We start from the raw sequence: 224,763 nt of genomic DNA, 5'->3' as shown, positions 1-224,763 counted from the left end.
ATACTCCAGAAGCCGTCAGGTTTTCGCTTCTGGAGTATGGCGGATTTTACAAACGAAGCCGTATTATTTAGCGTCCTGAAGGAGCGCCTGGTACTAATAGCATGCCGGAGAGACGACCATAGGTATGGTTAAGAGATTGTTGGCGGGAAGATTGGCCGATTAATGAACTGAGCTCATCCAGTCGATGTTTTAACAAGACCTTAAGCTGCTCTTCATTCTCTAATGTCTGCTTGAGATAACCCGCGACCAGACTCTGAACATTTTTTGGCAGCCCTTGTGGAGTTTCGGATCCCATAACTGCTTCGATACTCTGGAGATACACAACTTCCTGGTCCAGTAAAAGATCCCATTCACCTCGCTGCGCAAGTTCAAGCAGCGACTGGCTGAGCAATGCAATCTGTTGCCAGCGGTTAATAAACTCCACATTAGGCGACATCAAATAGACTCCTGCACGGTTTGGTTTGGAGAAATTTGCTTCCACGCATCAGCAATATTGGTCAGTAAATTTTCAACTTCCTCAATTGCTTGAGTGTCATTACGCAAATTCGCCTGCAGTAAGCGCCGGATCATGTAATCGTAAAGAGAGGAAAGGTTATCTGCGATCTCTCCGCCTTTCTCTTGATCCAACCCCGCTTTGAGCCCGTTATCGATAATGTTGATGGCTTTGCTCAGCGCTTCGCCTTTGGCAACGGTTTCACCCTGTTGCATAAACAGACGAGCGCGCACCAGCGCGCTCATGGCGCCGTCAAACAACATCGTGATTAACTGATGGGGACTTGCGCTCATGACGGCGCTCTCCACGCCAATCTGAGCATATGCTTTTGTACCGCTCGCGGTATACATATCAACCTCTTATCATTACGAACTGCTGCTCATCGATTCAAACTGCTGAGACAGGTAAGAACTGGTGTTGTTTAACTGGCTCATCATGGTATCGAGCTGCGTAAATTGCGCCTTATAGCGGGCCATGGTGTCTTCAATGCTCTGGCTTACTGAGAGATATTGCTTAGTCAGTTTCTTCAATGTGGAGTTGATGCTGTCCTGTGCGCTATCAATAATGCCATCATCCGCCAGGTAACCTTTTACCTGTGTCGCGATTTTGGTTGTAATGCCAGTCGTTTTTGTATCGCCAACCAGCAACTGCTGAACGTCAACTGACTTATCAGTAAGCGCGGTTTTTAATTTGGCGTCGTCGATTTTCAGCTTGCCGGTAGAGGGATCCTGTGTGATGCCTATCTGTGACAGCGTCTGGAAATTGCCCCCGTTGCCGACGTCGGTAAATTGCGCGCGAATGCCGGTCTGAATAGTGCGTACCGCGCTATCGCCAAGCAGAGCGCCGTTGCTGGTGTCCTGGGCGTCAGTCCCGGCATCGACAGAGGTATATTTGGTCACCGAACCGATGGTATCGACCAGTGAGTTATAGGCATCGACCCAGGATTTAATCGCGGCCGTCGCTTTATCGTTGCTTTTGCTGACCGTAACCGTGACGTCGCTTGTGATTTTATTGAGATTCAGGGTAACGCCCTGCGGCGCGTCGGTAATCGTGTTGCTGCTGCGGACAATATTAATGCCGTTAACGCTTAACTCTGCGTCTTTCGCTTCGACGATTTGTTCAACGCCGCTGCCGGTCACGTCCGGGTTATTAAAGCTAATAAACTGGTTAAGCGTTTCGTCGCCGGAAACCGAAATGCTCATTTTATTGGCGGTGCCGGTTTCGCTGGAGGTCAGCACCAGCTGGAAATCATTATCTTTGAGCTTAACAATACTTGCTGAAACGCCGCCGTTGGCGTTGTTGATAGCATCGCGAATGCCTTCAAGCGAGGTCTGATCCTTAGTCAGCTTAATCTCTAACGGCTTTTCTTTGCTGTCTTGCTTGATGATAAGCGTCCGTTCTTCGTTGCTGTTGCCTTGCGCCGCTTTTGAATCAGTAACCGTTGCTGTTGTGCGCACCGATTGCGCTTGCGCCAGCTGGGTCACATTAATCTTATACGTGCCTGCCGCTGCGCCTGCAGTGGTGCTTACGGTTAAGTCTGTGCTGTTGCTGGTCGCCGTCGTGCTCTTAAATAAAGAGGCGTCATTTAATGCCGTATTTGCTGTCTGGAACTTTTCAAGTGAGCTTTTCAGTGTGCCGTAGGCCGTGAGCTTGGCCGAGAAACTGCTTTGCTGGGTAGAGATAGGCGTCAGTCGGCCTTTCTCCGCGGTTTCCAGGTTAGTCAGCAACGTACTCAGCGGCAGGTTTGAACCCACGCCTAAAGAAGTAAAAGCAGCCATGCATGATCCCTTTTTGTGCAAATAGTGGTTAAGCACGGTATCGGCAACAGAAGGACAAAGTTTAGAGGTTTATTTATTCAATTAATGGACCGAATAGTGACTAATAGAGAGGCTATTTCGCTGCGCAGAAAAAAGCTCAGGAGAAGTGAAAAATTTTCTAAAGTTCGAATTTAAGGTGCCGATACATGGGTTACGGTGCGAAACCGTGGGCAACAGCCCAACAACATCAAGATGTAAATTGATAAGGAAAAGATCATGGCACAAGTCATCAATACTAACAGCCTGTCGCTGTTGACCCAGAACAACCTGAACAAATCTCAGTCTTCCCTGAGCTCCGCTATTGAGCGTCTCTCCTCTGGTCTGCGTATCAACAGCGCGAAAGACGACGCTGCCGGCCAGGCGATTGCTAACCGTTTCACCGCGAACATCAAAGGCCTGACTCAGGCTTCTCGTAACGCCAACGACGGTATCTCTATCGCGCAGACCACTGAAGGTTCTCTGTCTGAAATCAACAACAACCTGCAGCGTGTTCGTGAGCTGTCAGTTCAGGCGACCAACGGTACCAACTCCGATTCCGACCTGAAATCCATCCAGGCTGAAATTACACAGCGCCTGAGCGAAATCGACCGTGTTTCCGGTCAGACTCAGTTCAACGGCGTGAAAGTGCTGGCTTCTGACCAGACCATGAAAATCCAGGTAGGCGCGAACGATGGCGAAACCATCGAAATCGACCTGCAGGAAATCACCTCCAAGACTCTGGGCCTGGATAAACTGGATGTAACCAACCAGATCAGCAGCAAAGATCTGAAAGGTGTTACTGAATTAGCTGCAAAAGTTGATGCAGTAAATACCCCGGCAGTTAACGTTAACTTGCAGTTCCCGCCGAAAGCAGCAAGCGGCACGCTGGAAGTTCTGACTACCGCAACTGATGCAACTAAAGCAGGTACTCTGGCAGTTAAAGTTGGCACGGATTACTACGCAGCAACTTACGATGCGGATAAAAATACCGTTTCCTTCGATACGTCTTCTGCTGCAATCGCTGGCGCAGCTGGTACTGCCGCAGCGGGTACGACTTTTGTCAACGACGGTACTGTTGTTGAGCTGTCTGATATTGCTTCTGCAGCACAAACCAACACTGCTAACCCGGCAAACTATACCGTATTCCGTAAAGATGATGATGGCACTTTCCTGGTAACTGACGGTACTAAATCCTGGAGCGGCGCAAACGCATCTATCGATCTGACCACCGGTGCAGTAACTTTGGGTACTGCTGATGCAACTGCTAACACTACTGGCGGTGCAGGCTTTAAAGAAGTATCTAAAGACAACGTGCTGACTCTGCCGGGTTCCACTACCGCTGGTAAAGCCGCTGTTAACGCTGACCTGACTTCTGTAAATGCTTCCCTGAAAGGCACCAATGCCCTGATGGCGCGTGAAGTGAAGGCCGAAGATGGTACTACTTCCACCCAGTACTTCATTAAAAATACTGGCACTGACGGTAAAGTTTCTTACTACAAAGCAGAAGCTAATAAGACTACTGGCGCTGTGACTGCGGGCGAAGAAGCTGTTGTTGACCCGCTGAGCTCCATCGACAAAGCGCTGCAGCAGGTTGATACCCTGCGTAGCTCCCTGGGTGCGGTGCAGAACCGTCTGGATTCTACCATCACCAACCTGGGCAACACCGTAAATAACCTGTCTTCTGCACGTAGCCGTATCGAAGACGCTGATTACGCGACTGAAGTTTCCAACATGTCTCGCGCGCAGATCCTGCAGCAGGCTGGTACTTCTGTTCTGGCTCAGGCTAACCAAACTACCCAGAACGTACTCTCTCTGCTGCGTTAATCCAGCGATTGAAATTTGGGAAGTTAAAGATAATCAAGGCAGCGAAAGCTGCCTTTTTTTTCGACTGGAGCAAGCGTAATGAGAGAAATATTGATTAACGAACCTGCATTTGTGCGTTCCTTCAGCTGTACTGGAGGAGCCTGCCGCGACCATTGCTGTAAGGGCTGGCAGATTACGCTTGATAAGCAGACGGTAAAGAAATACACCACCAGCAAAGACTTCACGATCCGTACGATCGCGGAGCAAAGTATTGATATAGTAAAAAAGAGCCAGCAGGACTGGGGCATTGTGAAGTTTTCACCACAAACGGGGAATTGCCCTTATTTCGATGAAGATCGGTTATGCCGGGTGCAGAAAAGCATGGGAGCCCAGGCATTAAGCCACACCTGTTCTATGTTTCCCCGGTCGAATCGTGTCTATAAAGCGGAGATTCAGCATTCGCTTAATATCTCTTGCCCGGAAGTAGCGTCGATTATTTTTAGCGATGCTGATGCAATGCGCTTCTCTGAGCGAGTCGTCTTGCAGGATAAATTCAATAACGCCAATCCCATCTCTGCACAAAACAAGCTTCTCAACCTGTTTTGCCTGAGCCTTATCGATTTTGTTGAAACGGATGTCGAAACCGGTCTCTACGCCACCATCAAGTTTCTTATGTTTATTGAGAAAGTTGAAACGATTGATGATGCTTCGCTTGTTGAAATTGAAAACGCCTATGCCGTTTTAGCTGGTCAGTTGCAGTCGGGCGAAATGAAACAAGAGTTGGCCGCACTTAGTACCGATAAAAAAGTGAAAGTATCGTTGGTCTTATTAATGCAGGATTTCTTTCGCAAAAAAGCGACGACCCGTGGCAGCGGCGTGCTTAATTATTATATCGATTACTTATTACATGCGCTCTTCGCACAGCAGGATGCGGGTCTCGAAGAAAAAATTACCGCTATTGAAAACGCCTGGCAAGAAATCGTGCTGCCCTCTTTTGAAGAGAGCGGGTTTGCCATCAAAAACTTTATTCTTTATAAGTTCTGGCAAAACAATTTTCCAAACTATCAGAGTGTGCCGCCGCTGCGCGCGCTCTATATGATCGTAGCCGAATATTACTTTATTAAACTTCTGGCTTCGGCTTGCGCGAAGCATAAAGGTTCGATAGAGCGCGACGATCTGGTGAATATTGTCTACAGCTTCCATTCGCTAAGTCAGCATAACAAAGCGCTGACCGAGACGTTTTATGGGCATATCGAAAGCGTGAGATCGGGTGACGATCTCTCTATGATCCATCTTCTTGGTTAATCATCAACGGCAGGCTTTCCTGCCGTTAAAATTCTTAATTTATTGAAATTTATCAATAAATTTACTGGGTATCGTCTTTTTTCCTGCAACCCGGTTAACAAAAGTCAAATAACCCTCCTTTTGTGTCTTTATTCATTCGATAGATAGTCCTCCAGAAACGGATAATCGTGCCGATAACTCAATTAACGCAGGGCTGTTTATCGTGAATTCAATGTATACCGCTGAAGGTGTAATGGATAAACACTCGCTGTGGCAGCGTTATGTGCCGCTGGTGCGTCACGAAGCATTGCGCCTTCAGGTGCGGCTGCCGGCGAGCGTGGAACTGGACGATCTGCTCCAGGCGGGCGGTATTGGCCTGCTAAACGCAGTCGAACGCTACGACGCCCTGCAAGGAACGGCATTTACCACTTACGCAGTGCAGCGTATTCGTGGCGCGATGCTGGATGAACTGCGCAGCCGCGACTGGGTGCCGCGCAGCGTCCGACGTAACGCGCGCGAAGTGGCGCAGGCTATAGGCCAACTGGAACAGGAACTGGGACGCAACGCCACTGAAACCGAAGTGGCGCAGCGCCTGGATATCCCGCTCGAAGAGTACCGGCAGATGCTGCTCGATACCAATAACAGCCAGCTTTTCTCCTATGACGAGTGGCGGGAAGAGCATGGCGACAGCATCGAGCTGGTCACTGAAGAGCACCAGAATGAAAACCCCTTGCAACAGCTGTTGGAGAGCAATCTTCGCCATCGCGTGATGGAAGCGATCGAATCGCTGCCGGAGCGTGAACAGCTGGTGCTGACGCTCTATTACCAGGAAGAGCTCAATCTCAAGGAGATTGGCGCGGTGCTGGAAGTAGGGGAGTCGCGGGTAAGCCAGCTGCACAGCCAGGCTATTAAACGTCTGCGCACCCGGCTGGGGAAGCTATAACCTGAGTTGCTCACCTGCCGGTAACGCCACACACAGCATTTAATGAGGAGTTATCATGACGGTGCAGCAACTAAAAAGACGGCCCCTGAGCCGCTACCTGAAAGATTTCAAACACGCGCAAACCCACTGCGCGCACTGCCATAAGCTGCTTGACCGCATCACCCTGGTCCGCCAGGGCGAGATAGTCAACAAGATAGCCATCGCGCAACTCGATACGCTCATGGACGAAACAGCCTGGGAGGTAGAGCGTCAGGAGTGGGTGGCGCTTTGCCGCTTTTGCGGCGATCTGCACTGCAAAGAGCAGAGCAACTATTTCGATATTATCGGCTTCAAGCAGTATCTCTTCGAACAGACCGACATGAGTCACGGCACTATCCGTGAATATGTTGTCCGCCTGCGCCGTCTCGGCGCGCACCTGACGCAAAAACAGGTGCCGCAGGAACTGGCCTGGCAGGGCGACATCGACGCCCAGCTCGACATGTGGCTGCCGCTCACCAGCACGAACAACTACCGCATCGCGCTGCGTAAGTACGCTCAGTATCTGGCGCAAAAAGCGCTCCCCCAGACGCACAAACCCGCCGCGCATCCGACATGTGATATATATTAAAAAAGAATAAGTTGTAGCGGAGTCGATTTTGCTTTCTCTGCGAAACTACTTACACTGCGGCTTAACGTTTTGACTCTCTGGGGGAAATATGAAATTAGCTACTTTTGGTCGGCAAGCGCTGATGGGCGTGATGGCGGTGGCGCTGGTCGCCGGCATGAGCGTAAAGACTTACGCTGCGGAGAACCTGCTTAATAAAGTTAAAGAGCGCGGCACGCTGCTGGTGGGGCTGGAAGGCACTTATCCGCCGTTCAGCTATCAGGGCGATGACGGCAAGCTGACCGGTTTTGAAGTCGAGTTCGCCGAACAGCTGGCCCAGCATCTTGGCGTTAAAGCCTCTCTGAAACCGACCAAATGGGACGGCATGCTTGCTTCGCTTGATTCTAAACGCATCGATGTGGTGATAAACCAGGTCACTATCTCCGACGAGCGTAAGAAAAAATATGACTTCTCCACGCCTTATACCGTTTCCGGCATCCAGGCGCTGGTGAAAAAAGAGAACGCGAACAGCATCACTAACGCCGATTCGCTGAAAGGCAAAAAAGTGGGCGTGGGCCTTGGCACTAACTATGAAGAGTGGCTGCGCCAGAACGTGCAGGGCGTGGATATTCGCACCTATGACGATGACCCGACCAAATATCAGGATCTGCGCGTAGGCCGTATCGACGCCATCCTGGTTGACCGTCTGGCGGCGCTGGATCTGGTGAAGAAAACCAACAACACCCTGGCTGCGGCGGGCGAACCGTTCTCGCGTCAGGAAGCGGGCGTGGCGCTGCGTAAAGGCAACGAAGATTTGCTGAACGCCGTTAACAAGGCTATCGCCGATATGCAGAAGGATGGCTCGCTCAAGCAGCTTTCTGAGAAGTGGTTTGGCGCGGACGTAACCAAATAAGCGACGTTTCGCAGAAAAAAGGTGCTGATTTCAGCACCTTTTTTTATTGTATTCTGCCGGGCGCAGTCTGGGTGAATCATAATAAAAGGTTACGCCATATCTGAAACGGCAACCGGAGGCTGTATGTCTTTGCAAAATTTAACCCGCTTTGCGCGTCTCGAACTGATTGGCGCGCCCACGCCGCTTGAGTATCTGCCGCGCCTGTCTGATTACCTGGGGCGTGAAATCTACATTAAGCGCGACGACGTCACCCCGGTGGCGATGGGCGGCAACAAGCTGCGCAAGCTTGAGTTCCTCGCCGCCGAAGCGTTGCGCGAAGGCGCGGATACGCTTATCACCGCCGGCGCCATTCAGTCTAACCACGTGCGCCAGACGGCGGCGGTGGCGGCGAAGCTTGGGCTTAACTGCGTGGCGCTGCTGGAAAACCCGATGGGTACGCGCGCTGAAAACTACCTCAGCAACGGCAACCGCCTGCTGCTGGATTTATTCAACGCCCAGATTGAGATGTGCGCGGCGCTCACCGATCCGGATGCGCAGCTCAACGAGCTTGCCACCCGCGTGGAAGCGCAGGGCTTTCGTCCTTATGTCATCCCGGTTGGCGGCTCCAGTGCGCTGGGCGCGCTCGGCTATGTGGAAAGCGCGCTGGAAATCGCCCAGCAGTGCGAAGGTGCCGTGCAACTCTCTTCTGTGGTGGTCGCCTCCGGCAGCGCAGGCACCCACGCCGGGCTGGCGGTGGGGCTGGAGCAACTGATGCCGGAAGTCGACCTGATTGGTGTGACGGTATCGCGCAAAGTTGAGCAGCAAAAACCGAAAGTCGTGGCGCTGCAACAGGCAGTCGCGCAGGCGCTGGAGCTGGAAGCGCGCGCGGACATCCTTTTATGGGATGACTATTTCGCCCCGGCTTACGGCGTACCTAACGACGAAGGCATGGAGGCGGTAAAACTGCTGGCGCGCCTTGAAGGCATTCTGCTCGACCCGGTTTATACCGGGAAAGCGATGGCCGGGCTCATTGACGGCATTGAACAGCAACGCTTTAAAGACCACGGACCGATTCTCTTCGTCCATACAGGCGGCGCGCCGGCGCTTTTCGCTTATCATCCGCATATCTGATAACTCTGGGTGCGATTTATATAATGCAAGAAAGTATTCAACTGGTTCTCGACTCCGCCCCCTTTTTGTTGCGGGGCGCCGTTTTTACGCTGCAGCTTAGCATCGGCGGCATGTTCTTCGGGCTGGTGCTCGGTTTTGTGCTGGCGCTGATGCGCCTGTCCCACATCTGGCCCGTCTCCTGGCTGGCGCGCTTTTACATTTCGATTTTTCGCGGCACGCCGCTTATCGCTCAGCTCTTTATGATCTACTACGGTCTGCCGCAGTTTGGCATTGAGCTGGACCCTATCCCGGCGGCCATGATCGGGCTGTCGCTGAACACCGCGGCTTATACCTCGGAGACGCTGCGCGCGGCGATTTCCTCTATCGATAAAGGGCAGTGGGAAGCGGCGGCGAGTATCGGCATGACGCCGTGGCAAACGCTGCGCCGCGCCATTCTGCCGCAGGCGGCCCGCGTGGCGCTGCCGCCGCTCAGCAATAGCTTCATCAGCCTGGTGAAAGATACCTCGCTCGCCGCCACCATTCAGGTGCCGGAGCTGTTCCGTCAGGCGCAGTTGATAACGTCGCGCACGCTGGAAGTGTTTACCATGTATCTGGCCGCTTCACTGATTTACTGGGTGATGGCGACCGTGCTCTCCGCGCTGCAAAACTATTTTGAAAACCAGCTGAACCGACAGGAGCGTGAGCCGAAATGAGTGCGATTGAAGTAAAAAAACTGGTGAAAGCGTTCCACGGCCAGACGGTGCTGCACGGCATCGACCTTGAGGTCGCAGAGGGCGAGGTCGTGGCGATTATCGGGCCGAGCGGCTCAGGAAAAACGACGCTGCTGCGCAGCATCAACCTGCTGGAGCAACCCGACAGCGGCACCATCAGAGTGGGCGACATGCTCATCGACGCCGCGAAGCCGATGAGCCAGCAGAAAGCGCTGGTGCGGCGGCTGCGCCAGCACGTCGGGTTCGTGTTCCAGAGCTTTAATCTCTTCCCTCACCGCACGGTGCTGGAAAATATTATCGAAGGGCCGGTTATCGTTAAAGGCGAACCCAAAGCCGAGGCCGCCGCCCGGGCGCGTGAATTGCTGGCGAAAGTAGGGCTGACCGGAAAAGAGACCAGCTACCCTAAGCATCTCTCCGGCGGGCAGCAGCAGCGCGTGGCGATAGCGCGGGCGCTGGCGATGCGCCCGGACGTTATTCTCTTTGACGAGCCGACTTCGGCGCTGGACCCGGAGCTGGTGGGGGAGGTGTTGAACGCTATTCGACAGCTTGCCGAAGAGAAACGCACCATGGTTATCGTTACGCATGAGATGAGCTTCGCCCGCGACGTGGCGGACCGCGCAATCTTTATGGACCAGGGACGCATCGTGGAGCAGGGGCCAGCGAAATCACTCTTCGCTAACCCGCAACAGCCGCGTACCCGGCAATTTCTTGAGAAGTTCCTGAACGCCTGATGCGCCTTCTCTGCCCCTCTCCCCGACGCAGGGGAGAGGCGAGTCGGTTATCCGCGACGTTGCGTTCTTCTCTTGAAGACAAAGGGAGGGGAGCGCTGAACCGCAGCGCTGCCTCAACGCAGCATAAAACCACTATGCCCACTTCGCCTCGTCGCTGCCGAGCGGCGACGGCGCGCGCGACCAGGCAAGCGGCGTACCCGCAAGCCACAGCGGCGGCTTGAGCCGCGCTCCCAGCCCGAAAGAAGACCACTCATAAAAAGGCAGCTCGTCATATCGGCTGCGTGCGGAAAACGCCGTCTCCTGCTGCTGGGGATAAGCCATCAGAAACGCCGCCGTGCGCGCCAGCGAAAGCCGCGCCCGGTAGCCCTGCTGAGTATGCAAACGGTGATAAAGCCCCTTCAGCACGGCGGCGGCCATCATGTAGCCCGTGGCGTGATCGAGCGCCTGTACCGGCAGGGGAGTGGGCTTGTCGCGGCCTTGCCAGAGCATGCCGGCATGCGCGATGCCGCAGGCCATCTGCACCAGGCTGTCGAAACCCCGGCGGTTGCGCCACGGGCCGCTCCAGCCCCAGGCGTTCAGCGAAACATCCACCAGGCCTGGCGCCAGCGCGCTTCGCGTCTCCTCATCAAAGCCCAGCGCCGCCAGCGCATCGGCCCGGTAGCCATGCACCACGACATCCGCCTTCGCCAGTAAATCGCGTAACCGCGCCTTGCCTTCTTCGCTTTTGAGATTGAGCCGCGCGCAGCGTTTCCCCGCCGTGATTTCCTCTTCCAGCGTCGGCTCGACCCAGCCGGGCGGGTCAATGCGCAGCACCTGCGCGCCGAGCCCCGCCAGCAGCCGTGTGGCGACAGGCCCTGCGATAATGCGCGTCAAATCCAGCACGCGAATGCCGAGCAGGGGTCTGGCAGCAGGCAGCCGCCAGGACGCGGCTGGGGCTGCGCCCGTGAATTGCTGTATAAAGAGCGGTTCGCGCGCTACCGCCGCGCCCTGCGGGTGGCTGCGCCATTCGCTTTCGCTGCGCATCGCCGCCGCGCAACCGCCTGCCTGTGCGATGGCGTCTTCAAGCGTCACGCTTTGCCAGCCTTTTACCGTAGCGGCCAGCGCTTCCCGGTCCGCGTGAATGCCCAATACGCGCTCCATCGCGTGGCGATGATGAGCGGCGTTAGTATGCAGCCTTATCCAGCCATCCTGCGTCGCGTAATCCCCGGCAAAAGGATCCCAGAGCGCAGGAGCAGGGCGGTTAAGCGGCCGCAGGCTCATCTGGAACCACTGGCTCGCCAGCCTGCGGTCGACTTCTGGCGTGGCGTTGGAAGAAATAAGGCGCTGCAACGTGCCGGCTACCAGCGCAATACTTGCCGCCGCAATATCGCTAACGGCAAAGCAAGAAGGCAATGCGCCGCGATGAATATATAAAATATCCGGCGGCGAATTTTCCTGTAATTCACGCCAGAGTTCGGCAAAGACGGAAGCTGTCTCGGTTGGTTTACACATTTTTCTCTCCTGCTTATCGCATAAACCTTAGCAAGAGATTTCTTCTCATGTGGGCTTCAATGATAATTCTCATGTGGGCTTCAATGATAATGTGTATAAATGATTTCAAAGAAATGATACGTTATATTCGTATAATTGGACGATATTAATAACGCAGGGGAATAGTCGCACAGCATGAAGGAAAGTGATTTTTTTGACTGGCGACAGCAAATGCTGCACCGCTTTCAGTCAATCGAAACTGCCGATGAGATTTACGACCTGCTGCACCAGCAAACGCAAAACTTAGAATTTGATTATTTCGCGCTTTGTATTAAGCATCCCGTTCCTTTCACACGGCCAAGACTAACGCTTTATACCACCTACCCGCAGGCGTGGTTAGATCACTATCAGGCGGAGAATTATTTCGCCATCGATCCCGTGCTTAAACCACAAAACTACCAGCGTGGTTTTCTTAACTGGGATGATGCGCTTTTCGCGGCGCCCGCGGAGGAGTTATGGGCCAGAGCCCGTGATTTCGGGCTGCGCAGGGGGATAACGCAGTGTGTGATGGCGCCTAACCGCGCGCAGGGTTTCCTTTCGATTTCGCGCACGCAAGTGAATGGGAAAACGCTTGATGATGCTGAACTGGAATTGCGTCTTCAGTATTTGACGGAATTAAGCATGATGACCCTGGCCCGGCTTGAAGACCCGGCGATGGCATCTCTTGAGATGAAGCTCAGCAAAAGGGAAAAGGAGATTTTGCAATGGACGGCGGAGGGGAAAACCTCGGCGGAAATAGCCATTATTCTCGCTATTTCTGAGAACACGGTTAATTTCCATCAAAAGAACATGCAGAAAAAATTCAACGCGCCAAATAAGACGCAGATTGCCTGTTACGCGGCGGCGATTGGCCTGATATGAGTTTTACTTAAGTTCTGCGTGTCAGACAGCAAAAAGGCAGCCAGTTTTTTCCTGGCTGCCTTTTTTATTACTGGCGGTAAGCTTGTTTAATTTGCTTAACCGTATTGCTGAAGACAGCGGCCTGCGCTTCGTTTTCCATTTCAGCAATCTGCTTTTCCATTTTAATAATAACCCGACCGGCATCTGCCTGCCCCATAGCCTGCAGCATCTGGGTGATCAGGCCTTTCAGACAGGCGACTTCCAGAGCCAATTCCTGCAGATTGTCAGCGGTGGAAAAATCAGGGGTGCTCATCTCTTTTCCTCTGTGTAATGGCGCAACGATAAGGCGCGGCGAGATTGTTGAGGGCGCGGAGTATACCACAAGGCGCAGAAAAGTAATCAATGCGCGTTTTTTGTACGCTGTTCGGGCGGGGTTTACCGTGACAAACGTATTTTTTTATAGAAATTTTGCTTAATGTGAGGAAGATTTTTCGTGCGGTTAAATAATATGTTTCAGGTTGGTTTTTGGAAGGTTAATTAATAAAAACTTAAATATAGATTTATTTTCCTGATAACTGATAAAAAAGTTATATGAAATTAACCTATTGAAAAATAAGGCTTTGTTTTTGAGTTGTTTCGGTCTCTTGCCATTTTTTAGCTACGGCTGTCGCATTTTATTTCCAAAAACGAGAGGGGAAACCGGCTCAGCGAACGTTTTGAGTTTTAAAGTTGACTTAAAACCCGTTAATATACGGTGAATTGGCTTTAGCAGCGTTATCCCTTTTCTGGAGAGTTTTCCATTGATCAACGTTCTTCTTGTTGATGACCATGAACTGGTGCGCGCAGGGATACGACGCATTCTTGAAGATATCAAAGGCATAAAAGTGGCGGGCGAAGCCTGCTGCGGTGAGGACGCCATTAAATGGTGCCGCGCGAATCCGGTCGATGTCGTGTTAATGGACATGAGCATGCCGGGTATTGGCGGCCTTGAGGCAACCCGTAAAATCGCCCGTTACTCTTCTGACATCAAAGTGATTATGTTAACCGTGCATACGGAAAATCCGCTGCCCGCCAAAGTTATGCAGGCTGGCGCGGCGGGTTATCTCAGCAAAGGCGCCGCGCCAGCGGAAGTGGTCAGCGCCATTCGCTGCGTTCATGCCGGTCAACGCTATATCGCCTCAGACATTGCGCAGCAGATGGCGCTCAGCCAGATAGAGCCTGCCAAAACGGAATCGCCGTTTGCCAGTTTGTCTGAACGCGAATTGCAGATTATGCTCATGATTACCAAAGGCCAGAAGGTTACTGAGATTTCCGAACAACTTAATCTCAGCCCTAAAACGGTGAACAGCTACCGCTACCGCATGTTCAGTAAGCTGAATATTCATGGCGATGTGGAGCTGACTCACCTGGCAATCCGCCATGGCCTGTGTAATGCGGAGACGTTAACAAGTCAGTGAGTGAAGTTTTTGATTCCAAATCTTTCCTGAAAACCGTGACCAGCCAGCCTGGCGTCTACCGAATGTATGACGCCAGCGGCACGGTTATCTATGTCGGTAAGGCAAAAGATCTCAAGAAGCGCCTTTCAAGCTACTTTCGCAGCAACCTCGCGAGCCGGAAAACCGAAGCGCTGGTCGCGCAAATCCAGCAGATTGACGTGACGGTGACGCACACCGAAACGGAGGCGTTGCTGCTTGAGCATAACTACATCAAACTTTATCAGCCGCGCTACAACGTCCTGTTGCGTGATGATAAATCTTATCCTTACATCTTTCTGAGCGGCGACACCCATCCGCGGCTTGCCATGCACCGTGGCGCGAAGCATGCCAAAGGCGAATATTTTGGCCCGTTCCCGAACGGGTACGCGGTGCGTGAAACGCTGGCGCTGCTGCAAAAAATCTTCCCCGTTCGCCAGTGTGAAAACAGCGTTTACCGCAACCGTTCGCGTCCTTGTCTGCAATACCAGATTGGCCGCTGCCTGGGGCCGTGCGTTGAAGGATTGGTGAGCGAAGAGGATTATGCGCAGCAGGTGGAATATGTGCGCCTGTTCCTCGCCGGAAAAGATGACCAGGTAATCAACCAACTGGTGGCGCGCATGGAGAAAGCGAGCCAGAGCATGGAGTTTGAAGAGGCTGCGCGCATCCGCGACCAGATTCAGGCGGTGCGCCGCGTGACGGAAAAACAGTTTGTCTCCAACACGGGCGACGATCTGGACGTGATAGGCGTGGCGTTTGATGCGGGCATGGCCTGCGTGCATGTGCTGTTTATTCGTCAGGGCAAGGTGCTGGGCAGCCGCAGCTATTTCCCGAAAGTGCCCGGCGGCACCGACTTAGCCGAAGTGGTAGAGACGTTTGTCGGGCAGTTTTACCTGCAGGGAAGCCAGATGCGTACGCTGCCTGGGGAAATCCTGCTCGACTTCGCGCTGGCGGACCAGAACGTACTGGCGGAGTCGCTTAGCGAACTGGCGGGACGTCGCGTTCACGTTCAGACCAAACCGCGAGGCGACCGCGCCCGCTACCTGAAGCTTGCGCGCACCAACGCCGCGACGGCGCTGACGACAAAGCTTTCGCAACAGTCGACTATCAGCCAGCGGCTCGTCGCGCTTGCTAAAACGCTCGATCTCCCGGAAGTGAAGCGCATGGAGTGTTTTGACATCAGCCATACCATGGGCGAGCAGACAGTGGCTTCCTGCGTAGTCTTTGACAGTAACGGCCCGGTGCGGGCGGAATATCGCCGCTACAATATTACCGGCATTACGCCCGGTGATGATTACGCCGCCATGAACCAGGTGCTGCGTCGCCGTTATGGTAAAGCGATTGATGAAAGCAAGGTGCCGGATCTTATCCTGATAGATGGCGGGAAGGGGCAGTTGGCGCAGGCCAAATCGGTGTTTGCCGAACTTGATGTGCCCTGGGATAAACACCATCCGCTGCTGCTCGGCGTGGCCAAAGGCAGCGACCGTAAGGCGGGGCTGGAAACGCTTTTCTTCGAACCGGAAGGGGAGGGGTTCTCTTTGCCGTCTGATTCGCCCGCGCTGCATGTTATCCAGCACATTCGCGATGAATCCCATAACCATGCGATAACCGGACATCGTAAAAAACGGGCTAAGGTTAAAAACACCAGCACGCTGGAAGAGATAGAAGGCATTGGACCGAAACGCCGCCAGATGCTGCTGAAATATATGGGCGGATTGCAACCTTTGCTTAACGCTTCTGTTGAGGAAATTGCAAAAGTTCCAGGTATCTCGCAGGCGCTGGCAGAAAAGATCTACTACTCGTTGAAACATTAGGGGCTATGTAGCAACATAGCGGTAATTTCACTGACGACAGATAGTTACCTGCATTATGCAATTCAATATTCCTACGCTGCTGACCCTGTTTCGCGTCATCCTGATCCCGTTTTTTGTGCTGGCGTTTTATCTGCCGTTTCACTGGGCGCCTTTTGTCTGCGCCCTTATCTTTTGTTTCGCGGCCATAACCGACTGGTTTGATGGCTACCTGGCCCGCCGCTGGAACCAGAGCACCCGTTTTGGCGCCTTTCTTGATCCGGTCGCTGATAAAGTCATGGTAGGGATAGCAATGGTGCTGGTGGCGGAGCATTACCACAGCTGGTGGATAACCCTGCCGGCCGCAACCATGATCGCTCGCGAAATTATTATCTCAGCGCTGCGCGAATGGATGGCGGAGCTGGGCAAGCGCAGCAGCGTGGCGGTTTCCTGGATTGGCAAAGTAAAGACTACGGCGCAGATGCTGGCGCTGATCGGTCTGCTGTGGCGCCCTAACATCTGGATCGAGTATGCTGGCATTGCGCTCTTTTTCATCGCTGCGGTGTTAACGTTCTGGTCAATGTTCCAATATTTGAACGCTGCGCGGGGCGATTTGCTCGAACGGTGATCTATCCGGCGCAAAATTCAGCAAACAAACCGGCTGGTGGGAAAATTTCGTTGACTCACTGCGTCAGGTAAGTAGAATGCAACGCATCGAACGGCGGCACGGTTTGCCGGAAGATAAAGAAATCAAGCAATTAACTTAGCAATAAGTTAAGCAGCTCTGATAAGCGGGAATAGCTCAGTTGGTAGAGCACGACCTTGCCAAGGTCGGGGTCGCGAGTTCGAGTCTCGTTTCCCGCTCCAGTTTAAAAAGCACTGGCCGTTAAGGCGGGTGCGGCCTGAAAAGGCGAAGAATCTGGCGCGTTAACAAAGCGGTTATGTAGCGGATTGCAAATCCGCCTAGTCCGGTTCGACTCCGGAACGCGCCTCCACTTTCTTCCCGAGCCCGGATGGTGGAATCGGTAGACACAAGGGATTTAAAATCCCTCGGCGTTCGCGCTGTGCGGGTTCAAGTCCCGCTCCGGGTACCACTGGGAAAGACAAGAATAATCAAAGCAATAAGCAGTGTCGTGCAAAACCACCGAAAGGTGGTTTTTTTATTGGTAATGCTTATTGGCTGCCGTTTTTTACCGCGTCACATTCCTTTTCACGCTGAAGCCATGCTTTCTGTTGTTACCGTTTTTAGTTGTACTTTGCATAACAAGAGGAAGCGGAAACATTGTCTCTCTTCAGCTGCGCCAGGGTAGCGCTGAAATCCATACCCCACGCCGCCATAAAAAAAGCAGACATTAAATAATGTCTGCTTCGCTTGAATCTTTTACTTTTCACCGACGGCGTAATTAAGCCTGCGCGTCCAGCGTGGCGAGTTCTTTATCGATAAAATAAAGCCCTTCGCCGCTTTTCCCGACCAGGCTCAGCTTATCGATCACGGATTTAAATAATTTTTCTTCTTCGTGCTGCTCAGCGACATACCATTGCAGGAAATTAAAGGTCGGGTAATCCTGACCCAACATGGCGGCATGGGCTAATTCATTAATCTTGCGCGTAATCAACTGTTCATGCTCATAAGTCGCTTTAAACAATTCGTCCAGCGAAGCGTATTGCGCGAAAGGCGAAGGTATCGCGTTGATTTGCGGCAGGCTGCCGGTATCCGTCAGGTAATCGAACAGACGCTGCATATGCGTCATCTCTTCCTGCGCGTGGCGGCGCAGGAACGCGGCGGCCCCTTCAAAACTGTGGTAGCTGCACCAGGCGCTCATCTGCTGATAAAGCAAAGAGGAATAGAGCTCCAGGTTCATTTGCTCATTAAGTTTTTCCATCATATCGGGTTTAAGCATGTTTTCGCTCCGCAAGAGAATGAAGATGGCGGCACTATAATTTGTTATTTAACTATTTGCAAAAGGTAAAATAAATAAGGTAGTTAAGTAAAAATGCAAATGGAAATCAGACGCATTAGATTAATTAAAAGATTCTTTTTGAGATAATAAAAGATAAGGGTTGGTTGCGTGAGCAGGTAAATAAGCGGCGAGAAAAGATCCGTTAATAGCGGCTTAATTGAAATTTACAGGCGAGTTGCGCAGGTGGCTTCGAATACTCTCGCCAGCATGGCGGCTTTTTCTAACGGTTGACTGAAATAATACCCCTGTAACAAAGGAACGCCGAAGTTGCGCAGCGTCTGCGCCTGTCTCGCCGTTTCTACGCCTTCGGCAATCACTTCATAACCAAAGGTGCCTGACATGGTCAGCACCGCCTGCACCACAGCCAGACCTTTATCATCGATATTGTTTACGAAGGAGCGATCGATCTTCACAAAGTCGATGCGCATGTTTTGAATGACGGAAAGACTGGAATACCCCGTGCCAAAGTCGTCGATGGAAATCCGTACCCCTTTATCCTGCAGATAGCTGACTTTCGCGTAAATCTCCGTCTGGCTTTCGTGAAATAACGACTCCGTTACCTCAAGATGCAGACGCTCCGGTGCAATGGCATAGTGAGTTAACAACTGCTCGACCTTATCGATAAACGCGGCGTCCTGTAATTGAACGATAGAGACATTAACCGAAAGGGCAATCTCCTTTGCTGCGGGCGGCAGCTCAGCAAGCGTTTTACAGGCTTCCTCGATTATCCAGTATCCCAGCGGCACAATACTGCCGCTTTTTTCTGCCACCGGAATAAACAGCGAAGGAGGAATAGCGTCATCGCCGCACTGCCAGCGTAATAGCGTCTCAAGGGAGACGATACGTCCGCTTTGCGCCTCGACAATAGGCTGATAAACCAGCCGCATCTCATTTTTCGCCAGCGCGCTTTTTAGCGCTTCCTGCAGATACACCTGGTTTAGCAGCTCTGTCTCAAGCTCGCGGTTATAAAATGCGACGCGCTGCGGCTGCTTCCCTTTCAGGGAGTACATAGCGATATCCGCGAGCTGAATCAGCCGGGTTATCGCTTCGCTATGACGTGGACAGATGGCGATGCCGATGGTGGCGCTAAGAAAAAGCTCCTGCCCGCGCAACGCCCAGGGTTGGCTGAAGCTCTCGTTCATCTCTTGCGCCAGGCGGGCAAGCTGCGCTCTGTCAGTCAGAGGAATACAAAAGATAAACTCATCGCCGCCCCAGCGGCAGAGCATCGCGTTATTATCCCGGTTAAAGGTTTTCAGCCGGTCGCTGAACGCCAGCAGTATCTGGTCGCCAGCGTCATGGCCAAGCGTATCGTTGATGGCCTTAAAGCCATCAAGGTCGATAAAAAAGAGGCTGAAGCCGCTAATTTCGTTCTGCTTATAGCGCAGCGTCAACGCATTAGCGGCGCGCAGGAAAGCGACGCGGTTATGTAACCCTGTCAGCGAGTCGGTATGCGAAATCTCATAAATTTCCTGCGTACGGGTGCGAATCGTCTCTTCCATTCGCTCCAGCAACTGGCTGTTTTTATACTTCAGCAGAATGGCGCTCTTAACATAGCGCGCGGCGCGGCCAGCAGAAAAAACCATAATGGCGGTAAAGCACAGCCCCAGCGCCCCAAGATTGTTTTTGTACTTTTCGCTGGCGCAAAGCAGCTCCAGAGAAAAAGGCACCAGTACGATGATGGGATACAGCGTGCCGATAAGCGCGTTGCCGGAAAGTATGCTGGTCGCGCCGCCTGCCATAGCAGAGAGGATCACCATCGAAGAGGTGAACTCTTCAATACTGAATCCCTCGCTAAAGAACAAACACCAGCCGCTCCATAATAAGCTGGTCAGCAGGCAGCCTGTGCTGAAGCGCCAGTAAAAATGGTTTTGTTTACGCTCAAAGCTGTTGGCCCGATACCAGAGGAGGGTGTCAACCAAACGAACGGCCAGCAGCAGGCAGATAATTGCCCACCAGATGAGCTTGCCCGTGCGGTTATCATGGTCGAGAAAAGTAAAGACCAGGCTGGTGGCGACAATAAAAGTAATCAAAATACCGGGCAGCGCGTTGCTGTAGAGTAGCTTAATGCCTTCCGCGCGATACAGTCTTTGTTTGTCCCGTTTATCTCTCATACAACGACTACATTTCCCGTTTTTGTTTTATCTGACCCTGAAAAGAAGGCGAAGCAAAGCGGCGCGGGGAGTGAATCATGGGCGAAGGAAAGGCGTCAGGAAGATCATGGTCAATAGATTATTCATTACGCATATTGATATGCGCCAGCCTGACGGGCTGGCGCCGACGCTTACCAACCCGCATGTTGTGGCACGGAAAAACCACGGCACTGGTATTCCAGTACCACTGATTCGTTCAGGCATTGCGTTCCGCTGATAACAGAGCAGGTTTTTATCGGCTGGCCATAGCTTTCCGCCATGGCGAAGCCCCACTCCTGACACTGACGCGTCGCGGTGACCTGAGCGAGATAAGGGTCTGCTTTTGCGTTAAACAAAGCGGGGTCGTTAAAGCCCAGGCGCACCATGCCAGTGAGCTTGTTGCCGCCCACGACTTCGGGGTTTTTCGTTATGGTACAGCCAGCGAGCAGCAGGGCTGCGAGAAGTATCACGTTGCGCATGTCGGTTCCCGGAATGTTCATTCAGCTCCCATCATGGCATAAGCCGAATCAATGCAATCGCCCGAAAAGCCCACAGATCATAGCCTTGCCCTGGCGATATTATCATTACCTCACTAAGTTTAGTGCCACTTAATATTTATGTTCAATCACTTAAGTTTACCCAGGAAATGCCGAAAATAGCGATACGGCACGTTTCAATTCGTACTCAAGAATCACGAATGAAGCAGGGAGGGGTGTCGTCATGCCTCGCACAAGGATGGCATTTCTACACACCGAGAAAACACTATGAATTTCATTCGTAATATCAAAATCCGCGCAATGGTGGTCATGATACTTTGTTTTTCCACCCTCGCCTGGATTGGCGTTTCCGGATTAACGCTCTGGTTTTTGAATAATCTGGAAGAGAGTCTGACGCTAACGGGGGCGCAAAAATCATGGATAGACGGCGCCCAGACGCTGCTGGTTATCTCCGTTTTCGCCAGTGTCGCTATTACTATTTTTACCGAACGCTACCTCTATTTTTGCCTGGTGAAACCGGTAGACGTTATCCGTGAACATTTGCATGTGCTGGCGCAGGGAGATCTCTCTGCGCCGCTGCGCGATCTTGGCCGCAACTGTATCGGGATGATGGTGCCGCACATTAAAACCATGCAGGGGAACTGGGAAAAAACCGTCTCGGACATTCGCAACAGCGCTGATACGATTCGCTCCCACGCCGGCGACGTCACAGGCGTCAACAACGAGCTATCGAGCCGTTCTGAACAGCAGGCCGCCGCGCTTGAGCAGACCAGCGCCAGCATGGAGCAGCTCAGCAGCACCGTTAAACTCAATGCTGATAACGCCAGTCACGCCAGCCAGCTTGCGCAAAACGCCACGCAAACCGCCATTGAAGGCGGGCAGTCTGTCGATCAAGTCATGAAGACGATGTCGGTCATCAGCAGCAGTTCACACAAAATCGTCGATATCACTACCGTGATAAACAGTATCGCTTTCCAGACAAATATTCTGGCGCTGAACGCGGCGGTTGAAGCGGCGCGCGCGGGCGAGCAGGGGCGCGGTTTCGCCGTTGTGGCAAGCGAGGTGCGTAACCTCGCAAGCCGCAGCGCCCAGGCGGCGAAAGAGATAGAAACCCTGCTCAATGAGTCAGTCAGCAACATCAATACCGGCTCGGATCAGGTAAAAAAAGCGGGCGAAGCGATGAGCAATATTCTTCGCGCCGTGCAGCAGGTCAATGACATCATGGGCGAGATTGCCAGCGCGTCCGGCGAACAGAGCAAAGGCATCAGTCAGGTGGGCATTGCCGTGAAGGAGATGGATAGCGTGACCCAGCAGAATGTGCAGTTGGTTCAGCAGTCCGTACTCTCTTCGGTGGATCTGGAAAAACAGGCCGTACGCCTAAACGACGCCCTGGCGCTGTTCCGCATCGTTCAGCCTGTGCAGGCGAAAGCCGTACCGCCTGCGGTAAAAGCCGCGTCGTTCACTGCACCCGCGCGCTCCCTGGCAACGGCTGAGGAAAACTGGGAGACATTCTGACGCCGTTTGGTGGGCGAAAAGCAAAACTGTGAGGCTTACATACTTTTATAAAACATTTTTTCATTTAATTTGAAAGTGTGTTTGGTGAATAGTATGTTTACCTCATGGTTTGCTATTCGTGGCGGGGAAACCCGCGTACCCTCAGGAGGAAAGAATGAAAATTGCACTGATGATGGAAAACAGTCAGGCGGCGAAAAACGCCATCATCTACAAAGAGCTCAAGGCGGTTGCGGATGAGAAAGACTATCCGGTTTACAACGTCGGCATGAGCGATGAGCAGGATCACCACCTGACCTATATCCATCTGGGGATCATGGCGAGCATCCTGCTAAACGCAAAAGCGGTGGATTTCGTTATCACCGGTTGCGGCACCGGCCAGGGCGCGCTGATGTCTCTGAACATTCATCCGGGCGTGGTGTGCGGCTACTGTATCGATCCGGCGGACGCTTTCCTGTTCGCGCAGATCAACAACGGCAACGCGCTGGCGCTGCCTTTCGCAAAAGGCTTCGGCTGGGGCGCGGAGTTGAACGTGCGCTTTATCTTCGAAAAAGCGTTCACCGGTCGCAAAGGCGAGGGTTATCCGCCGGAGCGTAAAGAGCCGCAGGTTCGCAACGCGGGCATCCTTAACCAGGTGAAAGCCGCCGTCGTGAAAGAGAACTATCTGGATACCCTGCGCGCCATCGACCGCGAGCTGGTAAAAACGGCGGTCTCCGGCGAGCGTTTCCAGAAATGCTTCTTTGAAAACTGTCAGAACAAAGAGATTGAAGCTTTCGTACGCGAAGTACTGGGCTGATTTCATCGCAAGAAAACCAGCGCCCGGGCGCTGGTTTTTTTATGCCCGTTTTTCAGAAACCGCCGCTCCGGCATGACGCGCCAGACGCAGCGTATCGATTAATCCCACCAGACAAATCAGCGCAATCCAGACAAACGCCAGGCGAAAACTCACACCCGGCAGGCTTTCAAGCGAAAACCAGCGGCTCACCAGTTCGCCAAGCCGGATGCCAATCGCGCCAAGCGTAATGCCAAGCCCGACCGCCAGTTGCGTAGCGGTGCTGAACAGCGTATTGGCGTAGCTCATCTGTGGCGAAGGCACATCGGCGAAGGCGAGGGTACTGACACCCGTAAACTGAATAGAGCGAAAAACGCCGCCCAGATAAAGAATGACAAGTATCAGCCAGACGGGGGTTTGCGGCGTCAGGAACGCGCAGGCAAGCAACGCCGCCACGTTCAGCAGACCGTTTATCAACAGAAGTTTCTTAAACCCCAGCGTGCGGATAAGCGGCGTAGTGGCTGGTTTTATTGTGAGGTTGCCGGCAAACACCGCCAGCACCAGCAAACCTGAGTGAAACGCATCCATGCCGAAGCCCACCTGGAACAGCAGCGGCAGTAAGAAGGGCACCGCGCTGATGGAGGCGCGGAACAGCGAGCCGCCATACATCGTTACGCGAAAGGTCTGCACCCGCATCGCGTCAAGACGAATCATAGGATAGCGCGCGCGCTGAAAATGGCGCAGCGCAAACCATAGCGCGCCGCCGCCCGCGACCAGCAACGCGCCAGCAAGCGCGATATCCGGCTGTTCTGCGCCAAGGAGTTCCATCATGTAGACCAGCGCAACCATCGCCACGGCAGTGGCGATAAAACCTTGCGTATCAAAAGGTCGCCGCTCTTGCTCGCGAATATCAGGAATAATGCGTAACGCAAGCCACATCGCCAGCAGGCCAAGCGGCAGGTTTATAAAGAAGATCCAGCGCCAGGTAGCATAGCTGGTGATAAAACCGCCCAGCGGCGGGCCGATAATCGGGGCGACCAGCGCGGGCCAGGTGAGGGTAGCGATAGCGCCTATCAGCTGATGTTTGGGCGTAGTGCGCAGCACCGCTAATCGCCCGACAGGCACCATCAGCGCGCCGCCCACGCCCTGCAAAATACGCATGGCGACAAAAACTTCAAGACTTGCGGCGAGGCCGCAAAGCACCGAAGCGAGAGTAAAAATACCGAGCGCTACCGTAAACACCGCACGGGCGCCAAAGCGGTCCGCTATCCAGCCGCTGGCGGGTATCAGCACGGCAAGCGTAAGCAGATAAGCGCTGATGCCAATATTAAGATCTACCGCCTGCACGCTAAAGGTGCGGGCCATCTCCGGCAGCGCGGTGGCGATAACGGTGCCGTCGAGAAACTCCATAAAAAAGGCGCCTGCCACCAGCAGGGCCGCGGGTGAAAGACCGCGACTTGCCGCCGCGCCTGCGCTACCACTCATCGCTACCGTCCCGTTTAAAAAAAATGAGTAAATTTATACCTGTCAGTTTAAAAGGTAACCGATGGATTTATTTATATTTTTTTAACAAATGTGAGCAAAACGTTAACTTTATTGGTGTGATATTCATCACAAACTGGTTGATTTTTGTGATGGAGGTCATATTATTAGCCCATCGCAACACGTTACCTGCATAAAAACAATTTCGGAGCACATCATGAAATTCCGTAAAATCCTGAAAAGCATGTTCGAAAACTACTGCAAGACTTTCAAAGACGTACCGCCAGGCGCTATGTTCTGATAAAAAAACCTGCTTCGGCAGGTTTTTTTGTCTCTCCACTTTATCCCTCCTTTTCCGTTTCGACTAGCTCCGCGTTTTACTACCGTTTTTCCCTTTGTGCCGCTACTATGGCCGCCACGAAACGTAAGGAGTGAAAAATGTCGAAAGTTTTTACCGCCGAAGAAGAGCTGCAATCTGATATCGTAGCGTGCCAGCTGGTTATCAAGCAGATCCTGGATGTCATTGACGTGATTGCGCCGGTTGAAGTGCGTGAGAAGATGGCGAACCAGCTTAAGGCTATCGATTTTACCGGTCATCCTGCCGCCGATGCGGTTACGCTGCGCGCGGTACAAAAAGCGGTGGCGTTGATTGAGCTGAAATTCACCCCGCAAAACGAAGCGCATTAATAAAACGGCCTCCTGTGAGGCCGTTTTGCTTTCTATTCACGTTCGTTAAAAGAAAAGCTGTACCAGCATGTAGCTGGCTGCGCAGGCGCAGCTTACGCCAATCAGTCCCGGCAGAATAAAGCTATGGTTGAGAATGAATTTGCCGATGCGCGTGGTGCCGGAGCGGTCAAAGCCGATGCAGGCGAGGTCGCTTGGGTAGGTCGGTAAAATAAAGTAGCCGTAAGAGGCGGGGAAGAAGGCCACCAGCATTTTGGGCTCAACGCCCAGCATCAGCCCCATGGGGGCGACCGCCGTCAGCGCCGCCGCCTGGCTGTTTACCAGCTTCGACACCAAAAAAAGCACCAGCGCATATGTCCACGGATGGCTTTGCACTACGCCTTCCAGCGCCAGTTTCAGCCCTTCCAGGTGCGCCTGAAAAAAGGTGTCGCTCATCCAGGCGACGCCAAACACTGAGAAAATCGCCACCATGCCCGCTTTGAATACCGCGCCGCTGGAGATAGTGGCGGCGTTCACTTTACACACCACCAACATGACCGCGCCAGCAATCAACATCATCATCTGAATTACAAGGTTCATGGAAAGCGGCTTCAGCGCGCCTTTGACTTCAAATGCCGGGCGCAGCGCGGGCAACGCGCCGAGCAGCACAACCACCAGAATGCCGGTAAAAAAGATCCAGGTTGACCAGTAGGCTTCGCGAGGGAAGCGCTGGTTCATCAGCGTCTCGCTGGCGCCGTAAATATAATCGCGCTGTTTAGGATCGCGAATACGGGCCTGGAAAGCGTCGTCATCCGCCAGATCTTTACCCCGGCGCAGGCTCCAGAGCGCGGCTATCAGCACGCCAAACAGCGAAGCGGGCACCGAAACCGCGAGAATTTCCAGAATCCCCCATGCCTGGCCTACGCCATGCCGGGCGCCGATAATGGAGACCAGCGACACCACGGCCACCGAAACAGGAGAGGCGGTAATCGCCATTTGCGAGGCAATCGAGGCCACTGCCATCGGCCGCTCCGGACGAATGTTCTTTTTCAGCGCAATGTCCGCAATGATGGGAAACATGGTGTAGACGACGTGGCCGGTGCCGCACAAAAACGTCAGCGACCAGGTGGTGAAAGGGGCGAGCAAGGTAATGTGCTGCGGGTGGCGGCGCAGCAGTTTTTCGGCAAACTGCATCATCACGTTCAGCCCGCCTGCGGTTTGCAGCGTGGCGGCGCAGCCGATGACCGCAAGGATGGTGAGCATCACGTCCACCGGCGGCTTGCCGGGCTCAAGACCAAAAACAAAGGTCAGGATAAAAAGACCAACGCCGCTGATTAAGCCGAGCCCCATGCCGCCAAAACGCGTTCCCACTAACAGGCAAAGAATAATGACTATAAATTCAATGGTTATCATAACTGTCCCTGGCTAATAAAAGAAAAACGACACAAATCATCACACATTGTGTGGTTAACCATTGGGAGCCAGATCAGAAATGTCGCGCTCGCTTCGCCTGTTGTTAGTTACAACATACTTTGAAGGGAAACGCCGTGGTTCAGCGCCGCATGCGCGCAAGCAGCCCGGCTTAAGCCGGGCCTGGCAGGGGGGATTAACAACGCTAACGAGATTAGTGATGTTCGTAATTAACAAGATTGAAAAAGCATTGGTCGGTGTCGGCTACCGGCACGCCTTCACGCGAGGCGGCGCGAACCTCTTCCAGCAGCGCTTGTAAAAACTGTCTGTCCTGCGCATGGCTTGCGCTCAGGGAGTCCAGCACGCTGCACGTGGTCTCGTCATGACACGCTTTGGCCAGAAGCATGAGGCGGGAAAGGCTAGCGCTCCGTTGGTTAAGATCATCAAGGGTACGAAGAAAGAGTTCTTCCAGTGAGCCGCATTCGCAGGCGGACACTGGCGCTGCGCCAATGACCGGGTCGGCGCCTTCCTGCTTCATATAATCGAAAAGAGACATCATGTACGTGACATTATTTTGCGCCTGATTGCGCAGAAAAGTGGCGGCGCCATTGAGGTTATGTTCTGTGCACCAGTCGCTAAGACGAAGATAAAGATGTGAGGCGTTAAACTCGCGGTTTACCTGGGCGTTGAGTTTTTGAAGAATTTCACGGGTCGGCATAAAAACATCCTTATTCAGCGGGTGAATGTCGTTCTGGGTGGCGCCGCCACGCAAGCACGCTTAGCATTGCACTTACTAAAATTATTATTATCAGTAAGTTGCTGTGTTTGTGCGGCCTTTTTACTGCGCTTTTCTGCCGCGCTGGCGCCAGCGTCACTCACAGAATACGTTGCGTCCGGGGTAGCGCGTCTTTCAGGGATCGGCTTTTTACAACTGCTTACACTTACTTTTATTGTGACTACTCATTCAGAAAATAAATGAAACGTTGTTTTATTTATGTGAGTAGCCTAACAAAGCCAGCCCCACGTTTACGGTTACGCTGCGTAGCGAGAAAGCACTGACGGAATGAACGAGGGAGAAAATGAAACGTATCGCAGTCTTGCTGGCGCCAGGTTTTGAAGAGGCGGAAGCCATCGTCACTATTGATATTCTTCGTCGCATGAAGCTTGAGGTCGACACGCTATCCTGCGCAGAGAGCCGCGCCGTGGAGAGCTACCACGCCATCCCGGTGGTGGCCGACCATACGCTGCGCGAACGGTTCGATACGACGTACGACGCCGTGGTTTTACCCGGCGGCCCGGACGGCAGCCGCCGCCTTGCGGCAAACGAAAGCGTGCTGGCGTTTGTTCGCCGACATGATGAAGCGGGCAAGTTTATCTGTCCCATCTGTTCCGCCGCGGCGCGGGTATTAGGCGGCAACGGTATGCTGAAAGGACGGCGTTACGTCTGTTCCGGCGATCTCTGGCAGGATATCGACGACGGCGTCTATGTCGATGCGCCGGTAGTGGAGGACGGCAACCTGCTCAGCGGCAAAGGGCTCGGTCATGTTTTTGACTTTGCGCTGACCCTTGCTGCCCGCCTGCTGGAAGAGGAAGCGCCCGTGCGCGAGCATGCCGGGCATATCTATTACGCCTGGTAAACGTTCATCCCCGCGCCGCTGGCTATACTTTTAGTTTTAAGCGAGCAGGGGGCTCTATGAACCATTACGAAACGCTTTATTTATCGCAACCCAGCGGCGGCGTGCCTAATAATCCGCTGCCGCTTTTGCTTTATCGCCAGGTTATGCCGGAGGACGCGCGAGACAGCGCCGCCTGGTTTGAAGCCGTTTTCGACAAGAACGACTGGCCGCCGCGCTGGCGCTATCCTGTTTTTACCTATACCCATTTTCACACCAACACGCATGAAGTACTGGGTATTTATGCTGGCGAAGCGGATATTCAGCTCGGCGGTGAAACCGGCCCGGTGGTACATCTGAAAAGAGGCGATGCAGTACTCATTCCGGCGGGCGTCGGCCATAAGCAAATTCGCGCCAGCGATGATTTCATGGCGGTTGGCGCTTATCCACCTCATCTCTCCCCCGATAAGTACCTCGACCAACCGGAACAGTTGCAGGAAACATTAAAAAATGTCGCCCAGGTCGCCATTGCGCACAGCGACCCGCTTTTCGGCAGCGCGGGCGGTTTGCTCGAAGCATGGAACCGCCAGGACTGAGCAACTGGGGATATGGATTTTCCTGCCGCTCCCTTTACCATTCATCATACATATAAGCGCCGAATTATGCCTTAAATTGCTGAATCTATGCACACTCTGACTGTAATTCTGCGGTGTGATTTTGCTCTCCTATGGAGGATTGATTTCCTTATTAAACTATCTCCAGCAACAGCCTCTGCCGGGAAGGCGAGGCTAATGCCTTGTTTTATGTCCGATTAAAAGAACCGTACAGGTTTTTACCCTGCATAAAAGAAAGCTAAAGCTGGAGTCAACCATGCACAAATTTACTAAAGCGCTGGCAGCGCTCGGTCTGGCTGCCGTTATGTCACAATCCGCTATCGCAGAAACCATGAAGCTGGGTTTTCTGGTTAAACAGCCGGAGGAGCCCTGGTTCCAGACCGAGTGGAAGTTTGCTGATAAAGCCGGGAAAGATTTGGGTTTTGAAGTGATCAAAATCGCCGTGCCGGACGGCGAAAAGACCCTTAACGCTATCGACAGCCTGGCGGCAAGCGGCGCTAAAGGCTTTGTTATCTGTACGCCAGACCCGAAACTGGGTTCGGCGATTGTGGCGAAAGCGCGCGGCTACGACATGAAAGTCATTGCGGTTGACGATCAGTTCGTTAACGCCAAAGGCAAGCCGATGGAAACCGTTCCGTTGGTGATGATGGCGGCTGCCAAAATCGGCGAGCGTCAGGGCCAGGAGCTTTATAAAGAGATGCAAAAACGCGGTTGGGATGTAAAAGAGTCCGCCGTTATGGCCATCACCGCCAACGAACTCGATACCGCTCGCCGCCGCACCACCGGCTCGATGGACGCGCTGAAGGCCGCTGGCTTCCCGGAAAAACAGATCTATCAGGTACCCACCAAATCCAACGATATTCCTGGCGCGTTTGACGCCGCCAACTCGCTGCTCGTTCAGCATCCTGAAGTGAAACACTGGCTGGTTGTCGGCATGAACGACAACACGGTGCTGGGCGGTGTGCGCGCCACCGAAGGGCAGGGCTTTAAAGCGCCGGACGTTATCGGCATCGGCATCAACGGCGTCGATGCGGTAAGCGAGCTTTCCAAAGCGCAGGCCACCGGCTTCTATGGCTCGCTGCTGCCAAGCCCGGACGTGCATGGCTATAAATCCAGCGAAATGCTCTACAACTGGGTGACGAAAGGGGCCGAGCCGCCGAAGTTCACTGAAGTGACCGACGTGGTGCTTATCACCCGCGACAACTTCAAAGACGAACTGGCGAAAAAAGGGCTGGGCGGCAAGTAATGGTCTGGTTTACAACTCACGGGCGCGCAATGCGCCCGCTTCCGGAGTCGATTGTGGAGGCGTTATGCAACAGGCAGCACCGTATCTCTCATTTCGTGGCATAGGAAAATCCTTTCCGGGCGTGAAGGCGCTTTCCGACATTAGCTTTGATTGTCACGCCGGCCAGGTCCACGCCCTGATGGGGGAAAATGGCGCCGGTAAATCCACATTGCTGAAGATCCTGAGCGGCAATTACACCCCAACCACAGGCAGCATCGCCATTCAGGGCAACGAGGTGGCTTTTAATGACACCACCGCGGCGCTGAACGCCGGGGTCGCCATTATTTACCAGGAGTTGCATCTGGTGCCGGAAATGTCTGTCGCCGAGAACATCTATCTCGGCCAGATCCCGCATAAAGGCGGCATTGTTAACCGTTCGCTGCTGAATTACGAAGCAAAACTGCAGCTTGAGCATCTTGGGCTGAATATCGACCCGCAGACGCCGTTGAAATACCTCTCCATCGGCCAGTGGCAGATGGTGGAAATCGCCAAGGCGCTGGCGCGCAACGCCAAGATTATCGCCTTTGACGAGCCCACCAGCTCGCTCTCGGCGCGGGAAATCGAAAACCTGTTCCGGGTGATTCGCGAGTTAAGAAAGGAGGGGCGCGTCATTCTTTATGTCTCGCACCGTATGGAAGAGATCTTCGCGCTGAGCGACGCCATCACCGTGTTTAAAGATGGGCGCTATGTCTGCACTTTTAGCGATATGCAGCAGGTTAATCACGACAGCCTGGTGCAGGCGATGGTCGGGCGCAACCTCGGCGATATCTACGGCTGGAAACCGCGTCCTTACGGCGAAGAGCGGTTGCGGCTCGATAACGTCAAGGCGCCAGGCGTGCGGATGCCGGTCAGCCTCAGCGTTAAAAGCGGGGAAATCGTCGGGCTGTTTGGTCTGGTCGGGGCCGGGCGCAGCGAGCTGATGAAAGGGCTTTTTGGCGGCACGCGCATCACTGGCGGACAGGTGTTAATAGATGGCAAGCCGGTGGCTATCCGTGAACCCAGCGACGCCATCCGCGCCGGCATGATGCTCTGCCCGGAAGATCGTAAAGCCGACGGCATTATTCCGGTGCACTCGGTGCAGGACAACATCAACATCAGCGCGCGGCGCAAGCATATCAGCGCGGGTTGCCTTATCAATAATCAGTGGGAAGCCAACAACGCCCAGCACCATATCCGCTCGCTCAATATTAAAACTCCGACCGCCGAGCAGCTCATCATGAATCTTTCCGGCGGCAACCAGCAGAAAGCCATTCTTGGCCGCTGGCTTTCGGAAGAGATGAAAGTGATTTTGCTCGACGAGCCGACGCGCGGCATTGATGTCGGCGCGAAGCATGAGATTTACAACGTGATTTACGCGCTTGCCGCGCAGGGGGTGGCGGTGCTTTTCGCCTCCAGCGATCTGCCGGAAGTGCTTGGCGTCGCCGACCGCATCGTGGTGATGCGCGAAGGAGAAATCGCCGGAGAACTGTTGCATGACCAGGCCAGCGAACAGCAGGCATTGAGTCTCGCTATGCCCAAAGTCAGCCAGGCGGTTGCCTGAGAGAGGAGTGAACATGTCTTCATTAACATCATCCGGCGCAACCAAATCGCCGTTTAGCGTTGGCCGCATCTGGGATCAGTACGGCATGCTGGTGGTTTTCGCGGTGTTGTTTATCGCCTGCGCCATCTTTGTTCCCAACTTTGCCACCTTCATCAATATGAAAGGGCTGGGCCTCGCCATCTCGATGTCCGGCATGGTGGCCTGCGGCATGCTTTTCTGCCTTGCCTCAGGCGACTTCGACCTGTCTGTCGCTTCGGTTATCGCTTGTGCGGGCGTGACCACGGCGGTGGTCATTAACATGACTGAAAGCCTGTGGATTGGCGTTTTCGCAGGGCTAATGCTTGGCGTGGCGAGCGGCCTGGTGAACGGGTTTGTGATTGCGAAGCTAAAAATCAACGCGCTCATCACCACGCTCGCCACCATGCAGATAGTCCGCGGCCTGGCCTATATCATCTCCGACGGCAAAGCGGTCGGGATTGAAGACGAGAGCTTCTTCACCCTGGGCTACGCTAACTGGCTGGGGCTGCCCGCGCCAATCTGGCTGACGGTCGCCTGCCTGGTGCTGTTCGGCTTCTTGCTCAATAAAACCACCTTTGGCCGCAATACGCTGGCGATTGGCGGCAACGAAGAGGCGGCGCGTCTTGCGGGCGTACCGGTAGTGCGCACCAAGATAATCATCTTTGTGCTCTCCGGTCTGGTGTCCGCGGCGGCGGGAATTATTCTCGCCTCGCGTATGACCAGCGGCCAGCCGATGACCTCCATCGGTTATGAGCTGATCGTCATCTCGGCATGCGTTCTTGGCGGCGTTTCGCTGAAAGGCGGCATAGGAAAAATCTCGTATGTGGTGGCGGGGATATTAATTCTCGGCACCGTAGAAAACGCCATGAACCTGCTGAACATCTCCCCCTTCGCACAGTACGTGGTGCGCGGCCTCATCCTGCTTGCAGCGGTGATTTTCGACCGCTACAAACAGAAAGCAAAGCGTACGGTTTAACCGTTTTTTGACTGATATTCGTCCACTTCGCCAGCCATTTACGGCTGGCGAAGCTGTTGTCGAATGGCGACACTCGTCACACTGTCTATACTTACATGGCTAACGAACAACCCTGGATAACCGAAGCGGTTATCCATTAAACCTGTAAGGAGGAAATTGGGTGGCTGAAGTACTGTCTACACCGCCGCTGCTTTCCGGGGAGCTTGCCTTCTTTTTTGACCTGGACGGCACACTGGCGGAAATCAAACCGCATCCGGATCAAGTCTCCATTCCCCCTGACGTGCGCAACCTGCTGCAAAAACTGTCTGGCATGAATGACGGGGCGCTGGCATTGGTCTCAGGACGTTCGATGGCTGAGCTGGACAAGCTCGCCACACCGTTCCAGTTCCCGCTCGCCGGGGTACACGGAGCGGAACGTCGTGATATCAATGGGAACAGCCATGTCGTGGCGCTGCCGGTTGAGCTGGTGGAATCGCTGCAGCTGCGGCTTGGGCAGGCGCTGGCGAAAATGCCGGGCACCGAGCTTGAGCCAAAAGGCATGGCTTTTGCGTTGCACTACCGACAGGCGCCGGAATATGAGCAACAGGTGTTGCAGCTTGCCCAGTCGATGGCGCAGCAGCATGAAGAGCTGGCGCTACAGCCAGGCAAGTGCGTGGTAGAGCTGAAACCAAAGGGCATTAATAAAGGCGCGGCCGTGGCGGCGTTTTTGAAAGAAGCGCCGTTTGCAGGCCGCACGCCGGTCTTCGTAGGCGATGACCTGACGGATGAGGCTGGCTTTCATACCGTAAACGCCTTAAACGGCGTATCCATTAAGGTCGGGCAGGGAGAGACGCAGGCGAAGTGGCGTCTCTCCAGTGTACAAGAGGTGCACGCCTGGCTTGAAGAACTCGTACAACACTTAGAACAAGAAAAAAAGCACTTTACTGAAAGGAGAGAAGGCTATGAGTCGCTTAGTCGTAGTATCTAATCGTATCGCCCCGCCTGATGACAAAAAGAGCAGCGCCGGGGGCCTCGCGGTAGGGATACTGGGGGCGCTGAAAGCCGCAGGCGGTCTCTGGTTTGGCTGGAGCGGAGAGATTGGCAATGAAGACGCGCCGCTAAAGAAAGTTACTCGCGATAATATTACCTGGGCTTCCTTCAACCTCAGCGAAGAAGACCATGAGCAATATTACAACCAATTCTCCAACGCCGTTCTCTGGCCCGCTTTTCACTACCGTCTGGACCTGGTTAACTTTCAGCGTGATGCCTGGGAAGGCTATCAGCGCGTTAACAGCCTGCTGGCGGACAAGCTGAAACCGTTGGTGAAAGAGGACGATATCCTCTGGATCCATGACTACCATCTGCTGCCGTTCGCAGCCGAATTGCGTAAGCGCGGCATTAATAACCGCATCGGTTTCTTCTTGCATATTCCCTTCCCGACGCCGGAAATTTTTAACGCGCTGCCGCCGCATAAAGAGCTGCTTGAGCAGCTGTGCGATTACGACCTGCTGGGCTTCCAGACGGAAAACGACCGCGTGGCGTTTTTAGACAGCCTTGCTTCCCAGACGCGCCTTACCGCGCATGGTAAACATGCCCATTCCGCTTACGGTAAAACGTTCCGCACGGAAGTTTACCCTATCGGCATTGAACCGGATGAGATTGCCGAACAGGCCGCAGGCCCGTTGCCGCCGAAGCTTGAGCAGCTCAAAAGAGAGCTTGGCAGCATCAAAAACATCTTCTCGGTGGAGCGGCTGGATTATTCCAAAGGCCTGCCGGAGCGTTTCCAGGCGTTTGAAGCGCTGCTTGAGAAATTCCCGCAGCACCACGGCAAAATTCGCTATACGCAGATTGCGCCGACGTCGCGCGGCGATGTGCAGGCTTATCAGGACATTCGTCATCTGCTGGAAACCGAAGCGGGCCGCATTAACGGCAAATATGGCCAGCTCGGCTGGACGCCGCTTTACTATCTCAACCAGCATTTTGACCGCAAGCTGCTGATGAAAGTCTTTCGCTATGCGGATGTCGGCCTGGTCACCCCGCTGCGCGATGGGATGAACCTGGTCGCCAAAGAGTATGTGGCGGCGCAGGACCCGAAAAATCCGGGCGTGCTGGTGCTTTCTCGCTTTGCGGGCGCGGCGAATGAGCTGACCTCCGCGCTGCTGGTAAACCCTTACGATCGTGACGAAGTCGCGGCGGCGCTTGACCGGGCGCTAACGATGCCGCTGGCGGAGCGTATCGCGCGCCACAGTGAAATGCTGGAGATTGTGCAAAATAATGACATCAATCACTGGCAGGAGAGTTTTATCGCCGACCTAAAGCAAGTGACGCCACGCAGCGAAGAAAGCCAGCTGCAAAGTAAAGTGGCGACCTTCCCGAAACTGGCGTAAACCGAAAATAGCCTGCCTGTTCCACTCAGGCAGGCTATTTTACTTGAGCGGCACTAATAAGACATCCACTTTGCTGGCGGCGACAACCGTTTTTGCTGAGCAAAGGGCTTTACTGAAAAAGGTTTGGTTATGGTTACCGCATATAACCAGGTCAATATTCTCTTTGCGGCAAATATCCAGTATATGATCGCTTAATTCACCGGTTGCAATGTGCGAACCCGAAATGGGGTATTTCGCGCGAACCTTAATTTCCTCTAAAAAAGCCTGCGTCTCCTCTAAAACTAATTCCCGCAAATTTTCCAGCATGGGCGCGGCGAATTGATTATAAAGCTCCGGGTCTGCGGCAAGCGTAAGCAGTGTGATGCGTCCCTGGTAAGGCTTCACCAGCGAAACGGCCTTTTCAACCAGCAGATGACTCTCGGGGGTTACCGCAACGGCAACAAGAACATGGGCATAGCTCATGTTTATCTCCTTTTAAACAAGATAATAAAGCCACTCTTCGCTCTTACGCCTGATAAATCCCTTGCGCAAGCGTTACGTTTGAAAGAAGCGTGATGGGTCTCATAAAAATACTTTAATTATTCTTATAAATGGAATATGCAGGAATTCCAATTGTTAATGAGACGTAACAATTGTGGTTATTTTATCGCAAATTTTTGACAGTTTAGCGGCAGTAAAGACATCAAAAAGCCATTTTTTATGTTACGCGTAACTTAATCGTAAATAATTGAAAATAGTGTATTTAAATCTTTGGGTTTAACGGAAGTGTAATGTTTCTAACATAGAACCATCATCTATTAAATGGTTGTAAAATAATTGCTGGTAGCAAGTATTTCAGGCGTCACTATTTGAAACATCGCTGCATTAATATTCGACTTAGGAAGCTTATTATGAGTCGCCTTTGCTCATTTTTTGTCCAAATAAACACTGTCACTTATGCTTTCGTGTGATTTATAGATTGAAATTATGTGACGTACATCACATAATTCCTAAAATCTCGGCGCGACCACATTGTATGTGCCAGGGGTGACGAGTACAGTTTGCGCGAATTAGGAAAAATCTTAGGAATTTGTAAATAAGTCTTAAACGCGTAAGGAAACGCTACAGGGAAGCAACTATTTAAACCGGCATAGTTAACCGGTCAGCACAGCGTACTACCCATTATTTTTTTACCATTACGGTTTTATTTTTTACCGGAGCTTATCCGGCGACATCACGGGGTGCGGCAACGCCGCATTTTATAAAATTGGTTATTCGGGATGGGAAAAATGCACGCATCCGAGTTGCTAAAACATATTTATGATATCAATCTGTCATATTTGTTACTGGCGCAAAGGCTGATCAGTCAGGATAAGGCTTCGGCTATGTTTCGTTTAGGTATTAACGAAGAGATGGCCACCACGCTTGTTGAATTGACTTTGCCGCAAATGGTGAAGCTGGCTGAAACCAATCAGCTGGTTTGCCAGTTCCGTTTTAACGATCATCAAACGATCACGCGTCTGACGCAGGAGTCCCGCGTTGACGATCTGCAGCAGATCCACACCGGGATTCTGCTCTCCACGCGACTGCTCAACGAAGTCGCCAGCGCTGATGACGCACCGAAGAAGAAAAGGGCATAGTCATGAGCGAGAAAAGCATTGTTCAGGAAGCTCGTGATATTCAGTTGGCTATGGAGCTGATTACGCTTGGCGCGCGTTTGCAAATGCTCGAAAGCGAAACCCAGCTCAGCCGTGGCCGCCTGATTAAGCTTTACAAAGAGCTGAGAGGCAGCCCGCCGCCGAAAGGCATGCTGCCATTTTCCACCGACTGGTTTATGACCTGGGAACAGAATATCCACGCGTCGATGTTCTGCAACGCCTGGCAATACCTGCTGCGCACGGGGCTGTGTAGCGGCGTGGATGCGGTAATTAAAGCCTACCGCTTGTACCTTGAACAGTGCCCGCAGCAGGAAGAAGGACCGCTGCTTGCCTTAACCCGCGCCTGGACGCTGGTGCGTTTTGTTGAAAGCGGCATGCTGGAGTTGTCCCGTTGCAACTGCTGCGGCGGCAACTTTATCACCCATGCGCACCAGCCGGTTGGCAGCTTTGCGTGCAGCCTGTGCCAGCCGCCATCCCGCGCGGTAAAAAGACGTAAACTTTCCCGGGAAGCTGCCGATATTATTCCACAACTGCTGGATGAACAGGTCGATCAGGCCGTCTAACCGGTTCGGTGTGGAAACTCACTCCAGCAGCGGCGATTTCGCCGCTGCTTTTTTATCTCCCCCGATCCGCTAAACGCTCCCTTCTATCTGCGCATCCTCACTTTCGTCAACAGCAGAAGGATGATGTCGTGCTGATTTTATTAGGTTACCTGGTCATTCTGGGGACCGTGTTCGGTGGTTATATGATGACCGGCGGTCACCTGGGGGCACTCTATCAACCCTCTGAGTTTATTATTATCGGTGGGGCAGGCATCGGCGCCTTTATCGTCGGCAACAATGGGAAAGCCATCAAGGGCACGCTGAAGGCGCTGCCGCTGCTTTTCCGCCGTTCGAAATACACCAAAAGCCTGTATATGGATCTGATGGCGCTGCTTTATCGCCTGATGACCAAATCTCGCCAGCAGGGCATGTTTTCGCTTGAGCGCGATATCGAAAACCCGAAAGAGAGCGAAATTTTCGCCAGCTATCCGCGCATTCTGGCGGATGCGGTGATGCTCGATTTCATTACCGATTATCTGCGCCTCATCATCAGCGGCAACATGAACACCTTCGAAATCGAAGCGCTGATGGATGAAGAGATAGAAACCCATGAGAGCGAAAGCGAAGTGCCGGCCAACAGTCTGGCGCTGATGGGCGACTCATTGCCTGCTTTCGGCATCGTGGCCGCGGTGATGGGGGTTGTGCACGCGCTCGCATCGGCGGACCGCCCGGCGGCAGAGCTCGGCGCGCTTATTGCGCACGCGATGGTGGGGACCTTCCTTGGCATCCTGCTCGCCTACGGGTTTGTTTCGCCGCTCGCCACCGTGCTGCGTCAGAAAAGCGCCGAAACCACCAAGATGATGCAGTGCGTAAAAGTCACGCTGCTTTCAAGCCTTAACGGCTACGCGCCGCCTATCGCCGTCGAGTTTGGCCGTAAAACGCTCTATTCCAGCGAACGTCCTTCATTTACTGAACTGGATGAGCATGTACGCGCGGCCAAAGGGTCTAACCAGCAGAAAGCGACGGAAGATGCATGAAAAACCAGAATCACCCCATCATTGTCGTAAAAAAACGCAAGCATAAAGGGCATGGAGGCGGCTCGCACGGCTCCTGGAAAATCGCTTATGCCGATTTTATGACCGCGATGATGGCGTTTTTCCTGGTAATGTGGCTCATCTCCATTTCCAGCCCTAAAGAATTGACGCAAATAGCCGAATACTTTCGCACGCCGCTTTCCGCTGCGATCACCGGCGGGCACCGCATCGCCGACAGCGAAAGCCCGATTCCGGGCGGCGGGGATGATTACACCCAACAGCAGGGCGAAGTGAAAAAGCAGCCGAATATTGACGAGCTGAAAAACCGAATGGAGCAGAACCGGTTGAAAAAGCTGCGCGGCGACCTCGATCAACTGATCGAAGCGGATCCGAAGCTGCGCGCGCTGCGTCCGCACCTGAAGATCGATCTGGTGCAGGAAGGGCTGCGAATTCAGATTATCGACAGCCAGAACCGGCCGATGTTTAAAACCGGCAGCGCGGAAGTCGAGCCTTATATGCGCGACATTTTGCGCGCTATCGCTCCGGTGCTGAACGGCATTCCGAATAAGCTCAGCCTGTCGGGCCATACGGATGACTTTCCCTATGCGGGCGGCGAGCGCGGCTACAGCAACTGGGAACTCTCCGCCGACCGCGCCAACGCCTCGCGTCGCGAGCTGATGGCGGGCGGGCTGGACGAAGGCAAAATGCTGCGCGTCGTGGGGATGGCCGCCACCATGCGGTTGGCCAATCGCGGCCCCGACGAAGCGCTGAATCGTCGAATCAGTATTTTAGTGCTCAACAAGCAGGCGGAAGACGCCATCGTGCATGAAAACGCCGAAAGCGAGAACGAGCCTCTGAGCGTGTTACAACAACCGGGCGCCGTGCCCCCGGCCTCCAACCCAACACCGTCGCAACCGGTTATGAGGTGATAGCGTGAGTATGGATATCAGCGATTTTTATCAAACATTTTTCGACGAAGCCGACGAGCTTCTGGCGGATATGGAGCAGCATCTGCTCGATCTGTCGCCTGAAGCGCCGGATTCCGAGCAGCTCAACGCCATTTTCCGTGCTGCGCACTCCATTAAAGGCGGCGCAGGCACCTTCGGCTTCACCATTTTGCAGGAAACCACGCACCTGATGGAAAACCTGCTGGATGAAGCTCGCCGTGGTGAAATGCAACTCAACACCGACATTATCAACCTGTTTTTGGAAACCAAAGATATTATGCAGGAACAGCTCGACGCTTATAAAAGCTCACAGGAGCCGGATGCTGCCAGCTTTGAATACATCTGCCAGGCGCTGCGTCAACTGGCGCTGGAAGCGAAAGGCGAAGCGCCAGCTGCGCCTGCGGCCAGCGCGCATTTAACCGTGGTGGAAAAGCCGGAGCCTGCGCCTGTTGCGCAAAATGGCGGCAGCCTGCGTATTCAGCTTAGCAAGCTGAAGGCGAGCGAGCCTGACCTGCTGCTGGAGGAGCTGAGCAACCTCGGCGCCGTAAGCCAGGTGGAGAAGGGCGTCGACACGCTGACCGCCACGCTTGAAACCAGCGCCAGCGCAGACGACATCACCGCCGTGCTCTGCTTCGTCATCGAGCTGGACCAGATTGCCTTCCTGACGCCGCAAGCGCCGGACGCCGCGCCGCAAGCGGCCGCGCAGCCGGAACCTGAAGCCGCCCCCGCGCCGGTGGCCGAGCCTGCCGCTGCTGCGCCCGTCGCGGCCGTTAAAGCGCCAGCGCCTGCCCGTGCGGAACGTGAAAAACCGGCCCGCGAGAAAGAGTCAACGAGCATTCGCGTCGCGGTAGAAAAAGTCGACCAGCTGATTAACCTGGTGGGCGAGCTGGTTATTACCCAGTCGATGCTGCAACAGCGCTCCAACGAACTTGATCCGGTTACGCACGGCGACCTCATCACCAGCATGAGCCAGCTGCAGCGCAACGCGCGTGACCTGCAGGAATCGGTTATGTCCATCCGTATGATGCCGATGGAATATGTCTTTAGCCGCTTCCCGCGTCTGGTGCGCGATCTGGCCGGCAAGCTCAACAAGCAGGTTGAACTGACGCTGATGGGCAGCTCCACCGAGCTTGATAAGAGCCTGATTGAACGCATTATCGACCCGTTAACGCACCTCGTGCGCAACAGCCTCGACCACGGCATTGAATCGCCGGAAAAACGCGTGGCGGCGGGTAAAGCCCCGGTCGGCAACCTGATTCTCTCTGCGGAACATCAGGGCGGCAACATTTGCATCGAAGTGACCGACGACGGCGCCGGGCTTAACCGCGAGCGCATTCTGGCCAAGGCGATGTCCCAGGGCATGGCGGTCAGCGAAAGCATGACCGATGACGAAGTGGGCATGCTTATCTTCGCGCCGGGCTTCTCCACCGCCGAGCAGGTCACGGACGTTTCAGGCCGCGGCGTCGGCATGGACGTTGTGAAGCGTAACATTCAGGAGATGGGCGGCCACGTTGAGATCCAGTCAAAGCAGGGGCAGGGCACCACCATTCGCATTCTGCTGCCGCTGACGCTCGCCATCCTCGACGGCATGTCCGTTAAGGTGAATGACGAGGTCTTTATTCTGCCGCTCAACGCGGTCATGGAATCGTTGCAGCCGCGCGAAGAAGATCTGCATCCGCTGGCTGGCGGCGAGCGCGTGCTTGAGGTGCGCGGCGAATATCTGCCGCTGGTCGAGCTGTGGAAGGTCTTCGACGTGCAGGGCGCGAAAACAGAAGCGACCCAGGGCATCGTCGTGATTCTGCAAAGTGCGGGCCGCCGCTACGCGCTGCTGGTTGACCAGCTTATCGGCCAGCATCAGGTGGTCGTGAAAAACCTTGAAAGTAACTATCGCAAAGTGCCGGGCATCTCGGCCGCCACCATTCTGGGCGATGGTAGCGTGGCGTTGATCGTTGATGTTTCAGCGCTGCAAAGTATTAACCGTGAACAGCGTATGGCGCAGACTGCCGCCTGATCCCACAAGCGTAAAAAGGTATACAAATGACCGGTATGAGTAATGTAACTAAACTGGCCGGAGAGCCGTCAGGTCAGGAATTTCTGGTATTTACCCTCGGCGATGAGGAGTACGGTATCGACATTCTGAAGGTGCAGGAGATCCGCGGTTACGATCAGGTAACCCGTATCGCCAATACCCCCTCCTTTATCAAAGGGGTGACCAACCTGCGCGGCGTAATTGTGCCTATCGTTGACCTGCGCGTGAAGTTCAACCAGCAGGATGTGGAATACAACGACAACACCGTGGTTATCGTGCTGAATTTCGGCCAGCGCGTGGTGGGCATCGTGGTGGATGGCGTCTCCGACGTGCTGTCGCTGACCGCGGAGCAAATTCGCCCGGCGCCGGAATTCGCCGTGACGCTGTCAACGGAATATCTCACCGGCCTCGGCGCGATTGGCGAACGTATGCTTATCCTTGTGCATATCGAAAAACTGCTCAACAGCGAAGAGATGGAACTGGTAGATATCGCGGCCTCGCGCGTCGCGTAACCGTCATGTCTGAGGGGCGCGGTAGCGCCCCTTTTCTTTGCCCGCTGCCCGCTGAAGTAATTACTTTCCGCTACTGTGTAGTTCTCCTAACATACTCCGTTAGCACCGCTGACCAATCTGTCAATTTTTCGCCCGCATTTATTGCATGAATTATGTGACATTCATCACGTAATAATGAATATATTCATTTCATTTTACATTCAGAAATGAATTTATATTATTCAACATTTTGTTTTTAAAGAGATAAAGGCGTCAATCCGTCGTCCGTATGAATGCACTGTTAGTATTTGGTTAAATTCAGATACATAAACTAAATTTCAGTTTACAGGTGTCGGCGCTCCGGTTCCGGCCCTTAACAGGCTGATCAAATTAGAAAACAGGATGCTTCGCGACAGCGCAGTCAGAGGAAAACACGATGAAAAAAAATCTTTTTGTTGTGATCTGCGGAGGTGGGTTACTGCTCGCTTCTTCCGTGAGCCATGCGGTAACCAGCAGCGGTACCATTGGCGCCACCTTAACGTTGACCAACGGCTGCCTGATCAACGGCTCGCCGAGCCAGAACGGCATTAACTTCGGTACGCTGGACTTTGGTACCCACCCGGCGACCTTCGATACCCTGACCACGCAGTTAGCCGGCGCGGCGGGCGGCAACAGCTTCGCTATTCAGTGCACCACGGCGGATTACACCGTGCAGGTCACCGGCAGCACGAACCAGGCGCCAGGCACGGTGATCGGCACGCCAGGCACGCCGGGCCGCTATCTTGTTAATACCACGAATGCGACGCAGGGCGTGGCATACAGCCTCTACAGCGACGCCGCCTTTAACAACGTTATCGCCAATAACGCGCCGATTCCACGCGCCTCCACCACGGGCGGGGTCGATAACTATACCCTCTATGGCCGTATCCAGGGCGGTGGCAACAGCGTCACCGTGGTGCCGGGCATCTACACCGACACTATCAACGTGAGCGTTATTTACTAATTACCGTCGCGCTTGTTTACGACACGCAACAGGGCAGTCCGCCGGGCTGTCCAGGGGAAAGCTGTGCGAAAAAGCGGCGGTTTCGTCCTGGCGTTAATCTTCGTCAGCCTGACGACGCGGGCGGTGACGACGCAGTCGTTTCAGGTTAACGCCACCATCACGCCGGGCTGTTCGGTAACGAGCGGCAGCGGCGGCGTTTACGGCTCGCTGGATTTCGGGACGCGAAGCGGGGTGGACAGCGCCCGCGTCACCACAAGCTTTGTGCCGAACAGCGGTCTGACGCTCGCCTGCACTCCCGGCGTGGCGCTCAGCATGAGCATCGACGGCGGGCAGAATTACGCCACGGTGCGCAACATGGTGCGCAGCGGCGGAACGGAAAGGGTGCCTTACCGACTCTACAGCGCCAGCTCGCTATCCGCAGCGAGCGAAATCGGCGTAAACCAGGCGGTGACGGTGACTTACAGCAACAGCAACAACATTACGCTGCCCATTTTCGGCGCAGCGCAGCTGACCGGCTTCAGCCCCGCAGGGAGCTACAGCGATCGGCTCACGGTGACTTTGTCATGGTGACTCAGGGAGAAGTGACATGATAACAGGCGCAACGCGCTTCCACTCTTGCGGTTTACTCATCGCCCTCGGGCTCTTCGCCAGCGCAAGCCATGCGGCAAGCAATATCCTTATCTGGCCTATCGACCCTTATTTGCCGGCTGGCGAAAAAGCGGCGGAGCTATGGGTGCAAAATCAGGGCGACACGCCGACCACCATGCAGGTGCGTATCGTGCGCTGGCGTCAGGAGGGAGGCTTCGAGCGCTATGAGGCACAGCAGGACGTGGTCGCCAGCCCGCCGATTGTGAGCATCGGCGGCGGCAAAAAACAGCTGATCCGTTTAATCAGCCAGGCGCAGATCCCCATGGGGGTTGAGCAGGCGTATCGGGTGGTGGTTGATGAAATTCCCCAGCCGCAGGACAGCAGCAAACCGCAGCTTGGCATCAAGCTGCAGATGCGCTATTCCATCCCGCTGTTTGTGTATGGACAAGGCATTGAAACCCAGCGCTCCGGCGCGCATCACGCCTTCGTTAACCCGACCAAGCTGAGCTGGCGGATGACCCGCGATAACGGCCAGCCGGCCATAGAAATCACCAATAACGATGAGGTCCACGCGCGCATTAGCAAAGTGTCGGTGCGCCAGGGCGGGCGACAGCGCGAGCTTGCCGACGGGCTGTGGGGGTATGTGTTGCCGCGCAGCACCCGGCTTTTCCCGCTGCCAGCAGGCGTTACCGCGCCCAGCGAAATCTCCGCCTCTCTTAACGCCCGCGACTCGCGATGGCTCGCTTCTTCGCGTTAAGCCGGTATAAGGCGATGAAAGTCGTGTCGGTGGTTGGTCTGCTTAGCGTCGCGACAGACCGCGCCATGGCGCAACCGGGCGACGACGCGCTGCCGCCGCCGCCGGATGCCCGCGCTATCAACGATCGGGCGATTTTTCACCTGTCGCTGGTGTTGAGCCATTACGATACCGGCATGGTCGTGCCGGTCACGCGCCGGGCGGGGGAGTTCTGGGTCTCCAGCGCTGATCTACAGCGCGCCGGGCTGCCGGGCGACCGGCTGCCGCAGGGCGACGTCAATCTTTCCAGGCTAAACCTGGTGCGTACGGAGTATGACAGCACCAGCCAGCGGCTGTTGTTGACGGTGCCGAAAGAGTGGGTGCCGGAGCGGCGGATTGCGCTTGGCGACGGCGCGGCGCGCCTGCGCGCGCGCAACGGGCGCGGCGGGCTGCTTAATTACGATTTCTATGCTAACCACACCGAGCACAGCGGCAGCCAGGCCTCGCTGTGGCACGAGCTGCGGTTGTTCAACGATTACGGCGCCTTTTCCACCACCGGCACAAACCGCGAGGTGCTTGATGGCTATCCGGGGCAAAGCGAAGGCTACCGCCGCTACGACTCTACCTTCACCGGCACGCTGGATGACGATGCGCTGAGCTGGTCGGTAGGGGACGTGGTGAGCGACAGCTTAAGCTGGACCAGCAGCGTGCGCCTCGGCGGCGTCTCCTTTGGCCGCGATTTCTCGCTGCGCCCGGATCTCATTACCTATCCGCTGCCTGCCTTCTCCGGCGAGGCGGCGGTGCCCACGACAGTCGATGTTTTTATCAACGGCTACCGCTCCGGCTCCACGCAGCTGGAGCCCGGCCCTTTCACCCTCACCAACCTGCCTTATATCAACGGCTCCGGCGACGCGGTGCTGGTGACCACCGACGCGCTGGGCCGCCAGGTCACCACCACCATGCCGTTTTATGTGGCGAGCGACCTGCTGAAAGCGGGGCTTAGCGACGGGGCCGTCACGGCGGGGGCTATCCGGCGCAACTATGGCATCAAAAACGTTGACTATGGCCCGGCGGCGGCGAGCGGCTCTTACCGCTACGGGGTCAATGATTTCTGGACGGTGGAGGCGCACGGCGAAGGCGCGGAATCGCTGGGGCTTGGCGGCGTCGGGTCGCTGGTGAAGCTCGGCCACTTCGGGGTGGTGAACGGTGCAGTGGCTTACAGCCGGATGCGCGGCGAGCAGGGCCAGCAGTGGACGCTGGGTTATCAGTACAACACCGATTTTATGTCATTCACGACGCAACACACGCGCCGGGAGCGCGGCTTCGGCAACCTGGCGCTTTACGATCAACAGGTGATGTATGACAGCGACCGCCAGCCGATAGTCAGCCTGAGCCGCAACGTCGCCCAGTACTCGCTCTCTTTTAATATGGGCCGTTTTGGCAACCTGGGCGCGGCATGGTTGGATGTCGACAGTTTTAACAGCGACAGCACTCGCTTGCTCAACCTCTCCTGGAGTAAAAACCTCTGGGGCAGCAGCAGTTTTTATGTGGCGGCAAGCCATGACCCGGATGCCGACGACTGGTCGGTCGCGCTCTCGCTGCAAATCCCCTTTGGCCTGCAGGAAAGCGTGGCGTTCAGCGCCGAGCGCCAGCCCGATGGCGGCGCGACCGAGCGCGTGAACTATAACCATGCGATGCCGAGCGAGGGCGGCTTTAGCTGGAACCTCGCTTACGCGCATCAGACCCAGGAGAACGATTATCAGCAGGCGACGCTCGGCTGGCGCAACAACCATGTCGAGTTGCAGGGCGGCATCTATGGCGAGCGCGACGGCTATACCCACTGGGGCGAGGCCACCGGCTCGCTGGTGCTGATGAATGGCGCGCTCTTTGCCGCCAACCAGATTAATGACGCCTTCGCGGTGGTAAGCACCGGCGGCCAGGCGGATGTGACCGTGAACTATGAAAACCAGCCGGTGGGTAAAACCGATAAAGATGGCTACCTGCTTATCTCCGGCGTGACCTCCTACTATCCGGCCAACTACAGCATCGACACCCTTAACCTGCCTGCGGATACCCGCATCCGTGAAACCGAGCGCCGCCTGTCGCTGCGCCGGCGCAGCGGCTATCTGATTACTTTCCCGATGGAGCAGGAACGGGTGGCGAACGTTATCCTGCATGACGAAAACGGCCAGCCGCTGCCGGTATCAAGCCAGGTCTTCCGCGCCGGTCAGCCGCCCGCCATTGTGGGCTACGACGGCATCGCCTGGCTTGAAAACGTCGGCGAGGTAAACCACCTGACCGTCTCCACGCCGCAAGGCAAGCGCTGCACCGCCACGCTGACCCTTGCCGCCGCCCGCAGCCATCGGCTGGAAACGTTCGGCCCGCTTATTTGCCAGGGAGAGCAACCATGAAGCGCCTGCTGCTCTGCCTGTTGCTGATGATAATCAGCGCGCCCGCGCTCGCCGCCTGCCGGGTCAGCCTCGGCAAAGCTTCGCTCGGCACCCAAACCTCGTTCGTTATTAACAGCACAGTGCAGACCACCAGCGCCAACCTGGTGGTGGAGTGCGATACGGTGCTGAACCTGCTTAATGGTTCTGACTTCGTCAACGCCACGCTGACGACCGCCAGCTCCAGCGCCAGCAACCGCGCCACGCTCCGGCGCACCGACACGACAACATCGACAGACAGCCTGCCGATCCAGCTTTGCGCCCAGAACGGGTGCCCGGCCAACAGCGAGATCGCGGTGGGCGGCTCGTACCGCTGGAGCGGCAGCACGCTGCTGGGGCTGCTTACCAGCTCACGCTATGCGCTTCCGCTCTATATTCGCACGGTCGCCGGACAAAACCTCAGCGCCGGGACCTATCAGGGTACGCTCACCCTTTCTATTAACTACAGCGTCTGCGCGCTGGCCGCGGTGGCCTGCCTGTCGGCGCAGACCGGCACCGTGTCGCTGCCGCTTATCGTCACGCTCACCGTGACCAATGACTGCACGACCATCAGCGCGCCGAACGTCAATTTTGGCAGCGCGCCGCTGCCAGGCAACTTCGCCCCGGTTGCGCAAAGCATCGCCATCACCTGCACCAAAGGCAGCGTTTACACCGTTGGCATTAACAACGGCAGTTACGCCAACGGCAACGTACGCAACATGGCAAGCGGCGCGAATCGCCTGAGCTACGAGATCTATAAAGGCAGCACCACGAACCGCTGGGGGGTGAGCGGCACAGAGCGCTGGGCGAGCGCCAGCTCATCGCAGGTCAGCACCGACGGCCTGCTGCGCACGTATAACTACACCGCCCGGGTGCTTTCAGGGCAGAGCGCGCTGCCCGCAGGCAGCTACAGCGATACGCTGGTGGTCGATATCGCCTTTTAGTGAGCTTGCTCACGCTTTCACGTTAACGCAAATTCCTTCCGCTGAACGATAAAGTTCCCGCCTCCTTTGCCGATAACCTCAACAGTTAGTCAGATGTCTGGGGGATGTTGAGTGAATCGTATTCGCGTAGTCACAATGCTGATGCTGGTGGTAGGCGTTTTCATCCTGCTGCAGCTTATTTCCGGCAGTTTCTTTTTCTCTTCGCTAAAAGAGAACCAGCAAAGCTTTAGCGCGTCACACCAGTTGCGCCTGCAACAGGCGGAGCTAAACCATACCTGGGACATGCTGTTGCAGACGCGCATCAACCTCAGCCGCTCCGCGGCGCGAATGATGATGGATCCCAGCAACCAGCAAAGCAGCGCCAAAACCGATCTGCTCAACAGCGCGAAAAAGACGCTGGCGCAGGCCCAGGCTCACTATGCGGCGTTCAAAGCGGCGCCGGTTGAACAGCCCGATATTCAGGCCATGAGCGGGCAGCTTGATGCGGCTTTTCAGGATTACGCTCAGGCGCTTGGCGAGCTGGTGCAGTACCTGGAGAGCGGCAATTTAGAGCCTTACTTCGCCCAACCGACGCAGGGCAAACAGAACGCGCTGCAAAAAGCGATGGACGATTACGCTACGCTTAACGTGCGCATCGCGCAGGATGCCTGGCAGGAGAGCACGCAGGACTACCGCTTTGCTCAATGGCAGACCGGCGTGCTGGCGCTGGTGCTGCTGGCGGTGAGCGCCCTGGTCTGGTACGGCCTGCGTCATGTGCTGCTCAACCCGCTTGCCGTCATCATCGGTTCGATTCGTGAAATCGCCGCAGGCAACCTGACTGCCCGTATCAACGTCAGCGGACGCAACGAGATGAGCGAACTTGCGCAGAGCGTGCAGCACATGCAGCAGGAGCTTATCGACACCGTGACCAGCGTGCGTTCAGGGACCGATGCGATTTACACCGGCACCCGTGAGATTGCCGTCGGCAATAACGATCTCTCTTCGCGCACGGAAGAGCAGGCGGCCTCGCTGGAGGAGACCGCCGCCAGCATGGAGCAGTTAACCGCCACGGTGAAACAGAATGCCGACAACGCCCGTCAGGCCTCCCAACTGGCGCGCACCGCCTCGGAAACCGCCCAGCGCGGCGGCAAAGTGGTGGACGGCGTGGTCAACACCATGCACGACATCGCCGCCAGTTCGAAGAAGATTGCCGACATTACCGGTGTTATCGACGGCATCGCTTTCCAGACCAACATCCTTGCGCTTAACGCCGCCGTGGAAGCGGCGCGGGCAGGGGAGCAGGGCCGCGGCTTCGCCGTGGTGGCGGGCGAAGTGCGCAATCTGGCGAGCCGCAGCGCCCAGGCGGCGAAAGAAATCAAAGCGCTGATTGAAGATTCCGTCACGCGCGTGGATACCGGCTCGGTGCTGGTGGAAAGCGCGGGTGAAACCATGCAGGACATCGTCAGCGCCGTAACCCGGGTGACCGACATCATGGGCGAAATCGCCTCGGCGTCCGATGAGCAGAGCCGCGGTATTGACCAGGTCGCGCTGGCCGTCTCCGAGATGGACCGCGTAACCCAGCAGAACGCCTCGCTGGTGGAGCAGTCCGCCGCCGCCGCCGCGCAGCTTGAGGAGCAGGCGAGCCGGTTATCTCAGGCGGTCGCCGCGTTCCGCCTGCGCGAGCGCGAAACGTCTGCCTCTATGCAAAAGCCGAATTTGAGCAGCACATTGAGCACGACCCAGGCGCCGGCCTCCAGCCCGGCTTCGATCCCACGTGAAACGGCCGCGGTTGGCCATAACGATAACTGGGAAACTTTTTGACCACTCAAGCTGGCAGCGATGCCGGGTAAGGGAGCGTTGATGTTTAACCGTATTCGTATTTCGACCACGTTGTTTTTGCTCTTGATTCTCTGCGGCGTTTTGCAGATTGGCAGTAATGGTTTGTCCTTTCTCGCTTTTCGGGCCGACTACGGCAATCTGAAGAGGGTCGAGGCAAGTAACCAGCAACGCGACACGCTGACGCAAACCCGCGCAGCGTTGTTACAAGCGAGTACGGCATTAAACCGCGCCGGTACGCTCACCGCCCTGAGCTACCCGCCGGAAGATATCAAAGCCCTGATGACAGGCGCGCAGGAGAGCCTGAAGCAGGCGGATTCCCTGTTTAAAACGTTCGCCGCCATTGAGCCTGCGAACGAAGAGACGGCGCAGTTGCTCGCGTCGACCAGGAAAAGCTTCGCGGCCTACCGCGAAGACCTGGAGCATCAGGCGACCTGGCTTGCAAGCAACCAGCTTTCCGATTTCCTCACCGCGCCGGTGCAGAAATCGCAGGATGGCTTTGACGCCAGTTTTAACGCCTGGCAGCAGCACATTAACCAGTTTGTCAGCAGCGCCAGCGAAGAGAGCAAAGGCTGGTATCACCTCTCCGGGCTGATTTTCGGCGTGGTGAGCGTCGTGGCGGTGCTGCTGGTTCTGGGGTCGCTGTGGTGGTCGCGCCGCATGCTGGTGATGCCGCTGGCGATTATACGCAGCCATTTTGACAGCATTGCCGCAGGCCATCTGGCGCGCCCGGTGCTGGTCTTCGGCCGTAACGAGATTTCGGAGATTTTCGCCAGCCTCAAGGCGATGCAAAGCGCCTTGCGGGAAACGGTAAGCGATGTGCGCAACGGCAGCCTCGCGATGCATACCGGCATCAGCGAGATTGCCGCCGGCAATAACGATCTCTCTTCGCGTACCGAACAGCAGGCGGCATCGCTGGCGCAGACTGCGGCCAGCATGGAAGAGTTGACCGCCACGGTAAGCCAGAACGCTGAAAACGCCCGTCAGGCTTCGCTGCTGGCGAAAAGCGCTGCCGAGACCGCGAAGCGCGGCGGCGATCAGGCCTCGAACGTGGCGCAAACGATGCATGAGATAGAAACGAGTTCGCAAAAAATCGGCGACATCATCAGCGTTATCGACGGTATCGCTTTCCAGACCAATATCCTTGCGCTTAACGCCGCCGTGGAAGCGGCTCGCGCAGGAGAGCAGGGACGGGGTTTTGCTGTGGTGGCAGGCGAAGTGCGTAACCTGGCAAGCCGCAGCGCCGAGGCGGCGAAAGAGATCAAAGCGTTGATTGAGGAGTCGGTATCCCGGGTGCAGCAAGGGTCGTCGCTGGTGGATAACTCGGCGCAAACCATGGCGGAGATTGTCCGCTCGGTAACCCAGGTGAATGACATTATGGGCGAAATCGCCTCTGCTTCGGACGAGCAACACCGGGGCATTGAGCAGGTCGCTCAGGCGGTAAGCCAGATGGATCAGGTGACGCAGCAAAACGCCGCGCTGGTGGAGGAGGCGGCTGCCGCGGCTGACACGCTGGCAAGCCAGGCCGACCGTCTGACGGCGGTTGTGTCGGTATTTAATCTTGAAGAGAAACATGTCGTTGAGCGAGACGACGCCGTTGCGCTCAATGCCGTAGCCGTATCCCCCTGACTGTGAGTAATAAGGCGCTATGACAACAACCATTCCTGGTGGGCAACCCTCGTTCCTGTTGCCCATGACACAGCGCCTTGCGCTGTCCGACGCGCATTTTCGTCGGATATGTCAATTGATTTACCAGCGCGCAGGGATCGTGCTGGCGGACCATAAGCGAGACATGGTCTACAACCGGCTGGTGCGTCGGCTGCGCACGCTCGGGCTTGATGATTTCGGCCGCTACCTCAGCATGCTGGAGGCGAATGCCAACAGCGCCGAGTGGCAGGCGTTCATCAACTCGCTGACCACCAACCTGACCGCGTTTTTCCGCGAAGCGCATCACTTTCCGGTGCTGGCCGAGCATGCGCGCAAGCGCAGCGGCGAGTACAAGGTCTGGAGCGCGGCGGCGTCAACGGGGGAAGAGCCTTATTCGCTGGCCATTACGCTTGCCGATACGCTCGGCACAGCGCCGGGCCGCTGGAAGGTGTTTGCAAGCGATATTGACACCGAAGTGCTGCAAAAAGCGCAGAGCGGCATCTATCGCCAGGAGGAGCTGAAAACCCTCTCTCCTCAGCAATTGCAGCGTTATTTCATGCGCGGCACCGGTCCGCATGAGGGGCTGGTGCGGGTGCGTGGGGAGCTTGCGAACCATGTGGAGTTCGCCTCGCTCAACCTGCTGGACAAGCAGTACAACGTTCCGGGTCCGTTTGACGCGATATTTTGTCGAAACGTCATGATCTATTTCGACAGAGAAACGCAAGAGGCGATCCTCAAGCGTTTCGTGCCGCTGCTTAAGCCAGGCGGTTTGCTCTTTGCCGGACATTCGGAGAATTTCAGCAATCTCAGTCGCGATTTCTGGCTGCGCGGCCAGACGGTATACGCCCTGAGTAAGGAAAGACAATGAGTAAAATCAGAGTGTTGTCAGTGGATGATTCGGCGTTAATGCGCCAGATCATGACGGAAATCATCAACAGCCACAGCGACATGGAGATGGTGGCGACCGCGCCGGACCCGCTGGTCGCGCGCGATCTGATTAAGCAGTTTAATCCGGACGTGCTGACGCTGGATGTCGAAATGCCGCGCATGGACGGCCTCGATTTTCTCGAAAAGCTGATGCGTCTGCGCCCGATGCCGGTGGTGATGGTTTCCTCCCTGACCGGTAAAGGGTCGGAGGTGACGCTTCGCGCGCTGGAGCTGGGGGCGGTGGATTTTGTCACCAAGCCGCAGCTCGGCATTCGCGAAGGCATGCTGGCCTACAGCGAGCTGATTGCTGAGAAAGTGCGTACCGCTTCCCGCGCTCGCCTTTCCGCCCGCGCGCCCGTCAGCGCGCCGGCAACGCTGAAGGCAGGCCCGCTGCTGAGTTCTGAAAAATTGCTGGCTATCGGCGCCTCGACGGGCGGCACCGAGGCGATTCGTCACGTGCTGCAGCCGCTGCCGCTCTCAAGCCCGGCGGTGCTGATTACCCAGCATATGCCGCCAGGCTTTACTCGTTCCTTCGCTGAGCGTCTGAACAAGCTTTGCCAGATAACGGTGAAAGAGGCGGAAGACGGCGAGCGCGTGCTGCCGGGTCATGCCTATATCGCGCCGGGCGATAAGCATATGGAGCTCACCCGCAGCGGGGCGAACTATCAAATTAAGATTCACGACGGGCCGCCGGTTAACCGGCACCGCCCGGCGGTAGATGTGTTGTTTCACTCCGTCGCCAAACATGCGGGGCGCAACGCGGTGGGGGTTATCCTCACCGGGATGGGCAACGACGGCGCGGCGGGGATGCTGGCGATGCACCAGGCGGGCGCCTGGACCATTGCGCAGAATGAAGCAAGTTGTGTGGTGTTCGGCATGCCGCGTGAGGCCATCAATATGGGTGGCGTCAGCGAAGTCGTCGATCTAAGCCAGGTCAGCCAGCAAATGCTGGCGAAAATCAGTGCCGGACAGGCAATACGTATTTAAAGAGGAGTGCAGTTTTTATGGCGGATAAAGAGCTCAAGTTTCTGGTTGTGGATGACTTCTCCACCATGCGTCGCATCGTGCGTAACCTGCTTAAAGAGTTGGGTTTTAACAACGTGGAAGAAGCCGAAGATGGCGTAGACGCGCTGAACAAATTGCAGGCTGGCGGTTTTGGCTTTGTGATTTCCGACTGGAACATGCCGAACATGGATGGCCTGGAACTGCTGAAAACCATTCGCGCCGACGGCGCAATGGCGGCGATGCCGGTGCTGATGGTGACAGCGGAAGCCAAGAAAGAGAACATCATCGCCGCCGCTCAGGCGGGCGCCAGCGGCTACGTCGTTAAACCTTTCACCGCGGCGACGCTGGAAGAGAAGCTGAACAAGATATTCGAGAAACTCGGAATGTGAGGAGCTCCTGATGATTCATTCTGCAATGAAACCCACTGAAGAACATTCCGCAGCCGATATCATCGTTCGTATTGGCAGCTTAACGCGTATGCTGCGTGACAGCCTGCGTGAGCTTGGTCTGGATCAGGCGATTGCGGAAGCGGCCGAGGCGATTCCGGATGCCCGTGATCGTCTCGACTATGTTGTGCAGATGACGGCGCAGGCCGCAGAGCGCGCGCTCAACAGCGTCGAAGCGTCGCAGCCGCATCAGGACGAGCTGGAAAAAGGGGCGAAAGGGCTTAGCAAACGCTGGGACGAATGGTTTGAAAATCCCATTGAGCTGAGCGACGCCCGGGAGCTTGTCACCGATACCCGTCAGTACCTGGCGGAAGTGCCGGGGCACACCAGCTTCACTAACGCCCAGTTGCTGGACATCATGATGGCGCAGGATTTCCAGGACCTGACCGGTCAGGTTATCAAGCGCATGATGGATGTGATTCAGGAAATTGAGCGCCAGTTGCTGATGGTGCTGCTGGAAAACATGCCGGAGCCAGCCGCGCGTCCGAAGCGTGAGAACGAAAGCCTGCTTAACGGCCCCCAGCTGGACGCCACCGCCGCAGGCGTTGTGGCAAGCCAGGACCAGGTCGACGACCTGCTGGACAGCCTGGGCTTTTAACGTTCGTTTACCTTCCTCAGGTTGCCTCTGCAGCCTGAGGAACGTTTCTTTAGCGCAAATCCATTTTTACCGTTACGTTTCCTTCAAATTTACCCGCTGCCGGACTTTTTTGTTGCGTGGAGACGGGCGCAGCTTTAATGCGCACGACGCCGTTTCCTTGTTCATCCAGCGTCACCGGAAACGCGAAGGTGCCGTCAAGCGCCACCGCTGCGCTGTTTTCGTTATAGATCCGCACGCCAATATCATCGCGCCCCAGCATCCTGGCGATTAACTGATCGCTGCCCTCCGCCGTTCCCTGGTCGGCGATTAAAGTCAGCTTTATTTTGTCCTCATTGCCCACCGCCGGGCCATCGCAATGGTAAGAAATATCGACATTTTTCAACGCATAAGCTGCGGGCGGCTCGCCACGAGCGCGAAACTGTTTGCTGACGATATTGCCGAAATCGACTTCGATGGTGCTTCCGGCATTGATGGTGCAGCTCAAGGGCGCCGTCAGTTTGCCGCTCAGCCAGATATTGGAAACCTGCGTGACGTTCGGATCGCTTCTGTCGCAGTGCGAGCCGGTAGAAAGACACGCGTAGTTTTGCACCACAAGCGTTGAAGGAATCACTTCCTCGCCAAGGATGGGCTTTTTGATATAAAAGGTGGCGGCAATAACGTTCCACTTAAATTTCCGTTTTATCGGTGTGCCGCCAGCTGGCCGCGTCGCATCGCTGCAGACGCTGGCTCTCGCTTCCTGGGACTTTTCCGCTTCCTTCGCATACAGACGCTGCGTGGTGGGATAGCTATTGATATCAATTTTATCCAGCCCGCCTCCATCAGGAGAATCCACGGCATTGATGTAACCGGCGACATCCACATCCACTTTACTGGTGAGATAACCAAAGCCAGCGACGCCGGCCGGAAGGGGGCTGCCAGCCAGCGAGAGCAGGAGAACATCCGTTGACGCGCTCATTGTGGGCGGGCAGGCGCAGTTAGCTTCAATTTCCGGGCCCTCGCCAACGAGGTGTCCGGGGACGATAAGCTTCTTGCTAGGCGCATTTTCATCTGTCGTCAGCTCTCGCGTATAGCTGGCATTGTAAACCGGCGCGCTGTTAAAACAGTTGGCGAGGCTGGCCGCCTGGGCGGATAACGGCGCAAGCGTCAGTAACGCGGCGGTGAGCGCTACGTTTGGCTTCAAAGGGCGGATGTTGAAGTTAGTGACCACGATGTTGCTCCTGCTGGCAGAGTGCCTCTGCGGTACGAATTCCTGCGGGGTTTGCGGTATGCTTTGCGCTATCTAACTGGACGCGGGCGGAACAGGTTTGACTGGCGTCGTTACCCCATTTCACTTTGAGAGAGAACTGTTCCGGCACGCCGGCAAGATAAAGCGTGCCGGTATCATCAACGATGGCGTTCATCGCGGGCGATTCGGATGTTGCCATGGCGCCAAAGGGGATGAGGTTGCCATCCGGGCGGCGCAACCGAATTAAGGCGCGATACCCCACATGGGCCGTAAACTCGGCGGATACAGCGGCGCTGCGGCTGGGGACAACCGTAACGGCTGTTTCATCGGTATCGACATCCTCCGGCAGGCTGGTGGTATCGATGCGGATGCTGTTCTCCTGATAAGCGCTTAGCGAAGGAATAATGGCGTTACCCTGCCAGTCAGTGGCGACGCCACGCTGGTTAACAAAGCGAATGCCGGAGGCGCCGCTCGCGTTCACGATGGCGAACTGGTCGCCTAAGGGCTGCGAAAGCGTAATGCCGTTCGGGTGCGCCACCAGCCCGCCATTCACCCCATAGCTGAACTGTCGGCTGCTGTCGGAGCTGTAGTAATAACCGGCATTCAGGCTGGCATATTGCGAGCGATAGCTGCCGTAGAGGCTCGAGTTATCATCGCCGTCATGGTTAGTGTGGCTTTGCTGGAGTGAATAACTTAACCGCTCATCATCCAGCAAGGTGCCGTTGATGCCCAGGTTATGGCTGGCGTAGCCCTGTTTGCTGTCGCTGAAGTTATAGTTGGCCCAGGCCCGCGGCAGCCATTCGCTCAGCGGCACGCTCAGGCTTAGCGAGATCATTTGGTCGCTTTCGCTGTCGGTGGCTTTGCTGTATGTCCAGGCCAGATGTACGCTGGTTTTGCCAATCAGCGTGCTGACGCCGGCAGAGACGCTGCGCTCTTTTTTATCGGTTGCCCAGTAGTCTTGCTGATAGCCATTCAGGTAGAGGCTGCTGCCAAAAAGGTTTTGGCTGATGCTGGCCTGCAGCCGGTTGCGCTTGTTGTAGCGAAACAGCCACGCGTTATCTTCATCGTCATACTTCTGGTTGGCATCTTCAAAGCTGTAATAACCTTCGGTCGAGTAACGGTAACTTGCCAGCGTGAAGTTTGTCTCGGTCGCGGTTAACTTGCCGGAGTAAAGCAGGCGGTAAGACTGGCCGTCACTCTGTTTGCCATTATCAAGGGTAGCCCAGGCGGCGGTGACATCCGCTGATACCGTACCGAGTTCGCCAAGGGTGACGCCTGTGCCGCCGTTAATGGCACGGTAGTCCTGGGAGTGAGTTACTCCGCCAAAGAGCGTCATCAGATTGTTGACGCCGTAAATGGCGCTGCCCTGAACAAAGAGCGGCTCACTGGCATCGCTGTTGTTCCCGGCGCGGTAACGGCCTGCCGTCATCTCATACTTGACTTTGCCAGGGCGCTGCATGACCGCCACGCTGGAATAAGGCTGGGTGAAGCGATGCTCCGTTCCGTCCGCTTCTTTAACCGTGACTTCCAGATCGCCGCTGTTGGTCGTGGAATAGATATCGTTGATCTCGAACGCGCCGGGGGCGACGTTCTGCTGATAAATTACATAGCCGTTCTGGCGAACAGACACTTCAGCGTTGGTGCTGGCGATGCCGCGAATGACCGGCGCAAAGCCGCGCTGGCTGTAAGGCAGCATCTCTTCGTCAGAAACAATATTCACGCCACGGTATTGCAGGCTGTCGAAGACTTCGCCCTGGGTGCTGTTTTCACCGGCGGTGAATTGCGCCTTCAGGCTGTCGATATCGTGCTGCAGATAGGTATTAATGCTTCTCCATGAAGCGGCGTCATCGGTTTTGTTCCAGGTCGAGTAGTTGCGCGCGCGCCAGCCGCCAATGTTTATGCCGCTTCGCAAATTCAGGTATTGGTTTTCCCGGTTTGAAATGGCATGACCCTCATTTTGCGTACCGGAAAACGCGTAATCCGCGAAGGCGACCGGCATGCCGTCATCCCAACGCGAAGGGTCAATATAGCCCCGGCTTTGGCTGTTAATGGCCTCTTGCGGCATGCTGATGCGTAACGTAAGCGTTTCAAAATCGAATGTGGCAACGGCAAAAGGAATATGGTTTCCAAGGCTGCCTGGCAACGGTTTCTTAGCGGGCAGGGCCGCAAGCGCCGGAAATCTGTCAACCTTGACCCCCCATTTACGCAACATGGCGGGGGTTATCTGCGGCTCAAGCTGACCCTGCTTACCGCTGATAAAACTGATGGTTTCGTCATCCTGGCGGTCTTTGTTGAGCACGACCGTACAGAGATAAGCACCGGGCAGCTGCGCGCCGCTGCGTGAAAATAAAGAGAGATCGACGTTCTGCCGCTGCAGGGCTTCGCCCTCAAGCGACGAAGGGGAAAAGTAATATTCCCGGGCCAGGGCGCTGTTGGCGGCCAGAAGCATAATGCCGCCAAGGCAGCGCAGGACAGGATTCAGACGCCCCATTGCCTGGCAAGAATGAAGAGAAGTTCCGTTAATCTTCATGACTAAAATTAACCCTGGATGGCTGTTGCGGTGTATTTTTCAGAGGCATTGCCATAATCGGTTATGCAGCGCCAGCTCACGGTCGGGTTCTCGGCGTTGCCCGAAAAAGCGATACGGGCGAAACTTTTCGGCGCAACAAGCTCAGCCTTATCAAGCTTTGTGTTGCCGATAAAGAGGCTGTCGAAAACGACATGGTAAGCGCCGTCGTTGGTCACCGTGAGCTGGTCGCCGCTGCGCGTGAACCGTAACTGTTTACAGCTCTCCATCGGCGTGCCGGGGAGCCCTTTGGGACGCCAGAACAGCTTAAGGCGCGTTTTGTAGATAAGACGCAGCACATTTTTTGCCTCGTCATCTTTCGGCGTAGCCGGGATCGTGCGCACGTTGAAATAGAACAACGACTCTTTGTCTTCAGGCAGCGGTTCGCCGGTCCAGGTAATACGCACGCTCTGCTCTTTTTGCGCATCCAGACGAAATAAGGGAGGCGTGACCATAAATGGCCCGCGGGTTTTGCCATCGCCGGTATCGGTCCACGATTGAATCAGCCAGGGCAATTCGGTTTCTTTGTTCGTCAGGGATAACGCCGTTTCTTTTTTACTGGCGTCATAAATAATACGCGTACGCCCAATCTGGACGCCGGCGGCATGGGTATATAAAGGATGCAGGGCTGACAGAAAAAGTAATGCCAGTAGAGAAATACGCATAGGCGAACCTGTGTCTGAATCACTAGTAAAAGATAAAAACAATAGCCCGCATCGTCGGACTATTGTTGTGTTTACTCTCTTTTTGCTAAACAGCGCTTCAGTGCAAAGCCCTGGCGCGCTAAAAATAATTTTTAGCCGGGTGTTAGCGGTAAAGAATATTAATTGTCAGATCGGCATCCGCCGCGCCGGCCGTAACGGTTTGCGCGAAGGATTTATAGCGAGCATTAAAATAAGCGGTAACGGTATCGTCCTTAACGGTTGGCAGATCCACTTTTATCTGATTTTCTGACCCATCGAATTTAAGGTAAGTCGTGTCGCTACCTTCCGGGCTGATTGCAATCCCCACGCCCGTCGCCGCTTCTTCGCCAGAGGTGGTGATTTTACTCACATCCAGCAGGGAAGCGGAGCTGGTCAGGGTAGTCGGACCGTTGAAGGTCAGCTGTACCGCTGGCAGACCGTCGCTCGCCACAGGGCACTCGGCGAGTTTGATAGAAAAAGACTTCAGTGTGGATTCTTTCCCTACGCTGTCAAATAAAGAGGTCGGGTAGGTGCCCAACGGGACGGTGCTGTCGGTACCGTTATCCCCTTTAATGATGCAGCTCGGCTCAATGATTTGACCCGTGAAATGTATTTTGCCTGCGTTCATTTCAGCAGCGAATGCATTGGCGGCCGCGCACGTTAAAAACACAGCCGAAATAATGTGCCTGGTAAACTTCATGAATGGTTATCTCCTTATTAATAGCTCCAGTGCAGGATGAATATAAGAGGTTAATATTAACCGAATATATTCATGGCGGGCTGAGTATACATTCTTATTTTTTACAGAAGAAGAGATTTTAAAGCGCAAATTTTGCGGCTTTTGCGATTCTTTTTTAGTAGGGTCAGTATAAATTTGGTGAATATAATTTTCAATTATCCTTTGAATTTGACTAATGCGTTATTCAAATATGTTCGCTTGTTTTTCTGTTTTTTTTTAAACAAAAATCAGGGCAAATCCTCAGAAGGGATGCTAATTAAGGAATAGGCTTATTTATTTTTCATAATAATTGGATTTCTGGAGGGGTAGTGTGGTCCACAAAAAAACGAGCTTTTCAGAATCTGGGAATCACTTCCGCCAGCGCGCTGTGTTTCATCAGCAAAGAGAATAAAAGACGGTGATTAGCGGGGTTTTTCGGCCCATTGACCTCAGCACGCTCTGGCATGATACGCGTGACGAATTGGCTAGAGAGTTTGCGAAGTGGCCGGAGATAGCGACGAGGACAAAACAGAGGCCCCCACACCCCACCGACTAGAAAAAGCGCGTGAGGAGGGGCAAATCCCCCGTTCCAGAGAACTGACTTCCCTGCTGATGCTGCTGGTAGGGTTAAGCGTTATCTGGATGGGCGGGGAGACGCTCGCCCGCCAGCTGGCCGCCATGCTCTCCGGCGGGCTGCACTTCGACCACAGTATCATTAACGACCCCCGGCTGACGGTGAGTTTCATCAGTTCGCTGATTAAGCAGGCGCTGCTGGCATTGATGCCGCTGATGATTGGCCTGGTGATGGTGGCGATTGGCGCGCCGATGTTGTTAGGCGGCGTGCTCTTTAGCGCCAAGTCGGTCACCTTTAACTTCGGTAAACTTAACCCTATCTCTGGCGTCAAGCGGCTGTTTTCCTCGCAGGCGTTGGCGGAGATGCTCAAAGCGCTGATGAAATCGACGCTGGTCGGCATCGTTACCGGCTGGTATCTGTGGCACAACTGGCCGGACATGCTGCGGCTGATAAGCGAATCGCCCCTTGAGGCGCTCGGCAATTCCCTCAACCTGGTGGCGCTCTGCGGGCTGCTGATTGTGATGGGCCTGGTGCCGATGGTCGGTTTTGACGTTTTCTGGCAGATCCACAGCCATGTGAAAAAGCTGCGCATGTCCCGCCAGGATATTCGCGACGAATTTAAAGACCAGGAAGGCGACCCGCATGTCAAGGGACGCATTCGCCAGCAGCAGCGCGCCGCCGCGCGTCGTCGCATGATGGCCGATGTACCGAAAGCGGACGTTATCGTCACCAACCCGACGCACTATTCCGTGGCGTTGCAGTATGACGAAAACAAAATGAGCGCGCCAAAAGTGGTGGCGAAAGGCGCAGGGCTGGTCGCGCTGCGCATCCGTGAAATTGGCAACGAGAATCGCATTCCGATCCTCGAAGCGCCGCCGCTGGCGCGCGCGCTTTACCGTCACGCGGAAATAGGACAACAAATCCCGGGCCAGCTCTACGCCGCTGTGGCGGAAGTGCTGGCGTGGGTATGGCAACTTAAACGCTGGCGCACCGCTGGCGGTCTTATCCCGAAAAAACCTGAAAACCTTCCGGTGCCTGCCGCACTGGATTTTATGAACGAGAAGGACACTGATGGCTAATCTGGTGGCTATGCTGCGCCTGCCGGGCAACCTGAAAACGACGCAATGGCAGATCCTTGCCGGGCCGATACTTATTCTGCTGATCCTGTCGATGATGGTGCTGCCGCTGCCGGCTTTTATCCTCGACATGCTCTTCACCTTTAATATCGCGCTCTCCATTATGGTGCTGCTGGTGGCGATGTTCACCCAGCGCACGCTGGAGTTTGCGGCGTTCCCGACCATTCTGCTCTTTACTACGCTGCTGCGTCTGGCGCTGAATATCGCCTCGACCCGCATCATCCTGATGGAAGGGCATACGGGCGCGGCGGCGGCGGGCAAAGTAGTAGAGGCTTTCGGCCACTTCCTGGTCGGCGGCAACTTCGCCATCGGCATCGTGGTCTTTATCATCCTCGTCATTATTAACTTCATGGTTATCACCAAAGGCGCCGGGCGTATCGCGGAAGTGGGCGCGCGCTTTGTACTGGACGGGATGCCTGGCAAGCAGATGGCTATCGACGCCGACCTCAACGCCGGCCTGATTGGCGAAGATGAAGCGAAAAAACGCCGTGCGGAAGTGACGCAAGAGGCGGATTTCTACGGCTCGATGGACGGTGCGAGTAAATTCGTGCGCGGCGACGCCGTCGCCGGCTTGCTTATCATGGCTATCAACATCATCGGCGGCCTGCTGGTGGGCGTTATCCAGCATGGTCTGCCGGTAGGCCAGGCGGCGGAAGCGTATACGCTGCTGACCATCGGCGATGGCCTGGTGGCGCAAATCCCGGCGCTGGTTATCTCCACCGCCGCCGGCGTTATCGTTACCCGTGTCGCCACCGATCAGGACGTGGGCGAACAGATGGTGACGCAGCTGTTCAGCAACCCGCGCGTTATGGTGCTGAGCGCCGCGGTGCTTGGCCTGCTCGGCATGGTGCCGGGCATGCCGAACTTTGTTTTCCTGCTCTTTACCGCCGCGCTGCTAGGCCTCGCCTGGTGGATGCGCGGTCGCGAAACGGCGAAGCCCGAGGTGGCGCAGCCCGTCAAGGCGACTGAAAACCCGCAGGCTGTGGAAGCGACATGGAGTGACGTGCAGCTGGAAGATTCGCTCGGCATGGAAGTGGGCTACCGGTTGATTCCGATGGTCGATTTTCAGCAGGATGGCGAGCTGCTTGGCCGTATCCGCAGCATTCGTAAGAAATTCGCGCAGGAGATGGGCTTTCTGCCGCCTGTGGTGCACATTCGCGACAACATGGACTTGCCCCCGGCGCGCTACCGCATTTTGATGAAAGGCGTGGAGATTGGCAGCGGCGAAGCCTATCCTGGCCGCTGGCTGGCGATTAACCCCGGCACGGCGGCAGGCACGCTGCCGGGCGAAGCCACCGTCGACCCGGCCTTTGGTCTCGCCGCTATCTGGATTGAAAGTCCGCTCAAAGAGCAGGCGCAGATCCAGGGCTTCACCGTCGTGGAAGCGAGCACCGTCGTCGCCACCCATCTCAACCATTTGATTGGTCAGTTCGCGCCGGAACTCTTCGGCCGCCAGGAAGCGCAGCAACTGCTGGATCGCGTCTCGCAGGAGATGCCGAAGCTGACCGAAGACCTGGTGCCGGGCATTGTCACCCTTACTACGCTGCACAAAGTGTTGCAGAATCTGCTTTCCGAGAAAGTGCCTATTCGCGATATGCGCACTATCCTGGAGACGCTCGCCGAACATGCGCCGGTGCAGAACGATCCGCACGAGCTTACCACCGTGGTGCGCGTGGCGCTGGGCCGCGCTATCACGCAGCAGTGGTTCCCGGGCAGCGGCGAAGTGCAGGTCATTGGGCTTGATACCGCGCTGGAACGTCTGCTGCTGCAGGCGCTGCAGGGCGGCGGCGGGCTGGAGCCAGGTCTGGCCGACCGTCTGCTGGAGCAGGCGCAGGCAGCGCTGCATCGCCAGGAGACGATGGGCGCGCCGCCGGTGCTGCTGGTCAACCACGCGCTGCGTCCGCTACTGTCGCGCTTTTTACGCCGCAGCCTGCCGCAACTGGTGGTGCTCTCCAACATGGAGCTTTCGGATAACCGCAACATTCGCATGACGGCGACCATCGGGGGCCAGTAATGCGCATACTTACAGCGCTTTTTCTGCTGCTGCCCCTGCTGGCCCATGCCGCCGGTGAAGGGGCGTGGCAGGCGAGCAGTAAAGGCATCACGTTGAGCAATCGCGGCCAGGCTATCTCCTCCATGCCGCTTTCGCCCGGGCAGCCGCCTGACGGGCTAATGACGGTAGTCGCCTGGCGTTACGAGCTTGTCGGGCCGACCCCCGCCGGGCTGCTGGTGCGCCTCTGCTCGCAGTCGCGCTGCGTCGAAATAGAAGGGCAGACCGGCACCACGCGGGCTTTTACTAACGTGCCGGCCAGCGAGCCGCTGCGTTTTATCTGGGAAGTGCCGGGCGGCGGCAAGCTTTATCCGCGCTTGCAGGTGCTTAGCAATCAGGTAATTGTGAACTACCGGTAATTCCGCTTTTCCCGCTTTTCTCACGGGCCAGCCATTTTTGACGGCTGGCCCGCATTTTTAAACTCTCGCTTTGAACCCTGTGAAACGCTGTTTTATAAATCGGTGAAGCCGGTGGCGGAACTCTTTGTATTTTTGCCAGTTCCTGCCGGGCGGTGGCAAAAAGGAAAAGGTTTCCCCTGCGCCTTACTTTTACTTTAGCCGTGACAGCGTTAATGGCGTCTCCTGACCAGGAGGCTTCCAGCATAAAACACAGGGTTGACGGCAATGAAAACTCGTAAAATTGGGCTCGCGAATTATCTCGCTTATGGTTCAGGCGATTTCCTCGGCGCAGGGACGACAGCGCTAACCGCCGCATGGCTTCTTTACTTTTACACTACCTTCTGCGGACTCACGCCCATCGAGGCGACATTTATCTTCGCGATGGCCCGCGTGCTGGATGCGGTCGTCAGTCCGCTCATGGGCTTTCTCACCGATAACTTCGGCTCTACCTGGCTCGGCAAGCGCTTCGGCCGTCGTAAGTTTTTTATCCTGCTCGGCATTCCCTGCGTCTTTAGCTATTGCCTGATGTGGGTTGGCGGCATGAACTACTGGTACTATCTGCTGACCTATCTGGTTTTTGACGTGGTCTACACCATGATTCTGGTGCCTTACGAAACGCTGGTGCCGGAAATGACCGATGACTTCAAACAGAAAACCAAATTCTCCGGCGCGCGCATCTCGATGGCGCAGATGTCCGCCATCCTCGCCTCCTTCCTGCCGGGCATCCTGATTAATCACTTCGGCAAAGACAACGCTATCTCTTTCTTCTACGCAAGCGTGGTGTTTGCGGTGCTGTGCGCCATCATGCTGACGCTGGTCTGGATCTTTACCTGGGAGCGGCCGCGCGAGGCGTGGACGGAAGCGGCGCTGCGGGCGGAAGAGGAGAAGAAAAGCCTGACGCTGCGCCATAGCCTGAGCCGTCTGGTCACCGAACTGGGCTCCACGCTGCGCATTAAGATTTTCCGCCAGCATCTTGGCATGTATCTCGGCGGGTATATCGCTCAGGACGTATTCAACGCGGTGTTTACCTACTATGTGGTTTTCGTGCTGATGCAAAGCCCGTCGATGGCATCCAACCTGCTTGGCACCATGGCGATTCTGCAGTTTATCGCCGTTATCGGCATGATCCCGCTCTGCATTCGCTTCGGGCCTGCGCCTTCTTACCGTCTGGTGGTCGTGCTGTTCGGCTTAAGCTCCATCTCCTATGCGGTGCTGTATTACGCCGGGCTGAGCGACGTTTATTCGCTGCTGCTGCTGGTTTCCGCGATGGCGGGTCTGGGGCGCGGCGGCATCAACTATGTGCCGTGGAATACCTACACCTATATCGCTGACGTGGACGAAGTGATAACCGGGCAGCGCCGCGAGGGGATCTTCGCAGGCATCATGACGCTGACCCGTAAAGCCTCGCAGGCCGGCGCGGTAATGCTGGTGGGAATTGTGATGCAGATGTCCGGCTTTGTCTCCGGCCAGAGCAGCCAGCCGCCTGCCGTCAGCCACACCATTTTGCTGATTTTAAGCGTCGGCACCGTGCTGGTGTTAGCCTGCGGTTTCCTTGTCTCGCTGCGCTTTAAGCTCAACCTGAAAACCTATAGCGTGCTGCGCGAGGAGACGGCGAAAATGCGCGTCGCCAACCGTGCGATCCCCGAATCGGCCACGCCGCAGGCCCGCGCCACCGTGGAGATGCTCGCCGGCATGCCGTATGAAAACCTGTGGGGCAATAACAACATCGGTTTTCTCAATCGCCACAAGCCCGCCGCGCCTGCGCTTAAGGATGCGCGTGATCTGAATTCAACCCCCATCAGAGGATAAGTTAATGATTGTCTGGCCTGTTAAACACAGCGCGCTGCTGCGCCAGCCGGAACGTTTTATCGCCCGGGACGAACTGAAATCCATCATCCATAAGATGACGGACAATCTGGTCAATATTAAGGATGAAACCGGTCAGTTTTTGCTGCGCCTGGATGACGGGCGGGTGATAGACACCAAAGGGTGGGCGGGCTGGGAGTGGACGCACGGCGTCGGGCTCTACGGCATGTATCACTACTATCGCCAGACCGGCGATGAGCAGATGCGCGACGTTATCGACAGCTGGTTCCGCGCGCGTTTCGCCGAAGGGGCGACCACCAAAAACGTCAATACCATGGCGCCGTTTTTGACTCTGGCGTATCGCTATGAAGAGACCGGCGACCCGGCGCTGCTGCCCTGGCTTGAAAGCTGGGCGGAGTGGGCGATGTATGACATGCCGCGCACCGAGCACGGCGGCATGCAGCACATCACCCTTGCCGAAGAGAACCCTCAGCAGATGTGGGACGACACATTAATGATGACGGTACTGCCGCTCGCCAAAATCGGCAAGCTGCTCGGCAAGCCGGAATATGTGGAAGAGGCGGTTTATCAGTTCCTGCTGCATGTGCAGAACCTGATGGACCGGGAGACCGGCCTCTGGTTTCACGGCTGGAACTATGAAGGCCGCCATAACTTCGCCAGCGCCCGCTGGGCGCGCGGCAACAGCTGGCTGACCATTGTGATCCCCGATTTTCTGGAGCTGATGGACTGGCCGGAAAACAACGCCACCCGCCGCTATCTGATTCAGGTGCTGGAAAACCAGGCGGCGGCGCTGGCGACGTGTCAGGACGAGAGCGGGCTGTGGCATACGCTGCTCGATGACCCGACATCCTATCTGGAAGCCTCCGCGACGGCCGGGTTTGCTTATGGGATGTTAAAAGCGGTGCGTAAGCGTTATATCAGCAAGGCGTACGCGCCGGTGGCGGAGAAAGCGATCAAAGGCGTGATTGCGAATATTTCGCCGCAGGGAGAGCTGTTGCAGGTGTCGTTCGGCACCGGGATGGGAAGCGATCTGGAGTTTTATCGCCAGATCCCGCTCACTTCGATGCCTTACGGTCAGGCGATGGCGATCCTCGCCCTTACGGAGTTTTTGCGAACGTACCTGTAAAAAAGGCCCGCCGAATGGCGGGCCGCTTCACGGTCAGAACCGAATAAAGCCCGCTGCATGCGGGCCTTATTTTGGTCTTTACATACGCTCAACCGTTTCGATGCCGAGCGTATCCAGACCGAGCTTCAGCGTTTTCGCAGTCAGCAGCGCCAGCTTCAGGCGGCTGTTGCGCACCTCGGCGCTTTCCGCGCTCAGGATCGGGCAATGCTCGTAGAAGCCGGAGAAGAGGCCCGCCAGGTCGTAAAGGTAAGCGCACATCACGTGCGGCGTGCCTTCACGCGCTACCACCGCCAGCGTCTCTTCAAACTGCAACAGGCGCGCGGCAAGCTGCGCTTCGCGATCTTCGGTAATGACTACCGACGCGCTCTGCAGGGCGCTTTCGTCGATCTCCGCTTTGCGGAAAACAGAGAGCACGCGGGTATACGCATACTGCATGTAAGGGGCGGTGTTGCCCTCAAACGCCAGCATATTGTCCCAGTCGAAGATGTAGTCGGTGGTGCGGCTCTTGGAGAGATCGGCATATTTCACCGCGCCGATACCCACTACGTGCGCCAGCTTTTCCAGCTCGTCGGCAGGCATATCCGGATTCTTCTCGCTCACCAGACGGCGGGCGCGATCCAGCGCTTCGTCCAGCAGTTCGGAAAGCTTGATGGTGCCGCCCGCACGGGTTTTGAACGGCTTGCCGTCTTTGCCGAGCATCATGCCGAACATGTGGTGTTCCAGCGGTACGGATTCCGGTACGTAGCCCGCTTTGCGCACGATAGTCCACGCCTGCATCAGGTGCTGGTGCTGACGGGAGTCGATGTAGTAGAGCACGCGGTCGGCGTGCAGCGTCTCATAGCGGTATTTCGCGCAGGCGATGTCCGTGGTGGTGTAAAGGTAACCGCCATCCTTTTTCTGGATGATAACCCCCATCGGCTCGCCTTCTTTATTCTTATATTCGTCGAGGAAGACCACGGTGGCGCCTTCGCTCTCTACCGCCAGACCTTTGGCTTTGAGGTCCGCCACGATGCCCGGCAGCATCGGGTTATAGAGGCTTTCGCCCATCACGTCGTCGCGGGTCAGCGTCACGTTCAGGCGCTTATAGGTTATCTGGTTCTGGGTCATGGTGATGTCGACGAGCCTGCGCCACATCTCGCGGCAGTATTCGTCGCCGCCCTGCAGCTTCACCACGTAGCCGCGCGCGCGCTCGGCGAAGGCTTCGTCTTCGTCGTAGTGCTTTTTCGCTTCACGGTAGAAGCCTTCGAGATCCGCCAGCGCCATTTCGCCCGCGTTTTCCTGCTGCTGCTTTTCAAGGTACGCGATCAGCATGCCGAACTGGGTGCCCCAGTCGCCGACGTGGTTGGCGCGGATCACTTTATGGCCGAGAAACTCAAGCGTGCGCACGGCGGCGTCGCCGATGATGGTGGAACGCACGTGGCCGACGTGCATCTCTTTCGCCACGTTCGGCGCGGAGTAGTCCACCACAATGGTCTGCGGCGCTTCTGCCTTCGCCACGCCGGCACGATCGGAGGCCACGGCGGCGTCGATATTTTTCGCCAGGAACTGCGGGTCGAGGAAGATGTTGATAAAGCCCGGACCGGCGATTTCCACCTTGCTGGCTATCCCGGTGAGGTCGAGATGGGCGATGACCTGTTCTGCGAGTTGTCGCGGCGCCATGCCCAGTTTTTTAGCGACAGCCATCACGCCATTGGCCTGATAGTCGCCGAACTGCACTTTGGCTGACTGACGAACCTGCGGTTCGCAATCCGCAGGGGCGCCTGCGGCAATCAGTGCCTGACTGACTTTATCGGAGAGAAGAGCCTGAATATTCACCGGGATACCTTACGTTACGCTCGCCGCCTGTTTTTATCCGCCAGGGCGACGACAATGGAAAAAATAAGGCGGGAAGTATACTGCATTTGACAACAGGCGTCAGCCCGGCTGTGACAGGGGTTATCACGCGCCGCCCGCCAGGGTAGATTAGCGGCTTTTGACGCACAGAGAGACGCCCATGAACTGGCAGGCTATTAACGACCTCACCGACATCGCCGGGGATTTGCCCCGTTTTACAACTGCGCTGACCGACCTCGCCGCACGGCTGGGGCTGGATATCGCGCCGCTGCACGCCGACCACATCTCCTTGCGCTGCCATCAGAACGCCACGGCGGAGCGCTGGCGCAAAGGGTTTGAGCAGTGCGGCGAACTGCTGTCGGAAAATATCATCAACGGGCGGCCCATCTGCCTGTTCCGCCTGCATGAGCCGGTCTGCGTCGCCCACTGGCGCTTTCATATCGTCGAATTGCCATGGCCTGGCGAGAAGCGCTACCCGCATGAAGGCTGGGAGCATATCGAAATCGTACTGGCAGGCGCGCCGGAAACGCTGAACGCCCGCGCGCTGGCGCTACTTTCCGACGAGGGGCTGGCTCAGCCCGGCATTGCGGTAAAAACCAGCTCGCCGAAGGGAGAGAATGAGCGGTTGCCCAATCCGACCCTCGCAGTGACCGATAAAATCGTCACCATCAAGTTCCATCCTTTTACCATCGAAGAGATTGTGGAAAGCGAGCGGCAGGGGCGGTAATGGCGAAGCGGGGCGGTTTTTCAAAGGGTTGCCCCGTTTTTTTGCACTATAGTTAATGAGGCTTTTAAAAGGAGAACAACGAAAAGGAGAGCGCATTCCATCGACCTTATGGGAGAGACCAATGCAGCAAAACGCAGAAAATACCCGGCCCGCCTCCGGGCACGACGAACAAGGCTTGCGTCGATCCATCCTTATTCACCGCTCCCCCGAGGAGCTTTATCACCTCTGGCGCGAGCCGACCACGCTGCCGCGCATTATGTACCACTTCGCCACTATCACTATCCTGAGCGACACCTCTTCCCGCTGGCATGTGAAGCTGCCGCTTGGCCGCAAGCTTGAGTGGGACGCGCATATCGTGGACGAGCAGCCGGGCCGCTATATCAGCTGGGCCTCAGACGAGAAAGCCAGCGTGCCGAACGCCGGCAGGCTCTCTTTCCAGCCGGTTTCCGATGAACGGGGAACGGAAGTGACGCTCGCCATGCATTTCGACCCGCCCGGCGGTTTTCTTGGCGAATGGCTGTCGAAGAAAATGGATATGGTGCCGGAGGCGATGTTAAGCCAGGCATTACGCCGTTTTAAAAACCTTGCCGAAACGGGTGAAATCGCCACCAACGTGCCGCAGCCTGCGGGGCGTCACGGGGGAATGGACAAAGCGGAGGAGTAAGCGTATGCGAGCACTATGCTGGAACGGCGTAAACGATTTAAAAGTAGAAACCGTGGCGGACCCGGTTCTTGTCAACCCGCACGACGCCATTATCAAAGTGGGGCTGACCACCACCTGCGGTTCTGATTTGCACGTTATCGACGGCCTTATCCCGAGCATGGAGGAGGGGGATATTTTAGGCCACGAGTTTATGGGCGAAGTGGTGGAAGTGGGGCCGGAGGTTAAAAACATCCGGCGCGGCGACCGCGTCGTGGTGCCGTCGTTTATCGCCTGCGGCTCATGCTGGTACTGCCAGCATCATCTCTTTTCCTGCTGTGATAACACCAATCCCAACGCCCATATGCAGGAACAGATCCTCGGCTACCCGACGGCGGGTATTTACGCTTACAGTCACGCCTTTGGCGGCTATGCCGGTTCCCATGCGGAATATGTGCGCGTGCCCTTTGCCGATAACGACTGCTTTGTGGTGCCGGATGGGGTGCCTGACGAGCAGGCGCTGTTTCTCTCCGATGCCGCGCCGACGGGCTACATGGGCGCCGACTTCTGCAATATTCATCCTGGCGATACGGTAGCGGTGTGGGGGTGCGGCGGCGTCGGGCTGATGGCCGCGCAAAGCGCCTATATTATGGGCGCGGAGAAAGTTATCGCTATCGACCGTTTCCCGGAAAGGCTGGCGATGGCGCGGGATCTGGTGGGCGCTATCCCGCTGGATTACACCAAAGTGGATATCTATGAGGCGCTGCTGGAGCTGACCCATGGCCGCGGGCCGGACAGCTGCATCGATGCTGTCGGCATGGAGGCGCACGGCGAAGGGCTGCAGTATGCCTATGATAAAACCAAGCAGACGCTGCGCATGCATACCGACGTTGGCACCGCGCTGCGCCAGGCTATCTACTGCTGCCGTAAAGGCGGCACGCTCTCCATTCTTGGCGTTTACGGGCTGATGGATAAATTCCCGCTCGGCGTGGCCATGAACAAGGGGTTGACCATCCGCACCGCGCAGCAGCACGGTCAGCACTATATGAAAGCGTTGTTAACGCATGCCGAGCGGGGCGAGCTGCGTACGGATTTTCTCGCCACGCATCGCTTCTCGCTGGAAGACTCGCCGCGCGGCTATGAAATGTTTAAGAGTAAAGAGGATGGCTGCGTGCGGGCGGTTTTTAAACCTTAACCGCGCCTGATAGCCGCTTTATCGCCTCCTCAAGCGTGGCGGCGGTGCAGCCGAAGTTAATACGCACAAACTGCGGTTCGCCAAAATCGCTGCCTGGCGAAAAGCCTAACCCGGCGGCGTTGAAGAAACGCGCCGGGTTTTCTACGCCCAGGCCGCTTGCGTCCACCCAGGCAAGGTAGGTCGCCTGCGGCGACGCGACGCGCAGACCGGGCAGGGCGTTTACGCTATCGCACAGCCTGTCCCGGTTGCGGCGCAGGTAGTCGCATTGCGCCGTAAGCCAGGGCTCGCCGTCGCGCCAGGCCGCTTCGGCGGCGGTCAGCGCCAGCACATCCACATGCGGCACAATACCGGCCATCGCCTTGCTAAAGCGCTTACGCAGTTCCGGATTGGGGATTATCGCCACCGAAGCGCCAAGCCCGGCGATATTAAAGCTCTTGGAGGGGGACATCAGCGTAATGCTGCGCTGGGCCGCTTCTTCATTCAGCGTGGCGAAGGGCGTGTGGCGCTCGCCTGGCTCCAGCAGCAGATCGCAGTGGATCTCGTCTGAGCAGACGATCAGATCGTGCTCGCGGGCAAACGCCAGCTGCGCCAGCAACTCTTCACGGCGATAAACCGTACCGCCGGGGTTTTGCGGGTTGCAGAGCATCAGCAACCGCTCACGGCCGGTGAGGTAGCCTTCAAGGGCGTTGAGATCGATCACCCAGCGGTTATCCACAAGCGTTAGCGGCGCCAGAAGCTGCTGGCGATCGGCCAGCGCGGCGGCCCGGCGAAAAGGAGGGTAGATGGGCGTGGGGGCGATGGAAATCTCATCCGCCTGCGTAAAGGCGCGAACGCAAAGGTTCAGCGAACTGACCACGCCCGGCATAAAAACCAGCCACTGCGGCGCCACTTTCCAGCCGTAGCGCCGCTCGCACCAGTTAAGGGTGGCTTCCTCCAGCCCCGTCGGGTGCGCGCCGTAGCCAAAAACGCCGTGCGCTACCCGGCGTTGCAGCGCCTGGGTAATGCACTCCGGCGCGCGGAAATCGGTATCCGCCACCCACATTGGCAGCACCGCTTCGCCATATTTCCGCCACTTCACGCTGTCGCTGTGACGGCGGTCGATACCCTCGTCAAAATTGAATGTCATGATTTGCTCCTGCCCGGTGGTTACTTCAGACTAGCACCGTGACAAATCGATACAACCGCTGACGCTATTAAGGGAGAAATCAATGGCTTTGCTGGAAATTTGCTGTTACAGCCTGGCGTGCGCGATGACCGCCGAACGCGCCGGGGCGGACAGAATTGAACTGTGCGCGGCGCCCGCGGAGGGGGGGCTGACGCCTTCGCCGGGCACGCTAAAGCGGGTGCGTGAAAGCGTGCAAATTCCGGTGCACCCGATTATCCGTCCCCGCGGCGGCGACTTCTGTTATACCGACGCGGAGTTCGAAGTGATGCTCGACGATATCGCCTTCGTGCGCGACCTGGGCTACCCGGGGCTGGTCACCGGAGTGCTGAACGAAGAGGGCGATGTGGATATTCCCCGCATGCAAAAAATTATTTACGCCTCGCGAGGCATGGCGGTGACGTTTCATCGCGCATTTGATATGTGCGCTAACCCTATGAAAGCGCTGCAAGAATTAGCGGATTTAGGCGTGGCGCGCATCCTCACTTCCGGCCAACAGTCGACGGCGGAGCAAGGACTTTCATTATTAAGGGAACTAAAAGCACAATCCCGTGCTCCAATCATTATGGCCGGTGCAGGTGTACGGCTCAGCAACCTCGGCGCTTTTATTGCCGGGGGCGTTGACGAACTTCACAGTTCGGCAGGAGTTCAGGTAGCTTCGCCAATGCGCTATCGCAACGCGAATGTCTCAATGTCTTCCGATGCCCGTACCGATGAGTATTCCCGCTACGTTGTGGATGGCGCTATGGTCGCCGCCATGAAAGCGGCGCTCACACCGACCCGTCATTTTTCATAACGCCCGTTTTTTACCGCGCATCATGTCGCCCAATATGATGCTTGCTCGTACCAGGCCCCAATGTGTTGTTGGGGCTTTTTTTATCGCTTTTGCCGCTGCGCTTGCTCACGCGAGTCGGTTTTCTTTCCGCCCCCCTTATTTTAGCGTTTTTTTCATAAAGTACAGACGCGCCGCGAAAAGGGTATTTTTGTGCGGTTGTTAAATCCTGCCAGGCATATATCGCCAGAATGTACTAACGTTATAAGGAAATAGATAACATGAGGAGATGGATATGAAGAAAACACTCGTAACAGGCGTACTGGTAGGGATGTCTTTATTTCTTTCGGCGTGCTCCAGCAGCAATTACGCCATTCACACCAATGATGGCCGCACCATTGTAAGCCAGGGCAAGCCGCAGGAAAGTGAAGCAGGCCTGCTGGGCTATAAAGACGCCAATGGCGTGAAGCAGCAAATCAATAAAGCTGATGTAAAAGAACTGGTTGAGATTAAACATTAATCGCTGCCGGCAGGCTGAAAATAACCGCCCGCGGGCGGTTTTTCTTTTTTTGCCAGATGGGAAGACGCCGACAGTAACGTCTTCCCGCCGGGCAATATAAACCTACGTTTTATTGCCCGCCTGGCGGGTAAGCCAGCGCCGTAAATAAGTCCCTTAAGAAATGGATTAACTCATTCGATTGATGACGGCGGAAATAAACGCGCTGGTCAGCATGTGATGGGCAAATATACGCTGTTCAAAAGGCGCTTTGCCTGGCGTTTTAATTCTCGCCGCGACCGCCGCGCCTTCGGCTACCAGCCAGGCGGCGAAGCTGTCGTCAAAATAGTTATGAATAATCCCCTCCCGGCAACGGCACCCTTCAAGCAAGGCGTCGCTGTGTAAGGGAAAGCACTCCGCCAGTTCATCGCGAAGCGTGAGGGAGAAAGCGTCCGGCTCGCCTCCCGGTTCCCAGCTGTAAAGCCAGGCGCGTTCCGCTTCCAGCGCCTCGCCGCAGCAGAGCAGGCCGTCCCGCGCCGCCTCTTTCAGCAGCGGCAGGTTCGCCTGCAGCAGGTCGGCTTCCTCAGAAGCGGGCGGCTCGACGCCGTAGCCCTTCGCCATATCTCTGCCGCCTGCGGTCAGCCGCTGGCCGCTGCGCATACCGCTGAAATTCACCAGCGGCAAAAAGCTAAGACAAATTTTATCGAGCAGCAGCGGGGAGTTGTGCTGTAGAAAGTTAAGCAGCCCCCAGCTTCCTGCCGGTTCGTCGCCGTGAAACCCGGCGGCAAGCAGCACGTGCGGCAACCGCTTGTTCGCCGCCACCGACTGCCAGAGCGAGATCATGCCGTGTCCGGTGCTGCCGAGCTCGACTTCCTGCAACCCCCAGCGCGTGGCCTGGACGTCAAAAAGATGTTCGAAGTGATCAATATCGTTGCTGTAGCCGTTGATGGCGGGAAGGGGCCAGCGGTGGACGGTTTCGGTGGTCATAATGGGCGCTCCGGAAAAACGGTCTGTTGCAAGCGTAGTTCAGGAGCGCGCTTTTTGTCTTAGCGAAAAAACGGGGGAGGCGGTTCCCTTTTTATCAAGGTTTGCGGGCCACCAGCACAGCGCGCAGCGGCGCCGGATAGCCTTCCACCGTTTTGCTGCTGTCGTGTGGGTCGAGGAAGTCCGCCAGCGATTCGCTGGTCATCCAGTCGGTGCGACGCTGCTCTTCGCTGGTGGTCAGGCAATGGTCGGCGATGCGCACGTCCACAAAGCCGCACTTCTCCAGCCAGTTCTTAAGCGCCAGCGCGGAAGGGATGAAATAGACATTGCGCATCTGCGCGTAACGTTCGCCCGGCACCAGCACGGTGTTGGCGTCGCCTTCCACCACCAGCGTTTCCAGCACCAGCTCGCCTTCGTTAACTAACTGGTCCTTAAGCTGCCAGAGGTGCTCAAGCGGCGAACGGCGGTGGTACAGCACGCCCATTGAAAAGACAGTGTCGAAGGCGTTCAGCGCGGGCATCTGCTCAATGCCAAGCGGCAGCAGGTGCGCGCGCTGGTCGTCGCCGAGCAGCTTGCGCACCGCCTCGAACTGGCAGAGAAAAAGCTGGGTCGGGTCGATGCCCACCGCGAACTTCGCGCCTGCGCCCACCATGCGCCACAGGTGATAACCGCTGCCGCAGCCTACGTCCAGAATCGTGCGCCCGGCAAGCGGGGAGATATGCGGCAGCACGCGCTCCCACTTGAGATCGGAACGCCATTCGGTGTCGATGTTCACGCCATAAAGCGAGAAGGGGCCTTTGCGCCATGGCATCAGCGTGCGCAGCAGCTTCTCAATGCGCATCTGCTGCCCCTGCGCCAGCGGTTCCTGCATTTGCGCGCTAACGCCGTGCAGCAGATCAAGGCGCTCCGGGTTCAGCGCAGGCAGGTTCTCCAGCGAATTCGCCCACTGCTTAAACTGCCCGTGCAGCGATTCACGCTGCCAGGCGGCAATTTGCGCGGGAAGGGTTTCCAGCCATGGGCTGAGCGGGCTACAGGCAATCTGCTGATAAAAACGGCCAAAATCGATCATGCCGCGCTCCCGTTCTTTACCGCCACCAGCGAGCCGAAGTTAAAACACTGAAACCAGAGTTCGCTGTGCTCAAAGCCCGCCTGGCGCAGCCGCGCTTTATGCGTGTCCACCGAATCAGTGAGCATTACGTTCTCCAGCATGCTGCGCTTCTGGCTGATTTCCAGTTCGCTGTAGCCGTTGGCGCGCTTGAAGTCGTGGTGCATGTTGAACAGCAGCTCGCCCATCTCTTTATCTTCAAAGCTGAATTTTTCCGACAGCACCAGCGCGCCGCCGGGGTTAAGGCCCTGATAGATTTTTGTCAGCAGCGTCAGGCGATCGTCCGGGTTGAGAAACTGAAGCGTAAAATTCAGCACCACCAGCGAGGCGTTCTCAATGGTGATATTGCGGATATCGTCTTCAATCACCTCGACCGGCGTCTGCGCTTTAAAGGCATCGATATGACGGCGACAGCGCTCCACCATGGCTTTTGAATTATCCACGGCGATGATTTTGCAGCCTTCGTGGTGAATGTTGCGGCGAACTGACAGCGTTGCCGCGCCAAGCGAACAGCCAAGGTCGTAAACCTGGCTTGCGGGCTGGACAAAGCGTTCCGCCAGCATGCCAATCATCGAGATGATATTGGAATAGCCTGGCACCGAACGCTGGATCATATCGGGGAAGACTTCAGCCACCCGCTCATCGAAAGTCCAGTCGCCCAGACGGGCGATGGGAGCGGAGAACAGCGTGTCGCGGTTAGACATAGCGTTTGAATCCGAGGAAAAACGAAAGGGGCGTATTTTGCGCTAATGAAGCGCGAAAACCAACTCCCACGGCATATACCAGAGATTCGCCAGCACCATCAGCACCAGCGCGCACCAGGTCGCGCTCATGCCGGAACGTCGCCAGCGTATCAGCCGGTTATGAAAGCCGTAGTAATGCATCAGCCGTCCGAGGATTAGCAAAATGCCGCCGACGTGAACGAGCCAGGTTTCGGCGCCGTTCATCTCCATCAACAACAATAGCAGCAGGGCGACAGGAATGTACTCCACGGCATTGCCGTGAACGCGGATAGCGATTTGCAGTTCGCTAAAGCCGCCATCGCCATACGCCACGCGATATTGCGTGCGAAGGCGCACCACATCTACCGAAAACTTAAGCAGCAACAACGCACCCAGTACAGCATACAGCGCGCTTACCATAGCAACTCCCTTAAACACCCATCCACAGGCCCGCTTATCATAGCGTGAGCCGCGCGGCTTGTCGCTCTGCTAGAAGAGGGTGTTTTGCTGTGGAATGGCGGGTTCAGGGCCAAGCGAAGGGATAACCCGTTGAAGCATCGGCCAGAGCGTATGCACCAGCTCCGGCGCCTGGGCGATGTCCGGCGTATGTAAAAAGAGATACGGCGTGGTGGTTTGCTCCCAGGCTGGCAGCTTTTTCAACCAGTCCTGGAAGAAATCGACGTTCTGCTCCATGGCATCGCTGCCGATAAAGCGCACCAGCGGGTTGCGCGCCGTGACCAGCGCATGCACCGGCACAACCGGTTTTTTACGCTGGGCGTCGCGCACCGCTTCGCTGTGCGGCTTTGCGCTGTGCACCGGGCGGCTGTCGAGAATAACGCGGTTGACGCCGCGCGCCTTCAGCCCACGGTTGAGCGCCTGCTCCACGTCGCCTTTGGCGAAAAATTCCGGGTGACGCACTTCCACGCCATAGGTGAATTCGGTTGGCAGCGCATCGAGAAACGCCCACAGCGCGGCTAAATCCCGCGGGCCGAACGCGGCGGGCAACTGGAGCCAGTACTGGCCGATGCGCCCGGCAAGCGGCGCCATGCGCGAGAAAAACTCGCTTGTCTGCTCCTCGCAGTGGCGCAACGCCGCCTGGTGGGAAATGGTGGCCGGAAATTTAAAGCAGAAACGGAAATCGTCGGTGGTTTGCGCTTTCCAACGCTCGACGATCTCCGCTTTAGGCAGCGCGTAAAGCGTGGTGTTGCCCTCCACGCAGTTGAAGTGGCGAGCGTAGTCCTCAAGGGAAGTGATGCCAAGCCGCACCCATCCCGGGTGCGACCATTGCGGCAAGCCGATATAAAGCATAAGCGCGCGGCTTAAAGCGCCGCGAGGATCTCCTCAGTGCTGCGCACGCGAGCGATGCGCGGGAAAATATGGGTCATGCTGGCCTGGTGCTGTTCGCGGGTGGTGGCGCTGCAGGCGTCTTCGGCAATCACCAGCGAGAAGCCAAGCTCCCAGGCGTTGCGGGCGGTAGACTCCACGCCGATATTGGTGGAGATGCCGCACAACACGATAGTATCAATGCCGCGACGACGTAATTGTAGCTCCAGATCGGTGCCGTAGAAGGCGCCCCACTGGCGTTTGGTCACTTCAATATCGCTGTCGCGTTTGCCGAGCGCTACCGGGTAGTGCCACCATTCATCAGGCAGGGCATGCGCGGCGACGGCGGCATCCACAGGCTGCTTGAGCGCTTCGCCGAAATCTTTCGACCAGCCGACGCGCACCATCACCACCGGCGCTTTATGAGCACGGAATTTCTCCGCGAGGCGGGCGGCGCGGGAAACCACGTCGTCCGCGCTATGCGGGCCGCCGGCAAACGGCAGAATGCCTTCCTGAAGATCGATAATCACCAGCGCGCTGGTGGCGGCATTGAGTTTTAACATGATGACTCCATGATTTTAGTAGCAGGTTCCGTACCTTACGCTCTCAAACCCGGCAAGCGGTTTACTATTTTTGTTAATTTTTGTGAGAATAAGCAACATCACGCGCGACAAACGCGCGGGCAGGCGGCGTCGGGCTTATCGCAGCCCGGAATTTCCAGTATAATGGCCGCCTTTTTTCATCCAGATAAATGCTGCGACACTAAAGCCTGCAGGGCAGGCGACCAACGGCCTGCGGCAAACTTAAGGGATATCTCATGCGTACAGAATATTGCGGGCAGCTAAACAAGTCTCATGTGGGGCAACAGGTAACGCTGTGTGGTTGGGTTAATCGCCGTCGCGATCTCGGCAGCCTGATCTTTATCGACATGCGCGACCGTGAAGGCATCGTGCAGGTGTTCTTCGACCCGGATCGCGCCGACGCTTTCAACCTGGCCTCTGAGCTGCGTAATGAGTTTTGCATTCAAATCACCGGCACCGTGCGTGCGCGTGACGACAAAAACGTTAACCGCGATATGGCGACCGGCGAAGTGGAAGTGTTCGCCACTGAGCTGACCATCATCAACCGCGCCGAGCCGCTGCCGCTCGACTCCAACCAGGTCAACAGCGAAGAAGCGCGTCTGAAATACCGCTACCTCGATCTGCGTCGCCCGGACATGGCGCAGCGCCTGAAAACCCGCGCGAAAATCACCAGCTTTGTACGCCGCTTTATGGACGACAACGGTTTCCTCGACATCGAAACCCCGATGCTGACCAAAGCCACGCCGGAAGGCGCGCGCGATTATCTGGTGCCTTCCCGCGTTCATAAAGGCAAATTCTACGCGCTGCCGCAGTCCCCGCAGCTTTTCAAACAGCTGCTGATGATGTCCGGCTTCGACCGTTACTATCAGATAGTAAAATGCTTCCGCGATGAAGACCTGCGCGCCGACCGCCAGCCGGAATTCACCCAGATCGACGTGGAAACCTCCTTCATGACCGCGCCGCAGGTGCGTGAGGTGATGGAAAAACTGATCCGTCAGCTGTGGCTGGAGGTCAAAGGTGTGGACCTGGGCCAGTTCCCGATCATGACCTTCGCGGAAGCGGAGCGCCGCTACGGCTCTGACAAGCCCGATCTGCGTAACCCGATGGAGCTGGTGGACGTTGCCGACCTGCTGAAAGCGGTTGAGTTTAAGGTCTTCTCCGGCCCGGCTAACGACGCCAAAGGCCGCGTCGCCGCGCTGCGCGTGCCGGGCGGCGCGCAGCTTAGCCGTAAACAAATTGACGACTACGGCAAATTTATCGAAATCTACGGCGCCAAAGGTCTGGCTTATATTAAAGTCAACGAGCGTGCTAAAGGTCTTGAAGGCATTACCAGCCCGGTGGCGAAGTTCCTGAACGCGGACATCGTGGAAGCTATCCTTGAGCGCACCAGCGCGCAGGACGGCGACATGATTTTCTTCGGCGCCGACAACAAAAAAGTGGTTGCCGACGCGCTCGGCGCGCTGCGCCTGAAGCTTGGCAAGGATCTGAACCTCACCGACGAGAGCAAATGGGCGCCGCTGTGGGTTATCGACTTCCCGATGTTTGAAGACGACGGCGAAGGCGGCCTGACCGCGATGCACCACCCGTTCACCTCGCCGAAAGAGATGACCGCCGCCGAACTGAAAGCGGCGCCGGAAGAGGCCGTAGCCAACGCTTACGATATGGTTATCAACGGTTACGAAGTGGGTGGCGGCTCTGTGCGTATTCACAGCGGTGAAATGCAGCAGACCGTGTTCGGCATTCTCGGCATTAACGAGCAGGAGCAGCGTGAGAAATTCGGCTTCCTGCTGGACGCGCTGAAGTTTGGCACGCCGCCGCACGCGGGCCTGGCCTTCGGTCTCGATCGCCTGACCATGCTGCTGACCGGCACCGACAACATCCGCGACGTTATCGCGTTCCCGAAAACCACCGCGGCGGCCTGTCTGATGACCGAAGCGCCAAGCTTCGCGAACCCCGCTTCTTTAACTGAGCTGGGTATCCAGGTGGTCGCGAAAGAGAAGCCGCTGGAGAACAAGTAATATGCCATTCAAGCATCCTGTTTCGGTACTGGTCGTCATTTATGCGCAAGATACCGGACGGGTGCTGATGTTGCAGCGGCGGGACGACCCCGATTTCTGGCAGTCGGTCACCGGCAGCCTGGAGGCGGGGGAGAGTCCACGCGAGGCCGCGCAGCGTGAAGTAAAGGAAGAGGTCGATGTGGACGTTGCCCTGGAGCAACTTGCGCTCATCGACTGTCAGCGCTGCGTGGAGTTTGAAATCTTTCCTCATTTGCGTCATCGCTACGCGCCGGGGATTATACGCAATACAGAATACTGGTTCTGTCTTGCGTTGCCGAGCGAAAGGCCGGTAAGCATCAGCGAGCATCTGGCTTATCGGTGGGAGGAGGCGCATGCCGCCGCCGCCCTGACTAAGTCGTGGAGCAACCGGCAGGCGATTGAAGAGTTTGTAATTGATGCCGCCTGATTAAGGCGCTTTTGGAGATTGTTATGGCAGGTCATAGTAAATGGGCCAACACGAAACACCGCAAAGCGGCACAGGATGCCAAGCGCGGTAAGATTTTCACCAAGATCATTCGCGAGCTGGTGACGGCGGCGCGTCTGGGCGGCGGCGATCCGGGTTCTAACCCGCGTCTGCGCGCGGCTATCGACAAAGCGCTGTCAAACAACATGACGCGCGACACCCTGAACCGCGCTATCGCGCGCGGCGTCGGCGGCGATGAAGACGCGAACATGGAAACCATCATTTACGAAGGCTACGGCCCGGGCGGCACCGCCGTGATGGTGGAGTGTCTCTCCGACAACCGCAACCGTACCGTAGCGGAAGTGCGTCATGCGTTCAGCAAGTGCGGCGGCAACCTCGGCACCGACGGCTCCGTTGCTTACCTGTTCAGCAAGAAAGGGGTTATCTCCTTCGAAGCGGGCGACGAAGACACCATCATGGAAGCGGCGCTGGAAGCGGGCGCGGAAGACGTAGTGACTTACGACGACGGCGCTATCGACGTTTACACCGCCTGGGAAGAGATGGGCGCGGTGCGCGACGCGCTGGAAGCGGCGGGTCTGAAAGCAGACAACGCTGAAGTCTCCATGATCCCTTCCACCAAAGCGGATATGGACGTTGATACCGCGCCGAAGCTGCTGCGTCTTATCGACATGCTGGAAGACTGCGACGACGTGCAGGAGGTTTACCACAACGGTGAGATCTCCGACGAAGTAGCGGCCACCCTGTGACAGCAGCCCGCTTTATTCTGGCGGGCGCTTCCTTCTCCTCTGAGCGCGGTCTGACCGCGCTCAGGGAGCGGCAGGGGAAAGCGGCTCTCCGGCAAGCCGGACGGCGGTTATCCCTTCGCGGCGGAGAAGCGTGATGTCTATTATTCTCGGTATTGATCCCGGTTCGCGCATCACCGGTTACGGTGTTATTCGCCAGACGGGGCGACAGCTTACCTACCTTGGCAGCGGCTGCATCCGCACCAACATCGCCGATCTTCCCTCGCGCTTAAAGCTTATCTACGCGGGCGTCAGCGAAATCATCACCCAGTTCCATCCTGATTACTTCGCCATCGAGCAGGTATTTATGGCGAAAAACGCCGACTCGGCGCTTAAGCTTGGGCAGGCCAGGGGGGCGGCGATTGTCGCGGCGGTTAACCACGAGCTGCCGGTGTTTGAATACGCGGCGCGTCAGGTGAAGCAGACGGTGGTCGGCATCGGCAGCGCGGAAAAAAGCCAGGTGCAGCATATGGTGCGCACGCTGCTTAAGCTGCCCGCGAATCCCCAGGCGGATGCCGCAGATGCGTTGGCTATCGCCATTACCCACTGTCACGTCAGCCAGAACGCCGCGCAGGTCAGCGAATCGCGCCTGAACCTGGCGCGGGGCCGTCTGCGCTGAAGAAGCAAAAAAGCGCGCTGCGTCGTGAAATCGCCCTTCTCAAGGCGCGCCGGACGACAAAAAGTGCGCTTTTTCACGGTTTGTTTTTTTATCTGAGGCTGGATACCTATCCAGCCTTTTTTATATGATAGGCTCACATTTTTCGCTAGTTAACGCAGGAGCGCATCGTGATAGGCCGACTCAGAGGCATCGTACTGGAAAAACAGCCCCCGCTGGTATTGCTGGAAGCGGGTGGCGTCGGTTATGAAGTCCATATGCCGATGACCTGCTTTTATGAACTGCCGGAAACCGGCAATGAAGCAGTGGTCTTTACCCATTTTGTGGTGCGCGAAGATGCGCAGTTGCTGTTTGGTTTTAACAACAAGCAGGAGCGCACGCTATTCCGCGAGCTTATCAAGGTCAACGGCGTAGGCCCGAAGCTCGCGCTCGCTATTCTTTCCGGCATGTCCGCCCAGCAGTTCGTTAACGCCGTTGAACGCGAAGAACCCGCTATGCTGGTGAAGCTGCCGGGCATCGGTAAAAAAACCGCCGAGCGTCTGGTGGTGGAGATGAAAGACCGCTTCAAAGGATTGCATGGCGATCTCTTTACGCCAGCGGCGGATCTGGTGCTGGCGTCGCCTGCCGGCCCGCAGCCGGACGACGCAGAGGCGGAAGCGGTTGCCGCGCTGGTGGCGCTGGGTTATAAACCGCAGGAAGCCAGCCGCATGGTCAGTAAAATCGCCCGCCCGGACGCAGACAGTGAAACCCTGATCCGCGAAGCGCTGCGCGCGGCATTGTGAGGTAGAGGATGATTGAAGCAGATCGCCTGGTCGCACCGGGCAGCAGTACGGCGGAAGAGGTGGCGGACCGCGCCATCCGTCCCAAACTACTGAGTGAGTATGTCGGCCAGCCGCAGGTGCGCTCGCAGATGGAAATCTTTATCCAGGCGGCGAAACTGCGCGGCGACGCGCTGGACCATCTGCTGATTTTCGGCCCGCCAGGGCTTGGCAAAACCACGCTCGCCAATATTGTCGCCAATGAAATGGGCGTTAACCTGCGCACCACATCGGGTCCGGTGCTGGAAAAGGCGGGCGATCTGGCGGCCATGCTCACCAACCTTGAGCCGCACGACGTGCTGTTCATTGATGAAATTCATCGTCTGTCGCCGGTGGTTGAAGAGGTGCTTTACCCGGCCATGGAGGATTACCAGCTCGACATCATGATTGGCGAAGGGCCGGCGGCGCGTTCAATTAAAATCGATTTGCCGCCCTTCACGCTGATTGGCGCGACGACACGAGCCGGGTCGCTCACCTCGCCGCTGCGCGACCGCTTCGGCATCGTGCAGCGCCTGGAGTTCTATCAGGTGCCCGATTTGCAGCATATCGTCAGCCGCAGCGCCCGCTATATGGGGCTGGAGATGAGCGAGGAGGGGGCGCTTGAGGTCGCGCGTCGCTCTCGCGGCACGCCGCGTATCGCCAACCGGCTGTTAAGACGCGTGCGCGACTTCGCGGAAGTTCGCCATGATGGCGTTATCAGCCAGGACGTGGCGGCGCAGGCGCTCGATATGCTCAACGTGGACGCCGAAGGTTTCGACTACATGGACCGCAAGCTGTTGCTGGCGGTGATTGATAAGTTTTTCGGCGGTCCGGTGGGGCTGGATAACCTCGCGGCGGCCATCGGCGAAGAGCGCGAAACCATCGAAGACGTGCTGGAGCCTTTCCTTATTCAGCAGGGTTTTTTACAGCGCACGCCGCGCGGCCGTATGGCGACGACGCGCGCCTGGAGCCACTTCGGCATTACGCCGCCCGCCATGCCCTGAGGCAGAAATAAAAAAGGCGCCGTAAGGGCGCCTTTTTTATGGGTAGCGCTCAGGCCGGCATGCGTTTTGTCATGGTGAGAATGAACAGCAGCGCGGCGCACAGCACCACGGAAGGGCCCGCCGGGGTATCGTAAAAGGCGGAAAAGGTGAGGCCGCCAGTCACTGCCACCATGCCGATGATGACCGCAAAGCCCGCCATCTGCTCCGGCGTGCGGGCGAAGCGTCGCGCCGTGGCGGCCGGGATAATCAGCAGGGACGTGATAATCAGCGCGCCGACAAACTTCATCGCCACGCCAATCGTCAGCGCTGTCACCAGCATCAGCAGAAGCTTTACGCGCTGCAGACGAACGCCGTCCACAAACGCCAGATCGGCGCTGATGGTCATGGCGAGCAGGCTGCGCCACTGCCAGCAGAGCACGCTTATCACCACCACGACGCCAAGCGCGATAGAAACCAGATCGGCAGGCGTTACCGCCAGCAGGTCGCCAAACAGGTAAGCCATCAGATCGACGCGAATGTTAGCCATCAGGCTCACCACCACCAGCCCGAGCGAAAGCGCGCTGTGCGCCATGATGCCGAGCAGGGTATCGATGGCGAGGTGCGGACGTTTCTCAAGCCAGACCAGACCCAGCGCCAGCAGCAGGGTGACGGCGATGACCGCGTAGAAAGGGTTAACATCCAGCAGCAGTCCGAAGGCCACGCCCAGCAGCGATGCGTGCGCCAGCGTATCGCCGAAATAGGACATCCTGCGCCAGACCACAAACGAGCCAAGCGGCCCGGCGGCGCAGGCGAGCAGCATCCCGGCAAGCCAGCCGGGAAGAAGAAGTTCAATCATGACTGGCCATTTCCTCTGCGTAAAACAATCCGTCCCTGAAGGTCGTGACGATGGTTATGGTGATGGCGGTAAATGCCCAGCTGTTCCGCGCCGCGGGGGCCGAACATGGCGATAAATTCCGGATGAGTAGAGACCACTTCCGGCGTGCCGGAGCAACAGATATGGTGATTAAGGCAAAGCACGTCATCGGTTTTCGCCATCACCAGATGCAGATCGTGCGAGACCATCAGCACCGCGCAGTTCAGCTCCTGGCGCAGCTTATCGATAAGATCGTAAAGCGCTACCTGGCCGTTGACGTCCACGCCCTGGGTGGGTTCATCAAGCACCAGCAGCTGTGGTTCATTGAGCAAGGCGCGGGCCAGCAGCACGCGCTGCGTTTCGCCGCCGGAAAGCTTTTGCATCGGCGCGTCAATCAAATGGCCCGCCTGCACGCGTTTAAGCGCAGGCAAAATATCCGCTTTGCGGGTGCCGGGGCGCAGGCGCATAAAGCGGCTGACGGTGAGCGGCAGCGTAGCGTCGAGGTGCAGCTTTTGCGGCACATAGCCGATGCGCAGGCTCCTGTCGCGCTTGATAACGCCCTCGTCGGGTGCTACTAGCCCAAGCACCACGCGCACAAGGGTGGATTTGCCTGCGCCGTTCGGCCCAAGCAGCGTAAGTATTCTTCCCGGGCGTAATGACAGCGAAACGTCAGAAAGGACGCGGCGTTGGCCAAACGAAACGGAGATATTTTCCAGTGAAACCAAAGTAGTCATAGTTAATTAAGCGTTGCACAAGCTTTAGAATGTTATAATATCACAACTCTGACATTCATCACGACGATAAGACGCATTATGTTACATAAAAATACGCTTCTTTTCGCTGCTGTTTCAGCAGCTTTATGGGCTGGCGCCACCGTACCTTCACAGGCCGCTGTGGTCGCTTCGCTTAAGCCGTTAGGCTTCATTGCCGCCGCCATCGCCGACGGTGTGACTCCCACGGAAGTATTACTGCCTGATGGCGCCTCTGAGCATGATTACGCATTGCGTCCATCTGATGTAAAACGCTTGCAGAATGCGGACTTAGTCGTCTGGGTTGGCCCGGAGATGGAAGCGTTCATGCAAAAGACCGTCGGCACGCTGCCCCCTCAAAAACAGCTCGCGCTGGCTGAGCTTGAAAGCGTAAAACCGCTGCTAATGAAAGGCAGCGAAGAGGACGAGCATGAGCACGGCGATGACCACCATGATGACGAAAAAGGTGACGGTCATCACCACCATGGCGATCATAACCTGCATATCTGGCTGTCGCCAGAAATAGCCAAATCCTCGGCGGTTGCAATCCACAAAAAATTAGTGGAACTTATGCCGCAAAGTCGAGCCAAACTGGACGCGAACCTGCAGAGCTTCGAAGCGGAACTTGACCGCACGGACAAGCAGGTGTCCACCGTGCTGACGCCACTGAAAGGTAAAGGTTATTTCGTTTTTCATGATGCTTACGGCTACTTTGAAAAACACTACGGATTGACATCACTGGGTCACTTCACCGTTAACCCCGAAATCCAGCCTGGCGCTCAGCGTTTACATGAAATCAGAACACAGTTGGTTGAGCAAAAAGCGACCTGCGTTTTTGCTGAGCCACAGTTCAGGCCAGCGGTCATTGAAGCCGTTGCCAGGGGGACGAAGGTTCGAATGGGAACCCTGGATCCACTGGGAACAGACATCAAAGTAGGGAAGGACGGCTATATGCAGTTTCTGACCGAACTATCAAACCAGTATGCGAGCTGCCTGAAAGGAGATTAACGAGGAAGTGAATTTGTGCAACAGATAGCCCGTTCTGTCGCTCTGGCATTTAACAATCTACCCCGGCCTCATCGCGTCATGCTGGGGTCGCTTACAGTACTGACTCTTGCGGTCGCCGTCTGGCGGCCGTATGTCTACCACCCCGAAGCAGCGCCTATCGTTAAGACCATTGAGCTTGAGAAAAATGAAGTGCGCTCTCTGCTGCCGGAGGCGAGCGAGCCGATAGACCAGGCTCCACCGGAAGAAGAAGACGAAGCCATTCCTCAGGATGAGCTTGATGACAAAACCTCGGGCGAAGCGGGCGTACATGAATATGTCGTTTCGACCGGCGACACCTTAAGCAGCGTGCTTAACCAGTACGGTATCGACATGGGCGAAATCAGCCAGCTCGCTACCGTCGACAAAGATCTGCGTAACCTGAAAATCGGTCAGCAAATCTCCTGGACCCTGACGCCGGAAGGCGAATTGCAGCGACTGACATGGGAAATGTCGCGCCGCGAAACCCGTACCTACGATCGTCAGGCAAACGGCGGCTTCAAGATGAGCAGCGAAATCGCGCAGGGCGACTGGGTAAATAGCGTGATGAAAGGCTCCGTTGACGGAAGCTTTGTGGCGAGCGCGAAAGAGGCGGGCTTGACCAGCGCCGAAATCAGCGCCGTTATCAAAGCGATGCAGTGGCAGATGGATTTGCGCAAGCTCAAAAAAGGCGACGAGTTCGCTGTGCTGATGTCCCATGAAATGCTGGACGGCAAGCGCGAGCAGAGCCAGTTGCTGGGCGTGCGCCTGCGCTCGAGCGGTAAAGACTACTACGCCATCCGGGCGGAAGACGGTAAATTCTACGACCGCAGCGGCTCCGGCCTTGCGAAAGGTTTCCTGCGCTTCCCGACGTCGCGTCAGTTCCGCGTCTCTTCGAACTTTAACCCGCGTCGCCTGAACCCGGTAACGGGCCGCGTTGCGCCGCACAAAGGGGTGGATTTCGCTATGCCGCAGGGCACGCCGGTGCTGGCGGTGGGCGACGGAGAAGTGGTGATGGCGAAACGCAGCGGCGCTGCGGGCTACTATGTGGCTATCCGTCACGGACGCACTTATACCACCCGTTACATGCACCTGAAAAAACTGCTGGTGAAACCAGGCCAGAAAGTGAAACGCGGCGATCGCATCGCGCTTTCCGGCAACACCGGGCGCTCCACTGGCCCGCACCTGCATTATGAAATCTGGATAAACCAGCAGGCGGTTAACCCGCTAACCGCGAAGCTGCCGCGTACCGAAGGGCTGACCGGCTCCGATCGTCGCGATTATCTGGCGCAGGCGAACGAGGTTATCCCACAGTTGCGCTTTGATTAACGAATCCGCTGTTAACCAGCCGGCGTCCTGAACGCCGGCTTTTTCTTTTGTCTGGCGGCCTTCGCGCCGCTAAACTATTTCCTTATTTTCTCTTTTGATAAGTTGGCTCTGGCCCGAGAACAGGCATGGAAACAAAAAAAACGAACAGTGAATTTATCCCCACCTTCGAACGCGCTTTCTTACATCCCCGTTACTGGGGAAGCTGGCTGGGCATCGGGGCCTGCGCAGCGCTTGCGCTGACGCCTCCCTCATTTCGCGACCCGCTTCTCGGTAAGATTGGGCGGCTGGCCGGCAAGTTTGGCAAAAGCGCCCGCCGTCGCGCGCGTATCAATCTGTTCTATTGTTTCCCTGAGCTCTCCGAAGCGCAGCGTGAAACCATTATCGATAATATGTTCGCCACCGCGCCGCAATCGATAGTGCTTATGGCGGAGCTTGCCTTACGCGGGCCGGAAAAGGTGCTCGATCGCGTTGACTGGCACGGAGAGGCGATTATCAACGAGATGCTTGAAAGCAAAGAAAGCGTTATCCTGCTGGTGCCGCATGGCTGGGGCGTCGACATCCCGGCAATGCTGCTGGCCTCGCGCGGCGTGCACGTTGCGGCGATGTTCCACCACCAGGGCAACAGGCTGCTTGATTATGTCTGGAACAAAGTGCGTCTGCGCTTTGGCGGGCGCCTGCACCCGCGTCAGGACGGCATTAAGCCGTTTATCAAGTCCGTGCGGGATGGCTTCTGGGGCTACTATCTGCCGGATGAAGATCACGGGCCGGAGCAGAGCGAATTCGTTGATTTCTTCGCGACCTATAAAGCCACGCTGCCCGCGGTGGGCAGGCTGATGAAAGTGTGCCGCGCCCGCGTTATTCCGCTTTTCCCGGTTTATAACGGCGAAACGCACCGTCTGGACGTGCTTGTTCGCCCGCCCATGGACGACCTGCTCAATGCGGATGACGTCACGCTGGCGCGCCGCATGAACGAAGAGGTGGAGCATTTTGTCGGCCCGCATCCTGAGCAGTACGCCTGGATTTTGAAGCTGCTGAAAACGCGCAAAGAAGGGGAGAAAGAGCCATACCGCCGTAAGGATCTCTACCCTAAAAAATAAAGCCGCTCGTCGTGAGCGGCTTTCTGAAACAGACAAAAGGGGCTAAAGCCCCTTTTTTTATTCCACGGTCAGAATACGGGTGGTGTTGGTGGTGCCGATAGTTCCCATAACGTCGCCCTGGGTCACAATCACCAGATCGCCTGTGACCAGGTAGCCTTTATCGCGCAGCAGGTTCACGGCATCCTGAGCGGCGACGACGCCGTCGTTAGGGCTATCGAAATAGACTGGCGTAACGCCGCGATAGAGCGCCGTCAGGTTCAGGGTATGCTCGTGACGGGAGAGGGCGAAAATCGGCAGCCCAGAGCTGATACGGGAGGTCATCAGCGGCGTGCGGCCCGATTCGGTCATGGTGATGATAGCGGTAACCCCTTTCAGGTGGTTGGCCGCATACATCGCCGACATGGCAATCGCCTCTTCAACGTTATCGAACTGCACGTCCAGACGGTGTTTGGAAACGTTGATGCTCGGGATCTTTTCCGCGCCCAGACAAACGCGCGCCATGGCAGCGACGGTTTCCGCCGGGTATTGACCTGCCGCGGTTTCTGCCGAAAGCATCACAGCGTCGGTGCCATCCAGCACGGCATTCGCCACATCCATGACTTCCGCACGGGTCGGCATCGGATTGGTTATCATCGACTCCATCATCTGGGTCGCGGTAATGACGGCACGATTCAGCTTACGGGCGCGACGAATCAGCGTTTTCTGGATGCCCACCAGTTCCGGGTCGCCGATTTCAACGCCCAGGTCGCCGCGGGCGACCATTACCACGTCAGAGGCGAGAATAATGTCGTCCATCGCTTCTTCGTTGCATACCGCTTCGGCGCGTTCAACTTTCGCCACGATTTTCGCATTGCAACCTGCGTCGCGCGCCAGGCGGCGAGCATAGTTAAGGTCTTCGCCGCAGCGCGGGAAGGAGACGGCCAGATAGTCAACGTCAATGGCGGCGGCGGTGACGATATCCGCCTTGTCTTTCTCGGTCAGGGCTTCGGCAGAGAGACCGCCGCCCAGCTTGTTGATGCCTTTATTATTGGAAAGCGGGCCGCCGACGGTCACTTCCGTGAACACTTTCATGCCCTGAACTTCCAGCACCTTAAGCTGCACGCGTCCATCATCGAGCAGCAGAATATCGCCCGGCACGACATCCGCCGGCAGGCCTTTGTAGTCGATACCGACTTTTTCTTTATCGCCTTCGCCTTTGCCGAGGTTAGCATCAAGCAGGAACTTGTCGCCGATATTGAGGAAAACTTTGCCTTCTTTGAAGGTGGATACGCGAATTTTTGGACCCTGCAAATCGCCGAGAATGGCGACGTGGCGGCCCAGTTTCGCCGCGATTTCACGGACTTTATCCGCACGCAATTTATGATCTTCTGGCGTGCCGTGCGAAAAATTCATGCGCACTACGTTGGCGCCCGCAGCGATAATTTTCTCCAGATTATTATCGCGGTCGGTTGCCGGACCTAACGTGGTAACGATTTTGGTTCTGCGAAGCCTTCTGGACATGTAGTACTCCGTTGACTGAAACGTTTTGGTGTTGCGTGAACAAAATTCAGCGGATCGGATGCTCCCCTGGAGCAAGGACCTTAACCGAATGGGTGAATGTGTGACAACTTTGTTATCAATTTGATTACTGTTGGTCTGGAATTAAAAGCTCTTTATCAAAACGCGATTCCTTCAGCGCTTCTTTGACACGCTTCAAGTTATCCCGGAATTTCGCGCCGCGACGCAGGGTAAAACCGGTCGCCAGCACATCAATCACCGTTAACTGCGCAAGCCTTGAAACCATCGGCATATAAATATCGGTATCTTCCGGCACATCCAGCAGCAGGGCCAGGCTTGCTTCCCGCGCCAGTGGACTACCCTGAGAGGTAAGAGCCAGCACCATGGCGTCGTTTTCCCGCGCAAGACGCGCCAGCTCGACCAGGCTCTTGGTACGCCCGGTGTGAGAAATCAGCACCACGACATCATCCGCGCTGCAATTCATACAGCTCATCCGCTGCAGGACGATGTCATCGGAGTAGATAACCGGAACATTGAAACGAAAAAATTTGTTCATGGCGTCGTGCGCCACCGCCGCTGAAGAGCCGAGTCCGAAAAAAGCGATTTTTTTCGCCTGGGTAAGCAGGTCAACCGCGCGGTTCACGGCGTTCATATCAAGCGACTGGCGCACATGGTCGAGGCTCGCCATGGCGGACTCAAAAATCTTGCCGGTATAGGCCTCTACGCTGTCATCTTCATCGACATTGCGATTAACATAAGGCGTGCCGTTGGCGAGGCTTTGCGCCAGCTGGAGTTTAAAATCGGGGAAGCCTTTGGTATCAAGGCTGCGGCAGAAACGGTTCACCGTGGGTTCGCTGACGCTTGCCACGCTTGCAAGGCGAGCGATACTGGAGTGAATAGCCCGTGACGGGGATTCCAGGATAACCTCGGCGACTTTGCGTTCAGATTTGCTCAGATTTTCCAGTTGAGACTGGATCTTTTCCAGCATGTTCATCGCTAGTATGGGACTCATGGAAAGGGCGAAAACACGAAAAGGTGTCATCGCGATGCATTTTAGCCAGAATATACTCCTGCAGGATAAGCAGGGGGTAATCTCCACCCGATAATGTTGTTGTTTTTTTTCAGAACTTGATCGCGGTCTGATTTTGGCAGGCGGCGAAAAGCGTGAAAAATCATCAGTGAAGGGTTACGGTGGCGCTTTATTTATCACTGTGTGCCTTCACCGATCGTTTCTTACGAAGAGTGCTACGGTAAAGAGTTCCGTGAAAGCCGTAAAAGCAGTACAGTGCAATGTAAGAAAATTACAAATAAACCTGGCAGACCAGGTTATCCGAAACGAAGGAGAATGACATGGCGGTAACGCAAACAGCCCAGGCCTGTGACCTGGTCATTTTCGGCGCGAAAGGCGACCTCGCACGCCGAAAACTGCTGCCCTCCCTGTACCAGCTGGAAAAAGCCGGGCAAATCCATCCCGAAACCCGCATTCTCGGCGTCGGCCGCGCCGACTGGGATAAAGAAGCCTATACCAACGTCGTGCGCGAAGCGCTCGAGACCTTCATGAAAGAGAAAATCGATGAAGGCCTGTGGGACAAGCTGAGCGGGCGTCTCGATTTCTGCAATCTGGATGTGAACGACACCGGCGCGTTCGCCCGCCTCGGCAAAATGCTCGACCAGAAAAACCGCGTCACCATTAACTATTTCGCCATGCCGCCAAGCACCTTCGGCGCTATCTGCAAGGGCCTTGGCGAAGCGAAGCTCAACGCCAAGCCCGCGCGCGTGGTGATGGAGAAGCCGCTCGGCACGTCGCTCGATACCTCCCGTGAAATTAACGACCAGGTGGGCGAGTACTTTGAGGAGTGCCAGGTTTACCGTATCGACCACTACCTTGGCAAAGAGACCGTGCTGAACCTGCTGGCGCTGCGCTTTGCCAACTCGCTGTTCGTCAATAACTGGGATAACCGCACCATCGACCACGTGGAGATAACCGTAGCGGAAGAGGTAGGCATTGAAGGCCGCTGGGGTTACTTCGACCAGGCGGGCCAGATGCGCGATATGATCCAAAACCACCTGCTGCAAATTCTCTGCATGATAGCCATGTCGCCGCCGTCGGACCTCACTGCCGACAGCATTCGCGATGAAAAAGTGAAAGTGCTGCGCTCCCTGCGCCGTATCGACCGCTCCAACGTGCGTGAGAAAACCGTGCGCGGCCAGTACACCGCTGGTTTTGCCCAGGGCAAAAAAGTGCCAGGTTACCTGGAAGAAGAGGGGGCCAACAAAACCAGCAACACGGAAACCTTCGTGGCTATCCGGGTGGATATCGATAACTGGCGTTGGGCGGGCGTGCCGTTCTATCTGCGTACCGGTAAGCGTTTGCCGACCAAGTGTTCTGAGGTCGTGGTCTATTTCAAAACCCCGGAACTCAATTTGTTCAAAGATTCCTGGCAGGATCTGCCGCAGAACAAGCTCACCATTCGCCTGCAGCCGGATGAAGGGGTGGATATTCAGGTGCTGAACAAAGTGCCGGGCCTTGATCACAAGCACAACCTGCAAACTACTAAGCTTGACCTGAGCTACTCGGAAACCTTCAACCAGACGCACCTGGCCGACGCTTACGAGCGTCTGCTGCTGGAAACCATGCGCGGCATTCAGGCGCTGTTTGTGCGCCGTGACGAAGTGGAAGAAGCGTGGAAGTGGGTTGACTCCATCACCGAAGCCTGGGCGGCGGATAACGATGCGCCGAAGCCTTACCAGGCCGGCACCTGGGGACCGGTGGCTTCTGTTGCGATGATCACCCGCGACGGCCGCTCCTGGAACGAGTTCGAATAACGCTGAACGCGCCGCCTGTTGCCAACTTTACCGGTAACATGATCTGGCGCAGCAGAGTGTGAAATTTTCTCTGATAAAGCCCTGCCCGGATTCACCGGCAGGGCTTTTTTCATTACACTGGCTGAAGCGATTTTTCCCCTGATGTCGCTTGCCTGATGCCTTAGTTATGCGTTGTATTACCCGCAGTGGCATCACGTCAGCGACAGCGAACCAAGAGGAAATTTTATGCACCCAGTAATGTTACGCGTAACAAAACGCATTGCCGAGCGCTCGCGCGCCTACCGTGAAGCCTACCTCGCAAGAATCAACGACGCCGCCAGCACGACGGTACACCGCTCCCAACTGGCCTGCGGCAACCTGGCGCACGGTTTTGCGGCCTGCCAGCCAGAAGATAAAGCCGCGTTGAAAAGCATGCTGCGTAACAATATCGCCATCATCACGTCCTACAACGACATGCTCTCGGCGCACCAGCCTTATGAGAGTTATCCGGCGCAGATCCGCAAGGCGCTGCACGCCGTTGGCGCGGTGGGGCAGGTGGCGGGCGGCGTGCCGGCGATGTGCGATGGCGTAACCCAGGGTCAGGACGGCATGGAGCTTTCGCTTTTAAGCCGCGAAGTAATAGCCATGTCCGCCGCCGTCGGGCTTTCCCATAACATGTTCGATGGAGCGCTTTATCTTGGCGTGTGCGACAAAATCGTGCCGGGGCTGGTGATGGCGGCGTTATCGTTTGGCCATCTCCCGGCGGTGTTTGTTCCCTCAGGGCCGATGGCGAGCGGCCTGCCCAACAAAGAAAAGGTCCGCATTCGCCAGCTTTACGCCGAAGGCAAAGTTGACCGTATGGCGCTGCTTGAATCGGAAGCGGCTTCTTACCATGCGCCGGGCACCTGCACTTTTTACGGCACCGCCAACACTAACCAGATGGTGGTGGAGTTTATGGGCATGCAGTTGCCGGGCTCCTCTTTCGTTCATCCTGACGCGCCGCTGCGCGAAGCGCTGACCGCCGCCGCCGCCCGGCAGGTGACGCGCCTGACCACCAACGGCAACGAAGGGCTGCCGCTCGGCAAAATGATTGATGAAAAAGTGGTGGTGAACGGCATCGTCGCGCTGCTGGCGACCGGCGGCTCAACTAACCACACCATGCACCTGGTGGCGATGGCGCGCGCGGCGGGCATTATTATCAACTGGGACGATTTCTCTGAGCTTTCCGACGTGGTGCCGCTGCTGGCGCGCCTCTACCCGAACGGCCCGGCGGATATCAACCACTTCCAGGCGGCGGGCGGCGTCCCGGTGCTGATGCGCGAGCTGCTAAAAGGCGGCCTGCTGCATGAAGATGTGCATACCGTGGCGGGGTTCGGCCTGAGCCGCTATACGCGTGAGCCATGGCTTAACAACGGCGAGCTGGACTGGCGCGACGGCGCAAGCGCGAGCCTCGACAGCGATATTATCGCCCCCATTGAACAGCCTTTCTCTCACCATGGCGGCACCAAAGTGCTGAGCGGCAACCTCGGACGCGCGGTGATGAAAACGTCCGCCGTTCCGCAGGAAAACCAGATTGTTGAAGCACCGGCCGTGGTGTTCGAAAGCCAGCATGATGTGGTGCCTGCGTTTGAAGCGGGCCTGCTGGATCGCGACTGCGTGGTGGTCGTGCGGCATCAGGGGCCGAAAGCCAACGGCATGCCAGAATTACATAAACTTATGCCGCCACTTGGTGTATTATTGGACCGCCGTTTCAAAATCGCACTGGTCACGGATGGTCGCCTCTCCGGCGCTTCCGGCAAGGTTCCTTCCGCCATCCACGTTACGCCTGAAGCCTGGGATGGCGGGCTGCTGGCGAAAGTGCGCGACGGCGATCTGATCCGCGTAAACGGACAAACCGGCGAACTGCAACTGCTGGTGGACGATGAAGAGCTGGCGCGTCGCGAAGCTTACCATCCCGATCTCAGCGCCCAGCGCGTGGGAACGGGGCGTGAGCTGTTTGGCGCGCTGCGTGAAAAACTGTCCGGCGCGGAGCAGGGGGCAACCTGCATCGCTTTTTAACACCGGGTGCGCGGCAGACCGCACCACACCGAATTTAATTAAATGGCGTGAGAGATCCACTGATGAAAAACTGGAAGACAAGTGCTGAACAGATCCTGAAGTCCGGTCCGGTTGTGCCGGTCATTGTTATCAACAAGCTGGAACATGCTGTGCCGATGGCGAAAGCGTTGGTGGCAGGCGGCGTGCGCGTGCTGGAAGTCACCCTGCGCACCGAATGCGCGCTGGAAGCTATCCGCGTTATCGCTAAAGAAGTGCCGGATGCAATCATCGGCGCAGGCACCGTGCTGAACGCAGAGCAGCTTAAAGCGGTAACTGAAGCGGGCGCGCAGTTCGCCATCAGCCCTGGCCTTACCGAGCCGCTGCTGAAAGCCGCCACCGAAGGCACTATTCCATTGATCCCAGGTATCAGCACCGTTTCTGAGTTAATGCTGGGCATGGACTACGGTCTGAAAGAGTTCAAATTCTTCCCGGCGGAAGCCAATGGCGGCACCAAAGCGCTGCAGGCTATCGCAGGCCCGTTCTCTCAGGTGCGTTTCTGCCCGACCGGCGGCATCTCTCCGGCTAACTACCGCGACTACCTGGCGCTGAAAAGCGTACTGTGCATCGGCGGCTCCTGGCTGGTGCCAGCCGACGCGATGGAAGCGGGCGACTGGGATCGCATTACTAAACTGGCTCGCGAAGCGGTTGAAGGCGCCAACTAACCCTTTGCCCGACAGTAAGAAGAAAGCCCCGTTGAACGGGGCTTTTTTTATGCCTTGACGCGGATGGCGGCGGCTGCCGCTTTGGCGCGAGTAATGGCGTCGTCAACCGTTTCGCCAGTGGCTAACGCGACGCCCAGGCGGCGCGTGCCGTTGATTTCCGGCTTGCCGAACAGGCGCAGCTGCAGCCCGGCGCCCAGTGCGGCGTCAACATTGTCATACTGCACATTTTCGCTCACCAGTTCAGGCAGGATAACCGCCGAGGCGCTCGGGCCATACTGGCGAATGCCGCCGACCGGCAAATCGAGGAAGGCGCGCACGTGCAGCGCGAACTCCGATAAATCCTGCGAAATCAGCGTTACCATGCCGGTATCATGCGGGCGAGGGGAGACTTCGCTGAAAACGACGTCGTCGCCGCAGACAAACAGCTCCACGCCGAACAGGCCGTGGCCCCCCAGCGCCAGCACCACGTCACGCGCTATTTCCTGCGCGCGCGCCAGCGCGGCTTCGCTCATCTGCTGCGGCTGCCAGGACTCGCGGTAGTCGCCCTCTTCCTGACGATGGCCTACCGGCGAGCAGAAATGCACGCCGTCGACCGCGCTCACGGTCAGTAACGTAATTTCGAAGTCAAATTCCACTACGCCTTCAACAATCACTCGTCCCGCGCCTGCCCGGCCGCCCTGTTGGGCATATTGCCAGGCTTTTTCAAGCTGTTCCGGCCCGCGAATAAAGCTCTGGCCTTTGCCGGATGAGCTCATCACCGGTTTAACGATGCAGGGAAAGCCGATTTCTTCAACGGCGGCCTGAAAAGCGGCTTCGCTGTCGGCGAAACGGTAGCTGGAGGTAGGAAGTTTAAGCTCTTCGGCGGCGAGACGACGGATGCCTTCGCGGTTCATGGTCAGTTTCGCGGCGCGCGCGCAGGGCACTACGCGCTGACCCTGCTGTTCAAGCTCAATCAGCATATCCGTCGCGATGGCTTCGATCTCCGGCACGATATAGTCCGGCATCTCTTTCGCCACCAGCGCTTTGAGCGCCGCCGCGTCCAGCATATTGATGACATGGCTGCGGTGCGCAACGTGCATGGCTGGCGCATCGGCGTAGCGGTCTACCGCAATCACCTCAACCCCAAGCTGCTGGCATTCGATAGCCACTTCTTTGCCCAGTTCGCCCGCCCCAAGCAGCATGACGCGCGTCGCTGCCGGACGCAGCGCGGTTCCTAATAGAGCCATAATAGTTTTCTCGCTATGCAGGAAATTGGCCGGAGTATAAACGAAAACGATTGCGCTTGCAGTAACAGGCATTTGCATGCCAAAGATGAATGCGTTATACTGTATAAATACACAGTAATGAGGGTTCAAAAATGGCGGTAGAAATTAAATACGTCGTAATCCGTGAGGGTGTGGAAAAAATGTCATTTGCCAGTAAAAAGGAAGCGGATGCCTGGGACAAAATGCTCGATCTCGCCGAGGCACTGGAAGGCTGGCTGCAGCATGCGCCGATAACCCTGGAAGAGGGGCAGACCGAGCAGCTCGCGCTGTGGATGGCGGAAAACAAAGACAGCCTGGGCGCTATCGTGCGTACCGGTCGTCTGCCGCAGGAAAATGGCGAGTCAGCGCCGGCTGAAAGCGATGAAAACGGCGCGGTGGCGTTAAGCGCGGCGCGTAAGCGCACCAAAGCCGCCTGATATCCGCATGAGGCGTAGCGCGCTACGGCGCGCTGGCCTGATGGGGCCTCCTCTGCTTTACCTTTCTTGTCTTCGCTCTTCGCTCTTCGCTCTTCGCTCTTCGCTCTCCGCTCTTCGCTCTCCGCTCTCCGCTCTTCGCTCTTCGCTCTCCGCTCTCCGCTCTCCGCTCTCCGCTCTCCGCTCTCCGCTCTCCTGTCGCTCTGCGCTTTTCTGGCGCCTCCCTGTAATTAATAAGGCTATTTCTCAAAGCCGCCTTCAAACCCTTGCGCTCCGTTGGTTTTATACCAGGCTTTCTCTGTACCAACAGTGGAGGGTAATAATGATGAAAAAGAGGAATCTTTTAGCCTGCGCTTTGCTCCTTGGCAGCGCCTGCGCCGCCCATGCCGATGACCCGCGCGAGGTGCCGTTCCCTAAATGCGAGGGCGCGAATGCGCAAACTATCGCCGCCAGCGTGAAGCGCGATTACCTGCAAAACCGCATTGTGCGCTGGGCGGATGACCAGAAGACGCTGGGCCAGGCGGACCCGGTGGCCTGGATTAACAGCAAGGAGATAACCGGCAAGGATGAAAAGTGGAAAGTGCCGCTGACGGTACGCGGTAAAAACAGAGACATTCACTATACCGTCACCGTCGACTGCAAAGCGGGCAAAGCCCACTACCAGCTTTAATTGCGCGGCAGGAGCAGCCGCTCCTGCCCGATTCTTTTCCCTCTCTTTGCCCTTCCAGACATTTCTTGACGCCTGCTCGCTTACGCTTTCGGGATACCCCCCAACAGCAGAGGACAGTCATGACCAACTGGATGAACCAACTTCAGTCAATGCTTGGCACTATCAGCAGCGGCAATAAAACCCAGAGCGGCGAAAGCGGCCTTGGCAAACTGCTCACTCCCGGCGCGCTGGGCGGCCTGGCTGGGCTGCTGGTGGCAAGCAAATCTTCCCGCAAGCTGCTTTCGAAATACGGCACCGGCGCGCTGATGGTGGGCGGCGGCGCGGTGGCGGGCACGGTGCTGTGGAACAAGTACAAAGACAAAATCCGCGCGGCGCATCAGGACGAGCCCGATTACGGCAAACCTGTCGCCTCGCTCGACCGGCGGGCGGAACGACTGATTACGGCGCTGGTGTTCGCCGCCAAAAGCGACGGGCATATTGATGACCAGGAGCGGGCCGCCATTGAACGGCAGCTTCGCGAAGCAGGCGTTGAAGGCGAGGGCAGGGCGGTGGTGCAGCAGGCTATCGATCAGCCGCTCGATCCGGCGCGACTGGCGCAGGATATTCGCGATGAAGAGGAAGCCCTGGAGATCTGGTACCTGAGCTGCGCGGTAATCGATGTCGATCACTTTATGGAGCGCAGCTATCTCAATGCCTTAGGCGACGCCCTGAAAATCCCGCAGGAGGTGCGCGAAGAGATAGAAAACGACATCCGCGAGCAGAAAAAAGCGCTGCCGCCATCGTAAAGAAGTCTTAATCTTAGGCATGTTTCGCTTGCAACACGCTGGGGTTTTGCCACCCTTACAGTGTGTTAACCGAAAAGAACAACGACATGCCACCTCAAGCTAAAAAAATACCTCACGCCATCACGCAGCATGGCGATACGCGAATCGATAACTATTACTGGCTGCGTGACGACGCCCGATCCGACCCTGACGTGCTGGATTATCTGCACGCGGAGAACGATTACGGGCGCAGCGTTATGGTGACGCAGGAAGCGCTGCAGGAACGGTTGCTCGGCGAAATGGTCAACCGCATCCCGCAGCGCGACGTTTCGGCGCCCTATGTCAAAAATGGTTATCGCTACCGCCAGGTGTACGAAACAGGCTGCGAATACGCCATCCACCAGCGTCAGTCCGTGCTGCTCTCTGAATGGGATGAGTGGGAGACGCTGCTGGATGGCAATAAGCGCGCCGCCCACAGCGAGTTCTACACGCTCGGCGGGTTCGACATTACGCCGGACAACACCACCCTGGCGCTGGCGGAAGATTTCCTCTCCCGGCGGCAATATGGCCTGCGATTTCGCAATCTGGAAACGGGCAACTGGTACCCCGAGGTGCTGGAGAACGTGACGCCAAGCTTCGTCTGGGCGAATGACTCCCGCACGCTGTACTACGTAAAAAAGCATGCCAAAACGCTGCTGCCCTACCAGGTCTGGCGGCACACGGTAGGGACGCCGGCAAGCGAAGATGAGATGATCTACGAGGAGAAAGATGAGACGTTTTATGTCAGCGTCCATAAAACCACCTCGCAACATTTCATTGAAATTTACCTCGCCAGCGCCACCACCACGGAAGTCCTGCTGGTGGACGCCGAGTTGCCGGATGCGCCGACGCTCTGCTTTCTGCCGCGCCGTAAGGATCACGAATACAGCATCGACCACTTCCAGCACACTTTTTATATTCGCTCAAACCGCGACGGCAAAAACTTCGGTCTTTATCGCAGCAAGCTGCGCAACGAACAGCGCTGGGAAGTGCTTATTCCCCCGCGCGAGCAGATCATGCTGGAGGGCTTTACGCTCTTTACCGACTGGTTGGTAGTGGAAGAGCGCCAGCGCGGCCTGACCAGCCTGCGGCAAATAAACCGCAAAACGCGGGAAGTTACCGGCATCGCTTTTGACGACCCGGCCTATGTCACCTGGCTTGCTTTCAACCCCGAGCCGCATACGTCGCGGCTGCGCTACGGCTATTCTTCAATGACCACGCCGGATACGCTCTTTGAGCTGGATATGGACACCGGCGAGCGCAGGGTATTAAAACAGACCGACGTCGCCGGTTTCGACGCCAGCAATTACCGCAGCGAACATATCTGGGTCACCGCGCGCGACGGCGAGGAAGTGCCCGTTTCGCTGGTTTATCATAAAAAGCATTTCCAGCGCGGGCGTAACCCGCTGCTGGTCTATGGCTACGGTTCCTACGGCACCAGTATTGACGCCGATTTCAGCGCCAGCCGTTTGAGCCTGCTCGATCGCGGCTTTGTTTACGCCATCGCCCACATCCGCGGCGGCGGCGAACTGGGTCAGCGCTGGTATGAAGAGGGCAAATTCCTCAAGAAGAAAAACACCTTTAATGATTATCTCGATGTCTGCGACGCGCTGGTGGAGCATGGCTATGGCGACCCGCGCAACCTGTTCGGCATGGGCGGCAGCGCAGGCGGGATGCTGATGGGGGCGGTAATCAACGAAAGGCCGGCGCTGTTTAAAGGCGTTATCGCCCAGGTGCCTTTCGTCGATGTGGTCACCACCATGCTGGATGAGTCTATCCCGCTGACGACCGGTGAGTTTGAAGAGTGGGGAAATCCGAAAGAGGAAACGTACTACCACTACATGAAAAGCTACAGCCCCTATGATCAAATCAAAGCGCAGAGCTACCCGCACCTGCTAGTGACTACCGGCCTGCACGACTCCCAGGTGCAATACTGGGAGCCGGCGAAATGGGTGGCGAAGCTGCGTGAATTGAAAACCGACGATAACCTGCTGCTGCTCTGCACCGATATGGATTCCGGCCACGGCGGGAAGTCTGGCCGGTTTAAATCCTACGAAGGGGTGGCGATGGAATACGCTTTCCTGGTCGCGCTGGCGCAGGGGACGCTACCGGGCAAAGCCGGTTAATCCTGTTCAAGATAGTGCCTGAGCGTCATGCGCAGATCGGGGTTCAGGTCCTTGATGTTATTGAGCATCCAGCGCAGGTAGCCCGGGTCGCGCTCGGCAATGGCTTCAACCGGCTGACCGCGGTATTTGCCAAAAGGAAGCGAGGCGACCAGCGCGGGGCGACCGGTAATGTTCACCATCTCTTCCGGCGTCCAGCCGCTGACGTTCATTATCTCCAGCAGCAGCGCGGCGGTGATATAGCAGTCAAACAGCGCGCGGTGATGGTGCAGCCCGGCGGGCGTCTCGACGCTCAGCTTGCGCGATTTATACAGGCCCATATTGCTGTAGCTGATGCCAGGCCACAGGCGGCGCGCCAGCTTAACGGTGCAGATCCATTCGCCGGGCATCTCCGGCAATACGCGCCTGTCGAAGCTGGCGTTATGCGCCACATACCATGGGCTGCCGTGATAACGGGGGATCACCTCTTCAATAACGGGCTTGTCCGCGACCATCGCCTCGGTGATTTTGTGAATGGCCATCGCCTGATGGCTGATGGGGCGGTCAGGGCAGACCAGGTCGCTCATGGGATTGACGATGCGGCCATCAATAATATCGACCGACGCCACTTCCACAACGCCGCCCTGTAAACCGCAGGTTTCGGTATCTATAACGCGCAGCATGGTCCTCTCCGCCGAAAAAACGTAGCGTAATGCAACGAGAACGCCCTGCCAACCCTCCGCTTTTCGCACAGCGACAGGCAGAACGCTCAAAAGTAAGACTAACAGTGTAAGCGCAGGAAAAAGGGCGCGCAGCCTTATTTCACCTTCGGCTCGTAAGGCAGGCGTGAAAGGTTGACCGAGGCGAGGCGATGGGCAATCAGCCGCTCGCGGAACCAGCCGCGCAGGTGTTCAGGCTGCTCGCGCTCTACCGCTTCGGCGATAACCGGCATGTTATACCGCTCTTTAAAGGCGACGCCTGCGGCCGCCAGGTCGACGTTCACTTTATCCATCTCTTCCTGGGGAAGCTTTGCAAGATTGTGCTTCATAACAAACTCCTCTCTGAACCGCGTGAAGGTACTGCGAGCCGCAGCAGATGACAAGTGCTTATGTAGCATTGCGTGCCCGCTTGCTCGACTTGACCAGATGGCAGGGTTATTCTTGGCGCCAGACACATAACTAAAAGGAATGAATCGCATGGCCTTTTCTGTTTCCCGCGCCGCCTGTCTCTGCACCTTTGTGATTACGCTGTTTTCCGCGCCCGCCGCTTTCGCTCACGCCCATTTAAAGGCGCAGACGCCTGCGGCTGACTCAACGGTAGAGCGGGCGCCGCAGTCGCTGAGCCTGCGCTTTTCTGAAGGCATCGAACCTGCCTTTAGCGGCGTGAAAATCACCGGCCCGGAGGGGAAAGCGGTGAGCACCGGTAAGGTTGCTCGTGATGCGAACGATGACAGGCTGTTGGTCGTGCCGCTAACGCAGACGCTCGCTCCGGGCGATTATCAGGTTGAGTGGCATGTGGTTTCCGTCGACAGCCATAAAACCAAAGGCCAGTACCGCTTTACGGTCAAATAATTCCGTGCTGCCAACCGCCTTCGTCGCGTTGCGATTCATTCACTTCGCGGCGCTAATGCTCGCGCTGGGCGCGACGCTGTGTGTCAGCCTGCTGGCGCCTGCTGCGCTGCGCCCGCCGCTGAAAAAGCGGCTCGCCGCGTTCTGGCGGGCTGCGCTGTTGTGTAATGCTGTCAGCGCGCTGTTGATGCTGGCTGTGCAGGCCGGGCTGATGGGCGATGGTCTGCAAGACAGCATCGACCCGCAAATCTGGCTCGCCGTCCTGGCGACGCGCTTTGGCAATAACTGGCTCTGGCAGATGGTGCTGGCGGTGGTAACGCTTGTCGCGGCCTGGCTGAAGCCCAGGGGCAGCGCGGCGCTGCTGTCGCTGCTCGTTGCCGTTCAGTTGGCGCTGCTGGCGGACGTCGGACATGCCGCCATGCATGAAGGCATGACCGGCGCGTTGCATCGTCTGAATCATGCCGTTCATCTGCTCTGCGCTGCCTGGTGGCTTGGGGGACTTTGGCCGCTGTTAGTCTGCATGCGTCTTGCCAGGCGCGCGCGCTGGCGGGAGGCGGCTATCGTCGCCATGATGCGCTTTTCGCGCTATGGCCATCTTGCTGTGGCGGGCGTATTGCTAACCGGCGCGCTGAACGCCGTTTTTATCCTCGGTCTGCACTGGCCGATGCAAAGCGGTTACGTACGATTACTGTTCGTGAAAATAGCACTGGTGGCGATGATGGTGGCAATTGCGCTCTGGAACCGCTATTTTCTGGTGCCACGATTTCGCAACGGTCAGGGCGAGGCGCAGCAGCGCTTTGTACAACTGACGCAACTGGAGATGGCGCTGGGCGCGCTGGTGCTGGCAATCGTCAGCCTGTTCGCTACCTGGGAGCCTTTCTGAATCGCTTAGGTGAAACTTCGATGAAAAAAACGTTACTCGCGTTGCTGCTCCTTTCCTGTTCCGGAATGGCGCTGGCGACGCAAATTATTACGGTCAGCCGGTTTGAAATGGGCAAAGACAAATGGGCCTTCACCCGTGAAGAGGTCATGCTGACCTGCCGTCCGGGCAATGCGCTGTTCGCCATTAACCCCAGCACGCTGATGCAATACCCGCTAAATGACATTGCCGAGCGTCAGGTAAAAGAAGGGAAGACCAGCGGTCAGCCGATTACGATTATTCAGGCTGATGATCCGGCGAAACCGGGCGAGAAGATGAGTCTGGCCCCTTTTATCGAGCGCGCGCAAAAGCTCTGCTAAGCCTTGTTCAGGCTGTAAATATAAAAAACCGCAACGGCCCTGAGGGCAGACGTTGCGGTTTTTTTATAATTAATCACGTTACGTGAGGTTTTTTTCAGACTGCATTTGTCGCGGACTGGAAAACCTCACGCCGTAATCTATCCTTAAAGTGCAAGGCGACTTAGCCTGCATTAATGCCAACTTTTAGCGCACGGCTCTCTCCCAAGAGCCATTTCCCTGGACCGAATACAGGAATCGTATTCGGTCTTTTTTTATCCGCCTTTTAAGCAAGGCGATGCGAATCATTCCCTGGTCCCGGCAGTTTAGCGCACGACTCTCCGCGTTTTCCCCGTTCGCTTTGTTAAAGCAATCTAAACGTTTTTGCGCTCGCCTCCAACTACTTTTCCGCCTTTTTACGCTTTTATTGACGGCTTCAGGAAGCGAGAGGGAGCCGCAAGCGAGGGCGGGGCAGGCCCGTGCGCAAAGCAAGCCCCGCCGGGACAAACCGCGCTATAGAAAGCCAACCGTTATTTTCATCAATCATTAACGCGCCGCGCCGAATGTTTTTTGGGCCGTCGCCAGCCGCTTCGTTTATAACGGTTCGGGGGCTAATTTTTATGTGCAATATAATCCAACCGGTAACGAGGTGTGTCCGAATATAACAAAGCGGCGCGTTGCCGATCTATTTTCTGCTAAGCTTTAGGGGAACTCACTGGATATAAGAGAGGTAAAAATGGGTCTTTTTAATTTTGTGAAAGAGGCGGGCGAAAAGCTTTGGGATACGGTGTCCGGCAACCATGACAAGGAAGAGCAGGCGAAAAAAGTGCAGGATCACTTAGCCAAAACCGGCATTCCGGACGCGGATAAGGTCAACGTCCAGGTCGCCGATGGCAAAGCCACCGTGACTGGTGACGGGCTGAGCCAGGAAGCGAAAGAGAAGATCCTTGTCGCGGTCGGCAATATCGCCGGCATTGCAAGCGTGGATGATCAGGTTAAAGCCGCCACGACCGCGAAAGAAAGCCAGTTTTATACGGTGAAATCGGGCGATACGCTGAGCGCTATTTCGAAACAGGTTTACGGCGATGCGAATCAGTACAATAAGATTTTTGAAGCTAATAAACCGATGCTGACCAGCCCGGATAAAATTTATCCAGGGCAGGTGTTGCGCATTCCTGAATAACCCATCGCATTAGCGGTTTTATTAAAACGCCCCGGCGATACTCTCGCCGGGGGCATTCTTTTTTATTAACGCAGCTATTTTCAGCGCAGGTTTTATTAACCGATAACGCTGATGGTTTTATTCCCCCCGGACGTGCGTCAATCCTTTTCCTCGATATCGTGCAGCTATACTTGCATGACGTCGAGGAGGTTGTATGTATCAGCGTATTGATGGTTCGCAATGGCGACATGTATTTATCGTGGGCGACCTGCACGGTTGCCTGTCTGCTTTCGCCGCGGCGCTGCGCGCGCACCATTTCGACCCCAGCCAGGATATGGTTATCTCGGTAGGCGATTTGATTGATCGCGGGCCGGATAGCCCCGGCTGTCTGAGGTTGCTCAACCGCCCCTGGTTTTTTGCCGTACGCGGCAACCATGAGGAGATGGCGCTTGATGCGCTGCGGGAGGGGGACAGGCAGCTATGGTGGCTAAACGGCGGCGCGTGGTTTGCGAAACTTTCCGAAACGGCTCAGGGCAACGTAAAGCCGCTCTTGCTGAGCTGCGAGAATTTGCCGCTGATTATTGAACTGCATGCGAGCGGGCGGACCATCGTAATAGCCCATGCCGATTATCCCAGCGCGCAGTATCGCTGGCAGCAGCCCGTGGATGAACATCAGGTGGTGTGGAGCCGCGACCGCCTTAACTGTCATATGCGCGGGCAGGGTGGGAGCATCGCCGGCGCGGATGCGTTCTATTTCGGCCATACGCCGCTGAAAACGCCGCTCGACTTCGCGAATCAACACTATATCGACACGGGCGCGGTCTTTGGCAACCGGCTGACGCTGGTGCAGGTGCAATGATTAAAAGTCGCTGTACTCTTGCGCAGGGCGCCAGAATCCGTCGATAAAATCCTCAACCGGATAGCAGCCGCCGTGACGCAGCCGCTGTTCGTCCATCGCCTGCAGGCACTGCTGTTCAGTATTAAAAACGTCGATGACGATATCGTCACATCCCCCGTCGAGATAACAAATAAACAGAACCAAAGCGAACATAGCGTCCTCAAATCAACAGCCTGGCTATTAAGTGTAGGGGAAGCGGGAGAGGACGGGAAAAATGTCGGATTAAATAACCCGTCTGGGCGACGGGTTCTTTTGGAATCAGGCAAGACGCATGATCCAGGCATCGGCTTGTTGGTCGTAATGTACGCGATAGAGTACGGAGTGTTCGCCATTGAGCAGGGCGGGAATGCTGGTTTCGGCGTCCCAGGCATCAAGCTGCATGCAGAGATCCGGGTCAGATTTACACGGAATGCTTAACGTTCGATCGCCTTGCTGCTCGCCGTGCAGTTCGGCATCGTCAATCTCGAAAGTGCCGATTTTTACACTGGTTTTTGTCATAACGCTCTCCCTTGGGCTGTTTGCAGGTGGTATGACCAGTAAAGGCCTCCCTTTTCAGGGTAGACCTTTGTGCAAAAAGTGCCAAATTAAAGGCGTCGATTTTTTAGGCGAATCAGTTCAGCGCGCTGAATAATACGCCGTCGCGCACCAGTTCGCGCGGGTAACTGTTTTTCAGGCGAGAGCCTACGCGTTTGGCGAGCCCCAACGGCTGCGCCTGAAACGTCACGATGACTTCATCCGCCGAAGGCGGGTTCGCAGGCCAGATATCGCGACCGCGATACCATTCGCCCGCTTCCTCTAAGCTAAGCTCAAAAGCGAATTTATTGCCAGTTCCGGCGAGCGCCACTACCGCCTCGTGCTGCCAGCGAAAGCCTTTATTGAAGCGTTCGGCCAGGCGCAGACCGATGCGGGAAAAACGGACCTGGCCGATAAGCGGTTCAATATCCGCCGGGAAAAGCCAGACCTCTTTATCGCGCTGCCAGAGCTGGAGCGTCTCGTCCCACTCGAGCCCCACGCCCGCCGCGGCGCTTGCCACTTCACGCGCTTCACGGCCCTTGAGCGGGCTAAAGGGGAACGTCCCCACCTTATATTTCGGCTTCGCCAGCGCATCTACCGATGCGGTTTTACGCAGGCGGGCGACAAAGAAGCCTTCACAGTCGTAAATCTGCGGGAAAACATGCAGAAAACCTTCCGGCGTCAACGCTTTACCCGCTTCGGGGAAAAGTCCGTCCAGCGGCACAATTTCTACCGCCTGCGGATAGCGAGAAAGCAGCCACAGACAGACCGCCTGATTCTCTTCCCGGTTCAGGGTGCAGGTTGAATAGACCAGCGTGCCGCCGGGGCGCAGAGCGTGAAACGCGCTGTCGATAAGCTCGCGCTGGGTAGCGGCGATTTCATGATTGCTTTCGACTGACCAGTTGCGCAGCGCGTCGGGATCTTTTCGCACCACCCCTTCACCGGAGCAGGGCGCGTCCAGCAGGATGGCGTCGAACGCTTCCGGCAGCGCCGCGCCGAAGACGCGTCCGTCGAAATGGGTGAGCGCCACATTCGCAACGCCGCAGCGGCTAAGGTTGGCGTGCAGCACTTTTACGCGGCTGGCGGAGTATTCATTGGCCAGAATCGCCCCTTCGTTTTGCATTCGGGCCGCAATCTGCGTGGTTTTCGAGCCGGGCGCGGCCGCCACGTCCATCACGCGCTGCGGCGCGTTGCCGTCCGCGAAAAGCGCGGCGACAGGCAACATAGAACTCGCTTCCTGAATATAAAACAGCCCGCTCAGATGCTCCGCCGTGCTGCCAAGCGGCAGCGACGTTTCGTCGCGATCTATCCAGAAGCCTTCCTCGCACCACGGAACCGGCGTGAGCTGCCAGCCATAAGGCGCGACCCGTTCGAGGAAATCGCTAACGCTGATTTTTAAGGTATTAATGCGGATGCTGCGGCGCAGCGGGCGCTGACAGGCGGCGATAAAAGCGTCGAGCGACAGCGCTTCAGGCATCGCTTCGCGGATAACAGAAAGAAAAGCGTCAGGCAGATAAGCGGAAGCGGATTGCGCCACAGTTCACCCCGTATACAGAAAAAGAGGGCGCGAAGTGTAGCACAATCGCCCCGGCGTGACACCGGGGCGAGAGGGTTAGCGGGGCAGCGCGGTGCCCCATTGACGCCACTCTTTCGGCTCGCTCTCTTCCAGCAGGAAGTGCTTACCGGCTTGCGCTTTAGGCGCAAGCGGCGTGCCCGGCGGCGTGGCGAAAGCGATGCCGCCGCGGATGAACTGATTGAAGGTGCCGGTTTTCACCACGCCCCCCGTCAGGCCGAAGTCGAGGCTGTAGCCGGAAGCGAGCCAGAACACGGAGTTCTCGCGCACCAGATGCTGGTAACGCTTGCTGATACGCATTGAAACCATCACGCGATCCGAAAGGCTGCCCAGCGCAAGCCCGGTCACCGTGCCCACCTCCATGCCGCGGAACAGCACCGGCGTGCCGATATTCAGCGAGCCCGCTTCCGGCGCTTCCACCACAATGCTCAGGCCGTCAAGGTAGCGCGAATCGGTAATGGTGGTCTCCTGCAGCTCAAAGTCGCGCAGCGCCTTGCCGCGTCCCGGCTCGACGTTGATATACGGCTGCAGGATGGTGTCGAGATGCTCAACGCCTGCGGCGGAAATCTGCGGCGTCACCACGGAAAAACGGGTGCCGGCGCGGGCGAAGGTTTTCACATACTCCGGATAAAGCACGGCGGTGGCCTGCACTTCGCTGCGCTCGGTAATCAAATCCAGCGACTCAATCTGACCGATATTAATGCCGAGATAGCGAATTGGCATGCCTGCGGCGAGCTTGCCTGCATCAAAGGCGTGCAGCGTAATTTGGCTGCCCACCGCGCGCGCGGCGGTTTCCGAAGGGTAGAGGATGCGCTTGTCGTTTTTAGACATGCCCGCTCCCGCGCCGCTCAGGTTATCGAAACTGATAGCCCCTTTCAGCGCCCGGGAGAGCGGCGAAGCCTGCACGGTAAGGCCGCTGCCGTTAAGCTGCACTTTCGCGCCCCCTTCGGCCCAGAACACGCTGTTCTGCGTCAGCAGATTTTTATATTCGGGCTTGATGTGAACTTCGATGTCAAACGCGTTGGCGCGCGGGCGAACGGTAATAACTTCGCCCACTTCAAACTTCCGATAGAGCACCACGGAACCCGCCTGCACATCCGGCAGGCTGTCGGCGGTTAAGGTAAGCGTGGTGGTGGGCAGGTCGCTCAGGCTATTTTCCACCGCTTTTTCCAGATTGGCGAAAAGCGGATAGGTGTCTTTCATCTCGCCTTTGCTGCCTGGCAGCACGCGAATGCCGCCGTTAATCCACTCCGCTGCGCTGGCGCCGAGGAACTCTACGCCATCAAGGCCGACCTTCACATCCACGCGGCTGTTGACCACGAATTTACTGTCGCCTTTCACCAGATCGCGATACTGCGGATCGATAGCCGCGGAGAAGCTCACGCCCTTCGCGGAAAGCGAGCGCTCCAGCACCTGGCCTATCTGGATGCCGTGCAAAATGAGCGGCTGGCCGGCGTCGATGCCATAGCTTTCCGGCGCGGTCAGCGTGAGCGTCAGCACGTTCGGCTGCTGCAACGGCGTTTTGTCGGCGGGCAGCACGACAAAGTGGTTGCGCGGTTTGCCTTCGCCCGGCACCAGCTCAAACGTGCTGCCGGTCAGCAGGCTGCTGACGCTGGGATTGTTAAGCGAGAGCTTAGGGCTCTTGAGTTCAATGCGCGTGCCGTCACGCAGCAGGTTAACCACGCTTGGGTCGACAGTCATTTCGCCCGTCACCGCACCGCCTGGGTTAAGGTTGAGTTTGGTGAGCGTACCGACCTCAAGCCCCTGATACATCAGCGGCGTGCTGTCTGCCTTCAGCCCTGCGCCGCCCGGTAAATCAAGCCGGACGATAACGCCGCGCTGGCTGTGCGCGAGATCTTCATACAAGCCGAACTCATCGTTCTGCTCGGCGCGGGCGGAATCGGGCGGGGAGTCAAACGCGATAGCGCCGTTGACCAGCGCCGCCAGGCTTTCAAGCTGCACCTGCGCGCCGCTTAAGCCGACATCCGCCTTCACGCCAGAAACGTTCCAGAAGCGGCTGCCTTTTTTCACAAGGTTAGTGAAGCGCCGCTCGATCAGCACATCAATGGTAACGCCCTGTTTGTTGGTGTTGATGGCATAGTCATAGACGCGGCCGACCGGGATTTTACGGTAGTAAACCAGCGAGCCGCTGTTCAGCGAACCGAGATCGGGCGCCTGCAGGTGAATCATCAACTCGCCGTTGTTCAGCCGGTATTTGGGTTGCGTATCAAGCGCAGTGAAGTGATCCTGCGGTTCGCCTTTACCCGGCATCATGCCGATATAGTTGCCGCCTACCAGTGCATCGAGCCCGGAAATCCCGGCAAGCGACGCTTTAGGCGTAACCAGCCAGAACTGGGTTTGATCGCGCAGCGCGTCTTTCATGTCGTTTTTAATGCTGACGGTAACTTCGATTTTATTAAGGTCGTCGCTTAAGCGAATATCCTGCACCGTGCCGACCTCTACCCCCTGATAGCGCACGGGAGTGCGGCCGGCAACGATGCCGTCGGCAGACATAAAATCGATAGTGACGGTGGTGCCGCGCTCTTCATAAGTGGTCCAGATAAGCCAGCCTGCGATCAGAAGCGCAATAACCGGCAGCAACCAGAACGGCGAAATACGGCGTTTTGTTTTAATTCGCGCTTCAGTCTGTGAAGCGGGCATTTCCTGACTCATGTGCGTCCCAAAGTAAGCGGCTATCCAGCCATTCAACTGCAAGAATAGTCAAAATCACCGCTGCGCCGAAGTAAAACGCAGCGGGTCCCATCGTAAACGCCAGCAGCTGGTCACGATTCACCAGCGACATGGTGATTGAAATAACAAACAGATCCAGCATCGACCAGCGACCAATCCAGGTCACAAGACGCAGCAGAAGTATGCGGGTCCTCAGGCCCTGCTGGCATTTAAAATGGATGCTGACAAGCAGCGTCAGCAGCACGATGACTTTCGTAAACGGCACCAGAATACTGGCGACAAACACCACGCCCGCGACGGCGATGTTGCTGCCCGCGAGCGAAATAATGCCCGACATAATGGTGTCTTCCTGCCGTCCGCCGTTGATGTAAATCACTGAAATTGGCAGCAAATTGGCAGGCAATAGCAGCACCAGCGCGGCGATAAGTGCAGCCCAGCTTTTCTGAATGCTGTGCCGACGACGCGCGCGCAGAGGAATATGGCAGCGCGGACAACGGCCTCGCCGGTCCGGCACGCCGGTGTAATGACAACCCAGGCAGACGCGGATATTTTCCTGCAGTCGAGTGGTGGGCCGCTGGGGATAAAAACGCTCCCAGAGTTGCTCGACGTTGAGATGAATGATCGTCATCACGCTTAAGATAACCAGCGCGATGAAGGCGAGCAGACCGATGCTGGGTTCAAGCCAGGCGTAATCGCGCACCTTGATTGAGGCGACGCCTATCCCCACCAGGTAAATATCCAGCATCACCCACTCTTTGAGCCTCTCCAGCATCAGCAACACCGGGCGCAAATTCATGCCGAAAATATTACCAAACCAGAGCCAGGCGATAGAGGCGACAAGGGTCGCGGGCGCGCCTACGGCGCAAAACAGCACCATCGCCGCGGTGAGGGTGTCGCCCTGGCGCGCCATCTGCCAGATGCCTTGCATCAGGTTGGCGTCGATGCGCGTGCCGAGCAGATAGAGGCGCAGCAGCGGCTCGCCCCAGGCGAACGGCATCAACAACAGCATGGTGATAGCCATCGCCGCCAGGCGAGTCAGCGACCAGTCGCGTCCGTCACGGATCTTCGCGTCGCAGCGCGGGCAGTGCGCCGTCTGACGGGATGACACTACCGGCAACAAAAAAAGCATGTCGCATTGCGGGCAACGTTGATAGTGTTCGTAAGGCAACGGTTCGCCGATGGCGTGAACCTTTATTTTTTTGCGTGCTGGCGCCGCGGTAGATTTAAGAGCCATCCAGGTCAATTCTTTTTATCAGGTTTCTATATATTAACGCATGAAATGATTCATCTTGAGCATGAACGCATTTAATGCTTATTTTAATAAGCCAGCAATTAAGTTAGACACTAAGTGAACAAACAATGAACAAAACAGACTTTTATGCGGATTTGAACCGCGATTTTCAGGCACTGATGGCAGGGGAAACCAGTTTCCTGGCAACGCTCGCGAACACCAGCGCGCTGCTTTTCGAACGTCTCGAAGGCGTTAACTGGGCAGGATTCTATCTGCTGGAAGGCGATACGCTGGTGCTCGGCCCCTTCCAGGGCAAAATCGCCTGCGTTCGCATTCCGGTAGGCCGCGGCGTCTGCGGCACGGCTGTCGCCACTGGCGAAGTGCAGCGCGTTGACGACGTGCACGCCTTCGATGGCCATATCGCCTGCGATGCCGCAAGCAACGCTGAAATCGTCTTGCCGCTGCAGATTGAGAACCAGACTATCGGCGTGCTTGATATCGACAGTACCCTCTTTAACCGCTTCGATGCTGACGATGAGCAAGGGTTGCGGGAGCTGGCAGGACACCTTGAGAAGGTCATCGCCGGCACCGATTTTAAAAAATTCTTTGCGACGTTCGCATGATAAACAACGGATAACGTGGCATTTAGCGATGGCGTCATTATAATGACGCCTGTTCATGCCTGCGGCTTGTTGGCAACATCCGTTGTAATCAGGAAATTTCATGGAAAATCAACCTAAGTTGAATAGCAGTAAAGAAGTTATCGCCTTTCTGGCTGAGCGTTTTCCTCAGTGCTTCAGCGCCGAAGGTGAAGCGCGCCCTCTGAAGATTGGTATCTTTCAGGATCTGGTCGCGCGCGTTGAGGGCGAGATGAACCTCAGCAAAACGCAGCTTCGTTCCGCATTACGTCTTTACACTTCAAGCTGGCGCTATCTGCACGGCATCAAGGCGGGCGCGACTCGCGTGGATCTCGATGGCAACCCGTGCGGCGAGCTGGACGAACAGCATGTCGAACATGCTCGCCAGCAGCTTGAAGAAGCGAAAGCGCGTGTTCAGGCCCAGCGCGCCGAACAGCAGGCCAAAAAGCGTGAAGCCGCTGCCGCCGCGGGCGAAGGCGAAGAGACGCCGCGCCGTGAGCGTAAACCGCGCCCTGCGCCTCGTCGTAAAGAGAACGCCGAGCGCAAACCTCGCGCGGCTAAACCGGCGGACAAAGCGCCGCGCGCGCCGCGTGAAGAACGCCACACTCCCGTTTCCGATATTTCTGCGCTCTCCGTCGGGCAGGCTATCAAAGTGAAGGCGGGCAATAACGCGATGGATGCCACCGTGCAGGAAATCACCAAAGATGGCGTCCGTGTACAGCTGACTTCTGGTATGTCGATGATTGTACGCGCAGAACACTTACTGTTCTGAAACGGAGGTCAACCAGGGCATGAACACTTTTTTTAAGCTCACCGCCGTCGCCGGCCTGCTGCTTATGGCAGGCCAGGCGCTGGCTGTGGACGACATCACTCGTGCTGACCAGATTCCAGTTTTAAAAGAAGAGCCTCAGCACGCAACGGTGAGCGAGCGCGTGACTTCCCGTTTTACCCGCTCTCATTACCGCCAGTTCGACCTCGATAACGCCTTTTCGGCAAAAATTTTCGACCGCTATCTGAACCTGCTGGACTATAGCCACAACGTTCTGCTGGCGAGCGACGTCGAACAGTTTTCAAAAAAGAAAAATGAAATCGGCGATGAGCTGCGCACCGGGAAACTGGAGGTTTTCTACGATCTCTATAACCTCGCGCAGAAGCGCCGTTTTGAACGTTACCAGTACGCGTTAAAGGTGCTGGAACGTCCGATGGATTTCACCGGTAACGACACCTTTGAAGTAGACCGCAGCAAAGCGCCGTGGCCGAAAAGCGAAGAAGCGTTAAACCAGCTCTGGGACAGCAAAGTCAAATTCGACGAGCTGAGCCTGAAGCTCACCGGTAAAAGCGATAAAGAAATTCGCGAAACGCTGACCAAGCGTTACAAGTTCGCCATTCGTCGACTAGCGCAAACCAACAGCGAAGATGTCTTCTCACTGGCGATGACGGCCTTCGCTCATGAGATAGATCCGCACACCAACTACCTTTCTCCGCGTAATACTGAGCAATTCAACACCGAAATGAGCCTCTCTCTGGAGGGCATCGGCGCCGTGCTGCAAATGGATGAAGATTACACCGTAATCAACTCCATGGTTGCGGGCGGCCCGGCGGCGAAAAGCAAGGCTATCAGCGTCGGCGACCGTATCGTAGGCGTCGGGCAGGTTGGTCAGCAGATGCAGGATGTGATCGGCTGGCGTCTTGATGATGTCGTCGCGCTTATTAAAGGGCCGAAGGGCAGCAAAGTGCGCCTGGAGATCCTGCCTGCTGGCAAAGGCACCAAGACCCGAATCATTACGCTTACGCGTGAGCGTATTCGTCTTGAAGACCGTGCGGTTAAAATGACGGTGAAAACGGTCGGCAAAGAGAAAATTGGCGTACTGGATATTCCTGGCTTCTATGTTGGTCTGACCGATGACGTCAAAGTGCAACTGCAGAAGCTTGAGAAGCAGAACGTCAGCGGGGTGATTATCGACCTGCGCTCTAACGGCGGCGGCGCGCTGACCGAAGCGGTTTCGCTCTCCGGCCTGTTTATACCCGGCGGCCCGGTTGTGCAGGTGCGTGATAACAACGGCAAGGTGCGTGAAGATAGCGACAATGACGGCGTGGTTTATTACAAAGGCCCGCTGGTGGTGATGGTCGACCGCTTCAGCGCTTCCGCTTCGGAAATCTTTGCGGCGGCGATGCAGGATTACGGCCGTGCACTGATCGTTGGCGAACCGACGTTCGGCAAGGGCACTGTGCAGCAGTATCGCTCTTTGAATCGCATCTACGATCAGATGCTGCGTCCGGAATGGCCGGCGCTGGGGTCCGTACAGTACACCATCCAGAAATTCTACCGCATCAATGGCGGCAGCACGCAGCGTAAGGGCGTGACGCCGGATATCATGATGCCGACCGGTAACGAAGAGACCGAAACCGGGGAGAAATTCGAGGATAACGCGCTGCCCTGGGATAGCATTAATGCGGCGACCTTTGTGAAGTCTGGCGATCTGACGCCGTTTGGGCCGGAACTGCTTAAAGACCACAATGAGCGTATCGCTAAAGATCCGGAATTCCAGTACATCATCAAGGACATTGCGCGTTTCAATGCGCTGAAAGAGAAGCGTAACCAGGTTTCGCTCAATCTTGCCCAGCGTGAGAAAGAGAACCAGGAAGAAGATGCAACGCGCCTGGCGCGCATTAACGATCGCTACAAGCGTGCGGGTAAAGCGCCTCTTTCAAAGCTTGAGGATCTGCCTAAGGATTACCAGGAGCCGGATCCGTATCTGGATGAAACCGTCCATATCGCGCTTGACCTGGCGCATCTTGAAAAGGCGAAAGCGCCGGAAAAACCCGCAGCCAGTCAATAATCCTACCGCAAACAGGCACATGAAAATGTGCCTGTTTTTTTACCTTTCTATGACCGTCGTCAGCAAAATGCTACAAAATGTAAAGTTACGTATTTTTAGGCACTTGCTTCGGCGCTACGCTTGAAAATGGCGCGCGGAACCCTACGATGTGTGTAACCGCATAAGGCGTATTGTTAAACCGAGGTAAAAAGAAAATTATGATGCGAATCGCGCTTTTCCTGTTGACCAACCTTGCGGTCATGGTTGTCTTCGGGCTGGTGCTCAGCCTGACAGGAATTCAGTCCAGCAGCGTGCAAGGGCTGTTAATTATGGCGCTGTTGTTTGGTTTCGGCGGATCCTTTGTTTCGCTACTGATGTCCAAATGGATGGCGCTACGTTCGGTAGGGGGAGAGGTTATTGAGCAGCCGCGTAATGAGACAGAACGCTGGCTGATGGATACCGTCGCGCAGCAGTCACGTCAGGCGGGCATCGCTATGCCGCAGGTGGCTATCTACCACGCGCCGGATATCAACGCTTTTGCGACGGGCGCGCGGCGTGACGCTTCGCTGGTGGCGGTAAGCACCGGGCTGTTGCAGAACATGAGCCGTGGCGAAGCGGAAGCGGTTATCGCCCATGAAATAAGCCACATCGCGAATGGCGATATGGTGACCATGACGCTGATTCAGGGCGTGGTAAACACCTTCGTTATCTTTATCTCCCGTATTATCGCGCAGATTGCGGCCGGTTTTCTTGGCGGCAACCGCGACGAGGGCGAAGAGAGCAACGGCAACCCGCTTATCTATTTTGCAGTCGCGACCGTACTGGAACTGGTATTCGGTATCCTTGCAAGCATCATTACCATGTGGTTTTCCCGCTACCGCGAGTTTCATGCCGATGCCGGCTCGGCAAAACTGGTGGGCCGCGAGAAGATGATTGCCGCGCTTCAGCGTCTGAAAACCAGCTACGAGCCGCAGGAAGCCAGCAGCATGATGGCGTTCTGCATTAATGGGAAATCTAAATCCCTGAGCGAATTGTTCATGACGCACCCGCCGTTAGATAAACGTATCGAAGCGCTGCGCAGCGGACAGTATCTGAAATAAGCGGACGGTATTGCCGCCGCTGTGAATGAAAAAGCGTGCCTCGGGCACGCTTTTTTTATGCAACGCGCGGCTGAGTAATGCGAAGCCCGCTGATTATCGCGGCGAGCGTCGCCAGCCCGCCTGCGAGCAGCAATGAAGCGTGAGTGCCCGCGCCAGCGAACTGATTAAACATCAGCGCCACCAGCGCCGCGCCGCTGCTCTGCCCAAGCAGGCGCGCCGTACCCAGCATGCCGCTGGCCCCGCCGCTGCGCTGGCGTGGGGCTGAAGAGATAATCGTGTGGTTGTTAGGCGACTGAAAAAGCCCAAAACCCGCGCCGCACAACACCATACGCCAGATAATATCGGCATCGGTTGGGTTTTGTGGCAGCAGCGCCAACGCGAAAAGCCCGCAGGCCATTATCGCAAGCCCAGCGGCGCCAAGCAGGCCCGCATGCACTCGTTCAATTAAATGCCCGGCCAGCGGCGCCATCACCATCGTGGCGAGCGGCCATGGCGTCAGCAGTAACCCCGTCTCCACCTCTGAGCGCCCCAACACCGTTTGTAGAAAGAAGGGCAGCGAGACCATTGCCAGCATTTGGGCGCAAAAAGAGCACACGGAGGTGCCAATAGAGAGCGAAAAAAGCGGAATACGCAACAGGTCAATGGGTAATAACGGTACGGGCAGACGCAACTGACGGCGTACAAAAACAACGCCGACGACCAGCAGCGCCGCCAGTTCAGCAAGCACCCAGCTTCGCGGTTGCCCCTGAGCGAAACCGCCAAGCGCGGTAATAAGCAAGCCGAAAGTCAGCGCATTCATCACTGCGCTTGGCAAATCAAAGCGTTGCTGCATGGCTTTCTGCGGATTTGGCGGCAAAAAGCGTAACGCCAGCACCAGCGCCACTAGCCCAAGCGGAACGTTGATCAAAAATAGCCATTGCCAGTTGGTTACAGAGAGGATAGCCGCAGCAATCGTTGGGCCTGCCGCAGAGGAGACTGCAACAATAAAGGAGTTGATGCCCATGCCCCGGCCCAGATGCCGCGCGGGATAAATAAGACGAATCAGCGCGGTGTTCACGCTCATCAGCGCCGCGCCGCCAAAACCTTGTAACACGCGGGCGAAGGTCAGCATCTCCAGACTGTGCGACAGGGCGCAAAACAGCGAGGTCAACGTGAACAACACCAGACCCCACTGATAAATCCGCCGGTAGCCAATCATATCCCCGAGGAAAGAGAGCGAGAGCAGTGAAATGACGATGGCTATCTGGTAAGCGTTGACTATCCAGATGCTGCTCGCCGCCGAAGCATGCAGATCCTGGGCAATGGTTGGCAGCGCGACATTCGCGATAGCGCCGTCAAGCACGGCCATCATGATCCCGATAGCGATGGTTAAAATCGCCCCGTAACGTTGCGGCAAAGGCAGCCCCTCCGCTACCGGTTTACCCGCAGTGAGCGGTTTTTTTGACACCATAATTCGATGCGTCTCTGTAATAGTGATGGAAAAGAAGAGTTTGACATACTTTATTTCGGTTTTATGTCGCAGATTTGTAACCAACGGGCAGAGATTCATTGCGGCACAAGTGGCGCGAAATTATAATAAAAACCGGTTCTGATTTTTATAAAACAAATGCGATCTGAGGTGATCAATGGCAATCGCAGATTTGGATAAACAACCGGACTCCGTCTCTTCGGTTCTGAAGGTCTTTGGCATTCTTCAGGCTCTGGGCGAAGAACGTGAAATTGGTATCACCGAGTTGTCGCAACGCGTCATGATGTCGAAAAGCACCGTTTACCGCTTTTTGCAGACCATGAAATCGTTGGGTTATGTTGCCCAGGAAGGCGAGTCGGAAAAATATTCTCTGACGTTAAAACTGTTTGAGCTGGGCGCGCGCGCTTTACAGAATGTCGATCTTATCCGCAGCGCGGATATTCAGATGCGTGAACTTTCGCGTCTTACCAAAGAGACGATTCACCTGGGCGCGCTGGATGAAGACAGCATCGTTTACATCCATAAAATCGACTCTATGTATAACCTGCGCATGTATTCGCGCATTGGCCGCCGTAATCCGCTTTACAGTACGGCGATTGGTAAAGTATTGCTCGCCTGGCGCGACCGGGATGAGGTAAAGCAGATCCTCTCCGGCGTTGAATACACCCGCAGCACGGCCCGCACGATTACCAGTACCGATGAACTGCTGACTGTACTGGATAAAGTGCGTGAGCAGGGGTATGGCGAAGATAATGAAGAGCAGGAAGAAGGGCTGCGCTGCATTGCCGTACCGGTATTCGACCGTTTTGGCGTGGTCATTGCAGGCCTCAGCATCTCCTTCCCGACGCTGCGTTTTTCTGAAGAGCGTCTGCACGAGTATGTAGAAATCCTGCATAACGCCGCTCGCAAAATCTCTGAGCAAATGGGCTACAACAGCTATCCGTTCTGAGAAACACGCCGCAGCCTGTCTGCGGCTTGTTCTTTAATCCACGACCTTTTCCGCTTTATGCAGCAGCGGGCAGGCGGTCACGCCGATTACGCCGCTGTCGGTATGAATAAACTGCCGGGTAACGACATCGCGGGCAGTCAGATAGCGACACTCAAGCCCCATACCCGCTGCGTTTTCCGTACTGGAAATGATTACCCCATATCCGCTGAATAAAAGAGCCAGCCAGGCTAACGCCAGGACGCCAGCAAGTCTTACTATTGTCCGCATCCTTTTCTCCTTATATCGTTGTTTTTTATTGAGCCTGCAGGCCTTTACGTTGCGTAACAAGTCGATGATTCCTAAATTAACCACTTAAGGATACAGTGACCTTTGGTTTAAGGTGCATGGGGTAAGCTGCCCTGGTGATGCACAAAAGCGGAGAGGGTAGTGAAAAAATTCAGGTGGGCTATTTTGCTGGCCGTGCTGGTGGCCTGTTTATTGCTATGGACGCAGATGTTGAATGTAATGTGCGATCAGGATGTTCAGTTTTTCAGCGGTATCTGCACGATTAACAAGTTTATTCCCTGGTAAGCGCATTTTTTTCGGAAATGATTTCCTTGGCTGCGGGCAGTGGTAGAATGGCCCGTCTTTCTGAGGTAGCAACATGAACGAATTAATGAACTCCGGCGCATTGAATATCGCTGCGCTTGCTCTTTCTCTGCTGGTTACGCTCGTTGGGCTGATAGTCTGGTTCTTTGTTAACCGGGCAAGCGTCAGAGCCAACGAGCAAATTGAACTGCTTGAAGCGCTGCTCGATCAGCAAAAACGGCAAAACGCCCTGCTGCGGCGTCTTTGCGAAGCCAACGAGCCGGATGCCGCTGCGGCGGAGTCTGCGGAAAAACCACAGCCGCCCGCTGATGATTTTGTCCGTCTGGTGGCCGAGCGTTAAACCTACACTGGCGGAGAAGCTATGGCCTGGCGCAATCCCTGGTTTAATCCTGCCCAACCTCACCACTCGCCTGAAGGTTTTCGTAACCTTTCGCCTGTCGGCCATCAGCCGGGCGACGTCGAGCGCTGGCAGAAAGAGCGGAAAGCCCAGGGGCTTCCGCATCCACCGCAGGGTGGTTATGACGCGTTCCTGCAACAGTGGTGGCAAAGAGCGGAAATCAAGGGCGAAGAGGATGGGATGTGGTGGCTTGGCCATGCCTCTTTATTGCTGCGCATTAACGGGCTCTACATTCTTACCGATCCGGTTTTTTCCAGGCGTGCGTCGCCGCTGAAATTTTACGGGCCATTGCGCAAAACGCCGCTGGCGCTGCGACCGTCCGAGCTTGCCGCGCTCGACGCCATCTTTATTTCTCATAACCATTACGACCATCTCGATCGCGCCACGGTGCGTCAGCTTCACCGGCGGTTTCCGCAAGTCCAGTTTTTTGTGCCGTTGGGGCTGGGGCGCTGGTTCGCCCGCCTTGGTATAAAAAAAGTAACGGAGCTGGACTGGTGGCAGAGTGTGAACTGGCAAGGGCTGACGGTAACCTGTGTGCCGGCGCAGCACTGGAGCATGCGAACGTTATGGGACCGGGATCGCACTCTGTGGTGCGGCTGGGTTGCGCAAAGCAGCACGCTGCGCTTTTGGTTTAGCGGCGATACGGGCTATATGCCAGAGTTGTTGCAAATTCCTGAGCGCCTCGGCCCGTTGGATGCCGCGGCTATTCCTATCGGCGCTTATGCGCCACGCTGGTTTATGTGGCCTCACCATATGGATCCGGAAAATGCGGTGCGCCTGTGGCAGCAGTTAGGCCGGCCGCTGAGCGTTCCTATTCACTGGGGGGTATTTGAACTTACCGATGAGTCGCTTGACGCGCCGCCGCGAGAGTTGCTGGCTGAGCTTGAAAAGCAGCAAGAAAAGAGCGAAACGTTTTTCCCTCTTAAAATCGGTCAATATTTATCCTTGCGTGGCAATAAGCATTAATTATTAAATAGGTGCTCACGCATAATAAATTCATGCTTTACGGCGGGCATAACTTATATTCGAAGCGCGAAGCCGCCTCGTTTTGATGCAGCGTCATTAAATCGTCATTATTTTGGTGCACTATATTATTAAAATTGTACAGCCCTTATTCTTTTGTACACCTTAATCTGCCGCTGGATACGTAACCAGCCTTTCAGGTAATAACGGATATCAGTATTTTTTATTAAAGAAAAGATAAAAATTATAACCATATGCTTTTTTGCGTTTAAGAATGTTCTTAGTCGTCTGGACGAACCGAAGCTATTGAGCTATGGTAAAAAAGTCCTCGACGGGCATAACTCGCAGCGAAACGAAAAACGTTAAGCGGCAGAGTGTTAGCTACGATAACTGGCGTTTCAACCAGACGCTTTGTTGGCTGACTCTGAATATGTGCGTTAGATCGAGACACGTTTAAAAATGGCTTGCCATTATTTACGTTGTATGTGATAACAACTTGTGGGTCAAACGAGGTACAGTTCTGTTTATGTGTGGCATTTTCAGTAAAGAAGTCCTGAGTAAACACGTTGTCGTTGAATACCGCTTCTCTGCCGAACCTTATTTTAGTGCCTCATGCAGTAATGTCTCAGTTTTATCTCAGTAATGCCTGCGGGCGATGAAAATACTCTTAAGGAATTTGCAAAATGGCAAAGATTAAAGGTCAAGTTAAGTGGTTCAACGAGTCTAAAGGTTTTGGTTTCATTACCCCGGCAGACGGCAGCAAAGATGTATTCGTACATTTCTCTGCAATCCAGGGTAACGGCTTCAAAACTCTGGCTGAAGGTCAGAACGTTGAGTTCGAAATTCAGGACGGCCAGAAAGGTCCGGCAGCAGTTAACGTAACTGCTATCTGATCGCATAAGCGCTGACCTTGTGTTGCCTGGCGCGCACAAGTCAGAGTCTAAAGCCTCGCTTTTGCGGGGCTTTTGTTTTCCTGCCGCTGTTCTGTCACCGTTTTTCCAGCGTTTCCCCACGTACTAAATCGCGCTACACTTTCGGCCTTTCAGTTGCGCCGGAGTCGTTATGTCTTTTATTTGCCCGCTTTGTCACGCCCCGTTGAAGGCGGAAGCGAAAAGCTATCGTTGCCCGCACGGGCATCAGTTTGACAAGGCGAAAGAAGGGTATGTCAACCTGCTGCCAGTTCAGCATAAGCGGTCTAAAGATCCAGGCGATAGTGCGGAAATGATGCTGGCGCGCCGCGCTTTTCTGGAGGCTGGCCATTACGACGCGCTGCGCCAGGCGGTCGGTGAGGCGCTGAGCAAAGCGCTGCCGGAGCAGGCCGAAGCGGTGCTGGATATCGGCTGCGGGGAAGGGTACTACACGGGCTGGTTTGCAGACATTGCCGCCGCCAGAGGAGCGCAGGCGTTTGGCCTTGATGTCTCCAAAACGGCCATCCGCTTTGCGGCGAAACGCTATCCACAGGCGCAGTTTTGCGTTGCCTCCAGCCATCGTTTGCCTTTTGCCGACGCCTCTCTGGATGCGGTTATTCGTATTTACGCGCCCTGCAAAGCCGGGGAACTGGCGCGGGTCGTTAAGACAGGCGGAGTGGTGATAACCGTAGCGCCGGGACCGCGGCATCTGGTTCAGCTCAAGGGATTGATTTATGAGAATGTGCTGCTGCACGAGACGGATAACGAAACGCTGCCGGGTTTTCGTCGCCTTCAGCAGAGCGAACTGGGCTATCCGATGACGCTTACGGGCAACGAGGCCGCCGCGCTCTTACAGATGACGCCATTTGCCTGGCGCGCGCGTCCGGAAGTGGGGGAACAGCTGCGTCGGCAGGACGTCTTTCATTGTGAAACCGATTTTTGTCTGCGCGTCTGGGTTCGTGAGGCTTAACCGACGAAGTGGCTCCAGAGGATCTGGCACCCGATGCCAATCAACACCAGCCCGCCTAAAATTTCGGCCCGTTTGCCAAGCAGCGGGCCGATAAAACGGCCGAGCATCATGCCGAGCGTGGACATAATGAGCGTAGCGCTGCCAATAGCGAGCGCGGTATAGAGAATATTGACCTGCAGGAAAGCGAGACCTACGCCTACCGCCATGGCATCGAGGCTGGTGGCGAATGCCGTGGTGACGAGTAGCCAGAAGCTGTGGCGACGCAGCGGCGCCATGTCATCTTCTCCACAGCCGCGTACCCCTTCAATAATCATTCGCGCGCCGAGGAAGACAAGCAGCACAAAGGCGACCCAGTGGTTCCACTCCATCACGAAATGGGTAGCGACTTGTCCAAGCGCCCAGCCGACCAGCGGGGTGATCGCTTCTATAACGCCAAAAATAAGACCTGTGCGTAGCGCTTCGGTAAAACGGGGTTTATGCAGCGTAGCGCCTTTACCAATGGAGGCGGCGAACGCATCCATCGACATACCGAAGGCGAGAAGTAGGGTGGCGGAAAGATTCATCACAACGTCCTGACCGGGGTTCTCCATATACACGCGCACTGCCCCCAGTAATCAGCAGTTAGCGTGCCTATGGTCTCGCCTGACTGACGGGCTGTCAGTCCGTACGCGCCACGTTTTTCAACGAGTATGTTGACGCGTACATTTCCTTTTACAGAAATCGGCTACTCCCCAACGACGGGCGCAACCTTAACATAATTAAGCGTTGCGAGACAACAAACGAGATTATTATTTTAATTCACGAGCGATAACGCGTTTCATTTATCTCATTGTGAATGCGCTGTTGCGCAATGTTGATAAATTAAAGCGGGCAGGAATATAGCAATGGCTATATTGCAGTTTATTTTTTAAACGCCAAAGATAGCCGTTGCTATATATTCATCCTATTGACTTTTAAGAAGAAAGTGAGAAATCCTCTCCAGGTCGTCTATATTTCTCACGCGGATAAGCAATCGGCGTTGTTCTAATTCCATTACCAGTACGCCGTCTTCGGATAAATTCATAACTTTAATGCGGTTATATTTTATCCAGGCGCCAGCAAAGAAAAAGCCCTGCGCTTTAAAGCGGATTTTTGGAATGCGGATCCAGAAAAGATAAATAACGACCAACGCCAGCGCGCACAATAACCAGAGCGTCAGGGTCGTCCCCCGTTGCGTAACGTTTTGATAGATAAGAATGGCTGTCAGACCGACAAAAATCAGGCTGTCGACACGGCCACGCCTCAACAAAGGGACCGCCAGCAGCGTCTTGCCGTAGCGTTTATCCAGTATCCATTCATCATAAATAGCCCAGCCAAGCAGGAGGAGGATGCACAGCAGTAAAACTCCATCCGTAAGCGTCATACTTTCTCCGTCATAAAAAAGCCGGGAGCGGAAAGCCCCCGGCTGCATAAATACTAATTATTGACCCAGCAAACCAACCGCGTAGCCGGCGATGCCGATAACGAAGAAGCCCACGATTATCCACAGCGGGTTAACTTTTCTGCGCAGCAGCCACATACAGGCGAAGGTCAGCAGCAGCGGTACCAGGCCCGGCATCAGCTGGTCGAGGATAGTCTGCACCGTCGTGACTTTTTCAGCGCCCGTCTGGTCAGTGATGCGCGAGACCACCAGCGGAATGTTGACGTGGGTCCACTTGTTAACCAGCGCCCCCATAACAAACAGACCCAGTATCGACGCCCCCTCCGTCAATTTTTGCAGAAAGCCGCCGCCCATATCTTTAACAATATCCACCCCCTTGCGGTAGCCATAGGCCACGCCGTAATAGCGGGTGGCAAGGCGGATAAGGTTAAAGAACACGAAGAACAGCAACGGCCCAAGCAGGCTGCCGCTCATTGCGATGCCCGCGCCGAGCGCCGCGAATACCGGACGCACGGTTCCCCAGAAAATCGGGTCGCCGACACCTGCGAGCGGCCCCATCAAACCTACTTTGATCCCGTTAATGGCGCCATCGTCAATTTCGGCGCCGTTGGCGCGCTGCTCTTCCATGGCGAGCGTCACGCCAAGCACGGGAGCGGCGACATAAGGATGCGTGTTAAAAAACTCCAGATGGCGTTTGATAGCCTGACGGCGCGCTTCATTGTTTTCCGGATAGAGCCGTCTGATGACCGGCACCATGGAGAAACAGAAGCCGAGCGCCTGCATGCGTTCGAAGTTCCATGAACCCTGGAAGAGGTTAGAGCGAAGGAATACGCTGCGAACATCGCCAGGAGTGAGTTTTTTCTCGCCTGTTGTTTTTGTCATATCAACCATTTCGCTCACCTGTTAATCCAGTTCGTTATCAAGATCGTTAGCACCGGCAGCCTGCGCAGGGGCCGCTGCGGAACGGTTGTATTTCGGGCTCAGCTGAATATAAAGCACCGCCATTACCGCGCCGATAACGCCCAGCGCCACCAGGTTAAAGTTAGTAAAGGCTGCGGTCACAAAGCCGAGATAGAAGAATGGCATCAGGTAGCCTGCGCGCATCATATTGATAACCATCGCATAACCGACGACGACGATCATGCCGCCCGCGATGTTAAGACCGCCAGTTACCACTTCCGGAATAGCGTTGAGCATGTTCTGTACTTCGCTGGTGCCGACAGAAATCGCCACAATAACCGCCGGGATAGCGATACGCATCGCCTGTAAGAAAAGGGACGAGACGTGGATCCAGGAAAGCGCCGTAAGATTGCCTTTCTCCGCCGCACTGTCTGCCGCGTGCTGGAAGCCCACGGTGATCGTACGTACGATAATCGTCAGCACCTGGCCTGCCGCTGCGAGCGGAATAGCAAGGGCGATACCTGCGCCAATGCTCTGATGGCCCGCAATAACCAGGATGGCGGAAATAATTGACGCCAGCGCCGCATCGGGCGCGACGGCGGCGCCGATGTTCATCCAGCCCAAAGCAATCATCTCCAGCGTACCGCCGATGATGATGCCGGTTTTCATATCGCCCAGCACGGCGCCGACTAACGTACAGGCTACCAGGGGACGGTGGAACTGAAATTCATCCAGCACCGATTCCATACCGGCAATACAGGCGACGATGAACACCAGCACAATCTGAAGAGTGGTAATCTCCATTGTACTTCTCCTATGCCATTAACAACGTAGAGGTGAACTGAGTAAAAACGCCTTCAGCAAGGCGCCGCCGTCAGCGCGCTACTTTGCTGATCAAATCCATCATTTTCAGTTTGGGATCGTTAGAGACTTTACGAACTTCCAGCTCAATGCCGCGTTCGTTGAGTTTCCGGAAGGCCTCAATATCTTTTTCATCCACCGATACGGCATTGTTAACCTGGGTTTTGCCCTGGCGATAGGCCATGCCGCCGATGTTAACTGAGGTGATCTTAATGCCGCCTTCGACCACACGCTCCACGTCGGTCGGGTTAGTGAAGAGCAGCATGACGCGCTCGCGCGCATATTTGGGGTTGTTATAAACGCGGATCATTTTCGCCACGTCCACCACATGCGCGGTTACCCCCGGCGGGGCGACTTGCGTCAACAACGTCTTACGCACTGTATCAGCGGCCACTTCATCGCTGACCACAATAATGCGCGAAACGTTAGTCTCTTTGGTCCAGCGCGTCGCCACCTGGCCGTGAATCAAACGGTCATCGATACGGGCAAGGCCGATGACCATATAATCGTTCGGACCCATTGGTTTGGCTGGCGCGGCGGTTTTCTGAGCGGGAGCCGCCACCGTCGCGGGAGCCGCCTTTTCCGCCGGTTTCGCTTTCAGCGCCTTCACGCCTTCGCGACCGGTTTCCACCGCCAGCGCCACCAGCTCATCAAACGTGGGGTTGTCATCACGTGCCATCAGGGTTTCAACCAGCATGGGGATGTTGACCCCAGCGACAACTTCATGATGCTCTTTATCGACGACAATACGGCTGGCGGCGTTGAAAGGGCTGCCGCCCCAGGTATCGACGAGAAACAGCACACCACTTGCGGTATCCAGCTTTTCCAGCTGGGCGTTATATTTCTCAATCAGCGTTTCGGCATTTTCGCCGGGAACAAAATCAATCCAGCCTACGTTTTCCTGCTCGCCTAACAGCATTTCGGCGGTTTTCAGCAGTTGTTCCGCAGCCCAGCCGTGCGTGCCTATGACAATAGCAATAGTCACTTGCTACCTCCTTTGTGAGTCCGAACGCGCCGTTCAGGGCGCATCAAGAACGAGTTTCGGCGTACCGAACCAATTCAAAAAAAGGGGTTTGTTAATAAAAAGAATCTGTTACGCGAATTATTTTAGACAGTGAAAAAATATTTTATGTGACGAAGCTCTGTTATTGAGGCATGTCTCACACTCGCGCACGATGCGCTAAAATATCGGCGAAAGAAGTGTCAGGAAAATTGCAAATTCTGGTAAATCTTTGCCAAAGCCGTAATGGCTTTGTTAATGTAGCTTTCTGTTTAATCTTAAGGAGTAGCGGGCAGTAGCCCACCCTATGGACCGTCACCGACGCCGTAACACCTTTTGGCCCGTCGCGGCCTTGCGCCAGCCTGGCGTTTCTCCGTATTTATCCTCTGTTTATTCTCTTTTAGCGCCCACATTTTTTGGGGTGCCGTTTAGTCATTCCTTTAGCAGGAGCAACGCATGGAATTCTTAATGGACCCTTCTATCTGGGCGGGCTTATTAACGCTGGTTGTGCTGGAAATCGTTCTGGGCATCGACAACCTCGTTTTTATCGCCATTCTTGCGGATAAACTGCCGCCAAAGCAGCGAGACAAAGCGCGTCTCATCGGTCTTTCGCTGGCTCTGGTTATGCGTCTGGGCCTGTTGTCGCTGATTTCGTGGATGGTAACGCTCACCCGTCCGCTGTTCACCGTCTGGGATTTCACTTTCTCGGGGCGTGATTTAATCATGCTGCTCGGGGGTATTTTCCTGCTGTTTAAAGCGACCACCGAGCTGCATGAAAGGCTGGAGAACCGCCAGCATGACGATACGCATGGCAAAGGCTACGCGAGCTTTTGGGTGGTCGTGCTGCAAATTGTGGTGCTGGACGCGGTCTTCTCTCTGGATGCGGTGATTACCGCTGTCGGCATGGTTAACCATCTGCCGGTGATGATGGCGGCTGTGGTGATTGCGATGGGCGTGATGCTGCTCGCGTCGAAACCGCTGACTAACTTTGTGAACCAGCACCCGACGGTCGTGGTGCTCTGTCTGAGCTTCCTGCTCATGATTGGCCTGAGTCTGGTGGCGGAAGGGTTTGGTTTTCATATTCCGAAGGGCTACCTCTACGCGGCTATCGGCTTCTCTATTATTATCGAGCTCTTTAACCAGATCGCGCGTCGTAACTTTATTAAGCACCAGTCTCGTCTGCCGCTGCGCGCCCGCACCGCAGAAGCCATTCTGCGCCTGATGGGCAACCGCCGCCAGAAGAGCGCCCAGCCGCAGGCGGAGAATACGAATGCGGTAGTGCCGGTGCATGACGAAGCCTTTGCTGAAGAAGAGCGCTACATGATAAACGGCGTATTGACGCTGGCTTCACGCTCCCTGCGCAGCATCATGACGCCGCGCGGTGAAATTAGCTGGGTGGATGCCGATCGCAGCGTGGATGAAATTCGCGAACAGCTGCTCTCTTCTCCGCACAGCCTGTTCCCGGTTTGCCGGGGCGAGCTTGATGAGCTGATTGGCGTGGTTCGCGCTAAAGAGCTGCTGGTTGCGCTGGAAGAGGGTGTCGACGTCGCCGCTATCGCGTCGGCCACGCCAGCTATCGTCGTGCCTGAAACGCTGGATCCTATCAACCTCCTTGGCGTGCTGCGTCGCGCCCGCGGCAGCTTCGTTATCGTTAACAACGAATTTGGCGTTGTTCAGGGGCTGGTTACGCCGCTGGATGTGCTGGAGGCGATTGCCGGTGAATTCCCGGATGCTGACGAAACGCCGGAAATCACGCGCGACGGCGATGACGGTTGGCTGGTGAAAGGCAGCACGGACCTGCATGCGCTGCAGCAGCACCTGGAAATCAATACGCTGGTGAATGACGAAGAAGATATCGCGACAGTCGCCGGTTTGGTGATCGCGGTAAACGGTCAGATCCCGCGTCCGGGCGATGAACTGGAAGTGGCGCCTTTACGCATCACCATCGTTGAAGCAAACAAATACCGCGTGGACATGGTGCGGGTAGTAAAAGAGACGCCGCACCACGATGAAGAAGAGTAACGCGAACTAACGCAACGGCGCCGCCCCCAAAGCGGCGCCGTTTTTTTTATTCTCAGCGTCAGGATGATTCTCAAGCCAGGCCGGGAAGGCATGCAGCGGCATCGGTTTGGCGTACAGATAACCCTGCAGCGCGGTAACGCCCCGACGGCGCAGATAGGCGGCCTGTTCCGCCGTTTCCACCCCTTCAGCCACCAGGTCGATATGCAGCCGGTTTCCCAGCGCGATAATGATATCGGTGACGGTTGAATTCACGGCGTCTGTGCCAATCGCAGCCGTAAAGGTTTTATCTATCTTCAGCACGTCGGGGTGGAGCATCTCAAGGTAAGCAAGGGAGCTTTGCCCGGTGCCGAAATCATCAATCGCCAGCTTAACGCCCAGCTCGTGCAGATCCCGCACTACGCGGTGGTCCACATCCGGCAGGGCGTCCCGCTCGGTCAGTTCAAGGAAAAGCGGGTGCGAAGGCTGACGCGCAAACCAGAATTGCTGTAAATCCTCTACGATTTTTCCGCGGTGGAAATGGCTCGCCGCCACGTTAATGCCAATATGGAAGTGCGGCGAAACGGGAAAATAATGCAGTTGACTCGCCGTTTCCGCCAGCACATAGCGCGTCAGCGGCGCGATAAGGTTTTGCTGTTCGGCCAGCGGAATAAACACATCCGGAGAGATAAAGCCCTGGCGCGGATTGTTCCAGCGCAGCAGAATTTCAACGCCGGTGCACTGCTGATTACGCGCATTGACCAGCGGCTGGCAATATATTTCAAATTCCCGGGCGGCGAGCCCAAGGTTGATTTCATGGGAAAAGCTCATCCTGCCCGCTGTGGCAAGCCAGGCGATATAGCCGATCAGCAGGCTTAAAATCAGCGCCAGCGGCAGTTGACCCGGAAGCGCCTTCAGCGCGAGGCGATCGCCAGGCGGGCCAATAACCGTGACCGAAAAAGGAAAGCGTCCGGAAACGCCTTCTCGCGTTTCAAGCCCCGGCTCGCCCGGCAGGCTTTGCACCACGCCTTTACCATATTCCAGATGCACATCGCCTACGTTCAACACCACGTGGTCAACCCAGGGGCGGGCGGGCTCGAGCATCAGTCTGGCGAGCAGCTCGATATTCAGCGCCTGAAGAATGCCATCCTGGCCGTCTGGCGATGTCGGCGTCCAGATAATCATTACAGAACTGCCTTTCAGCAAAGAGTTGTCGCGCGTCAGCAGCATTTGCGGGTAGGGGGAGGGCAGCTTCGGTTGCAGCTGCCGCAGCAGTTCGTTACGGCTGCCGAAGATACTGGAACAATAAACAACGCCGTCCTTAACCAGCACGATGGCGCGCAGCGTTTGCAATCGCGCGGTTTCCACGCGCAGCGGACCTTCGACGTTTTCACAAGGCTGACCGACCAGCGGGAACAACGCGCTGCGTGCGGCTGCCAGCGGCTCGAGCAGGCTCTCGACGGTCGCCACCGCACGAGCGGTAAACAGCGTAACGCGCTGGTCGTTACGGTTACGTTCGGTAAGGTAACGCACCCCTGTGGTTAACAGCAGCGTTGTAATTGCCAGTGCAAGACAGACAATAATTCTTTTTCGGCGATAGGTTTTGACTATGCGCTGCGCAGTGAGCATCCCTGATTAACCCTTAAAGCTACTGGCGAAAGGTGAGTAATAACATAGCAAGTGTAGCGGGGATCGTGCAGAAGGATTTACTGGCAGGGAAAGAAAAAGCGCCGCGGGAGCGGCGCTTCGATTGATTAGTCGCACTGAACTTTAATGGCTAAACCGCCACGCGAAGTTTCGCGGTATTTCGCGTTCATGTCTTTGCCGGTTTCGTACATGGTTTCGATAACTTTATCGAGAGAGACGCGCGGCTCGCTGGTGCGGCGCATCGCCATGCGCGCGGCGTTAATCGCCTTCACGGAGGCAATGGCGTTACGCTCGATGCACGGCACCTGCACCTGGCCGGCAACCGGGTCGCAGGTCAGGCCCAGGTTATGCTCCATGCCTATCTCCGCCGCTACGCAAACCTGTTCCGGGCTTGCGCCCAGCAGCTCGGCGAGACCCGCCGCCGCCATTGAGCAGGCGACGCCCACTTCGCCCTGGCAGCCCACTTCCGCGCCTGAAATAGACGCATTCATTTTATAAAGCGCGCCGATAGCGCCCGCCGCCAGGAAATAGCGGATGTAGATATCGGGGCTAACCGATTCGATAAAGTGATCGTAATAGGCCAGCACCGCCGGGACGATGCCGCATGCGCCGTTGGTCGGCGCAGTCACCACGCGACCGCCCGCCGCGTTTTCTTCATTCACCGCCAGCGCGAACATGTTCACCCAGTCAACGACGATCATCGGGTCGTTAGAAAGCTTATCGCTGGAGACCAGCATACGGCGCAGCGCAGAGGCGCGACGCGGCACGCGCAGAGGGCCTGGCAATACGCCTTCGGTATTCATGCCGCGATCGATACAGGCGCGCATGGTCTGCCAGACGTTTGCGAAGTACTCTTCAATCTCTTTCTTGCTGTGCAGCGCCAGTTCGTTCTGCATCACCAGACCGGAAAGAGAAAGGCCCGTTTCGCGGCAGTGCGCCAGCAGCGCTTTTGCGGAATTAAACGCATACGGCACGGTCACTTCCCTGGCGGCGTCTTTACCAAAATTCTCTTCGTCAACGATAAAACCGCCGCCGATGGAGTAGTACGTTTTGCTGTAAAGCAGCGTTTCGCCGTTAAAAGCGTGGATCTGCATGCCGTTTTCGTGCAGCGAAAGGTTATCGCTGTGAAAACGCATGCCGTTGTCTTTTGGAAAATCAACTTCATGGCGCCCCAGCGCCAGCAGCAGGCGCCCGCGCGCTTCTACGTCGCGGATAAAGGCGGGAATGGCGTCGATATCCACCGTCGCCGGCTCGTTGCCCGCGAGGCCCATAATAATGGCGATATCGGTATGGTGTCCTTTGCCGGTCAGCGACAGTGAACCGTAGACATCCACCGCAACGCGGGTGACGTCTTCGAGTAATCCTTTTTCGACCAGATCATCGACGAACTGCTTCCCGGCCTTCATCGGCCCTACGGTATGGGAAGAGGAGGGACCAATGCCCACCTTAAACATGTCGAATATACTAATCACGCTTTAACTCCTGACAGGGTCATTGTGATGTCAATGACGATGTGAAAACTGCGCATAGTGTAAGAGGTTATTGTTCTGCGCTGTTAACTATTCACATGAATTATACTAATGGCTACCGCCAATCAACCTAATAAAGTGCTGTGGATCGCAATTTTTTACACACAATACGAGTCAGGGTTTAAAGCCTATCTGGAGAGCCAGCTCACGAATAATGCCTGCGGTCATTCCCCAGACAAAATAATGCTGATACCAGGAGAGCCAGACGCGGTGGCTGTTGCCCCGGCGATGGATATCGAGCGGATGATAGCGCCCCAGCCGCAGCGCTTCGGCAAGCGGCATTTCAAAAACCGCCGCCACTTCATCCTGGCTTGCGTGATAATGCAGATTGGGCGGAATGATGCCGACGACTGGCGTAACCTGAAAACCGGTCACGCTGTCTACCGGCGGCAGTACGCCGATAACGTCTACGGATTCGGGAGGAATAGCCACCTCTTCCTGCGCTTCCCGCAACGCGGCGGCGATTAAAGAGGCGTCGGTATCATCCACGGCGCCGCCGGGAAAGGCCACCTGGCCTGCGTGCTTGCGAAGCTTCGCTGAGCGCTGGGTCAGCAGCAGGCCTGGCTCGGGGCGGCGCACTATCGGCACCAGGACCGCCGCCTGGCGCTGATTAAGCGAGGCCTTATTCATCTGCGGGCGCAGCAGTTGAAAACGCGATAAAAACGTGTCGAGCGACAATTCCGTCGTCTGCATTATTCCTCCTCAAGAGTGCGCAGAATACGATTAACTTTATCAAAAGTTTCCTGATATTCCGCCGACGCCTCGCTGTCGGCCACGATGCCGCCGCCTGCGGAGCAGTAAAGCGTGCCGTTTTGCGCGGTGAGGGTGCGAATGGTGATGCTGGTGTCCATATTGCCGCAAAAACTGATATAGCCCACGCTGCCGCACCAGGCGTTGCGCCGCTGCGGCTCAAGCTCTTCGATTATCTCCATCGCCCGCACTTTTGGCGCGCCGGTGATAGAACCGCCGGGAAACGCGGCGCGCAGCAGGTCGGTGGCATGCAGGTTGTCCGGCAGCGTGGCGGTAATGGTGCTGACCAGATGATGTACCGCCGGGAAAGGCTCAACGACAAAAAGCTCTGGCACCCGTACGCTGCCGGGCGTCGCAACGCGGCCGATGTCATTGCGCAGTAGATCGACAATCATCAGGTTTTCAGCGCGATCTTTCGGCGAGCGCGCCAGCTTTTGCGCCTGTTTTGCATCTTCCTGCGGGTCGGCGAGGCGAGGCAGCGTGCCTTTGATCGGCCGGGTCTGAATCGCGTTTTGCTCAAGCAAAATAAAACGCTCGGGCGACAGACTCAGAATGGCGTGCTGCGGCAGGCGCAAAAAGGCGCTGAAGGGGGCGCGGTTGGCTTCATTAAGGCGCGTAAACGCCTGCCATTCATCCCCTTCATAGTTTGCCTGGAAACGCTGCGCCAGGTTGACCTGATAACAGTCGCCGCTCAGCAAATAATCCTGTACGCGGCGGAATTTTTCGCCATACTGCTCGCGCGTCATATTCGCCTGCCAGCGGCTGGTGAGGCGAAACGGCGCGGCAGGCTCAGGTTTCTGCGCCAAAAGCCAGGCGAGCCGCGCCTGCGCGTCGCCGTGACAAACCAGCGTCAGGCGCTCAAGCTTATGATCGGCGATAAGCGCCCAGTCGTAGAGGCCCACCGCCATATCAGGCGCCTGAACGTCCGCCTGCGCGTGTTGCGGCAGCTTCTCAAAACGACGCCCGAGATCGTAGCCAAACAGCCCCAGCGCGCCGCCCAGAAACGGCAGGTCCACGGCTGGCTGCGGCGTGATGCCGCAACGTTCAAGCTCGCGCTGAAGCAGCGTAAGCGGGTCGGCCCCAGAGGTTTCGCTGGCGGCGGCGCGGCGAATAACCGTTTCACCGCCGCGCGTTTCCAGCGTCGCCAGCGGCTGGGCGACCAGGATATCGAATCGGTTATGGGTGTGCCTGGCAAAGCCGGAATGTAGCAGCATCGCCCAAGGCTGAGGGCTCAGCGCGGCGAAATAGTCCAGCAGCGCGTCGCGGCGCCAGGGAAGTGTAAGCAGGGTGGGGGAGGAGTGGGTTTTCATCGACGTCTACACCGCTATGCCCCGGGGCGGCGTCTGGCGTCCGCGCACGGGGCGTGAAATAATTGACGGCAGCAATGTAACAGGAGTTAACGATGTTTGCAGGTTTACCTTCGCTGACGCATGAGCAGCAGCAGAAAGCGGTCGAGCGTATTCAGGAGCTGATGGCCCAGGGAATGAGTAGCGGTCAGGCTATCGCCCAGGTGGCGCAAGAAATTCGCGCCAGCCATCAGGGCGACCGCATCGTCGCCCGTTTCGAGGATGAAGAAGAAGATGAATAACGCGGGGCGACCCGCGTTTTTTTATACGGCGGCGATAATTTTAATTTCCACTTTATAAGCCGGGTTCATCAGCCTCGCCTGCACGGTGCAGCGCACCGGCGCATGGCCCGCCACTACCCATTCATCCCACGCGCGGTTCATGGCGGCGAAGTCGTCGCCGTCGGCAAGAAAAATGGTCGCGTCAATCAGCTGCGTTTTATCGCTGCCCTGCGCCTTTAGCACCTCATCAATCTGCGCCAGCACGTTGCCGGTTTGTTCATAGGCTTCAGCATCAAGATTTTCCGGCACGCCAGTGTAATAAAGGGTCTGGTTATGGATAACCGCGTCGGACCAGCGCGCCTCCGGATTGATTCGCTTAATCGTCATGACTTTTTCCTTTTCGTAAGTTTCGCCGCAAGCCTGGCATACTCCGCCGCCGACGTCACCTCTTCGGCTGGCGAAAGGGAGTCGGCCCTGACATAATCACTGGCAATTTAACCAGGGGGCAGTGTGACGGACGATTTTGCAGCAGATGGCCAGTTAGCCAAAGCGATACCGGGCTTTAAGCCCCGCGAGCCGCAGCGCCAGATGGCGCAGGCGGTGACCGAGGCTATCGGCGCCGCCGAGCCTTTAGTGGTGGAAGCGGGCACCGGCACCGGGAAAACCTACGCTTACCTCGCGCCCGCTTTGCGCTCCGGCAAAAAGGTGATTATTTCAACCGGCTCGAAAGCGCTGCAGGATCAGCTCTACAGCCGCGATCTTCCCACCGTGGCACGGGCGCTGGAATACAAAGGCAAGCTGGCGCTGTTGAAAGGGCGCTCCAACTACCTCTGTCTTGAACGCCTGGAGCAACAGGCGCTGGCGGGAGGCGACCTGCCGGTTCAGACCTTAAGCGACGTCATTCATCTGCGCGGCTGGGCCAATGAAACGGTGGATGGCGATATCAGCACCTGCGGACGCGTGGCGGAAGACGCCGCCGTCTGGCCGCTCGTCACCAGTACGAACGACAACTGCCTCGGCAGCGACTGCCCGCTCTATAAAGATTGTTTCGTCGTCAAAGCGCGCAAAAAAGCGATGGAGGCGGATATCGTCGTGGTAAACCACCATCTGTTTCTTGCCGATATGGTGGTGAAAGAGAGCGGGTTCGCAGAGCTTATCCCGGAAGCGGAAGTGATGATCTTCGACGAAGCGCATCAGCTTCCCGATATCGCCAGCCAGTATTTCGGCCAGTCGCTCTCCAGCCGCCAACTGCTGGATCTCGCTAAAGATATCACCATCGCCTACCGCACCGAGGTAAAAGATACTCAACAGCTGCAAAAATGCGCCGACCGCCTGGCCCAGAGCACGCAGGATTTCCGTATGCAACTTGGCGATCCGGGGTTTCGGGGGAATTTACGCGAGCTGTTAGCCGACGCTTCCATTCAGCGCGCGCTGCTGCTGCTGGATGACGCGCTGGAGCTTTGCTACGACGTGGCGAAGCTTTCGCTTGGCCGCTCCGCTTTGCTGGATGCCGCCTTTGAGCGCGCCACGCTTTATCGCGCCCGACTCAAACGGCTTAAAGAGTTCAACAAGCCGGGCTACAGCTACTGGTATGAGTGCAACTCGCGTCACTTCACGCTGGCGCTGACGCCGCTTACGGTGGCGGATAAGTTTAAAGAGGTGATGGCGCAAAAAGCGGGAAGCTGGGTTTTCACCTCGGCGACGCTTTCCGTTAACGACGAATTGCACCACTTCACGGCGCGGTTGGGCATTGACGAGGCGAAAACGCTGTTGCTGCAAAGCCCCTTCGACTACGCCCGTCAGGCGCTGCTGTGCGTGCCGCGCGGCCTGCCGTTGCCTAATCAGCCCAATGCAGGCCGGGCGCTGGCCGCCATGCTGAGGCCGCTGATTGAAGCCAATAACGGCCGCTGCTTTATGCTTTGCACCTCGCACGCCATGATGCGCGAGCTGGCGGAGCAGTTCCGCGCCACGCTCTCGCTGCCGGTGCTGTTGCAGGGCGAAACCAGCAAGGGACAGCTGCTTGAGCAGTTCGTCACGGCGGGCAATGCGTTGCTGGTCGCCACCAGCAGCTTTTGGGAAGGGGTGGACGTACGCGGCGATACGCTGTCGCTGGTCATCATCGACAAACTCCCCTTTACGTCGCCGGACGATCCGCTGCTTAAGGCGCGCATGGAGGATTGTCGACTGCGCGGCGGCGATCCGTTCGACGAGGTGCAACTGCCGGACGCCGTCATCACGCTCAAACAGGGGGTGGGGCGACTTATCCGCGACGTGGACGACCGCGGCGTGCTGGTGATTTGCGATAATCGGCTGGTGATGCGCCCCTATGGCGCCGTCTTCCTGAAAAGCCTGCCGCCCACGCCGCGAACCCGCGACATTCAGCAGGCGGCGCGCTTCCTCGCCGACGGCGGCGCGCAGTAATTTATGCCAGACTATGGTAATATGCGCGCCATTTTTAATACCACACCTCGCGAGAGTGCAATTTAGCTATGCGAATTCTGGCCATTGATACCGCCACGGAAGCCTGTTCGGCTGCGCTGTGGGACAACGGTACCGCCTATGCCCACTTTGAACTTTGTCCACGCGAACATACCCAGCGCATTCTGCCGCTGGTGCGCGAGATCCTGAACCAGAGCGGCGTTTCGCTGTCTGAGCTAAGCGCGCTGGCCTTTGGCCGCGGCCCTGGCAGCTTCACCGGCGTGCGTATCGGCATCGGCATCGCCCAGGGCCTGGCGCTTGGCGCGAACCTGCCGATGATCGGCGTTTCAACGCTTGCCACGATGGCGCAGGGCGCCTGGCGCAAAACCGGCGCGACCCGCGTGCTTGCCGCCATCGACGCCCGTATGGGCGAGGTTTACTGGGGCGAATACCAGCGCGACCACGAAGGCGTGTGGCATGGCGAAGAGACTGAAGCGGTACTGAAACCCGACGCGGTTGCCGAACGGTTGAAACAGCTTGACGGCGAGTGGGCTACCGTGGGTACGGGCTGGCCCGCATGGCCCAGTCTTGCGCAGGACAGCGGCCTTTCGCTTTACGACGGCGACATGCTGTTGCCTGCGGCGGAAGATATGCTGCCGCTGGCTTGTCAGCTTTTCATCGCCGGTCGCACCGTCGCGGTAGAAAACGCCGAGCCGGTTTATCTGCGTAACGAAGTGGCGTGGAAAAAACTGCCCGGCAGAGAATAGTTGCTCAGCGTACTGTCGCTGGGTTAAGGAGTTGCGGTATGGCGAGTCAACAAATGAAAAAAAGGGGCTGGCTGACGCTGTTCGCCGCGCTGGCCCTGAGCGGTTGCGTTAGCGTGCCGGATGCCATTAAAGGCACCAGTCCAACCCCGCAGCAGGATCTGGCGCGAGTGATGAATGCTCCGCAGCTTTATGTCGGTCAGGAGGCGCGCTTCGGCGGTAAAGTGATCAACGTGAAGAACGAGCAGGGCAAAACCCGTCTTGAGATTGCCACCGTGCCGCTCGATGAAGGAGCGCGGCCGCTGCTTGGTCAGCCGTCGCGCGGACGTATTTACGCCGATGTCAGCACCTTCCTCGACCCGGTCGACTATCGCAACCAGCTTATTACCGTCGTGGGGCCGATAACCGGCACCGCTGAAGGGAAAGTCGGCGACGCTACCTATAAATATATGGTGATGCAGGTTAACGGCTTTAAGCGCTGGCGCGTTACGCAGCAGGTTATGTTGCCGCCGCAGCCGATAGACCCCTGGTACTGGGGGCCTTACAATCGCCCCTGGGGTTATGGTCCAGGCGTCTGGTATAGCCCCGGCCCCGCGCCTGTCCAGACGATAGTAACCGAGTAACCGAATGATTTTTAATTAAAAATAAACAGCGGCCGGTCCGCTGTTTATTCATTTGTAACCCATAACAAAAATAATTAGTGACGCGCTTCGCAACCTGAAATCAGCTTAATTAATAAACTGGTACGCTGAGTTAAAATAATGTTAATAACATGTTTATTGCTGCGGGGTTGTGATGACGACGAATACGATTTTCAGAGGTGACGCATTGAAGAAGGTTTGGCTTAACCGTTATCCGGCCGACGTTCCGGCAGAAATCAACCCCGATCGTTATCAGTCCCTGGTAGAGCTATTCGAACACGCCTGCACGCGTTATGCCGACCAGCCGGCATTTATCAATATGGGCGAGGTGATGACGTTCCGTAAGCTTGAAGAGCGCAGCCGCGCTTTCGCCGCTTATCTGCAACAGGGCCTGGGTCTGCAGAAAGGGGACCGCGTCGCGCTGATGATGCCGAACCTGCTGCAATACCCGGTCGCGCTGTTCGGCATTCTTCGCGCTGGGATGATTGTGGTGAACGTTAACCCGCTCTATACGCCCCGCGAACTGGAGCATCAGCTAAACGACAGCGGCGCCAGCGCCATTATTATCGTTTCTAACTTTGCCCACACGCTGGAAAAGGTCGTCGATAAAACCCAGGTGAAGCACGTTATCCTCACCCGGATGGGCGATCAGCTCTCCGCCACCAAAGGCACGCTGGTTAACTTTGTCGTGAAGTATGTGAAACGGCTGGTGCCGAAATATCATCTGCCGGACGCCATTTCGTTTCGCCGCGCGCTGCACGCGGGCTATCGCCTGCAGTATGTGAAGCCTGAGGTGCTGCCGGAAGATCTCGCTTTCCTGCAATACACCGGCGGCACGACCGGCGTGGCGAAAGGGGCGATGTTAACGCACCGCAATATGCTCGCTAACCTGGAGCAGGTAAACGCCACTTACGGGCCGCTGCTGCACCGGGGCAAAGAGCTGGTGGTCACCGCCTTGCCGCTCTATCACATCTTCGCGCTGACCATGAACTGCCTGCTGTTTATTGAGCTCGGCGGACAAAACCTGCTGATCACCAACCCGCGCGATATTCCGGGGCTGGTTAAAGAGCTGGGGAAATACCCCTTCACCGCAATGACGGGCGTCAATACGCTTTTCAACGCGTTGCTGAACAACAAAGAGTTCCAGCAACTCGATTTTTCCACGCTTCATCTTTCCGCGGGCGGCGGCATGCCGGTGCAGCATGCGGTAGCGGAGCGCTGGGTAAAACTCACCGGGCAGTATCTGCTGGAAGGCTACGGCCTGACGGAGTGCGCGCCGCTGGTAAGCGTTAACCCTCACGATATCGACTATCACAGCGGCAGCATCGGCCTGCCGGTGCCTTCAACGGAAGTCAAACTGGTGGATGACGAAGGACGGGAAGTGGAGCCTGGGCTGCCGGGCGAGCTGTGCGTGAAAGGGCCGCAGGTCATGCTGGGCTACTGGCAACGCCCCGACGCCACCGATGAGATAATCAAGGACGGCTGGCTGCACACCGGCGATATCGCGGTCATGGACGAGCAGGGCTTTATGCGCATCGTCGATCGTAAAAAAGATATGATCCTGGTCTCGGGTTTTAACGTCTATCCTAACGAAATTGAAGACGTGGTGATGCAGCACAGCGGCGTGCAGGAAGTGGCGGCCGTAGGCGTGCCTTCAGGCGTGAGCGGCGAGACCGTGAAGATCTTCGTGGTGAAGAAAGATCCGAACCTTAGCGAAGAGGCGCTTATCACCTTTTGTCGTCGGCATCTCACCGGCTATAAGGTGCCGAAGCTGGTGGAGTTCCGCCAGGAGCTGCCAAAATCCAACGTCGGCAAAATTTTGCGGCGAGAACTGCGTGACGAAGCGCGCCGCACGGGTAACAATACCCCCTGAGTTGCGAAGAAGTCGTCCAGACGCCGGTTCCGCCGGCGTTTTTTATGGGCGCAAACTAAGAGAGAGTGATTTGAATTATCAGATGATTACCACCAATGAGGCGCTCTTGCAGCTTTGCGAGGCGGCTCGTCGTTTTCCGGCGCTGGCGCTGGATACCGAATTTGTCCGAACCCGTACCTATTACCCAATGCTTGGCCTGATCCAGCTTTACGATGGCGAGACCGTGGCGCTTATCGACCCGCTCACCATCACCGACTGGGCGCCGTTCCAGGCGCTATTGCAGGATGATGCGGTCACCAAATTCCTCCACGCGGGCAGCGAAGACCTGGAAGTGTTTCAGAACGCTTTCGGCATGATGCCGCAGCCCTTTATCGATACCCAGGTGCTGGCCTCTTTCGTCGGCAATCCGCTTTCTTGCGGCTTCGCTACGCTTGTTGAGAAATATACTGGCGTGGCGCTCGACAAGAGCGAATCGCGCACCGACTGGCTGGCGCGCCCGCTGACGGCTCGCCAGTGCGACTATGCCGCCGCTGACGTCTGGTATCTGTTGCCTATTGCGCGTCAGTTGATGGATGAGACTGCCGAAGCGGGCTGGCTGGAAGCGGCGCTGGACGAGTGTCGCCTGATGGTGCTGCGCCGCAGCGAAACGTTGGACCCAGAAGAGGCCTGGCGCGAAATTGGCAATGCCTGGCAGCTTCGCCCGCGCCAGCTCGCCTGTCTGAAGCTGCTGGCGGCATGGCGGCTGCGTAAAGCGCGCGAGCGTGACCTGGCGGTGAACTTTGTGGTGCGTGAGGAACACTTGTGGCAGGTGGCGCGCTATATGCCGGGCTCCCTTGGCGAACTCGACGGTCTGGGGCTCTCCGGCAGCGAAATTCGCTTTCACGGCAAAACGCTACTGGCGATGGTGAGCGAAGCGCAGGCGCTGCCTGAAGAGGCGCTGCCAGCACCGCTGCAAAATTTGGTTGATATGCCAGGCTATCGCAGCGCTTTCAAAGCCATCAAGGCGCTGGTGCAGGAGATAAGCAAAGCGAAAGGCGTAAGCGCGGAACTGCTTGCTTCCCGTAGGCAAATTAACCAGTTGCTTAACTGGCACTGGCAGCTGAAGACGCAAACTATGCTGCCGGAATTAATCAGCGGCTGGCGGGAAAAATTAATGGGCGATGAAATTAAGGCGCTGCTGCAGGAATATGTGCGGTAAGCCTGTATATATTTCCAGTCAATGAGCGCGTTCCGAAAATTAAATTTTTAGAGATGCGTAACCCCGGTCGGAAATAAAAAAGCCCTGGATAAAACCCCAGGGCTTTTTTTTATTTCGACTCTTCCGCTTCCGGCAGCGTTACGTTGAGCTCAAGCACCGAAATATCGTCGCCTTTTTGATCGAGCTGGACCGTAACCATTTCTGGATCAATCTGTACATATTTACAGATGACCTCAAGAATATCCCTTTTCAACTGCGGTAAATAATGCGGCTCGGCGTCGCTGCGTCGACGTTCCGCTACAATAATTTGCAGTCGTTCTTTCGCGATGTTCGCGGTACTCTTTTTTCGTGAGAGAAAAAAGTCTAGTAAAGCCATGAGTTATCCTCCGAACAGGCGTTTGAGGAAACCTTTCTTCTCTTCTTCAATGAAGCGGAAAGGGCGTTCTTCTCCCAACAGACGTTCAACGGTATCGGCGTACGCTTTGCCTGCGTCCGAGGCGGTATCCAGAATCACCGGCTCGCCCTGGTTGGAGGCGCGCAGCACAGATTGATCTTCCGGAATCACCCCAACCAGCGGAATGCGCAGGATCTCCAGCACATCTTCCATGCTCAGCATATCGCCTTTGCTGACGCGGCCCGGGTTGTAACGGGTCAGCAGCAGATGTTCTTTAATCGGATCGTGGCCGTTCTCGGCGCGGCGAGATTTGGAGGCCAGAATGCCGAGAATGCGGTCTGAATCGCGTACCGAGGAGACTTCCGGGTTGGTGGTGATCACGGCTTCGTCCGCGAAATAAAGCGCCATCAACGCGCCGGTTTCGATGCCGGCCGGGGAGTCGCACACGATAAAGTCGAAATCCATCTTTTGCAGATCGTCCAGGACCTTCTCCACCCCTTCACGCGTCAGCGCGTCTTTGTCGCGCGTTTGCGACGCCGGGAGAATGTAAAGGTTGTCGGTCCTTTTGTCTTTAATCAGCGCCTGATTAAGTGTGGCATCGCCCTGGATAACGTTAACGAAATCGTATACGACACGGCGTTCACATCCCATGATCAGATCAAGGTTACGCAGACCAATATCGAAATCGATAACAACGGTTTTTTTCCCCTTCTGGGCCAAACCCGTAGCGATGGCCGCGCTGGAGGTGGTTTTGCCAACGCCCCCTTTACCTGATGTAACTACAATAATGCGTGCCATAAAGGAATTCCTTGTGAAAAGGGCTTAAATCAAAGGTTGAACAGACAAAGCGCCCTCAGCCAGTCTCAGGCGGGCGGCTTTGTTATAAAATTCGGCCGGGATCTGCTCGCTCAGCCAGTATACCCCTGCGATAGAAACCAGTTCCGCCGCAAGGCTTGTGCAAAAAATTTGCGCTTCTCGCTCGCCGCTGGCGCCTGCCAGCGCGCGTCCTCGCATCATGCCGTAGATATGGATGTTGCCATCGGCGATGAGCTCCGCACCCGCGCTGACGTGATTAGTCACAATTAAATCAGAATGCGGGGCATAAATACGCTGACCAGATCGGACTGGCGTATCAATAATTCGCGTTTTTGTGATGGGAGTAACAACGGGTTCGACGGGGACTTCAGGCACGGCAGGCTGCGCCGCCCGGGCCTTCTCTTTACCTTCATTCAGCAAAGCGATGCCGGCGCGAGCAATCTCCGCTTTCAGCGTGTCGTCCTTACAGCCGCTGAAGCCCACCAGATGCAGCCCGCTTGCCTTCACGGCGCGATGGATTTGCTGCCAGTCCACCGGCCCTTCCAGCCCGGCGATATTCACAACCACAGGCGCGTTTTTCAAAAAAGCCGGTGCCTGAGCTATTTTGTCTTCCAGCGCTTTGCGAATAACTTCCGGGTGAGCGTCATGCAAATGAACCACTGATAACGTGAAACTGCTGCCTTTAAGCTCGATGGGCGTGTTTGACATCCTGGCCTTACTCAATTCAGTTTTAACCACCCACCGGGGTGGGATGATATTCCGTAGCACGTCAGGCATGTTATAGTCCCCGTTATATTGAGGCAAGTCACCATCTGGCTAAACAGAGTAAAAACATGTTTTGTGTGATCTATAAAAGTTCCCGTCGCGAACAGACTTATCTGTATGTTGAAAAAAAAGACGATTTCTCGAAGGTGCCGGCGGAATTAATGCAAAGTTTCGGCACGCCCATAATGACAATGCTATTGCCATTAGACGGACGGAAAAAATTAGCGCACGCCGATCTTGATAAAGTAAAACAAGCGCTTCAGGAGCAGGGCTATTATTTGCAATTGCCGCCGCCGCCGGAAAATTTGTTAAAAGCGCATCTCGAAGCGCAAAAAAAAGCCTGACCCGCTCCGACGCCGCGTTTTGCGGCGTCGGCTGTTTTCGCCGTTTGTTTTTTCCTCTCTCTATACTGAATCCTGTTACGCTTTGAAACATTGACTCGCGCCCGGCGGGCGGAGATAGTCATTTTTCGGACAATGAGCTCGATTCAGGGGAAAGATATGTACCAACATCATAACTGGCACGGCGCGCTGCTTGATTTTCCGGTCAGCAAAGTGGTCTGCGTAGGCAGCAACTATGCCAAACATATTAAAGAGATGGGCAGCGCCACGCCGGAAGAGCCGGTGCTGTTTCTGAAGCCGGAAACCGCGCTTTGCGATTTGCGTCAGCCGCTGGCGCTGCCGCAGGGTCTTGGCGACGTGCATCATGAAGTGGAACTGGCCGTACTTATTGGCGCGACGCTTAAGCAGGCCACGCCTGAGCATGTCGCTAAAGCGATCGCCGGTTACGGCGTGGCGCTGGATCTGACGCTTCGCTCTCTACAGAGCAAAATGAAAAAAGCGGGCCAGCCGTGGGAAAAGGCGAAAGCGTTTGATAACTCGTGCCCGGTTTCGGGGTTCATCCCGGCGGCTGAATTTCAGTCCGATCCGCAAAACACGCCGCTTAGCCTTATCGTCAACGGCGAAACGCGCCAGAACGGCACGACCGCTGACATGATCCACAAAATTGTGCCGCTGATTGCCTACATGAGCCGTTTCTTTACGCTGCGCGCAGGCGACGTTATCCTCACCGGCACGCCGGAAGGGGTAGGGCCGCTCGCCAGCGGCGATGAGCTGGAAGTGCGCTTCAACGGTGAAAGCCTCACCACTCGCGTGCTGTAATCTTCTGCCGCCCGCAGGGGCGGCAAAACTTGCATCAGGCGTCCATACTGTTTATAAGGTGCAGCTGAATTTGCTTTGCGGACACCGGTATGAACGAAACGCCTTTCTGGCAGCAAAAGAAACTGGACGAAATGAGCGACGCGGAGTGGGAATCTCTCTGCGACGGCTGCGGTCAGTGTTGCCTGCATAAACTGATGGATGAAGATACGGATGAAATTTATTTCACCAATGTCGCCTGTCGTCAGCTCAATATCAAAACCTGCCAGTGCCGTAACTATGAGCGTCGGTTCGACTTCGAGCCTGACTGCATCAAACTGACGCGGGAAAACCTGCCGACCTTTGAATGGTTGCCGCCTACCTGCGCCTACCGCCTGTTAGCCGAAGGCAAAAATCTGCCGCTGTGGCACCCGCTGCGCACCGGTTCGAAAGCCGCCATGCACGCTGAACGTATCTCCGTGCGCCATATCGCGGTAAAAGAGTCGGAAGTGACTGACTGGCAAGATCACATACTCAATAAGCCCGACTGGGCTGAGTAACCTTTTCCCGCCTGCGCTTTCACGCTGAAAGCGCGGGAAGTACCACCCGCCGCCTGCGTTCTCATCCGAACGCGCGATATCACCGCCTCCTCGGTTTCGTTATTAAAAAGAGACGGGCCTGACGGCCTTTTTTGCGCCATCGCTACCTGCAAGGTAGTGGTTTTGTCTCGTCTGAAATGACGCCAGGGCGACATTTCAGACCAACGCGAGTGATATCACAATGGCTAAAGCCGAAGCTCTGACTCCGCTTGAGTTCTGGAAGATCCACGAAGCGCTGCTCAGTCACAACACTACCTATTCTGACCTCTGGTATTTTCTCTACCATGCGCCGTTAAAAATTGGTGAAGTGCTGACGCTGACCTTCGACGACATTGAAAGCAGCCGCATCCGGGCAGATGAGAAGCGCGGGAACCGGGCGCTGGCCTTAAATGAGGCTGCAATGAGCGTTATCACCAAACGCCAGAAGCGTTACCCGGAAGACGTATACCTTTTTCAGAGCCACTCCAACCGCGTGAAGGCGCAACCGAAGGCGATCACCATCATCGCTTTTAACGCCGCGCTGCGCCAGGCGGCGGCAAAGGTGACGACAAAAAATGTCAGCAGCCAGAGCGCGCGCAAAACGCGAGCCATGCAGCTGTTGACTCAAGGGGCGGATCTGGAATTTATTAGCGTAATGCTTAACCACCATGACGCCGCCTATACGCGGGCGTGGCTGGGCGCTGATGAGGAAAAGACGAAGGCGGCGTGAAGTAAAAAGAAAAGGCCGCCGGAGCGACCTTTTCTCTTATTTTTTAGTCGGGGTCGGTTTTTTATCCCCGGACTCCGGCGCGTCGTTTGGGTTATCTTTTTCGACGTTAAGTTTGTAAGCTCGCATCTGTCCTCCTGTCATTATCAAGGTTCACTTCAGTGTAGGACGGCTTCGCCGCAACAAGCCAGGCGGCAGCGAGCACTCCAGGAATCATCCGGCTCCATCCTGCGCAAGATGCAGACTTACCTCACGCCGCCTTCATCGCCTGAAAGACAAAAAGCTGCTGCCAGACTAGCCGGCTATCCGCTTGACGGGGATAGTCGGCGGCAAAAAGATTAGAAGCGGCCGAAAAGGTCGCGTTTTTTAGGTTTGAAAAACTGAGCGATAACCACCAGCGCCGCCACCAGCAGATAAGCGCCGAAAATAACCATCAGCCACTGTGGCATTTCAAGCGACAGGAAAGACCACTGGCGCTCTGCGCAGTCGCCGCTTGCGACAAACACCTGCGGCAGCCATTTATCCAGCGGCAGCCACGTCGGGAACCGTGCGGCGAAATCGCAGGTGGCGAACGGGGAAGGGTGCAGTTGAACCATGGTGTGCTCATAGGAGAGCATCAGCCCCTTCACGGCGCTGTAAATCCAGATAAGGATAGCCACAAAGCGCAGCGGCGTTTTCGGCGCGATGGCGCCCACAATCCCCGCGCCCATCACGCCAAACAGCGCGCATCGTTCATAGATACACAAAACACACGGCTTCAGCATCATGACATGCTGGAACCACAGCGCCACCAGTTCGAGCGCAAAAGCGGTCAATGCTAACAGCAGCCAGGCGCCGCGTCCTCGTGAGCATTGGTTTAAAAATCGCAACATAGTTATTTCCCTGCAGGATGCGTTGAACGGGCAGTGTAAACCAATTCATTTTCCGCGCCACTAGCGTAGCGAAAAAATAGAGATAAGAGCCTGCCCGTAAGGGAAATTTTGGGCCCTTAAGGGCCCAAAAATTACATCGACGGGGTGGCTATCCACTGATGCGCCAGCAGCCATTCGGTGAGCGGCGTCAGCGGGTAAGCCACGCACAGCAGCCCGACCAGTGTCAGCACAAGGGTATAGGGCAGCGCCATCCATACCATCCGGCCATAGGAGAGACGGATAAGCGGCGCCAGCGCCGAGGTAAGCAGGAACAGAAACGCCGCCTGGCCGTTCGGCGTGGCGACCGACGGCAGGTTGGTGCCGGTATTAATCGCCACCGCCAGCAGCTCGAACTGCTTCACGTCGATAACCCCCTGCTGCAGTGCGTTCTTCGCTTCGTTAATATAAACGGTGCCGACAAAGACGTTATCGGAAATCGACGACAGCAGGCCGTTAAAGAGATAGAAAAGCGAAAGCTGCGCGTGAGGCGAGGCGTCCAGCACAAACTGGATAATCGGCGCAAAAAGATGCTGGTCGATAATTACCGCCACAACGCCGAAGAAGACAGTCAGCAGCGCGGTAAAAGGCAGCGCTTCGGTAAAGGCTTTGCCGATCGCGTGCTCGTCAGTCACGCCGCAAAGCGCGGTGGTGAAAATAATTACGGAAAGCCCGATAAGTCCTACCTCCGCCAGATGAAGCGCCAGGGCAACGATAAGCCATACGGCGATAACGCCCTGCACGAGAAGCCGCACGCGATCCTGCGGGCTGCGTTTGCGCGCGCTTTCTTGATCGTAGTCACGCAGGATCGTGCGCACCTCTTCAGGCAGCGTAGCGCCATAACCAAAGGTTTTGGTTTTCTCCAGCAGAACGCAGGTCAGCAGGCCGCAAAGCAGCACCGGCACGCTCACTGGCGCCATGCGCAGCAGGAAATCCACAAAGTTCCAGTCCGCCGCTTTGGCGATAATCAGGTTCTGCGGTTCCCCTACCATGGTCATTACGCCGCCAAGCGCGGTGCCGACGCCAGCGTGCATCATCAGGCTGCGCAGAAAGGCGCGGAATTGCTCCAGGTCTTCCCGTTGATGCTTGTCGATGTCGGAATCATCAAGCAGATCCTGATGCTCATCGCGTGAAGAGGCAACGCGGTGATAAATGCCGTAAAAACCGACCGCGACGCTAATCACTACCGCCACAACGGTCAGCGCGTCGAGGAAGGCGGATAAAAACGCGGCGGCAAAGCAAAAAGAGAGCGAGAGCAGCGCCTTAGAACGAATGCCGAGCAACAGCCTGGTAAAAATCAGCAGCAACAGCTGCTTCATGAAATAGATACCCGCGACCATGAAGATCAGCAGCAGGATCACCTCAAGGTTGTTGGCTAACTCTTCACGGACATGATCGGGCGTAGTCATCCCCATCATCACCGCCTCAATGGCCAGCAACCCGCCTGGCAGCAACGGATAGCATTTCAGCGCCATCGCCAGCGTGAAAATAAATTCGGCCACCAGCATCCAGCCCGCGATAAAAGGGTTAACCCAGAACACCAGCGGGTTGAGTATCAAAAACAGAAGCAGCGTCAGCTTATACCAGTTCGGCGACTGGCCGAGAAAATTGCGGTAAAAGGCGCGGCTGAATGACATTTCCATGCGTAGTCCTTTGCAGTAACAGGAGATCTTTTTTGAAGGGAGAAGAGTAACGGCCCACGCCTGGTCAGGCAACTGTGAAAGCCCGGCGGCAATTAGCAAAAAGTAAACCAGGATCCCTTTTTTCACCAGCTGCTGCGCTATCTGTGCTAAACCTCATCTGGTATGATGAGTGAATTTTGCATAAGTGTAATGGAAATCGCATTATGGTCATAAAGGCGCAGAGCCCGGCGGGTTTCGCGGAAGAGTACATTATCGAAAGCATCTGGAATAACCGTTTTCCTCCCGGATCTATTCTGCCTGCTGAACGCGAACTCTCTGAACTTATTGGTGTAACACGCACAACGCTGCGTGAAGTTTTACAGCGCCTTGCTCGGGATGGCTGGCTGACCATTCAGCACGGCAAGCCGACGAAGGTGAATAACTTCTGGGAAACCTCAGGGCTTAACATTCTGGAAACGCTGGCGCGTCTCGATCACGAGAGTGTGCCGCAGCTTATCGACAACCTGCTGTCGGTGCGCACCAATATCTCAACCATTTTTATTCGCACCGCGCTGCGGCTCTATCCCGATCAGGCGCAGCAGGTGCTCGCCACGGCCAGCGAGGTGGAAGACCACGCGGATGCGTTTGCGGAGCTGGATTACAACATTTTCCGCGGTCTGGCTTTTGCTTCAGGCAACCCCATTTACGGTCTCATCCTGAACGGCATGAAAGGGCTGTATACCCGCATCGGGCGCCACTATTTCTCAAGCCCCGAAGCGCGCAGCCTGGCGCTCGGTTTTTACCATCATCTGGCGAAGCTGTGCGAAACGGGCGATTACGAAGCGGTTTATAACGTAGTACGCGCCTACGGTCGCGACAGCGGGGAAATCTGGCACCGCATGCAGAAAAACCTGCCGGGCGATCTGGCGATGCACAGTCGCTAAGCGCAGTCAGTAAAAAGGCTTCCCGAGGGAAGCCTTTTTTCGCGTTACAGGCTGTTGAGCCGCGGCGGGCAGCGCTCCAGCAGCTCAATGCTGCCGTCTTCGTTCTGCTGCTCCAGCATAACGTCGAATCCCCACAGCCGATGCACATGCTTGAGCACTTCCCGGCGGCCCCGGTCCAGCGGCGCGCGGTTATGCGGAATGTAGCGCAGCGTCAGCGAGCGGTCGCCGCGCAGGTCGACGTTCCACACCTGGATATTCGGCTCGAGGTTGCTCAGGTTGTACTGCGCCGAGAGCTTGTTGCGGATCTCCCTATAACCCTCTTCATTGTGGATGGCGGAAATCTCCAGGTAGTTATTACGGTCGTCGTCCAGCACCGTAAACAGGCGGAAATCGCGCATCACCTTCGGCGACAGGAACTGGCTAATAAAGCTCTCGTCTTTGAAATCGCGCATGGCGAAATGCAGCGTGTAGAGCCAGTCAGAGCCGGCGATATCCGGGAACCAGTATTTATCCTCTTCCGTCGGCGACTGGCAGATGCGTTTGATGTCCTGGAACATCGCAAAGCCCAGCGCATAGGGGTTAATGCCGTTGTACCACGGGCTGTTGTAGGGCGGCTGGAACACCACGTTGGTGTGGCTGTGTAAAAACTCCAGCATAAAGCGCTCGGTCACTTTGCCTTCGTCGTACAGGTGATTAAGGATGGTGTAGTGCCAGAACGTGGCCCACCCTTCGTTCATCACCTGCGTCTGTTTCTGCGGATAAAAATACTGGCTGACTTTACGCACGATGCGCAGGATCTCACGCTGCCAGGGCTCCAGCAGCGGCGCGTTTTTCTCCATAAAATAGAGCAGGTTCTCCTGCGGCTCGGAAGGATAGCGGCGCGCTGCCTCTATCGTCTTCTCCTCCTCGCGACGCGGCAGGGTGCGCCAGAGCATATTCACCTGGCTTTGCAGATACTCTTCGCGGCTCTTCTGCCGCGCTTTCTCCTCCTGCAAAGAGATTTTCTGCGGGCGTTTATAGCGATCCACGCCGTAGTTCATCAGCGCATGGCAGGAATCGAGTAGCTTCTCCACTTCCACCACGCCGTAGCGCTCTTCACATTCGGTTATGTAATTACGGGCGAAGATCAGGTAATCGATTATCGAGCTGGCGTCAGTCCAGCTGCGGAACAGATAGTTATTTTTAAAGAAGGAGTTGTGACCGTAACAGGCGTGCGCCATCACCAGCGCCTGCATAGTGATCGTGTTCTCCTCCATCAGGTAGGCGATACAGGGGTTTGAGTTAATCACAATTTCATAGGCCAGCCCCTGCTGCCCATGTTTGTAGAGCCGCTCCGTTTCAATAAACTTTTTACCAAACGACCAGTGGGGATAGTTAATCGGCATGCCGACGCTTGAATAAGCATCCATCATCTGCTCGGAGGTAATGATTTCAATCTGATGCGGATAGGTTTCCAGCCGGTAGAGTTTCGCTACGCGGTCAATCTCGGCGAGATAGGTATCCAGTAGATCAAACGTCCAGTCAGGTCCATCGCTCAGACGTCGGGTATCCTTGGTGGTGGGATCAGTTACGGTAGCCATAGCGCGCCCTCATTGTTAGCGGCCCTCGTCTGGAGAAGGGCCTCATTTCAAGCATAGAACACAGCGGAAAATTGAACGACGCGCCAAAATTTTTTCTACGCGATTTTGCGATCCCGGCTATCGGAAAAAAGCGGCGTCAGCAGCATTTTATCTTGCCGCTTATCTAACCGAAGCAGGACCTTCTGAATCTCAACTGCCTGTGCTGGTGGGAAAAGATGTGAAATGAGTCACCATAAAAAAGCCATATGTTGAATAACATTTTCATCCAGGTTATCAATTTGTAAGCAGTTAATTATTCTTCAATCTGGAATCGGAGTGATTATGCATGTAGTCGTGCTGGGAAGTGGGGTAGTGGGCGTCACCAGCGCCTGGTATTTACGACAGGCAGGCCATGACGTAACGGTAATCGACCGCGAGCCCGGCCCGGCGCTGGAAACCAGCGCCGCCAACGCCGGACAGATCTCCCCCGGTTACGCCGCGCCCTGGGCGGCGCCAGGCGTGCCGCTGAAAGCCATTAAGTGGATGTTCCAGCGCCACGCGCCGCTGGCGATAAGCCTCGACGGCACCCGTTTTCAGCTCCAGTGGATGTGGCAAATGCTGCGCAACTGCGACACCCGCCACTACATGCAGAACAAAGGCCGCATGGTGCGCCTGGCCGAATACAGCCGCGACTGTTTAAAAGCGCTGCGTGAAAGCACCGGCATTCAGTACGAAGGACGTCAGGGCGGCACGTTACAACTTTTTCGCACCGCTCAGCAGTATGAAAACGCTTCGCGGGATATCGCAGTGCTGCAAAGCGAAGGGGTGCCTTATCGCCTGCTGGAATCCGCCCAACTGGCGGAAGTGGAGCCAGCGCTCGCGGGAGTGGCCCACAAGCTGACCGGCGGTTTACAGCTGCCTAACGATGAAACCGGCGACTGTCAGCTTTTCACCCAGCGACTGGCGAAAATGGCCGAAGAGGCGGGCGTGGTGTTTCGCTACAATACCCCCGTGGACCGTCTGCTTTATGAAGGTCAGCGCATTTACGGCGTGAAATGCGGCGATGAGGTGGTGAAAGCGGAAGGCTACGTAATGGCTTTCGGCTCTTATTCCACCGCCATGCTGAAGGGCATTGTTGATATTCCGGTCTATCCGCTCAAAGGGTACTCGCTCACCATTCCGGTAGCGGAAGAGAGCGGCGCGCCAGTTTCCACGGTGCTTGACGAAACATACAAAATTGCTATTACCCGCTTCGACAACCGTATCCGCGTCGGCGGCATGGCGGAAATTGTCGGTTTCAACACCGAGCTACTGCAACCGCGCCGCGAAACGCTGGAGATGGTCGTGCGCGATCTCTATCCGCGCGGCGGCAAAATTGAAGAGGCGCAGTTCTGGACCGGCCTGCGGCCGATGACGCCGGACGGCACGCCGGTGGTGGGGCGCACGCCGTTTAAAAATCTCTGGCTTAACACCGGCCACGGTACGCTTGGCTGGACCATGGCCTGCGGCTCCGGACAACTGCTGAGCGACCTTATTTCCGGGCGCACCCCCGCCATTCCGTTTGACGATCTCGGCGTGGCGCGTTATCGCCCGGACTTTACGCCATCGTCTTCGCATCGCCTGCACGGCGCGCATCAGTAACCTAAGGAGCAAGCATGTCACGTCCCATCGTCGCGAGTCTCGACCTGCAGGCGCTGCGTCAAAACCTGCAGGTGGTGCGCCGCGCCGCGCCCCATTCTCGCGTCTGGTCGGTGGTGAAGGCCAACGCATATGGCCACGGACTGGATCGCGTCTGGTCCGCGCTTGGCGCCACCGACGGTTTCGCGATGCTGAATCTGGAAGAGGCTATTCTGCTGCGCGAGCGTGGCTGGAAAGGGCCTGTGCTGCTGCTGGAAGGCTTTTTTCACGCCGACGAGCTGGCGCTGTTTGATAAATATCGCCTGACCACCAGCCTGCACAGCAACTGGCAGGTGAAGGCGCTGGCGAACGCGAAGCTTAACGCGCCGCTGGATGTGTACCTGAAAATCAACAGCGGCATGAACCGGCTCGGCTTTGCGCCGGAGCGGGTACATAGCGTCTGGCAGCAGCTGCGCGACATTAAAAACGTCGGCCAGCTAACGCTGATGGCGCACTTTGCCGACGCGGATAAACCCGACGGCATCGACGAGCCGATGCGGCGTATAGAGCAGGCGGCCGAGGGCATCGACGCTCCACGCTCGCTCGCCAATTCCGCCGCCACGCTCTGGCATCCGCAGGCCCATTTCGACTGGGTTCGCCCGGGCATCGCGCTGTATGGCGCTTCGCCGAGCGGGCAGTGGCGGGATATCGCCACCAGCGGTTTGCGGCCGGTGATGAGCTTAAAGAGCGAGATAATCGGCATTCAGAACCTGAAAGCGGGCGAGACGGTCGGGTACGGCAGCCGCTACCGCGCAGACCTGGAGCGGCGCATCGGCATCGTCGCCTGCGGTTACGCCGACGGCTACCCACGCCAGGCGCCGGACGGCGCGCCGGTGCTGGTGGATGGCGTACGCACAGGCATTGTCGGCACTGTCTCGATGGATATGCTGGCGGTAGATTTAACGCCGTGTCCGCAGGCGGGTATCGGCAGTCCGGTGGAGCTGTGGGGCAACGCCATTAAGGTTGATGACGTGGCAAGCGCGGCGGGGACGGTGGGTTATGAACTGCTGACGGCGTTAGCGCCGCGCGTGCCTGTGGTGACAGTGTAACTTTTGCTGTTCAGGCTTACAGGGAAACCTGCCGGTTTCCCTTTTTCTTTTATAGTCCTGTTAACGGGCCGTTCTCTCCCGCAACTCCGCCTGTAAAAAACTTTCCAGCGCGTTCAACGCCGGCGCCAGCAGACCGATGGCGTAAAGCGAATGGCCTAAGCGCTGTTGGTTCTGCGCGCCAGGCTCTTCCACGCGGGTCGGGGCGCTAAGCGTCTCGCCCAGCAAAGCCAGACAATGGCAAAGCCCGGCGTGGGTCTCCTGACAACAGTGCATCAGTTGCAAACACTCCGCGTTGCTCATCTGCGCAAAGCTGATGTTCACCAGCGCCGAGGCCATGTCCGAAAAGTGGATATCGCCGCCAGCGCTTATTTCCTGATACGGGTTCGTGTTAACATCCGTCGTAGCCATAACATTAATCCTTGTAATGATGTGGTCAGAAGCCCTTTGATGCGCCTACATCTCTGGGCTTCGCTCTTTGGTGATTCATTTTTCAATACAGTGTAATTACAACGCAAAAGCGGGTCATCCGTCATCATCATGTCCACAGAAAAAACCAAAACCGACCAGTATCAGATTCGGTTGTCTCCTGCGTTTCGCGCCCAGCTGGAAGAGCAGGCGCGCAAAGAGGGGGACAATTCGCTGGCGACCTGGATCAAGCGCACCCTGCGTAAAGCGCTGCTGGCGAACGGCATCGAGCCAAAAGGCTAAGCGCTTCCCGGTCATGCCCGTGCCTCACGCGCAGACAAAAAAAGAGGGTCATCAGACCCTCTTTGTTATTTACGGCGCGGCGCGCTTGTCGCGCTATCAGGATTCCGCTTCGTCCTCGGCGATTTTCAGGCCGATGCGGCGGATCTGGTTGTTCTCCTTCTCCGCCACCGTCCAGATGACGCCCGCGAAATCAATCTGGTCGCCCACTACGGGAGCGGCCCCAAGCTGGCGCAACACCATCTCGCCAATCGTCTGCTCGGTGTCTACCGATTCCTCCGGCTCCAGTCCATAGATGAAGGCCACGTCGGCAAGCTTCGCATCCGCTTCCAGGATAAAGTCGCCGAAGAAGCGCTGGTCGAGCGCCACCGGCGGCGACTGGCTGAAGAGCTTGCCGAGCGCTGGCAGGTCGCGCTCGCGGCCAATCACGCACAGCACGTCGTCTTCCTGCAGCCGGGTGCTGCCGGTGGGGTGCATCAGCTGATTATCGCGAAACAGCGCCGCAATGCGCGTCTCTTTCGGCATATGCAGGTCGCGCAAGGCCGCGCCCACGCACCATTTGTCGGCGCTTAGCTGGAAGATAAACTGCTCCCACGGATTTTCCGGGTGAATATCCAGCCCGACGCGAGAGATGGGACGGCCCGCCTCCGGCACCACCACTTTGGTTTTTTTCGCCGCCCAGCCAAGCGAGGTGCCCTGAAACAGCAGCGACACCAGCACCACGAAAAAGGCGATGTTGAAAAAGAGGTTGGCGCGGTCAAGGCCCGCCATCATCGGGAACACCGCCAGAATAATCGGCACCGCCCCGCGCAGCCCAACCCAGCTGATAAACACGCGCTCGCGCAGGTGAAAGCCTTTAAACGGCAGCAGCCCGGCGAACACCGAAAGCGGACGGGCGATGAAAATCATCCAGATGGAGAGCAGCAGCGCCGGAATGGCGATAGGCAGCAGATCCGACGGCGTAACCAGCAGGCCGAGCACCAGGAACATGCCAATCTGCGCAAGCCAGGCCAGCCCGTCGAAGGTTTGCAGGATGCCATAACGGTTGCGAATAGGGCGGTTGCCGAGCAGAAAGCCGCAGAGGTAGACCGCCAGAATGCCGCTGCCGTCCATCGCGGTGGTCAGCGAGAAAATCAGAATGCCGCCGCTTAACGCCAGCAGGGGGTAGAGGCCGGAAGGCAGCGGGATACGGTTAATCATCTGCTGCAGCAGGTAGCCGCCGCTCAGGCCAATCACAATGCCCAGGCCAAACTGGCGAATGATATCGACGATAAACATCCAGCTCAGACCGGCTTCATGCTTCTGAATCATCTCAATCAGCGTGATGGTGAGAAACACCGCCATCGGATCGTTGCTGCCTGACTCCATCTCAAGCGTCGAGCTGACGCGCTCGTTCAGCCCCTTGCCGCCGAGCAGCGAGAAGACCGCGGCGGCGTCGGTAGAGCCGACAATCGCCCCAATCAGCAGCCCTTCGATTAAATCAAGATGAAACAGCCAGGCGGCGGCGACGCCGGTTAATCCGGAGGTGATAAGCACGCCGACGGTGGCGAGCGAAAGCGCCGGGCCGAGCGCCACGCGCAGCGACTTTGCCTGCGTGCGGATGCCGCCGTCAAGCAGGATAACCGCCAGCGCCAGGTTACTTATCAGGTAAGCGAAAGGATAGTTATCAAACGGAATGCCGCCAACGCCATCCACCCCCGCCAGCATGCCGATAGCAAGGAAGATAACGAGGATAGGTATGCCAAGACGGGATGAAAAAGAACTCAATAAAATACTGCAGGTTACTAAAACGGAACCCAAGATAAACAAACTGATAATCGTCCCGGCGTCCAAAGTTGCTGGTCTCCTTCTGAGGTTCGTGGTGAATTAAAACCGTAACATAATTATGTCGGGTCAATTTGAATAATTAGCCTGCTGAATGGTTTTTTTCTACATTATTTAGTACGGGATGACCGCTCAGCGTAAGCCGCGCCTGCTTGCCGTCGTGCGCCAGCTCGCCCCAGGCGCCGAGCGGTAGCGTCACGGTCTCCTGCTCGTGGCCGAAGGCCAGTCCCGTCACTATCGGCACGCTGATGCGCTCGCGCAGCAGGGCGATGGCGGCGTCGAGATCGTAACCGCAGTCATAGTCGTTGGGCTTCGCCGCCGTAAAGCTGCCGAGAATAATCGCCCGCTGACGGGAAAGAATGCCCGCGTGATGCAATTGCAACAGCATGCGCTCTACGCGGAACGGGTGTTCGTTGATATCTTCCACCACCAGAATGCCGTCCTGAATGTCAGGTAGCCACGGCGTGCCGATAAGCGACGCCAGCATCGCGAGGTTGCCGCCCCAGACTTTGCCCTGCGCCTCGCAAGGGGCCGCGTCGCTTTCCCATTGCAGCGTAAAGCGCGGCGCCGTCAGCGCCTGCCAGAAGTGGCGCCAGGTAAAATCGTTCATCTCCGGCGCGCCAAAGTTTCCCGCCAGCATCGGACCGCTAAAGGTAATGACATCGCCTGCGGCCAGCAGACCCAGTTGGATAACCGTAAAGTCGCTGTGGCCGCAAATCAGCAGCGGGTTGCGCTGCTGGCGCGCCGCCAGCGAGGCGAAATCGAGGCGCTCCAGCAGACGGCTCGCCCCGTATCCGCCGCGTACGGCCAGCACAATGCGTTCACTTTCAGACAATTCCGCCAGCGCCTGTAAATCATCCAGACGGCAGTCGTCGGAACCGGCGAAGCGCTGAGCGCGACGGCGAATGACCCCCTGATTTTCCACGCGATGGCCCGCCTGTTCGAGAAACGCTACGCCGCGCGCGGCCGCCTCCTGATTAATGCAGTAACCCGACGGCGCTATCAGATGAAAAACGGACATGGCAAATCCTTGCTGAATTCAGATGTGAAACCGTTATCATGCCGCTAACCTTGTCGGTTGTCATCCGCAGCGCCGTGCCGCGGATGGCCTGTTTTTAACATGGAAAGGGAATAACGCGTGAAATTGAGATGGTTGATTATCCTTGTGCTGGTGCTGGCCGGATGCAGCAGCACGTCTGACTATAAAAACCCGCCGTGGAATGCCGAAGCGCCGACGAAGCGCGCCATGCAGTGGCTGCCGATAAGCCAGCAGGCGGGGCAGGCATGGGGCGTCAGCCCGCGGCTTATCACGGCCATCATCGCCGTGGAGTCGGGCGGCAACCCGACGCTGGTGAGCAAATCCAACGCCGTAGGGCTGATGCAGCTTAAGGCCTCCACCGCCGGGCGCGAGGTCTACCGCTATATGGGCTGGCAAGGCCAGCCTTCCACCAGCGAGCTGAAAAACCCGGAACGTAACATCTCCATGGGCACCGCCTACCTGAGCATTCTGGAGCACGGCGTGCTGAAGGGCATTGAGGACCCGGAAGTCATGCAATACGCGCTGGTGGTCTCTTACGTTAACGGCGCAGGCGCGCTGCTGCGCACCTTCTCCTCAGATCGTAAAGCGGCGATAGAAGAGATTAACGATCTCAGCCCGGATGAGTTTATCGAGCATGTCGCGAAACATCACCCGGCGCCGCAGGCTCCGCGCTACCTCTGGAAAATCCAGCAGGCGATGAACGCCATGTAATCAGCGCACCCGGCTCGCTTTTTCGCGGGCCGTCCGCTCAAGCGAGAAAATAATCCGCTGCAATTCCCGCTCCACCGCCGGGCTGACGTTGAGAAAACGGAAGCTCAGGCGGGGAGTGGACACCGTCTCGTTCTTACTGCCCACCACCGTGCGCTCGGAAACCGAAATCAACTGGGCGTCAAAGCGAAACTTGCCAAACTCCAGCAGATCCATATCGATTTGCGAGAACATCGCACCCGCCTCAAGCCCTGCCGGCAACGGGCCTTCCACCAGCGCGCCCATGCCGCCAAGCGACAGATCCTGCAGACGAAAACGCAGCAGCTTGCCGTCCGGCAGTAACGCGCGACAAAAGTAGAGCGGCTGCACCGGCGCGCTAATGCGGAAATACTCGCGGCGCTGCACAAACCAGAGCGAAGAGGGCAGCGGGGTGACGAAAGCGGGCAGCCCCTGGTAATCCTGCACAGAGAGCGGCGGCAGCGCAAACTCCACCTTGGCGCCCTGGGTCTCGGCGACAAAGACGATGGCGCTGGCTCTCTGCACCGCCTGGTTTTCCAGACTCTGGCTGCCAAAATCGAGCACCAGCTGGTCGCGCGTCACGTCCAGGATGCGGCTGATGAACTGCCCGTTAGCCCAGGAAAGGCGTACCGGCACCTGGCTTTTTTGCAAGTCGCGCAGTACGCCAAGCACCGCAAGGGGATTTTGCTTCAGAAACTGCTCACTGTAATTACTCACGTCCTGCTCTTCCTCGAATTCTGACAGAGTGATATGCACGGTTATCGGCGCGCTGAGAAAAATCTTAATACGCGCGCCGTTTTTTTTCTCGCAGCGCTGCGCTATCACCTAATCCACCTTTTTTTAATTTAGTGCCTATACTTGAAGTACTTGCCCGCGGCGCACTGGCTTTGCCGCAGGCGTTTTTTGCAACACAACCTAAGAGGATGGAGAAACTATGGGTATCCTGGCGTGGATTGTATTTGGTCTTATCGCAGGCATTATCGCTAAGCTGATTATGCCTGGTCGCGATGGCGGCGGTTTTATTCTCACCTGCGTGCTGGGTATTGTCGGCGCCGTGGTTGGCGGCTGGCTGGCGACCCTGTTTGGCATCGGCGGTGATGTCACGGGCTTCGACCTGAGGAGCTTCCTCGTGGCCGTAGTGGGCGCCATCGTGGTGCTGGCTATCTTCCGCATGGTTCGCCGCCACTAATCATCAGCCATTAAAAAACGGCCCCCTGCGGGCCGTTTTTTTTGCCTTAAAAATCATAGCCCACGGTCGCCACCACAGCGCGCTCCGCGCCCCAGTAGCAGTTGGTGGTGTAACAGCCGGAAACGTACTCCCGGTCGGTCAGGTTAGTGGCGTTGACCTGCACGAACGCGCCTTTCAGCGCGCTGTTCCAGGCGCCTAAGTCGGCTTTCACCATCGCATCCACCAGCGTGACCGAAGGCACGCGGTTGCTGTTCTGATCGTCCGCCCATTGTTTGCCGATGTAACGCACGCCCGCGCCCGCGCTGATGCCGTAGTCGAACTGGTAATGCGCCCAGAACGAGGCGATCTGGTCCGGGGTCAGCAGCGGCGTGTTGCCGTCTTTGCCGCCCAGAGAATCCTCAAAGCGCACCCGGTTCCAGCTGTAGCCTGCAATGGTGCTCAGGCGAGGCGTAATCTGATTGCGCGCTTCCAGCTCCACCCCCTGAGAGTGCACGTTGCCCGCCGCCTGGTAAGTGGCGGTGGCGATGTTCTCGTCGCGCTGGGAAACATCTTTCTGCTTTAAATCGTACATGGCGACGGTGTAGAGATCCGACGTGCCCGGCGGTTGGTATTTCAGGCCGCCTTCATACTGCTCCGAGGTGCTTGGCTTAAGCAGCGCGCCGTTGGCATCGTAGAGAATGGAAGGGGTGATCGCCTGGCTGTAGCTGAGGTAAGGCGAAAGGCCATTGTCGAAAGCATAAAGCAGCGAAGCGCGACCGCCGACGTGATCGTCGGACCGACGGTAGCCGGTGCCATAAGCATTGCTGTACTGGCGCGCCACGATGCGGTCATAGCGGCCCGAAAGGGTCGCATGCCAGCGGTTCCACGTCAGCTCATCCTGCAAATAGACGCCCGCCTGATAGTAGCGACGGTTAAAATCGTCACTACTGGTGACGGTATGCCCGGTCTGCGCGGTAGCGCCGGTGAAAGGGTTGAACGGCGCGGCGGCGCCGTATTCGCCCAGAATGTCATTGCGAAAGCGGTGGTACTCTGCGCCAAGAATGACGTTATGCTCCACCTCGCCGGTGGCGAACTGCGCCTGCAAGCGGTTGTCGGTCGACCAGCCGTCCAGCGACTCCTGATAACCCACGTAGCCGCGGCTCAGCAGGTTGCTGTCGTCAATCCAGCCGTTCTGATAAACCTGGTCTAGCCCGACATTGGTATGGGTATAACTGCCGCTGGCGTGTACCGACCAGATCTCATCAAAGCGATGATCGAACTCGTAGCTGTAGATCTGCTCGCGACGCTGATAACCATCGCCCGGATCCCCTTCGTTGTAGTGATTGCTGACTTTGCGGCCGTTGTGCGAATAAAGCGATCCTTCAATCGGCGACGAGCCGTGATAGCCGCCGGAGGGATCTTTTTGCAGATAAGCGCGCAGCAGCAGGCTGGTATCGCTATCAGGCTGCCAGAGCAAAGAAGGAGAGATAGCGTAACGCTCTTCACGCGTGTTGTCGTATTGCGTATCGGTATTGCGGGTAATGCCGGTGATACGGTAAGCCCACTGGTCGTTAATGGCGTCGGTGTAATCAAAGGCGCCGCTTTTGGTCTCTTGCGTACCGGCAGAAAGGCGGAAATGGCCTTCAGCGTTGAACTGCGGGCGTTTGGAGGTGAGGTTCACCAGACCGCCAGGAATGCTCTGTCCGTAAAGGGCGGACGACGGACCCTTGATGACATCCACGCGCTCGATAAACCACGGGTCAATCTGTAAAACGCTGTGGCTGCCGCCATCGCTCATCAGGCGCATGCCGTCCAGGAAAATATTATCTACGTCGCCGCCGTGGAAGCCGCGCAGGGCGAGGGCGTCAAAGCGCGTTGCGCCGCCGCCGATATTGGAAAAGACGCCGGGCGTGTAGTTCAGCGCTTCAGTAAACGTGCTCGCGCCCTGGTCTTCCATTTGCTGGCGCGTCACCACGGAAACCGACTGGCCGGTGGTGATAAGCGGCTCGTCGGTTTTGGTCGCGCCGCTGCTGGTTTTAACGGTGTATCCCTGCGTCGGCGACGTGGCGGTTTGCGCCGGCGCGGCGCTGACGGTAATGGTGTCTTCAGCCAGTGACGCATGCGGCGCGCTCAGCGCCAGCGCGCACAAACAGGCTGTGCGCGTTAAGGGTAATGCCATTCTCATGATGTGGTTCCCGGTGTTGCCAGACGGCGTCTGGCAGGCCAGAGGGCGGCTATGTAATAACGAATGCGAATTATTATCGTTAAAGGCCTGAAGGTTCAAGTATCAAAATTGGCAGGGGGGCGGGTCGATAACCCTATGATGAATGAGCGATAAGCTTACTGGCGGAGCGTGAAAAAAGCCCTCCCGCAGGAGGGCTTACAGGCGATTACTGCGCGGCGGCGGGTTCAGGCGTGGCCGCATTCTGCGTCTGCCCGTTAGCAGGCGCGGTGGAGGTCTGCGCGCCGCTTTGCGGCTGATTGCCGGTCAGAGGCTTAGCCGCATCGGTTTGCGCAGGGCCGTTTGCGAGCGGCGCCGACGCGCCAGTTTGCGTCTGGCTGACCGTGTCGTTCTGCGCGGCGTTACCCGTCAGCGGCTGGCTGGCGCTGCTCTGTGAAGGCTTCGCAGCGCCTGCGGCGTTGCTGGCGGCAGGGCGCGTTTCCGGTACGTTGTCGCATGGCGTTTTATCGCCGCACAGCAGGTCCAGCATGCGCAGCGTTACGCCGTTGCTCCAGCCGAAACCATCCTGCAGCGGATACTCGCCACCGCCGCCGCCCGTGCCGGTGGTGCTGACGTCATATTTTTCCACCAGCTTCTGTTCGCGGTTATAGGTGTGCTGCACGTTGGTGAGGAAGCGCCAGGTAACATCCATCGCCAGATCTTTATGGCCGTAGTTATCAAGCCCCACGGTCGCGACCCATTGCAGCGGCGCCCAGCCGTTAGGCGCATCCCACTGCTGGCCGGTTTTCTGCGTGGTAGTCAGCACGCCGCCCGCTTTTAACAGCTGCGCCTGGGTAGCGGCGGCGACTTTATCGGCGCGATCCTGCGCTGCCGCCTTCACGTAAAGCGGGAAGAGCGCGGCGGCGGTGAGCGGGTCGCGCACGGCGTTGCGGCGTAGATCGTAATCGGCGTACCAGCCGCGTTTGTCGTTCCACAGGTTCGCCTCAATGGCCTGCTGGCGTTTGTTCGCCAGTTCGTCATACTGCGCCGCCCCTGCGTTATCGCCCGCGACTTTGCTGGCGTGAGCGAGGGTTTTTTCCAGCTGGTACATCAGGGCGTTCAGATCCACCGGCACGATAGAGGTCGTGCGGATGGTGCCCAGTTTTTCCGGGTTATCCATCCAGCGCGAACTGAAATCCCAGCCGGAGGCGGCCGCCGCGCGCAGGTCGCGGTAAATCTCGGTAGCCGGGCGGTCCGGGTTATTTTTGGCGGTCGTCACATCGTCAAGCCAGGACTCGGTGCGCGGCGTATCGCGGTCGTCCCAGTAGCGGTTGAGCAGCGAGCCATCCTGCAGCTTCACCACGCGTTTGTTAGCGCTGCCGTTTGTCAGCGTGTCGCTGCCTTCCATCCAGTAGGCGTACTCCGCTTTCAGCTGCGGCAGATATTTCTTCAGCGTATCGTCGCCTTCATGCGTCGCCAGCAACTCCACCATGAAAGCGAAGAATGGCGGTTGAGAACGGCTCAGGTAGTAGCTGCGGTTGCCGTTGGGAATATGGCCCCAGGTGTCGATTTCGTAGGCGAAGTTATCGACCATATCCTGCACTTTATCCCAGTGGCCGCTCTCGGCGAGCCCCAGCATGGTGAAGTAGCTATCCCAGTAATAAACTTCGCGAAAGCGCCCGCCCGGCACCACGTAAGGCTTAGGCAACGGCAGCAGGGAATCCCATTTGCCCGCGGTATCGGTGGTGCGGGTCAGCACCGGCCACAGGCCGTCAATATGCGCGCGCAGGCTCTGGCCCGCGGGCGGCACATATTTTTCGCCCGCAGCGGGCAGGGTGAAGTTCACATCAACGAAGTGGCGCAGATCGAAGCCGGACTGGTTACGCTGCATGCGGTAGTCGGCCAGAATCATCAACGGGTCGCCTTTTGGCACCGCGTCGGCGAAGGTTTTCTGGTCGGGGAAAAGTTTAGCGCTTTGTACGTCGGTGAAAAGCGGCCCGAGCAGCGCATCAGGCGGCTGCGGGAAAGTGCGGGCGGCGGGCGCCTCTTCCGCGGCGGCGGGCAGCGAGGTGAAAGCCAGCAGCGCGCCGCTAAGGCCAAGCTGGACGGCGAGCAGGAGCGTCCGTGGTCGGCGCAACAGGGGTTGGGTCATCGATTATTCTCCTTATCGAATGCGCAGCCGGGGACGCTGCGATCAAGCCTATGAAAACCTTAGACGAATATCGACGAGACGAGGACCATAAGGTGCCCTTTTTGCCGCTTTTTGCTTTTCCGTCTCACTTATTGCGCGGAAAACCGTCAGCGGAAGTTGCCTCGTGACGTCGAGAATACGCTCGCCTTGCGCTGCGCGTAAACCTGTCGACGTTTTTTATCGGGAAGTCAGCCGACCGGTAAAACTGGTGCATAGCATGCCGTCAGGTTGTTGTCTGCGCTTTAAACCACTAGCATGAGGCGAAAAAAAGAGGCCAGGAGTAATGTATGACTTCACAGGAGTATCCCTCACCGCTACGCCGTCTCGCTGACTTTTATCGGCGGCTTAACCTGATGCAGCGCATGCATTTCAACGCGATGGTGGTTTTTATTTTGTTTGTCGCCGCCCGGGTTGTTAGCGGTATCAATGAGGTGACGCTTTCACTGTTGCGCGTCGCAGTAGTGCTCTGGACGCTGGCGGTCGCGCGCGATCTGCTGCAACTTTATAAACAGATGTACGCAACGCTTGCGGGAAAGGGGGTGATTCTGGTGCTGTTCAGCCTCTGCACTACGCTTGCTATTTCCATTGCCGGTCAGGTGGTCAACGACGTGACGGGCGTGGAACCGTCAAAATTTCCCAACGCCACGGCGATACTTTCTATCTTCACCATTCCGTTTATCTTTTCGCTGATTATGGGCGTGCTTTTCTTTGTGATAATGCTCGCCGTGCCGCTGATAGGGTTTTATTACCTTGGCGTGGATGAGTCGCTGAAAAAGGTGATTTTGCCGGTTAATGCGAAGGCGCCGACCATGGCCTGGCCGAAAGTCACGCGCGTGACGCAGTTTGTCAGCGTCGGGCTTTATTGCGCCTTTATTTACGGTATGTCACACCACATCATCAATGGGTACGCCAGCTTTATGACCCGTTTCGGCGCTGACTTTATTTATACCTTCGAAACGTATGCGAAATCGCCTTGCGTTATCCCGGCCGGCACTCGCGCGGTGCTGCTGGACGATGAGCACATTTTGCAGGCGAAAGCGGTGGGCGAGGAGAAAATCTTCACCCTGGGCCGTTGCCAGTATCGTACAGACACCGAGAAAAAGTCATAAACCGGACGCCGCCTCAGGCGGCGTTGTCCGGCCAGGCGATGGGCGGCACGCCGTTAAGCAAGGGGCGCGCGAAGAGATAACCCTGAAAGCGCTGAATGCCCGCCGCCTGCAGCCAGCACCACTCCTCCGCTTTTTCAACGCCCTCTGCGACGATGGTGATTTCCAGCGCCGAGCAGCAGTTGATTATCGCCTGCACGATGGCCTGTTTCGGGCCATTCATATGAATGTCGCTCACCAGACTGCGGTCGAGCTTGAGCTTTTCCGGCTGGAATTTTGAGAGCAGCGAAAGTCCGGCGAAGCCGGAGCCAAAGTCGTCTATCGCCAGCGCGATGCCCGCTGAGCGAAGCTGTCGAATGGCGACAGCAAACTCGTCGAAGCGGGAGATAACCTCATCTTCAGTCACCTCCACCACCACCTGTTCGGGGATAAGGCCGTTACGAACAATCTGATCAAGCAGGATCTCCACCGCGTTCGGCACCATCACCAGCGACATCGGCAGCAGGTTTACCGCAATTTTCTGGTTGCCGATGCCAATGCGTTTCGCCAGCGCGAAGGCGTAGTTCTTGGACGCCAGATCGGCCTCGTACACTTTATCGGCTGGCACAGAGGCGAAGTACTCGGCAGGCGAGCCGCCGTCCGGACCGCGGATCAGCGCCTCCAGCGAGCTAATCTGCCCGCTTAGCGGCTCAACGATAGGTTGCAGGGCGAACTGGCAGGGCTGGTCGCCGTGAAGCGATATCGGCAGCGAGAAGGCGTTATCGCGCGATGTGAAGCGCCAGTTTTGGCTGTCGGGACACTCCAGCAGATGCGCGCGCCACTGGCCTTCGACAAACGAGCGGATAAATTTCAGCGCCCGGTCGTCATAAGCCAGGTTATAGCGCGAGGTGCCTTTTTGCAGCACCGCTTCCAGAATGGAGCCCTGCGCGTAGCTGCGCGTGTCGAAAAGCTCCATGCCGAGATTGCCAAAGCGGCGCAGCGGGGCGTAGTCGCGCATCAGCTCGACCAGATTGTAATGGCGCGGGTCGCGGCGGATGCTGGCGTATATCAGATTTACGGCGCTGTCGGGCCCTTCAAGCACCTGCAGGAAGTAGTCGCCGTCGAAAAGCAAAATGCCCGTTATCTGCAACGCCGCGTTGCGCGTCTGCGCTTGCGCCACTATCTGGCTCAGCGCTTCGGCGCAACATCCGGGGCTCAGGCGGCTGCGGTAAATCAGGGTGGACAACATGCTTTTCATCTCGTTAAGCGCCTGTTATGCAAGCCTGGACGTCGGGCGGCGAGGCTCGCGTCGCGTAACAGGCTGCAGGCGGGATTTGCGTTAAGTGATCAGACCAGAAAGAGGTGTAAAGTCAGAACGTTCCGGTAGACACCCAATCTACACTGTGCGAAGTGAAGGATACTAACACTCGCTGGCGATTAGGTGAACGTATCCTGGCAAATTGCAGCGATAAGCGGTGAAACGGTTCGCTGATGCGCGTGGGGATGAGCGTTTAAGGATGCCCGTTATGGCATTGGAGGGTGAGGGGAACAGCAGGTGCTGTTAAAGCAGCGCGGACAGCCTGAAGCCCGCGCTGCTGTTGTTACTGCGCCTGCCCGCCAATGGCGTTAAGCGCCGCCATCGCTTCATCAGACAGCGCCAGCTCGCTGGCGGCCAGGTTTTCCCGCAGATGCGCCACGGAAGAGGTGCCGGGGATCAACAGAATGTTAGGCGAACGACGCAGCAGCCAGGCGAGCGCCACCTGCATCGGCGTGGCGTTCAGGCTTGCCGCTACCTCCGCAAGCGCGGATGACTGCAACGGCGTAAAGCCCCCCAGCGGGAAGAAGGGCACATAGGCGATGCCATCCCGCGCGAGATCCTCTATCAGCGCGTCATCCTGACGATGGACAAGGTTATAGTGGTTCTGCACGCAGACAATGTCGGTGATGTTTCGCCCCTCGCTCACCTGCGCGGCAGTGACGTTGCTCAATCCGATATGCTTCACCAGCCCCTGTCGCTGCAGTTCGGCAAGCGCCGTTAATGGCGCTTCAATGGAACCTTCCACCGGGCCTTCCACGCTAAACATAATCCGCAGGTTGACGACGTCCAGCGCCTCCAGTTGAAGATTGCGCAGGTTGTCGTGCACCGCCTGCGTCAGCGCCTCGGGGGTGAAGGCGGGCAGCCAGCCACCTTTTTCATCGCGCCGGGCGCCGATTTTCGTCACGATGGTCAGGTCGTCCGGGTAAGGGTACAGCGCTTCGCGGATTATCTGATTGGTAACGTGCGGGCCGTAAAAGTCGCTGGTGTCGATATGGTCAACGCCAAGCGCAATGGCTTCCCGCAGCACGGCCAGCGCGGCGTGGCGGTCTTTCGGCGCGCCGAAAACGCCGGGACCGGCGAGCTGCATTGCGCCATAGCCCAGGCGCTTCACGCGACGGCTGCCTAAGGTAAAGGTGTCGGTATTATTGATGCGGGTCATACGCTTCCCTCTTGCTTTGTTGTGTTGAGAGAAGTATATGAAGGATCCTTCAGCTTTAGAATTCGCATTCTATGACCATGATGAACACCATGCTGAAGCCGCGTAAAACGCCGCTTCAGGCGCGATCGACCGCCACGGTGGAGGCGCTGCACACCGCGACTATTCAGGTTTTAACCCGCGAAGGGTTAAGCCGCTGCACCACTACGCGCGTCGCCCGGCGGGCGGGCATGTCGGTCGGCAGCCTTTATCAGTACTACCCCAACCGCGACGCGCTGCTCGCCGCCGTGCTGGAAAAACATCTGGACGGTATCGCCACAGCGGTGGAGGCGGTTTGCCGACAACACCATGGCGCAAAAGTAACGGAGATGGCGCGCGCGCTGGTGAGCGCCTTTCTGGCCGCCAAGCTGCGCGACCCGCAGGAGTCCCGGGCGCTGTATGCGGTTGCGACGGAGCGGGGAGGTGCGGAGCTTGCCGCAGAGGCCTACGGCCGGATGGCGACCGCCATCACCGCCATGCTGGCAAGCGCCAGCGAGGGGAAATTCGCAGACCCGGCGCTGATAGCCACAGTCGGGTTAAGCAGCCTTGTCGGACCGGTGCGCGCGGTGCTGGAAGGGCAGGCGCCGCCCGGGTTTGAGGCGAACCTGGAGGCGCAGCTTATCGTAATGCTGAGCGCTTATTTCCAGGCGGCCTGTCAGCAGTAAAACGCAGTTCGCCGCCGCAGGGCGGCACGTTTCAGCACCACCGCCACGCGAGCCAGGATTCAGGAGAGGGGAGGTTGCGCCGACATCACCACGCGCCGCTTTTTTAGTTACAACATACTAGTAAGGGCGATGACGGCGACGACATAAGGCGCCGCGCCCATTCTTTGCTTACAGGGCGGATCGGCGCCGCCGCCCTGTGTGTAAAGCAGCGGCGCTTCGCTAACCGGCTGGACAAAATCCATCTCAAACCGCTATCAGAACAGCGTATCCAGCTCGTCGATGACGTTGTACTCGTCATCCACCAGCAGCAGCGTTTTCCATTTATCAAACGTCAGGCAAGGGTGCGACGTGCCGAAAACGAGGATATCGCCCACCTGCACATCGGTTCCGGCGCTTAACGTCACCATGCAGTGCTGGTCCATAATGCCGACGCTGGTAATGGACTGCGGCGCCAACGCCAGCGCCTGTCCGTCGCGGTAATGCGCGATGGGCTGCGGCAGACCGGCGTCGAAGGCGCAGTCGCGCTTGCCGAAATTCACTACCGCGCGGCCCGCTTCCGGCACCGACTGCACCATCGCCACCAGTTCAAGCGCCGACGTCAGGTCGCCGCCGAGATCGCAGGCGATGCTGTCTCGCGCCATCAGCGCCTGCTGCGCGTCGGCGTAAATGCCCTGGTCGTGCGTGATGTAACAGCCCGGGCGGATAACGATGCGGCACTGCGACGGTTTTTCCACGCTTAACCAGACGTTGCACACCACGTCATACCAGACGGTACCCGCGCCGGTGAGAATAAACTCGCCTTCGACGAAGCTTTCCATGGCGCAGGCGAGACTGGCCGCTTCACGCAGCAGTGCTTCCACCTGCGGCTGCGGATTGTCGCCGTGCAGCACCCCTTCGTACAGCTCCAGCCCGCGCAGGCGCAGCCCCGGCATGTCGGCAATCTTCTGCGCCAGCGTCAGCGCCGCCTCGCTGCTGCGACAGCCGCAGCGCCCGCCCGCCACGCCCAGTTCCACCATCACATCCAGCGTCTGGTTTTGTGCGCTGAAAAAGGCGGAGAGCTGGCGGGCGTTAGCCAGGCTGTCCACGCAGCAAAGGTAATCCACGTCGCGATAGTGGCGCTTGAGCTGCGAGATTACCGCCATGTTCGCCTTGCCGACGAGCTGGTTCACCATCAGCACGCGCTGTACGCCGCTCGCCATCGCCACGCTTGCCTGCCAGGCGGTGCCGACGCCAATCGCCCATGCGCCCGCCTGCTGCTGCGCCTGAAAAATCCACGGCGTCATGGTGGTTTTGCCGTGCGGCGCAAGGGAAACGCCGCGCGCCCCGGCGTAGCGCTGCATCCAGTCGATATTGCTGAGCAGGGCGGATTTTTTGATAACGGCGGCGGGCAAACAGACCTCTTCGGCCAGCACGTTAGCCGGGGCGCGAACGGGCGCCGCTTTGTGAGGTATCAACGTCTCGGATTGATATTTCATAACATTTCCTGTTCAGGTTATGTGGCTGCCAACAGCGAGGTAACATTATTAATTTATTGAAAATAAAAAATAAAATATGAACTTCGTGCTTTATATGAATAAAAGTATCAGAAAATCATCTGGATTTTGCGTAGTTTTCCACTGTTTTTTCAGCTTGTAAATGCTTAACTTGTGACCAGAGCAAAAAGGGAGCGAGAGGCTATGAAGGTTGACTGGCTATTTAAAAACGTCACTGTCATCGATGGCAGCGGCGGGCCGCAATACCGTGCGGACGTGGCGGTAAGCGGCGACAAAATCGTGGAAATCGCGCCTGCCATTACGGCGCAGGCAGAGCAGGTGATAGACGCGGCAGGGGGGGTGCTGGCGCCCGGTTTTATCGATGTGCATACGCACGATGACATCAACGTTATCCGCATGCCCGACTACCTGCCGAAAATCAGCCAGGGGATCACCACCGTGATTGTCGGCAACTGCGGCATCAGCGCCGCTACCGCCACCATCCAGAGCGAGGTGCCGGATCCCATGAACCTGCTGGGGGAGAAAGCGCAGTTCGTTTACCCAACGGTGGATGCTTACGCCCACGCGCTGGAGGCGGCGCGTCCTGCTATTAACGTTGGCACGCTGATCGGCCACACCACGCTTCGCAACAACCACATGGACTCTCTGTTCCGCGCCGCCGCGCCGCAGGAGATAGCGCAAATGCGTAAACAGCTTCGCCACGCGCTGCAACAGGGGGCGCTTGGCCTGAGCACCGGGCTGGCTTACGCCACGGCGTTTAACGCGCCCACGGAAGAGGTGATGGCGCTGGCGGAAGAGCTGGCGGCGGAAAACGGCATCTACACCACCCATCTGCGTTCGGAGTTCGAGCCGATCCTGGAGGCGCTTGACGAAGCGTTCCGCATCGGCCGCCACGGCAACGTGCCAGTTGTGGTGTCGCACCACAAATGCGCCGGGGCGAAAAACTGGGGTCGCACCCGCGAGACGCTGGCTTTCTTTGATGCGATGCGCAAGCGTCAGGAGATCGCCTGCGACTGTTACCCCTATTCCGCAAGCTCCTCAACGCTGGATTTAAAACAGGTCACGGATGAGTTCGACATCGTTATTACCTGGTCGCAACCTGAGCCGGAGCAGGCGGGCAAAACGCTTGGTCAGATAGCCGCCGCGTGGGGCGTCAGCCTGCCGGAGGCGGCGAAACGGCTAATGCCCGCCGGCGCTATCTACTACAACATGGACGAGCAGGATGTGCGCCGGGTGATGCAATACCCGGTCACGATGATTGGCTCCGACGGCTTGCCGAACGACCCGATGCCGCACCCGCGCCTGTGGGGCGCGTTTCCGCGGGTGCTCGGGCACTACTGCCGCGATGAACAGCTTTTTCCGCTGACGACCGCCATACACAAAATGACCGGCCTGTCGGCGGCGCGCTTCCAGTTGCCGCAGCGCGGGCTGATTAAAACGGGCTATTTTGCCGACCTGGTGCTCTTCGACCCGGAAACGGTGCGCGATGTCGCAAGCTTCGCTGACCCCAAGCAGCCCGCGGCGGGCATCGAGGCGGTGATGGTCAATGGCGTGATGAGTTACGGGCAGGATAAAAAAGTTATCGGACGGGCGGGGCGTTTCCTGCGCCGTCAAAACGCTAAGGAGCAAGTATGAGCATTAAACGTTATGGAACCGAAGGCGGCACCGGCACCGGCGGGCAGCATCTGCCGTTCGCCCGCGCCGTGGAGGCGGGCGGCTGGCTCTATGTCTCGGGCCAAACGCCGATGAAAAATGGCGAAGTGGTGGAAGGGGGCATCGTCGAGCAGTCCCGGCTGGCTATCCAGAACTGCGTGGAGATCATGACCGAAGCGAGCTTTACGCTTGCGGACGTGGTGCACGTTAAGGTGATCCTGACCGACGCCCGCTATTTCACCTCTTTTAATAAAGTGTTTAAAGAATTTTTTGGTGACCATCCGCCTGCCCGCATCTGCTGTGTGGCGGATCTGGTGGTGGACTGCAAAGTGGAAGTCGACGTGACCTGCTATAACGCAGCGCGCGCGAAATAACAGAACGACCCGATAAAAAAATAGGCGTAAGTCAGGCGGATTTTATTCCGCCTGTGTCCGGCTTCCCTGCGCCGTTTTCCGGGCGGCCGTTTCCCTCAACGTATACTCTTCGCGCGGGCGAAAGTATTCATACTGTCTGGACGTGAGCAATGAATAATATGTCATTTCTGGTTTGGTTTACCGTATACGCCTGCGCCATGATAACGCTTGGCTGGTATGTTTCGCGGCATCAGAAAAATGGCGATGACTTTCTGCTGGGCGGACGCTCATTGCCGATGATTTTAACCCTCGGCTCCACCGTTGGCACGATGGTGGGCACCGGTTCGAGCGTCGGCGCGGTGGGCTTTGGCTACACCAACGGCTGGGCGGGCATGCTTTACGGTCTTGGCGGCGCGGCGGGAATATTGCTGGTGGCGTGGTTATTTGCGCCGGTGCGTAAATTACGCTTTATGACCATGAGCGAAGAGATTTCTTATTACACTGGCGGCAGCAAAATAATTAAAAACCTCGTGGCGGTATTAATATTTATCGCCTCTATCGGCTGGCTGGGGGCGCATATTCTCGGCGGCGGTTTATATCTCGCCTGGGCAAGCGGAATAGATATTAATGTCGCCAAAATTATTATTGCGCTGGCGTTTGTGGTGTATGTCGGCATAGGCGGCTATTCCGCCGTGGTCTGGATAGATACTATCCAGTCCGTTGTCTTGTTCGTCGGCTTTATTTTAATGGCGGTGCTGGCGGTGCAGCACGTTGGCGGCTGGGCCCACATCCAGCAGGCGGTCGACCCGGCGGCGCAAAGCCTCTTCGCGGTAGACAAACTTGGGGTTTTACCGGCCTTCTCGCTCGCCATGGTGATTGGCGTGGGCGTACTGGCGACGCCTTCTTACCGCCAGCGCATCTACTCCGCCAAAACCGTTTCTTCGGTGCGTCAGTCCTTTACCATTACCGGGCTGCTCTATCTGCTGTTTTCCTTCCTGCCGGCCATTATCGGCATGGCGGTCTGGACGATGAACGACCATCTGGACAACAGCGGGTTCGCCTTCCTGTTCGCCACCCAGGTGTTGCCGCCTGCGCTGGCGATGGCGGTGCTGATTGCCGGGATGTCGGCCAACATGTCCTCCGGCAGCTCAGACGCCATCGCCGGGGTGTCGATTATCCTGCGCGACCTCTACACGATGATAACGGGCCATATGCCTGCGCCGGAGAAAGCCATCCGTCTGTCGCGTATTTTCCTCGTGCTGGTTATCGCGCTGGCGCTGCTTTTTGCAATGACCTCAAACGACATCATCAGCTACATCACGAAGATGATATCGATGATCATGTCAGGAATGTTTATCTGCTCGATTCTGGGCCGCTTCTGGACGCGCTTTAACTGGCAGGGCGCGCTGGCGGCGCTGGCGGGCGGAGCGGGGGCCTCGACGGTGGTACTGATGAACGACAGCTGGCTCGCCTTCTGGGGCAACCCGTGTCTGCCTTCCGTGCTGACGAGCCTCGCCTGCGGCGTGGTCGTCACGCTGGTGACGCCTGCGAGCGCCCTTAGCCGCGAAGAGGCGCTGGAGATGATAACCCGCGAGCGCGAAAGCCAGCCGGAGGCGCCGCCGCTGCCGATTGGCAAACGCAAGGCGTCCCAGGGGTAAGCGTGAAAAACGACTGGCGAGCGCGTATCGCCACTCTTTAGTCCCCCAGCGGCTGGCGGTCCACGCCGCCGCGGTGGCTGTCGAGCGCAAGCTTGATGCGGCGCAGGCGGTCTTTCGTTTGCGCCTTATTCGCCATCGCCAGTTCGGTGGCGAGCACATCCACCATCGCCAGCATCGCGTAGCGCGAGGTGCTGGGCTTGTAGATGTAGTCGTTCTCCCGCACCAGGAGCGGCAGCACCAGGTCCGCCTGTTCAGCGAGCGGCGTTTCAAGCGGGGTAATGGCGATGACTTTCGCGCCGTACTGGCGGGCTATCGCCGCGCTTTCGGTTATCTCTGGCGTGAACCCGCCGATGGAGAGCGCCAGCACCACATCCTTCGGCGTCACCGCCGAGCACATCATGCGCACCAGCAGGCCGTCGTTCTGGCTGACCACCGGCAGTCCCAGACGAAACAGGCGATGCTGTAATTCCTGAGAACAGATAGTGGAGCCGCCGCCCATACCGATGGCGAGAATTTGTCGCGCCTGGCTAAGCCAACTGACCGCGGTGTTAAGCGACTCGCTGTTAAGCGCCCGGCGATTGGTCTCCAGCACGCTGATTATCGATTCATAAATGCCCTGCACGCCTTCCAGGTCCGGCACTTCCAGGATAAAGCGCTGCCCCACGGCGAGGGACTGCGCCAGCTTGATTTTCAGCTCCCGCACATCCTTGCAGCCCAGGGCGCGGGCGAAGCGGGTGACAGACGCCTGGCTGGTGCCGGTCAGCCGCGCCAGTTCGGCGATGGGCAGTTCCGCCGCGGCGGCGATGTCGTCGAGGATAAACTGGGCGATACGCTTCTCGGTGGCGGTCAGTTCCACAAAGCGGTCGGTAATGCAGGAAATGATGTCAATGGAGTAGGCCATATGCAGTATCAGTCAGCGTTTGAGAGAATGATACTTTGTACCATAAGTTGCGTCGCAAGGCGGAACGTATCTCGGCTTCGCGAGCAGGGGGAAGGGCGTCGCCGCCCCTTTTCGCGGCGCAAGCGCCTACAAACTGTGTGGTTGTTAACATTTTGTTGAAAATAGCTTTCAATTGTTAATTTACCTGTTAAAATAATCGCCTAATTTTTCAAATGTAGTTGATGATTTTTACGCAAATGCCACAACATAAACAGTTTGTTCCTGCTTTATCCCTTCTTGCAGTACTTGTTGCTTCAAATGCTTACGCAGAAAACACCACGGAAAAAACCGATGTGCTGTTAATCGGCGGCGGCATCATGAGCGCTTCTCTGGGCACGGTGTTACAGGAAATTCAGCCTGACTGGAAACAGATAATGGTTGAAAAACTCGACGGCGTTGCGCTGGAGTCCTCTAACGGCTGGAACAATGCCGGTACGGGCCACTCCGCCAACATGGAGCTGAACTACACGCCAGAGCGCCCGGACGGCACCATCGACGTGAGCAAAGCGCTGGAGATCAACGAAGCGTTTATGATCTCTCGCCAGTTCTGGTCCACCCAGGTGAAACGCGGCGTGCTGCATGACCCGCACTCCTTTATTAACTCCACGCCGCACATGAGCTTTGTCTGGGGCGATAACGTGGATTACCTGGCGAAGCGTTATAAAGCGCTGCAGCAGACCACGCTGTTCCAGGGGATGGAGTTCTCCACCGATCAGAATCAGATCAAAAAATGGGCGCCGCTGATTATTGAAGGCCGCGATCCGAAGCAGAAAGTCGCCGCCACCTGGACGCCGGTCGGTACCGACGTTAACTACGGCGAGATAACCCGTCAGCTGGTGGGCAGCCTGAAGAAGCAGAACAACTTCAAGCTGGAAACCTCCTCTGAAGTCACCGACTTCAAACGCAACGACGACAACTCCTGGCATGTCACCATCACCGATGTGAAAAGCGGCGATGAGCGTGCGGTAGACGCGAAGTACGTGTTTATCGGCGCAGGCGGCGGGGCGCTGAAGCTGCTGCAGAAAACCGGCATTCCGGAAGCGGATAACTACGCCGGCTTCCCGGTGGGCGGTTCGTTCCTCGTGAGCGAAAACCCGGAGATTGCCCGTCAGCATGGCGAGAAAGTGTATGGCCAGGCGTCCGTAGGCGCGCCGCCGATGTCGGTACCGCACCTGGACGCCCGTTTCCTTGACGGCAAGCGCGTCGTGCTGTTTGGACCGTTCGCGACTTTCTCCACCAAGTTCCTGAAAAACGGTTCGTTCTTCGACCTGCTGAGCACCACCACTACCAAAAACGTTATCCCGATGACCGATGTCGGCCTGGATAACTTCGATCTGGTGAAATACCTGATTGGTCAGGTGATGTTAAGCGACGAAGACCGCTTTGACGCGCTGAAAGAGTACTATCCGTCCGCGCGTAAAGAAGACTGGAAACTGATCCAGGCTGGCCAGCGCGTGCAGATCATCAAGAAAGATCCCGAGAAAGGCGGCGTGCTGAAACTCGGCACCGAAATCGTGACCGATGAGCAGAAAACCGTGGCGGCGCTGTTGGGCGCTTCTCCGGGCGCATCCACCGCGGCGCCTATCTCGCTGAACGTTATCAAGCAGCTCTTCCCGGAGCAGTACAAGTCCGCCGAATGGCAGAGCAAGCTGCGTGAAATCGTACCGACCTACGGCCAGAAGCTGAACGGCAACGTGGCGCTCACTCAGCAGGTCTGGGATGAAACCGCCGCTACGCTGCAGCTGACCAAGCCGCCGGTGATTCAGATGAAAGAGGCGCAGCAGTCCATGCCGCAAGCAAAACCGGCGCAAGCCGAGCAAGCGCCTGCCCAGCATGACATGGCGCTGTAAGTAAAGCCTGACAAAACCCCCGTCGCCCTGCGCCGGGGGTTTTTTTATGGGTTGAAGAGGGAAAGAAAGGCGGCGCGGAGCCGATGAGCTACACTGATCGCGTGCAACCCTTTGTAAGCGAACGGCCTTTACCGATTAGCGGTCTTTCAGGGAATAAAAAAGCGATGATGAACGAGCCGCTGTCACTGAAGCTCAGCCCCGGCGCTATCGATATGGCTAAGCTGCTGGCGCTGCTGGCGATGATTATAGACCACGCCAACACCATTTTTCTCTCTCCCTCCAGGCCTGAACTGTTCGCCTTCGGGCGCATGGCTTTTCCGCTGTTCGCGCTAATCTGGGCGTTAAACCTTCACCGCCAGCCTTCGCGTTTGCAGGCGCGGGCGAATCGGCTGTGGATCTGGTCTTTCATCACCCAGCCGGTTTTCTGGCTGGCGTTTCGCGAAATCCACTACGGGTATGCGCTGAATATTCTGTTTGTTTTCGCAGGCGTAACGCAGCTCTTCGCCTGGGCATACCGCTACCAGCAACGGGGCGTGGCGGCGGGGACGGTGCTGCTGTGCCTGCTCGTCTGGCCGCTTAATTTCGCCAGCTACGGGCCGCAGGGGATTATCCTGACCCTCTCGCTGGCGGTGCTCTTTTCGCCGGAACTGCGGCGCTGGCGCGCGCTGGGTCTGGCTGGTGCCATCGTCGCGCTGTTGATGCTAAACGGCATGTACCGCGTTGCGCAGCAACCGCTCGACACGCTGACATATTACATTCTGCCTACGTTAGTCTTGCCTTTCGCCGGGCTGTATCTGGCCGCGAGACTCAGGCCGGAAGGGTCGCCGCGCTTTCTGCCGCGACAGTTTTTCTACTACGCCTATGCCGGGCATCTGCTGATGTACGGCGTGCTGCTCACGATACTGACGAAAGCCTGATCAGCTTCGCCCGCGGGCCTTCTCCAGCCCTTCGAAAATCAGCATGCCCGCCACCATCGCGGCGACGAACGCGATGCCTTTAATCTCGCCGAGACCCATCAGCACCAGGCCCGGTCCAGGACAGATCCCCGCCAGGCCCCAGCCCACGCCAAACAGCACCCCGCCGCCGAGCAACCGGCCATCGATACGCCGCGTTGCAGGTATATGCATTTCGTCGCCAAAAACCGGGCGCGCGCGCTTTTTCGCCATGCGAAAGGCGAAAAAGGCCACGCTGATGGCGCCGCCCATGACAAACGCCAGCGAAGGGTCCCACAGCCGGGTGATATCAAGAAAACCGAGCACTTTAGCCGGGTTCGCCAGGCCACTAACGAGCAGCCCAACGCCAAACAGCAAACCGGCAAGCAACGCAAAAAGCGGATTCATGGTGTTCTCCTTTAGCGCCCGCTACCGAGCAGCCAGACGGTGAGAAACGCCACGGCGGTAAACGCCAGGGTGGCGACCAGCGAGCGTGGCGAGAGCCGGGAAAGGCCGCACACGCCGTGGCCGCTGGTGCAGCCGGCGCCGTAACGCGTGCCGACGCCGACCAGCAGGCCCGCCAAAATTATCAGCGGCCAGCCCGCGTCGATGCGGGTTTCCGGCAGGGTTGTAAAGAGGCGGTAAAGCCAGGGCGAGGCCGCCAGCCCCAGCAAAAAGGCGGCTCGCCAGCGCTTATCGGGCGTGGTGGTGGAAAGAAGCCCGCCGAGGATGCCGCTTATCCCGGCCACCCGACCGCAGAAAATAATCAGCAGCCAGGCGGCGGCACCGATGAGCATCCCGCCGAAAAAGCTCTGCAGCGGGGTAAAGTGAGTGATATCAAGCGTCATGCTTCACGCCTTTTCCCGTGGCCGGGAGCGAAGTGGAGAGTAAAGGCGGGCTTCAGCGTCTGCTGGCCCTCTGGCTGTCACTGGCTTAGTGTAGTGTGCCGCAAAGGGGGAAGGTGCTGCGCGCTTCTCACTTCAGGGCGTCACAGCACGGGAGGCGCTCTCCAGGCAAGGAAACGAGGCGGTCTCCCGCCTCTTCAGGTTTTACGGAATATAGCGTTGTTCGCGCAGCGCCTGCAGTCGGTCGATAAACATCTCTTCGCTGTCGATGCAGTCGGCGAAGCCGTGCTGGCGCGCTTTAATGGTGCTGGTGATATTGTCGAAGGTGGTTTTCAGAATGAAATCCCCGAACCGCCAGGAGACTACTTTTTCGTAAGGGTAGGGTTGTAGCCCGTGCGTCCGGGTAAGGTGCGCCCACAGCGGCCCTTTGTCCGCCATCATCTGCTCAAGGGAGAGAGGGAACGGCTCGCCGACCGGCACGTCAAAAAAGGCGGCGATGCGCGGCCAGACGCGCGACCAGCGGAAATAGTCGCCGTTGGTGATATTAAACACTTCGCCCCGGCAGGCTTCGTTCTCGCCCGCCCAGTCGATGGCGCTGGCGAGAATGCGCGTGTCGGTGACCTGGTAGAGCACATCGTATGCCTCGCGCGGGCCGGGGAAGGACATGGGCACGCCCAGCGCCTTCGCCAGCGTTCCGTAGACGGCAATCACCATCAACAGGTTCATCGGGTTGCCTACCGCCATGCCGATGACCGCCTCCGGGCGCAGCGCGGTCCATGACCAGGCTTTGCCGACAGCGCGCTCGCGCAGAAAATCTTCCTGATCGTAATAGAAGTTTGGCGGCATATGGCGCGGGTCGCTCTCTTTCGCTGGCGACGGGAAGGCGCCGATATGCGCGCCATAGGCTTTCCCGCCCTGCATCAACGTCACGTGCTTCAGGTGCGGCGCTTTCGCTTCCAGCACCTCCACCAGGTTTTTCAGCATCAGCAGGTTGGTTTCCACCAGTTCGGCGGGGGTGGGTTTCTCCTGGTAAGCGGCGAAAACCAGGTGGGTGGCTTCCGGCACCTGGGCGAGCATCGCTTCGCAGGAATGTCTGTCGGTGAGATCGACCGGCAGGTGTCTGGCGCGGGTGGGAAAATCGGGCTGGCTGCGCGAAAGCGCGACCAGCTCCACATCCTGCTCTTCAAAATGGGCCAGCACGCCGCGGCCGATTACGCCTACGGCGCCGGCGACAACAACGGTTTTTTTCATAACGACTCCAGTAAACCTGACGCCCGGTGGGCGAAAAGACCAAACTGGAAGTGTTGTTGCCAGGCGCCCGGGCGTCAAATTAACGCGCAGGAAAAGCCCTCCGGGGCGTTGTCCCCGGAGGCGAAATGAAGGCTCAGTAAGGGCTGGCGGTAGGGCGCACAATGATTTCGCTAACGTCGACGCCGTCAGGTTGCGCGATGGCCCAGCCGATGGCTTTTGCAATGGCCTCGGCAGGCAGCGCGACGCGGCGGAAATCCACCATCGCTTCCCGTGCGGACGTATCGGTAATGTGGTCCGCCAGCTCAGATTCCACCACGCCCGGGCTTACCACCGTGACGCGAACGGTATCGGTCTCCTGGCGCAGCCCGTCCATAATGGCGCGAACGGCGAATTTACTGGCGCAATAGACGGCGCAGGAAGGCCAGACCAGGTGTGCGCCTATCGACGCGACGCTGATAATCTGCCCCTGCTTTTGCTGCTCCATGACGGGGAGCACGGCGGCGATGCCGTGCAGCACGCCGCGAACGTTGACATCCAGCGTCTGGTTCCACTCATCCGTTTTGAGGGCTGAAAGCGGCGAAAGCGGCATAATCCCGGCGTTATTAACCAGCACGTCGATGCGGCCATACTGCGTCAGCGCGTGCTGCGCCATTTTTTGCAGATCTTCAGGTCGGGTCACGTCCACCGCCAGATAGTCGATATTGCTGAACTCCTGGCTCAGCGCCTGTAAGCGATCCGTACGGCGGGCGCCGATAATTAACTGATGACCTTCACGGGCGAGCAGGCGGGCCGTCGCTTCGCCGATACCGCTGCTGGCGCCGGTAAGCAGAATAACTTTTGACGTTTGCATCGTTTTATCTCCATAGCTGAGTGGGATAGTTCATGAACGATGCTAAAGCGTGCGCAGCGGACAAAAAAGCGCCATTCTTATCGCATGATTGCCTGATCCTGTCGGGGGGCTTCCCCTTTCGCGCGCAGAGCGGCAAAGTTGTTGCACATTCATAACTCACGCCATAGGGGAGGGTGCCGGATGGACGAAATGATCGCGCTGCTGGAAAAGCTGGCGCCGCAGGAGGGGTACACACGTTCGTTACTGGATTGCGTGCGTTTTATGCGCTCAGACCGCCCGCTGGGCCGCACGCCGGTGGTCTATGAACCCTGCATCGTGATTGTCTGTCAGGGGGCGAAGCGGGGGTATCTGGCGGACAAAGTCTACCATTACAACCCGCAGCATTACCTGGTGCTCTCCGTCCCGCTGCCCTTTTCCACTGAGACCGAAGGCAGCCCGCAGGCGCCGCTGCTGGGCGTTGCGGTCTCGCTGGATATGACTGTGCTTTCAGAGCTGGTGATGTCGCTTGGCCACGCCCAGGCGAGCTACCACGAGGCGCCGGAAGGCATCATCTCCACGCCGCTGGATGAGACGCTGACCGACACCACCCTGCGTCTGCTGCGCGTGCTTTCCTCGCCGCAGGAGGCGCGCATCCTTGGGCCGCAGGTGGTGCGCGAGCTTTACTACCGGGTGCTGGTGGGAGAGCGCGGCGGCGCTATCAAAGCGGCGCTGGCAAGCCAGGGACATTTCGCCTCCATTTCTCAGGTTCTGTTGCGCATACACGACGACTACTCGCAGCCCTTTAACATCAGCGAGCTTGCAAGCGAAGCGGGGCTCAGCGTGCCGGTTTTCCACCGGCAGTTCAGGGCCGTTACGCGCACCACGCCGCTACAGTACATTAAATCCGTGCGTCTGAACCAGGCGCGGCTGCTGATGATCCGCGACGATCTCAGCGCCGCGTCCGCCGCTTTCAAAGTCGGTTATGAAAGCCCTTCGCAGTTTAACCGCGAGTTCCGGCGTCTGTTCGGGCGAAGCCCGGGGGAAGAGGCGCGGGAGATGAAAGCGTCGCTGGCGCTGCTGCCTGCGGTGTAACTAGCGCTGCATCGCGGCGGTCAGCAACGGGGCGCAGGCGGCGGGGTTCTGCCGTGCGCGCTGCTTCTCCTCTTCACTCAACTGCCCCCAGGCGTGAATAACGGCTTTCGCCAGCGACGGGGAGAAGTGCGTTTTTTGCAGCGCATAATCAGTATTGCCGCCTTCGATAACCTGCTCCATTTGCGAAAGCGGCGCGCCGGAGCTGGCTTTGTTAACCGAACAGAACACCGCGGCGTAGTAAGCCTTGTCCTCATCGCTGTAGTGCGGGCGCAGCCACCAGACCAGCAGCAGGGCGACAGCGACAAGCGGGATGAGAACGCGAAGCGACAAGAGTTTCATGGGGTATACCTGTTAAGCCGTAAACCCGCCATTATAAAGCCGTTACTTAAACTCTGCGTCTACAACGCGCTGACGCTGCGTTTGCGCGGCGGGCAGCAGCATCGCCAGCAGCGCGACGCCGCTGAAAATCCACAGCGCGATGACGGCGCCTGCGCTGTCCAGCAGCAGGCCGAACGCCGCCGCGCCCACCACCTGGCCGATGGCGAGCATCAGGAACACCGCCCCCAGTCCCGCCGCCGGGTCGTCGCCCGCCGCGTTGACGCCGCTCACCAGCAGCACGCCCGAGAGCGTGATATAGGCAAAGCCGTAGAGCCCTGCCGCCAGATAAACCACCAGCGGGTGGTGCGTTGAGGCTATCAGCAGCAGAAAGGCCGCCGCCGTCAGCGCCTGCATCATCCGGTGGACGCGGTTGATGCCAAAGCGGTTAGTCAGATAACCGGTCAGCAACCCCAGGCAGCCGGTGATGCCGGTAATCAACCAGAGCAGCGTCACCGTTCGCGCTTCCATCCCGGCGAGTGACTGAAACATCACCGGGCCGAAGGTCCAGTAAGCGGCGCTGGCTATCCCGCTCAGGAAGGCCACGCGCAGCGGAGGGCGTAAGGCGGGCGAAAGAAAAGCGGCGCCCTGCGCTTTTAGCGAAAACCCCGCGCCGCTGGCGCCGCCGGGAATGACCTTCAGCGCCAGCAGGGTGGGGATAAGGGTGGCGAGCATGAAGCAAACATAGATAACGCGCCAGTTATCGGTCAGCGCCAGCACGGCGAGCGACGAAAAGATAATGCCGCCCCCCGTGCCCGCGTTAATCACGGTATTCACGACCGGACGCTGGCTTTCCATAACCCTGCGGTTGACTGCCTCCGCCATCGGCGGCGAGACGAGCCCGGTGCTGAGCCCGGCGCAGATAACGCCCGCCATGAGGCCGCCTGGGCTATGAGACAGGGCAATCACACCCATGCCCGCCATGGCGAACAGCCCGGCGAGCAGCGCAGGCAGACGGGGGCCGGTGCGGGCGGTGCAGACAGATGCGAAAACAATCGCCACGCAGTAAGCGGCGAAGGAGGCGGAGGAGAGCGTGCCCGCCAGAGAGAGCGATAAGCGGATATCCGGCATGATAGCCGGCAGCAGCAGGCCCCAGGAGAAGCGGGCCAGCCCGTACGCCGCAGCGATAAGCGCAAACCCGGTCAGGGCGAGGAGTTTGTTTCCGGCAAGCAAAATGACCTCCCGACAGTCAGCCGACTACGCAAAGAGTGTAGTGCGCGTTGGCGTTTTGCGTGGCGAAGGGGGCAGGCGGGCGGCGAAACAGAAGGAAGCGGCGCGGGAACGCCGCCGCTACGGATAAGGCTACAGGCGGCTTGCGACGCTCTGCAACACTTCCATATCCATCTGGGTTAACTCTCTGGGTTCGCTGCGCAGCGTTTCCAGACGGATAAACCATGGGTCGTTATTACGGATAATCAGTTTGGTTTTGATGTTGTAATGCTGGCTGGCAAAATCTTCCTGCACCAGCTTTTCAACGGCGCTGAGATTCTGAAATACCGTTGTGTTATTCGGCCCGCGCGTAAAGCGATTCGGGTTGGAGCTTAGCCCCGCCTGCAACTGCGTCGCCGCTTTTGCCGGGTCTTTAACCACCTTATTGTTGGTCTCCTCAAAAAACTTATTCACCTTGTTGCGCGCCTTCACTATTTTCTTCACCGTTTCGATAAAGCGCTTGTTGCTGGCTACCTGGCTGTCGGCAAGGCTGTTGCGAAGCAGCACCAGCGCGCCGCCGGCTAAGGAAGCCGCGCCCCCGGTTGCGGTTAACGCGGCGCGCACCGTGGTGGTGGTGGTGGCGGCCACGGCAGCGGCGATTCCGCCCCCCATGGTGGCAAGACCGCCGACGGCGTTTAATATTTTACCGGCGTAGTCATATTTAATTTTGGTGCTGTCTTCATAGACATTTCCGCCATACCCGCGGCCATAGGGAACCGAAGTATTAAAGCGTTCAAAGAAAGCCCGGTTATTTTGTACGGCGGTATTGGCAGGCCGGTTTAGCAAGCCCATTTCGATATCGTTGCCGCGGTTATTTCGCCCGGTAAAGACCAACTGTTCATAAGCGTACATTACCGTGCGCTCATCAGAGTTTTCGAACTGATAAAGCGTTTCTTCATCAAGTTCATTCACAAACGCAACCATGCTATGCAATTGTTGCGTATTAAAATAAGAGCGATCGGCGAGAAGGGCATTTATCATCGCATTAATTTCTGCCACGGGAATGACTCCTTACGCATCAAATTTCTTTGTTTTGCTTAATATCCCATCCCGACTTCGTTTCGGCGGCTTTGGTCCCCTGGCTCGACTGCTCCCAGTAATGGAAATTCACTTTCGACGCCTGGAAGTGATAATTCACCAGAACCGTGTCCGTATGGCCGACGCCGGTAAATTCCGTGCGGGTAACAAGCACGTCCTCAAGCACCACGCGGGAGTACTCAACCTGCTGGCCGCCTGCTTTGCAGATGGAAAGCTCAACCTTAGTCACATGCTTGCCGCTGGCGCAGAATTTCAGAATGGCTGGCGTGGCTTTATCCACCATAGACTGCACGGCTAAATCGTGAAAATTGACTTTGCCCGCGCCGCCGCCGCCGCCCACCGCCATATTGCCCGGCTGCGAGGCGCCCCAGTTAAAAGAGAGCACATCAATCCAGTTATTATGATTGGAATCTTTCGATTCGCCGGTCACGCCATCCACTTTCAGGAACATATCAATAGCCATGTAGTACTCCTTTTTTAACCGGAAGCTAAGGTGAATAAGAAATGCTTAAGAATTAATTTCCGGATTCACTCTAATTTTATTAATTTCGCTAAACAAGACTGGTCGTTAAATTAAGATAAATCGCAACGCTGAGCTTCGCTTTAAAAGTTAACTATGAATTTTTTATTACGGCATGGCTGCTTTTATTGCATGAGAATAAGTTATGAAAAAGCGAAGGATTTACTTTGAATTCATATAGTATGCGTTTGATACTATAGAGTCGGAGCGAAAAAATAGCTCCTGACTTTAGCTATTTAGCAGCGAAATTTAAAATTATATTTAGGTTTGTTTCATAAGAAAATGTGCTCGCCGTTTTAAACGGCGCCGAAAGGCATAAGCCATAACGCTTTACGCTTATTGGCTGAAAGCGGAACCCGGCGTGCCAGCACGGTCACGTTTTCACAACGAAAGGCGTACGGTGGGCTGGCGCTTCGCGGGCTGACGCTTTATAGTCGCTCCATCCATTCACTTAACGAATAAAAAGGAGGAATGCTATGCCGATGTGTGAATTGTTTGTTCACTCACACCTCTATGGTGATTGGTCTCGCTCGGGCATTACCGGTATCGTGCTGCGATAATCCCGCCTGAGCGAAGCTTTCCAACACCTGTTCTTCTCTCCGGCTTACCGGATTGTCGTCAGCGAATTTTGACGACAGGCATCCTTATGCCTGCAAATCACGGGTAAGCATATGAGCACTCTGCTTTCTGTTCATGCTGTCGGCTATGACAACGCCTTCGGCACACTCCTGCACGACATCACCTTCGCCATTAAAAAGGGCGATCGTATTGGCCTTATCGGCCATAACGGCAGCGGCAAAAGCACGCTGTTGAAAATCCTCAGCGGCGAGCTTGCCGCCAGCCGGGGCCGCGTGACGGCGTCTCACGCCTGCCTGCTGGCGCGGGTCGAGCAATCTCTGCCTGAATCGCTCTATTCCTGCTCGCTGCTGGACACGCTTCTGGCGCGCCTGCCGCCCGCGCAGCGCGAGGCCGAGCGCTGGCGCTGCGAAGCGCTGCTGGCGACTATCGGCTTTTCCCCGGCGCTCTGGTCACAGACGGCAGGGACGCTCAGCGGCGGCCAGCACACCCGTCTGCTGCTCGCCCGCGCGCTATTATGCCAGCCGGACCTGCTGTTGCTGGATGAGCCGAGCAACCACCTCGATCTGCCCACCTTGCTCTGGCTGGAACGCTTTCTGAAAAGCTGGGGCGGCAGCATGGTGCTGGTTTCCCACGACAGCCGTCTGCTTGACAGCGTCACCAACTGCACGCTGATCCTGCGCGATAAAACGCTGCAGTTTTTCCGCCTGCCCTGTACCGCCGCCCGGCAAACGCTTAAGGCGCGGGATGAAGCGGACGCCTTGCGCCACCAGGCGGAGCAAAAAGAGATTGAGCGCATCGAGAAAAGCGCCCGGCGCATGGCGCTGTGGGGACGTGATTACGACAACGAAGGGCTGGCGCGTAAAGCCCAGCAGATGGAAAAACGGGCCGACTGGCTAAAAGAGACGCAAACCCGGTTGACCGAAGGGAGCGGCTGGCGGCTGCGATTGCAGGGAGAAGCGCTGGAGGCCGACCGGCTGCTGGATTTGCCGCGCCTTGCGGTGCGCCCGTCCGCCGACGCGCCGGTACTTTTTACGCTTGATGCCTTGCAGGTGAAAAGCGGCGATCGCATCGCCATCGTCGGGCGTAACGGCGCTGGCAAATCGTCGCTGCTTCAACATCTGTGGCGCGCCTGGCAGGCGCAGGAACAGGCGCTGTTTCATCCGCGGCTGCGGCTGGGCTATTACGATCAGAGCCAGCGGCAGCTCGACGATGAAGAGACCCTGAGCGAAGCCCTTGCCCGCTTTTCTGGCGCTGACGACGAGCAGCGCAAGCGGGCGTTAATCAGCGCCGGTTTCCCTTATGCGCGCCACCTGCAAAAGGTGAGCGTCCTGAGCGGCGGCGAGCGCTCGCGCCTGCTGTTCGTCGGGCTGACGCTTGGCCGGTATTCGCTGCTGTTGCTGGACGAGCCGACCAACCATCTGGATATGGAAGGCAAGGAGGAGCTGGAGGCGACGCTTTGCGAATTCCACGGCGCGGTGCTGCTTGTCACCCACGATCGCCGCCTGATTGAGCAAAGCTGCAACCGGTTCTGGCTTATCGACCAGCAGAGGCTTAGCGAATGCCATGCGCTGGAGGAGGTTTATGAACGGTTAGGCGGGGAGCAGGGCGGCGCTTGCGCGCGGCCTGCGCCGGTTGCAGAGCGTCATGCCGCGGCGCAGGAGGATGAAGAGTCGCTGCTGGCGGCGCTGCTTACGCTTGAGGAAAAACTGCGCGAGGATACCGCACGCAAGCCGAAGCACCAGAAACCGGCGCTTCAGGCCCGCTGGCGGGCGCAGATCGAGACGCTAAGCGCCCGGCTGAATCTGCATTAAGGTTAACGGCCGCCGCAAGGCGGCCTTTTTTCAGGCTTTTTCAGGCGCGAAGCGGGTAACCAGCAAGGTAAGCAGACAAAGCAGCGCACCGGCGTAAAACGTTGAGCCGGAGCCCCAGATATCCCATAACAGCCCGGCGCCCAGGCTTGCCAGCAATAATCCTGCGCCGCTCAGCAGGCTGAAGATGCCAAACGCCGTGCCCCGTAAATCCGCAGGGGCCGTGCGGGCGACCATCGCATTGAACAGCCCTTGCGTCATGCCCATATGCACGCCCCACAGCGCCACGCCTATGATAATCCCCTGCCAGCCCTGACTCAGGGCAAGGGTAATATCCGCCGCAATCAACACGAGCAGCCCCATCTGCAACAAGCGACGGTGGCTTAGCGTGTCGGACAGGCGCCCAAAAGGGTAGGCCGTCACGGAAAACACGACATACATCGCCACCATCACCAGCGGGATCAGGGCAAGCGGGATGCCCACCTCCTGCGCCCTGAGCACCAGGAAGGCCTCGCTAAAGCGGGCCAGGGTAAAGACGGCGCCAAGGCCTATCACCTGCCAGCATTCGCGGCCCAGCCGTTTGAGATTTTCCTTTTTAATGGGGTTGCTTCTGCGGTGCTCTACAGGCTTTCGCGGCTCATGCAGCCCAAAAAAGAGCAGCCCGACGGCGAGAAACGCGGGGATAACGGCGACCCAGTACACGGAGCGGAAATCGTTATGCCACAGCAGCATCAGCCCGACCGCCAGCAAAGGGCCGAGAAACGAGCCCGTGGTATCGAGCGTCTGGCGCAGGCCGTAGGCGGCGCCCCGGATGTCCGGCGGCGTGACGTCCGCTACCAGAGCGTCGCGCGGCGCGCCGCGAATGCCTTTGCCGAGCCGGTCGATAATCCTGGCGCTGAAAACCATCCCGGAGGTGGAGGCGAGCGCAAAGAGGGGCTTGCTCGCCGCGCCAAGGCCGTAACCGAGCACGGCAAGCCCTTTACGCTTGCCGATATAGTCGCTAATCACGCCGGAAAAGACTTTAACGCACAGCGCCGTGGCTTCGGCGAGCCCTTCAATAAGGCCAATAACCACCACCGGCGTTCCCAGCGCGGTCGCCATAAATAAAGGCAGCAGGCTGTGGATCATCTCTGAAGAGATATCCATCAGCAGGCTGACAAAGCCGATGATCCAGACGCCGCGAGGAATACGGCGCAGGGTGGCGAAGCGGGAAGACATCGCAGTTCCTTTAGGGGTAATCGCAGGGCTTATTAAATAACATATTCTGTTACAGGCCGATAAGGTGAGCGGTGACGTTTTTATCGGTCCTGAAAGCAAGCCTGGGTTCCTGATAACGAGTCCAAAAGCAAAGGCCTGGGCGACGCCAGGCCTTTTTCCCTCCGCCTTAGGTTAACGCGTTGGCGCAGGCGCGGCGTTAATGCGCACGCGCAGCAGGGCGTAAGGTTTCTGGCGCAGATCCTTGCCGGCGTGGAAGCTCGGCTGGCGGTTTAACTGGTTTACCGTGAAGTAAAGGTAGCCGTCCGGGCCGACGGAGAGGGTGTCGGGCCATAAAATCTGCGGGCCGTGGACGATGGTGCGCCATTCGCCGCCAGGCTCGCGCTTGCGAATGCTGTTTCGCTCGTAATCGCCTGCGTAAACCGCGCCGCTGGCGTCGGCTTCCAGGCCGTCTGACGCTCCTTTCTCACCCAGGTCCTGCACGGCTGAAGAGAGCTGCGCCTCGCTGACGTTCGGGTCGCGCAGCAGCGCGGTGGAAATCGCATACAGATAGCGGCTGGAGAGCGGGCTGTAGTAGAGCGTTTTGCCATCCGGCGACAGGGCGATGCCGTCCGAGGCGACGCTGAACGGCGCGGTGGAGCCGTCGGCATGGCGCTGTAACAGCGTTTCGCCTTCCACTACCGGAACGAAGCCTTTCTCCGGTGACGTGGAGCGGTCTCCGGTCAGGCGTCGGACGGCGCTGCCGGTGGCGAGATCCACCACAATAATGCCGCCGGTGCCGGAAAGCGACGAGTCGGTAATATAAGCGACGCCCGCTTCGCCGACGCGAAAGTCAAAGCGCACGTCGTTAACGTAGGTGGTAGAGCGGATAACTTCCGCCGGGAAGACAATGGTTTTTACCACCTTATTGGTTTTGAGATCGATAGCCACCAGCTTCGCGCCGCCTTTCACCGGTTCGGCGAAACCGGGGGCGGCGGTATCCAGCACCCAAAGGCGGCCCTGTCCGTCCGCCACCACGCTCTGCACGCTCAGAAAGCGCTCGCCCGGTTTGGCATCGTCCGGCTGGTTAATCTCGCGGTTGGGATACGCCGTTAGCTGATTGTCTTTCACTTCAGCGACGGTAAAAGGCACGTCGTCGCCCCAGCGCGGGAAGTTAACGAAAATGCGGCCTTCTTCCGTCACCGTCACGCCGGTAGGCATGGCGCCGTGAAAGGTAGAGACCACTTCCGGCTGGCCGATGGCGCGATCGCTTGCTAATTCGCTCAGGGTTAACGGCTGCGCCTGGGCTGCGGCGCTCAGTAAAGCGGGGCCGGCAACAGCCAGCGAAACGGCCAGCGCCAGGGCAGGCCGGGTGAAACGACGAGTACGCATGGGGTAATCCTTGTGGTGATGGCCAGGCGCGTTGCCGCGCCCGGCGACGTTATCAGAAGCCTTCCAGCACGATTTTGCCGCGCGCTTTACCGCTTTCGATAAAGGCGTGGGCGCGGCGCAGGTTTTCGGCGGTGATCTTGCCGTAGTGCTCGCCCGTGGTGGTTTTCAGCGTGCCGTCTTCAATCAGGCGGCGGACATTTTCCAGAATGTCGCTCTGGCGGCGGATGTCCGGCGTGTTAAACAGCGAACGGGTGAACATCAGCTCCCAGTGCAGCGAGACGGCTTTGCGTTTGAGCGGCACGGCGTCCAGGCTTTCCGGGTCGTCAATCAGCGCCAGACGGCCCTGCGGCGCCAGCGCGTCCACAATCTGCGGGTAGTGTTTATCAGTATGGGTCAGGCTCGCCACATAGCGTACCTGCGTAATGCCGATGTCGCGCAGACCTTCGGTGAGCGGGCGGGTGTGGTCGATAACGTGATGCGCGCCGAGGGATTTCACCCACTCCGCGGTTTCCGGGCGCGAGGCGGTGCCGATAACCGTAAGCCCGGTGAGTTTGCTGGCAAGCTGGGTGAGTATTGACCCGACGCCCCCGGCGGCGCCGATGATAAGCAGCGCGTCGCCTTCGCCGTCTTTCACTTCCAGGCGGTCGAACAGCAGTTCCCAGGCGGTGAGCGAGGTGAGCGGCAGCGCGGCGGCGTCGGCGTCGCTTAAGTTTGCGGGCTTATGCCCGGCGATGCGCTCGTCCACCAGACCGTACTCCGCATTGGAGCCGGGGCGGGTAATGGAACCTGCGTAATACACATCGTCGCCTGGCTTAAACAGGGTGACGTTTTCACCCACGGCCTCGACGGTGCCGACGGCGTCCCAGCCCAGAATGCGCGGTTTGTCGGTGGGCGAACCGGCGCGCACTTTCGTATCCACCGGATTCACCGAAACCGCGCGGATTTTCACCAGCAGGTCATGCGCGCCAGGCTGCGGCTTCGGCAGCTCCATTTCATAAAGGGATTTCGCATCGGAGATAGGTAACCCGTTCTGGCTGTATACGATGGCTTTCATGGCGTCTCTCTTCTTATTTAAGGATGAAGGCGGCCTTTGCCGCCCGGTGATACGCAGCGTACTGCCAGGACATACAGAGAAAAACCGGCGTAAACGAGCAGCACTTTCTCTTTTGCAGTGAAAATTAAAACGCGGCGCGACGCGCATGCCGCCATTGAGGGGCTTACCAGAAAGCGCCATAATCCTTTCAAATAATTACCAAAAGCGGCGGGTCATCGCGGGCAGGCTGACCCCGCTGCTGACGGCTGTAGGGCTAAAGGCTCGGGAGAAGAGATGATTCGGCTGGAAGATGTCACGCTGTTTGTCAGGTCCGCTGCGCTTGGCAGCTTTTCCAACGCCGCCCGCGAGGCGGATTTACTGCCAGGCCAGGTGAGCGCCGCGGTGCACCGGCTGGAGCGCGACCTCGACAAGCGGCTGTTTGCGCGCTCCACGCGCAGCCTGCGCCTGACCGCCGAAGGGGAAAAGTATTTGCCCTACGCCCAGGAGTTGCTGGCGGTGGTACAGGCGGGCGCGGAAAGCCTGCATAACAATGAGGACGAGCTGCAGGGGGAGCTGAAAGTGGCGGTGCCGTCCGATATTGGCCGCAACATTCTGCTGCCGCTCATCACGACGTTTTGCGAACAGCACCCGAAAATTTCGCTGCGTCTGTTTCTCTCCGACCAGCGAAGCGACGTCTTTCGCGACCCGGTGGATGTGGCTATCCGCTACGGCGCGCTGGAGAACAGCAGCTATGTGGCGCTGCCGCTGGCGGAGGATAACCGCCGGGTCATGGCCGCCTCGCCGGAGTATCTCGCGAAACATGGACGACCGGCGACGCTTGACGACGTGGCGCAGCACCACTGTTTGCTCTTTACGATGAACGGCCACGTTTATGATAAATGGAGCTTTCCGGAAAACGGCATGCGCCGCCAGCTGCATGTGAAAAGCCGCCTGCTGTGCGACGATGCGGACGTGGCCCGCCGCTGGGCGGTGGAAGGGATGGGGATCGTTTATAAATCCTGGATTGACCTCAGCGCCGACGTGCTGGCGGGCAGGCTGGAGGTGTTGTTGCCGCAGCACCCTGGCGAAGCCGCGCCGTTGAGCCTGATATGCCCGCACCGCAAGCAGTTCTCGCCAGCGATTCGCCAGCTTCACGGCGCGTTTCGCGACCATCTGAAAGCGATTACCGGCCTGCTGCGCACCCATCCCGCTTTTCGCGTTAACGCCGCACAAGCGGCTGAAAAATAAAAACCCGGCGCAAACGTTGCGCCGGGTTTCTTCGCTCAGGCTTATTTTTGCAGTTCAGCCGTCATATGCACCTGGTTGCCGTTAAACGCTTCGGTGATTTTATAGGACGCGCCTGCCTGGCGGGCCTGTTGCGCGATTTGCGCTTCTGCGTCGTCAATAGTGGCGGCGGTGGCGCTAATGCTCTGCGCGAAGCTTACGGAAGTCACCAGAGAAAGGGCGGCGATGGCGAATTTTACGGTTTTCATCTTGTTTATCCTCAATAGTAAATATCATCAGGTGATTGATTTTTCAGGCAAGGAGTTCATTCATTGCCTTGCTTGAGGGTAAGAATAGGCCGCTTGCGGCGGCGGAAAAACCGGGCCGGAGCGGTAACACTTTCACTTACCGAGTGAAAATCAATACAGCGCCCGGCGCATAGCGCGCCGGACCGCAGAAAACGTTATTTCAGGTGAGTTTTCAGCTCGGTGGAAGCCTGAAGGATAGCGGTGCGTACCGCCGGCACCGTGCTCAGGGCGTTCAGCAGGCCGTAGTCGTGAATCAGGCCGTTATAGCGGGTGACGGTGACATCGACCCCCGCCGCATCCAGCTTGCGGCCAAAGGCTTCGCCTTCGTCGCGCAGCACGTCCAGCTCCGCCGTCTGGATAAGCGTCGGCGGCAGGCCTTTCAGCTGCTCCGTCGTTGCGCGCAGCGGCGAGGCGAGAATGTTATTGCGGTCGCTCTCTTTGGTGGTGTAGGCATCCCAGAACCATTTCATCATGTTGCGCGTCAGGAAATACCCATTCTCGAACTGGTTATAAGAACCGGTAGTAAAGTTCGCGTCGGTGACCGGCCAGAACATCACTTCATAACGAATGGCGGGCGTGTGATTCTGCTTCGCCTGCAGGGCGACGGCCGCCACCATATTGCCGCCCACGCTGTTGCCCGCCAGCGCCAGACGGGAGCCGTCCACGCCAATCTCCTCGCCATGCTCGGCAACCCAGCGGGTAGCGGCGTAGGCCTGATTAATGGCGACCGGGAAATGCGCTTCCGGCGACGGGGTATAGTTCACAAAGACCGCCGCTGCGCCTGATCCCACCACCAGGTCGCGGACAAGGCGTTCATGAGTCGGGAAATCGCCCAGGATCCAGCCGCCGCCGTGGAAGAACATAAAGACCGGCAGGGTGCCTTTAGCGCCTTTCGGCTTGACGATGTTCAGGCGGATAGACTGGCCGTTAACCTGAATGGTTTTTTCACTGATGTCGGCAGGGGGAAGCGCGGCGCCTTTTTGCGCGTCAACCAGCACCTGGCGGGCCGCCTGCGGGGAGAGCTGTTCCATCGGTTTGCCGCCGCTGCTGTTCAGCGTGTCGAGAAACGCCTGAACGCGATGGTCGGCATACGGCTGGTCAGCAAAGCTGCTGGTGGAGACGGCGGCTAAGGTTGCGGCAAGGATAGTCTGTTTGATTTTCATGGTAGTGCCTCCTGAATGTTCGCTATTAAATCGTGCGCTATTTAAATGTCTTTACGACTGACGTGTTGCTGAGTTCGTGATGAGGAATATAAATAGTGCGCTATTTGATTGCAAGTTATCTTTTTAGGGAAAATGCGTTTTTCGGTTTATTACATTGATAAATAGAGGTTTATTTTTTGAAAAGGGAAGCCGTTACGCCTCCCTTGTTACGCTATGCAGCGCTTTTACGCAGTTCGTCTTCCAGCGCGCTCAGCCTGGCGTTGCCGATATAAAGCGATGAAAGCGCAGCCAGCGCGGCGGGATTTATCTTCTTTCGCGCCGCTTTGCGCACCAGCAGCGTCGCCTCGTCCTGCACGCCGAGCAGCCCTTTGGGCTCTTTCAGCGTCCGGATGGCGTAGCGGTTATGCAGAAACTGCGGGTGCCAGAGGGGAATAACCACCCATTTTTTGGCGGCGACCGCCTGCTCGTAGCGGCCAAAGCAGTCGCTCTCGGTGCCCGGCTCAAAATAATACCCGGCGCTATCCAGCCCATAGGCCTTAATCATCTGCGCCGAGAAGCGGCTGATGCCGGCGCCGGGGTTAATGCCCTGGATAAGCCTTTCCATGCGGCTCAGGGCAGGCGCTTTTAACAGATCCTCAACCCCCGAAACCGCCTCTTCAGGCACATAATCCGGCACGCCCCAGATGCAGTAAGGCTCATAAATCACCGAAAGCTTATCCACCTCATCAAGCATCGGCGCCAGATAAACGTCATGGCTTGAAGGGAGCCACGCGGAGGCAAAGATATCGCTTTCTCCCCGGCCCAGCCGCTCAAAAGCGGCCTCATGCGGGGCGGCGTTATAGATGACCTCATGACCAAACGTTTGCAGGATGCGCCCGACTTCAAGGGCGCTTGCCTGATGAAACGACAGGTCGATATAGCCAATACGAATGGGTTCAGCCATCACGATACCTTCGTAAGCGTCGTGACGCTGAGATCGGCCAGGCCGTCGATCGCTTTCATAAAGCGTAAAAACGGCTCGCCTTTGCCGTGCTCTTCCATCGCTTCGCGGGAAGCCCAGCGCTCAAGCATAACGAACTGGTTCGGCTGCTCGTTGTTACGGTACAGCGCGTACTGTTTGCAGCCCGGCTCGCCCTGAACCTCTCTTTCCACCTGCATAAGCGCCGCTTCGACAAGATGTACGGCGCTGGCGCTGGAAGTGATGGTTGCGACTACGGTGATTTCCTGTTCCATGCTCTGTTCCTCGGTTGCTGTGTATGGGGTGTTGCCAATCCTAAGGGTAGCAGGCGAGGGGAAATAGCCGCGGCGGAAGGTAAGAGTTTCACTCGCGGAGTGAAAGTGGGGGAAGGGAGTGATAAGGCATTGCCTGGTAAAGGGGCATTTTAATAAGTCGAAGCAGCTACCTTTGAACTGCTGGCCGATATGACGTATGGATAACGTAAGCACCTGAATTTTGCGCTGCATGGGGCTGGCCTTGCCGCAGAGTACGTTAATCCAGGCGATAGCCGTTTAATCGCCGTTTACGTCGAATGAAGGATTGTTACGTTCCTTGAGGGTTACTATGCTCGCTGAAAACTATTTCAACTTTGGGGAAGTACAGATGAAATATGTAATCTTTGGCATAATAGCCTTCTTAACGGGCTGCGCGGATGAAACTGACGTCGGCATTAACAACGATATTCAAGCCTATACAACCGGCATCCGTAACGCCATTATTAAGGTATTTGAAGACCTGGATAGTTACCACGGTCGCCGCTGCATGTTACGCCTGGCGTTAAATTCCGATGGCTCGCTTAATGATGTTCGCAGCGAAGGCGGCGATCCGGCGCTATGCGAAGCAGCCATCGCTGCGGTTAAAGAAGCCGACTTGCCGGAACCGCCAAATGAACGCGTCTATAATTTATTTCAGAATGTGCCATTAGATTTTAAACCATGACCCGAATCGCGTGGCGGCTTATATATGACGCGCTACGTAAAGCGCATGAAACAACGCTTCTAAAGCTTAAGAGCGCTAAGTTTTGGAAGATGGCTTATCAGGCGTTGCAATGGCGGGGAAGACTGTAATAACAGAGGGTTAGATTAATAAAAAAGATTTAATAGAAACCACAAGTTGAAGGGTTGTCCCATATCTACGTTTGATTGCGCGCTGGCGATAAAACGATCCTGCTATAGCTAACAAGGGTCGGGGAAAATGAGCAATAGTGGCTGTGAGTATAAGTTTGAGTGCTGGCTGATTATTTCGCCCCTTTTTGGGGGATTCATAAAAAACAGGAGGCTCTGTAGGTAATTCGAAAGTTTGGGAGCCTGTATAATATCGATGCTCCTGCTCCGTCGCTGAGTTTTATTGGCCCGTTACGCTTCCTGTCCGCTCATTTGTCTTAATAAACGGCCGCCTGTGCCCATCATCTTTTTATGTGTAAACCTAATATAATACGTTGTCTGACGACGAGCCGTTAAGGCGCCAGTTTTTCGTTATTTCCGAATTTTAGCTAAAAGCTGGCCGACAGGATGAAAGGGCGTCAAATAGCCGCTTAGCTAAAGTGAATATTAAGAGCGATAGTGAGAAAAGCGAGGCGATATACCCCGGCAGCACGATTAAACGTCACACTGATATTAGTTATCTTTGGGTGACGTTTTCGGGCACGCCTGACCAACAGGAATTACCCTCTTTTCACGGTGATCTGCGCGTTCATAAACGCAGATTGTGCCTTCATCCGTATTAACCTGTTCTTTCAGCGGCAAGCCTGAATCCTGCGCAAAAACCCGCCAGGACGCCACAAAAAGCAAGGCTACGGTACTTAACAGTTGGACTGCATTCATCTATCACTCCTGAAAAACGGTTAACTCATTTCCATTACCGACTGGCGAGGTGTGAGCTTACCAATGATCGGTGGTCGTTCCGTTTCGCGAAGCGGACGGCCCTCAACCAGGCTCTTAATACGCTGTACGCACTGGTTCAGCAGGGGTTCCATCGGCCAGGAAATGCAGGTTAGCTGCGGATATAACTGCGTGGCCAACGGGGAATCCTCAAGACTAAGAAGAGACACCTCCTGTGGCACGGCAATATTGAATTCGCGGAAAAGGCGCATGGCTTCTGCGGCGTAAGCATCCCGCTTCACCACGATAGCGGAGAATTTGCTCAGGCTATTGATAAGCGTTAACAGCGCGCGTTCGACGCTCTCATTGGCCGTTAACACTAACTGGCGATTAAACGGAAAAGAGTAGTTCTGCAATACGTTGCGATAGCCTTCCACCATTCGCTTGCTTGCGTCGTCCGTCTCGTTATCGATTACCAGCGCTATGCTGCGATGGCCTTTACCTATCATATAGCGGCAGGCGCTCTCCGTGGCAAAGGCGAAATCGTAGCCCTGACTTGTCGCATCGACCACTGGTCGGTCAAAAGAGATAACGTTATCGCCGCTACCCGGTACAACCGGTCCGAACACCACAACAGCGGCGCATTGCCGCTGTAAGTCATCCACCGAGGCGGCATGTTCGATGTCGTTATCGACATACTGAACGATGAGCGTTTTGTTGAGCGCTTTCATTGCGCGCGCCAATGCGGGAAGTATGCGTGCGCCACTGCTCTCATCACGTGAGGAAAGCACCACGCCGATATGGCTTGATGACTGACTCGCCAGGTTTTGCGCGGCAAAGTTCGGGCGGTAGTTAAGTTCTTCTACTGCCCTTAACACCGCTTCACGGCTCTCTTCGCGAACCCCCCGGGTGCCTGTCAGCACGCGGGAAACCGTTGCTCTGGAAACATTGGCTAATCGTGATACATCATCAATCGTAGGCATAGCGTTTTCTGCGTGGTGAGTTTTTATCATCTTAACATAACCCTCCCGAAGAATCGTCCCGTCGCCCGTCGTCAAGGTCATGTTCACCGCGCGTTCAGTCGGGGAAGCCAGGCTGCGCCTCGTACGCCGCTGGCATCGCCAAAGCGCGCCGGAACAATGCGCGTATGGCAGGTTTCGGAAAAGAGACAGGAAACAATCGCGGCAGGAAGCTCCTCATATATTCTGCTGACATTCGATAACCCACCGCCTAACACAATGACCTGTGGATCCAGAATGTTAATGACTGACGCCAGGCTGCGGGCGAAGGCATTGATAAAATGCCGCCAGTGCTCGCGGGCCTGCGGATTTCCCTGTTCTGCGGCGTTTATAATCTCCTGTGACGTCAGTCCCCCCGGGAAACGACGGGCAAAGCCGGTACCGGAAATAAAGGTTTCGATACAGTTGTACTTTCCGCAATAACAGGGCTGCGCGGGTCCGTCAAACGCTGGCGCGTAGCCCGGCAGCGGGTTGTGTCCCCATTCGCCGGCAATGGCGTTTGGGCCTTGTAATAAATGCTGGCGTACGGCGACGCCGCCGCCACAGCCTGTTCCGATTATCACACCAAACACGGTGTCTGCCTGCGCGCCTGCGCCATCTACCGCTTCCGAGAGAGTAAAGCAATCGGCGTCGTTGGCTATCCACACCGGCTGGCGGATGCGTGCGGCCAGATCGGCTTTCAGATCGTGGCCATTAAGCACCAGGCAGTTGCAGTTTTTGATAAGCCCCGTTTGCGGGTCGATTGCGCCCGGCAGCCCGATCCCCACGCTGAAAGGTTCGGGGCTAACCGCGCGAGCGTCGTTAATCAGGCCAACCAGATGCTGCATAAAAGCAGCATAACTCTCTTTCTGCGTAGGCTGGCGCTTGCGCCAGAGGTAATCCCCTTGCGGCGAAAGCAATACGGCCTCCATTTTTGTGCCGCCGATATCAAGTCCAAGATAGTGCATGCGATCCTCTGCCAAAAGAGAGGCCGCAGCCTCTCTGTTATCGTTATGCCTGGTACGGGCGTGTCCGGTAAATTTCAATAAGCTCCGTCACCAGCTCTTTGGCCAGAATGGAGGTCATCAGGTGGTCCTGGGCATGCACCATCACCAGCGTCATTTTGGTTTTCCCTTCGCCTTCATCGGCTTCAATGAGCTGCGTTTGAACCAGGTGAGCTTCGCGGGCATAGTGCGTCGCCTCTTTCATGCGCGCATCCGCGGCGTCAAAATCACCGCGCTTAGCACAGCCGAGCGCCTCATAACACAGGCTGCGCGACTGACCCGCGTTGATGATGATGCCCATAACTTGTTCTTCTAATTCCATATTTTTACCTCTGCGTTCTGCTATCAGGCGGATTGAGCCGCATCTTCTGCGTGCTCAACCGCGTTTTCATGCTCTTGTTCCAGAAGTTGCTTTTCGTAAGCTTTCAGAAACGGGAAGTACATTACGGCAGATGTCGCCATGCATATCAGGCACAGGATCACCGGGCTAAAACTCCAGTTGGCAGCCCATGAAGCGCCGATAGGGGCGGGCGTGGTCCACGGCGTCATCGATACCACACGGCTGACTAAATCGAGATCCAGAGCAAACCAGGCCAATGTGGCGTTGACCATCGGAACAAGCACGAACGGCAGGAAAAAAAGCGGGTTCATAATGATGGGGGCGCCAAACAGAATGGGTTCGTTAATATTAAATACCCCAGGCACCACGCCCATACGTCCGATAGTTCGTAAATGAATGGCTTTACTTCGCAGTAAAAGGAAGGCCAGCGGCAGTGTCGAGCCAACGCCACCGATTAGCAGGTAATGGTCCCAGAACCCCTGAACGTAGATGTGAGGGATCGCTTCGCCTGCGGCGATTGCCGCCTGGTTGACGGAGAGGTTTGCCATCCAGAAGGGGTTCATAATACCGGTGACGATCAGCGCGCCGTGGATACCGGCAAACCAGAGAACCTGACACACCAGCACAGAGAGCAGTACTGCGGGGAGCGTATCGGATGCGGCAACAAGCGGTTTCACGAGCGACATTATCGCTTCCGGGATAATCATCCCCAGTTGCGCTTCGATAAACAGATTCAGCGGGTGCAGGGTGACGACGATTGCCAGCACCGGTATGAGGATCTCAAACGAGCGCGCAACCCCGGTCGGCACTTCCGGCGGCAGACGGATGGTAATATTGTGCCGCTTAAGGAAGGCGTACAGTTCCGTGGAGTAGATAGCAACCAGAATGGCGGTGAAGATCCCCTGACCGGAGAAGTAGGCCGTTGAAATCTGCCCATCCTTCAGCGGTGCGGCGACCAGTAAAAAGGCCATTAAAGACAGCATGCCGGCGGTCAGGGAATCCAGATCGTGGTGTTTGGCCAGGCTTGCGGCAATCCCGACGGAAATAAAGATAGTCATAATTCCCATGCTGAAATTGAAGGGAAGCATAAGGGCTTCACGGTGATCCAGCGAGAATTGCAGCCATGCCCGGGCGAAACCCCAGGATGTGTCGGGCGAGAAGGGGGGGAAAATAAACACCAGCATAAAGGAACCCACAATCATGAACGGCAGTGCGGTGATAAAGCCGTCACGGATTGAGGTCACATATTTTTGCTGCCCGACGGCGCCCGCCATCGGAGTAATCTTCCGTTCAATAACCTGGATAAGTTTCGCGTACAGAGCGCTCATGGGGTTTCCCTTTTTTATTTGTTATCTATCAGGGAGAGGGCGAAATCGAGAACGGCGCCCCCTTTTTGCATGCCGTAGTCCATCATGTTGATAGGCTCGACACGGATCCCGTATTTATCGGCTTGCTTCTGAAGATCGCTTTGCATGTACTTTACCTGCGGTCCAAGCAGTACGACCTGGTAGTGACCTACCTGCTCGGCAAATTCGGCAACGCCATACGCGTTGATCTCCGCTTGCAGGCCACGCTTTTGCGCTTCATCAACCATTTTTTTCACCAGCAGGCTGGTGGACATCCCGGCGGAACAACACAACATGATTTTTTTCATAACGTCTCCTTTGAACGAATGGCTGGAATATAGTCATCGTGGAACAAAACGGAAAGCGCTTTCCATTTGCGGATAAGGTAATTGTGACCGCGATCACCTGAGTGAATCTTTCACTTTGCCCAAATGTGCGCGATCATCCCGGCTATTCACGAACTAAAAGGTCGAGTTATGAACATTCATCTAATGAATGTTGCTGTGGATTTGATTGAGCAACGCCTCACGCCTGTGGCGAATTTAATTACTAAAAATCAACATATTACAGCAATGAGAGATGGCTTCACCCTTGCCATGCCGTTTGTAATCGTGGGAAGTTTGATGGTGCCACTGCTGTTTCCACCCTTTGCTATTTCAAGCGCTTCGCCATTTGCGCACTTTTATTTGCTGCTGCGTCCGATACTGTTGCCAACCTTTGAGCTCACGCTTGGGCTGGTAGCGTTAATAGTTGCCTTTGGCGCCAGCGCCAGCCTTGCCAAGCAGTATCAACTGCCTGAACGGCTGTGCGGACTAACCGGATGCCTCTCGTTTTTGATGTTCATAGGATTTCGGGATAATGGCGCAACGAATGTTTTTCTGGGCGGTATGGGGCTCTTTACTGCGCTAATTTCAAGCGCTTATTCCATTGAAATAATAAGATTTTTTTATAAAAGAGGATGGTGCGTACGCCTGCCGGACGAAGTGCCGGTCATGACGCGAAACGGGTTCCAGTTGCTTATACCGCTGCTGGTGATCATGATTTCCATCAGCGTGATGAATACCCTGATGCTTCAGACGACCGGACAAATTTTGCCACAGCTACTTGGCGAAGCACTACGCCCCCTCATCGTGGCGTCGGATACCCTCACAGCGGTGCTTATCTCCTTGTTTATTTGTAATCTTTTATGGTTTGTCGGTATCCATGGCGCACTGATCGTTACGGGCATCATGAACCCTTTTTGGCTAACGTATCTGTTTGAAAACCAGCGGGCCCTGGCGGCCGGGCAGGCGGTGTTGCCCCATATCTACCTGCAGGGATTTTGGGATTTTTATCTGCTGATTGGCGGCATAGGCTCTACGCTGCCTTTGGTATTTATGGCGATGCGAAGCCGCTCAAGGCAACTGAAGAGTGTTGGAAAAATTGGTCTGCTGCCTTCGTTATTTAACATTAATGAGCCGATACTGTTTGGTTTCCCCATCATTATGAACCCGGTCTTTTTACTGCCGTTCGTTTTTGTTCCACTTATAAATGCTTGCATAGCATGGTATTTTACTCAACTTGGCGTGCTCGACAGAGCCGTAGCTATGCTGCCGTGGTCGATGCCTTCACCGCTGGGAGCGGCATGGTCGGCGAACGGTAGCTGGAAAAACATGTGCATGTGCCTGTTCGCCTTTCTCAATGCCTGGATGCTCTATCGTCCTTTCTTCAAGGTTCATGAACGTCAGCTGATGCAGCTGGAAAAATAATCCTCGCCTTCTTGTCTCTGCCCATTCCCGCTGGGCAGAAGATTATTTCGTGATGTTAATCACAAAAAATTCTTCCTGGATAATAAATTTGTGATTCAATCCGGCAAACATGGAAAGCGCTTTCCATTTGTGGATGTACATTTCCTTTTTTGATCCTTACATTTCCCGTGCACGTTTAACCGTGAAAATAAAAATTCAAAGGGAATCTATGCAAACGTTAATTAAATCAATACCTCTGTCCTTGATAACCCTCACTGTCATCAGCGGCTACGCCAGCGCCGATGAAAAGTATGATTTCGCGCTTCATGGCTATTTACGGTCAGGTATTCTCGCTAATACCGATGGCAACCGGGTAGATTCGGTGGGACTGATGCCGGATGGTAAATGGCGCCTGGGTAACGAAGAAGATACCAAAATCGAATTGATCCCGACGGTTACGCTGAAATCGGACTCCGGTGCGGTCGCCCGTGTTCAGGCAAACCTGACGCATCAAACCAAATGTACCGCTGACTGGAACTGTACCGACGATGACGGTAAAGAAACCCAGTTCCGGGAAGGTTTTGCGGAGTTATCAAATCTTGATTTCGCTCCGGACATGACGTTCTGGGCGGGTAAACGCTACAGCAGCTCTAACCTTTCCAGCCACCAGTTCGACTGGGAATATATTCAGTACAACGGAACCGGGGGCGGCTTTGACAATCTGGATCTAGGCTTTGCGCGCTTTGATGCCGGCGTTTATGCCTTTACAACCACTGATGAAGCCAAAGCCTATCCGGTGGCTCTGGGGGATCAGGGATACCCCGACGATTACTCGCTTAATCTGTGGTTCAAAAAAATTGGCGGGACCGGGCTGGACGTTGAGCTTATCGGCCACCACATGAACCGCAACGAAAATCATCCCACCGCTGCACAGAAAGGTTACGGCGTGACGGCGCTATATAACGTTGACAGCTTTTATGGCCTGACTGACGGCTATTCCCGCATCGTTTTCCAGTATGGCAAAGGCCTCGCCGCAGCGGACTCGCTGGGGAAAAACGGCTGGGGCTGGGCAAACCTTGAAGATACTCAGTCCTGGCGCGTGATTCTTGATGGCATGGCCAGTTTGGGCAAAGTCGAGGTGTCGACCTTCGCGTTTTATCAGAAAGACAAAAACTACCGCTGGTGGACCAGCGATGATGACGGCTGGGGACGCTCCATGTGGGTTGCGGGTATCCGTCCGTATCATCAGATAACGAAGAACTTCGCCATGCAATATGAGGTGGGTTACGAATATCTGGATGATAAAAATTACATGGGGGTGAACGGTAAAGGGAAAGGGGGCCTGACCAAGGTAACCATCGCGCCGACGCTGACGTTTGATTCTGGATTCTGGACCCGTCCGCAGCTGCGATTCTTTGCCACCTATGCCAAATGGGATAAAGGCGTCTCGGATGCGATGGACAGAAATTACGACTGGAGCACCGGTACTCTTAGCCCGGGGGCCTATTCCCGTAGCGGCGAAACTGACACGCTGAATTTTGGTGTGCAGGCTGAAGTCTGGTTCTGAGGAGAAAACAGATGGCTTTCCCGATTCGAAAACTCCTGATGGTTTCCTTACTCTCCGCGCTGGGCAGCGCGGGAGCACGTGCGGCGGAGCAATCCCATTTTGAACATTTTATTACTCGTGATGGCGCAGCGTTAAAAGATGGCGCCCGGCTCTTTCGCTTTGCCGGGATCCACGCCCCGGAGCTGCATCGCATAGAAGATGACGCGCGAGGAACCTGCAAGGCCGATCCGCGCGGGTGGGGGCAATATTTCAAATGGCCTACTGCCGAAGAGCAAGAGAACTGGATCAAAGCGCTGGTGCAAACAGGCGCTAAAGCACAGCGCGTGTATGTGCTTTCCGTTCAGCAGGAAAATGACACAGCCTGCGGACGTGAAACGCATATCCTGGCTCCGGCAACCCCGGACGGGATGCCGCGGCTGAATGAAACAGCAATGAAAGTGTATGACAACATGATTGCCGAGGCGGATAAACAGGGGTTACGCCTGATTCTGCCGTTTATCGATCACTGGTGGTGGTGGGGGGGCCGGGAACAGCTGGCCGCGTTTTATGATGAAAAGCCGGAAGATTTTTATCGGACAGACAGTAAAACCTACCGGGCCTATCAGGACGTGATCCGCCAGGTCATTACCCGTACTAACTCTATCACTGGACGCCATTACTACGATGAAAAGGCGATCATGGCGTGGGAAACGGGTAATGAGCTGGAAAACACTAACGCCGATTTTCTGCATCAGACCGCAGCCTGGATCCGTAAATGGGCACCCCATCAGCTTATCGTCGATGGTACCTACAAAAAGGTGAATGATTTCGCGCTCAACGATCCGAACGTGGACATTATCAGCAATCACTATTACACCAACGCCGGTAACAACCATCCCGAGCAGGTTCGTAAAGATCTGGAGGCGATAGGCGGCAAAAAAGTGTATCTGGTGGGCGAATTTGGTTTGCTCGATCAAAAAGATCTCAACGCTATCATGCAGTCAATTGTGCACACCGAGGTCAATGGCGCTCAGGCCGCAGGTGGCTTTATCTGGGGTTTTCGCGGTCATCGCCATGATGGTGGTTTTTACTGGCACAAAGAGTATACCGGCCACTATAGCTACCATCTGCCAGGCTTCCCGGTCGAGGGGAAAGCGAACCAGGAGATGGAGGTGGTCAATCTGGTGCGAACCGCTTCGGCGCAAATGGCAGGTCTGAGCGAGGCGCCTGCGCTGCCGGTACCGCAAGCGCCTAAGCTGCGCGAGAGCAACTCGCCATTTGCCATTAACTGGATGGGCTCTCCCGTCGGGCGTTATTACGACGTGGAAAGAGCGACGCAGGCGCAGGGGCCGTGGACCCGTGTCGGCAAGGATCTCTCCGACGGCAAAAATGAGTGGGATCCAGCGAAAATGAGTCTTTTCCGCGATGACTATCGCAGCCTGACGCCAGGTAAGACTTACTACTATCGGGTTATCGCTAAAAATGAGAGTGGTCAGTCTGTTCCTTCAAACGTGATTCGCCTGGAGCATACGCAGAAAAACCTTCCCCCGGTTATTACGCTACAGGACATGCTTTCTACCACTATTGATAAAGGGGTCCAGCTCAATGCGGCCTGGCAGGATGATAATTTGCCTGAGCCGAAGGTCAGCGTGGCGTGGAGCCATGACGGCAGGGATAACGTTCACTTTTGTGACAGCAGCAAAGCGGAAACCCGCGTCTGGTTCTCAGCACCGGGTGAGTATGCGTTGACCTTTACGGCTGACGATGGGTTGCTGAAAAGCAGCAAGACGGTGAAAGTCAGCGTGAAACCTGCGGCGGGGCCTGGACCTGCGGATTACTGCAACTTTAGCGGCGGGACCCTGGACGTTAGCCAGGGGAAACTTAACTTCACTAAACGCGATAAAGATACTCTGGTCATCGGAGAAGACGGTTTCCTTGGCCCTTTCGCTCATGACGGGGACAGCGTGAGCTGGCGGGTTAACGCTCCCTGGGACGGCAAATTTACCCTGCATGTGAAATTTAACGGCAAATGGGGTGGCAAGAAAAACTCGTTCATTGTGAACGGCGGAACGCCGATTAGCATTGAATTTCCGCCAACGGATGAGCAGGGCCAGACCATGGACGTTCCGGTCGCGCTCAGGGCAGGGGACAACACCATCAGTTTTGGTAAGTTCTCCGGCGACTGGGGCTATATGTTCATCAAATCAATTGAAGTCACTGCAGAGTAGTTGTTTGGCTGCCCTTCTCGGGCAGCCTTTTTTTATTCAGGAGCCATTATGAATCGGTATCAATTTCCGGAAGGTTTTTTTTGGGGCGCAGCGGCGTCAGGCCCGCAGACGGAAGGCATAGCGAATAAGCCGCACCGTTCTATCTGGGATAGCTGGTTCGCAGAACAACCCAACCGCTTTTTCCAGCAGATTGGTCCGCAGCAGGTATGTGAAACCTACAGTAAATATAAAGAGGACGTTGCGCTGATGAAGCAAACGGGATTCAACTCGTTTCGCACTTCTATTCAGTGGTCACGGCTTATCGATAATTTTGAAACCGGTGCACCGAACCCTGAGGCCGTTCAGTTCTACCATAACTACTTCGATGAGATGATTGCCAACGGCATTGAGCCAATGATCAATCTTTATCATTTCGACATGCCGGAGGCGTTGCAAAAGCAGTATGGTGGTTTCGAATCGACCCATGTGACGGCGCTTTTCGCCCGATTTGCCCGGACGGCATTTGAGCTATTTGGTCATAAAGTCAAATACTGGATCACCTTTAATGAGCCGATTGTGCCTGTTGAAGGCGGCTATCTTTATGATTTCCATTATCCTTGCAAAAAAGACGGCAAACTGGCGGCGCAGGTTGCGTTCAATATTATGCTGGCGCATGCGAAAGCGGTGCAGGTGTACAGAGAACTTAAACTGCCGGGTGAAATTGGCGTGGTGCTTAATCTAACCCCCTCGTATACCCGAAATAACAGCGAAGAGGATAAAAAAGCGGCGTGGTATGCCGATCTGCTGTTTAATCGCAGTTTCCTGGACCCGCTGGTTAAGCATGAATTCCCGAAGGAATTATGTGAGATTCTGGCAACCCATCATTGTCTGCCTGAAATGAAGAAAGCGGATGTCGACCTGATAACCGGGTCGCGGGTAGATTTCCTTGGGGTTAATTATTACGTGCCGCGTCGGGTTAAAGCGCGTGAATGTCCCTATGATCTCGATTACTTTACGCCCGAATATTATTTTGAAAATTACAGCGATCCTGACGGGCGCTTTAATCCCTATCGCGATAATAACGAGATTTTTCCGCAGGCGATTTATGATATAGCCTGCAACATCCGTGATAATTACGGCAATATTAAGTGGTATCTCGCTGAAATTGGTATCGCCATGGATTTACAGTCAGAAGGTCCTGTTCAGGCTGATGGGTTTATTGATGACACTTTTCGCATCGGATTAATGGAAGAACATCTCGAACAGCTCCATCACGCCATCAGCGCGGGCGCGAACTGTTTTGGCGTGCACCAGTGGACATTTATTGATAACTGGTCGTGGATAAATAGCTTTAAACGTCGATACGGTTTCTGGCGACTGGATCTGGAAACCGGAGAGCGGCAAATCAAGCGCAACGCCCTTTGGTTTGCGGAACTGGCCACCTCTAACGGATTTACTCCCGGCGCTTTTATAAAGGGCAAAAAATGATGGCCTCATTTTATCGTCTGAGAAACACCATTAAAAATTATGCCTGGGGCAGCCGAACGGCCCTGAATGCGCTGTTTGGCGTGCCTAATCCGGATGAGCAACCGCAGGCTGAAATCTGGATGGGGGCGCATCCGGCAGGGTGTTCCGAAATCGAAATCGGTGCGGTTTCTATTTCCTTACAGGACGCGATTGCGCAATCCCCTGAGACTGTTTTAGGGGAACGAACGGCGGAAAAAGTTGGCCAGCTACCGTTTTTAGTAAAGATACTGGCGGCAGAAACCGCGCTTTCGCTTCAGGTCCATCCTGATAAACGTCAGGCGGAAGAGGGCTATGCAAGGCAAGGGAATCGAGCCGGAGACGATTATAACGATGCGAATCATAAACCTGAGTTGGTTTATGCTATTACGCCTTTTATGGCGATGAATGGTTTTCGTCCTTATCCTGAAATTGTGAATCATTTTCTGCGTCTCAATTCGCCTGAACTCATGCCCGCGCTCGCGGAATTTCGCACCAACCTGAACGCCGACGGGTTTAAGCGCTTCTTTGTCTGCCTGATGCAGCTTGCGCCGCAGGCGAAAAGCAATGTCCTCCAGCAACTGAAAGAGAGCCTTGAGGCTGGCGGTTTTGTCCATTTACAGGAATTTCTTATCCGCTTGCAGCAGGACTACCCGGGGGATATCGGCATCCTGGCGCCGTTATTTTTACACTGCATAACGCTTGATCCTGGCGAAGCCATGTTTTTGCGGGCCGGGACATTGCACGCATATGTGCACGGAACCGCCGTCGAAGTGATGGCTTGCTCCGATAATGTTCTGCGCGCAGGGTTAACACCGAAAAAAATCAACGTACCTGAGTTAGTTAACTGTACGGTTTTTAGTGAAACGCATGAACACACCTTAAAGCTGGTCGCTGATACCGCTGGAACTGACCATCATTATCCTGTTCCCGTAGAGGATTTTCGTTTCTCGGTGATGGGGAACTGTCAGCAAAAACGTATTGAAGTCGATAGCGCGCAAATTTTACTTGTGCTTGAAGGCCTCACTACGTTGCGCGATACCCGCGGTGAGGAGATGAGGCTTCGCGCCGGCCAGTCGGTATTTATACCGGCTCTGACAGGGGCTTATTTTCTGACGCAAACCGGCCAATCCTGTCTGGTTCAGTGCTGAACAGTTGATGTTTGTACGCAGGCGTCTATCTCAACAAAAAGTCCGCACGGCGCAAGCCGGGCGGGCTATCAGGGAAGCGATAATCAGGCCGTCAGCGCGTAACTTTCAGCAAGCAGCTCATAAACCGCTTTCGCAGGAAGCGGGCCGGAGAGCAGCACGCTTATCCAGTGCTCTTTGTTCATATGGTAAGCGGGCAGAATGCCCTCTTTCTGACGTAGCGAACCGATGTATTCAGGGCGAGCCTTAATGACCAGCACGTCTGTTTCTTCGTCTGTCTTAAGCCCCAGTTTGCGGCCAGGCACATTCATTACAATGCCAAACCATTTATTATTCTTCTGATGCCGAAGCACGGCATAAGCCGGGAATTTACGCCAGAGATATTCTGGTTCCGCGTTAAAATGCTCGCGGGCGTACCGCAATAATGCGTCTCTTTTCATTATTACCCCACACGGCGAATGGTTAATTTATCAGCCTGTTTGTTTTATGCATAATATATGCTCATGGTAATAAGGGATGTGTCATAAGTAAAACCTTTCATAAAAAAAATTGCCGGGGCTGGCATACGGTCGCTTTACTCTAAAATTATTCATGATGGCTGTTTTAAGATGAAATATTTTCAGTCTGAAATGTAAATAAAATTCAGGATATAAAAAGAATGATGTATTAACAGGATATATTCGCTGGTTTAGGCAATATCTTAAAATACGCGCAGCCACTTTTTGTTAGTCTTTACGCCCGGCGAAAACCCATTAATCGGAGGTTGTCAGTGCTGATTAAACTTAAACGAGTTCGGTCCCATCTTGAGGACAGGAAACTGGCGCTGTGGCTGGCAACGACCGCAGGATTGCTTAACGCCATCGCGCTTGGCGCGTTTGGTTTTTTTCCTTCCCATATGACCGGCAATACCTCGCAATTATCCAGCGAAGTTTCTACGACAGACTTTAAGGATATCGCTTTTTTTGGCGCCATTATTCTCGCGTTTGTTTGTGGCGCAATCCTTGCCCGCATTATGGTTATCTGGGGGGTTGTTACTAATAACCGGCTGGTTTTTTGTCATATCCTGCTGGCTGAAGGGGTTATATTAACCACTATTTCCATTTACGAGACTTATTACCACGCCTTCACCTCAAACCGTGAAATCATCGCCGCGCTTTGCGGTTTGATGGGGCTGCACAATTCGACATCCACGCAACTTTCCAACGGCAGAGTCCGTTCCACACATATCACCGGTACGCTTACCGATGCGGGTATCTCTTTCGCTTCCGTTTTTGTCGCCATGCTGCGGCGCGATTATTCAAAAGATACGCAGGCGCAAAAAAGTCAGCTTACCACTCACCTGACCACTATCTTCTCTTTTTTAACCGGGGGGATTGCCGGGCTGTCGTTGTTTAACTATTTCGGTTTTTCATCCATGACGGGCGTTGGGATAGTGCTGGCGACGGTCGCCGCGCTTTCCATCATCACCATTAGCCGCCGCGTCGGTAAGCTGCGCAGGGCGTATTAACGCAGAGCCGCTGCTGCGGCTCTACTCCTCCTGCGCGTGCGTTGGGGCGCGGTAAAGCGCGTCCATTTCATCCAGCGCCGCCTGGTTTTCCAGCCCCCACTGGTACATCTGTTCTATTGGTTCTGCGAACGTTTTGCCAAGCGGCGTTAACCGGTAATCCACTTTCGGCGGGATAACGTCATAAACGTGACGGGCGATTAACCCGCGCTGTTCCAGCTCCTTGAGCGTCTGGAATAGCATTTTTTTGGAAATGCCCTGCAGGCTGCGCTGTAGTTCGCCGGTGCGGGCGCGCCCCTCCGGCCAGTGATAAAGCGCGTGCAGCACCATGGTGCTCCACTTGACAGAAAAAAGATCCATCAGCCTACGCGGCGGCGAATCAGCGTAAAAGAAGAGCTTGCCGTCTACCCATGCTGGCACAGTGATACCCTCGCTTATGGTCACCATTTGGTGACTACAATCTATAAAGAAGCCATTTAGTTAAAGTCTGCCGCCTTCGTTGAATTAAAGCCAGTTCATTCCAGGGCCCTATGAAAATTAACGCATTAGTCGCGCAGGACGCGACGCAACCCCTCTCCACCCATCAGATTTCGCTTCGCCCGCTGCAAAAGCAGGATGTGAAAATTGAAATCCTCTACTGCGGCGTCTGCCATTCCGACCTGCACATGGCGCGCAACGAGTGGGGCGTGAGCCGCTATCCGCTGGTGCCGGGGCATGAAATCGTCGGCCGCGTCGTGGAAACCGGCGCGCAGGCAAGCCGCTTTACAGTGGGCGATATCGTCGGCGTGGGCGTGATGGTCGATTCCTGCCGTGACTGCCATTTCTGCCAACAGCAGGAAGAGCAGTATTGCGAAGCAGGTTTTACGGCAACCTATAACGGCATCGATAAGTACACCGGCGAAAGCACCTGGGGCGGTTACGCGCAGAATGTGATTGTTGATGAGGATTTTGTGGTTTCCGTGCCGCAGCACCTGCCGCTGGCAGGCGTGGCGCCGATGCTTTGCGCCGGTGTCACCGTCTGGTCGCCGCTTCGTCATTACAACGTGAAGGCGGGCGACCGCGTCGGCGTGGTCGGCCTTGGCGGGTTAGGGCATATGGCTGTGAAGCTCGCAAGCGCGCTGGGCGCGGAGGTGACGCTCTTTACCACGTCGCCGGAAAAGGGCGCGGACGCGCGACGCCTCGGCGCAACGCAGGTTGTGGTTTCGCGCGACGACGCGCAAATGGCGGCCTGCCGGGCTTCGCTTGATCTGATTATCGACTGCGTGGCGGCGCCGCATGACCTTGACCCCTACCTGGCCGCGCTAAAGACCAACGGGCGCCTGGTGCTGGTGGGAATCCCGGACAGCCCGCATCTGTCGCCAGACATTACGCCGATGGTGTTCCGCCGCTTAAGCATCAGCGGTTCGTCAATCGGCAGCATTAAAGAAACGCAGGAGATGCTCGACTTCTGCGGCGAGAAAAATATCACCGCGGATATTGAGCTTATTGGCGGCGAAGCGATAGAAACGGCGTACGCGCGCATGCTGAAGGGCGATGTGCGCTACCGGTTTGTTATCGATATGCAGGCCACCCGCTGGTAGCGGCGTTCAGGCTACGCGCCGATAAAAAAGCGCCTGTAAAACAGGCGCTTTCTCAATAATAAACTCCGTGTCGATCAGCCGATTTTACTGCTCATCTTTCGGTTTTCAGAGTGCATGACTAAATCACCTTCCGTCACCATTTCCAGCAGCGTTTTAAAGTTACGTTGCGTGCTGTCTATGACGCCGAAAGCGTAATTGATGTTGAAAGGCTTTTCGGAGTGCAGGTTGTAGTCATCCAGCCGCGCCTGAAAATCACATAAAAACTTATCCGCGTCGGCTTTGTTTTTATGCTCAAGCAATACCGCAAACTGGTTGCCGTCGAGCCTTGCGACGGTATTGCCGGGTTCGAGACTTTTCTTCAGGCTGGCGGCAAACCGTTTAATGGCCTGGTCGCCCTCGGCATGGCCCCAGAATTCATTAATCGAAGCCAGGTTATTCATCGTTATATAAAGCAATGAAAACGCTTTACCTTGCTCTTTTAACGCGGCGAACTGTTTTTCACCGGTCTGGTAAAAGCCGCGCCGGTTCGGCAAACCGGTCAGGCTGTCCGACATCGCCATGCTGATAATGTAAAGCTCATCTTCAACGACGGCGGCGAGATCAAGCAGCGTATTCACGTTTGTCGGGGTAAAATCCCGCGGCAGAGTGTCGATGATGCAGATAGTGCCGGCAATCGTGCCGCCGGGTAAACGCACCGGGCAACCGGCATAAAAGCGAATTTTCGGCTCGCCAGTGACCAACGGGTTATCAAAAAAACGGGGATCGGCAGTGGCGTCAGTCACCACGAATACGCCCTGCTGAAGAATGGCGTGGGCGCAAAACGAGACATCGCGCCGGGTTTCCCGTAACGGAAAGCCGTTGGTGGAGATCATCCACTGTCTGTCTCTGTCGAGGAGGGTGATAAGGGCGGTGGGCACGCCGAAAACCGTACTGGCGAGGCGCGTCAGGCGGTCAAGCCGTTCCATGTCTTTTTTGTCGAGCAGGTCGGTCAAATAAAGCGCCTGCAAGCGCTCTTTTTCATTCGCGGGTTTTTGTGGAAAAAGCATATAACCCCCTTATCATGAAAATAAATCTAAAATATATTTTTGCGGTGCGCTGTTAATCACGTTTTTACTTCTGAATAGTTTAGCAATTCTTATAGATAACGCGCTTATCAACGTTTAAGCAAGGGATTTATTGACGAGACCTTCATTTTTACTATAGCTGCAAAAAATAAATCCAGGCGGGATAGCGAACGACTAATCTGAAAATTATCGGGGCGAAGGTAAATCCCCCGGGAGAGATAATTTCCCGCCTGGCGTTCTGAAACGGTTCATCCCGGCTTATCTGAAAAGGGTTATTTGGTCATCGGGATACGCCTGCTTTGTTGTGCCTCAATAATCTCTCCCTGCGCGTTGCGCACCTGCATTTTCTCCACAGGCGCGCCGGTTTCGTTGTCGACCAGTACGGAGTAAGTCTCGCCGGGAGCGAATAAGTTCGCTTCGCCCCACTGACGTAAGCAGACGATGAGCGGGAATAAAGCGCGTCCTTTTTCGGAAAGAATATATTCCTGGTAAGCACTGCCGTCAGAAGCGGGCCTGGTCATAAAAATCCCGTCCTCGACGAGCTTTTTCAGGCGGGTGGTCAGAATATTCTTTGCCGCAAGCGTGCTTTTTTGAAAATCGGAAAAGCGGGTAACGCCATCGAAGGCGTCCCGCACCAGCATCAACGCCCATTTATCTCCCAGCACGGCGCAGGCGCGTGCGACAGGACATGGCGTTTTTACAAATGTCTCTTCGTAATTCATCTCTCTCCTCCGGCAACGCTCAGGGGTAAAGGCGCGTGAACGAAGCGCAGTGCCTCTTTATCGCCAGGCGTGTACCCGCATCATAATAAACCTTGTTGCATTTTGAAACCGCGTGAGCTAAAACAAGCTTGTTTCAATTTGAAACCAAAAGGACGCCTTCTATGCCGGAAATCTCCTTCAGCGGGCAACGTGTCCGCTCGCCGCAAGCGTATGCGCCAGGCTGGCTTATTCTGTTGTTCTCGGTCGCCAGCGGGCTGGCTGTCGCGAACGTCTATTTTGCGCAACCTCTGCTGGCTTCTATGGCCGCAGAACTGCACGTGACGACCGAAGCGATTGGCTCGGTCGTGAGCGCGACGCAAGCAGGATATGGCGCCGGGCTACTGTTGCTGGTGCCGCTTGGCGACCTTATTGAGCGTCGGCTGCTCATTACTGGAATGCTGCTGATTTCCTCTGTGGCTTTAACGGCTGTCGGCTTTGCGGCGGAGTATTACACCTTGCTGAGCGCCATGACGGCTGTGGGGCTGATGGCTGTAGTGGTGCAGGTTTTTGTCGCCAGCGCATCAACGCTTTCAACGCCAGGGGCGAGAGGAAAGGCGGTAGGAACCGTCACCGGCGGCATAGTCTTAGGGATCCTGTTGGCGCGTCTCGCTGCAGGCATACTGGCCGACCTGGCAGGCTGGCGGGCCATTTATCTTCTTTCCGCAGCGCTGGTTGTTATGATGGCTATCCTCCTATGGCGGGTTTTTCCCTCACAACGGGCTGAACGCGCAGAGACAACCTACCGACAGATACTGCTCTCTGTTGCGCTGTTATTTTTCACCGAAAAGCTGCTCAGGATCAGGGCTATCCTGGCGCTGCTTATCTTTATGAGTTTCAGCATCTTATGGACGAGCCTGGTATTGCCGCTTAGCGCCGCGCCATATTTTTTCAGCCATACGCAAACGGGGTTATTCGGCCTTGCGGGGGTCGCCGGCGCGCTGGCTGCGTCCAGAGCAGGGCGGTGGGCGGATCGGGGCCATGGGCAGCGGACGTCGGGGCTGGCGCTGTGCATGCTGGTCGCCTCATGGCTGCCGTTAAGCATGGCGCAATCTTCTATTTTGCTGCTTATTCTCGGCATCGTTATGCTGGATTTCGCCGTTCAGGCTGTTCATGTCACCAACCAGAGCCTGATATTCGCCGCAAGGCCAGAGGCTGCCAGCCGCCTTGTGAGCGCTTACATGTTTTTTTATTCTGTGGGCAGCGGCGTGGGCGCGTTGCTTGCCACCCTGACTTACAGCGCCTGGGGCTGGATGGGCGTTTGCCTGACGGGCGCGCTGGTGAGCGTTACGGCGCTGATATTCTGGCGCTTTACTCGTCATCGCGGTTAATAATGCGCAGAATCCAATACAGCAGGAAGCAATCTCATGTCTTTCAATGCCTTTTTTTTAGAAGAGTCTCAATACACCGATAGCCAGTTGCCTGAAAAAGCGATAAACCCATTTGCTGAGCGCGGCGTATTCAGAAAAAGAGTGCTTATCACTCACCATAACGAACCGGCGCTTATATTGCGCATTTTCGTCGGAACCGACGAAGACGGGTTTTTACTGGAGCAGTGTTTCAGCCAGTTATTACTCAACAGCGAAACGCTGGCGATACTCTACGGCCAGCATGTACATCTGTTTAACCTGGCTTCACATGAGGTAAAGAGTCATTTTCTGGATGACTATGTAGGTAACCTTTACCCGGCGCCGGATAGTAGCTCGGCATTCCTGAGCGAGACGTTTCTGGCCACTACCTTTTGCTATACGTTCTTAATAAATATTGATAAAGGCATTATTTGGCGCTCTGCGCAGTGCGCCATTGACGGCGTTATTATCAATGACATCAGGGAGGAGGTGATTTACGGCTCAGGCGAATGGGACCCGCCGGGCGGCTGGCAACCTTTTATGCTGTCGATGGCGACGGGCGAGTTGATTAATGCCGGGAACATGTAGCAATAAGGGCGACCGGATAGGGGCGTTAAAAAAGAAAGTGAAGAACAATAAACCGCAGAAACCGCAATGAACGGCCTGGGTTTATTGTTCTCCACCCGGGAAGCGCGTAAATCAGATATCGTCCATCGTATGGTCGACGACGATTTCCAGCGTTTTGCGGATCACATCGCCTTTTACGACATCGTTGGTCAATTCAATCGCGCTTATCAGGCGCAGGATAATGGCCTTATGGGTAAGCGACTCATCTGCGGCAAGAATTTCGCGGATAACGGCGCCCAGTATTTTTGCTTCTTCTGCCAGCATATCGCCGGCGTTGCGGAAATAGTCCGTCAGCGCCGTATCAGGCAGCTCTGCATAAATTTCTGATTTTTCAAGCATAACCTGGCTCATGTACTCATACCATTATTGATTTATTAATAATTAAATGCTGTCAGTGTTTTTTACTGGCGTCGGATTGCTGGCTATCTCCAAACAGCGAACGCACGTTATCATGGCTCCATTCTTTATTTTCGCGAATGTTTTTACGCTGCCCGGATAACATGGTGTTGCTGATTTCAGCAATTACGCTGGTAATGGCTTTACGTCTTTGGCCGTCTGATTCACTCGCTTCCATCGCGCGAAGCCTTGCAATAAGGGCTTTGAAATTAATCGGGCCCTTTTCTCTAAGCAGAGACAGCACCGCCTCGCCGATAATCTCGTCAGTTAATTGTTCAGTTTCACTTCTGTTCATAAATGCGTCTCTGATTGCCGCGTTTCCTCGCTGGAAAAGCGGATAAAATCAGTTTTCAGGTGGACCAGTCCACTGAAAATTGCCAGCTTTTTCCGAGGCTGACAATATTATCCCCGCCAGGATTGACTTGAATAACCCGAAATCTGTACTGATGACATGTCCGATCTTAACGATCGAACAACAGACCTATAAGCGTATTGTAGTGACTCTCTTCTTGCGCATCGGCGGCGAGTTCGAGTCGGCTAAGCAGCTTAGTGCAAATGGTCTTGCGGTTAAGGGTGCGGCCATCGCGAAGAATTTCCACGACGATTTGCCCTAAAATCTCTTGCTGTGAAGGAAGAGCCGCTTTGTTGAAGTACCGGGCAATGGCATTCGCTGTATCCGGAATGTAACCGTTCTGCTGCATATGTCCTTCCCTCTAAAACAAGTTAACCTGCTAAGTATGTCTAAAAGTATACAAATTCTCGCTAAGTTGTACATCGAAATTGTACAATGAGTTAACTGTTTTTATTTTTATGTTAATAAATCGTTTATTATTCATAAGGTTAACTTTTGCATGTTTTTGTAAAGCTTCCATCCCGACAGGTTTGTAACGCTCAATCTTGTACAGATGTGGCAAATCTGTCGTCAGCAAACACGGGGTTAACAGACAGGCGCGCATCAGAAGAGCGAGCCCCCAGCGGCAGGCCGACCTGAACGCCAGCCATCGCTGGCGCAGCGTTACGGAAATTGTGTGACGAAACGGCACGTTAAGGGGCATGCGCAATCACTACAAGACCTGATGGCAAGCATCTGATAAGGTGGCCTTTCATAAAAATCATTCACTGGGACTATCATGCTCACAACTATCATTTACCGAAGCCATATTTGCGACGATGTTCCGGTTAAAACGCTGGAAGAGATGGTAGCCACAGCAAACCTGAAGAACGGCGAGGCGGGCGTAACGGGCATTCTGCTTTTCAACGGCACGCATTTTTTTCAGCTGCTCGAGGGACCGGAGGAGGGGGTTTTACCGATCTACAACCATATCTGCGAAGATGACCGCCACTATAACGTCGTGGAGTTAATGCGCGACTATGCGCCGTCACGGCGGTTTGGTAAGGCCGGCATGGAACTCTTTGACCTGCGCGAGTACGACAGCGACGAAGTTCTCCAGACCGTGCTTGATAAAGGCACGTCTAAGTATCAGTTAACTTATGACGACCGCGCGCTGCAGTTCTTCCGCACCTTCGTTGAGGCAAGGGAAAAAGAGAACTATTTTGAGATCCCGCCCGGCGACAGCTGGGATTTCATCTCCGATGGCAACGCCGTAAAGCCAGAAAATCTGGTCATCGACAATGCGGCCGACTGTAGCTTCGCTTTTCAACCGATAATCGACCCGCTGGCCCAGGAGGTTGTCTCGCTGGAAGCGCTTATTCGTACGCCTTCAGGCGACGCGCCGCAGGCTTACTTTGAAAGTCTGTCGGGGGATGCCATTTACGAGGCCGATCTCAACAGCAAAAAGGTGGCGTTCGCGATGGCGCGCGCGCTGAACCTCGGCGAGCAGATGCTCTCGGTTAACCTGCTGCCGATGACACTGGTGAAAGTGCCCGGCGCGGTCAGCTTTTTGTTGCAGGAAATCAAGGCCAACGGGCTGGTGCCGGATCAGGTTATCGTTGAATTTACGGAAAGCGAGGTCATTTCCCGCCTTGACGAGTTTACCGATGCGGTGAAGTTACTCAAAGCGGCGGGCATCCAGTTGGCTATCGACCACTTTGGCGCCGGCTTCGCCGGGCTGTCGCTGCTGGCGCAGTTCCAGCCAGACCGCGTTAAGATAAACCGCGCGTTAATAAAGGATGTCCATAAAAGCGGCCCGCGGCAGGCTATTATCCAGGGCATTATCAAAAGCTGCGCCTCACTGGAAATCTCCGTTTGCGCCGTGGGGGTCGAGAAAGCGGAGGAGTGGATGTGGCTTGAGTCGGCGGGCATTTCCCTGTTCCAGGGGCACCTGTTCGCCGGTCCGGAATTTGGCGGCATTCCCGCCGTCGCCTGGCCGGAAAAAAAATCGGGTTTCTAAGCGACTGTTTTTTCGCTTCCTGTCATAAGAACGCATGCTGCTGATGTAAAAAGCGGCAGCCTGCGTGGATGCCCGTTACAATCAGTAATAGAATTATCATTTCCTGGACATCCAAACCTGTACATATTTAAATCAGCACTGCTGTTTTTTATTGTTGTCCCTGCCAGAAACGGCCTGTGAAGCCCCTTTTTCCGTTGTACAAGAAAAAAATATTTGTACAAGATGGTCGGATTGGTTAGGTTGAGACATGGACGTATCAGGTTTGATTATGAGTGAGTCAATGGCCTTTTACAGTATTGGCGAAGTCGCCGAACGATGCGGAATAAATCCAGTCACGCTGCGCGCATGGCAGCGTCGTTATGGATTGTTAAAACCACAGCGTAGCGAAGGCGGACATCGTCAGTTTGATGAGGCCGATATTCAGCGGATCGAAGAGATCAAACGCTGGGTAGAGAGCGGCGTGCCCGTCGGCAAAGTGCGGGCGCTGCTGGAAGAGAACAAGCTGGTGGTCAATGACGACTGGTCATCGCTCCAGGAGGAGATGATGGCGGTGCTGCGCCATGTACGCCCGGCCAGGCTGCGCGCCGCGATTATGGCGCTGGGGCGCGAGCACGCTGCGGATGCGCTTATCGATCATATTTTTGTGCCCGTACGCCAGCGGCTTAGCCTCGATCAAAATACCGCCCGCACCATGTGCAGCATGCTGGACGGCGTGCTGATTGACTATGCCGCCTCTTGTCTGACCGAGGCGCGCAAAAAAACCGGTAAAGAAGCGTTGCTGATTGGCTGGGATTGCGAGGACCGCACCCGACTCTGGCTGGAAGCCTGGCGACTTTCTCAGCAGGGCTGGCACATCGACGTGCTGGCGGAACCGCTGGATGCGCCGCGCCCGGAGCTTTTCCCCGGCCAGCAACTCTTTTTGTGGACCGGCAAAGCGCCCTCCCGCCGGCAGCAAGAGCAGCTTGCGCACTGGCGCGAGCAGGGCTATACGGTCGCCTTTCACGGCACATAGCGGTAACGCAGATGAAAAAAGGATGCCCGGGCATCCTTTTTTATTTCGCAAGGGGAGTCACCGCCGCTTACCGCGCTGTGTGCATCCTTTTTCCCTGGATAAACCCTTCAGCCGCGCGCATGCGCGTTGTTAACCTCTTCATGTGGGAAAGTGCGCTCGACCGTCACGCGGTCTGCCCGCTAGTGCGTTAACGCTCCAGCCCGCGCTCGCCAATAGGCTGTATAGCGTCATCGCCGACGCGTTGCTGATAAACCCGTCTGAAGAGCGCGGAGCGGCGAAACAGCCGGGCGGGGAAACGCGCAGCCGCATCGTTAAGCAGTAAGACGTGCCGGTTTGTTTCCCGGCGCGGGGGGCCGCTTCTCAGCGCGGCGGCAGCGTAATGCCCGTCGTCCGCGCCAGGCTTTCGAGCAACGCGTTCTGAAACGCCTCGTCGCGCGTCGCCGCGTGGGGCGTACGCCGCTTCTGATGATGCCAGTAGCCGCCGCTGGTTTGCGCTTCGCTGTCATCGCTTACCGCCAGCCATTCCTGCGTCAGGTGCCCCAGCCGTAAGTCGCCGGGCGCGTCCGCGCCGCCCATTTTTGTCGGCACCCAGCCCGGGTCGACGGCGTTGCAGAGAACGTCCGGCCAGCGCCGGGCAAGGGCCATCGTAAGCGTTGTGATAAAAAGCTTGCTGTCGGAATAGGAGGCGGATTCGCGTGCGCCCGACCAGTCCACACCCTCAAGGCGCGGCTGGCCGTTCAGATGCATGCCGCTGCTGAGATAAATCAGGCGGGCGGGTTTCGCTATCAGTGAGGTCAACACATAAGGCGCCACGACGTTTACCGGCACCACTGACGCTCCTGAATAAACGCCCGCGTTATGAATCACCACATCCATCTGGCCAAGCTTATTCACCTGCGCGGCGACATCCTGCGTCGCGTTCAGATTGGCGAGATCGCCCACCACCACCTGCGCGCCCTGGTCGATAAGCGGTTTTACCGCCTCAAGGCGTTGCGGGCTGCGTACGTGCGCCACCACCTCATGCCCGTCGGCAAGCAGATTCTCCGCCGCCGCGTACCCCAGACCATCTGCCGAACCGGTAATAAAAATTCGCGACATCATCACCTCTGCGTGAGTCAATAAGTGGGTCCTGGGTAGTATAGATGCACAGTCATAAGCAGACTTTGCAAACCGGGCCTCAGGGGGATATTCCTGCTGGCGGCCCTGAACAGCGTTTTGATTGACGTTGAGCGCCGTCAGCGGTAAAGCTCCCCGTGCCCGACGATAATCTCCAGCATCTTTTCACGAATGTCATCCTGCCGGTCTTTAAGCCAGACCACGGAGAGCGGCAACCCCCGGTTTACCTGCGCGTCCAGCGGCAGAAACTTAACGCCGCTTACGGCGAAACGGCTTATCCAGAGCGGCACAATCGCAAGCCCCATGCCAGCGGCCACGAGATTAATGATGGTCTGCTTTTCGTTAGCGATTTGCGAAATGGTCGCCTCTATTCCCGCCTCATTAAACAGCTTCATGGTCATATCGTAGCTGTGGGGACGGGAGCGACGCTCCGGCACTATCATCGGCATCTCGGCTAATTGCGCGACAGTAATATTTTCTTTTGAGGCGAAAGGGTGGCTTTCAGGAATGGCCAGCACGCTTGGTTCAAAACAGAGAAAGCGCTGGGCAATTAACGGATCCATCCCTTCCGGCGGCCTGACAAAAGCCAGATCCAGCCGCCCGCTGACGATTTTCGGCAGCAAATTAACCGTCTTATCTTCATAGATTTGAATTTCGGTGTCGGGGTATTTCAGGCGGAAAAATTGCAGCAGCGGCGGCAGTAACCCTACCGCCGCGCTGTCGATAGTGCCGATGCGCAACAGGGAGCGGGTGCGCTGCGAATGTTGACGAAATTGCAACATCAGCGCATCGGCATGCGCCAGCAGCTTTCGCGCCTCCTCGCGCAGCAGGACGCCGTTTTCCGTTAGCGCCACGCGGCGGGTCGAACGGGTAAAAAGCCGGGTGCCAAGTGATTCTTCTAAAAGGCGAATATTCCTTCCCAGCGCGGAAGGCAGCATATCGAGGCGTTGCGCCGCCTGGCCAAAATGCAGCGTTTCGGCGACGGCGAGAAAACAGCGCAGCTGGTGCAGCTCCATGATTATCGTCCGGCGGATTATATTAATTTTTTGTATAAACCCATGCGCATGATCGTGCAAGAAATCTCTGCATACTGGGTAAAGCAGCCATCTGCTGCAGACCCTACAAAATAATGACAGAGGATGACCTCACATGACCTGCGAACTCGAAAACCGGGTAATGCGCAAAATAACGTTGCGCATCGTACCCTTCATCATGCTGTTGTATTTCATCGCCTTCCTCGATCGCGTCAATATTGGTTTTGCGGCGCTGACCATGAATGAAGAATTAGGCTTTTCCCCCACCGTCTTCGGCCTGGGGGCGGGCATTTTCTTTCTCGGCTATTTTCTTTTTGAAGTCCCTTCAAACCTGATTCTGCATAAAGTCGGCGCGCGTATCTGGATAGCGCGGGTGATGATTACCTGGGGGTTGGTGTCAGGCGCCATGGCGTTTGTTCAGGGCACCACCAGCTTTTATACGCTGCGCTTTTTGCTTGGCGTGGCGGAGGCGGGCTTTTTCCCCGGCATCATCCTTTACTTAAGCTACTGGTTCCCGATGCAAAAGCGCGCGCAGGTCACGGCCATCTTTATGGCGGCGGCGCCGATCTCCACCGCGCTCGGCTCGCCCATCTCCGCCGCATTACTGGAAATGCACGGTCTGCTTGGCTTCGCGGGCTGGCAATGGATGTTTGTGCTGGAGGCGGTGCCCGCCGTGGTATGCGGCGTGATGGTGCTTTTCTGGCTGACGGATCGCCCGGAAAAAGCGCGCTGGCTGAAAGAGGATGAGCGGGAATGGCTGGTGACCACCCTTGCCGCCGAGCAGTCCCGCAAGCAGGCTACCGCGCAGCACAGCGCCTGGCAGGGGTTGTTCGATAAGCGCGTGCTGGCGCTTTCGCTGGTCTATTTCGGCACGTCCGCCGGGCTTTACACCCTCGGCATCTGGTCGCCGCAGATAATCAAAACGCTGGGTCTCTCTTCGATGACCATCGGGCTGCTCAATGCGGTGCCGGCCGTCGTTGCGGTGGCGGCCATGGTGCTGTGGGCGCGTCACTCCGATAAGCGCAATGAGCGCCCCTGGCACGTTATCGCCGCCTGTTTGCTGGCCGCCGTTGGGCTGCTTTTTGCGGGCGGCGCCGCGACGGTGGTGACGGTCATTCTCGCGCTGACGCTGGTTAACTGCGGCATCAGCGCCTCCAAACCGCCGCTCTGGAGCATGCCGACGCTGTTTCTCTCAGGCTCCGCGGCGGCGGCGGGCATCGCCACCATTAACTCGCTGGGCAACCTCGGCGGCTTTGTTGGCCCGTTCATGATTGGCCTTATCAAAGAGCAGACCGGCAGCTTTACCGGCGGGCTCTGGTTCGTCGCCGGTCTGCTGGTGCTCTCTTCCTTTATCGTCTTCTTGCTGTCGTCCATGGCCCGCAGGCAAACGCCCGCGCCGGACAGCGTCATCACACACCCTAAAACGCATTAATTAAGGAACTCACATGAAAAAGTATGCTATCGCCGCTATCCCTGCCGACGGCATCGGGCCGGAAGTTATCTCTGCAGGCGTTGAGGTTCTGCACGCGCTGGCGAAACGCCAGGGTGACATTGAATTTGACGTACACACCTTCGAATGGGGGTCTGATTACTACAAGGCGCATGGCGTGATGATGCCGGAAGATGGACTCGCGCAGCTTAAGGATTTCGACGCTATCTACTTTGGCGCGGTGGGCGCGCCGGATGTGCCGGACCACATCACCCTCTGGGGGCTGCGCCTGCCCATCTGCCAGGGATTCGACCAGTACGCCAACGTGCGCCCGACCCGCATTCTGCCCGGCATCCAGTCGCCGCTGCGCAAGGCCGTTCCCGGCACGCTGGACTGGGTTATCGTGCGTGAAAACTCCGAAGGGGAATACTCCGGCCACGGCGGGCGGGCGCATAAAGGGCTGCCGGAAGAGGTGGGGACCGAAGTGGCGATTTTTACCCGCACCGGCGTAACCCGCATTATGCGCTACGCCTTTAAGCTTGCGCAGTCGCGCCCGCGCAAACTGCTGACGGTGGTAACCAAGTCCAACGCCCAGCGCCACGGCATGGTGATGTGGGATGAGATAGCCGCGGAAGTCGCGAAGGAGTTCCCGGAGGTAAAATGGGACAAAATGCTGGTGGACGCGATGACGGTGCGCATGACGCTCCACCCGGAGTCGCTGGACACCATTGTCGCCACCAACCTGCATGCCGACATTCTCTCCGACCTCGCCGGCGCGCTGGCGGGTAGCCTGGGCGTGGCGCCGACGGCGAATATCGACCCGGAACGCCGCTTCCCCTCAATGTTTGAACCGATCCACGGCTCCGCGTTCGACATCACCGGCAAAGGGATCGCCAACCCGGTCGCCAGCTTCTGGACGGCGGCGCAGATGCTCGAACACCTGGGCGAGGCGCAGGCGGCGGCGACGCTGATGACGGCGGTAGAGGAGGTCTGCGCGGCGGGCATCATGACGCCGGACGTCGGCGGCAAAGCCACCACCCGGGAAGTCACCGGGGCGGTGGTGAAAGCCATCCTGGGATAAGGAGACGCGATGAACAGGCATCAGGAGAGCGCCCTGCGAGGGGCGCTGCACGAAATCTTTAGCGCTGCGGTGAAAAGCGCGGACCCGCATGCCGTGCTGATAAACCAGCTGCCGCCAAAACCCCGCGGACGCTGCGTGGTGGTCGGCGCCGGGAAGGCGAGCGCGGCGATGGCGGCCGCGCTGGAAAAGGCCTGGCCGGATGTCGCGATGAGCGGCGTGGTGGTCACCCGCTACGGGCACGCCGTGCCTACGGATAAGATCCGCATCGTGGAGGCGGCGCACCCGGTCTCGGACGCCATGAGCGAAGTCGCCTCGCTCCTGATCCTGGAGCAGGTCAAAAACCTGCAGCCGGAGGATTGCGTCATCGCGCTTATCTCCGGCGGCGGCTCGGCGCTGCTGGCGCTGCCGCGCAAAGGGATAACGCTTGCGGATAAACAGGCGGTCAACAAGGCGCTGCTAAAAAGCGGCGCCACCATTGGCGAGATGAATACCGTGCGCAAGCACCTCTCCGATATCAAAGGCGGACGGCTGGCGCAGGCGGCACTGCCAGCTAAAGTGGTGACGTTTATTATCAGCGACGTGCCGGGGGACGATCCGCAGGCTATCGCGTCGGGTCCTACCGTCGCCGACAGCAGCCGCCTGAGCGACGCGCTGGAGATCCTCGCCCGTTACCGGATTACCCTGCCGCCGCACGTCATGGCGGTGCTGCAAACGCCGCGCGAACCGGTTCTGGCCGGGGAGATTACGCCGGACGTGCGGCTTATCGCCACCCCTTCCGGCGCCCTGCACGCCGCGGCGGAGATGGCGCGCCAGCTTGGCTTTACGCCGCTCATCCTGGGGGACGCGCTGGAGGGCGAGAGCGCGCAGCTTGGCGTCATGCTGGCCGGGATCGCCCGCTCGGTGAAGCATCACGGCCACCCGGTGAAACCGCCCGCGGTGCTGCTAAGCGGCGGGGAAACCACAGTGACGATTGGCGCGCAGGCCGCAGGACGGGGCGGGCGCAACACCGAGTTTTTGCTTTCTCTTGCCTGTTCGCTGGCGGGGGAGGAGGGCATCTGGGCGATTGCGGGCGACAGCGACGGCATCGACGGAACGGAAGACGCGGCGGGCGCGATTATCACGCCCGCGACCTTAACGCGGGCGCAGGCAGGCGGGCTGAATGCCCGGGAGAGCCTTGCCGCGCACGACAGCTACTCCTTTTTCGCCGCACTCGACGATCTGGTGAAAACCGGGCCGACGCTCACTAACGTTAACGATATCCGGGCCATTCTGATAACCGGCTGAATGCTGAACCTGAAAAAAAAGCCGCAGCCCTCGGGCCGCGGCTTTGCATTACGTGAACGCTCAGAGTCCGCGCTGCGCCATCAGCCGCGTCAGATCCACCAGCCGGTTTGAGAAACCCCATTCGTTGTCATACCAGGCGAGGATCTTGACCAGGTTGCCGCCAATCACCAGCGTGGAAAGCCCGTCGATGATCGACGAACGCGGGTCGCCCCGGTAGTCGCTGGAAACCAGCGGCTCGTCGCTGTAGCCAAGAATATTTTTTAGCGGGCCCGCTTCTGCGGCCTGGCGGAACGCGGCATTGACCTCCTCAACGGTGACGTCGCGCTTGAGCGTGACCGTCAGGTCGACAATCGACACTACCGGCACCGGCACGCGCAGCGAATAGCCCGTCAGGCGTCCATCCAGCTCGGGGATAACCTTGCCGAGCGCCTTCGCCGCGCCGCTGGAGTAAGGCACAATCGACAACGCCGCCGCGCGTGCGCCGCGCAGATCTTTCTCCGGCTGATCGTGCAGCGCCTGGCTGTTGGTGTAGGCGTGGGTGGTGTTCATCAGGCCGTGTTCGATGCCGAAGCTCTGGTGCAGCACCTGGGCCGCCGGCGCCAGGCCGTTGGTGGTGCAACTGCCGTTGCTGACCACGAAGTGACGCTCGGGGTCGTACTGCCGGTCGTTAACGCCCATCACAATGGTAAGGTCGTCATTTTTGCCCGGCGCGGAGATAATCACCCGCTTCGCGCCGCCGCTGCTGATGTGCACGGCGGCTTTTTCGCGATCGGTAAAGAAGCCGGTCGCTTCAATCACAATCTCGACGCCCGCGTCGCGCCAGGGGATCTGCGCCGGGTCGCGTTCGCTGAAAACGCGCACCGGTCTGCCATCCACGCGCAGCTCGCCTTCGCCTGCTTCCACCGCAACAGGCAGCGTGCCGAGCAAAGAGTCATATTTGAGCAGATGCGCGAGCGTTTTGCTGTCGGTGAGATCGTTAATCGCCACGATCTGAATATCCGCATTGCCCAGCGCCGCGCGCAGAACGTTGCGTCCAATCCTGCCAAAACCGTTAATACCGACCTTAACCATGATTAACTCCTTCTCTGGGATGTCTGGGTTCAGGGTAGGCCGACGCCGTTATGGCGTAAATGACAAAAAAGGATCACTTTACGCCATTTTGCTGCAATGGAAGCGCTGGCGGTACTCGCCGGGGGTGAGATGAAGCTGGCGCTCGAAGAGACGGCGCAGGTTAATGCTGTTGCCAAAGCCGGTAACCGCCGCGATGCGCTCCAGCGTTTCCTGGGTCTGCTCCAGGCGGTGACGGGCGGCGGCGAGCCGCGCTTCCGCCACGTAGCGCGCCGGAGGCGCACCGGTTTCCCGGGTAAAGACGCGAGTAAAGTTACGCGGGCTCATCGCCACCCGTTCGGCCAGTTTCTCCACCGATAAATCTTCTGTGAGGTTGTCCAGAATCCAGTTTTGCAGCTCGCTTATCGGGCCGTTGCTGTTGGCGGGCTTGAGTTGATAACGGGAGAACTGCAACTGGCCGCCGGGGCGGCGCAGGTACATCACCAGGTCCTGCGCCACGTCGCGGGCGAGGGTAAAACCGTAATCCTCTTCCACCAGCGCCAGCGTTAAGTCAAAGCCGGACGTCACGCCGCCGGAGGTCCAGACCGGGCCATCCTGGATATAAAGCGGGCCGCCTTCCACTTTCACCTGCGGAAATTGCTTCTGCAGGGTTTCCAGCAGCCGCCAGTGGGTGGTGGCGCGCCGTCCGTCAAGCAGGCCGGTTTGCGCCAGCAGCAGCGCGCCGCCGCAG

At 56.6% G+C, this 224,763-nt stretch carries 221 protein-coding genes, 3 tRNA genes and 1 riboswitch (1 of these 225 only partly in view); of the genes, 127 read left to right on the top strand and 97 right to left on the bottom strand.

Translation table 11 applies throughout. From position 1 onward, the window contains the following. Window positions 1-67: 67 nt before the first annotated feature. From fliT to fliD, 3 genes are read right to left on the bottom strand one after another with little or no spacing between them, the layout of a single operon-like run. Window positions 68-436: a flagella biosynthesis regulatory protein FliT gene (gene fliT / locus ACU4F7_RS14255; RefSeq protein ID WP_029591976.1), complete on the bottom strand. Its 369-nt coding sequence runs from the start codon at window positions 434-436 to the stop codon at window positions 68-70. After that, the gene (fliS, locus tag ACU4F7_RS14250) at window positions 436-843 is read right to left on the bottom strand and encodes a flagellar export chaperone FliS (protein ID WP_024560467.1); all 408 of its coding nucleotides are present in this window, start codon (window positions 841-843) and stop codon (window positions 436-438) included. Before fliS ends, fliT begins: the two co-directional genes overlap by 1 nt. 15 nt (window positions 844-858) lie before the next feature. Further along, window positions 859-2,271, bottom strand: a complete 1,413-nt coding sequence (gene fliD, locus ACU4F7_RS14245; protein WP_481637183.1) for a flagellar filament capping protein FliD — start codon at window positions 2,269-2,271, stop codon at window positions 859-861. Between the two features lie 255 nt (window positions 2,272-2,526). On the opposite strand from fliD, the gene ACU4F7_RS14240 reads away from it, so the two are divergent. The 8 genes from ACU4F7_RS14240 (at window position 2,527) to tcyN (ending at window position 10,366) form a co-directional block, all read left to right on the top strand. Further along, window positions 2,527-4,113, top strand: coding sequence for a flagellin N-terminal helical domain-containing protein (locus tag ACU4F7_RS14240; protein ID WP_024560465.1), 1,587 nt, complete (start codon window positions 2,527-2,529; stop codon window positions 4,111-4,113). Window positions 4,114-4,191: 78 nt separating this feature from the next. Beyond that, on the top strand, window positions 4,192-5,397 hold the full coding sequence (gene fliB, locus ACU4F7_RS14235) for a flagellin lysine-N-methylase (protein WP_481637182.1): 1,206 nt from the start codon (window positions 4,192-4,194) through the stop codon (window positions 5,395-5,397). 202 nt (window positions 5,398-5,599) lie between these two features. Continuing rightward, window positions 5,600-6,319 carry an RNA polymerase sigma factor FliA gene (locus ACU4F7_RS14230; RefSeq protein ID WP_024555916.1) on the top strand — a complete coding sequence of 240 codons (720 nt, stop codon included), beginning with the start codon at window positions 5,600-5,602 and terminating at the stop codon, window positions 6,317-6,319. Window positions 6,320-6,374: 55 nt separating this feature from the next. Beyond that, window positions 6,375-6,926: a flagella biosynthesis regulatory protein FliZ gene (fliZ, locus tag ACU4F7_RS14225; RefSeq protein WP_029591972.1), complete on the top strand. Its 552-nt coding sequence runs from the start codon at window positions 6,375-6,377 to the stop codon at window positions 6,924-6,926. Between the two features lie 88 nt (window positions 6,927-7,014). Next, complete coding sequence (tcyJ, locus tag ACU4F7_RS14220) at window positions 7,015-7,815, top strand: cystine ABC transporter substrate-binding protein (RefSeq protein ID WP_029591971.1); 801 nt, start codon at window positions 7,015-7,017, stop codon at window positions 7,813-7,815. 123 nt (window positions 7,816-7,938) lie between these two features. Beyond that, on the top strand, window positions 7,939-8,925 hold the full coding sequence (gene dcyD / locus ACU4F7_RS14215; protein ID WP_029591970.1) for a D-cysteine desulfhydrase: 987 nt from the start codon (window positions 7,939-7,941) through the stop codon (window positions 8,923-8,925). A 23-nt stretch (window positions 8,926-8,948) separates the two neighbouring features. Then, on the top strand, window positions 8,949-9,617 hold the full coding sequence (gene tcyL / locus ACU4F7_RS14210; RefSeq protein ID WP_029591969.1) for a cystine ABC transporter permease: 669 nt from the start codon (window positions 8,949-8,951) through the stop codon (window positions 9,615-9,617). Continuing rightward, a complete protein-coding gene (gene tcyN, locus ACU4F7_RS14205) occupies window positions 9,614-10,366 on the top strand; it encodes an L-cystine ABC transporter ATP-binding protein TcyN (protein WP_481637181.1) in 753 nt (250 codons plus the stop codon). The genes tcyL and tcyN overlap by 4 nt, the downstream gene beginning before the upstream one ends. A gap of 132 nt (window positions 10,367-10,498) precedes the next feature. On the opposite strand, the gene ACU4F7_RS14200 is transcribed toward tcyN, so the two are convergent. Further along, window positions 10,499-11,857: a CoA transferase gene (locus ACU4F7_RS14200; protein ID WP_481637180.1), complete on the bottom strand. Its 1,359-nt coding sequence runs from the start codon at window positions 11,855-11,857 to the stop codon at window positions 10,499-10,501. A 174-nt stretch (window positions 11,858-12,031) separates the two neighbouring features. Between ACU4F7_RS14200 and sdiA the strand changes: the two genes are divergently transcribed. Continuing rightward, entirely contained in the window at window positions 12,032-12,757 is a 726-nt protein-coding gene (gene sdiA, locus ACU4F7_RS14195; protein WP_029591966.1) for a quorum-sensing transcriptional regulator SdiA, read from the top strand. A 67-nt stretch (window positions 12,758-12,824) separates the two neighbouring features. On the opposite strand, the gene ACU4F7_RS14190 is transcribed toward sdiA, so the two are convergent. Then, entirely contained in the window at window positions 12,825-13,049 is a 225-nt protein-coding gene (locus tag ACU4F7_RS14190) for a DUF2594 family protein (RefSeq protein WP_024555908.1), read from the bottom strand. Between the two features lie 487 nt (window positions 13,050-13,536). Here ACU4F7_RS14190 and uvrY point away from each other — a divergent pair, with 487 nt between their 5' ends. The 6 genes from uvrY to ACU4F7_RS14160 all read left to right on the top strand — a co-directional run bounded on the left by uvrY (window position 13,537) and on the right by ACU4F7_RS14160 (window position 17,092). Then, window positions 13,537-14,193, top strand: a complete 657-nt coding sequence (gene uvrY, locus ACU4F7_RS14185) for a UvrY/SirA/GacA family response regulator transcription factor (protein ID WP_024555907.1) — start codon at window positions 13,537-13,539, stop codon at window positions 14,191-14,193. After that, window positions 14,190-16,022 (top strand): excinuclease ABC subunit UvrC, encoded by a 1,833-nt coding sequence (uvrC, locus tag ACU4F7_RS14180; protein ID WP_029591965.1) that lies wholly within the window; start codon window positions 14,190-14,192, stop codon window positions 16,020-16,022. The genes uvrY and uvrC overlap by 4 nt, the downstream gene beginning before the upstream one ends. Before the next feature lie 55 nt (window positions 16,023-16,077). Further along, window positions 16,078-16,626, top strand: a complete 549-nt coding sequence (pgsA, locus tag ACU4F7_RS14175) for a CDP-diacylglycerol--glycerol-3-phosphate 3-phosphatidyltransferase (protein WP_029591964.1) — start codon at window positions 16,078-16,080, stop codon at window positions 16,624-16,626. Window positions 16,627-16,789: 163 nt separating this feature from the next. After that, window positions 16,790-16,865, top strand: a tRNA-Gly gene (locus tag ACU4F7_RS14170). Between the two features lie 54 nt (window positions 16,866-16,919). After that, a tRNA-Cys gene (locus tag ACU4F7_RS14165) sits at window positions 16,920-16,993 on the top strand. A gap of 12 nt (window positions 16,994-17,005) precedes the next feature. Continuing rightward, a tRNA-Leu gene (locus ACU4F7_RS14160) sits at window positions 17,006-17,092 on the top strand. A gap of 309 nt (window positions 17,093-17,401) precedes the next feature. Here ACU4F7_RS14160 and ftnA read toward each other — a convergent pair. The 3 genes from ftnA to yecR all read right to left on the bottom strand — a co-directional run bounded on the left by ftnA (window position 17,402) and on the right by yecR (window position 20,588). Further along, window positions 17,402-17,899, bottom strand: a complete 498-nt coding sequence (gene ftnA / locus ACU4F7_RS14155) for a non-heme ferritin (RefSeq protein ID WP_481637179.1) — start codon at window positions 17,897-17,899, stop codon at window positions 17,402-17,404. 224 nt (window positions 17,900-18,123) lie between these two features. After that, entirely contained in the window at window positions 18,124-20,070 is a 1,947-nt protein-coding gene (locus ACU4F7_RS14150; RefSeq protein ID WP_481637178.1) for a putative bifunctional diguanylate cyclase/phosphodiesterase, read from the bottom strand. Between the two features lie 170 nt (window positions 20,071-20,240). Further along, entirely contained in the window at window positions 20,241-20,588 is a 348-nt protein-coding gene (gene yecR, locus ACU4F7_RS14145; protein WP_481637177.1) for a YecR family lipoprotein, read from the bottom strand. Window positions 20,589-20,852: 264 nt separating this feature from the next. Between yecR and ACU4F7_RS14140 the strand changes: the two genes are divergently transcribed. Together ACU4F7_RS14140 and ACU4F7_RS14135 are read left to right on the top strand one after the other, a co-directional pair. Continuing rightward, complete coding sequence (locus tag ACU4F7_RS14140; RefSeq protein ID WP_481637176.1) at window positions 20,853-22,100, top strand: methyl-accepting chemotaxis protein; 1,248 nt, start codon at window positions 20,853-20,855, stop codon at window positions 22,098-22,100. A 154-nt stretch (window positions 22,101-22,254) separates the two neighbouring features. Beyond that, on the top strand, window positions 22,255-22,893 hold the full coding sequence (locus tag ACU4F7_RS14135) for an RpiB/LacA/LacB family sugar-phosphate isomerase (protein WP_029591960.1): 639 nt from the start codon (window positions 22,255-22,257) through the stop codon (window positions 22,891-22,893). A 39-nt stretch (window positions 22,894-22,932) separates the two neighbouring features. On the opposite strand, the gene ACU4F7_RS14130 is transcribed toward ACU4F7_RS14135, so the two are convergent. After that, window positions 22,933-24,354 carry an MFS transporter gene (locus ACU4F7_RS14130; RefSeq protein WP_029591959.1) on the bottom strand — a complete coding sequence of 474 codons (1,422 nt, stop codon included), beginning with the start codon at window positions 24,352-24,354 and terminating at the stop codon, window positions 22,933-22,935. A gap of 214 nt (window positions 24,355-24,568) precedes the next feature. Here ACU4F7_RS14130 and azuC point away from each other — a divergent pair, with 214 nt between their 5' ends. Further along, the gene (azuC, locus tag ACU4F7_RS14125) at window positions 24,569-24,652 is read left to right on the top strand and encodes a stress response protein AzuC (RefSeq protein WP_103676150.1); all 84 of its coding nucleotides are present in this window, start codon (window positions 24,569-24,571) and stop codon (window positions 24,650-24,652) included. 137 nt (window positions 24,653-24,789) lie between these two features. Continuing rightward, window positions 24,790-25,038 carry a DUF2766 family protein gene (locus ACU4F7_RS14120; protein ID WP_024559008.1) on the top strand — a complete coding sequence of 83 codons (249 nt, stop codon included), beginning with the start codon at window positions 24,790-24,792 and terminating at the stop codon, window positions 25,036-25,038. 45 nt (window positions 25,039-25,083) lie between these two features. Here ACU4F7_RS14120 and ACU4F7_RS14115 read toward each other — a convergent pair whose 3' ends face one another. Together ACU4F7_RS14115 and ACU4F7_RS14110 are read right to left on the bottom strand one after the other, a co-directional pair. Beyond that, window positions 25,084-26,427: an anaerobic C4-dicarboxylate transporter gene (locus ACU4F7_RS14115; protein ID WP_029591958.1), complete on the bottom strand. Its 1,344-nt coding sequence runs from the start codon at window positions 26,425-26,427 to the stop codon at window positions 25,084-25,086. Between the two features lie 211 nt (window positions 26,428-26,638). Then, a complete protein-coding gene (locus tag ACU4F7_RS14110) occupies window positions 26,639-27,142 on the bottom strand; it encodes a non-heme ferritin-like protein (RefSeq protein ID WP_029591957.1) in 504 nt (167 codons plus the stop codon). Window positions 27,143-27,503: 361 nt separating this feature from the next. Between ACU4F7_RS14110 and ACU4F7_RS14105 the strand changes: the two genes are divergently transcribed. From ACU4F7_RS14105 to otsA, 7 genes are all read left to right on the top strand, one after another. Then, window positions 27,504-28,061, top strand: a complete 558-nt coding sequence (locus ACU4F7_RS14105) for a DJ-1/PfpI family protein (protein ID WP_029591956.1) — start codon at window positions 27,504-27,506, stop codon at window positions 28,059-28,061. A 56-nt stretch (window positions 28,062-28,117) separates the two neighbouring features. Next, complete coding sequence (locus ACU4F7_RS14100; protein WP_481637175.1) at window positions 28,118-28,633, top strand: cupin domain-containing protein; 516 nt, start codon at window positions 28,118-28,120, stop codon at window positions 28,631-28,633. A 274-nt stretch (window positions 28,634-28,907) separates the two neighbouring features. Continuing rightward, window positions 28,908-29,897 (top strand): arabinose ABC transporter substrate-binding protein AraF, encoded by a 990-nt coding sequence (gene araF, locus ACU4F7_RS14095; RefSeq protein WP_024559012.1) that lies wholly within the window; start codon window positions 28,908-28,910, stop codon window positions 29,895-29,897. 64 nt (window positions 29,898-29,961) lie between these two features. Next, window positions 29,962-31,476, top strand: a complete 1,515-nt coding sequence (gene araG / locus ACU4F7_RS14090) for an L-arabinose ABC transporter ATP-binding protein AraG (RefSeq protein ID WP_029591954.1) — start codon at window positions 29,962-29,964, stop codon at window positions 31,474-31,476. A 13-nt stretch (window positions 31,477-31,489) separates the two neighbouring features. Beyond that, window positions 31,490-32,470 carry an arabinose ABC transporter permease AraH gene (gene araH, locus ACU4F7_RS14085; RefSeq protein ID WP_024559014.1) on the top strand — a complete coding sequence of 327 codons (981 nt, stop codon included), beginning with the start codon at window positions 31,490-31,492 and terminating at the stop codon, window positions 32,468-32,470. Window positions 32,471-32,630: 160 nt separating this feature from the next. Further along, the gene (gene otsB / locus ACU4F7_RS14080) at window positions 32,631-33,437 is read left to right on the top strand and encodes a trehalose-phosphatase (protein ID WP_029591953.1); all 807 of its coding nucleotides are present in this window, start codon (window positions 32,631-32,633) and stop codon (window positions 33,435-33,437) included. Further along, on the top strand, window positions 33,412-34,836 hold the full coding sequence (gene otsA, locus ACU4F7_RS14075) for an alpha,alpha-trehalose-phosphate synthase (RefSeq protein WP_029591952.1): 1,425 nt from the start codon (window positions 33,412-33,414) through the stop codon (window positions 34,834-34,836). The genes otsB and otsA overlap by 26 nt, the downstream gene beginning before the upstream one ends. Before the next feature lie 39 nt (window positions 34,837-34,875). Here the strand turns inward: otsA and uspC are convergent, their stop codons facing one another. Beyond that, window positions 34,876-35,298: a universal stress protein UspC gene (gene uspC, locus ACU4F7_RS14070; protein WP_029591951.1), complete on the bottom strand. Its 423-nt coding sequence runs from the start codon at window positions 35,296-35,298 to the stop codon at window positions 34,876-34,878. Between the two features lie 806 nt (window positions 35,299-36,104). Between uspC and flhD the strand changes: the two genes are divergently transcribed. The 17 genes from flhD to cheZ all read left to right on the top strand — a co-directional run bounded on the left by flhD (window position 36,105) and on the right by cheZ (window position 53,648). After that, window positions 36,105-36,455 carry a flagellar transcriptional regulator FlhD gene (flhD, locus tag ACU4F7_RS14065; RefSeq protein ID WP_481637174.1) on the top strand — a complete coding sequence of 117 codons (351 nt, stop codon included), beginning with the start codon at window positions 36,105-36,107 and terminating at the stop codon, window positions 36,453-36,455. A gap of 2 nt (window positions 36,456-36,457) precedes the next feature. After that, window positions 36,458-37,036 (top strand): flagellar transcriptional regulator FlhC, encoded by a 579-nt coding sequence (gene flhC, locus ACU4F7_RS14060; protein WP_024559019.1) that lies wholly within the window; start codon window positions 36,458-36,460, stop codon window positions 37,034-37,036. A 128-nt stretch (window positions 37,037-37,164) separates the two neighbouring features. Continuing rightward, entirely contained in the window at window positions 37,165-38,052 is an 888-nt protein-coding gene (motA, locus tag ACU4F7_RS14055; protein WP_029591949.1) for a flagellar motor stator protein MotA, read from the top strand. Further along, window positions 38,049-38,978, top strand: a complete 930-nt coding sequence (motB, locus tag ACU4F7_RS14050) for a flagellar motor protein MotB (RefSeq protein WP_029591948.1) — start codon at window positions 38,049-38,051, stop codon at window positions 38,976-38,978. Before motA ends, motB begins: the two co-directional genes overlap by 4 nt. A 10-nt stretch (window positions 38,979-38,988) precedes the next feature. Then, the gene (cheA, locus tag ACU4F7_RS14045) at window positions 38,989-41,007 is read left to right on the top strand and encodes a chemotaxis protein CheA (protein ID WP_481638738.1); all 2,019 of its coding nucleotides are present in this window, start codon (window positions 38,989-38,991) and stop codon (window positions 41,005-41,007) included. 26 nt (window positions 41,008-41,033) lie between these two features. After that, window positions 41,034-41,537, top strand: coding sequence for a chemotaxis protein CheW (cheW, locus tag ACU4F7_RS14040; RefSeq protein ID WP_024559023.1), 504 nt, complete (start codon window positions 41,034-41,036; stop codon window positions 41,535-41,537). A gap of 415 nt (window positions 41,538-41,952) precedes the next feature. Continuing rightward, window positions 41,953-42,519, top strand: a complete 567-nt coding sequence (locus ACU4F7_RS14035; protein WP_481637173.1) for a Csu type fimbrial protein — start codon at window positions 41,953-41,955, stop codon at window positions 42,517-42,519. A 63-nt stretch (window positions 42,520-42,582) separates the two neighbouring features. Next, window positions 42,583-43,089, top strand: coding sequence for a Csu type fimbrial protein (locus ACU4F7_RS14030; protein ID WP_029591945.1), 507 nt, complete (start codon window positions 42,583-42,585; stop codon window positions 43,087-43,089). A gap of 16 nt (window positions 43,090-43,105) precedes the next feature. Continuing rightward, window positions 43,106-43,864 (top strand): fimbrial biogenesis chaperone, encoded by a 759-nt coding sequence (locus ACU4F7_RS14025; RefSeq protein WP_029591944.1) that lies wholly within the window; start codon window positions 43,106-43,108, stop codon window positions 43,862-43,864. A 14-nt stretch (window positions 43,865-43,878) separates the two neighbouring features. Next, entirely contained in the window at window positions 43,879-46,251 is a 2,373-nt protein-coding gene (locus ACU4F7_RS14020) for a fimbria/pilus outer membrane usher protein (protein WP_481637172.1), read from the top strand. Further along, the gene (locus ACU4F7_RS14015; RefSeq protein WP_481637171.1) at window positions 46,248-47,210 is read left to right on the top strand and encodes a Csu type fimbrial protein; all 963 of its coding nucleotides are present in this window, start codon (window positions 46,248-46,250) and stop codon (window positions 47,208-47,210) included. Before ACU4F7_RS14020 ends, ACU4F7_RS14015 begins: the two co-directional genes overlap by 4 nt. A 135-nt stretch (window positions 47,211-47,345) precedes the next feature. Then, complete coding sequence (gene tar, locus ACU4F7_RS14010; RefSeq protein ID WP_481638737.1) at window positions 47,346-49,010, top strand: methyl-accepting chemotaxis protein II; 1,665 nt, start codon at window positions 47,346-47,348, stop codon at window positions 49,008-49,010. 39 nt (window positions 49,011-49,049) lie between these two features. Continuing rightward, window positions 49,050-50,654, top strand: coding sequence for a methyl-accepting chemotaxis protein IV (gene tap, locus ACU4F7_RS14005; protein WP_481637170.1), 1,605 nt, complete (start codon window positions 49,050-49,052; stop codon window positions 50,652-50,654). A 19-nt stretch (window positions 50,655-50,673) separates the two neighbouring features. Beyond that, window positions 50,674-51,540 (top strand): protein-glutamate O-methyltransferase CheR, encoded by an 867-nt coding sequence (gene cheR, locus ACU4F7_RS14000; protein WP_024557479.1) that lies wholly within the window; start codon window positions 50,674-50,676, stop codon window positions 51,538-51,540. Continuing rightward, window positions 51,537-52,586 (top strand): protein-glutamate methylesterase/protein-glutamine glutaminase, encoded by a 1,050-nt coding sequence (locus ACU4F7_RS13995; protein WP_024557478.1) that lies wholly within the window; start codon window positions 51,537-51,539, stop codon window positions 52,584-52,586. Before cheR ends, ACU4F7_RS13995 begins: the two co-directional genes overlap by 4 nt. A gap of 17 nt (window positions 52,587-52,603) precedes the next feature. After that, window positions 52,604-52,993, top strand: coding sequence for a chemotaxis response regulator CheY (cheY, locus tag ACU4F7_RS13990; RefSeq protein ID WP_024552273.1), 390 nt, complete (start codon window positions 52,604-52,606; stop codon window positions 52,991-52,993). Window positions 52,994-53,003: 10 nt separating this feature from the next. Then, window positions 53,004-53,648 (top strand): protein phosphatase CheZ, encoded by a 645-nt coding sequence (cheZ, locus tag ACU4F7_RS13985; RefSeq protein ID WP_024557477.1) that lies wholly within the window; start codon window positions 53,004-53,006, stop codon window positions 53,646-53,648. Between the two features lie 49 nt (window positions 53,649-53,697). Here cheZ and ACU4F7_RS13980 read toward each other — a convergent pair whose 3' ends face one another. From ACU4F7_RS13980 to ACU4F7_RS13965, 4 genes are all read right to left on the bottom strand, one after another. After that, a complete protein-coding gene (locus ACU4F7_RS13980; RefSeq protein WP_481637169.1) occupies window positions 53,698-54,855 on the bottom strand; it encodes a fimbrial protein in 1,158 nt (385 codons plus the stop codon). Further along, window positions 54,845-57,403 (bottom strand): fimbria/pilus outer membrane usher protein, encoded by a 2,559-nt coding sequence (locus ACU4F7_RS13975; protein WP_481637168.1) that lies wholly within the window; start codon window positions 57,401-57,403, stop codon window positions 54,845-54,847. Before ACU4F7_RS13975 ends, ACU4F7_RS13980 begins: the two co-directional genes overlap by 11 nt. 8 nt (window positions 57,404-57,411) lie before the next feature. Then, window positions 57,412-58,104: a fimbrial biogenesis chaperone gene (locus ACU4F7_RS13970; RefSeq protein ID WP_481637167.1), complete on the bottom strand. Its 693-nt coding sequence runs from the start codon at window positions 58,102-58,104 to the stop codon at window positions 57,412-57,414. A gap of 142 nt (window positions 58,105-58,246) precedes the next feature. Further along, window positions 58,247-58,822 (bottom strand): fimbrial protein, encoded by a 576-nt coding sequence (locus tag ACU4F7_RS13965; RefSeq protein WP_481637166.1) that lies wholly within the window; start codon window positions 58,820-58,822, stop codon window positions 58,247-58,249. Window positions 58,823-59,341: 519 nt separating this feature from the next. Here ACU4F7_RS13965 and flhB point away from each other — a divergent pair. From flhB to bglB, 5 genes are all read left to right on the top strand, one after another. Next, window positions 59,342-60,493: a flagellar biosynthesis protein FlhB gene (gene flhB / locus ACU4F7_RS13960; RefSeq protein WP_029591935.1), complete on the top strand. Its 1,152-nt coding sequence runs from the start codon at window positions 59,342-59,344 to the stop codon at window positions 60,491-60,493. Beyond that, entirely contained in the window at window positions 60,486-62,564 is a 2,079-nt protein-coding gene (gene flhA, locus ACU4F7_RS13955) for a flagellar biosynthesis protein FlhA (RefSeq protein WP_481637165.1), read from the top strand. The genes flhB and flhA overlap by 8 nt, the downstream gene beginning before the upstream one ends. After that, the gene (gene flhE / locus ACU4F7_RS13950) at window positions 62,564-62,959 is read left to right on the top strand and encodes a flagellar protein FlhE (RefSeq protein ID WP_481637164.1); all 396 of its coding nucleotides are present in this window, start codon (window positions 62,564-62,566) and stop codon (window positions 62,957-62,959) included. Before flhA ends, flhE begins: the two co-directional genes overlap by 1 nt. Before the next feature lie 264 nt (window positions 62,960-63,223). Then, the gene (locus tag ACU4F7_RS13945) at window positions 63,224-64,807 is read left to right on the top strand and encodes an MFS transporter (protein ID WP_481637163.1); all 1,584 of its coding nucleotides are present in this window, start codon (window positions 63,224-63,226) and stop codon (window positions 64,805-64,807) included. A gap of 4 nt (window positions 64,808-64,811) precedes the next feature. Continuing rightward, window positions 64,812-65,951: a beta-galactosidase BglB gene (gene bglB / locus ACU4F7_RS13940; RefSeq protein ID WP_481637162.1), complete on the top strand. Its 1,140-nt coding sequence runs from the start codon at window positions 64,812-64,814 to the stop codon at window positions 65,949-65,951. Between the two features lie 78 nt (window positions 65,952-66,029). Here bglB and argS read toward each other — a convergent pair whose 3' ends face one another. Further along, on the bottom strand, window positions 66,030-67,766 hold the full coding sequence (argS, locus tag ACU4F7_RS13935; protein ID WP_024558499.1) for an arginine--tRNA ligase: 1,737 nt from the start codon (window positions 67,764-67,766) through the stop codon (window positions 66,030-66,032). Between the two features lie 178 nt (window positions 67,767-67,944). Between argS and ACU4F7_RS13930 the strand changes: the two genes are divergently transcribed. The 3 genes from ACU4F7_RS13930 to ACU4F7_RS13920 all read left to right on the top strand — a co-directional run bounded on the left by ACU4F7_RS13930 (window position 67,945) and on the right by ACU4F7_RS13920 (window position 70,346). Then, complete coding sequence (locus tag ACU4F7_RS13930; RefSeq protein ID WP_029591929.1) at window positions 67,945-68,511, top strand: VOC family protein; 567 nt, start codon at window positions 67,945-67,947, stop codon at window positions 68,509-68,511. 121 nt (window positions 68,512-68,632) lie between these two features. Beyond that, window positions 68,633-69,175 carry an SRPBCC family protein gene (locus ACU4F7_RS13925; protein ID WP_481637161.1) on the top strand — a complete coding sequence of 181 codons (543 nt, stop codon included), beginning with the start codon at window positions 68,633-68,635 and terminating at the stop codon, window positions 69,173-69,175. A gap of 4 nt (window positions 69,176-69,179) precedes the next feature. Then, entirely contained in the window at window positions 69,180-70,346 is a 1,167-nt protein-coding gene (locus tag ACU4F7_RS13920) for a zinc-dependent alcohol dehydrogenase (protein WP_029591927.1), read from the top strand. Here ACU4F7_RS13920 and ACU4F7_RS13915 read toward each other — a convergent pair. Then, on the bottom strand, window positions 70,336-71,472 hold the full coding sequence (locus ACU4F7_RS13915; RefSeq protein WP_481637160.1) for a MalY/PatB family protein: 1,137 nt from the start codon (window positions 71,470-71,472) through the stop codon (window positions 70,336-70,338). The two genes, ACU4F7_RS13920 and ACU4F7_RS13915, sit on opposite strands and share 11 nt — an antisense overlap. 82 nt (window positions 71,473-71,554) lie before the next feature. Here ACU4F7_RS13915 and cutC point away from each other — a divergent pair, with 82 nt between their 5' ends. After that, complete coding sequence (gene cutC / locus ACU4F7_RS13910; RefSeq protein ID WP_029591925.1) at window positions 71,555-72,304, top strand: copper homeostasis protein CutC; 750 nt, start codon at window positions 71,555-71,557, stop codon at window positions 72,302-72,304. A 271-nt stretch (window positions 72,305-72,575) separates the two neighbouring features. Further along, window positions 72,576-72,800: a YgdI/YgdR family lipoprotein gene (locus ACU4F7_RS13905; protein ID WP_024559052.1), complete on the top strand. Its 225-nt coding sequence runs from the start codon at window positions 72,576-72,578 to the stop codon at window positions 72,798-72,800. A 165-nt stretch (window positions 72,801-72,965) separates the two neighbouring features. On the opposite strand, the gene ACU4F7_RS13900 is transcribed toward ACU4F7_RS13905, so the two are convergent. From ACU4F7_RS13900 to ACU4F7_RS13875, 6 genes are all read right to left on the bottom strand, one after another. Further along, window positions 72,966-73,763 (bottom strand): M14 family metallopeptidase, encoded by a 798-nt coding sequence (locus ACU4F7_RS13900; RefSeq protein ID WP_481637159.1) that lies wholly within the window; start codon window positions 73,761-73,763, stop codon window positions 72,966-72,968. A gap of 94 nt (window positions 73,764-73,857) precedes the next feature. Further along, entirely contained in the window at window positions 73,858-74,829 is a 972-nt protein-coding gene (cmoB, locus tag ACU4F7_RS13895) for a tRNA 5-methoxyuridine(34)/uridine 5-oxyacetic acid(34) synthase CmoB (protein ID WP_029591923.1), read from the bottom strand. After that, on the bottom strand, window positions 74,826-75,569 hold the full coding sequence (gene cmoA / locus ACU4F7_RS13890) for a carboxy-S-adenosyl-L-methionine synthase CmoA (RefSeq protein ID WP_029591922.1): 744 nt from the start codon (window positions 75,567-75,569) through the stop codon (window positions 74,826-74,828). The genes cmoB and cmoA overlap by 4 nt, the downstream gene beginning before the upstream one ends. Before the next feature lie 42 nt (window positions 75,570-75,611). After that, window positions 75,612-76,007: an MAPEG family protein gene (locus tag ACU4F7_RS13885; RefSeq protein ID WP_024559048.1), complete on the bottom strand. Its 396-nt coding sequence runs from the start codon at window positions 76,005-76,007 to the stop codon at window positions 75,612-75,614. 69 nt (window positions 76,008-76,076) lie between these two features. Beyond that, complete coding sequence (locus tag ACU4F7_RS13880; protein ID WP_481637158.1) at window positions 76,077-76,895, bottom strand: DUF72 domain-containing protein; 819 nt, start codon at window positions 76,893-76,895, stop codon at window positions 76,077-76,079. Window positions 76,896-76,906: 11 nt separating this feature from the next. Next, window positions 76,907-77,473 (bottom strand): hydrolase, encoded by a 567-nt coding sequence (locus ACU4F7_RS13875; protein ID WP_481637157.1) that lies wholly within the window; start codon window positions 77,471-77,473, stop codon window positions 76,907-76,909. A 254-nt stretch (window positions 77,474-77,727) separates the two neighbouring features. On the opposite strand from ACU4F7_RS13875, the gene aspS reads away from it, so the two are divergent. The 6 genes from aspS to ruvB all read left to right on the top strand — a co-directional run bounded on the left by aspS (window position 77,728) and on the right by ruvB (window position 83,171). Then, window positions 77,728-79,509: an aspartate--tRNA ligase gene (aspS, locus tag ACU4F7_RS13870; RefSeq protein WP_481637156.1), complete on the top strand. Its 1,782-nt coding sequence runs from the start codon at window positions 77,728-77,730 to the stop codon at window positions 79,507-79,509. Window position 79,510: 1 nt separating this feature from the next. Then, entirely contained in the window at window positions 79,511-79,954 is a 444-nt protein-coding gene (gene nudB / locus ACU4F7_RS13865; protein ID WP_029591869.1) for a dihydroneopterin triphosphate diphosphatase, read from the top strand. A gap of 23 nt (window positions 79,955-79,977) precedes the next feature. Continuing rightward, window positions 79,978-80,718, top strand: a complete 741-nt coding sequence (locus tag ACU4F7_RS13860; protein WP_024559043.1) for a YebC/PmpR family DNA-binding transcriptional regulator — start codon at window positions 79,978-79,980, stop codon at window positions 80,716-80,718. Between the two features lie 133 nt (window positions 80,719-80,851). After that, a complete protein-coding gene (gene ruvC / locus ACU4F7_RS13855) occupies window positions 80,852-81,373 on the top strand; it encodes a crossover junction endodeoxyribonuclease RuvC (RefSeq protein ID WP_024559042.1) in 522 nt (173 codons plus the stop codon). A 167-nt stretch (window positions 81,374-81,540) separates the two neighbouring features. After that, the gene (gene ruvA, locus ACU4F7_RS13850) at window positions 81,541-82,152 is read left to right on the top strand and encodes a Holliday junction branch migration protein RuvA (RefSeq protein WP_024559041.1); all 612 of its coding nucleotides are present in this window, start codon (window positions 81,541-81,543) and stop codon (window positions 82,150-82,152) included. 8 nt (window positions 82,153-82,160) lie between these two features. Further along, window positions 82,161-83,171 (top strand): Holliday junction branch migration DNA helicase RuvB, encoded by a 1,011-nt coding sequence (gene ruvB, locus ACU4F7_RS13845; protein WP_029591868.1) that lies wholly within the window; start codon window positions 82,161-82,163, stop codon window positions 83,169-83,171. 49 nt (window positions 83,172-83,220) lie between these two features. Here the strand turns inward: ruvB and znuB are convergent, their stop codons facing one another. Both znuB and znuC read right to left on the bottom strand, forming a co-directional pair. Further along, the gene (gene znuB / locus ACU4F7_RS13840) at window positions 83,221-84,006 is read right to left on the bottom strand and encodes a zinc ABC transporter permease subunit ZnuB (protein WP_481637155.1); all 786 of its coding nucleotides are present in this window, start codon (window positions 84,004-84,006) and stop codon (window positions 83,221-83,223) included. After that, window positions 84,003-84,758, bottom strand: coding sequence for a zinc ABC transporter ATP-binding protein ZnuC (gene znuC, locus ACU4F7_RS13835; protein ID WP_481637154.1), 756 nt, complete (start codon window positions 84,756-84,758; stop codon window positions 84,003-84,005). The genes znuB and znuC overlap by 4 nt, the downstream gene beginning before the upstream one ends. 78 nt (window positions 84,759-84,836) lie before the next feature. Between znuC and znuA the strand changes: the two genes are divergently transcribed. The 3 genes from znuA to lpxM all read left to right on the top strand — a co-directional run bounded on the left by znuA (window position 84,837) and on the right by lpxM (window position 88,222). Continuing rightward, window positions 84,837-85,781: a zinc ABC transporter substrate-binding protein ZnuA gene (gene znuA, locus ACU4F7_RS13830; protein WP_481637153.1), complete on the top strand. Its 945-nt coding sequence runs from the start codon at window positions 84,837-84,839 to the stop codon at window positions 85,779-85,781. Between the two features lie 15 nt (window positions 85,782-85,796). Beyond that, window positions 85,797-87,125, top strand: coding sequence for a murein DD-endopeptidase MepM (gene mepM, locus ACU4F7_RS13825; RefSeq protein WP_035888118.1), 1,329 nt, complete (start codon window positions 85,797-85,799; stop codon window positions 87,123-87,125). Window positions 87,126-87,250: 125 nt separating this feature from the next. Next, window positions 87,251-88,222: a lauroyl-Kdo(2)-lipid IV(A) myristoyltransferase gene (gene lpxM / locus ACU4F7_RS13820; RefSeq protein WP_481637152.1), complete on the top strand. Its 972-nt coding sequence runs from the start codon at window positions 87,251-87,253 to the stop codon at window positions 88,220-88,222. Between the two features lie 57 nt (window positions 88,223-88,279). On the opposite strand, the gene pyk is transcribed toward lpxM, so the two are convergent. Further along, on the bottom strand, window positions 88,280-89,722 hold the full coding sequence (gene pyk, locus ACU4F7_RS13815; protein ID WP_029591862.1) for a pyruvate kinase: 1,443 nt from the start codon (window positions 89,720-89,722) through the stop codon (window positions 88,280-88,282). Window positions 89,723-89,846: 124 nt separating this feature from the next. After that, the gene (locus ACU4F7_RS13810) at window positions 89,847-90,713 is read right to left on the bottom strand and encodes a MurR/RpiR family transcriptional regulator (RefSeq protein ID WP_029591861.1); all 867 of its coding nucleotides are present in this window, start codon (window positions 90,711-90,713) and stop codon (window positions 89,847-89,849) included. A 356-nt stretch (window positions 90,714-91,069) separates the two neighbouring features. Between ACU4F7_RS13810 and zwf the strand changes: the two genes are divergently transcribed. From zwf to ACU4F7_RS13795, 3 genes are all read left to right on the top strand, one after another. Beyond that, window positions 91,070-92,545: a glucose-6-phosphate dehydrogenase gene (gene zwf / locus ACU4F7_RS13805; protein WP_024559032.1), complete on the top strand. Its 1,476-nt coding sequence runs from the start codon at window positions 91,070-91,072 to the stop codon at window positions 92,543-92,545. Window positions 92,546-92,770: 225 nt separating this feature from the next. Continuing rightward, a complete protein-coding gene (gene edd / locus ACU4F7_RS13800; protein WP_481637151.1) occupies window positions 92,771-94,582 on the top strand; it encodes a phosphogluconate dehydratase in 1,812 nt (603 codons plus the stop codon). Between the two features lie 62 nt (window positions 94,583-94,644). After that, window positions 94,645-95,283 carry a bifunctional 4-hydroxy-2-oxoglutarate aldolase/2-dehydro-3-deoxy-phosphogluconate aldolase gene (locus ACU4F7_RS13795; protein WP_029591859.1) on the top strand — a complete coding sequence of 213 codons (639 nt, stop codon included), beginning with the start codon at window positions 94,645-94,647 and terminating at the stop codon, window positions 95,281-95,283. 47 nt (window positions 95,284-95,330) lie between these two features. Here ACU4F7_RS13795 and purT read toward each other — a convergent pair whose 3' ends face one another. Beyond that, window positions 95,331-96,509: a formate-dependent phosphoribosylglycinamide formyltransferase gene (gene purT, locus ACU4F7_RS13790; RefSeq protein ID WP_481637150.1), complete on the bottom strand. Its 1,179-nt coding sequence runs from the start codon at window positions 96,507-96,509 to the stop codon at window positions 95,331-95,333. A gap of 131 nt (window positions 96,510-96,640) precedes the next feature. On the opposite strand from purT, the gene ACU4F7_RS13785 reads away from it, so the two are divergent. The 4 genes from ACU4F7_RS13785 (at window position 96,641) to ptrB (ending at window position 100,560) form a co-directional block, all read left to right on the top strand. Next, window positions 96,641-96,964, top strand: a complete 324-nt coding sequence (locus tag ACU4F7_RS13785; protein ID WP_024559028.1) for a YebG family protein — start codon at window positions 96,641-96,643, stop codon at window positions 96,962-96,964. Window positions 96,965-97,283: 319 nt separating this feature from the next. Beyond that, window positions 97,284-97,631 carry a protein YebF gene (gene yebF / locus ACU4F7_RS13780; protein ID WP_029591857.1) on the top strand — a complete coding sequence of 116 codons (348 nt, stop codon included), beginning with the start codon at window positions 97,284-97,286 and terminating at the stop codon, window positions 97,629-97,631. A gap of 119 nt (window positions 97,632-97,750) precedes the next feature. Further along, window positions 97,751-98,416, top strand: coding sequence for a tellurite resistance TerB family protein (locus tag ACU4F7_RS13775; RefSeq protein ID WP_029591856.1), 666 nt, complete (start codon window positions 97,751-97,753; stop codon window positions 98,414-98,416). Window positions 98,417-98,502: 86 nt separating this feature from the next. Then, window positions 98,503-100,560: an oligopeptidase B gene (ptrB, locus tag ACU4F7_RS13770; protein WP_029591855.1), complete on the top strand. Its 2,058-nt coding sequence runs from the start codon at window positions 98,503-98,505 to the stop codon at window positions 100,558-100,560. Here ptrB and exoX read toward each other — a convergent pair. After that, window positions 100,557-101,219, bottom strand: a complete 663-nt coding sequence (gene exoX / locus ACU4F7_RS13765) for an exodeoxyribonuclease X (RefSeq protein ID WP_029591854.1) — start codon at window positions 101,217-101,219, stop codon at window positions 100,557-100,559. The two genes, ptrB and exoX, sit on opposite strands and share 4 nt — an antisense overlap. A 134-nt stretch (window positions 101,220-101,353) precedes the next feature. Next, window positions 101,354-101,584, bottom strand: a complete 231-nt coding sequence (locus tag ACU4F7_RS13760) for a DNA polymerase III subunit theta (RefSeq protein ID WP_029591853.1) — start codon at window positions 101,582-101,584, stop codon at window positions 101,354-101,356. Between the two features lie 148 nt (window positions 101,585-101,732). On the opposite strand from ACU4F7_RS13760, the gene yobA reads away from it, so the two are divergent. The 5 genes from yobA (at window position 101,733) to ACU4F7_RS13735 (ending at window position 105,340) form a co-directional block, all read left to right on the top strand. After that, window positions 101,733-102,107 carry a CopC domain-containing protein YobA gene (gene yobA, locus ACU4F7_RS13755; RefSeq protein WP_481637149.1) on the top strand — a complete coding sequence of 125 codons (375 nt, stop codon included), beginning with the start codon at window positions 101,733-101,735 and terminating at the stop codon, window positions 102,105-102,107. A gap of 4 nt (window positions 102,108-102,111) precedes the next feature. Further along, window positions 102,112-102,987, top strand: coding sequence for a copper homeostasis membrane protein CopD (gene copD, locus ACU4F7_RS13750; protein WP_481637148.1), 876 nt, complete (start codon window positions 102,112-102,114; stop codon window positions 102,985-102,987). Window positions 102,988-103,007: 20 nt separating this feature from the next. After that, window positions 103,008-103,343, top strand: a complete 336-nt coding sequence (locus ACU4F7_RS13745) for a YebY family protein (protein ID WP_024555757.1) — start codon at window positions 103,008-103,010, stop codon at window positions 103,341-103,343. Between the two features lie 712 nt (window positions 103,344-104,055). After that, window positions 104,056-104,502 (top strand): peptidoglycan-binding protein LysM, encoded by a 447-nt coding sequence (lysM, locus tag ACU4F7_RS13740; RefSeq protein ID WP_029591850.1) that lies wholly within the window; start codon window positions 104,056-104,058, stop codon window positions 104,500-104,502. A 193-nt stretch (window positions 104,503-104,695) separates the two neighbouring features. Further along, a complete protein-coding gene (locus tag ACU4F7_RS13735; protein ID WP_481637147.1) occupies window positions 104,696-105,340 on the top strand; it encodes a metallophosphoesterase in 645 nt (214 codons plus the stop codon). On the opposite strand, the gene ACU4F7_RS13730 is transcribed toward ACU4F7_RS13735, so the two are convergent. From ACU4F7_RS13730 to yebS, 5 genes are all read right to left on the bottom strand, one after another. Then, window positions 105,341-105,532: a YdfD/YebW family protein gene (locus tag ACU4F7_RS13730; protein ID WP_024555754.1), complete on the bottom strand. Its 192-nt coding sequence runs from the start codon at window positions 105,530-105,532 to the stop codon at window positions 105,341-105,343. Window positions 105,533-105,637: 105 nt separating this feature from the next. Continuing rightward, window positions 105,638-105,877: a YebV family protein gene (locus tag ACU4F7_RS13725; protein ID WP_024553311.1), complete on the bottom strand. Its 240-nt coding sequence runs from the start codon at window positions 105,875-105,877 to the stop codon at window positions 105,638-105,640. Between the two features lie 112 nt (window positions 105,878-105,989). Next, window positions 105,990-107,369 carry a 16S rRNA (cytosine(1407)-C(5))-methyltransferase RsmF gene (gene rsmF / locus ACU4F7_RS13720; RefSeq protein ID WP_481638736.1) on the bottom strand — a complete coding sequence of 460 codons (1,380 nt, stop codon included), beginning with the start codon at window positions 107,367-107,369 and terminating at the stop codon, window positions 105,990-105,992. A 135-nt stretch (window positions 107,370-107,504) separates the two neighbouring features. Beyond that, the gene (locus tag ACU4F7_RS13715; protein WP_029591847.1) at window positions 107,505-110,138 is read right to left on the bottom strand and encodes a PqiB family protein; all 2,634 of its coding nucleotides are present in this window, start codon (window positions 110,136-110,138) and stop codon (window positions 107,505-107,507) included. Beyond that, complete coding sequence (yebS, locus tag ACU4F7_RS13710) at window positions 110,107-111,390, bottom strand: membrane integrity lipid transport subunit YebS (RefSeq protein ID WP_029591846.1); 1,284 nt, start codon at window positions 111,388-111,390, stop codon at window positions 110,107-110,109. Before yebS ends, ACU4F7_RS13715 begins: the two co-directional genes overlap by 32 nt. A 125-nt stretch (window positions 111,391-111,515) precedes the next feature. Between yebS and ACU4F7_RS13705 the strand changes: the two genes are divergently transcribed. From ACU4F7_RS13705 to htpX, 4 genes are all read left to right on the top strand, one after another. After that, a complete protein-coding gene (locus tag ACU4F7_RS13705; RefSeq protein WP_481637146.1) occupies window positions 111,516-112,010 on the top strand; it encodes a GAF domain-containing protein in 495 nt (164 codons plus the stop codon). A 100-nt stretch (window positions 112,011-112,110) separates the two neighbouring features. Then, entirely contained in the window at window positions 112,111-112,797 is a 687-nt protein-coding gene (proQ, locus tag ACU4F7_RS13700; RefSeq protein WP_028019878.1) for an RNA chaperone ProQ, read from the top strand. Between the two features lie 19 nt (window positions 112,798-112,816). Then, window positions 112,817-114,865, top strand: a complete 2,049-nt coding sequence (prc, locus tag ACU4F7_RS13695; RefSeq protein WP_029591844.1) for a carboxy terminal-processing peptidase — start codon at window positions 112,817-112,819, stop codon at window positions 114,863-114,865. Window positions 114,866-115,062: 197 nt separating this feature from the next. Further along, entirely contained in the window at window positions 115,063-115,944 is an 882-nt protein-coding gene (htpX, locus tag ACU4F7_RS13690; protein WP_024555747.1) for a protease HtpX, read from the top strand. 55 nt (window positions 115,945-115,999) lie between these two features. On the opposite strand, the gene ACU4F7_RS13685 is transcribed toward htpX, so the two are convergent. Beyond that, window positions 116,000-117,394 (bottom strand): MFS transporter, encoded by a 1,395-nt coding sequence (locus ACU4F7_RS13685; RefSeq protein ID WP_029591843.1) that lies wholly within the window; start codon window positions 117,392-117,394, stop codon window positions 116,000-116,002. A gap of 175 nt (window positions 117,395-117,569) precedes the next feature. Between ACU4F7_RS13685 and kdgR the strand changes: the two genes are divergently transcribed. Beyond that, the gene (gene kdgR, locus ACU4F7_RS13680) at window positions 117,570-118,361 is read left to right on the top strand and encodes a DNA-binding transcriptional regulator KdgR (protein WP_024555745.1); all 792 of its coding nucleotides are present in this window, start codon (window positions 117,570-117,572) and stop codon (window positions 118,359-118,361) included. A 33-nt stretch (window positions 118,362-118,394) separates the two neighbouring features. On the opposite strand, the gene ACU4F7_RS13675 is transcribed toward kdgR, so the two are convergent. Continuing rightward, window positions 118,395-118,628 (bottom strand): YobH family protein, encoded by a 234-nt coding sequence (locus ACU4F7_RS13675; protein WP_481637145.1) that lies wholly within the window; start codon window positions 118,626-118,628, stop codon window positions 118,395-118,397. A 159-nt stretch (window positions 118,629-118,787) separates the two neighbouring features. On the opposite strand from ACU4F7_RS13675, the gene mgrB reads away from it, so the two are divergent. The 6 genes from mgrB (at window position 118,788) to rlmA (ending at window position 122,187) form a co-directional block, all read left to right on the top strand. After that, window positions 118,788-118,931, top strand: a complete 144-nt coding sequence (gene mgrB, locus ACU4F7_RS13670; protein WP_024555743.1) for a PhoP/PhoQ regulatory lipoprotein MgrB — start codon at window positions 118,788-118,790, stop codon at window positions 118,929-118,931. Between the two features lie 73 nt (window positions 118,932-119,004). Next, entirely contained in the window at window positions 119,005-119,289 is a 285-nt protein-coding gene (locus ACU4F7_RS13665; protein ID WP_024561625.1) for a YebO family protein, read from the top strand. A gap of 21 nt (window positions 119,290-119,310) precedes the next feature. After that, window positions 119,311-120,312, top strand: coding sequence for an MBL fold metallo-hydrolase (locus ACU4F7_RS13660; protein ID WP_481637144.1), 1,002 nt, complete (start codon window positions 119,311-119,313; stop codon window positions 120,310-120,312). A 523-nt stretch (window positions 120,313-120,835) separates the two neighbouring features. Then, a complete protein-coding gene (locus tag ACU4F7_RS13655; RefSeq protein ID WP_049293386.1) occupies window positions 120,836-120,952 on the top strand; it encodes a DUF2627 domain-containing protein in 117 nt (38 codons plus the stop codon). A gap of 40 nt (window positions 120,953-120,992) precedes the next feature. Next, window positions 120,993-121,202 carry a transcription antiterminator/RNA stability regulator CspE gene (gene cspE / locus ACU4F7_RS13650; protein ID WP_001062678.1) on the top strand — a complete coding sequence of 70 codons (210 nt, stop codon included), beginning with the start codon at window positions 120,993-120,995 and terminating at the stop codon, window positions 121,200-121,202. Between the two features lie 169 nt (window positions 121,203-121,371). Beyond that, the gene (gene rlmA / locus ACU4F7_RS13645; RefSeq protein ID WP_029591839.1) at window positions 121,372-122,187 is read left to right on the top strand and encodes a 23S rRNA (guanine(745)-N(1))-methyltransferase; all 816 of its coding nucleotides are present in this window, start codon (window positions 121,372-121,374) and stop codon (window positions 122,185-122,187) included. Here the strand turns inward: rlmA and mntP are convergent. The 5 genes from mntP to manX form a co-directional block, all read right to left on the bottom strand. Beyond that, entirely contained in the window at window positions 122,184-122,750 is a 567-nt protein-coding gene (gene mntP, locus ACU4F7_RS13640; RefSeq protein WP_481637143.1) for a manganese efflux pump MntP, read from the bottom strand. The two genes, rlmA and mntP, sit on opposite strands and share 4 nt — an antisense overlap. An 81-nt stretch (window positions 122,751-122,831) precedes the next feature. After that, window positions 122,832-122,932: riboswitch (yybP-ykoY riboswitch) on the bottom strand. Window positions 122,933-123,130: 198 nt separating this feature from the next. Further along, window positions 123,131-123,589, bottom strand: a complete 459-nt coding sequence (locus ACU4F7_RS13635) for a DUF986 family protein (RefSeq protein WP_481637142.1) — start codon at window positions 123,587-123,589, stop codon at window positions 123,131-123,133. A gap of 57 nt (window positions 123,590-123,646) precedes the next feature. Beyond that, window positions 123,647-124,498 (bottom strand): PTS mannose transporter subunit IID, encoded by an 852-nt coding sequence (locus ACU4F7_RS13630; protein WP_024555737.1) that lies wholly within the window; start codon window positions 124,496-124,498, stop codon window positions 123,647-123,649. A 12-nt stretch (window positions 124,499-124,510) separates the two neighbouring features. Beyond that, window positions 124,511-125,311, bottom strand: a complete 801-nt coding sequence (locus ACU4F7_RS13625) for a PTS mannose/fructose/sorbose transporter subunit IIC (RefSeq protein WP_024555736.1) — start codon at window positions 125,309-125,311, stop codon at window positions 124,511-124,513. Window positions 125,312-125,381: 70 nt separating this feature from the next. Next, window positions 125,382-126,353 carry a PTS mannose transporter subunit IIAB gene (gene manX / locus ACU4F7_RS13620; protein ID WP_481637141.1) on the bottom strand — a complete coding sequence of 324 codons (972 nt, stop codon included), beginning with the start codon at window positions 126,351-126,353 and terminating at the stop codon, window positions 125,382-125,384. Window positions 126,354-126,824: 471 nt separating this feature from the next. On the opposite strand from manX, the gene yoaE reads away from it, so the two are divergent. Beyond that, window positions 126,825-128,390 carry a CNNM family cation transport protein YoaE gene (gene yoaE / locus ACU4F7_RS13615; protein ID WP_024555734.1) on the top strand — a complete coding sequence of 522 codons (1,566 nt, stop codon included), beginning with the start codon at window positions 126,825-126,827 and terminating at the stop codon, window positions 128,388-128,390. Window positions 128,391-128,396: 6 nt separating this feature from the next. Here yoaE and ACU4F7_RS13610 read toward each other — a convergent pair whose 3' ends face one another. From ACU4F7_RS13610 to pabB, 4 genes are all read right to left on the bottom strand, one after another. Then, window positions 128,397-129,995, bottom strand: a complete 1,599-nt coding sequence (locus ACU4F7_RS13610) for an EAL domain-containing protein (RefSeq protein WP_029591835.1) — start codon at window positions 129,993-129,995, stop codon at window positions 128,397-128,399. 125 nt (window positions 129,996-130,120) lie between these two features. Continuing rightward, a complete protein-coding gene (gene sdaA, locus ACU4F7_RS13605) occupies window positions 130,121-131,485 on the bottom strand; it encodes an L-serine ammonia-lyase (RefSeq protein WP_481637140.1) in 1,365 nt (454 codons plus the stop codon). Between the two features lie 171 nt (window positions 131,486-131,656). Then, window positions 131,657-132,235, bottom strand: coding sequence for a CoA pyrophosphatase (locus ACU4F7_RS13600; RefSeq protein ID WP_029591833.1), 579 nt, complete (start codon window positions 132,233-132,235; stop codon window positions 131,657-131,659). Next, complete coding sequence (gene pabB, locus ACU4F7_RS13595) at window positions 132,235-133,602, bottom strand: aminodeoxychorismate synthase component 1 (protein WP_481637139.1); 1,368 nt, start codon at window positions 133,600-133,602, stop codon at window positions 132,235-132,237. The genes ACU4F7_RS13600 and pabB overlap by 1 nt, the downstream gene beginning before the upstream one ends. Before the next feature lie 92 nt (window positions 133,603-133,694). Between pabB and ACU4F7_RS13590 the strand changes: the two genes are divergently transcribed. Then, a complete protein-coding gene (locus ACU4F7_RS13590) occupies window positions 133,695-133,880 on the top strand; it encodes a YoaH family protein (protein ID WP_024555729.1) in 186 nt (61 codons plus the stop codon). A 21-nt stretch (window positions 133,881-133,901) separates the two neighbouring features. Here ACU4F7_RS13590 and ACU4F7_RS13585 read toward each other — a convergent pair whose 3' ends face one another. After that, on the bottom strand, window positions 133,902-134,246 hold the full coding sequence (locus ACU4F7_RS13585; RefSeq protein WP_024555728.1) for a RidA family protein: 345 nt from the start codon (window positions 134,244-134,246) through the stop codon (window positions 133,902-133,904). Between the two features lie 123 nt (window positions 134,247-134,369). Between ACU4F7_RS13585 and yoaA the strand changes: the two genes are divergently transcribed. From yoaA to rnd, 5 genes are all read left to right on the top strand, one after another. Continuing rightward, entirely contained in the window at window positions 134,370-136,280 is a 1,911-nt protein-coding gene (gene yoaA, locus ACU4F7_RS13580) for a DNA repair helicase YoaA (RefSeq protein WP_338463650.1), read from the top strand. A 68-nt stretch (window positions 136,281-136,348) separates the two neighbouring features. Then, window positions 136,349-137,044, top strand: coding sequence for a tRNA (adenosine(37)-N6)-threonylcarbamoyltransferase complex dimerization subunit type 1 TsaB (gene tsaB / locus ACU4F7_RS13575; RefSeq protein ID WP_029591830.1), 696 nt, complete (start codon window positions 136,349-136,351; stop codon window positions 137,042-137,044). 38 nt (window positions 137,045-137,082) lie between these two features. Beyond that, complete coding sequence (locus ACU4F7_RS13570; protein ID WP_481637138.1) at window positions 137,083-137,664, top strand: Slp family lipoprotein; 582 nt, start codon at window positions 137,083-137,085, stop codon at window positions 137,662-137,664. Between the two features lie 205 nt (window positions 137,665-137,869). Beyond that, entirely contained in the window at window positions 137,870-139,555 is a 1,686-nt protein-coding gene (gene fadD, locus ACU4F7_RS13565) for a long-chain-fatty-acid--CoA ligase FadD (protein ID WP_029591828.1), read from the top strand. A gap of 82 nt (window positions 139,556-139,637) precedes the next feature. Next, window positions 139,638-140,753 carry a ribonuclease D gene (rnd, locus tag ACU4F7_RS13560; RefSeq protein WP_481637137.1) on the top strand — a complete coding sequence of 372 codons (1,116 nt, stop codon included), beginning with the start codon at window positions 139,638-139,640 and terminating at the stop codon, window positions 140,751-140,753. A 109-nt stretch (window positions 140,754-140,862) separates the two neighbouring features. On the opposite strand, the gene minE is transcribed toward rnd, so the two are convergent. Genes minE through minC form a run of 3 tightly spaced genes read right to left on the bottom strand, consistent with a single transcriptional unit; the run spans window position 140,863 to window position 142,671 of the window. Further along, window positions 140,863-141,129 carry a cell division topological specificity factor MinE gene (gene minE / locus ACU4F7_RS13555; protein ID WP_024554730.1) on the bottom strand — a complete coding sequence of 89 codons (267 nt, stop codon included), beginning with the start codon at window positions 141,127-141,129 and terminating at the stop codon, window positions 140,863-140,865. Window positions 141,130-141,132: 3 nt separating this feature from the next. Further along, on the bottom strand, window positions 141,133-141,945 hold the full coding sequence (gene minD, locus ACU4F7_RS13550) for a septum site-determining protein MinD (protein ID WP_029591826.1): 813 nt from the start codon (window positions 141,943-141,945) through the stop codon (window positions 141,133-141,135). Between the two features lie 24 nt (window positions 141,946-141,969). Continuing rightward, complete coding sequence (minC, locus tag ACU4F7_RS13545; protein WP_029591825.1) at window positions 141,970-142,671, bottom strand: septum site-determining protein MinC; 702 nt, start codon at window positions 142,669-142,671, stop codon at window positions 141,970-141,972. A 125-nt stretch (window positions 142,672-142,796) separates the two neighbouring features. Between minC and ACU4F7_RS13540 the strand changes: the two genes are divergently transcribed. The 4 genes from ACU4F7_RS13540 (at window position 142,797) to ACU4F7_RS13525 (ending at window position 145,172) form a co-directional block, all read left to right on the top strand. Continuing rightward, the gene (locus ACU4F7_RS13540) at window positions 142,797-143,072 is read left to right on the top strand and encodes a YcgL domain-containing protein (RefSeq protein WP_029591824.1); all 276 of its coding nucleotides are present in this window, start codon (window positions 142,797-142,799) and stop codon (window positions 143,070-143,072) included. A 156-nt stretch (window positions 143,073-143,228) separates the two neighbouring features. Further along, window positions 143,229-143,888, top strand: a complete 660-nt coding sequence (locus ACU4F7_RS13535) for a fumarylacetoacetate hydrolase family protein (protein ID WP_481637136.1) — start codon at window positions 143,229-143,231, stop codon at window positions 143,886-143,888. Between the two features lie 89 nt (window positions 143,889-143,977). After that, window positions 143,978-144,424, top strand: coding sequence for a YcgN family cysteine cluster protein (locus ACU4F7_RS13530; RefSeq protein WP_024555718.1), 447 nt, complete (start codon window positions 143,978-143,980; stop codon window positions 144,422-144,424). A 220-nt stretch (window positions 144,425-144,644) separates the two neighbouring features. After that, the gene (locus tag ACU4F7_RS13525) at window positions 144,645-145,172 is read left to right on the top strand and encodes a tyrosine-type recombinase/integrase (protein ID WP_029591822.1); all 528 of its coding nucleotides are present in this window, start codon (window positions 144,645-144,647) and stop codon (window positions 145,170-145,172) included. Between the two features lie 36 nt (window positions 145,173-145,208). Here ACU4F7_RS13525 and ACU4F7_RS13520 read toward each other — a convergent pair whose 3' ends face one another. From ACU4F7_RS13520 to nhaB, 3 genes are all read right to left on the bottom strand, one after another. Then, window positions 145,209-145,298 carry a hypothetical protein gene (locus tag ACU4F7_RS13520; protein ID WP_229701823.1) on the bottom strand — a complete coding sequence of 30 codons (90 nt, stop codon included), beginning with the start codon at window positions 145,296-145,298 and terminating at the stop codon, window positions 145,209-145,211. A gap of 209 nt (window positions 145,299-145,507) precedes the next feature. Beyond that, window positions 145,508-146,041 carry a disulfide bond formation protein DsbB gene (gene dsbB, locus ACU4F7_RS13515; protein WP_029591821.1) on the bottom strand — a complete coding sequence of 178 codons (534 nt, stop codon included), beginning with the start codon at window positions 146,039-146,041 and terminating at the stop codon, window positions 145,508-145,510. A 131-nt stretch (window positions 146,042-146,172) separates the two neighbouring features. Further along, complete coding sequence (gene nhaB, locus ACU4F7_RS13510) at window positions 146,173-147,720, bottom strand: sodium/proton antiporter NhaB (protein ID WP_029591820.1); 1,548 nt, start codon at window positions 147,718-147,720, stop codon at window positions 146,173-146,175. Window positions 147,721-147,923: 203 nt separating this feature from the next. Between nhaB and fadR the strand changes: the two genes are divergently transcribed. After that, entirely contained in the window at window positions 147,924-148,643 is a 720-nt protein-coding gene (gene fadR / locus ACU4F7_RS13505) for a fatty acid metabolism transcriptional regulator FadR (protein WP_029591819.1), read from the top strand. 44 nt (window positions 148,644-148,687) lie between these two features. Here the strand turns inward: fadR and ACU4F7_RS13500 are convergent, their stop codons facing one another. After that, complete coding sequence (locus tag ACU4F7_RS13500; RefSeq protein WP_481637135.1) at window positions 148,688-150,223, bottom strand: SpoVR family protein; 1,536 nt, start codon at window positions 150,221-150,223, stop codon at window positions 148,688-148,690. 321 nt (window positions 150,224-150,544) lie between these two features. On the opposite strand from ACU4F7_RS13500, the gene ACU4F7_RS13495 reads away from it, so the two are divergent. Next, the gene (locus ACU4F7_RS13495; RefSeq protein WP_029591818.1) at window positions 150,545-151,843 is read left to right on the top strand and encodes a D-amino acid dehydrogenase; all 1,299 of its coding nucleotides are present in this window, start codon (window positions 150,545-150,547) and stop codon (window positions 151,841-151,843) included. 14 nt (window positions 151,844-151,857) lie between these two features. Beyond that, complete coding sequence (dadX, locus tag ACU4F7_RS13490; RefSeq protein WP_481637134.1) at window positions 151,858-152,928, top strand: catabolic alanine racemase DadX; 1,071 nt, start codon at window positions 151,858-151,860, stop codon at window positions 152,926-152,928. A gap of 60 nt (window positions 152,929-152,988) precedes the next feature. Here dadX and ACU4F7_RS13485 read toward each other — a convergent pair whose 3' ends face one another. After that, the gene (locus ACU4F7_RS13485; RefSeq protein ID WP_029591816.1) at window positions 152,989-153,336 is read right to left on the bottom strand and encodes a hypothetical protein; all 348 of its coding nucleotides are present in this window, start codon (window positions 153,334-153,336) and stop codon (window positions 152,989-152,991) included. 129 nt (window positions 153,337-153,465) lie between these two features. Between ACU4F7_RS13485 and ACU4F7_RS13480 the strand changes: the two genes are divergently transcribed. After that, complete coding sequence (locus ACU4F7_RS13480) at window positions 153,466-153,636, top strand: hypothetical protein (protein WP_200922766.1); 171 nt, start codon at window positions 153,466-153,468, stop codon at window positions 153,634-153,636. A 96-nt stretch (window positions 153,637-153,732) separates the two neighbouring features. Here ACU4F7_RS13480 and ACU4F7_RS13475 read toward each other — a convergent pair whose 3' ends face one another. Continuing rightward, on the bottom strand, window positions 153,733-155,466 hold the full coding sequence (locus ACU4F7_RS13475) for a potassium/proton antiporter (RefSeq protein ID WP_029591815.1): 1,734 nt from the start codon (window positions 155,464-155,466) through the stop codon (window positions 153,733-153,735). Between the two features lie 73 nt (window positions 155,467-155,539). Beyond that, window positions 155,540-156,478, bottom strand: a complete 939-nt coding sequence (gene ldcA / locus ACU4F7_RS13470) for a muramoyltetrapeptide carboxypeptidase (RefSeq protein ID WP_481637133.1) — start codon at window positions 156,476-156,478, stop codon at window positions 155,540-155,542. A gap of 117 nt (window positions 156,479-156,595) precedes the next feature. On the opposite strand from ldcA, the gene emtA reads away from it, so the two are divergent. Continuing rightward, on the top strand, window positions 156,596-157,207 hold the full coding sequence (gene emtA / locus ACU4F7_RS13465; protein ID WP_024555707.1) for a membrane-bound lytic murein transglycosylase EmtA: 612 nt from the start codon (window positions 156,596-156,598) through the stop codon (window positions 157,205-157,207). Here emtA and ycgR read toward each other — a convergent pair whose 3' ends face one another. After that, complete coding sequence (gene ycgR, locus ACU4F7_RS13460; RefSeq protein WP_481637132.1) at window positions 157,208-157,939, bottom strand: flagellar brake protein YcgR; 732 nt, start codon at window positions 157,937-157,939, stop codon at window positions 157,208-157,210. It lies immediately after the preceding gene. A 217-nt stretch (window positions 157,940-158,156) separates the two neighbouring features. On the opposite strand from ycgR, the gene ACU4F7_RS13455 reads away from it, so the two are divergent. After that, window positions 158,157-158,411 (top strand): GlsB/YeaQ/YmgE family stress response membrane protein, encoded by a 255-nt coding sequence (locus tag ACU4F7_RS13455; protein WP_024555705.1) that lies wholly within the window; start codon window positions 158,157-158,159, stop codon window positions 158,409-158,411. Between the two features lie 46 nt (window positions 158,412-158,457). Here ACU4F7_RS13455 and ACU4F7_RS13450 read toward each other — a convergent pair whose 3' ends face one another. Both ACU4F7_RS13450 and treA read right to left on the bottom strand, forming a co-directional pair. Continuing rightward, the gene (locus ACU4F7_RS13450; RefSeq protein ID WP_481637131.1) at window positions 158,458-160,575 is read right to left on the bottom strand and encodes a TonB-dependent siderophore receptor; all 2,118 of its coding nucleotides are present in this window, start codon (window positions 160,573-160,575) and stop codon (window positions 158,458-158,460) included. A 205-nt stretch (window positions 160,576-160,780) separates the two neighbouring features. Continuing rightward, window positions 160,781-162,703, bottom strand: coding sequence for an alpha,alpha-trehalase TreA (gene treA / locus ACU4F7_RS13445; protein WP_481637130.1), 1,923 nt, complete (start codon window positions 162,701-162,703; stop codon window positions 160,781-160,783). Between the two features lie 326 nt (window positions 162,704-163,029). Here treA and ACU4F7_RS13440 point away from each other — a divergent pair, with 326 nt between their 5' ends. Next, window positions 163,030-163,851 carry a hypothetical protein gene (locus ACU4F7_RS13440; protein WP_481637129.1) on the top strand — a complete coding sequence of 274 codons (822 nt, stop codon included), beginning with the start codon at window positions 163,030-163,032 and terminating at the stop codon, window positions 163,849-163,851. 13 nt (window positions 163,852-163,864) lie between these two features. Here the strand turns inward: ACU4F7_RS13440 and ACU4F7_RS13435 are convergent, their stop codons facing one another. Then, on the bottom strand, window positions 163,865-165,076 hold the full coding sequence (locus tag ACU4F7_RS13435) for a diguanylate phosphodiesterase (RefSeq protein ID WP_481638735.1): 1,212 nt from the start codon (window positions 165,074-165,076) through the stop codon (window positions 163,865-163,867). A gap of 352 nt (window positions 165,077-165,428) precedes the next feature. Beyond that, window positions 165,429-166,304 carry an aldo/keto reductase family oxidoreductase gene (locus ACU4F7_RS13430; RefSeq protein ID WP_481637128.1) on the bottom strand — a complete coding sequence of 292 codons (876 nt, stop codon included), beginning with the start codon at window positions 166,302-166,304 and terminating at the stop codon, window positions 165,429-165,431. 71 nt (window positions 166,305-166,375) lie between these two features. Between ACU4F7_RS13430 and ACU4F7_RS13425 the strand changes: the two genes are divergently transcribed. Continuing rightward, complete coding sequence (locus ACU4F7_RS13425; protein WP_481637127.1) at window positions 166,376-167,005, top strand: TetR/AcrR family transcriptional regulator; 630 nt, start codon at window positions 166,376-166,378, stop codon at window positions 167,003-167,005. 254 nt (window positions 167,006-167,259) lie between these two features. On the opposite strand, the gene ACU4F7_RS13420 is transcribed toward ACU4F7_RS13425, so the two are convergent. Further along, window positions 167,260-168,480, bottom strand: a complete 1,221-nt coding sequence (locus ACU4F7_RS13420) for an amino acid deaminase (RefSeq protein ID WP_024555698.1) — start codon at window positions 168,478-168,480, stop codon at window positions 167,260-167,262. A gap of 201 nt (window positions 168,481-168,681) precedes the next feature. On the opposite strand from ACU4F7_RS13420, the gene ACU4F7_RS13415 reads away from it, so the two are divergent. The 3 genes from ACU4F7_RS13415 (at window position 168,682) to ACU4F7_RS13405 (ending at window position 172,162) form a co-directional block, all read left to right on the top strand. After that, on the top strand, window positions 168,682-170,133 hold the full coding sequence (locus tag ACU4F7_RS13415; RefSeq protein ID WP_481637126.1) for an N-acyl-D-amino-acid deacylase family protein: 1,452 nt from the start codon (window positions 168,682-168,684) through the stop codon (window positions 170,131-170,133). Continuing rightward, window positions 170,130-170,525: a RidA family protein gene (locus tag ACU4F7_RS13410; RefSeq protein WP_481637125.1), complete on the top strand. Its 396-nt coding sequence runs from the start codon at window positions 170,130-170,132 to the stop codon at window positions 170,523-170,525. Before ACU4F7_RS13415 ends, ACU4F7_RS13410 begins: the two co-directional genes overlap by 4 nt. Before the next feature lie 149 nt (window positions 170,526-170,674). Next, a complete protein-coding gene (locus tag ACU4F7_RS13405; RefSeq protein ID WP_481637124.1) occupies window positions 170,675-172,162 on the top strand; it encodes a sodium:solute symporter family protein in 1,488 nt (495 codons plus the stop codon). A 37-nt stretch (window positions 172,163-172,199) separates the two neighbouring features. Here the strand turns inward: ACU4F7_RS13405 and ACU4F7_RS13400 are convergent, their stop codons facing one another. Continuing rightward, entirely contained in the window at window positions 172,200-173,063 is an 864-nt protein-coding gene (locus ACU4F7_RS13400) for a MurR/RpiR family transcriptional regulator (RefSeq protein WP_029591805.1), read from the bottom strand. Window positions 173,064-173,299: 236 nt separating this feature from the next. Here ACU4F7_RS13400 and mqo point away from each other — a divergent pair, with 236 nt between their 5' ends. Beyond that, entirely contained in the window at window positions 173,300-174,952 is a 1,653-nt protein-coding gene (mqo, locus tag ACU4F7_RS13395) for a malate dehydrogenase (quinone) (RefSeq protein ID WP_152977114.1), read from the top strand. An 83-nt stretch (window positions 174,953-175,035) separates the two neighbouring features. Then, entirely contained in the window at window positions 175,036-175,869 is an 834-nt protein-coding gene (locus tag ACU4F7_RS13390) for a TraX family protein (RefSeq protein WP_481637123.1), read from the top strand. On the opposite strand, the gene ACU4F7_RS13385 is transcribed toward ACU4F7_RS13390, so the two are convergent. From ACU4F7_RS13385 to ACU4F7_RS13370, 4 genes are all read right to left on the bottom strand, one after another. Beyond that, window positions 175,870-176,292, bottom strand: coding sequence for a DUF6691 family protein (locus ACU4F7_RS13385; RefSeq protein WP_481637122.1), 423 nt, complete (start codon window positions 176,290-176,292; stop codon window positions 175,870-175,872). 11 nt (window positions 176,293-176,303) lie between these two features. Then, the gene (locus ACU4F7_RS13380; RefSeq protein ID WP_029591801.1) at window positions 176,304-176,732 is read right to left on the bottom strand and encodes a YeeE/YedE family protein; all 429 of its coding nucleotides are present in this window, start codon (window positions 176,730-176,732) and stop codon (window positions 176,304-176,306) included. 201 nt (window positions 176,733-176,933) lie between these two features. Beyond that, a complete protein-coding gene (locus tag ACU4F7_RS13375; protein WP_481637121.1) occupies window positions 176,934-177,980 on the bottom strand; it encodes an SDR family oxidoreductase in 1,047 nt (348 codons plus the stop codon). A 133-nt stretch (window positions 177,981-178,113) separates the two neighbouring features. Continuing rightward, on the bottom strand, window positions 178,114-178,830 hold the full coding sequence (locus ACU4F7_RS13370; protein ID WP_024558216.1) for an SDR family oxidoreductase: 717 nt from the start codon (window positions 178,828-178,830) through the stop codon (window positions 178,114-178,116). A gap of 180 nt (window positions 178,831-179,010) precedes the next feature. On the opposite strand from ACU4F7_RS13370, the gene ACU4F7_RS13365 reads away from it, so the two are divergent. Then, window positions 179,011-179,901: an AraC family transcriptional regulator gene (locus tag ACU4F7_RS13365; protein ID WP_029591799.1), complete on the top strand. Its 891-nt coding sequence runs from the start codon at window positions 179,011-179,013 to the stop codon at window positions 179,899-179,901. Here the strand turns inward: ACU4F7_RS13365 and ACU4F7_RS13360 are convergent, their stop codons facing one another. The 4 genes from ACU4F7_RS13360 to ACU4F7_RS13345 all read right to left on the bottom strand — a co-directional run bounded on the left by ACU4F7_RS13360 (window position 179,902) and on the right by ACU4F7_RS13345 (window position 182,986). Beyond that, window positions 179,902-180,240, bottom strand: coding sequence for a hypothetical protein (locus tag ACU4F7_RS13360; protein ID WP_029591798.1), 339 nt, complete (start codon window positions 180,238-180,240; stop codon window positions 179,902-179,904). Between the two features lie 42 nt (window positions 180,241-180,282). Beyond that, window positions 180,283-181,449: an MFS transporter gene (locus tag ACU4F7_RS13355; protein WP_481637120.1), complete on the bottom strand. Its 1,167-nt coding sequence runs from the start codon at window positions 181,447-181,449 to the stop codon at window positions 180,283-180,285. Between the two features lie 129 nt (window positions 181,450-181,578). Continuing rightward, entirely contained in the window at window positions 181,579-182,484 is a 906-nt protein-coding gene (locus tag ACU4F7_RS13350; RefSeq protein ID WP_029591796.1) for a hypothetical protein, read from the bottom strand. 19 nt (window positions 182,485-182,503) lie between these two features. After that, window positions 182,504-182,986 (bottom strand): Hcp family type VI secretion system effector, encoded by a 483-nt coding sequence (locus ACU4F7_RS13345; RefSeq protein ID WP_029591795.1) that lies wholly within the window; start codon window positions 182,984-182,986, stop codon window positions 182,504-182,506. A gap of 728 nt (window positions 182,987-183,714) precedes the next feature. On the opposite strand from ACU4F7_RS13345, the gene ACU4F7_RS13340 reads away from it, so the two are divergent. Further along, window positions 183,715-185,433 (top strand): ABC-F family ATP-binding cassette domain-containing protein, encoded by a 1,719-nt coding sequence (locus tag ACU4F7_RS13340; protein ID WP_481637119.1) that lies wholly within the window; start codon window positions 183,715-183,717, stop codon window positions 185,431-185,433. Window positions 185,434-185,463: 30 nt separating this feature from the next. On the opposite strand, the gene ACU4F7_RS13335 is transcribed toward ACU4F7_RS13340, so the two are convergent. The 3 genes from ACU4F7_RS13335 to ACU4F7_RS13325 form a co-directional block, all read right to left on the bottom strand. Further along, window positions 185,464-186,648 carry an MFS transporter gene (locus ACU4F7_RS13335; protein ID WP_481637118.1) on the bottom strand — a complete coding sequence of 395 codons (1,185 nt, stop codon included), beginning with the start codon at window positions 186,646-186,648 and terminating at the stop codon, window positions 185,464-185,466. A gap of 171 nt (window positions 186,649-186,819) precedes the next feature. Further along, a complete protein-coding gene (locus ACU4F7_RS13330) occupies window positions 186,820-188,016 on the bottom strand; it encodes an L-dopachrome tautomerase-related protein (protein ID WP_481637117.1) in 1,197 nt (398 codons plus the stop codon). 52 nt (window positions 188,017-188,068) lie between these two features. After that, window positions 188,069-189,070, bottom strand: coding sequence for a zinc-binding alcohol dehydrogenase family protein (locus ACU4F7_RS13325; protein WP_029591791.1), 1,002 nt, complete (start codon window positions 189,068-189,070; stop codon window positions 188,069-188,071). 273 nt (window positions 189,071-189,343) lie between these two features. On the opposite strand from ACU4F7_RS13325, the gene ACU4F7_RS13320 reads away from it, so the two are divergent. Further along, window positions 189,344-190,297, top strand: a complete 954-nt coding sequence (locus tag ACU4F7_RS13320; protein WP_029591790.1) for a LysR family transcriptional regulator — start codon at window positions 189,344-189,346, stop codon at window positions 190,295-190,297. A gap of 41 nt (window positions 190,298-190,338) precedes the next feature. Here the strand turns inward: ACU4F7_RS13320 and ACU4F7_RS13315 are convergent, their stop codons facing one another. The 4 genes from ACU4F7_RS13315 to ACU4F7_RS13300 form a co-directional block, all read right to left on the bottom strand. Further along, the gene (locus ACU4F7_RS13315) at window positions 190,339-190,542 is read right to left on the bottom strand and encodes a YdgH/BhsA/McbA-like domain containing protein (RefSeq protein ID WP_024557946.1); all 204 of its coding nucleotides are present in this window, start codon (window positions 190,540-190,542) and stop codon (window positions 190,339-190,341) included. Window positions 190,543-190,736: 194 nt separating this feature from the next. Then, complete coding sequence (locus ACU4F7_RS13310; protein ID WP_481637116.1) at window positions 190,737-191,744, bottom strand: alpha/beta hydrolase; 1,008 nt, start codon at window positions 191,742-191,744, stop codon at window positions 190,737-190,739. A gap of 211 nt (window positions 191,745-191,955) precedes the next feature. Further along, on the bottom strand, window positions 191,956-192,687 hold the full coding sequence (locus ACU4F7_RS13305; RefSeq protein ID WP_035888101.1) for a glycine betaine ABC transporter substrate-binding protein: 732 nt from the start codon (window positions 192,685-192,687) through the stop codon (window positions 191,956-191,958). Then, complete coding sequence (locus ACU4F7_RS13300) at window positions 192,687-192,977, bottom strand: putative quinol monooxygenase (protein ID WP_029591788.1); 291 nt, start codon at window positions 192,975-192,977, stop codon at window positions 192,687-192,689. The genes ACU4F7_RS13305 and ACU4F7_RS13300 overlap by 1 nt, the downstream gene beginning before the upstream one ends. 328 nt (window positions 192,978-193,305) lie before the next feature. On the opposite strand from ACU4F7_RS13300, the gene tolA reads away from it, so the two are divergent. Beyond that, window positions 193,306-193,680 (top strand): cell envelope integrity protein TolA, encoded by a 375-nt coding sequence (gene tolA, locus ACU4F7_RS13295; protein ID WP_481637115.1) that lies wholly within the window; start codon window positions 193,306-193,308, stop codon window positions 193,678-193,680. Window positions 193,681-194,357: 677 nt separating this feature from the next. Here the strand turns inward: tolA and ACU4F7_RS13290 are convergent. The 6 genes from ACU4F7_RS13290 to ACU4F7_RS13265 all read right to left on the bottom strand — a co-directional run bounded on the left by ACU4F7_RS13290 (window position 194,358) and on the right by ACU4F7_RS13265 (window position 198,557). Then, window positions 194,358-194,564, bottom strand: coding sequence for a hypothetical protein (locus tag ACU4F7_RS13290; RefSeq protein WP_024560906.1), 207 nt, complete (start codon window positions 194,562-194,564; stop codon window positions 194,358-194,360). Window positions 194,565-194,584: 20 nt separating this feature from the next. Further along, window positions 194,585-195,544: a LacI family DNA-binding transcriptional regulator gene (locus ACU4F7_RS13285; RefSeq protein ID WP_481637114.1), complete on the bottom strand. Its 960-nt coding sequence runs from the start codon at window positions 195,542-195,544 to the stop codon at window positions 194,585-194,587. A gap of 83 nt (window positions 195,545-195,627) precedes the next feature. Then, entirely contained in the window at window positions 195,628-196,527 is a 900-nt protein-coding gene (locus ACU4F7_RS13280) for an ROK family protein (RefSeq protein ID WP_481637113.1), read from the bottom strand. Between the two features lie 43 nt (window positions 196,528-196,570). Beyond that, window positions 196,571-196,885 (bottom strand): PTS lactose/cellobiose transporter subunit IIA, encoded by a 315-nt coding sequence (locus ACU4F7_RS13275; RefSeq protein ID WP_029591785.1) that lies wholly within the window; start codon window positions 196,883-196,885, stop codon window positions 196,571-196,573. Between the two features lie 23 nt (window positions 196,886-196,908). Beyond that, the gene (locus tag ACU4F7_RS13270; protein ID WP_247365432.1) at window positions 196,909-198,231 is read right to left on the bottom strand and encodes a PTS sugar transporter subunit IIC; all 1,323 of its coding nucleotides are present in this window, start codon (window positions 198,229-198,231) and stop codon (window positions 196,909-196,911) included. 14 nt (window positions 198,232-198,245) lie between these two features. Then, window positions 198,246-198,557 (bottom strand): PTS sugar transporter subunit IIB, encoded by a 312-nt coding sequence (locus ACU4F7_RS13265; RefSeq protein WP_024560911.1) that lies wholly within the window; start codon window positions 198,555-198,557, stop codon window positions 198,246-198,248. A 168-nt stretch (window positions 198,558-198,725) separates the two neighbouring features. Here ACU4F7_RS13265 and ACU4F7_RS13260 point away from each other — a divergent pair, with 168 nt between their 5' ends. The 5 genes from ACU4F7_RS13260 to manA all read left to right on the top strand — a co-directional run bounded on the left by ACU4F7_RS13260 (window position 198,726) and on the right by manA (window position 206,383). Continuing rightward, complete coding sequence (locus ACU4F7_RS13260; RefSeq protein WP_481637112.1) at window positions 198,726-199,997, top strand: PTS sugar transporter subunit IIC; 1,272 nt, start codon at window positions 198,726-198,728, stop codon at window positions 199,995-199,997. Between the two features lie 208 nt (window positions 199,998-200,205). After that, entirely contained in the window at window positions 200,206-201,543 is a 1,338-nt protein-coding gene (locus tag ACU4F7_RS13255) for a carbohydrate porin (RefSeq protein WP_481638734.1), read from the top strand. An 11-nt stretch (window positions 201,544-201,554) separates the two neighbouring features. Then, a complete protein-coding gene (locus ACU4F7_RS13250; protein ID WP_481637111.1) occupies window positions 201,555-203,750 on the top strand; it encodes a CBM35 domain-containing protein in 2,196 nt (731 codons plus the stop codon). 48 nt (window positions 203,751-203,798) lie between these two features. Then, the gene (locus ACU4F7_RS13245) at window positions 203,799-205,217 is read left to right on the top strand and encodes a glycoside hydrolase family 1 protein (RefSeq protein WP_481637110.1); all 1,419 of its coding nucleotides are present in this window, start codon (window positions 203,799-203,801) and stop codon (window positions 205,215-205,217) included. Next, window positions 205,214-206,383: a mannose-6-phosphate isomerase, class I gene (manA, locus tag ACU4F7_RS13240; RefSeq protein ID WP_481637109.1), complete on the top strand. Its 1,170-nt coding sequence runs from the start codon at window positions 205,214-205,216 to the stop codon at window positions 206,381-206,383. Before ACU4F7_RS13245 ends, manA begins: the two co-directional genes overlap by 4 nt. 83 nt (window positions 206,384-206,466) lie before the next feature. Here the strand turns inward: manA and ACU4F7_RS13235 are convergent, their stop codons facing one another. After that, a complete protein-coding gene (locus ACU4F7_RS13235) occupies window positions 206,467-206,820 on the bottom strand; it encodes an MmcQ/YjbR family DNA-binding protein (protein ID WP_029591778.1) in 354 nt (117 codons plus the stop codon). 329 nt (window positions 206,821-207,149) lie between these two features. Between ACU4F7_RS13235 and ACU4F7_RS13230 the strand changes: the two genes are divergently transcribed. Further along, a complete protein-coding gene (locus ACU4F7_RS13230; protein WP_481637108.1) occupies window positions 207,150-207,887 on the top strand; it encodes a YoaK family protein in 738 nt (245 codons plus the stop codon). 21 nt (window positions 207,888-207,908) lie between these two features. Here ACU4F7_RS13230 and ACU4F7_RS13225 read toward each other — a convergent pair whose 3' ends face one another. Further along, window positions 207,909-208,304: a winged helix-turn-helix transcriptional regulator gene (locus tag ACU4F7_RS13225; protein ID WP_029591776.1), complete on the bottom strand. Its 396-nt coding sequence runs from the start codon at window positions 208,302-208,304 to the stop codon at window positions 207,909-207,911. Between the two features lie 110 nt (window positions 208,305-208,414). Between ACU4F7_RS13225 and ACU4F7_RS13220 the strand changes: the two genes are divergently transcribed. Next, entirely contained in the window at window positions 208,415-209,464 is a 1,050-nt protein-coding gene (locus ACU4F7_RS13220) for an NAD(P)-dependent alcohol dehydrogenase (RefSeq protein WP_481637107.1), read from the top strand. A 74-nt stretch (window positions 209,465-209,538) separates the two neighbouring features. Here ACU4F7_RS13220 and ACU4F7_RS13215 read toward each other — a convergent pair whose 3' ends face one another. Both ACU4F7_RS13215 and ACU4F7_RS13210 read right to left on the bottom strand, forming a co-directional pair. After that, a complete protein-coding gene (locus tag ACU4F7_RS13215; RefSeq protein ID WP_481637106.1) occupies window positions 209,539-210,510 on the bottom strand; it encodes a GGDEF domain-containing protein in 972 nt (323 codons plus the stop codon). A gap of 290 nt (window positions 210,511-210,800) precedes the next feature. Continuing rightward, a complete protein-coding gene (locus tag ACU4F7_RS13210) occupies window positions 210,801-211,250 on the bottom strand; it encodes a winged helix-turn-helix transcriptional regulator (RefSeq protein ID WP_481637105.1) in 450 nt (149 codons plus the stop codon). A gap of 161 nt (window positions 211,251-211,411) precedes the next feature. Between ACU4F7_RS13210 and ACU4F7_RS13205 the strand changes: the two genes are divergently transcribed. Then, window positions 211,412-212,617: an MFS transporter gene (locus ACU4F7_RS13205; RefSeq protein ID WP_481637104.1), complete on the top strand. Its 1,206-nt coding sequence runs from the start codon at window positions 211,412-211,414 to the stop codon at window positions 212,615-212,617. Window positions 212,618-212,653: 36 nt separating this feature from the next. Further along, complete coding sequence (locus tag ACU4F7_RS13200; RefSeq protein WP_481637103.1) at window positions 212,654-213,223, top strand: hypothetical protein; 570 nt, start codon at window positions 212,654-212,656, stop codon at window positions 213,221-213,223. 111 nt (window positions 213,224-213,334) lie between these two features. Here the strand turns inward: ACU4F7_RS13200 and ACU4F7_RS13195 are convergent, their stop codons facing one another. The 3 genes from ACU4F7_RS13195 to ycgZ form a co-directional block, all read right to left on the bottom strand. Further along, entirely contained in the window at window positions 213,335-213,601 is a 267-nt protein-coding gene (locus ACU4F7_RS13195) for a biofilm development regulator YmgB/AriR family protein (RefSeq protein WP_029591771.1), read from the bottom strand. 52 nt (window positions 213,602-213,653) lie between these two features. Beyond that, the gene (locus ACU4F7_RS13190; RefSeq protein ID WP_481637102.1) at window positions 213,654-213,953 is read right to left on the bottom strand and encodes a hypothetical protein; all 300 of its coding nucleotides are present in this window, start codon (window positions 213,951-213,953) and stop codon (window positions 213,654-213,656) included. A 166-nt stretch (window positions 213,954-214,119) separates the two neighbouring features. Then, window positions 214,120-214,359, bottom strand: a complete 240-nt coding sequence (gene ycgZ / locus ACU4F7_RS13185) for a regulatory protein YcgZ (protein WP_029591769.1) — start codon at window positions 214,357-214,359, stop codon at window positions 214,120-214,122. A gap of 429 nt (window positions 214,360-214,788) precedes the next feature. Here ycgZ and ACU4F7_RS13180 point away from each other — a divergent pair, with 429 nt between their 5' ends. Both ACU4F7_RS13180 and ACU4F7_RS13175 read left to right on the top strand, forming a co-directional pair. Beyond that, window positions 214,789-216,009, top strand: a complete 1,221-nt coding sequence (locus tag ACU4F7_RS13180; protein ID WP_029591768.1) for a diguanylate phosphodiesterase — start codon at window positions 214,789-214,791, stop codon at window positions 216,007-216,009. A 280-nt stretch (window positions 216,010-216,289) separates the two neighbouring features. Continuing rightward, entirely contained in the window at window positions 216,290-217,021 is a 732-nt protein-coding gene (locus ACU4F7_RS13175; protein WP_481638733.1) for a MerR family transcriptional regulator, read from the top strand. A gap of 360 nt (window positions 217,022-217,381) precedes the next feature. Here ACU4F7_RS13175 and ACU4F7_RS13170 read toward each other — a convergent pair whose 3' ends face one another. Together ACU4F7_RS13170 and ACU4F7_RS13165 are read right to left on the bottom strand one after the other, a co-directional pair. After that, window positions 217,382-218,140: an SDR family NAD(P)-dependent oxidoreductase gene (locus ACU4F7_RS13170; RefSeq protein WP_481637101.1), complete on the bottom strand. Its 759-nt coding sequence runs from the start codon at window positions 218,138-218,140 to the stop codon at window positions 217,382-217,384. A gap of 116 nt (window positions 218,141-218,256) precedes the next feature. Beyond that, window positions 218,257-219,153 (bottom strand): LysR family transcriptional regulator, encoded by an 897-nt coding sequence (locus ACU4F7_RS13165; protein WP_481637100.1) that lies wholly within the window; start codon window positions 219,151-219,153, stop codon window positions 218,257-218,259. A 133-nt stretch (window positions 219,154-219,286) separates the two neighbouring features. On the opposite strand from ACU4F7_RS13165, the gene ACU4F7_RS13160 reads away from it, so the two are divergent. The 3 genes from ACU4F7_RS13160 to ACU4F7_RS13150 are packed head-to-tail and all read left to right on the top strand — an operon-like array spanning window position 219,287 to window position 222,965. Further along, entirely contained in the window at window positions 219,287-220,603 is a 1,317-nt protein-coding gene (locus ACU4F7_RS13160; RefSeq protein ID WP_029591764.1) for an MFS transporter, read from the top strand. Window positions 220,604-220,616: 13 nt separating this feature from the next. Further along, window positions 220,617-221,681, top strand: coding sequence for a tartrate dehydrogenase (locus ACU4F7_RS13155; protein WP_035888097.1), 1,065 nt, complete (start codon window positions 220,617-220,619; stop codon window positions 221,679-221,681). A 9-nt stretch (window positions 221,682-221,690) separates the two neighbouring features. Beyond that, window positions 221,691-222,965: a glycerate kinase type-2 family protein gene (locus tag ACU4F7_RS13150; protein WP_481637099.1), complete on the top strand. Its 1,275-nt coding sequence runs from the start codon at window positions 221,691-221,693 to the stop codon at window positions 222,963-222,965. A gap of 60 nt (window positions 222,966-223,025) precedes the next feature. Here the strand turns inward: ACU4F7_RS13150 and gap are convergent, their stop codons facing one another. Together gap and ACU4F7_RS13140 are read right to left on the bottom strand one after the other, a co-directional pair. After that, window positions 223,026-224,036, bottom strand: a complete 1,011-nt coding sequence (gap, locus tag ACU4F7_RS13145) for a type I glyceraldehyde-3-phosphate dehydrogenase (protein ID WP_481637098.1) — start codon at window positions 224,034-224,036, stop codon at window positions 223,026-223,028. 78 nt (window positions 224,037-224,114) lie between these two features. Further along, a protein-coding gene (locus ACU4F7_RS13140; RefSeq protein ID WP_029591762.1) for a GlxA family transcriptional regulator crosses the window boundary here: on the bottom strand, window positions 224,115-224,763 show its 3' portion. It continues 332 nt past the right edge of the window; the window shows 649 of its 981 coding nt (coding positions 333-981); its start codon lies beyond the right edge, outside the window; it ends in the stop codon at window positions 224,115-224,117.

This window comes from Franconibacter pulveris, assembly GCF_056780215.1.
Note: the sequence above shows the minus strand (reverse complement) of the source record. Positions and strands in the feature narration are given on the sequence as shown.

What these genes read in the sequence shown, in the direction of transcription:
- fliT (WP_029591976.1), bottom strand. Translation starts at nt 436, where the DNA reads ATGTCGCCTAATGTGGAGTTTATTAACCGCTGGCAACAGATTGCATTG.
- fliS (WP_024560467.1), bottom strand. Translation starts at nt 843, where the DNA reads ATGTATACCGCGAGCGGTACAAAAGCATATGCTCAGATTGGCGTGGAG.
- fliD (WP_481637183.1), bottom strand. Translation starts at nt 2,271, where the DNA reads ATGGCTGCTTTTACTTCTTTAGGCGTGGGTTCAAACCTGCCGCTGAGT.
- ACU4F7_RS14240 (WP_024560465.1), top strand. Translation starts at nt 2,527, where the DNA reads ATGGCACAAGTCATCAATACTAACAGCCTGTCGCTGTTGACCCAGAAC.
- fliB (WP_481637182.1), top strand. Translation starts at nt 4,192, where the DNA reads ATGAGAGAAATATTGATTAACGAACCTGCATTTGTGCGTTCCTTCAGC.
- fliZ (WP_029591972.1), top strand. Translation starts at nt 6,375, where the DNA reads ATGACGGTGCAGCAACTAAAAAGACGGCCCCTGAGCCGCTACCTGAAA.
- tcyJ (WP_029591971.1), top strand. Translation starts at nt 7,015, where the DNA reads ATGAAATTAGCTACTTTTGGTCGGCAAGCGCTGATGGGCGTGATGGCG.
- dcyD (WP_029591970.1), top strand. Translation starts at nt 7,939, where the DNA reads ATGTCTTTGCAAAATTTAACCCGCTTTGCGCGTCTCGAACTGATTGGC.
- tcyL (WP_029591969.1), top strand. Translation starts at nt 8,949, where the DNA reads ATGCAAGAAAGTATTCAACTGGTTCTCGACTCCGCCCCCTTTTTGTTG.
- tcyN (WP_481637181.1), top strand. Translation starts at nt 9,614, where the DNA reads ATGAGTGCGATTGAAGTAAAAAAACTGGTGAAAGCGTTCCACGGCCAG.
- ACU4F7_RS14200 (WP_481637180.1), bottom strand. Translation starts at nt 11,857, where the DNA reads ATGTGTAAACCAACCGAGACAGCTTCCGTCTTTGCCGAACTCTGGCGT.
- sdiA (WP_029591966.1), top strand. Translation starts at nt 12,032, where the DNA reads ATGAAGGAAAGTGATTTTTTTGACTGGCGACAGCAAATGCTGCACCGC.
- ACU4F7_RS14190 (WP_024555908.1), bottom strand. Translation starts at nt 13,049, where the DNA reads ATGAGCACCCCTGATTTTTCCACCGCTGACAATCTGCAGGAATTGGCT.
- pgsA (WP_029591964.1), top strand. Translation starts at nt 16,078, where the DNA reads ATGCAATTCAATATTCCTACGCTGCTGACCCTGTTTCGCGTCATCCTG.
- ftnA (WP_481637179.1), bottom strand. Translation starts at nt 17,899, where the DNA reads ATGCTTAAACCCGATATGATGGAAAAACTTAATGAGCAAATGAACCTG.
- ACU4F7_RS14150 (WP_481637178.1), bottom strand. Translation starts at nt 20,070, where the DNA reads ATGAGAGATAAACGGGACAAACAAAGACTGTATCGCGCGGAAGGCATT.
- yecR (WP_481637177.1), bottom strand. Translation starts at nt 20,588, where the DNA reads ATGAACATTCCGGGAACCGACATGCGCAACGTGATACTTCTCGCAGCC.
- ACU4F7_RS14140 (WP_481637176.1), top strand. Translation starts at nt 20,853, where the DNA reads ATGAATTTCATTCGTAATATCAAAATCCGCGCAATGGTGGTCATGATA.
- ACU4F7_RS14135 (WP_029591960.1), top strand. Translation starts at nt 22,255, where the DNA reads ATGAAAATTGCACTGATGATGGAAAACAGTCAGGCGGCGAAAAACGCC.
- ACU4F7_RS14130 (WP_029591959.1), bottom strand. Translation starts at nt 24,354, where the DNA reads ATGAGTGGTAGCGCAGGCGCGGCGGCAAGTCGCGGTCTTTCACCCGCG.
- azuC (WP_103676150.1), top strand. Translation starts at nt 24,569, where the DNA reads ATGAAATTCCGTAAAATCCTGAAAAGCATGTTCGAAAACTACTGCAAG.
- ACU4F7_RS14120 (WP_024559008.1), top strand. Translation starts at nt 24,790, where the DNA reads ATGTCGAAAGTTTTTACCGCCGAAGAAGAGCTGCAATCTGATATCGTA.
- ACU4F7_RS14115 (WP_029591958.1), bottom strand. Translation starts at nt 26,427, where the DNA reads ATGATAACCATTGAATTTATAGTCATTATTCTTTGCCTGTTAGTGGGA.
- ACU4F7_RS14110 (WP_029591957.1), bottom strand. Translation starts at nt 27,142, where the DNA reads ATGCCGACCCGTGAAATTCTTCAAAAACTCAACGCCCAGGTAAACCGC.
- ACU4F7_RS14105 (WP_029591956.1), top strand. Translation starts at nt 27,504, where the DNA reads ATGAAACGTATCGCAGTCTTGCTGGCGCCAGGTTTTGAAGAGGCGGAA.
- ACU4F7_RS14100 (WP_481637175.1), top strand. Translation starts at nt 28,118, where the DNA reads ATGAACCATTACGAAACGCTTTATTTATCGCAACCCAGCGGCGGCGTG.
- araF (WP_024559012.1), top strand. Translation starts at nt 28,908, where the DNA reads ATGCACAAATTTACTAAAGCGCTGGCAGCGCTCGGTCTGGCTGCCGTT.
- araG (WP_029591954.1), top strand. Translation starts at nt 29,962, where the DNA reads ATGCAACAGGCAGCACCGTATCTCTCATTTCGTGGCATAGGAAAATCC.
- araH (WP_024559014.1), top strand. Translation starts at nt 31,490, where the DNA reads ATGTCTTCATTAACATCATCCGGCGCAACCAAATCGCCGTTTAGCGTT.
- otsA (WP_029591952.1), top strand. Translation starts at nt 33,412, where the DNA reads ATGAGTCGCTTAGTCGTAGTATCTAATCGTATCGCCCCGCCTGATGAC.
- uspC (WP_029591951.1), bottom strand. Translation starts at nt 35,298, where the DNA reads ATGAGCTATGCCCATGTTCTTGTTGCCGTTGCGGTAACCCCCGAGAGT.
- flhD (WP_481637174.1), top strand. Translation starts at nt 36,105, where the DNA reads ATGCACGCATCCGAGTTGCTAAAACATATTTATGATATCAATCTGTCA.
- flhC (WP_024559019.1), top strand. Translation starts at nt 36,458, where the DNA reads ATGAGCGAGAAAAGCATTGTTCAGGAAGCTCGTGATATTCAGTTGGCT.
- motB (WP_029591948.1), top strand. Translation starts at nt 38,049, where the DNA reads ATGAAAAACCAGAATCACCCCATCATTGTCGTAAAAAAACGCAAGCAT.
- cheA (WP_481638738.1), top strand. Translation starts at nt 38,989, where the DNA reads ATGGATATCAGCGATTTTTATCAAACATTTTTCGACGAAGCCGACGAG.
- cheW (WP_024559023.1), top strand. Translation starts at nt 41,034, where the DNA reads ATGACCGGTATGAGTAATGTAACTAAACTGGCCGGAGAGCCGTCAGGT.
- ACU4F7_RS14035 (WP_481637173.1), top strand. Translation starts at nt 41,953, where the DNA reads ATGAAAAAAAATCTTTTTGTTGTGATCTGCGGAGGTGGGTTACTGCTC.
- ACU4F7_RS14025 (WP_029591944.1), top strand. Translation starts at nt 43,106, where the DNA reads ATGATAACAGGCGCAACGCGCTTCCACTCTTGCGGTTTACTCATCGCC.
- ACU4F7_RS14020 (WP_481637172.1), top strand. Translation starts at nt 43,879, where the DNA reads ATGAAAGTCGTGTCGGTGGTTGGTCTGCTTAGCGTCGCGACAGACCGC.
- ACU4F7_RS14015 (WP_481637171.1), top strand. Translation starts at nt 46,248, where the DNA reads ATGAAGCGCCTGCTGCTCTGCCTGTTGCTGATGATAATCAGCGCGCCC.
- tar (WP_481638737.1), top strand. Translation starts at nt 47,346, where the DNA reads ATGCTGATGCTGGTGGTAGGCGTTTTCATCCTGCTGCAGCTTATTTCC.
- tap (WP_481637170.1), top strand. Translation starts at nt 49,050, where the DNA reads ATGTTTAACCGTATTCGTATTTCGACCACGTTGTTTTTGCTCTTGATT.
- cheR (WP_024557479.1), top strand. Translation starts at nt 50,674, where the DNA reads ATGACAACAACCATTCCTGGTGGGCAACCCTCGTTCCTGTTGCCCATG.
- ACU4F7_RS13995 (WP_024557478.1), top strand. Translation starts at nt 51,537, where the DNA reads ATGAGTAAAATCAGAGTGTTGTCAGTGGATGATTCGGCGTTAATGCGC.
- cheY (WP_024552273.1), top strand. Translation starts at nt 52,604, where the DNA reads ATGGCGGATAAAGAGCTCAAGTTTCTGGTTGTGGATGACTTCTCCACC.
- cheZ (WP_024557477.1), top strand. Translation starts at nt 53,004, where the DNA reads ATGATTCATTCTGCAATGAAACCCACTGAAGAACATTCCGCAGCCGAT.
- ACU4F7_RS13975 (WP_481637168.1), bottom strand. Translation starts at nt 57,403, where the DNA reads ATGAAGATTAACGGAACTTCTCTTCATTCTTGCCAGGCAATGGGGCGT.
- ACU4F7_RS13970 (WP_481637167.1), bottom strand. Translation starts at nt 58,104, where the DNA reads ATGCGTATTTCTCTACTGGCATTACTTTTTCTGTCAGCCCTGCATCCT.
- ACU4F7_RS13965 (WP_481637166.1), bottom strand. Translation starts at nt 58,822, where the DNA reads ATGAAGTTTACCAGGCACATTATTTCGGCTGTGTTTTTAACGTGCGCG.
- flhA (WP_481637165.1), top strand. Translation starts at nt 60,486, where the DNA reads ATGGCTAATCTGGTGGCTATGCTGCGCCTGCCGGGCAACCTGAAAACG.
- flhE (WP_481637164.1), top strand. Translation starts at nt 62,564, where the DNA reads ATGCGCATACTTACAGCGCTTTTTCTGCTGCTGCCCCTGCTGGCCCAT.
- ACU4F7_RS13945 (WP_481637163.1), top strand. Translation starts at nt 63,224, where the DNA reads ATGAAAACTCGTAAAATTGGGCTCGCGAATTATCTCGCTTATGGTTCA.
- bglB (WP_481637162.1), top strand. Translation starts at nt 64,812, where the DNA reads ATGATTGTCTGGCCTGTTAAACACAGCGCGCTGCTGCGCCAGCCGGAA.
- ACU4F7_RS13930 (WP_029591929.1), top strand. Translation starts at nt 67,945, where the DNA reads ATGAACTGGCAGGCTATTAACGACCTCACCGACATCGCCGGGGATTTG.
- ACU4F7_RS13925 (WP_481637161.1), top strand. Translation starts at nt 68,633, where the DNA reads ATGCAGCAAAACGCAGAAAATACCCGGCCCGCCTCCGGGCACGACGAA.
- ACU4F7_RS13920 (WP_029591927.1), top strand. Translation starts at nt 69,180, where the DNA reads ATGCGAGCACTATGCTGGAACGGCGTAAACGATTTAAAAGTAGAAACC.
- ACU4F7_RS13915 (WP_481637160.1), bottom strand. Translation starts at nt 71,472, where the DNA reads ATGACATTCAATTTTGACGAGGGTATCGACCGCCGTCACAGCGACAGC.
- cutC (WP_029591925.1), top strand. Translation starts at nt 71,555, where the DNA reads ATGGCTTTGCTGGAAATTTGCTGTTACAGCCTGGCGTGCGCGATGACC.
- ACU4F7_RS13905 (WP_024559052.1), top strand. Translation starts at nt 72,576, where the DNA reads ATGAAGAAAACACTCGTAACAGGCGTACTGGTAGGGATGTCTTTATTT.
- ACU4F7_RS13900 (WP_481637159.1), bottom strand. Translation starts at nt 73,763, where the DNA reads ATGACCACCGAAACCGTCCACCGCTGGCCCCTTCCCGCCATCAACGGC.
- cmoB (WP_029591923.1), bottom strand. Translation starts at nt 74,829, where the DNA reads ATGATCGATTTTGGCCGTTTTTATCAGCAGATTGCCTGTAGCCCGCTC.
- cmoA (WP_029591922.1), bottom strand. Translation starts at nt 75,569, where the DNA reads ATGTCTAACCGCGACACGCTGTTCTCCGCTCCCATCGCCCGTCTGGGC.
- ACU4F7_RS13885 (WP_024559048.1), bottom strand. Translation starts at nt 76,007, where the DNA reads ATGGTAAGCGCGCTGTATGCTGTACTGGGTGCGTTGTTGCTGCTTAAG.
- ACU4F7_RS13880 (WP_481637158.1), bottom strand. Translation starts at nt 76,895, where the DNA reads ATGCTTTATATCGGCTTGCCGCAATGGTCGCACCCGGGATGGGTGCGG.
- ACU4F7_RS13875 (WP_481637157.1), bottom strand. Translation starts at nt 77,473, where the DNA reads ATGTTAAAACTCAATGCCGCCACCAGCGCGCTGGTGATTATCGATCTT.
- aspS (WP_481637156.1), top strand. Translation starts at nt 77,728, where the DNA reads ATGCGTACAGAATATTGCGGGCAGCTAAACAAGTCTCATGTGGGGCAA.
- nudB (WP_029591869.1), top strand. Translation starts at nt 79,511, where the DNA reads ATGCCATTCAAGCATCCTGTTTCGGTACTGGTCGTCATTTATGCGCAA.
- ACU4F7_RS13860 (WP_024559043.1), top strand. Translation starts at nt 79,978, where the DNA reads ATGGCAGGTCATAGTAAATGGGCCAACACGAAACACCGCAAAGCGGCA.
- ruvC (WP_024559042.1), top strand. Translation starts at nt 80,852, where the DNA reads ATGTCTATTATTCTCGGTATTGATCCCGGTTCGCGCATCACCGGTTAC.
- ruvB (WP_029591868.1), top strand. Translation starts at nt 82,161, where the DNA reads ATGATTGAAGCAGATCGCCTGGTCGCACCGGGCAGCAGTACGGCGGAA.
- znuB (WP_481637155.1), bottom strand. Translation starts at nt 84,006, where the DNA reads ATGATTGAACTTCTTCTTCCCGGCTGGCTTGCCGGGATGCTGCTCGCC.
- znuC (WP_481637154.1), bottom strand. Translation starts at nt 84,758, where the DNA reads ATGACTACTTTGGTTTCACTGGAAAATATCTCCGTTTCGTTTGGCCAA.
- znuA (WP_481637153.1), top strand. Translation starts at nt 84,837, where the DNA reads ATGTTACATAAAAATACGCTTCTTTTCGCTGCTGTTTCAGCAGCTTTA.
- lpxM (WP_481637152.1), top strand. Translation starts at nt 87,251, where the DNA reads ATGGAAACAAAAAAAACGAACAGTGAATTTATCCCCACCTTCGAACGC.
- pyk (WP_029591862.1), bottom strand. Translation starts at nt 89,722, where the DNA reads ATGTCCAGAAGGCTTCGCAGAACCAAAATCGTTACCACGTTAGGTCCG.
- ACU4F7_RS13810 (WP_029591861.1), bottom strand. Translation starts at nt 90,713, where the DNA reads ATGAACATGCTGGAAAAGATCCAGTCTCAACTGGAAAATCTGAGCAAA.
- zwf (WP_024559032.1), top strand. Translation starts at nt 91,070, where the DNA reads ATGGCGGTAACGCAAACAGCCCAGGCCTGTGACCTGGTCATTTTCGGC.
- edd (WP_481637151.1), top strand. Translation starts at nt 92,771, where the DNA reads ATGCACCCAGTAATGTTACGCGTAACAAAACGCATTGCCGAGCGCTCG.
- ACU4F7_RS13795 (WP_029591859.1), top strand. Translation starts at nt 94,645, where the DNA reads ATGAAAAACTGGAAGACAAGTGCTGAACAGATCCTGAAGTCCGGTCCG.
- purT (WP_481637150.1), bottom strand. Translation starts at nt 96,509, where the DNA reads ATGGCTCTATTAGGAACCGCGCTGCGTCCGGCAGCGACGCGCGTCATG.
- ACU4F7_RS13785 (WP_024559028.1), top strand. Translation starts at nt 96,641, where the DNA reads ATGGCGGTAGAAATTAAATACGTCGTAATCCGTGAGGGTGTGGAAAAA.
- yebF (WP_029591857.1), top strand. Translation starts at nt 97,284, where the DNA reads ATGATGAAAAAGAGGAATCTTTTAGCCTGCGCTTTGCTCCTTGGCAGC.
- ACU4F7_RS13775 (WP_029591856.1), top strand. Translation starts at nt 97,751, where the DNA reads ATGACCAACTGGATGAACCAACTTCAGTCAATGCTTGGCACTATCAGC.
- ptrB (WP_029591855.1), top strand. Translation starts at nt 98,503, where the DNA reads ATGCCACCTCAAGCTAAAAAAATACCTCACGCCATCACGCAGCATGGC.
- exoX (WP_029591854.1), bottom strand. Translation starts at nt 101,219, where the DNA reads ATGCTGCGCGTTATAGATACCGAAACCTGCGGTTTACAGGGCGGCGTT.
- ACU4F7_RS13760 (WP_029591853.1), bottom strand. Translation starts at nt 101,584, where the DNA reads ATGAAGCACAATCTTGCAAAGCTTCCCCAGGAAGAGATGGATAAAGTG.
- yobA (WP_481637149.1), top strand. Translation starts at nt 101,733, where the DNA reads ATGGCCTTTTCTGTTTCCCGCGCCGCCTGTCTCTGCACCTTTGTGATT.
- ACU4F7_RS13745 (WP_024555757.1), top strand. Translation starts at nt 103,008, where the DNA reads ATGAAAAAAACGTTACTCGCGTTGCTGCTCCTTTCCTGTTCCGGAATG.
- lysM (WP_029591850.1), top strand. Translation starts at nt 104,056, where the DNA reads ATGGGTCTTTTTAATTTTGTGAAAGAGGCGGGCGAAAAGCTTTGGGAT.
- ACU4F7_RS13735 (WP_481637147.1), top strand. Translation starts at nt 104,696, where the DNA reads ATGTATCAGCGTATTGATGGTTCGCAATGGCGACATGTATTTATCGTG.
- ACU4F7_RS13730 (WP_024555754.1), bottom strand. Translation starts at nt 105,532, where the DNA reads ATGTTCGCTTTGGTTCTGTTTATTTGTTATCTCGACGGGGGATGTGAC.
- ACU4F7_RS13725 (WP_024553311.1), bottom strand. Translation starts at nt 105,877, where the DNA reads ATGACAAAAACCAGTGTAAAAATCGGCACTTTCGAGATTGACGATGCC.
- rsmF (WP_481638736.1), bottom strand. Translation starts at nt 107,369, where the DNA reads ATGCCTGAAGCGCTGTCGCTCGACGCTTTTATCGCCGCCTGTCAGCGC.
- ACU4F7_RS13715 (WP_029591847.1), bottom strand. Translation starts at nt 110,138, where the DNA reads ATGAGTCAGGAAATGCCCGCTTCACAGACTGAAGCGCGAATTAAAACA.
- yebS (WP_029591846.1), bottom strand. Translation starts at nt 111,390, where the DNA reads ATGGCTCTTAAATCTACCGCGGCGCCAGCACGCAAAAAAATAAAGGTT.
- ACU4F7_RS13705 (WP_481637146.1), top strand. Translation starts at nt 111,516, where the DNA reads ATGAACAAAACAGACTTTTATGCGGATTTGAACCGCGATTTTCAGGCA.
- proQ (WP_028019878.1), top strand. Translation starts at nt 112,111, where the DNA reads ATGGAAAATCAACCTAAGTTGAATAGCAGTAAAGAAGTTATCGCCTTT.
- prc (WP_029591844.1), top strand. Translation starts at nt 112,817, where the DNA reads ATGAACACTTTTTTTAAGCTCACCGCCGTCGCCGGCCTGCTGCTTATG.
- htpX (WP_024555747.1), top strand. Translation starts at nt 115,063, where the DNA reads ATGATGCGAATCGCGCTTTTCCTGTTGACCAACCTTGCGGTCATGGTT.
- ACU4F7_RS13685 (WP_029591843.1), bottom strand. Translation starts at nt 117,394, where the DNA reads ATGGTGTCAAAAAAACCGCTCACTGCGGGTAAACCGGTAGCGGAGGGG.
- kdgR (WP_024555745.1), top strand. Translation starts at nt 117,570, where the DNA reads ATGGCAATCGCAGATTTGGATAAACAACCGGACTCCGTCTCTTCGGTT.
- ACU4F7_RS13675 (WP_481637145.1), bottom strand. Translation starts at nt 118,628, where the DNA reads ATGCGGACAATAGTAAGACTTGCTGGCGTCCTGGCGTTAGCCTGGCTG.
- ACU4F7_RS13665 (WP_024561625.1), top strand. Translation starts at nt 119,005, where the DNA reads ATGAACGAATTAATGAACTCCGGCGCATTGAATATCGCTGCGCTTGCT.
- ACU4F7_RS13660 (WP_481637144.1), top strand. Translation starts at nt 119,311, where the DNA reads ATGGCCTGGCGCAATCCCTGGTTTAATCCTGCCCAACCTCACCACTCG.
- ACU4F7_RS13655 (WP_049293386.1), top strand. Translation starts at nt 120,836, where the DNA reads ATGTGTGGCATTTTCAGTAAAGAAGTCCTGAGTAAACACGTTGTCGTT.
- cspE (WP_001062678.1), top strand. Translation starts at nt 120,993, where the DNA reads ATGGCAAAGATTAAAGGTCAAGTTAAGTGGTTCAACGAGTCTAAAGGT.
- rlmA (WP_029591839.1), top strand. Translation starts at nt 121,372, where the DNA reads ATGTCTTTTATTTGCCCGCTTTGTCACGCCCCGTTGAAGGCGGAAGCG.
- mntP (WP_481637143.1), bottom strand. Translation starts at nt 122,750, where the DNA reads ATGAATCTTTCCGCCACCCTACTTCTCGCCTTCGGTATGTCGATGGAT.
- ACU4F7_RS13635 (WP_481637142.1), bottom strand. Translation starts at nt 123,589, where the DNA reads ATGACGCTTACGGATGGAGTTTTACTGCTGTGCATCCTCCTCCTGCTT.
- ACU4F7_RS13630 (WP_024555737.1), bottom strand. Translation starts at nt 124,498, where the DNA reads ATGGTTGATATGACAAAAACAACAGGCGAGAAAAAACTCACTCCTGGC.
- ACU4F7_RS13625 (WP_024555736.1), bottom strand. Translation starts at nt 125,311, where the DNA reads ATGGAGATTACCACTCTTCAGATTGTGCTGGTGTTCATCGTCGCCTGT.
- yoaE (WP_024555734.1), top strand. Translation starts at nt 126,825, where the DNA reads ATGGAATTCTTAATGGACCCTTCTATCTGGGCGGGCTTATTAACGCTG.
- ACU4F7_RS13610 (WP_029591835.1), bottom strand. Translation starts at nt 129,995, where the DNA reads ATGCTCACTGCGCAGCGCATAGTCAAAACCTATCGCCGAAAAAGAATT.
- ACU4F7_RS13600 (WP_029591833.1), bottom strand. Translation starts at nt 132,235, where the DNA reads ATGCAGACGACGGAATTGTCGCTCGACACGTTTTTATCGCGTTTTCAA.
- pabB (WP_481637139.1), bottom strand. Translation starts at nt 133,602, where the DNA reads ATGAAAACCCACTCCTCCCCCACCCTGCTTACACTTCCCTGGCGCCGC.
- ACU4F7_RS13590 (WP_024555729.1), top strand. Translation starts at nt 133,695, where the DNA reads ATGTTTGCAGGTTTACCTTCGCTGACGCATGAGCAGCAGCAGAAAGCG.
- ACU4F7_RS13585 (WP_024555728.1), bottom strand. Translation starts at nt 134,246, where the DNA reads ATGACGATTAAGCGAATCAATCCGGAGGCGCGCTGGTCCGACGCGGTT.
- tsaB (WP_029591830.1), top strand. Translation starts at nt 136,349, where the DNA reads ATGCGAATTCTGGCCATTGATACCGCCACGGAAGCCTGTTCGGCTGCG.
- ACU4F7_RS13570 (WP_481637138.1), top strand. Translation starts at nt 137,083, where the DNA reads ATGGCGAGTCAACAAATGAAAAAAAGGGGCTGGCTGACGCTGTTCGCC.
- rnd (WP_481637137.1), top strand. Translation starts at nt 139,638, where the DNA reads ATGATTACCACCAATGAGGCGCTCTTGCAGCTTTGCGAGGCGGCTCGT.
- minE (WP_024554730.1), bottom strand. Translation starts at nt 141,129, where the DNA reads ATGGCTTTACTAGACTTTTTTCTCTCACGAAAAAAGAGTACCGCGAAC.
- minD (WP_029591826.1), bottom strand. Translation starts at nt 141,945, where the DNA reads ATGGCACGCATTATTGTAGTTACATCAGGTAAAGGGGGCGTTGGCAAA.
- minC (WP_029591825.1), bottom strand. Translation starts at nt 142,671, where the DNA reads ATGTCAAACACGCCCATCGAGCTTAAAGGCAGCAGTTTCACGTTATCA.
- ACU4F7_RS13540 (WP_029591824.1), top strand. Translation starts at nt 142,797, where the DNA reads ATGTTTTGTGTGATCTATAAAAGTTCCCGTCGCGAACAGACTTATCTG.
- ACU4F7_RS13535 (WP_481637136.1), top strand. Translation starts at nt 143,229, where the DNA reads ATGTACCAACATCATAACTGGCACGGCGCGCTGCTTGATTTTCCGGTC.
- ACU4F7_RS13530 (WP_024555718.1), top strand. Translation starts at nt 143,978, where the DNA reads ATGAACGAAACGCCTTTCTGGCAGCAAAAGAAACTGGACGAAATGAGC.
- ACU4F7_RS13525 (WP_029591822.1), top strand. Translation starts at nt 144,645, where the DNA reads ATGGCTAAAGCCGAAGCTCTGACTCCGCTTGAGTTCTGGAAGATCCAC.
- ACU4F7_RS13520 (WP_229701823.1), bottom strand. Translation starts at nt 145,298, where the DNA reads ATGCGAGCTTACAAACTTAACGTCGAAAAAGATAACCCAAACGACGCG.
- dsbB (WP_029591821.1), bottom strand. Translation starts at nt 146,041, where the DNA reads ATGTTGCGATTTTTAAACCAATGCTCACGAGGACGCGGCGCCTGGCTG.
- nhaB (WP_029591820.1), bottom strand. Translation starts at nt 147,720, where the DNA reads ATGGAAATGTCATTCAGCCGCGCCTTTTACCGCAATTTTCTCGGCCAG.
- fadR (WP_029591819.1), top strand. Translation starts at nt 147,924, where the DNA reads ATGGTCATAAAGGCGCAGAGCCCGGCGGGTTTCGCGGAAGAGTACATT.
- ACU4F7_RS13500 (WP_481637135.1), bottom strand. Translation starts at nt 150,223, where the DNA reads ATGGCTACCGTAACTGATCCCACCACCAAGGATACCCGACGTCTGAGC.
- ACU4F7_RS13495 (WP_029591818.1), top strand. Translation starts at nt 150,545, where the DNA reads ATGCATGTAGTCGTGCTGGGAAGTGGGGTAGTGGGCGTCACCAGCGCC.
- dadX (WP_481637134.1), top strand. Translation starts at nt 151,858, where the DNA reads ATGTCACGTCCCATCGTCGCGAGTCTCGACCTGCAGGCGCTGCGTCAA.
- ACU4F7_RS13485 (WP_029591816.1), bottom strand. Translation starts at nt 153,336, where the DNA reads ATGGCTACGACGGATGTTAACACGAACCCGTATCAGGAAATAAGCGCT.
- ACU4F7_RS13480 (WP_200922766.1), top strand. Translation starts at nt 153,466, where the DNA reads ATGTCCACAGAAAAAACCAAAACCGACCAGTATCAGATTCGGTTGTCT.
- ldcA (WP_481637133.1), bottom strand. Translation starts at nt 156,478, where the DNA reads ATGTCCGTTTTTCATCTGATAGCGCCGTCGGGTTACTGCATTAATCAG.
- ACU4F7_RS13455 (WP_024555705.1), top strand. Translation starts at nt 158,157, where the DNA reads ATGGGTATCCTGGCGTGGATTGTATTTGGTCTTATCGCAGGCATTATC.
- ACU4F7_RS13450 (WP_481637131.1), bottom strand. Translation starts at nt 160,575, where the DNA reads ATGAGAATGGCATTACCCTTAACGCGCACAGCCTGTTTGTGCGCGCTG.
- treA (WP_481637130.1), bottom strand. Translation starts at nt 162,703, where the DNA reads ATGACCCAACCCCTGTTGCGCCGACCACGGACGCTCCTGCTCGCCGTC.
- ACU4F7_RS13440 (WP_481637129.1), top strand. Translation starts at nt 163,030, where the DNA reads ATGACTTCACAGGAGTATCCCTCACCGCTACGCCGTCTCGCTGACTTT.
- ACU4F7_RS13435 (WP_481638735.1), bottom strand. Translation starts at nt 165,076, where the DNA reads ATGTTGTCCACCCTGATTTACCGCAGCCGCCTGAGCCCCGGATGTTGC.
- ACU4F7_RS13430 (WP_481637128.1), bottom strand. Translation starts at nt 166,304, where the DNA reads ATGACCCGCATCAATAATACCGACACCTTTACCTTAGGCAGCCGTCGC.
- ACU4F7_RS13425 (WP_481637127.1), top strand. Translation starts at nt 166,376, where the DNA reads ATGACCATGATGAACACCATGCTGAAGCCGCGTAAAACGCCGCTTCAG.
- ACU4F7_RS13420 (WP_024555698.1), bottom strand. Translation starts at nt 168,480, where the DNA reads ATGAAATATCAATCCGAGACGTTGATACCTCACAAAGCGGCGCCCGTT.
- ACU4F7_RS13415 (WP_481637126.1), top strand. Translation starts at nt 168,682, where the DNA reads ATGAAGGTTGACTGGCTATTTAAAAACGTCACTGTCATCGATGGCAGC.
- ACU4F7_RS13410 (WP_481637125.1), top strand. Translation starts at nt 170,130, where the DNA reads ATGAGCATTAAACGTTATGGAACCGAAGGCGGCACCGGCACCGGCGGG.
- ACU4F7_RS13405 (WP_481637124.1), top strand. Translation starts at nt 170,675, where the DNA reads ATGAATAATATGTCATTTCTGGTTTGGTTTACCGTATACGCCTGCGCC.
- ACU4F7_RS13400 (WP_029591805.1), bottom strand. Translation starts at nt 173,063, where the DNA reads ATGGCCTACTCCATTGACATCATTTCCTGCATTACCGACCGCTTTGTG.
- mqo (WP_152977114.1), top strand. Translation starts at nt 173,300, where the DNA reads ATGCCACAACATAAACAGTTTGTTCCTGCTTTATCCCTTCTTGCAGTA.
- ACU4F7_RS13390 (WP_481637123.1), top strand. Translation starts at nt 175,036, where the DNA reads ATGAGCTACACTGATCGCGTGCAACCCTTTGTAAGCGAACGGCCTTTA.
- ACU4F7_RS13385 (WP_481637122.1), bottom strand. Translation starts at nt 176,292, where the DNA reads ATGAATCCGCTTTTTGCGTTGCTTGCCGGTTTGCTGTTTGGCGTTGGG.
- ACU4F7_RS13380 (WP_029591801.1), bottom strand. Translation starts at nt 176,732, where the DNA reads ATGACGCTTGATATCACTCACTTTACCCCGCTGCAGAGCTTTTTCGGC.
- ACU4F7_RS13375 (WP_481637121.1), bottom strand. Translation starts at nt 177,980, where the DNA reads ATGAAAAAAACCGTTGTTGTCGCCGGCGCCGTAGGCGTAATCGGCCGC.
- ACU4F7_RS13370 (WP_024558216.1), bottom strand. Translation starts at nt 178,830, where the DNA reads ATGCAAACGTCAAAAGTTATTCTGCTTACCGGCGCCAGCAGCGGTATC.
- ACU4F7_RS13365 (WP_029591799.1), top strand. Translation starts at nt 179,011, where the DNA reads ATGGACGAAATGATCGCGCTGCTGGAAAAGCTGGCGCCGCAGGAGGGG.
- ACU4F7_RS13360 (WP_029591798.1), bottom strand. Translation starts at nt 180,240, where the DNA reads ATGAAACTCTTGTCGCTTCGCGTTCTCATCCCGCTTGTCGCTGTCGCC.
- ACU4F7_RS13345 (WP_029591795.1), bottom strand. Translation starts at nt 182,986, where the DNA reads ATGGCTATTGATATGTTCCTGAAAGTGGATGGCGTGACCGGCGAATCG.
- ACU4F7_RS13340 (WP_481637119.1), top strand. Translation starts at nt 183,715, where the DNA reads ATGAGCACTCTGCTTTCTGTTCATGCTGTCGGCTATGACAACGCCTTC.
- ACU4F7_RS13335 (WP_481637118.1), bottom strand. Translation starts at nt 186,648, where the DNA reads ATGTCTTCCCGCTTCGCCACCCTGCGCCGTATTCCTCGCGGCGTCTGG.
- ACU4F7_RS13330 (WP_481637117.1), bottom strand. Translation starts at nt 188,016, where the DNA reads ATGCGTACTCGTCGTTTCACCCGGCCTGCCCTGGCGCTGGCCGTTTCG.
- ACU4F7_RS13325 (WP_029591791.1), bottom strand. Translation starts at nt 189,070, where the DNA reads ATGAAAGCCATCGTATACAGCCAGAACGGGTTACCTATCTCCGATGCG.
- ACU4F7_RS13320 (WP_029591790.1), top strand. Translation starts at nt 189,344, where the DNA reads ATGATTCGGCTGGAAGATGTCACGCTGTTTGTCAGGTCCGCTGCGCTT.
- ACU4F7_RS13315 (WP_024557946.1), bottom strand. Translation starts at nt 190,542, where the DNA reads ATGAAAACCGTAAAATTCGCCATCGCCGCCCTTTCTCTGGTGACTTCC.
- ACU4F7_RS13310 (WP_481637116.1), bottom strand. Translation starts at nt 191,744, where the DNA reads ATGAAAATCAAACAGACTATCCTTGCCGCAACCTTAGCCGCCGTCTCC.
- ACU4F7_RS13305 (WP_035888101.1), bottom strand. Translation starts at nt 192,687, where the DNA reads ATGGCTGAACCCATTCGTATTGGCTATATCGACCTGTCGTTTCATCAG.
- ACU4F7_RS13300 (WP_029591788.1), bottom strand. Translation starts at nt 192,977, where the DNA reads ATGGAACAGGAAATCACCGTAGTCGCAACCATCACTTCCAGCGCCAGC.
- tolA (WP_481637115.1), top strand. Translation starts at nt 193,306, where the DNA reads ATGCTCGCTGAAAACTATTTCAACTTTGGGGAAGTACAGATGAAATAT.
- ACU4F7_RS13290 (WP_024560906.1), bottom strand. Translation starts at nt 194,564, where the DNA reads ATGAATGCAGTCCAACTGTTAAGTACCGTAGCCTTGCTTTTTGTGGCG.
- ACU4F7_RS13285 (WP_481637114.1), bottom strand. Translation starts at nt 195,544, where the DNA reads ATGCCTACGATTGATGATGTATCACGATTAGCCAATGTTTCCAGAGCA.
- ACU4F7_RS13280 (WP_481637113.1), bottom strand. Translation starts at nt 196,527, where the DNA reads ATGCACTATCTTGGACTTGATATCGGCGGCACAAAAATGGAGGCCGTA.
- ACU4F7_RS13275 (WP_029591785.1), bottom strand. Translation starts at nt 196,885, where the DNA reads ATGGAATTAGAAGAACAAGTTATGGGCATCATCATCAACGCGGGTCAG.
- ACU4F7_RS13270 (WP_247365432.1), bottom strand. Translation starts at nt 198,231, where the DNA reads ATGAGCGCTCTGTACGCGAAACTTATCCAGGTTATTGAACGGAAGATT.
- ACU4F7_RS13265 (WP_024560911.1), bottom strand. Translation starts at nt 198,557, where the DNA reads ATGAAAAAAATCATGTTGTGTTGTTCCGCCGGGATGTCCACCAGCCTG.
- ACU4F7_RS13260 (WP_481637112.1), top strand. Translation starts at nt 198,726, where the DNA reads ATGAACATTCATCTAATGAATGTTGCTGTGGATTTGATTGAGCAACGC.
- ACU4F7_RS13255 (WP_481638734.1), top strand. Translation starts at nt 200,206, where the DNA reads ATGCAAACGTTAATTAAATCAATACCTCTGTCCTTGATAACCCTCACT.
- ACU4F7_RS13250 (WP_481637111.1), top strand. Translation starts at nt 201,555, where the DNA reads ATGGCTTTCCCGATTCGAAAACTCCTGATGGTTTCCTTACTCTCCGCG.
- ACU4F7_RS13245 (WP_481637110.1), top strand. Translation starts at nt 203,799, where the DNA reads ATGAATCGGTATCAATTTCCGGAAGGTTTTTTTTGGGGCGCAGCGGCG.
- manA (WP_481637109.1), top strand. Translation starts at nt 205,214, where the DNA reads ATGATGGCCTCATTTTATCGTCTGAGAAACACCATTAAAAATTATGCC.
- ACU4F7_RS13235 (WP_029591778.1), bottom strand. Translation starts at nt 206,820, where the DNA reads ATGAAAAGAGACGCATTATTGCGGTACGCCCGCGAGCATTTTAACGCG.
- ACU4F7_RS13220 (WP_481637107.1), top strand. Translation starts at nt 208,415, where the DNA reads ATGAAAATTAACGCATTAGTCGCGCAGGACGCGACGCAACCCCTCTCC.
- ACU4F7_RS13215 (WP_481637106.1), bottom strand. Translation starts at nt 210,510, where the DNA reads ATGCTTTTTCCACAAAAACCCGCGAATGAAAAAGAGCGCTTGCAGGCG.
- ACU4F7_RS13210 (WP_481637105.1), bottom strand. Translation starts at nt 211,250, where the DNA reads ATGAATTACGAAGAGACATTTGTAAAAACGCCATGTCCTGTCGCACGC.
- ACU4F7_RS13205 (WP_481637104.1), top strand. Translation starts at nt 211,412, where the DNA reads ATGCCGGAAATCTCCTTCAGCGGGCAACGTGTCCGCTCGCCGCAAGCG.
- ACU4F7_RS13200 (WP_481637103.1), top strand. Translation starts at nt 212,654, where the DNA reads ATGTCTTTCAATGCCTTTTTTTTAGAAGAGTCTCAATACACCGATAGC.
- ACU4F7_RS13195 (WP_029591771.1), bottom strand. Translation starts at nt 213,601, where the DNA reads ATGCTTGAAAAATCAGAAATTTATGCAGAGCTGCCTGATACGGCGCTG.
- ACU4F7_RS13190 (WP_481637102.1), bottom strand. Translation starts at nt 213,953, where the DNA reads ATGAACAGAAGTGAAACTGAACAATTAACTGACGAGATTATCGGCGAG.
- ycgZ (WP_029591769.1), bottom strand. Translation starts at nt 214,359, where the DNA reads ATGCAGCAGAACGGTTACATTCCGGATACAGCGAATGCCATTGCCCGG.
- ACU4F7_RS13180 (WP_029591768.1), top strand. Translation starts at nt 214,789, where the DNA reads ATGCTCACAACTATCATTTACCGAAGCCATATTTGCGACGATGTTCCG.
- ACU4F7_RS13175 (WP_481638733.1), top strand. Translation starts at nt 216,290, where the DNA reads ATGGCCTTTTACAGTATTGGCGAAGTCGCCGAACGATGCGGAATAAAT.
- ACU4F7_RS13165 (WP_481637100.1), bottom strand. Translation starts at nt 219,153, where the DNA reads ATGGAGCTGCACCAGCTGCGCTGTTTTCTCGCCGTCGCCGAAACGCTG.
- ACU4F7_RS13160 (WP_029591764.1), top strand. Translation starts at nt 219,287, where the DNA reads ATGACCTGCGAACTCGAAAACCGGGTAATGCGCAAAATAACGTTGCGC.
- ACU4F7_RS13155 (WP_035888097.1), top strand. Translation starts at nt 220,617, where the DNA reads ATGAAAAAGTATGCTATCGCCGCTATCCCTGCCGACGGCATCGGGCCG.
- ACU4F7_RS13150 (WP_481637099.1), top strand. Translation starts at nt 221,691, where the DNA reads ATGAACAGGCATCAGGAGAGCGCCCTGCGAGGGGCGCTGCACGAAATC.
- gap (WP_481637098.1), bottom strand. Translation starts at nt 224,036, where the DNA reads ATGGTTAAGGTCGGTATTAACGGTTTTGGCAGGATTGGACGCAACGTT.